Genomic DNA, 230686 nt, shown 5'->3' with positions numbered 1-230686 from the left:
GACCGCCGTTTCAGGCCATGTACGCGATAGCCTTTTTTGAGCAGAAGCTCGCTTAGATAAGCGCCGTCCTGTCCGGTCACACCGACGATGAGAGCTGTTTTCTCTTGCAAGGGCTTCCCTCCGACCAAAGCTTTCCAAAGCTGCAATGAAACCATGTTAGCGATTTCCTGCGTGGGCAGAACGGCTCCAAAACGGCAATTGCGGGCCGGAACATCCCTCTTCGGATGAGGCTTGAGGCGCGCCCGGTATGTCCGGTTTCACCCAAAGAGGTAGGCAGTTCGCCCGGTGTCGGTGCATGCCATGCCTTTGTGTTTCTTGCGGTATCTGCTGCGCAGTTGCGATGCTCGTTTCAACGGGATCGAACAACAGGACGTGAAATCATGCGTGTGGTGCTTGCCAATCGTTACTTCTACCCGGACCAGTCGGCGACGAGCCGGATGGTGACGAGCCTTGCCCATACGCTTGTGCGTGAAGGCATCGAGACGACAGTGCTGGCAAGCCGCAGCTATCACGACAAGCGGAAGGACGTGTTGCCCGCGCGTGAAACGATCGACGGCATAGATGTGCATCGCATATGGACCTCGGGCTTTGGTCGGGGTAAGCTTGTCGGGCGCGCGGTCGATTATGCAACCTTTCATCTGTCCGCAGCCGCCTGGTTTGCATCCAATGCCCGTAAGGACGATGTCTGCGTCGTCTGTACCGATCCGCCGCTTCTTTCCGTTTCGGCAGCGCTGCCTGTTCGCCTGCGACGGGCAAAGCTGGTCAACTGGGTGATGGATCTTTTTCCCGAAACGGCAATGGAACTCGGCCTCATCAAATCCGATACCGTTTCCGGTAAGCTCGCCCTGATCCTGCGCAACTGGTCGATGCGCCAGTCTGCACTGACAATCTGTCCGATAGAGCGCATGGCGCATTATCTTTCGACACGGGATATTCCGGCGGAAAGCCTGAGCGTGGTTCACCACTGGGCCGACCGCAACGAAATCGTTCCGGTGGAGCCGTCGCAGAACCCCTTGCGCCGTGGCTGGGGGCTCGGTCGAAAATTCGTCATCGGTTACTCGGGCAACTTCGGGCGCGCACACGAGTTCAAGACGGTGCTCGATGCTGCGGAGCGGCTCCGGCATATGAAAAGCATCGTCTTTTTGATGATCGGCGAGGGGCAGCAGCGTGGTTTCGTCGAAAGTGAAGTCAAGCGACGCGGCTTGACCAATGTGATGATGAAACCATTCCAGCCCGTGGAAAAGCTCTCCGAGAGCCTTGGCGCGGCCAATGTACATCTGGTTTCGCTGAAGCCGGAGCTGGAACATTGTATCGTGCCCAGCAAGTTCTACGGCGTCCTCGCGGCGGCCCGTCCGACAATCTTCATCGGTGATACGGAAGGCGAGATCGGCACGATCGTCCGCGATTTTCAGTGCGGTATGGCGCTGAGACCGGGCGATGTCGATGCGTTGGTCAATGCGATCCTTCATTTGCGCCATTCGCCTGTGGGACGCATGTCGATGGGCAACAATGCCCGCTATCTGATGGAAACGGCCTATTCGCGTGAATATGGCGCAGCCGTCTGGCAGTCGGCCATCTCGCGGCTTGAGGAAAAGGTGGTGCCACAGGCCATGCCGGTTCTCGACCGGCAGTTCCAGCCGAGGGAATTATGATGGATGGGTCGGTCGTTGTCAGCCAGTTGGGCGCCCGCCGGCACTATGCAGTCCCGCGGATTTTTGCGAATAATCAGAAGCTGGCACATTTTTATACGGACATATGCGCTTTTCAGGGATGGCCACGTTTCCTCAACAGCTTGCCCTCCAATGCACTCCCATCCTCTGTTCGGAGATTGATTGGACGCAAGCCCCAGGGAATTCCCCAACAACAGATGACAACCTTTCCGGGCTTCGGACTGCATTCCGCCGTACGCAGACTGGCGAACCAGACCGGGCCGAAATCCACTGCCAATGCAATATGGGCTGGTGAAACATTCGGAAGGCTGGTCGCGGAAAGCGGATTTCACGGCGCAAGCGGGGTCTATGCCTTCAGCGGTGAAGCTGTTGAACTGTTGTCGGCTGCGCGAAAAATGGGTCTTTGGACAGCGGTAGATCAGGTGATCGCGCCGCGCGCCATCGTTGACCAGCTTGGTTATGAAGAGGAATTGTTGAACCCGGGTTGGCAATTGCCGCTCGAAAGCGATGGATATTCCGAGGCTTTCGCGGAGCGTGAACGAGTTGAATGGCAGCTGGCCGATGTGGTTGTGTGTCCATCGCCTTTTGTTGCCCGTCATGTGGTTGAAGAAGGTTGTGCTCCCGAAAAGATCGTGGTGGTTCCGACAGGTGTCGATACGCGTTTCCAGGTTGAACGGAAACCACGGGCACCAGGCAAATTGCACGTGCTGACAGTGGGCGCGGTTGGCTTGCGCAAAGGCTCGCCTTATGTCGGCGGGGTTTCCCGATTACTGGCGGGAGAGGTGGAATTCCGGATGGTCGGCCCGCTGGAACTGTTGCCGGAAGCACAGAAGAAGCTCGCCGCCTCGGTCGAATTGACAGGCCCCATTCCGCGCAGCGAGATGCGCAAGCAATTTGAGTGGGCCGATGTTTTTCTGTTGCCTTCGTTATGCGAAGGGTCGGCGATTTCCGTTTATGAAGCGCTGGCCGCTGGGCTGCCTGTAATTTGTACGGAGAATACGGGCAGTGTCGTTCGCAACGGTATCGACGGCTATATCGTGCCTATCCGGGACGTCATGGAGACAACAGAAATCCTGCGGGAACTTGCAGGCAATCCGGCGGCGCTGGAACGGATGGGCGAAAGCGCCCGCGAACGCGCGGCTGATTTTACTTTATCGCGTTATGGCGAACGGTTGACCTCAGCAATCTTTCGGGAGAAGGCGGCATGAACATTGTCCACGTCATCGGTTCCTACGACCCTGCCAAGGGCGGCCCGCAAGCCGTCGTGGTGCGGCTTGCAGCAGCGCAGGCAACGCTCGGTCATGAAGTGACAATCGTAAGCTATAGCGATGATGAAGTGAGCGGTCGCGCCGTCAGCGCCACGGCCACAATTCCCGGTTTCGACAAGGTGCGCACCCTGCTTCTGCCAATGCCTGACTTGCGGGAAACCTTGTTCGGCGGGGCTGCAGCAAAAGCAATGGAGATGCTGCTGCGCTCGGCAGATTTTGTGCATCTTCATGGCATATGGGAAACCAATCTGTTGCGGGCATCAATGCTTTGCCGCCGCTATCGTGTGCCATATTGCGTATGTTGTTGCGGTATGCTCGACGTGTGGAGCATGCAACAGAGCGCATGGAAGAAGAAGATCGCGATGATGCTCGGCTTTCGTCGTATGCTCGACGGTGCAGCCTTCATCCACGCGCTGAATGCGGATGAAATCGAGCTGATGCGGCCACTTGGCCTGAAATCACCTTCGATGATCATCCCGAACGGAATTTTCCTCAATGAAGTCGAGGGCGACAAGGATATTGCCGTGCGCGGATTGCCGGAACGGCCCTACATACTTTTTCTGTCGCGGCTGCACTACAAGAAAGGTCTTGATATACTTGCCGATGCCTTTCGTCGTGTTGCCCCCTTGTTTCCTGATGTGGATCTGGTTGTCGCGGGTCCCGATGGTGGTGCGGAAGAAGATTTTCGGCAGCGTATTCGTCAATACGGGCTTGAGACGCGGGTACACATGACAGGCGGGCTCTATGGTCCGGCGAAGATCGCTGCCCTGAAACAATCGGCCTGTTTTTGCCTGCCAAGCCGTCAGGAAGGATTCAGCGTCGCCATAACCGAGGCGCTGGCCTGCGGCGTACCGGTTGCGATTACCGATGCATGTCATTTTCCGGAAGTCGCTGAAGCCGGTGCCGGTGCGGTCTGTTCACTCGACCCGATGGCTGTGGCTTCAGCGCTTGAGCAAATTCTGGAAGACCCGGATCGCGCGAAACGCATGGGTGCGGCTGGTGCCAGACTTGTGCGGGCCAACTACACCTGGCCACGCATCGCTCTCCAGACAATTGCGGCCTATCAGAGCTTTCAGCCGCAAAAAAGCGGTGCCGTTGCAGGCCGCAAGGCGCTCCGGTCCGTTCCTGCTTCCTGATTGTCAGGGCTTCCGCCGGGGTCTCACGGGCTTGGCGGGATTGCCGACATAGACCATCCATGGTTCCATATCACGGAAGCCGACCCCGCGTGCGCCAAGAACTGCGCCTTCACCGATGGTCACGCCCGGCCCGACAAAGGCTTCAGCTGCAACCCAGCCATAAGGCCCGATGTGAATGGGTGCTGCCGTGAGGGGAAAATCCGCCTGATCGATATTGTGCCCCGCCGTGCACAGATGCGCGCGTTGTGAAACGATGGCGAATGGGGCAAGCGTTACGTGCGCTACGTTATAGCAGAGCGCACCCGGTCCCAGCGATGAATGAGCACCCATGGTCAGATTGCCCGGCCACCAGATACGCGCACTGCCGCGCACGATGGCGGTCTTGTGAACCTTCGCGCCGAAGGCGCGCAACACCGCGCCACGCCAGCGCCACAGGAAAGACGGCGTCCATGCCGCCAGTAACAGCCAGCTTGCCTGCCAGCACAGACGCTGAACACGGTGTCCGAGAGTGAAGGTTGCGCCGCCTTCCATGGGGCGCGACGCGTTCATTCTGCCTGAAATGCCATCCAGTTGGCGCGATTTACCGGTTTCTCCGGCGAACGTCCCTTTGTGGTCTGACGTCACGGTCATGATGACCATCCTTCCTGAAACCTGGCCCCCGCAATGTTGATCGCGCCACTTTGTGATGGCGGAAGCGGGAGCTGGATTGATCGATTGCGGATTACGCAGAACGACAGAACGGGAATGAGGAACAATGCCATGTGAATCCAGACAGGCACGACCCAATCCGTGTGATGAGAAATTGAGTGCATGGCCGGAACAATGGAAAGCATATACACCAATTGTCCGAGCATCTCGCCTGCCATTGCCGTTTCCCAAAGTCTGCGCATGGCCCAGGCAAGCAGCAGGAATTTCAGGGCTCCGAAATACCAGAATGACAAGAACGCATCGACCAATCCCGTTTCGGTCGAGCCTGTCAAAGGGTTGTAATCGCGGCTGGGTTCCGGGACATCGAGATAGAGCGCTTCCTTGATGCGACTACCCACAAGTTGCGCCGGAACGAATGTAAAGATGATACGGTTCCAGTGATATTTGCCGTAATCAAACTCGAGCCGCCGATCAATTTCATCAATACGTTGCACGGCATTGCGCATTTCCGGACCACCACGGTCAAGGGTAGCGCGAAAATTGGCGGCATAGTCGATCTCCAGAATCTCATCGAGAACAAAGCTCGCATCCGCACGGGTTACCTGTCGATAATCGCCCATACTGGTCATCAGAAATGTGCCAGCCAGAATGCTGATTGCCATGATTGTTCGAGGTACGACAATCCGTCGGTAGAACCAGAAGGCGAGAAGGAACATGAGGACCAGCTGGATGGTCTCTGCGCGTTTTCCTGTGACCAGAATACGGTCCAGATAGAAAACCAGATCGAACAGGATGATCGCGATGGCGAACCATGACGGCCGCCGTGCGAAACACAGGACGGCGATGGCCAGGCCATAGGGCATGAGCTGTGCAAAGAAGAGGTACACCACCGGCATACCAGTCATTTGTACGCCGATGGAGACGTCTCCTGGAAGACGGCTAAGGAGGAAATAGAAGACAGCGCCGAAAGCCGACAGTCCGGCTGCAGCCCAGAGCAGTCTGCGTTCGCTGAAACTCATGCTGAGAAACTGAATCGGCTTTTTCGTCAGGCGCCATCCAAGCATCAGCATTGCGAACGACAGAATGCCCATGATCATCGTCTTGGCGTAAGCGCCGGAAGGCAGAAACTGATCATATACGAGGGCGGGAAGCTGCGGCAGCAGGAAGCCGAAGGTCATCACCCCTGCAAGAAACGGAAACTGATACATGCGTTCCGGTCTGGAGAAGAGACCGCCAGCCAGAAGGCAGAGGACGCAACCGACGAAAATCCAGGTGAGTGAGAGGTTCATTGTGTAACCCCCGCATCAGCGCATACATCCGAAAGATCGGGTGCCGGTTCGTCCGTGGAAAGGTCGTGTGGGAAGATGCGGCCTGAAATCAGATACCAGCCAAGTTTCACATATTCCTTGACGACGAGTTCCATGTCCGTGGGTGTTGTCGGAAAACCGGGCCGACCGTCATCGCCGCCGATGGGAGACGAGATGAAACGCATCTGGGGGCATGCGGCGCGAAAGCTCGCTATGGCGCGGCGCGAGTGATACCAGTTGGTCACGATCAGCGCACTTCTGGCCTGTATTTCGCGCATGAGGGGCGCGGAAAATCGGGCATTCTGCCAGGTGCTGCCCGATTGGCATTCCACAAAAATCGCCGACGGCGTCACGCCTTTGCGCACCATGATCCGTTTGTTGGAGAGACAATCACCGTCGCCGGTAACAAGGATCACCGGTGAGCGGCCCTCCTTCCAGAGACGTGCGGCCTCCGCCGCGCGGGGCGGTCCGTCTCCGCCGGGTACGACGATCACATCAGCTCTGCCGCCATCATCCTGCAAGGTCAGAACAGGTTCCGAGAAGAACATGGCGACCAGTCCGAACAAAACGGCACAGGGCAGAATAATGGGCAGCATCATACCATACGCCGTTCTGGTGCTTCGGTTTCCAAAGGGCGTCTGACTGATGAAGATTCAGCCAGAAGCGCCGATTGACGCTGGCGTTGCTCTTCCATCTTGATCACGATCATGAACTCGTAAGCCGAAAGCAGGCGGCAATAGAGATAGCCGGGCTTGCCGTCGAGGAAGCCACCGCGCAGCACATACATGTAGAAGAAGCGCAAGGTCGGTCGACACGGCAAATTGTAGGACAGGGATTTCATGGCGCGCCGACGCCGTTCCGGATTGCCCGACAGGAGGCCACCCCAATCGACGCGCCGCTCAAGAAGCCGCGCTGCCGACAAATCCGCTTCAACGGTGGAATAGAGATTGTGTTTGTCGTACCAGGCGGCGAGCCCCTTGTTGAAGCTGTAATGGATGAAATGCGCCTGTAACTGGCCGCTCGGACCTCCGGTTGCGCGTGCATGGATTGAACGCTCGAAGCGTACGCGATCCGGCCTGACCAGCCGGGTGATCCATGTCGGATAGAGGCTTGCATGGCGTATCCAGCGCCCCATGAACATGTTCTTGTAGCGAAGCCGGAAAAACACTTCCGGTCGGTCGAGATCAGCGGTGACCGACAGTATTTCATCTCGCAGGTCCGGCGGTGTGATTTCGTCCGCGTCGGGTGTATAGACCCAAAGATGTTTGAACTCGATTTCCGTCAGCCCGTACATGCGCTGGCGGTCCTCGGTGTCATAGACGCGCTGATAGACGCGCGCGCCCGCTGCTTTGGCGATTTCCACGGTACGATCAGTGCTGAATGAATCGAGCACCACGATATCGTCGCACCAGTCGAGTGAGGCGAGGCATGCAGGTAGATTGACTTCCTCGTTAAGCGTTCTGATGAGGACGGACACAGTCATGAAGTTGCCCCTGGATAAGTGATGTTCGGTTTGGTGGTCGGGTTGGCCTCGGCCATCGAAGCGGTAACGATCGGACGTGCGCCTCTGGTCATGCGCAGCACGAAGAGCGTGTGTGCTGCGGCAGGGACCGCCAGCGCCAGAAGCATCGGCCAGACGGGTATGTCGAACCGGATGGCGATGTAGGCGATGGCTCCCGCCAGAAGATTGAGCGCCATGACCGCTACGGCTGTTTGCCCGCAGGAAAGCCCCGCATCCATCAGCAGATGATGCAGATGCTGCCGGTCCGGCGAGAACGGGCTTCTGCGTACAGACATGCGGCGCACGATCAGGCTCAGCGTATCAATGACTGGCACGATCACGATCCAGATCAGGACGGGAAAGGCGACGGCGGCGGTTCCGCTTGCAAGGATGAGGATAAATCCGGCAAGGGCTGCACCGAGAAATGTGCTGCCGCCATCGCCAAGGAAAAGGCTTGCTCGTGTGCGCCAGCGATGCCGCATGTTGAAGACCAGAAAGCCGAGGCAGGCAGCAGCAAGGGCGAGCGCCTGAAGCCCGAGGCGATGTTCGCCGATCCCGAAGCCGATGACGGCCAGCCAGAAGAATGCGGCAGCACTCGCCGACCCTGCCAGTCCGTCCACGCCGTCACTCATATTGACCGCATTGACGAGGCCGACAATGAAAGCAAGCGCGATAATCAGGAAAAGCGGTCCGGTCAGGACCTGTATAAGCATTTCCGGAGTGGACGTGGCGGCAGTTTCGATGCCATCGGAAGCAAGCCCGAGATAGGTCTGCGTCAGCCCGGTGATAGCAATTATCAGGAAGGCTGCGAGCAACTGGATTGCAAGGCGCGGCGCGACAGGCAGGTTGAAACGGTCATCGAGAACACCGGCGACGAGGATGAGCACAAGCCCTGGCAGCAAGGCCATGGCATTGGCATGTCCTGAAACGCCAAACGCCAGAAACGTGGCTGCGGAAAACGAGAGAAAAATGGCAATGCCCCCGCAAAGCGGGACATTCCCGTCATGCCTCTTGCGGGCATCAGGAATGTCGATGAGATGCCATTCGCGTGCCAGCCCCCGAAAGCCGAGGCAGAAAGCGACGGAAAGAGCGAAGGCCAGAAGCGTGATCCAGGAAAGACTCGTCATGTCTCCTCCGAGGCGCGTGCAAAAGATCAAACTCCGGAAATTTTTACGCACTGACACTGCTATCCACGACTTGGCTTTAGAGCGTGCCGCATACTCCTTTCAGGTCAGGTGCTAACACCAAGGGCGACATTTCGTGCCCGTGGCAAAGGATTATTCTGAGCGAGGATAGGAAAAATGCGCCTGCGGACGCTTTTGCCCGCGCTGTCATGAATGGGGGATGAAACGATGATGCAGAAAACGCTGGCGGTGCCAGAGAATACCTGTTGGAGCGGATCATGAATGGCAGTCGCAGGGGTTTCCTCATGGCGGCGCTCGAACAATATGCAGGGCTGCTCTTCAACTTTGTGACGGTGGCTGCGGTGTCACGTGTTCTGGGGCCAGCCGAAACCGGAATGGGTGTGATAGGCTTGAGCCTTACGGCAGTCGTGTTTTCGCTGCGCGAATTCGCCAGTCCCGAATTTTTGATAAAGATCGATAAGGTACGCGATCAGGACATCCGGACTTCGCTTACCTTTCTGATGGGTGTAACGGTTCTGCTGTCGCTGATCCTGTATTTTGCACTCGGATACTTCGCCGAATCCTATAACGATCCGAAGTTGAAGCTTTTTCTCAGCATCACGATTGTGGCCGCGCTGGTCGAAAGCCTGTCCTTACCGATTGTCGCATTGCTGAAGCGCGACATGGCCTTCGGAACATTGGCGCGCATCCGCACTGCCGGGGCCGGTCTGGGCGCATTGGTAACCATTGCCATGGCCTTCAGCGGTTTCGGGCATATGTGTTTTGCCTTCGGACTGCTGGCAAGCGCGTTGATAACAACGGGGCTGGCTGTCTCGATCCACCCTTTGAAAAATCTGTTCCGCCCGTCATTGGCCAGTTTCGACACGGCCTGGCGGTTCGGGATTTATCTTGGAGGCAATGCCGGTCTGAACAAGATCTGCATGACGCTTCCGCAGCTTCTACTCGGGCGTTTCATGCCCATATCGGCAGTTGGCATTTACAACCGTGCCGACACTTTGAGTGGTTTGCCGGATCGCATCATCCTTTCAGCCGTCTTCACCGTGGCGTTCCCGATGCTTTCGGCGCAAGTTCGTGCCGGAGCGGATATCAGCCAGTCATACATCCGCGCCTTGTCCTATATTACCGTCGCCTACTGGCCGGCACAGGCATTGCTGGCGCTGCTCGCCTATCCGGCAGTGCACATCGTTCTCGGCCCCGACTGGACTGAATGCGTGCCCATAGTGGCGATCCTCAGCCTTGCCTGCCTCTTCTGGTTTCCTGCGATCCTGACCTATCCCTTGCTGATGGCATTGGGTGAAAATCGCGAAGCTTTCCTGTCCAACCTCATTTCGCGGCTGGTCGCACTCACCGTTATAGGCACGGCTGCATTTTATGGGCTGCTTGCCGTCGCGCTGGGTCAGTTCATCAGCTTGCCCATACAGATGGTCATAGCCATCGTTTTCGTGCGCAGGCACGTGGCCTTTTCCTATGCCGTGCTTGGTCGGGAATTGCTGAAAAGCGGTCTTGTGACTCTGATTGCGCTGGCCATACCGCTTGCAATGGTTGCCGCTGATGGTTTTTCGCTGGAAATCCCCTGGACCAGAGGCGTCGTGATGGGCCTCATCGCGGTGGTGAGTTGGCTGGGCGCGCTATTCCTGGTGCGCCATCCCTTCGCTGCCGAGGTCGAGCCATCGCTGAGCTGGCTTTTCGGAAAGCTTCGGGCGCGGCTTGTGCCCCGATCGGCGTCGACCCCTGCAGAATAGGACGGCCTGTCATGGACAAATGCAAATTGGAACAGCCGACAATCGACGTTGTTATTCCCAACTTCAACTATGGTCGCTATCTTTCCGCCTGCGCCAACAGCGTCTTGCAACAATCAGGCGTCAATGTCCGTCTGCTCATCATCGACAATGCCTCGACAGATAATAGCGTCGAGGTTGCCAAGAGCCTTGCGGCCGGCGATAGCCGTGTCCAGCTGCTGCTCCGTCAGAAAAACCTGGGGCCGCATGCTTCGTTCAACGAGGGCATAGACTGGGCCGCATCGGAATATTTCCTGATCCTGTGTTCGGATGATCTGCTGGCGAGAGGGGCTCTGGAGAGGGCGACAAGAATGCTGTCGCAACGCGACGACGTTCATCTCGCGCATGGCGCGACGGGCCGGATAAAAGCCGACGATGGTGAAGCTCGTGTGACAGGTGCCACGTCCCCCGCTTCGAACGAGTGGCGGATATGGTCCGGGGAAGAATTCATTGAGTTTGCCTGCCGGCATGCGTTTAACCCGGTTACAGGCCCGACTGCGGTTGTGAGGACTGCGATCCAGAAACAGATGGGATATTACCGCACGTCGCTTTCCCATACTGACGATCTCGAAATGTGGCTTCGCATTGCCACACGCGGTTCCGTCGCCGCTACCGGCCAGATACAGGCTTTTGCGCGGTCGCATCCCCAGAACCGGTCGGCGACGGTGAATGGTATTCTGTCCTGGAACCGCGAGTTCGAGGCAGGATTCCGGTCCTTCTTCGATCATGAAGGTGCCAACTTGCCGCATCAACACCGTCTGTTTGCAATGGTTCAGGATTGCCTTACCAAACGGGCTTATTGGTCAGCGATCTCCAATCTGGCGCGGAGGCCGAAAGTGGCGGGTTCGCTGATGGCATTCGCGCTGAAGCGTGAGCCCTTGCTCGCGGTCATGCCACCCTTCGACTATCTGTTGAAGCGTTCCGTCTGGCGAAGCGGACGCGGCGCCTAGAACGCATCCCGAGAAATCCGAAACGATTTTCGGATCAAGGTGTGTGTAAATACAAAAAGATAGGGCATTTCCAAACACATTCTAGTTCGGTCGTAGTGACTGAATGGCTGGATCAGCTGTACTCCTGACATTGTCGAGAAATGTGGTGTGAAGAAGCTCTTCCTGTCGTGCCAGCCGGCTGCGATAGCGCTCCACACCGGCTTTCACCTGCGTGGTCAAAATCGTTTGATGCTCGAAAGCAAAGTCGACCTGGGAGAGGATTGTTTCAGGATCAAAATTGTCAATCCGGTGGCAGAATGCCGCCAGTCCGGTATCGTGCAACAAAGCGTCGTTTTTGCTCGCATAAGCCATGGAGATTGTGGGGCGTCCCATGGCCAGCGCGCAGACGATGTTATGGTAGCGGCTTGCGATAACGACGTCGGTCTTGGCGATCTGTTGCATGAGTTCGTGCAGGGAAGCGGATGGTTCAAATGCGACTTTGTTCGCTTCCGCCGGAGCGAGCTGCTCCAGTATATCGCGAGCCGCCTCTATGTCGCCCTTGTCTCCGATCAGCAGACGCACCTGACGCCCGCTGGCCAGAAGCCTGGTCACCAGTGTCGTTACTTTGGAGACATAGTCCCTGTAGATGGCATCGCCATCCTTCTCCATCTTTTTCCACCCGCGATAAGTCATCACGCCGATGCCCACACATTGTTCCGGCCTATCCCGATTTTGATCAGGAACCGTTGGCAATGCAAAGGCGATATCAGCACTGACGAAATCCTGAGCGGGTTTTACGCCCAGCTGTTTCATGAAGTCATGAGAGATTTGATCTCTATAGGAACGAAAAGACGCCAGCATTGCAGCCTGACGGATGAAGAACCGGCTCCATCGATGATCGACCGGTCCGGCGCCGATCGACACGAAGATCATGCGCGTGCCGGTCAGTCTGGCCGCCAGCGACCAACGCAGTACTGCAAAAGGCCAGCCAAAGGGGTTCTCGTTGAAGTCATCCAGTATGCCTGTACCCGGCACAATGATGAGATCGAGCTGAGAAGCAAGCAGAAGCGCGCAACTGAAACCGACTGTTCGTCGGGGAAAATGCAGCATCGCTTTGTTGACTGCCCGGAGCAGCCAGTTGGATGGATCGGGCTGGGAGACCGGATGAGCTGAAAGATCGAATGTCTGCGCAACGATATCGGGTTTGGAGCAGATGCAGACAAGCTGTGCGTCGGGACAGTTACGCTTCAAGAGTTGCAACATGGCTTCCAGCGAACCGTCATTGCCGGTATTGCCGGAACCAAACTGCCCGAAAAGTCCTATTCTCATGCGCGTGTCTCCCGCTGCGCCGACAAGCTTAGGCCAGACCGACCTGCAGGAAAACTGGCAGAAGGGTGAACACCATACTCTATTGTAGGATGGGGTGTACCCCTCATAGCCGAAATGCGTGGCAGAGCAATTTCGATACACTGGCCAGCGGTATATCCATTGCCCCCCGATATACCGGAGTAAGGCTTCGAGGGAGTTGTTCCCTCGAAGTCTTGTCTCCCCTGAGGTGTTTCTGTGGCAACAAGGTTCTGGCCATGAAATGTGCTTACTTTGTCCGTCCTCACATAGGCGGGACCTATTCGGTTTTCACGCGTCTGCGCGCCTCGCTTGCCCAGTCGGGCATAGAGCTTCGCTGGCTTGCTGCAGGCGCTGCTGGCGATACGGTTAATGTGCCGACAGGGCAGGGGCTTGATGATGCGCTTCGCAAGGGCGATGCCATCGACCGCATGGGTGTGCTGGATGAAGAAACCCGCGCAAGGCATATGATCAGCTTCCTGCGCGAAAACCATTTCGACGCCGTTTTCGTCAATGTTCTTGCGAACCGTTTCGAAACCAATCTGGCGCGCTATCTGCCCGCCGATATTCTGCGCATCATGATCGTGCACAATATCACACCCGGCACCTACGCGGCGGCGCGGGCAATCCGCGATCATGTTCACGCAACTGTCGGCGTTTCAAAACGCTGCCGTGACGATCTCGTGCGCCAGCATGGTTTTGATGCGTCGCGCACGCTTGTCATCCCGCATGGACTGAACCGGGACATTCACTTGTCGCGCAATGTTCAAAAGCCGGATGAGTCCGGCCCGCTTCGCCTGCTTTATCTGGGGCGGATGGAAGACAACTCGAAGGGCATTTTCTGGCTGCCGAATATTCTGCGCGAGCTCGATTGCTCCTATCACCTGACGGTCGCCGGTAATGGTCCCGATCTGGAACAGCTCCGGCATCGTCTTGCGCCTTTCGGCGACAAGGTGAGTTTTAGTGGCTGGGTTGCGCCTGCCGATGTTCCCTGGCTGGTGAACCAGCATAACGTCATGATCATGCCGTCACGCTTTGAAGGTTTCGGCCTGACGCTCATTGAAGCGATGAGCCAGGGATGCCCGGCGGTCGTCTCGAAGATCGCTGGTGTGACCGATACGATTGTCACCGATGGCGAGGACGGGCTCTTGTTTCCCGTCGGCGATTTCCGTCAGGCAGCGCGTCATATCAACCGGCTTGCACGCGACCGAGAGCTACTTGCCGGCATGGCAGCCGCCGCCCAGCAGAAAGTGGAAACGGTCTTCGACAACGATATTGCTGGTCGAGCCTATGCCGGTCTTCTCGAACATCTCGCGGAGGATCGCCCAGCCATTGCGCCACCACTGGCGCTTTCGCAATGGTCGATGCCGAACGCACTTCATTCCAGTTTGCGCAGTCGCTTGCCAAAACCGGTAAAGAACTGGCTGCGTCAGGTGCGCGAGCGCCTGCATACGAGATGGTCGGCAGCATGATCTGTGAATAAGAAAGGAGAAGGGGCATGAACCTTTTCACATCGCAGTTCCGCAATTCTCAGTTGCTCGCCAGCAAGGCGCACGCGCTCATTCCGGGCGGCTGTCACACCTATGCCAAGGGTGACGACCAGTATCCGGTACTCGCGCCCGGGTTCATCCAGCGCGGGTCCGGTTCGCATGTCTTCGACGTCGATGGCCACGAATATATCGAATATGGCATGGGCAATCGTGCGGTCGGGCTTGGCCATGCCTACCCGCCCGTCGTGCGCGCCGTGCGCGACGCCTTGCAGGACGGATGTAATTTTACGCGCCCAAGTGCCATCGAAGTCGAATGCGCGGAAAGTTTTCTGGAGCTGATCGACAGCGCCGAGATGGTGAAATTCTGCAAGGACGGTTCGGATGCGACCTCCGGCGCGGTGCGATTGGCGCGTGCCTATACCGGACGTGACATGATTGCCTGTTGTGCCGATCATCCATTTTTCTCGACCGATGACTGGTTCATTGGAACGACGAAGATGAATGCAGGCATTCCAGCTTCGGTTTCGGCTTTGACGGCAACTTTCCGTTACAACGATATTGCAAGCGTTGAAGCCCTGTTCGAGGATTATCCGGGGCGTATTGCAGCCATTATCCTCGAACCTGCAAAGGCTGACGAACCGCAAAACAACTTCCTGCAGGAAGCAAAGCGCATCGCCCATGAAAACGGAGCCTTGTTCATTCTGGACGAGATGATTACCGGCTTCCGCTGGCATATGCGCGGCGCGCAGAAGCTTTATGATGTCGAGCCGGACCTGTCCTGTTTCGGCAAGGCGCTGGGCAACGGTTTTGCAATATCGGCGCTGGCAGGCAAGGCGGAATATATGCAGCTGGGTGGACTGACACAGACCGACCATCCTCGCGTTTTCCTGCTCTCGACCACCCATGGCGCTGAAACCCATGCCATGGCAGCCGCGATTGCCACGATGACGATCTATCGCGACGAACCGGTGATCGAACGGCTCTATGAGCAAGGTTCCAAACTGGCAGAGGGCGTGAATGCGACGATTGCCAGTCACGGCCTGCAGAACCATGTTCGCCTGTTCGGGCGTCCGTGCTGCCTTGCCTATGGAACGCTCGACGAGCAAGGGCAGCCGTCGCAGGCATTTCGTACTTTGTTTCTTCAGGAAACGATCCGGCGCGGCGTTCTGATGCCATCGCTGGTGGTGAGCTATACGCACAGCGACACCGACATTGCGCGCACGGTGGATGCCATCGACGGTGCGCTCGACGTTTACGTCCGGGCGTTGAACGACGGTGTAAGCTCTTATCTGACCGGACGTCCTTCACAGGTGGTCTATCGCCGCTTCAATGAAGCGCCGACCTATCCGTCGACGATGCGATGAAACGTTTTGCAGCGGCCATGATCGCCACGATCCTGCTGTTAATGGCAGCAGGATCGTCCGATGCAGCTGCTTCGTTCCCGATCAAGATCAGCCAGGATCGGCGCATTTTCGAGGATGCTACGGGTAAACCGTTTTTGTTGCAGGGCGATACTGCCTGGTCGCTGATCGCCGAACTGAAGCGCGAGGATGTCGAGATCTATCTGCAGGATCGCCGGAAGCGCGGTTTCAACGCCATTCTGGTCAATCTTGTCGAACACTATTTCTCCCGTCATCCACCCGCCAATGCCTATGGTGAAAAACCGTTCAAGGGCGATGCCTTTGGCGATCTCAACCCGAAATATTTTGACCACGCCGCTTGGGTGATCGGGCGGGCGGAGCAATTGGGTATAGTTGTTTTTCTGGCGCCCGCCTATCTGGGCGTGAACGGTAACAGTCAGGGCTGGTTCTCGAAGGCTGAGGTTGCCGGTCCACAGAAAATGCGCGTCTATGGCGAGACGATCACCCAACGATTTAAGCAATTTCATAATATAGTCTGGGTCTTGGGCGGTGATTTTAATGCGCCGGATCAGCGGCTTGTCTCTCAAATGGCTGAGGGCATAGCGCGCGTTGATCCAAACGCCCTCCAGACTGTGCACTCTGGCCGCAAGACGAATACGGCGGAACTCTGGGCCGATCAGTCCTGGCTGAGTTTCGATACAGTTTATACCTATGACGATGTGCATGCCACGGTTTCCGAGCGGCGCAAACCGAACGAAATGCCCGTCATTCTGCTGGAGGGGGGCTATGAGTTTGAGCGGGAGACGACCGCACAGATGATCCGGCGCAACGCCTATGGTGCTTTGCTTGCCGGTGCTGCCGGACAGTTCTTTGGCAATAATCCCATCTGGCATTTTACCGGGCCGGGTGTTTTCACTGCTGATCGCAGTTGGCAGGAAGCGCTCGACAGCCCCGGCGCACAGTCGATGACGGCGTTGAAGAGGCTCTTCGACAAACTGCCCTGGCCGCAACTTAAACCAGATGGCGAAGGAGCTGTTCTGGTCAGCGCGAAAAGCTATGCCGTATCGCTGCCTGATGGCACTTTGTCGGTGGTTTATGGGGACGCCAACGATTTCAAGGTACAGAAAAATGTCGTGAAAGATGGCCGGAAGGCCGTCTGGTATGACCCTGTTTCCGGCAAGTTTGCCGATGCAGGCCAACCGAGGGTGGAGGGGCCGATTGCCACCTACACGCCGAAGCAGGTGCAAAATTCCGGCGGCGGAACCGATTGGCTTCTGCTGATCGGCAGCGACGAGCGTCTGCGACCCATCCAAAAGAGGTAGGCGATACGTCCTTTCACGCTTTTCATAAACGCTTGTCCTAATCGGGCATGCCTTCGGTCAAGTCGTCGCTCCTGTCCTCTCTGGCTAACATGCATTTATCAAAGCTTGAGGAGTCGGACATGAAAGTACTGGTTACGGGCAATCAGGGCTATATCGGATCGGTCATGGTACCGGTCCTCATGAATGCGGGGCATGAAGTGTCCGGCTATGACATCGGCCTTTACGAACATTGTCTCTTTGAAGAAGGCGGTGCTGTTATGAACGTGCCGACCATCCGAAAGGACGTGCGCGATGTGTCGCCGCGCGATCTGGAAGGGTTCGACGCGGTCATTCATCTAGCCGCGCTCTCCAATGATCCGCTGGGTAATCTCAATGAGGAATTGACCTACGACATCAATCACCGGGCAAGTGTCGCCATGGCGAAAGCGGCCAAGCGGGCAGGTGTCGGGCGTTTTCTGTTTGCATCATCCTGCAGCAATTACGGCATCAGCGATGCTGATTTGATCGACGAAACTGGTGAATTGAAACCGGTAACGGCCTATGGCCGGTCCAAGGTGCGGGCGGAACAGGAGATCCGAGAACTGGCAGATTCAAGCTTCTGCCCGGTCTATCTGCGTCCAGCAACGGCTTACGGTGTTTCGCCTTTCCTGCGTTTCGACATCGTGCTCAACAATCTCGTGGCATGGGCGGTGACGAAGGGGCTGATCTATCTCAAATCCGATGGCACGCCATGGCGACCCATCGTGCATATCCGCGATATTTCCCGCGCCTTCATGGCGGCTATGGAAGCACCGCGCGAAAAAGTCTGGAACGAAGCTTTCAATGTCGGTTCGACGGAGCATAACTACCGCATCCGCGACATTGCGGGCATCGTCGCCGAGAATGTTCCCGATTGCCGTATCGAATATGCGGATGATGCCGGACCGGATACACGTTCCTATCGCGTCAGTTTTGAAAAGCTGGCGCGGGTGCTGCCAGAGGCAAAACCGGAATGGGATGCCGTTGCCGGGACGCGCGAACTGCTTGCCGCTTATAGCCGCTCGACGCTGACGCTTGAGGAGTTTGAGGGCCCGCGCTTCCAGCGCATCGCGCACATTCGCAAGCTGATTGCGGAAGGGGTCTTGGATGCCGATCTGCGGCGCACCGACGATGAACCGCAACCGCTTCGGGCAACGGCGTGATGGATACGGGGGCAGGGCACAGGGGCATTGAAATTGCCATTCCGCCGTTGTCGAACGGGATGGCCATCTACGATCTTGCTGCCCGCCTCTATCCAGTCTGCCGCAGTCTCGCCGGTGATGGCGTGCGCGAAACGCTTGCCATCATCGGGGAACATCTGCTGTTGACGGTTCATCAGGTTCCAACCGGCACTCCGCTTTATGATTGGAAAGCGCCGCAGGAATGGATCATCCGTGAGGCCTATATCGCGGACATGAACGGCAGTCGTATTGTCGACTTTGCCCGGCATAATCTTCATGTGGTGAATTTCAGCGTGCCTGTGCGGGCGCGAATGCCGCTCAACGCGCTGAAGGAGCATATTCATACACTGCCCGACCAGCCGGACCTCATTCCCTATCGCACCTGTTACCATGCGGAGGCATGGGGCTTCTGCATGACGCATAACGGGTTTCTGTCGATGCAGGACGGCGACTATGATGTCGTGATAGATGCGGAGCGCCGCGACGGTTTTCTGACCTTCGGCGAGTTCATTCACCAGGGGGAAACCGACGAGACGTTCGTCCTGTCGGCACATCTTTGCCACCCGTCGCTGGCCAATGACAATTGCTCCGGGCTGGCGCTGCTGGCGCGTCTTGGCGAAGTGTTGCAATCACGGCGCACGCGCCTGACCTACCGGCTGCTTTTCGGCCCGGCGACTTTCGGCGCTCTTGCATGGCTAAAGCAGAATGAAGAGCAATTGGGGCTGGTCCGGCACGGGCTGGTCCTGTCCTGCGTCGGCGATGCTGGCGGGCCGAATTACAAGCGCAGCCGTCGCGGTGATGCGGAGATTGATCGGATCATGGGGCATGTTCTTGCCGGTTGTACCAATGCGACGCTTCATGATTTCTGGCCCTATGGCTATGATGAGCGCCAGTTCTGTTCTCCGGGATTCAACTTGCCAGTCGGTATGTTCCAGCGCAGTCTTTATGCCACCTTTCCGGAATATCACACATCGGCCGACAATCTCGATTTCATCAAACCGGACTATCTTGAGCAATCGCTCAACATGGTCTTGCAGGCTGTTGAAATTGCTGAGCGAAACTGGCTTCCGCTGAACACGTCGCCAAAGGGGGAGCCGCAGCTCGGGCGGCGTGGCCTTTATGGAAACATGGGCGGAGACAGTCGCGCCGCGCAAAACGCCATGGCACTGCTGTGGGTGCTCAATCTGGCGGATGGCGAGCACTCCATTCTCGATATGGCAGAACGTGCGAAACTGCCATTCGCAACCCTTGCCGATGCCGCAGACCGGCTCCGTGATGCAGGCTTGTTGGTGGAGAGCTAAAGCAGCGGCCAGGCCAGATCCTTGTCGGAAATGACGCTTGGCCTGTTCGGCCATGGTATGCCGAGTGACGGGTCGTCATAGCGTAAGCCTGTCGCATAATCAGGTGCATAGGGCTTCGAGATCATGTAGCGCACGAGGACGTCAGAGGTCAGGGTCTGGAAGCCGTGTGCGCAGCCTTCGGGGATGTAGAGCTGGACGCCGTTTTCGGCGGATAGTTCCACGCCGGCCCAGCGCCTGTAGGTCGGTGAATGCGGGCGCAGATCGACCAGAACATCCCAGATGACGCCCTGCAGGCAGGTGACGAGTTTGGTCTCCGAATGTGGCTCGTTCTGGTAGTGAAGGCCGCGCAATGTTCCTTCTTCGCGTGAGAAAGACAGGCTGTGCTGCGGAAAATGCGTTTCCATCTGTCGCTCCGCGAAGGCGGCTTCGCAATAGACCCGCGCGAACCAGCCGCGCTCGTCTTCAAGCCTTTCCGGCTCGATAGACCAGGCGCCATCGATGTTGAGCGAAGTGAAACGCATGTTTTGCTCCGATTTCCATACATGCGCATTCTGACAGCGGCATTATCGGGCGATAGAAGTTTCTTCGATGCATCCAAATAGCCTTCCGGGCGAGGCCAACCTGTCCGAATGAGGTAGGCGCCTACGCCCACGTCGCCATAGGGTGAAGATCGGGTACCTACTCCTCGTAGTCCGTCCGGTGAATGTTGCGCCCGATCGTATGTACGGCTCGCCCCTGATGACAGTCTCGGCAATTTTTAGGCCGCTTAGTAGTTTTGATTATCCGACGTGGATCGGAGTTCAACCCCATCAACCCGTAACGGACCAGTCCGAAGGTTCGTTGAGGCGAGGAACGACGTATGACCATCCAGACGCCGGATATTTCGCGGAGCACGAGCATGGCGCAAGAGCAGACCGGCTGTCGCCTGTGCGGTAAACTACTCAAACACACCTTTGTTGATCTTGGGATGTCGCCGCCTTGCGAAAGCTTCATTACGGCGGATCGCCTCGACCGCATGGAGCCTTACTACCCGCTCTACGCGCTTGTCTGCGATCATTGTTATCTGGTGCAGTTGAAGGAGTATTTCTCGCCTGCCGAGATTTTCACTGAATATGCCTATTTCTCGTCTTTCGCCACCAGCTGGGTCAGCCATGCGAAGACCTATTGCGACGAGATAACCGAGCGGCTGGGACTGAACGAAAACAGCTTCGTGGTCGAGATCGCCAGCAATGATGGTTATCTCCTGCAGCATTTCCTGCCGAAGGGCATTCCGATCCTCGGCATCGAACCGGCGGCCAATGTGGCCGAGACGGCCATTGCAAAGGGCGTGCCGACGCGTGTGGATTTCTTTGGCTCGACGCTCGCTGCCGAACTGGTTGGCACAGGACGCAAGGCCGACCTCCTGATCGGTAACAACGTTCTGGCGCAAGTCCCTGATCTCAATGACTTTGTGCGTGGTCTGCATCTGTTGCTGAAGCCGGAAGGCGTGATTACGCTGGAGTTTCCGCATCTCGCCAATCTTATCGAACAAAACCAGTTCGACACGATCTATCACGAGCATTTCTCGTATTTCTCGTTGCTGACGATCCGGTACATGGCGCACCGCCATCACCTGAAGGTCATCGACGTGGAGGAACTGCCAACCCATGGCGGGTCGCTCCGGGTGTATCTTGCGCATAACAGCAGCAAGCGGAAGGCAGGACCGCGTGTGGCGGCGCTTCTGAAGCGCGAAGAGAGTTTCGGCCTCAACGAGATTTCGACCTATGAGCAGTTTGCCGAAAAGACCCGGCGCACCAAGCGCGATCTTCTGTCCTTCCTGATCGCAGCCAAGAATGCCGGCAAGCGCATCTGCGGTTATGGCGCGCCGGGCAAGGGCAATACGCTTCTGAACTATTGCGGCATTGGCACGGATTTCCTGGATTTCACGGTCGATCGCAATCCGTACAAGCACGGGCGTTTCACGCCAGGCATGCACATTCCGATCTACGATGTGTCGGCGATCGACAAATACCGGCCCGATTACATCCTCATCCTGCCGTGGAACTTCAAGGACGAGATCATCCGGCAGATGCAGCACGTGGTCGAGTGGGGCGCGAAGTTCATCATTCCGATCCCACACGTCACGTTGATTGACCCGGCACTACTCACAGAGGAGCGGTAAGTCATGAAAGTCGTTCTGTTCTGCGGCGGTCTTGGAACCAGAATCCGCGAATATTCGGAGAACATCCCGAAGCCGATGATTCCGCTCGGCCATCAGCCGATCCTGCATCACGTTATGGAATATTACAGCGACTACGGGCACAATGAGTTCGTTCTGTGCCTGGGCTACAAGGCCAATGTCGTGAAGGATTTCTTCCTGACGATCCGCCCGCAGACCTTCGCGGACTGTGTGGTTTCCGATGGCGGACGCAATGTGCAATTGCTTGAGGAAGTGGATCGTGACTGGAGCGTGACGCTGCTCGATACGGGGATTTGGCGCAATATCGGCGAGAGACTCTGGAGTGCGCGGTCGCATGTGGCGAATGAGGAGATGTTCCTCGCCAATTACAGCGACGGGCTCAGTGATGTCGACCTCGACGACATGACGGAACGTTTCCGTGCCAGCGGTAAGATTGCCTGTTTCCTCGCCGTCCGCCCGCCGCTGACCTATCACCTTGCCGATATTGCCGAAGGCGGCGACGTGCGGGCTTTCCGGACGTCGAACACCTCCGATATCTGGATCAATGGCGGTTACTTCCTCTTCCGCAAGGAAATCTTCGACTATATGCGCGAAGGGGAAGAACTGGTGCTTGAACCATTCGGCCGTCTGATCGCCGAAAACCAGCTGATGGCCTATAAATATGAGGGCTTCTGGCGCTCGATGGATACGCTGCGCGACTGGCAGACGCTTGAGGACATGGTCGAAAAGGGCGACATGCCCTGGAAGAGGCACAAGGCGGAAGAGGCCGAACGACGCGCTACCAATGTCGCGATAGCGCTATGATTGATCTGCGCTCGCTCGCAAATCAGAGCCGTCCGCTGCAGTTGCTTTGTCTGGGCGCGCATTCCGACGATATCGAAATCGGTTGCGGCGGCACGCTTCTGAGCCTGATCGAGAGCGGCACGCCATTGCATGTGGAGTGGTGTGTTTTGTCGGGAAACGAAGAAAGGCGCGCGGAGGCAGAGGCTTCCGTGCGCGATTTTCTGCGCGGGATAGACAGTTTCAACATTCATCTTGCCTCGTTCGAGGATAGTTATTTCCCGGCGCAAAGCCGTGAGATCAAACAATGGCTGATCGAACAGCGCGGGCGAGGGCAGCCGGATATGGTCTTTACTCATCGCCATGGCGATGCGCATCAGGACCACCGCACGGTCAACGAGCTGACATGGAACCTGTTTCGGGATCAGATGATCCTTGAATATGAAATCCCGAAATGGGATGGCGATCTGGGCCAGCCCAACGCCTATTCGGCGCTGCCGGCTGCGATCATGGATCGCAAGATCGACCTGTTGATGAAACACTTCGGCACGCAGCGCTCGAAGGACTGGTTTGACGCGGAAACCTTTCGCGGGCTTGCCCGGCTACGCGGCATGGAATGCCGCGCGCCTGAGACCTACGCCGAGGCGTTCCATGCCCGTAAGTTGCGGTTGTTTTAGTTTGCAACTGGCTCTGCATTTGTGTCGACACGGACGACCACCGACATGCCGGGCACTAGACGTGCCGCATCCGGTTGATCTTCATCGATGGCGATACGAACGGAAAGGCGCTGGGTGATCTTGGTGAAGTTGCCGGTCGCGTTGTCGGATTTGATGACGCTGAATTCGGAACCGGCAGCAGGCGCGAAAGCTTCGATGTGCCCCTTCAATTCCGCATGACGCAGCGCATCAACGGTGAAAGTGACCGGCTGGCCAATCTTCATGCCGTATAGCTGAGTTTCCTTGAAATTCGCCATTACCCATTTGATCTTTGGTACGACGGAGACGAGCTGCGTTCCCGCTGTCACATATTGACCGAGACGCACGCCCACTTCGCCGAGCGTACCGTCACGCGGGGCAATGATATGGGTGTTCTGCAGGTCGATCCGCGCCAGTTCAACGGTTGCTTCCGCATTGGCGATATCGGCATTGAGGCTGTCGCGATTGACGATAATGGACTGCAGGTCCTGTTGTGCGACGGCCAGCGCTGCCTGAGCTTCCTCGACGGAGGCCTGCGCCTGAAGCAGGGTGCCGTGAGCCGTATCAGCAGAACTTTGCGTGGTCACACCGCGCGGCAGCAAAGCCTCGACGCGCTTTGCATTGGCTTCGGCTACCTCAAGTGCTGCCTTGGCGCCGGAAATCTGTGCCTGCCGCGACTGGATCGTCGCTTCAGCCGAACGTTGGCTCTGTTCTGAATTGGCCAGAGCTGCCTTCTTGCTGTTGAGTGCGGCCAGCGCCTGATCCAGCTTCTGCTGATAGCTGCGGCTGTCGATCTCAAACAGTAGGTCGCCCTGTTTTACTGTTTGATAGTCGTTGACATTGACCTTGGTGACATAACCGGCAACCTGCGGACTGATAACCGTCACCTGTCCACGGACATAGGCGTTATCGGTTGTCTCGACGGTGTGTTTGAAAGGCGGCAACTGCCACGCCCACAGCACCATCAGAACGCCTGCAAGGCCGATGATGAGAGCGAGGCTGCCGCGAATATACTGTTTTCCAACTGACATTTTCAAATACTCGTCGATTTAACCAGCCACCGTAGCGTTATGGTGGATGTGCATGTTTTCATAGAAGCGATAGGCGATCAGGCAAACGAGCGAGAGGCTCGCGATGACGGAGATTGCGAGAAAAGCATCGTTATAGGACAGCACCGTCGCTTCCTTGGTGACCTGTTGTCCGAGAAGCGCCAGCCCTTCGGCCTTCGTCAGTCCCTGATCAGCCAGAACCTTTGCATAGGTGCCGGAGAGCGCCTGAACGCGCTGGGCGACGACGGGGTTGGACATAACCAGTTGCTCCACCAGATAGGCGGAATGATACTTTTCGCGGATCGCGATGAATGTGCTGAACACGGCAGAGCCGATAAGACCGCCGATGTTCTGCGTGAACAGGAAGATGACGATGAAACTCGTCATGTAGGTCGGTCCTTGTTTCAGCGCCTTGGTGATGCCCGCAAGCATGGCCGGGGGCAGGAACAGAGCGCCGCCGAAGGCTATCAGGCCCTGACTGAGATAGGCGTTGTGCGGGCGGGTCAGGTTTGTGGCATGGCTGTCCAGAAAGGCACCGACCGCGATGAAGACCAGCGCCAGCCCGAAGATGAACGATACGCGTTCAAGCTTCATCCACATGCCGCAGGTAATGCCCCCCGCCAAGGATGCAGCGAGAATGACGAGATAAAGGCCGCGGCTCTGGCCGTCCTGCAGGCCGAATGCCTGAAAGAGGCCGACCGCACCGGTTGTCTGCTCGGCAAGCACGATGCGAAATATGAAGAGGATCAGCGTGAAGCGCAGGATTTCCGGTTGGAACAGCCAATGCAGGTTCATCAGCGGCTGTTCGCGGTTGAGTTCGATTGCGGCAGCGCAGGCAAGAACAGCGATTGAGATCGCCAGACATATGCCGATCCAGGGGGCTTCGAACCACCAATAGTTCTTGCCCTGAACCAGTACGACCGCGAGAAGCCCAAAGCCGATGGCGATCAGTCCGTAAGCGACGAAATCCAGCCAGTGCAACACTTTTGCACGCGGCGCTTGTGTCATCGGCAGGATATAGACGACGGCGAAGGCTGCTAGCGACAGGCCGATTTCGACCATATAGAGCTGCTGCCATTGGCCGATATCGAACAGTAGCGGTGAGATGACACGCGCCAGTGGGCCTGCCGCAGCCGAACAGGTGAGCGCAAGGCTGAGGCCCCAAGTCATTTTCTTGGCGGGCGGAAAGGCTTCGAGCATGTAAAGAAAGCCGATGGTCGAGATCGGCGCCGCAGCAGCGCCCGCAATGAAGCGGATCGGGATCGCCGACCAGATATCATAGACAAGCAGATGCAGCAGGGAAGAAATCAGAAACACGGCGATTGCGATTTCCGCAAAACGGCGCAGACCGAACTGGGTGCGTATCTTGATGAGAAGGATCGTCAGGCTGGCATAGGGAGCCATATAGGCTGCGATAAGCCACGAGGTTTCCGTCAGCGTTGCGCCGAGTGATCCCTGTATCTGCTGCGTGTTGGCCGAGATGAAATACATACTGAGACCGCGCGTCGACCACATTAGAACAGACGCGGCGATGTAGATAGCGGACATGTAAACCGGCATATGCGGAACGGCAGGCGTTGCAGCCGGTTGGCTTGCCGGGGAAGCCTGTTGTCCTTGCTGATCTTTGTCTTCTTCCGACATGGTTCTAGCGGTCTTTCCCCGCGAGTGTCGTTTCCACCGTCTGGCTGATTTCCTGAAGAACAGTAAGGGCTGCTTCCAGTGTCGGCCGGTCTATGCGCTGCAGCAGTTCGGAGCGGATGTTGCGGGTGATTTCCTGCAGCTCGCGCACCTGCGCCTGCGCTTCACCCGTCAGCTCGATACGTTTCGCGCGGCGATCGCTTTCAACCGCGGCGCGATAGATCAACCCCTGCTTTTCAAGCCCATCCAGAAGGCGCACCACGGAAGGGTGCTCGATTTCCAGAGCATCTGCCAGCTCGCGCTGGTTCCAGTCGCGCTGCTGAGCGAGAAGCAGGAGCACGCGGGCACGTGCCAGCGTCAGCCCGCGTTCCCGGACGCGGGAATCGAACAGGTTACGCATTTTGCGCGCGGCCGTGGAAAGCTCCATCGTGAAAGCCGCTTCAAGATCATGTTTTGACTGAGACATTGTATAGCTATCTATTATATGTGTAGCTATATATAATATTTAGAGCCTGCTAATCAATGGGTTTGATGGCACTCTGATGCTGGAACGGAAAAATATTTGCGGCTTCGGGAATAAATCGCGGTCGTCGATTGTCTTATCTCCATATCGCATGTCGCGATTGGAACCCCGTGAGGCAGATCATGAAAACGTTTGGTTTTATGTCCGTACTGGCAATCGCTACAGTGGCGGCGTCAGCCGCGCTGGCCGCGCCATCCGTCAAGACGATGGAAAGCTCGAAAGGGCAGGTTCTGGCAGGCGCCAAAGACATGACGCTCTACACTTTCGACAAGGATAGCAAGGGTGAATCCAGCTGCTATGATACTTGCGCCAAGAACTGGCCGCCCTTCATGGCGATGAAGGGAGCAAAGGCTTCCGGCGCATATACGCTGGTCAAGCGCAAGGATGGCAGCGAGCAATGGGCGAAAGACGGAATGCCGCTCTATTACTGGGTGAAGGACAAGAAGCCCGGCGATGTCACCGGAGACGGCGTCAATGGAGTCTGGCACGCCGCAAAGCCATGAGGCCGATGTGAGCCATCCCGCTCCCGAAAGTTTCGAGGGCCAGCTTCTGGCCCTCCTGCCGGTCATGCGGCGTTATTCGCGCAGCCTTGCCAAGTCCGATGCCGAAGGCGAGGACCTTTTGCAGGATTGCGTGGCGAAGGCGTTGTCGCGGCGCGGCCAGTGGCGTGGCCTCAATCTGCGTGGGTGGATACTCACGATGATGACCAATCTTTACCGCAATGGCTACAAAAGCCGCGCCCGGACCCGACATGAAACGCTGGATGCCGCTGAAAATGTCAGTGTCGCTGCGACGGAGACGGATCCGTTCCAGCTGCAGCAGCTTGAAGAGGCGATCAACACCCTGCCGGACGATAACCGCGCGGTGCTGATGCTCATCGTCGTCGAAGGCTACAGCTATGGCGAGGCGGCAGAAATGCTGGGCATACCTGTCGGAACGGTCATGTCGCGGCTTTCACGGGCAAGACATCGCGTTGCCGAACATATGAGCGGCTCGAATATTGTAACGCTTCGGAGAAACCGATGATAGAACGCAATTCTCCCATAACCGAAGCGGAACTGCTCGGCTTTGTCGACGGGCAATTGTCCGAAGCAGAACATGCGCGCATTGCCGGGCTTCTTGAAAGCAACCCCGAGCAGGCGGCGCTGGCTGCCGAATGGCGCAGACAGAACGACGGTATCAGGCAACTCTTTTCCGGTTATGCCAAGGCAAAGAACGACGATCCCGGAATGATCCGCTCAGCGGGGATACGCCAGTCGCGCACCTATCGTAGCGCTGTTGCCGCAGCGGTTCTGGCGGCCTTGTTGATCGGCGCCGCTGGCGGCTTTGCAGGCTCGCGCCTGTTTGCGGAAGTAGAGCCGCAAATAGCGAGCGTGCAAACCCTGCCACAGCAGTCGCAGGCGGCATATCTCATCTATGCCAGCGAAGTACGGCATCCGGTCGAGGTCTTTTCCAACGAAGAGGCGCATCTTGCGACATGGCTTGGCAAACGGCTCGACATACCCGACCTTCGTGTTCCCGATCTCCGCTCGTTGGGCTTCCAGCTTGTTGGTGGACGCCTGTTGCCGGTTGACGGCAAGGCGGGCGCATTCTTCATGTATGAGGACGAGGCTGGAAAACGGCTTTCGGTGATCGTCGGTCGCAATCCGGATAACCGCGATACGAGCTTCCGTTTTGCTTCAAGCGATGGTGTCGAAACTTTCTACTGGATCGACAGCGATCTTGGTTATGCAGTAAGCGGCGAGATTTCGCGCGAACGCCTGCGGCAGGTGGCGGAAGAATGCTACCGCCAGTTTCCGGGCTGACCTGCTTATCCGTCGTCGCTGAAAGCGTGAACCATCGCATCCTTTGAGCTGCCACTCGCGATCAATGCGGCAAGCAGGATGCGCGCCTGACCCGGGCGAAGTGTATGTGCGTGAATGGCTCCAGCTTCGCCAAGATCATATCCGCCGCCGCCGCCGCCATAGCCGGGTGTCAACAGGCCTTCCGGTACGCGGCTTGAAACTGCAACGGGAATATTGCGGCGCGAGCATTCGCGGACAGCTTCGACAACGCAGGGTGTGGTATTGCCCGAACCGAGCGCTGCAAGAACGATGCCGCTGGCACCGGCTGCAATGCTCGCTTCTATGTGGAGGGCATCGCAGCCGGGATAAATGGCAATCGTGTCGATCCGGCGGTCACCGACAGGAGCGGGAAGCACCGGGCTCTGGATTTGGATCATACGTGCAGAGCGGAAGGCGTCGGCGCTGTCGCTGTTGAACTTGTATGCCCCCCAAGCCGGTACGATCCGTCCACCGAAGGCAATAAGGACGCCTTTGTCGGCATTGGCCGGATCGCAGGCAAGCCGAATGGCGGTGGCGAGATTTTCCGGCCCATCCGCCTGCGGGTGGTCGGCGGTAAACTGTGCTCCGGTGAAAATCACGGGTTTGCTGATGCGACGCTGCAGATGCACCAGCAGCGCCGTTTCTTCCATGGCATCCGTTCCGTGCAGGACGACGATGCCGTCGAAGTCGCCATCCTTGAGGCAGGAACCGACGGCATCGCTGATGCGCTGCATGTCGGAAAGGGTGAGGCTTGCAGAATCCTTCGCCATCAGGTCGACCGGGCGAAGCTCCGCTTCAAGGCCCGGTACGAATTCCAGCAGATCCTCACCGGACAGGACCGGTGTGCTTGCTCCGTCTTCCCCACGCTTGCTGGCGATGGTGCCGCCAGTGGCGATCACCGCTATGGAAGGCTTTGCAAGCGTCATATTTCCGAATCCTCTCACTTACCGGGAATGCTGGCGTCTACAGCACGTTCGGTAGCAAGTCGATGGATGCGTTCACGCATCATATACCAGCCGAGGATGAGGGCAGGGCCGATGATTGCCAGCGAAGCAATCGTCCATGTGCCGACTGGATAGTCGAGTGCCATCAGGACAAGCACGCCAAGCAGGAATGCGAGTGTGAGGATGCCGGTGTAAGGTGCACCGAACATGCGGAAATCCGGGCGCACGATTTCGCCGCGACGCGCAAGATGCCAAAGTTTCAGCTGGCAAAGGACGATGACGCCCCATGCCGTGATGATGCCGAGCGCGGAGAGATTAAGCGCGATTTCAAAGGCTGCCGCAGGCACGACAGCATTGAGAACAACACCGATGACAGTGACGACCGCGGTGACGGCGATGCCCATATAGGGAACGCCGTTCTTGTTCATCTTGGCCAGTGAGGCTGGCGCCGAGCCGGAAATGGCCATGGAGTGCAGGATGCGCCCGGTGGAATAAAGCCCGGCATTCAGCGACGACAGAACCGCGGTCAGGACGACGAGGTTCATGATGATATCCGCACCTTCGACGCCGATCTTGCCGAAGAAGGTCACAAACGGGCTCTCGCCAGCAGAATAGGCTGTGTAGGGAAGAAGCAGCGAGAGCAGCAGAACAGAACCTACATAAAAGACGAGAAGGCGGAAGACCACGGTGCGGATTGCGCGGGGCATGACCTTGCGCGGGTCTTCGGTTTCTCCCGCTGTGGTGCCCAGCAACTCGATGGATGCATAAGCGAAAACCACACCCTGTATGATGATGAATGCAGGCAATATACCGTTCGGGAAAAGGCCTCCGCTATTCGTGATGATGCTGAAGCCAGCCGAATGACCGTCAATCGGCGTGCCGGAGACAACGAAGTAAATGCCGACAACCAGAAAGGTCACGAGCGCAATGACTTTGACGAGACTGAACCAGAATTCCAGCTCGCCAAACACTTTCACCGACAGAAGGTTCATCGACAACACGATGATAAGGGCCGTCAGTGCGAACACCCATTGGTCAATGCCTTGCAGCCACGGCACATAGTGCTTGAAGAAATTCATGTAGAGCGCAACAGCCGTTACGTCCGCGACCGACGTCATGGCCCAGTTGAGCCAGTACATCCAGCCTGCCACGAACGCCAGTTTCTCACCGTAGAATTCGCGGGCATAGGAGACGAAGGAACCGGAGCTGGGGCGATGCATGATCAGCTCGCCCAGTGCACGCAGCACCAGAAAGGCAAAGAAGCCGCAGAGGGCATAGACGAAGACCAGGGCCGGACCTGCCATTGCGAGGCGTCCGCCTGCACCGAGAAAGAGCCCGGTACCGATCGCGCCGCCGATGGCGATCATCTGGATCTGCCTCGGTTTCAGGGCCTTGTGATAACCGCGGTCCTCTTCAACGAACACTTCGCGTTCGGCCGGGGTGGCTTTCATGGTTTCGATCGGCATTGCTCCTCCCTGAGAGCGCGGTTTCGACAGGCGACCGTTCGGCGTGAAAGGCCAATTAGGGCGCCCCGCCGGTCATTCAATGAGGGTATGGAATTCATCCCTATTTGATGGGCATTCTGTAAAGCTGCATGACAGATTTTGAAGCCGGTTTTAACGCATATCGCAGAACGCGCGTCAAGTATTCGGCTTCAAATGAGAAGCATCGCATGCATTTCCGAAATAGGCTGGCAGGGAAAAAATCAGCAGGAATAAAGTGTTACCGGCTTGTGCTTATCTGGCATGAAAATGCCGCGCCAAGCCGGATTGGCATGAATAATCTGCGCGAATCCGGTGTAAAGCAGTGGTCCTGCAATTGTGGTGTCAGACCTCATCCTTGCCGATGATCGTCGTTACAGCAGTCTTGACTTTGCTCAGATGCGTTTCCATTGCAGCGCGGGCATCAGCTTCCGATCCCGCCTCAATAGCTTCGACAATCAGGCGATGTTCGACATTCGAAGCTTCGCGGCGGCCAGACATCAGGTTGACGAGTTCAGATTGCTGGATCAGCGCCTCGCGGGCATCAGCGACAATCTTGGAGAAGACCGTGTTTCCGGAAGCCTCGGCAATCGCGCAGTGAAATTCGGAATCGAGCAATTCCCATTTCTGTGGGTCCGTCTGGCGGTCCATCTTGTCGCAAAGTTCAAGCAGGTTGGCGAGTTGTTCGGCGCTGCGTCGTAAGGCTGCCCAGCCTGCCGCCGGCACTTCGATGAACGGGCGTGCCTCGATCAGATCACGCGCGGAATAGCCGCCATAATTCAGTTCGCTCGCGGGGGAAGCATTCAGGACGTAGGTGCCACTACCTGTTCGGGTCTGGGTGAGGCCCAGTGTCTGTAGTGACCGCAGCGCCTCGCGCACGATTGGGCGGCTGACACCGAACCGGCCAGCGAGTTGAGTTTCAGAGGGCAGGCGGGTGCCCACGGCAAGGCGACCGGATGTGATGGCCGAGCGAATATCGTCGAATACAACTTCAGCCGCATTCTTTCGTGTGACCGGATGTGTGTCCGATAACCAGTCGGCCAATTCGCTCATGTCCGAACCTCCGTCAATTGCTTCGCTCCTGTCAAGCAGCTAGGCAATTTTCAGAAGGATATCAATCCCAAAGCGGTTCAAAAAGGCAGATCAAGAGACACAAAAAACTGCGCTCCGGCTGGAGCGCAGGGCTTTCCTATTGGAACTTATCAGGCCGCTGTGGCGGCCGTGTTCAACTTGTTGGCCGACAGGATGCTGATGAACGCTGCACCATAAGCTGTGAGCGGCGCCATCTTGGCAAGCGCGCTCGCAATGGCGTCATGGTGGCTCAGCTCTTCCTCGGAATCGTGGCGGAAGGATACGCAAACAGTTTCGCCATCTTCACCGATGAATTCTACCTGATAGGAATTTTCCTTGCCGCATCTTTTGACCAGAGCATCGACAATTTGCATGCAATCATTCTCCTTCCGAGCCGCATGAACGCTCTGGAATGAAGATGGTTCCATAAAATTTTATCTTTTTGTCCAATCTCAGTTCCGGCTTGACAGGCGGGCTGCACCCAGTGCCGCTGCGAACGCAATGGCAAGCATGACAAAGGTGAATTCGGCAACCGCAGACCATCCATCCGCAACCCAGAAATAGCCGCCCGCTGCACCGGCAACACTGGAGCCGAGATAGTAGGCGAGCAGATAGAGCGATGACGCATGTCCCTTTGTGTGGAGTGCCAGTCGACCGACCAGAGCGCTGGCGACCGAATGGCTGACGAAGAAGCCGACTGTCACGAGGATGATACCCACAATGATGACAGGCAGCGGTGCAAAGAGGGTCAGAAGACAGCCCGCAGCCTGTATGGCAAGCCCGATGGGAAGCACGGTGAAATAGCCGAGCCTGTCGCCCATTCTGCCAGCAAGCCATGAAGCTGCAATGCCGAACAGATAGACCGTGAAAATGGCGCCGAGCGCTGTCTGGCTGAGGCTATAAGGCGCCGTCACGAGGCGGAAACCGATATAGTTATAGATGGTGACGAATGAACCCATCACGAGAAAGCCAATGGCAAAGAGCAGTGGCAAGGCCGGGTTGCGGATGTGGCCGATCCATGCGCCGAGGTGAAACCGTGCATTGAAGCCCGGACGCGGAATGAAGTTCTGCGATGCGGGCAGCAGAAAGAGGAAACCGATGGATGCGGCAAGTCCTAGCAGCCCCATGCCTGCCAGACCGACGCGCCAGGAGAAATACTCTGCGAGCGTTCCGGCAATGACACGGCCCGCCATGCCGCCGAATGCATTGCCAGCAATATAAAGCCCCATTGAAGCGCCAAGGCCGCGCGGGTCGATTTCTTCCGCCAGATAGGTCATGGCGACCGCAGGCACACCGCCAAGCAGCAGGCCCTGCAGGGCACGGATGACGAGCAGCATATGCCAGTCCGGCACCAATGCACTGACTATCGTGCAAAGTGCTGAGCCGAGGAGCGAGACGAACATCAGTGTCCTGCGTCCGAAGCGCTCAGATACGACGGCAGCACCGAAAATTGCAAAGGCGAGAAAGCCTGTCGAAACGGAAAGCGATAAGGAACTGGCCGCGGGCGTGATGTTAAAATCATGCGCGAAAAGCGGCATGAGCGGCTGGACACAGTAAAGCAGGGAGAAGGTTGCAAAGCCGGACAGGAAGAGTGCAATGCTCGCATTGCGAAATGCCGGTGTGCCCTTGACGAGATAATGCTTTTGTTCGGTTGCCGTGGGAGCTGAAACGAGCTTGAGCTGGCTTTCCGGTGTTCTTACGCTGTCGAGGCTGCGTTCTGCGAGGCGTGACATGACTTTGCCTTTTCAAATCCTCCCGCTTTTTGATCTAGTCAAATGCCCGTCATTTGTCCAATATATGGAAGTGACGATTGCAATAGCTTTTGGATATAGCGATGGAACTACGTCATCTGCGTTATTTTCTGGCCGTGGCCGAAGAGGGCAATTTTACCCGCGCGGCTGCGAAGCTCGGTATCGGTCAGCCGCCGCTCAGCCAGCAGATACGCGACCTCGAGAACGAGATCGGGGTGGCGCTGTTTCATCGCGTGCCGCATGGAGCCGAACTGACGGCAGCCGGCACGGCTTTTCTTGGTGAAGCGAAGGCCTCCCTTGCCGCCGCCGAGAAGGCGAAGCTTGTAGCGCAGGGCACGGCGCGTGGAGAAACCGGCAGGCTCGCGCTGGGTTTCACTGCATCGTCCGCGTTCAACCCGACCGTCAGCGGTACAATCCGCAAGTTTCGGGCCAGATGGCCCGATGTCCGGCTGACCCTGACGGAGATGAACAGTCATCTTTTGATGGAAAAGCTGGTCAGGGGAGAGGTGGACGCTGCCTTCATCCGGCCCGGATTGGAAAATTCCAAGGACGTACGCATGAAGCGGCTGGCTGATGAGCCGATGCTGATCGCCCTGCCGAGCCATCATCCGCTTGCCGTTCATCCCAAGCTGCCGATTTCAGCTCTGGCAAATGAGGCATTCGTGCTTTTCCCGCGCATTGTGGGGCTTAGCCTTTACGACGATGTGGTTGAGGCTTGCCGGAATGCGGGCTTTGAAATGATCGTCGCGCAGGAAGCGCCGCAGATGCCATCCGTCGTCAATCTGGTCGCAGCCGATCTGGGCGTCTCGATTGTTCCAACCGCCATTGCGCAGATCAAGCTGGCCGGGGTGACTTATCGTCCAATCGAAGGCGAGCCTCTTCTGGCGCGGTTGGGGCTGGTTTCGATGAAGAACAACCGGTCGCCGCTCATCGATAATCTTACTAGCCTGTTACCGGATCAGTGATCTTCCGTATCGTCGTCGGAAGCGATAGGTTGCCGTCTGTGTCGGCGTTGACCGTCATTTTTGGACATGTATGATGGTTGTCGCGGCGACGTACCTGGGAGGGGACGCTGCTTTTCCATCCTTAAGATAACCGTTCACGAGGGCTCTGACGCCCACAAGCCGAACGGTCGAATTTTGCCCTATCCCGTCCGATTGGAGATTTTCGTGAAAAGACTTCTGATTACCGGTGCTGCGGGCGGACTCGGGCGCGTAATGCGAGATAAACTGGCCGGCAAAGCCGAGCTGCTGCGCCTGTCCGACGTTGCCGATCTCGGCAAAGCCAAACTCAATGAAGAGCTGGTTCAATGTGACCTCGGCGATATGGATGCAGTCATGCGTCTTGTCGAAGGTTGCGACGGTATTCTGCATCTCGGTGGTATTTCGACCGAGGCGTCTTTCAGCAAGATACTCAACGCAAATATCGTCGGGATGTACAATCTGTATGAAGCCGCGCGGGCGCATGGCCGTCCGCGTATCATTTTTGCCAGCTCAAACCATACGATCGGTTTCTATAGACAGGACGAATATATCGACGCAAAGGCGCCCACACGTCCAGACGGTCTTTACGGCATTTCAAAATGCTTCGGCGAGTCCATTGCCAGCATGTATCATGACAAGTTCGGTCAGGAGACGGCAATCGTTCGTATCGGCTCCTGTTTTGAGGAGCCGCGCAATCATCGCATGCTTTCGACCTGGATGTCATATGACGATTTCGCCGGTCTGATTGACTGTGTTTTCCGGGCGCCGATGCTGGGATGTCCCGTTATCTGGGGTGTTTCGAACAACGATTCGGTGTGGTGGGACAACAACCATGCCCGTTTTCTCGGCTGGCACCCCAAGGACAATGCGGAACGTTTCCGGGTCGAGCTGGAGAAGACAACGCCGCGGCCAGCGCCGGATTCAGCACTCGCGGTCTATCAGGGCGGTACATTTGTCGATGAACCGATCCATCAGGATGATTGATCGGAACCTTTCTGTTTAACGGCAGAAGTCTTGTAAGGTCAGGGCTCCTCCGGTTTGATAACACCTTGGAGTGCATATTTTGCTTTACGTACCTCAAAACGAAAGCTAAGCTTTTTATCGTGACGCTTTGGGAGGAGTTCACGTGCAGCCAGAACTATCGGCAAAGAGCATATTAAAGACGCAAAAAATGCGGCAGTTCGCTGTGGGCGGTTGCGCATGAGTGCGCCAGATAAAGATGACGGGCCAGCACTGTTGGAAGCTGTGTCGCTTTCCAAATCATTCGGTCCTGTTCAGGTTCTGAAAAATATCGATTTGCGCATTTTCGGCGGCGAAGTCCATGCGATCATCGGCGAGAATGGAGCCGGGAAATCGACGCTGATGAAGTTGCTTGCAGGCAATGAGCGTCCTACGAGCGGAGAAATCCGCATCGACGGCAAGCCGGTTACTTTCTCGGGGCCAGTGGAGGCCGAAGCGCAGGGCATTGTGCTGGTGCATCAGGAAATTCTCCTCGCACCCGATCTGACCGTCGCGCAGAACATCTATCTTGGTCGCGAGCTTAACCGTGGACTGGTTGTCGATGATAAATCGATGCGCGAAGGTGCGCGCAAGGCCATTCGTGATCTGGGCGCCGATATCGATCCGGATGCGGTTGTAGGCTCCCTGTCGATTGCGCAGCGCCAGTTGGTGCAGATCGCCCGCGTGTTGCTGGTGCCGCATCGTGTGGTGATTTTTGACGAACCGACCGCTTCGCTGACACCGTTCGAGACGGAAGCGCTGCTGAAAGTCATTCGCGACATTCGCGCAAAGGGCGTCGCTGTTCTCTATATTTCGCACCGCCTGCCGGAAGTGAAGGAAATATCCGATCGTGTGACCGTGCTTCGCGATGGCAAGCTTGTTTCAGCACATCTGTCTTCGGAATTGCAGCCATCGGACATGGCCCGGCTGATGGTCGGTCGTGACGTTTCAAAGCTTTATCCTGACCGCGCAAGCCAGCATGACAACGCTGCCATTCTCGAAGTCGATAACTTTAGCGTACCCGGCTACGTGCAGAATGCGAGCTTCCATCTCAACCGGGGCGAGATACTCGGCTTTGCCGGTCTGGTCGGCGCCGGACGCACGGAGCTGATGGAAGGGATCGTCGGTCTGCGACCCGGTAAGGGGGATGCACGCCACAATGGCAAGCCGGTTCATTTCCGCAATGCGCATGAAAGCCAGAAGGCGGGGATCGTTTATCTCAGCGAGGACCGGAAGGGCAAAGGGCTGCTTCTGTCCAAGGACCTGGGCGTCAATCTCACGCTAGCGTCATTGAAGAAATTCGTGAGCGGTTTGCAGATCGACCGCAACCGGGAACGCTCCGCGCTCGATGATGCGATCCGCGAGTTCGATATTCGCACGGGCCGCAAGGACATTCTGGCAGGTCAGCTTTCGGGGGGAAACCAGCAGAAGCTTTTGCTTGCCAAGATGATGATGCTCGATCCGTCCATCGTCATCATCGATGAACCGACACGCGGCATCGATGTCGGCACGAAGGAACAGATTTATCAGTTCATCGCCAATCTGGCCGATGAGGGGAAATCGATCATCGTGGTTTCGTCGGAAATGCCGGAACTGATCGGTATCTGCGACCGCATCGTCGTGATGCGGGAAGGGCGGATTGCCGGTGAGGTGACAGGCGACCGCATGACGGAACATGACATCGTCGTGCTTGCAACCGGCGTTGAAGCCGAAAATGCCGCATAAAAACAATAAAGTGGGAAGTAGATGACACAGGTTGCGACCGATAAAAGCTCAGTGGCGAGGACATCCAAGGATTGGGATTTAAGGGCAATTGCCCCGTTCATCGCGCTCGCCCTGCTGCTTGTTCTGGGCACGATTGCCAACCCGAACTTCATCAGCATCGACAATCTTCTCAATGTCGCAACGCGTAGCGCTTTTATCGCCATTATCGCGCTTGGTGCCACCTATGTGATTTCATCCGGCGGGCTCGACCTGTCCGTGGGCGCAATGGTGGCGTTCGTCGCCAGTATCATGATCCTGTTCATGAATAGTGGGGTGATTGCCGATCCGGTGATGATGCTGATTGCGGCCGTGATGCTGGCGCTGATTGTCGGTGCAGCCTGTGGCCTGTTGAATGGCCTGATAACGACGGTTGGCGGCATCGAGCCATTTATCGCCACGCTCGGCACTATGGGCATCTATCGTGGTCTCACCACATGGTTGTCGCAAGGTGGCGCGATCACCTTGCGCAATCCGGACATTCAGGCGCTTTATCGCCCGGCCTATTTTGGTTCCATTCTTGGCGTGCCGGTGCCGGTTATCGTGATTTTCGTGACGGCAGCGCTTGCGGCATTCGTCCTTTATCGGACCCGCTATGGCCGCCATGTCATTGCAGTCGGATCGAACGAGGATGTAGCACGCTATTCCGGCATTTCCGTCAAGAAAGTGCGTACTATCGCCTTCATCATTCAGGGCCTTTGCGTCGCTGTGGCCGTGCTTCTTTATGTGCCGCGTCTGGGTTCTACCTCGGCCACGACCGGCCTGATGTGGGAACTGCAGGCGATTACCGCCGTCGTTGTTGGCGGAACAGCTTTGCGCGGCGGCGTGGGCCGTATCTGGGGCACGATCTGCGGCGCATTCATTCTGGAGATCATCGGAAACATCATGATCCTGTCGAACTTCGTCAGTGAGTATCTGCTCGGGGCAATTCAGGGCGCGATTATCATCATCGCCATGCTTGTGCAGCGTTCGCTTTCGCGAAGATAGGTCTAATGCATGTCTCCCAAAAGTGGGAACCGGTTTTGGGATGAAGACATGCATGAAAACAAAAGCTTAAAGCGTGTCATACGAGTACGATAAAATGCGACGCGCTTTAAGGATTGGCGGAATTGTTGGGGCGATTCCAGCCAGAGAGGAATGAGAGCCCCGTGTTTACTGGGAGGAAGACTATGCGAGGGAATTTGATGAAGCTTGCTTTCGCCGCCTTGACGGCGGGTGCGCTTGCCTTTGGCAGCGCAGCAAGCGCACAGGACAAGAAAGTGACGATCGGCGTTTCGATCCCGGCGGCCGATCATGGCTGGACGGCAGGCGTCGTCTATCATGCCGAACGCGTGGCGAAGCTTCTGATGGCTGAGCATCCGGGCCTCAACGTCATCGTCAAGACGTCGCCCGATGCGGCATCGCAGGCCAATGCGTTGCAGGATCTGGCCGTTCAGGGCCTCGACGGGCTGGTTGTTCTGCCGACCGATCCCGATCCGCTCGTCAACGCCATCAAGGAAATCAAGGACAAGGGAACCTTTGTCGCTCTGGTCGACCGCGCACCAAGCAGCAACGACAATTCCATCCGCGATCTCTACGTGGCCGGTAACAACCCGGCGCTTGGACAGGTGGCCGGTGAATATATCAAGAAGACCACGCCCGATGCCCAGGTCGTCGTCATTCGCGGCCTGCCGATCCCGATCGATCAGCAGCGTCAGGACGGTTTCGACAAGGGCATTGAAGGCTCTAACGTGAAGGTTCTGGATCGCCAGTATGGTAACTGGAACCGCGACGATGCTTTCCGTGTCATGCAGGACTTCCTGACCAAATATCCGAAGATTGATGTGGTCTGGGCACAGGATGACGACATGCTTGTCGGCGTTCTCGAAGCCATCAAGCAGGCCAACCGCAGCGACATCCAGTATGTTGTGGGCGGTGCAGGCTCCAAGGATATGATCAAGAAGGTGATGGATGGCGACAAGCTTGTGCCGGTTGATGTGCTCTATCCGCCAGCAATGGTTTCAACTGCCATGGAACTCGCCGCCGGTCATTTCTATGACCAGATTCCTGTGAGCGGCAGCTACATCCTCGATGCAACGCTCGTCACCAAGGACAATGCGAAGGATTTCTATTTCCCGGATTCGCCGTTCTAAGGTGCTTGAATACCGTGCGCCTGTCTGGGCAGGCGCACGGTTTTTCTTTTCATTCCCGATATGCAGCGCGAAGCGCGCTCTCAAATTGCTCGATGCCGGTTGATGGCGGGGTCCGGGCAGATTCAGGAGAAATTTGATGAAGACAATCAAAGGCCCCGGGATTTTTCTTGGGCAGTTTGCAGGCGATGAAGCGCCGTTCAACACATGGGATGGCATCACCAAATGGGCTGCCGAAAAAGGCTATGCCGGGGTGCAGGTTCCCACATGGGCGAGCCAGCTGATCGATCTGAGGCAAGCTTCTGAATCGAAGGATTATTGCGACGAATTCGCCGGGGTGGCTCGCCAGAACGGTGTCGAAGTCACGGAGCTTTCGACCCACTTGCAGGGCCAGCTCGTTGCTGTGCATCCCGCCTATGATGAAGCTTTCGACGGTTTCGCAGTACCGGAAGTACGCGGCAATCCCAAGGCGCGTCAGGCTTGGGCGGTCGAGCAGGTAAAGATGGCGATCCGCGCCTCGCGCAATCTCGGCATCGGCGCGCATGCAACCTTCTCCGGCGCGCTGGCCTGGCCGTTTGTCTACCCGTGGCCGCAGCGTCCTGCTGGTCTGGTGGAAACAGCATTTGGGGAACTCGCCCGACGCTGGAAGCCGATCCTCGATCACGCTGACGAACACGGCGTCGATATATGCTATGAAATCCATCCCGGCGAAGACCTGCACGATGGTGTGACCTTCGAGATGTTTCTGGAGCAGGTCAAAAATCACCCGCGGGCCAACATGCTTTACGACCCGTCGCATTATGTCCTGCAGTGCCTCGATTATCTCGACAATATCGACATCTACAAGGACCGCATCAAGATGTTCCACGTCAAGGATGCGGAATTCAATCCGACCGGGCGGCAGGGTGTCTATGGCGGCTATCAGGGCTGGGTCAACCGTGCAGGCCGCTTCCGCTCGCTCGGTGACGGGCAGGTGGATTTTGGCGCGGTATTCTCCAAGATGGCCGCAAATGACTTTGACGGTTGGGCCGTTGTCGAATGGGAATGCGCGCTGAAGCATCCTGAAGATGGAGCGCGTGAAGGCGCGGAGTTTGTCAAGGCGCACATCATCCGCGTCACCGACAAGGCATTTGACGATTTCGCATCCGGCGGCACCGATGACGCCGCCAATCGCCGTATGCTTGGATTATGAGGACGCAATGACCATCGAAGCTAAAACTACGGAAACTGCTGCTCCCCGTATCCGCCTCGGCATGGTGGGCGGTGGGGCTGGCGCGTTTATCGGCGGCGTGCACCGCATGGCGGCGCGGCTCGACAACCGGTTCGAACTGGTGGCAGGCGCTTTGTCGTCATCAGCGGAAAAGGCGCAGGCCTCGGGGCGCGAACTGGGGCTGGCCGAAGACCGCATCTATTCCAGCTACAAGGACATGGCTATTCGTGAGGCTCGGCTGAAAAACGGCATTGAAGCCGTTTCCATCGTAACGCCGAACCACGTTCACTATGAAGCTGCCAAGGAGTTTCTGCGGCGCGGCATTCACGTCATCTGCGACAAGCCGCTGACCTCGACGCTTGCCGATGCGAAGAAGTTGAAAAAGGTCGCCGATGAAAGCGGTGCCTTGTTTGTTCTGACGCATAATTACACGGGCTATCCGATGGTGCGGCAGGCGCGCGAGATGATCGCCAATGGCGATCTTGGCGATCTTCGTGTCGTACAGGTGGAATATGCGCAGGACTGGCTGACCGAAGCGGTTGAGGCAACCGGTGCCAAGGGCGCTGTCTGGCGCACCGATCCGGCGCAATCGGGACTAGGCGGCGCGACCGGCGATATTGGCACGCACGCCTTCAATCTCGCCTCCTTCGTGACCGGCCTGGCGCTCGACAGCCTTGCGGCTGATCTCGACAGTTTTGTCGAGGGACGTCGCCTGGACGACAATGCGCATGTGATGCTCCGTTTTGCGGGCGGTGCCAAGGGCATGCTCTGGTGCAGCCAGGTTGCGCCCGGCAATGAAAATGCGCTGCGCCTGCGCGTCTATGGCACAAAGGGCGGCATTGAATGGGCGCAGGAGGACCCGAACTATCTCTGGTTCACGCCTTTTGGCGAGCAAAAGCGGCTCATCACGCGGGGCGGTGCCGGTACTGGCTCTGCGAGCGCACGCGTGACCCGCGTGCCGGCTGGGCATCCTGAAGGTTATCTGGAAGCTTTTGCTACGATCTATTCGGAAGCGGCCAATGCCATCGAAGCTCATCGCAACGGCAAAAAGCCGGATAGCGCCGTGATTTATCCAACCGTCGATGACGGATTGAAGGGCGTTGCTTTCATCGATGCCTGCGTGCGCTCGTCACAGAAAAACGGCGGCTGGGTCAAGCTTTAGAAATTGACATGGATTAAAAGAAAGGGCGCCAATGGCGCCCTTTTTTGTATCCGTCGATTTAATGGCTTCAAACGTAGCGATTGACGACGTTTTCGAGATACTCTTGGCGGCCGGATTTCGGCTGCGGATTGATGTCCTTCGTTTCGACTTCAGCTGTGATCTGGTCCAGCGAGAGGCCAGTCAAAAGCTTCTTGCCGAAATCGCCGTTCCAGCCTGCATAACGCTCATCGAGCGGCTTGGACAAGGCGCCGTCTTCAAGCATTGCGGCGGCTGCTTTCAGCCCGCGTGCACAGCAGTCCATGCCACCGATATGGCCGATCAGCAGGTCTTGCGGATCGAGCGACTGACGGCGCAGCTTGGCGTCGAAATTCGTGCCGCCGGTGGTGAAGCCGCCTGCCAGCAGGACCTGATAATAGGCGAGCGCCATTTCCGGCACATTGTTCGGGAACTGGTCCGTATCCCAGCCTGACTGATAGTCATTGCGGTTCATGTCGATGGAACCGAAAATGCCAAGTGCACGGGCAAGCGCCAGTTCATGCTCGAACGAATGACCGGCGAGAATGGCGTGGCCCTGCTCAATATTGACCTTCACTTCGCTTTCGAGGCCGTAACGCTTCAGGAAGCCATAAACCGTCGCGACGTCGTAATCATATTGATGCTTGGTCGGCTCCTGCGGCTTCGGTTCGATCAGGATCGTGCCCTTGAAACCGATCTTATGCTTGTATTCGACCACCAGATTGAGGAACCGTCCCATCTGGTCAAGTTCGCGTCCAAGATCGGTGTTGAGCAGCGTTTCATAGCCTTCGCGACCACCCCAGAGCACGTAGTTCTCACCACCGAGCCGTTTCGTTGCGTCGATGCAGCTTTTTACGGTCGCTGCGGCAAAGGCGAACACATCTGGATCGGGATTGGTTGCGGCCCCGCCCATATAGCGGCGGTTGGAAAAGAGATTGGCTGTGCCCCAGAGCAGCTTTACGCCGGTTTCGGCCTGCTTCTTCTCGAAAATATCGACGATTTCGTTGAGATATCGTGTGTTTTCCGCAAAGTTGCGTCCTTCGGGCCGCACATCGGCATCGTGGAAGCAATAATAGGGCGCGCCAAGCAGGGAGAAGAACTCGAAAGCCACGTCAGCTTTGAGCTTTGCCGCATCCAGCTCGTTGGAATACCAGGGACGGTCGAAGGTGCGTCCGCCGAACGGGTCGCCACCCTCCCAGGCAAAGCTGTGCCAGTAGGCGACTGCAAAGCGCAGATGGTCTTCCATGCGCTTGCCCAGCACGATTTCATCCGGATTATAGTGGCGAAATGCCAGCGGGCTATCACTGTCCGGCCCCTCATATTTAACCTTTTGAATGTCGCCGAAAAATCCGGTGCTCATTGTGTCCTCCCGTTCGAATGTCGTCATGTCTGATTGTTTGCGGCAGCGTCACGAACCGGCGAGGGCGTGCAGTGCCGGATAAAGGGCGTGATAGCGCTGATAGGCTTCCTCATAGGCAGGGAGCAGGGCGGCTTCCGGCTCTATCGTGCGCTCCGTACGCGGTGGCGTGCAGACGGCAAATGGATCGACGCCGGTTGCCGCAATGAGGCCCAGTCGTGCGGCACCATAAGCGCCGCCGAAGTCGCCTTCTTCCGGCAAGGCAATCGGTACATTCAACGCGGTCGCGATTGCCTTCAGCCAATAGGTGGAGCGCGAGCCACCGCCGACGGCGGTCAGCGACTTGATATCGGTGCCAGCCGATTGCAGCGCGGCGAGATTGTCACGGATAGCGAAGGCGACGCCTTCCAGAACGGCTTGCGTTAATGCGCGCTGATCGGATTCATGCTCAAGGCCTGAAAATACGCCGCGTATCTTCGCATCGTTATACGGGGTGCGTTCGCCCGAGAGATAGGGCAGGAATGTCGCGCTGCCCGGTGCATTCAGCGTGTCGCCGAGTGCCTTATCGAGTTCATGTGCCGTTTTGCCGACAAGCCGTGCATACCAGTCAAGCGCGCTTGCTGCGGACAGGATGACACCCATCTGGTGCCATGTGCCGGGCAAGGCATGACAGAAGGCATGAACCGCACTTTCAGGCTTCGGCTGATAGGCACCATTTGCGGCAAAGAGCACGCCTGATGTGCCGAGCGAAACGAAGGCATGGCCCGGCTTAACTGTGCCCATGCCGCAGGCCGAGGCGGCATTGTCGCCAGCACCGCCCGCCACGACCGGCTGACCGGCAATGCCCCATTCGGCGGCAAGTCCGGCCCGCAGCCGTCCGGTTGCGTCCGTGCCTTCGGCAAGGCGCGGCATCTGGCTCTCATCGAGGTTGGTCTTGTCCAGAAGCTCGCGCGACCAATGGCGTGCACCGGTATCCAGCCAGCTCGTGCCTGCCGAATCCGACATGTCGGAGACATATTCCCCGGTCAGCCAGAGGCGAAGGTAGTCCTTCGGCAGCAGCACCTTGCGGATGCGCGCAAAAATATCCGGTTCGTTATTGGCAACCCAGACCAGCTTCGGTGCGGTAAAACCGGGAAAGACAATATTGCCGGTGATGGCGCGAAACGCCGGATCGGCATCGAGTTTGGCCGCTTCGCGATAGCTGCGCGTATCGTTCCAGAGGATGCAGGGGTGCAATACCTGATCCTGTTCGTCCAGCAGGGTAGCGCCATGCATCTGGCCGGAAAGGCCGATACCGGCAATCGCTGAAAACTCTTTCGGATGGGCCGCGCGTAGGCCATCAATTGCAGTGCGGCAGGCCTTGATCCACTGTGCCGGGTCCTGTTCGCTCCAGCCCGGATGGGGGCGGGACACGTCCAGTTCGCCATGGGCCGAACCGATCACCGTCTGCGCGTCGTCGATCAACAGCGCCTTGACACCGGATGTTCCTAGATCGAGCCCGAGATACATATTTGCTCCTGTTGGAAAGGCGTTGTGGCCCGCGCGTCAGTCGAAATGCGGCAGGTTGTCTTTAAGGAAAATTTCGATGCGGATGTGTTCCTGTCCCGGAACGATCGCCAGACGATCCGCAGATGCTTTGAGAACCCGGATGGCGCTGCGGATTTCATGGCCCGCATCCTGCGCCAGCACCGCATGGATAATGCCATCTGTCAGCGCTTTTGAGGTCACGCTGTCGCGTTCATGCGCGATGACGAGCGGTCGATTGGATGTATGCTCAGCCAACGCCTTCACAAGACCGCTGTTGCCAGCGCCGAGGCTATAAATCCCGGCAATGTCGCTGCGCTCGTCAAGCAGCTTGCCGACAAGCTGTTCCACACGCGATCCTTCATCGAAGCCTTCCAGAACGGGCAATATCTCGCGGCCCGGAAAGTCTGCTTTCATGGCTGCCGTAAAACCGTCGAAACGTTCCTGATGATCGCGGACTTTCAACGAACCGGCGACCACCGCAAGAGCCCCCTCCGTTCCGTTGGCAAAGAGCCCCAGAAGCCGCGCTGCCGTGCGTCCGGCTGCGCCGTTATCGACGCCGACATAATGCGTTCGTGTGGAATGCCCAAGGTCGGATACGAGCGTGACGGCGTGAATGCCTTGCTCACCCAATCGGGCGCAGGCTTCGCGCACGGGATCGGTGTCGACTGCCACGAATGCAACGCCGTCGGGCTTGCGTGAGGCACATTCGTCCAGTGCTGCGACAAGTGCTGCTTCATCGAAGGCCGGAACGAGTACGACATTGACCAGCACACGCTCAGCCAAAGCCCGTTCTGTCGCGGATTGCAGTTCCGCGCGCAGGCTCAGCATGAAGGTATTTTCATTGTCCGGCAAAATAAAATCGAACTGATAAAGCCGTCCGCGCGCGAGGTTGGCAGCACCCACATCGCGCACATAGCCGAGCGTGTTCATCGCTTCCATAACCCGGTCGCGCGTCTTCGCTCTCACGCCCGGACGTTCGTTCAGCACACGGTCTACCGTGGCAAGGCTGACGCCCGCTGTTCTGGCTATATCATGGACTGTAGGTTTCATCCTCGCTCCTCGATGCGGACCATAAGATCAAAAATGAGGTACGTAAATCAAAAAATGCTTGCTATTCATTTTTCTTCACGTATCAATGGTTCCCGAGGATGGGGCAGTGTGTCTTTTGCACGCTGTCCCGATGGAGTGATCTTGGCGCAAAGCGCCTTTGGGAGGATCAGCCATTCAAGGAATAAGCAGCTCTGAAGAGGGCTGTTTTGTTGTGCCGAACTCCGGGGGCGGAATACGTTCGGGGGCGCGGTTTGGTATCAGCCGGTAGCACGCCGGTGTTGTTTGGAGGAGATTTGCATGAAACGTCGTAATTTTCTGACCGGCGCGCTGGTTGCCGCGGCTTTGGGCATTGGCGCCATGGCGTCCACGCCGGTCTATGCTTCGCCGGAAAACCCGGTCATTGGCTTTTCCATCGACGACCTTCGCGTCGAGCGCTGGGCGCGTGATCGCGACTATTTCATTGAAGCGGCAGAAAAGCTGGGCGCCAAGGTCAATGTACAGTCGGCTGACGGCAACGAGGAAAAGCAGGTCAAGCAGGTTGAAAACCTGATTGCGCAGGGTGTTGACGCCATCGTCATCGTGCCGATGAACTCCAAGGTTTTCGATGCGGTTGTGGCTGATGCCAAGGCATCCGGCATCAAGGTTCTGTCCTATGACCGTCTGATCCTCAATGCGGATATCGATGCCTATATCTCGTTCGACAATGAGCGCGTCGGCTTCATGCAGGCTGAAGCCGTTCTGAAGGCCAAGCCGGAAGGCAATTATTATCTCCTTGGCGGCTCGCCGACGGATAACAACGCCAAGCTTCTCCGTGCCGGACAGGAAAAGGCTCTGAAAGAAGCTATCGATTCAGGCAAGGTGAAGGTCATCGGCTCGCAGTGGGTGAAGGAGTGGAGCCCGACGGAAGCGCTCTCCATCATGGAAAATGCTCTGACGGCTGCACAGAACAAGATTGATGCGGTTGTTGCTTCAAACGACGGCACCGCCGGTGGCGCCATTCAGGCTCTTGCCGCGCAGGGACTGGCTGGAAAGACTGCTGTTTCCGGTCAGGATAGCGACCTTGCCGCCGTCAAGCGTCTGATTGACGGTACGCAGACCGTGACGGTCTACAAGCCGCTGAAACTCATTGCTTCGGAAGCTGCCAAGCTGACCGTCCAGATGGTCAAGGGTGAAACGCCTGAGTTCAATTCCAAGCTCGACAATGGCGGCAAGCAGGTCGACACGCTTCTGCTGACGCCGACTGCCGTGACCAAGGACAATATCGACATCTACGTTCAGGACGGCTTCTACACCAAGGAGCAGATTGAAGGGAAGTAAGCTTTTCCGGCGACTTATCCTTGAGAGAATAGTGGGGCCGGAAGTCTGGAAATCATGATCCAGCTTCTGGCCCCACCAACTTGTCGATGCTGTCTGTGACAGCGTTGTCCGGAACATTTCCGCCAGAAGATGGTGTGGTTTGAAACCGGACGGCTCATTCTGCTGCATTACTGCAAGGTCATATGCGATGTCCGAATATCTTCTAGAGATGCGCAATATCGGTAAGGACTTCAACGGCGTGAAAGCGCTTGACGGTATTTACCTGAAAGTGCGCGCGGGCGAGTGTGTCGGCCTTTGCGGTGAGAACGGCGCAGGCAAATCCACGCTGATGAAAGTGCTTTCCGGCGTTTATCCCCATGGCACCTGGAGCGGGGAAATTTTCTGGGAAGGCCAGGAACTGAAGGCGACGGGCATCCGCGATACGGAAGCCGCGGGTATCGTCATCATCCATCAGGAACTCATGATGGTGCCGCATCTCTCGGTTGCGGAAAACATCTTTCTGGGATCGGAGCCGACAAGCGGAGGCTTCATCGATTATGACCAGATGAATGCGCGCGCGACGGAACTTCTGGCGCGCCTCAAGATCCATGACATCAATGTCGCGCTTCCGGTCTATCATTATCCGGGTGGCAAGCAGCAGTTGATCGAGATCGCAAAGGCGATCAACAAGAATGCGAAGCTGCTCATTCTGGATGAGCCGACATCGGCGCTGACGGCATCCGAAACACGCGTCCTTCTCGATCTCATCAAGGACTTCAAGGCGCAAGGCATGGCCTGTGTCTACATCTCCCACAAGCTGGATGAAGTGGCCGAAATTTCCGACACGGTGACGGTCATTCGCGACGGAACGCATATCGCGACGAAGCCGATGGCGGAACTCACCACGCCAGCCATCATCACCATGATGGTGGGGCGCGAGATGAAAAACCTGTTTCCGCGCGAGCCGCACGATATTGGCGAGGTTGTTTTCGAGGCACGCAAAATCAACTGCTGGGATGTGACCAATCCGGATCGCAAGGTGGTCGACAATGTTTCATTCGCGCTGCGACGCGGTGAAATTCTCGGTATTGCCGGGCTGGTGGGCGCGGGGCGCACGGAACTGGTGTCCAGCCTGTTCGGTGTCTGGCCCGGAGCGCATGACGGTCAAGTCTTTCTGGAAGGCAAGGAGCTGAAAATCCGCACGCCGCGTGATGCGGTTCGACAGGGCATCTGCATGGTGCCGGAGGACCGAAAGAAGGATGGCATCCTGCCGATCATGCCTGTGGGCTATAATATGACGGTCTCCGTGCTGGATCGCTTTTCCTTGCGCGGATTGCTCGACAAGGAAGCGGAACTGGCCACGATCCAGCGCGAAATTCTGCGCCTCAAGGTGAAGACTGCCGATCCGATGCTGGAAATTGCGTCCCTGTCCGGTGGCAACCAGCAAAAGGCGGTGCTGTCGAAGATGATGCTGCCAGACCCCAAGGTGCTCATTCTCGATGAGCCGACGCGGGGCGTCGATGTTGGTGCGAAATATGAAATCTACAAACTGATCTTCGCACTCGCGAAACAGGGTGTCGCGGTGCTGATGGTCTCTTCCGAAATGCCGGAAGTTCTTGGCATCAGCGACCGTGTTCTCGTGATCGGCGAGGGCAGGCTGCGTGGCGATTTCCCCAATGAAAATCTTACCCAGGAGAAGGTGCTTGCCGCTGCAATCGGCAAACCGATGACCAATGCGGCCTGATCCTCGAATAACTCTTTGTTTTCACGCATTTTCCTTATGCAAAACCGCTTCACATCTTTGCTGGAAATGCTCAAATTTGACCGGTGCATGATATGACATTGACGGGCAAAAGCCTTCGGAAGTTTCTGGCGGATTATAAGATTGTCGCGCTGCTGATTGTGGTTGCGCTCATCTGGGCATTGTTTGCGATCCTTACCTATGACCCCGAAATGGGACGTTCGCAGTTCCTGACGGCACGCAACTTCTCCAATCTTCTACGCCAGATGGCCATTACCGGAATGCTCGCATCTGCGATGGTTTTCGTCATTGTTGCCGGCGAAATCGATCTTTCTGTCGGCGCACTATTAGGGCTTTTGGGCGGTGTCGCCGCTGTTCTCGATGTGATCTACGGATGGCCCTTATGGGCGACGATCAGCACGGTTCTGGTTCTCGGCGTGGCGCTTGGCGCTTTTAACGGCTGGCTGACTGCCTATCTCGGCATACCGTCCTTCATCGTCACGCTTGGCGGCCAACTTGTGTTTCGCGGCATCGTGCTCGGCATTATGGGTGGCGTCACCATTGCGCCGATCTCTCCGGAGTTCAAATATATCGGACAGGGCTATCTGCCGGGCTGGCTTGGCAATCTCTGCGCCATTGCCCTGTTCGGCGTGCTGATCCTGATGACGTTGCGTACGCGGGCCAGCAAGCGCAAGCATAATCTCCAGACACTTTCATCCGGGATGGAAGTCGCAAGGCTTCTCGGTATTGGTATCCTGATCCTCGGTTTTATCCTGATCCTCAACAGCTATCAGGGTGTGCCGGTTCCGGTGCTGATCCTGCTGGTGATCCTTGGCGTCTTCACTGTCATTGCAAAACAGACCGTGTTTGGTCGCCACATCTATGCGGTTGGTTCGAACACCGAAGCGACGCGCTTTTCCGGCGTGAACGTCAATTTCGTCAAAATGGCAGTCTTCGCACTGATGGGGTTGATGGCGGCGGTGGCTGGCCTGACAACGACCTCACGCCTCGCGGCAGGCACGCCATCGGCAGGCATGGGCGGCGAACTTGACGCCATTGCCTCCTGTTTCATCGGCGGCACCTCCATGCGCGGCGGCGTTGGTTCCGTGCTGGGTGCACTGGTCGGTGCGCTCATCATGTCGAGCCTCGACAACGGCATGTCCATGCTCGGCGTCGATACGTTCTGGCAGCAGATCATCAAGGGGAGCATTCTTGTTCTGGCTGTCTATCTCGACATCGTATCTTCCGGCACGCGGCGTGGATAAGTGCAGGTCTATATATTAGACGAATAAAATATATTGAGCCCTACCAATCAGCTGGCTAAACTGCGGCCATGACGATGCTCAAGGATATCGGCGGTCTGCTCGCTCTGACAGCCCGTCTTCTGGCACGGTTCTGGCCCCAGCTGCTGCTTATCGGTACGCTGGGCTATATTGCACGCGACTTGCTGCTCGATGCTGCGGTACGCGCGGGCGGATATTTTCCGCTCGCCGGAATGGTCGTGCTTTCGCTGGTCGTACTTGTGAAGCTGCTCGTCGTGGTGACGATGTTCGCCACGCTGCGCCCCGGATTGCCAGCGCTTGCTTCGTTGCGCCAAACCGCTACGGCAGGAACCGCACCGTCGCCCGACAATCGCAAGGCCGACCGTATGCTGATGGTGACGGCAGCCGTCATTCTGCCGTTCTTCGCCTATTACGCCGCATGGGGCTTTCTTGGCGACACAGTGCGCGAATATTCGCGGCTTGCTTTTGAGCGCACAGCCTTTGGCGAGAAGATGCACATATTCGACCTTGTGCGTTCCGGCAGCCTGATCGCGGCAATTTTCGTCTGCTGGCTGATCCGCTGGATTGCCAAACGGGCGAATGAGAAAGTCCATTCACCTTGGTTGCGGCTGTTGATTGTCGCCGCCGACGCAAGCTGGATATTCATAGGTCTGTTTGCGCTCGATAAGTGGAAGGATGATCTCATCCGCTGGATTGGGGCCGGGTCCCTGCTCGATGGTTTCGATGTCAGTGCTGCATGGTTGTCGATGAGCGCTTACGCTGCCGAAAATTTTGTGCCCGTGGAGTTTCAGCAACCGAGCTTCTGGGTACAGGCGCAGAATCTGTTCTTCTATGCGCTCTTGCCGATGGTCTGGCTGGTGATGGCGGCCATCATCTACGGCTATGATCTGTCCGCCAGGAAAGCACCGGTTCCGCCAGCCCCATCTCGCGGAACGACCTTCCGGAAGTGGTTGAGCGACTTCACTGCACATTATCTGGGCGGTTATCGCAGCCGCTACCGGCCTGTATGGACCTGCCTGAAACTTGTCGTCGGGGCAGGGCTTGGAACCCTGCTGTCGTTTATCGTTCTCTACCGTGCCATAAGCTGGACCGGCGCATGGATCTGGTACGGTACGACCCATTATCTTGGACCATACGATATCGAAATTTGGCAACGCATCGCCAATGTTCTGGCTATTCTGATCGGTAGCCCGACGGAGCTTGATGGCGGCATCCTGCTTGACGCAATACGTATCGCACTTCTGGCGGCAGTCCTCGAATATGCGTTGGTGAGCCAGAAGAACAGGGCTATTTCAGAACCAGATGCTCAGGCTGTTTCCCCAGCATAGAGAGCGATAGCGAAAGCTCTCCAACGTTTTCGGGAACAAGAAAGCTCTCGACGATACGAACCGGGGCGCTGCCATTTTCATTGGCAAGATCATAGCATTTCGGCTTGTCGGCGGCTTCCGGTTTCAGTTTTTGGATTACTTGATTGGATACATACAATGTCGACCAGCTGCGGCCTTCAGCGTCCGTCGCAGTTACGAAACAGGGTATCAACTGTTTCAACTGTTCAGTGTCCTGAATAGCCACTTCGATTTCTGCAAGTACGATACTGGTTTTTGGCAATGTGCCTGGAAACTTGTCCAATGCGACCAGTTTCCAGTTGGCACCAGCATAAGTCTGCACATCGCCACGCGGCACGACAATCGGCTCTTGCAGGTTCTGCTCGATCCAGCGCAACAAACCGCCGTCGGAACGCACGAAAACAGCAAGGGGCAGGGCGATAATCAGGAGAGCAAGGCATATCCAGAACGATTTTCGCTCGCCTGAAGAGGCTGCTTCACTCATTGGCTGACCTCCAATTGCCAGGGCATGATGGTCCCCATGCGTTTGATCGCGATTGACTGGCTGACATTGTCCTGCGCCGTGGAGTTCATGCTGATCTGCACCTGTTCTGAAAGAGGGGTCAGTGAAGATTCGGCAATGAGCAGCTTTCCACCTGCGATCTGGTCACGCGGCAATTCAAACACCATCAGTATAGGACGTGGAATCCCCGGCTCCAGCCGTTCAGAGCCGACTATACCGGGCGCATAAGTCGGGCGTTTGCTCATGGCGTAGCGGATACCGTTCGGCCCAAGCCATTCGACAGCCGCGAGGCCAAGGCTCTCGATCTTTGCTTTGGCTGCGGCCTCGATGACCAGCCATTCGCCATCCGTATTATAGGCGCGGGTGCTTCCGATGCCGGGTGTTGTCAGTTGCCGGGCTCGATAAACATTCACGATGCCGACGACGAAACGACTGGTTTCTGCTGGCTTTCCCTGCTGTCCTTCAATGGTTACGGAGGAAAAGATATCGCTGTAATAGGGGGTGGAATGCTGCATGCCGTATAGCGCGGCGACGGCCACGCACAGCATGAGAGTGCTTTTGAGCCAGCCCATCATCCTTCGCTCTCGGCAGATGACATATGAACAGGCAATTGGATGACCGCGATGGGGTCCCGATCAAGCCATGTAGAGGCCCCATAGAGATTATCCCGCTTCTTGTAGATTTCACTGCCAATGAGGAGCCGCACTTCCTGCGGCGGAGTTTCACCTTGCGGCCATTCCCATACTACGGTCAGCTTTTCCGGCATGCCGGGATTGATCGGACTCGCAATCCATTTGTCCTTGATGATGTAAACGATCGGGTCTTTCAGCGCCGGATTTGGCGGATCGAGGGTGAGGAGCCTTCGCGATGCATAGGCTGACGACGCGGAACGATTGTCGAGACTGACATCGACCATGAGGTAGTTTTTGGGCTCGTAAGGTTTCACGCCGGTCGGTGGAACAGAGCTAAAGCGCGCGCCGGTTATCGCCACGTGCCAGCGTCCAGTATCGACCGTCTCGCCGGGGCTCAGTTCCCGCATAGGCTCGGGATTGGCTGCCTCATAAATTGCCGCTGCATAGGAGAATACGCTTGCGGCGGCCGTGCCGATACCCGCAATGACGATGGCAGCCAGTCGCTGCCGGAAGCTTCGACGCTGTTCGTCCGCCATGACACCTCCCTCTGTGCTGGCGATTCAAACGACAATACAGGCCCCCGGCCAAGCCCCCGGTTCCTATAGCATATCAATGCTCCAGCGTCATCTTTTGGCTTAACCTAGGTTAACCTTCCTCGACGAACACCTCGTCGCGCTTCTTGCGTACCGATGGAAGCAGCACGACCACGAGAACGGCCGCAGCTATGGCGAGCAGAATGGCGCTGATCGGGCGGGTGAAAAAGGTTGCCGGGTCGCCGCGTGACAGGATCATGGCGCGTCGCAGATGTTCCTCCAGCAACGGGCCGAGAACGAAGCCAAGCAGCAGGGGGGCCGGTTCGCAGCGCAGTTTGGCCAGCAGATAGCCGATGAAGCCGAAGAAGGCGACTGCGTAGAGATCGTAGACATTCGAATTGACGCTATAAACGCCGATTGAACAGAAAGTCATGATAATCGGAAAAAGCACATAGTAGGGCACTGTCAGAAGCTTTACCCACAGGCCGATCAGTGGCAGGTTCAAGATGATGAGCATGAGATTGCCTATCCACATCGACGCAATCACACCCCAGAACAAGGCGGGTTGTTCTGTTGCAACATTCGGGCCTGGCACGATGCCCTGAATAATCATGGCGCCGATCATCAATGCCATGACCGGATTGGCTGGAATGCCGAGCGTGAGCATCGGAATGAAGGATGTCTGTGCACCGGCATTGTTGGCGGATTCCGGTCCTGCAACGCCTGCTATCGCGCCCTTTCCGAACTCTTCCGGCGTATCGGAAATACGCTTTTCCACCGTGTAGGAAGCAAAAGACGCCAGAATGGCGCCACCGCCGGGCAGGATACCAAGCGCCGAACCGATGACCGTTCCGCGCAGGATTGGCGCAGTCATGCGCTTGAAATCGTCGCGCGTCGGCATCAGTCCCGTGACCTTTGCCATCAGCACTTCGCGCGCATGTTCGTTTTCGAGATTGCGCAGAATTTCAGCGATGCCGAACACGCCGACAGCAACGGCAACGAAATTGAGGCCATCCGCATATTCTGTAATGCCGAGCGTGAAACGCGGTGTGCCGGTGTAGATGTCAGTACCGATAAGGCCGAGCAGCAGCCCCAGTACAACCATCGCCAGAGCCTTGATGATCGAACCGTGCGCCAGTGCCACGGACGACACCAGCCCGACGACCATCAGCGAGAAATACTCAGCCGAGCCGAATTTCAGGGCGATTTCTGTGAGTGGCGGAGCGAAGATCGCCACCAGAAAGGTGGAGACAGTACCGGCGAAGAATGAACCGATTGCCGCGATTGCAAGTGCTGCACCGGCACGCCCGCGGCGCGCCATCTGGTAGCCGTCGATGGCCGTCACTGCGGACGAGGATTCTCCCGGCATGTTGATGAGAATTGCGGTTGTCGACCCGCCATATTGGGCACCGTAATAGATGCCAGCAAGCATGATCAGTGCGGAAACCGGATCGCCAATCTGGAACGTGATCGGAAGAAGCATGGCAATGGTCGCGGTGGCGCCGATGCCCGGCAGAACGCCGATCAACGTGCCAAGCAATACGCCGATAAGGCAAAAGCCGAGATTGGCAAGCGTCGATGCTGTTGAGAAGCCAAGCGCAAGATTGTTGAAAAGCTCCATGCTCGTGCCCCCCTTTAGAACGGCCACCAGGGCCCGAAACGCTGATATGGCAGCGCGAGCGCGTAGCTGAAGACAATGACCGAAAAGACCGTGATTGCAGCGGCAAGAATGATCGCTGCAAGTGGTTTCATACGCATCGAGGCGAAAGAGGCGATGAGACAGGTCAGAAACAGCGACGGTACGAAGCCGAGGCCGCGCACGGTCAGGCCGAAGAATATCGGCGCAGGCAGAATAAAGAACAGGCCGCGCCAAGCGATCGGGCCGATAGGCTCGCCGGAGACACGTGTAGCCTGAATAAGGATGACCAGTCCAAGCAGGATCAGAACACCGGAAAGGACAAGTGGGAAATATCCCGGTCCCATACGTAGCGATGTGCCGAGGTCCAGACCAAGCGACTGATAGGCAAAAAAGGCGCCTGTCAGTGCGAGCAGTGCACCGCACAATCCGTTGGTCGGATCTATTGAGAATTTCCTTGAGGGCTCGTTCATGGCCAATCGTCTTTCGGATTTGCCGTTGAAAGGGCTATGCCGGAAGGTCGGCATATGACGTCGGTCGTGTATCACGTCGACTGCAGTTTGATGTGCAGCCGAAGGGAAAACGACAATCAAGGCGCGTCAAATGACATGCCCTGATTGTTTCCTGTACGATCAGTCCGCGTATTGTCCTGCAGCTTCGATAATCGGCTTCCAGCGCGCGATTTCGGATTCGAGCTTGGCCTTTAACGCGGCCGGTGTCGCATCGGATTCCGGAGACGGCTTTGTGCCGAGTTCGGCAAAACGGGCAACCACATTCTGGTCTTTCAAGGCCACCTGAAGCGACTTCGACAGACGTTCGGTGACTTCCGCCGGGGTTCCCTTGGGGGCATAGATGCCGTGCCAGATGCCCACTTCCATGCCGTCCAGACCGGCTTCCTTGGTAGTCGGAAGGTCTTTCAGTACGTCCAGACGTTCAGGCGAGGTAACGGCATAAGCCTTGATCGTGCCGGCCTGAATCTGCTTCGTCGTGTTGGTGGTCTGGTCACACATGATGTCGACCTGTCCACCGAGAAGATCGGTCATGGCCGGGCCGGTTCCCTTGTAGGGAACTGTAACGAGCGGCGTTTCAATCGCGCTCATGAACAACATGCCGCAAAGATGCGATGCCGCGCCGATACCGGCATTGGCGACCGTCGCCGTATCTTTGTTGGCCTTGGCATATTCGATCAGCCCCTTGAGATCGGTTGGCTCAAGGTCTTTGCGTGCAACAATCGTCATCGGAACTTCCGTGACAAGACCGACATATTCAAACGCGTTCAGCGTGTCATAAGCGAGCTTGCGGTAAAGCGTGGCGCTTGTGGCCATGCCGATATGGTGAAGCAGAAGCGTATAGCCATCCGGATCGGCGGTTGCGACGCGCCCGGCTCCGAGTGTTCCACCTGCGCCGCCGACATTCTCGACGATAACCTGTTGTCCGAGATCCTTGGACATGGATTCTGCCACAAGTCGCGTGACAGTATCGGTAGGCCCACCGGCTGAGAAAGGCACGACCATGGTGATCGTCCGTTCCGGATAATTTTGTGCCTGTGCGGTGAAAGCTGCGGTGGAAATAGCAAGTGTTGTCGCCAGAGCGGCGATAGTTTTCATCATAGCGTCCTCCCAGACTATGTTGCGGCGGGCGTGCCGGTATTCTGAATTTGGTTCCCCACGCCTCTTTGGGCGCTTCGGGCAATCAGATGCGATACTATTCAATGACTGCAATAAAATGTTTCTGCACCGTTGTTGCTCTTGAATTGGCAGGATTATTCGGTGCGCTTGAAAAAGAATGTAGATGTATCCCGGCGGCTTGCCAATGCCTGACCTTCAATGAAAGCGCTTGTACTACCAAAGTCTGGGTAGCTCGCTTGTCATGTTTTCGCCGTGCGTTGAGGTATCGTCTTGAAGGTTCTTTCTGATCGGGGCTAATCTTATGCAGTTTTAATTGCGGGAAGCTCAGCATTCAAGACGAGGTGATCGACGAGGCTCCTGGCCGGTGTGGTAAGTTCTTCTAAGGATTGCACCGCTATTGCCAGATTTCTTCTTGCCCAAGCATCGGAGATAGCGACCGTTGCAATGGGGAGTGTCTTTCTAAGGCGTCGGGCGGCGGTCTGCGGAATGATCGCAACACCTACGCTGGCAGCCACCATATTACCGACCCCTTCAAACGTGCGGAGTTTCGTCCTGATTTTAAGTCTGCCGCCTAGCCGGGTTGCCTGAATTTCGAGGTGCTCCTGCAGTGCGCCAGCTGATAGACCGATGAACTGTTCCTGCAGGATGTCAGAGAAACTCACGCGCTTATGTTCAGCCAGCGGATGGCTTCTGGCAGTGATCAGTACCAGCTGATCTATTGCAAAAGGAACCAGCTCCAAACCCGTAGTTTCCACCGCATCCGATAAAATTCCGATCTCAACAAAGCCGCGCAAAATGGCACGAGCAATATCGCTGCTCTGTCGTTCTTTCAACTCCACATCGATGCGAGGATTTTTTGCCATCCAGGCGGCGAGTTTTGCCGGAAGATATTCGGTGACGGTAGCGGTATTGGCCGCGACGCGAATGGCTGTGCGCATGGTTTTGGCATGTGAGCCCAATTCGCTATGCAGGTCGGCCATCTGCCGCATGACCGCTCTTGCGTGATGGACAAGGGCTTCGCCTGCTTCGGTAAGGGCAACGCCGCGTCGTCCCCGCTCCAAAAGCGAAACCTGCCCGGAGGCCTCCATATCACGCAGGCGCTCGCTTGCCGCTGGAAGCGACAGGCCGATTTCAGCCGCGCCATGAGTGATGCTGCCGGTATCGGCGACAGCGAGGAAGAGGCGAAGGTCGGTAAGATCAAAGCGCATAAGCGATGTTAGCGCGAATTCTGCCTATGGGAAAGCCGAAGGCTCTATAAGGAACTTCCGCATTCCGTCCGATGGCCAAGTCGCTATAGCAGGGACATGATTTATTCATTACCCTTGATCCTGACGATTGCGGTAACGTTCCTCGGTGCCGGCTTTGTCAAAGGCGTGACAGGAATGGGGCTGCCCACAGTCGCCATGGGCATATTGGGCGCGCTGATATCTCCGCTCTCAGCTGCAAGCCTGTTGATTATTCCGTCTTTCATCACCAATCTTTGGCAGCTTCTGGCGGGGCCTAGCTTCGGTCAGCTTATGCTTCGTCTCTGGAGCATGATGCTTGCCATTGCAGTCGGGACCATTGCGGGAACTGCGGTTCTGGTCGGGGGGAACATTGCAGTCACCACATCGATGCTGGGCTTCTCGCTCGTTATCTATGCAGCCTACACGTTGTTCGCCCGCCAGCTACAGGTGTCGGAAAAGCTTGAACGCCTGCTGTCACCTGTCATCGGGCTGCTGACCGGCTTGATTGCGGGCGCTACAGGGATATTCGTCATACCGGCTGTGCCCTATCTGCAATCGCTAGGATTCAGAAAAGATGATCTTGTGCAGTCGCTCGGGCTTTCCTTTACTGTCTCGACTGCTGCACTTGCGGTCGGGCTTTCGAGCAGGCAAGCATATTCCGGTGATCTCCTGCTGGCGTCTGTTCTGGCCATTGTTCCTTCACTGGTTGGCATGTTCCTAGGGCAGGCTTGTCGCCGCAAAATCCGACCGGAAAACTTTCGTCGATGGTTTCTGATCGGCCTTATGATCCTGGGGCTTGAAATGACATTGAGACCATTGTTCTCGATGAGTTGATGAACGGGGAACAATTTTTCCATTCCGGCAAGCGGATACGGATTTGCTTTCTTGTTCGAATCCGGCAAGGGCAGGATATTGTCTCACCCCCAAGAGAACAGTCTTTAGCTTCAACGGGTTTTCGCTGAAGCGTCCCCTATCATCGGCCTGATTGACGGAATGACCCAGAGAGATCCAGAACAACACCAGTCGCGTGCGCTCCGACTGTTCAAGCCAGTTCTTGCCGGTGCAACGCTGCGAGAACGTTCGATTGCTTGCCTCGGTGCCTTGATTGGTATCGCGCTGACCGGATTCATATCGAGCATGCTGCTGGGAAGCGGTCCGCATCTGCCTTTGATCGTAGCGCCAATCGGTGCTTCGGCGGTTCTGCTTTTCGCAGTTCCAACCAGCCCGCTGGCGCAGCCGTGGTCGATCATCGGCGGCAACACGATTTCCGCCTTTGTGGGACTGGCCGTCACCCAGTTTGTTGATGATCCGGCTTTGGCGATCGGCCTTGGCGTGGCGCTCGCGATCGCGGCAATGTCGGTTACCCGTAGCCTCCATCCGCCCGGTGGCGCAGCGGCGCTGACTGCAGTTCTGGGTGGTTCTGCGGTTGCCAAGTGGGGATTGCTGTTTCCGCTTGTGCCGGTCGCGCTGAACTCTTGCCTTCTGGTCGGCCTTGGTATCCTTTTTCACAAACTGTCGCGTCGGAAATATCCGCACGTGGCGGCGGCTGCTCCGGTAAACAAGCACAGCACCGAAGATTTGCCGCCTTCGGTCCGGATGGGTATCCGCGAGGAAGATATCGACCGCGCCTTGCTTGCACTGGATGAAAGCTTCGATATCGATCGCAACGATCTTGGACGTCTGCTGCGGCAAGTGGAGCTTGAAGTGTCCATTCGTTCCCACGGCGACCTGACCTGCGCCGACATTATGTCTCGTGATGTCGTCAGTATCGATGAAGATGCAACGGCGAGCCAGGCGCGCGACCTGATCTTGCGGCATAATCTACTGACCTTGCCGGTACACACGGCCGACGGTCGCCTGAAAGGCGTAGTCGGTTTGCGCGAATTGATGCATCCGGGTGACGATTTCAGAAACTATATCGTGGAAGCGCCCACCGCTGCGCAAGCCGATCCGGTGATGAGCCTTCTGCCCAGCCTGACCGATGGATTGGCGCATGCTGTCGTGGTTGTTGATGAAATGCGCCGCATCATCGGTTTGGTGTCGCAAAGCGATCTTCTGAGCACACTCGCGCGTTCACTTCCCGATGAAAAGCGGGTGCCTCTGAAAGCGGCATAACCTGCCGGGCCTGCGCTTCTCTATTGAATTGGAATGGTTTTCCGGGCAGGGTTTCCTGACCCGGAAATCTGCAGCAGGTGATTATGTCCGTCCAGCGCGCGAGCTTCTATATTCTACTGGCACTGGTCACCATCGCCTTTGCATGGCTGCTGTTGCCTTATTATTCGGCGGTTCTCTGGGCAGTCATTCTCGCCGTGGTGTTCTCGCCAGTACAACAACGCCTGGAACGTCTGCTCGGCGGCAGGAAAAACATTGCCGCTCTGCTTTCCGTGCTGATGTGCATCTGTCTGGTCATCATTCCAATGCTTGCGATTTTCGGTTCGCTGGTACAGGAGGGAAACTCTCTCTATCAACGCCTGAGCAGTCGCGAGTTTGATCTGAACAGCTATATCTCACGCATTCTGGGCGCCTTGCCGGATTCGTTGGAGGAGTGGCTGACCCGGTTCGAGCTGGGTGATTTCGCGGAATGGCGGGCGCGCATATCGTCTGCGATCATGCAGGGCAGTCAGCTTTTTGCCGGAAAACTGGTCAGCTTCGGCCAGAACACGCTGCAATTTTTCATAGGCTTCGGCATCATGCTCTATCTGCTGTTCTTCCTGTTTCGCGACGGTGCGGACCTTGGACGGAAGATCAGGCAGGCCATTCCGCTCAATGATGATTACACGCGGCAGTTTCTGGAAAAGTTCATCGCTGTCATCCGCGCGACGGTGAAAGGCAATATCATCATTGCCATCATTCAGGGCACGATCGGCGGTGTGACTTTCTGGTCCTTGGGCGTTGAGGCGGCTTTGCTCTGGGGCGTGTTGATGACATTCCTTTCCATGCTGCCAGCGGTCGGCGCAGCACTGGTCTGGGTGCCGGCAGCGGCCTGGTTCTTTGCAAGCGGAGAATGGATCAGCGGAGGCATTCTGGTTTTCGTGGGCGTATTCGTGATCGGACTGGTCGATAATCTCCTGCGCCCGCCTCTGGTCGGAAAAGGCACCCGCATGCCGGATTATGTCGTGCTGATCTCCACGGTTGGGGGCATTTCACTGATCGGGATCAATGGTTTTGTGGTCGGGCCGCTGATTGCCGCGATGTTCATTGCTGCGTGGTCGCTTCTGGCAGAAGAGCAGAAGGGGAATAGCTCCGCTCAACTGCCAAAGAACTAAATCTTACGCGACCTTCAGTTCCGCGATGGGAAGTCCGGTTTCGGTCATCTTGTTGTCGACACCATTTTCATCGAGAAACTGCTTCATCTCGGCATAGGTCTCGAACCATGCCCGGTTATACTTGTCGAACAACGACTGATCCCAATAGTCTTCCAGCCGGAAAGGCTTGTCGCTGAAGACGTCATAGCTCGGTATCTTGTAGGTTTCGGCAAATTCGGCTGTACGGCTGTCATAGGTGAAATAGATGGACGGCACACCGTTGGCCAGCGCCATCAGATTACCATGCAGGCGATAGCCGAGAACGAGCTGTTGCCTGCGCACCAGTTCCTCGTAATCGGCAACGACATCCGAATAGAACATACGATGGCGATAGAGGTTTTCTATTGTCTCGTCGAAATACCAGTCCGCTGTCCAGCGATGGTTCTTGAGCGCTGCAATGGCCTCCTCCTTCTGCTCCGCAGTGCCGAAGACCATTTTCTTCTCATCGATCTCGCCCTGAGCCATCAAGGTCACATCGAAGCGCTCGGCCATGGTTTTGATAAGGTCGCGGTGACGCGTCAGATATTGCTCGATATCCTGCGCATAGGCTGGTGAAACCTCTCGACGAACCGTAACGCCGACTTGAGCCACGTTTTCCAGTGGTGGCAACTTGATACGCAAATGCTGGTTGTTGCGGCGAAACGCCGTTGGACAACCGACGATGCGCACATTGCGGATGCCGATATCGTTCAGTACCTGCGCCGTGTAAGCGCCGCGCACACCGATGGATGTCGTCGAATCTGCAATGATGCGCAGGACCGCCTTGGTCTCTTCGGAAAGCTGTATTTCTCCTCTGACCGGCGCTTGTGCTCCGATACCGAATGCTATGACCGGCAGTTTAAGCCGTTGCAAGACCGGGATCGTGTCGCGCCAGTTCATATCCTTGTTGATATAGTTCGAACCGCGCAGGATCACATAATCATACTCTTCACGCAGCTGATCAATCTTCTCAGGTGAGAAATTGGTGATCGGAAGTTCTGAAGCCTTCTCGTAATTCATCAGTTTCAACGATGACTCGAACACGAAGGCATCGCCGATATTGTGATAATGATTGATGCTGCCCTGAACGTCGGTGTGACGATACCAGCGGACATTGTCGTGATCGTACACTTCTCCCGCAGGGATCATGACGAGGGCGCGTGCCATACGGTCTTCCTTCTGTTTCACTAAGGTCAAGCCAGGCTCAGCTTGCCTGAGAAAGAGCAGTTTGCGTAACTGCCGGTTTCTGTCTGCGGGGTTTTGACCCACGCAGCCGGTTGTAGAGGTCCAGATGTTCCTTTGCGCAATCGACATAGTGGACCGGATTGCGGATGGAATGATGCAGTCTATCCCATATGCTCGGCTCGCTGAGCACTTCTGTAAAACGGTCGGCCAGATCCTCGGCGCTGCGAACACGGAAATGCAGGCCGTCTTCGCCATCGCGGATTTTCTCAGCCATGCCGCCAATATTCGAGCAGATGACCGGACGGCGATGGTGCAGCGCCTCCTGAATGACAATGGGTGAATTTTCCCACCAGATTGAGGGCATGACCACCCAGTCGACCGACTGCATGAGGCGCGGCATTTCAGCATTCTGGTACGCACCATAGAAACGCACGCGCGGACCAGCCTCTTCAATCAATTTCTGCATGCGCTCCTGAAAAGCGGGCGGCTGCTTTTCCAGATTGCCGCCGAAGATCATCAGGCGGGAATCCTCGCCCCATACCTGTTCCGGCACACGCGATACGGCATCGACCAGAACGTCTATGCCCTTGAACGGGTTGATCTGACCAAAAAAGGCAAAGCGGCTGCGACGCGGGTTCGGGCCGGTTAGCTCACGCGGAGGGGTAACATCGCGGATGGCGATACCGTTCTCGATGACTGCCATCTTGTCGGGGTTGAGGCCCCATTCCAGATAGCGGTTGGCAAGGAACTCGCTCGGCGACACAAATCCGTCGGCCAGTTCCAGCATGCCGCGCACGAAACGTTCGCGCTTGAGAAAACGCGCTGGCGGTATCTGCGGAAAACAGCCGTGGCAATCAATAGGGGATGCCTCGTTGCAGAGCTTGGAGGTGCCAGCTTTGACCATCTGGCCATCATTGTTGCAGATCGACAGGAATTCATGAAACGTCACCAGAATGATGCGATCCGGCAGTGCCTCGCGGATGGCATAGAGCGTTTCAAGCCCGAGGCCGAGAACATGATGGAAATGCACGATGTCCGGATCGAAGTCGCGGACAAAGCGCAGCAGGTCACGACGGATTTCATCGGTGTTCTTGTTCGACAGATAGAAGTGATCGTATTCGTCGGCATGGAACAGGATTTCGTCGCTGGCGCGCCGCATGCTCATGAGAGCCGTCGTGCCATGCCGAGGGATCGGATGAGCGGCTCGGGCCAGATAGACTGACTGCACATCGGGAATGCTGTTCAAACCCTTGTGCAGATTGTAGGAAGCGATTTCACCACCACCGAGCGAGATCGACGGGTGAGCGTGCGAGATGACGAGAACACGGAGTTTATCGCTCATGCGGATTCCTCCACCTGTACGTTACGCCTGCCAGCGAGAATGGAGGACCACCGTGCATCGAAGACCTGCCGGTCAATGCGCTCAATGAGCGCTATGGTCGATGCCCTGTCAGTTACGGATGTATCGTCTGCTCCCAGCATCTGCGCTGATGGTAACCAATAGGAGCGCAAGCCCGATTGTTTGAGTTTCAATCCGAGATCCAGTCCCTTTTCATGGGTGCCGAGATAACCGCGCGTGAAACCGCCGACTGAAAACAGGGCTTCGCGTGGAAGAATGCAGCACTCGAACGTAGCCGTTGCGACTTCCGTCAAGGACATTCCTGAAACGGCGTCGATCGGATAACCGGCGTAGCGGCTGATCAGAGCGCGATCCGCCGACATGCCGGATTGCGGTCCTGCAACCCAGGTTCCCGCCCAGCGAATTGAATCATCCTCATAGGCAAGGGTGGGAGACAGAACGCAGTCCTTGTGCGCTTCATAGGCGCTGATGAGCTTGTTCAGCCATCCGGAGCGGCGCGGCAGCAGCGATCCCGCCAGAAATATGACCTGATCTGTCGAAACCGTGCGGGCGCCGACTTCCAGTGCATCGTAGAGGTCTTCCGACCCCGTAGCTGAAACGAGCCTGATGCGAAGGCGGTAGAAATCCGCAAGACGCCTGATTTGTACGCCGACGCGATCAATGATCTCGGTTGCAGCTGCGATTACGATTGGCGCGATGCGGGTTTCGGGATCAAGCGCGAGAAGCGCCAGCAAAGGTTCGACTTCCTCGACGCGCTCGTCGATACCGATGATGATCGCAGGCCCTATCGCATCTTCGAAGGGGCCGAGATCGACTACACCAAAGACTTCCGGCGCAGGGCGGTTGACGCCGCGCAGCAGCGGCACGAGCTGCTGGTCGACAATATGGCGCAACGCCCATGCATTTGGATCGGTCGCGCGGATTTGCCGTACGATAGCGTCACGCGAGGTGACGCGGATTGGCGTCAATGGAAAAAATGCGCGCCGTCCGTCGCTGATTGCAAGTTCTAGATAGAATGGCGACGTGCTGTCGCCTGCAAGCTCGGGTGCGAAGGCAACGAAACCATGCGCGTGACGGCTGGGGTCCAGCCCGGCATTGAATGGCGGCTGATTGTCGAATTCGTGGGTGACGTCGGGCCGGTCGATGCGGGTCCAACTGGTATCGATCTGGATTTCACCGCGATGACGGCGCAGCTTCACACTTTCCACGTGGCTATCGGGATCGAGCAGCCAGCCCGAAACCAGCATGCCGCTGCCTTCCACCCGGAAGACATTGTCTATCCCCATCCGGACAGGAAAGGGAAGGCTGGATACCGTGTCGGCACCATCGAAACGATTTGCGGCGGAACGCATGCGCAGCAGGATGTCTGTCGAGCTGCGTACCCGCGGCAGAATTGCCCGGATATGGCCCGGCGTTTCACGCGAGCCGGACAGCAGCCTGCGGTCGTAGACTTCGGTAAAACGCCAGCCCCTTCGCCCGCGAAACAGAAGCCGTTCGATATCAGTCGGTTCGACCGGTTCGTTGGCAAGAAGAAGGCCTGCAAATCCGGAAGCTTCATCATTGAGATCTGGCCGTGCGAAAACGCTGACTGCGCATTCCGCAAGTGATGGGTTCTTGCCGCTGATCAGCAGCCGGGTTACGGCGGGCGTCAGATCCTGCGCCCAGCCCTGAACGAAAATCTCGCCTTCATCGCTGCCGCCGATGAGTTCGATGCAGCCGTCAGAACGGGCTCCCGCTTGCAGCAGAACGGTGATGGCCGAAAGTTTCTTCCGGCTGATAGGGCCGGAAATCAGACCTTCCACCAGTTCATCGATGACGCCCGGCAAGCTCGGTCCGGCTAGATCGCCGATCATGGCGACAAAATCGGCAATAGAAGCGGAGCGCGATGCGAAATTGTAGCGGGCGACCTTTGCCCGGTGTTGGAACATGATCGTCTTGAGAGTGCCACGGCGCAAAGCAGCCGTTGGCACGATGGCGACGAAACCATGTGTTCCAACGGGCGAAGGCTCCCTGAGCGGCCATGTGATCAGGCTTGTCTTCACGCTCATGGCGGGGTCGCCATTCAGGAACGCTGTTACCTGATCGTTTGTTGCGCTGCCGATGCCGAGCACCAATGCCAGCGTGTCTTCGATCGCGCTGCCGACGACCATTTCACCCTCCATCATCATGGGAGGGCGATCCGGTGAACGAGTTGGTCTTGCAATCGACTGTTGCGTGATAGGTCTCTCGTCTTGCGCCATAAGGTTTTTCCTCAGGGCATGACCGCGAGGGTCAGCAATGCGCCTGCGACAAAACCCGTCAAGACGGCAGCCAGCAAGAACAGGAACTTGAGGTCGCCGCCGCTGCGCTTGCGCACGTCATCCAGACGCTGTTCCAATCCTGCGACAACGCCGTCCATGCGCATGATGTGCACGTCAAGTTCGGTCATGCGCTGATGGAGATCGGTTCGCAAACCGTCGACGGAACTTGCAATGTCGAGCAGTTCTGCCGGGGCGGCATTGCCGGATGCATCAAGGGTAGGCGCGACGCGCTGCAACGAACGTTGGTTGACTTGCAACTGGCGCTGCGCTGCCATCAGCATGTCGAGCTTGTCCAGAATGCGCGTCATCGGCGCGGCGATAAGCGCTTCGGCCGCCTGTTCGTCAGGCTTCGGTACGCGTAGCTTCTGCTCCGCGCCAGACGCATTGGCGGCGACGACAACGAGTTCGCCAGCTCGAGCAGCGGCAAACTGCGGCAGCATCACCTCAAAAGCGTGCTTGCCATCGCCGATACCGTTGCGCTTCAGATCAGGGCGATCCTTGTCGGCGGGGGCTTCAGCAATAGGCTTGTCGTCCAGCAGAACGCGGATCAGAAGCCGTTCTGTCGGAACTGATGGATCGAAGGCCCAGCCATAGAGACGGCCTTCCTCGATGGCGTCAACGCGTCCTTTCATGGCTTCGGTCCTTTGAGGCGCGGCAGTGGCATTGGATGCCGCTGCCTGTTTGGTTTCCCCCTCGGATGGAACTTTGGTCGCGATGTTCATGATTTACCTCTTATGCTGCCTCGACACGTGCGATACGCAATGTCCCGATCAGATCGAGGTAGCGTGCGGCGGTCGTGTCGATGGTGTCCGGATGACGCGCATTCTCGCTCAGAGACTGGCGCAAGTCCGGGTTTTCCGCCATTCGACGCATCGCCTGTGCGAGCGCGAGCGGATCATTCGGCGGAACGGTGAGGCCATTGACCTCATTCTCAATCATTTCGGCCATTCCGCCGATATTGCTGCATATGACAGGACGATTCTGCCCCTGTGCTTCCTGAATGACGAGCGGAGCATTTTCCCACCAGATCGACGGCATGATGGCGCAGTCGACGGACTGGATCAGCTGGGCAATGTCCTCACGACGATAAGCACCCCGACGCTGGACAAACGGCGATGTCTCGGCAAAGAGCCGGTCGATTTCGCTGACAAAGCTTTCGCTTTGGAATGGTGCTGCGCCGTGCACGCGCAATTCGAAATCGAAACCCTCGGAAATAAGCTGCTGTGCTGCTTCAAGCAGGACCGTCGCGCCCTTCCACGGATTGAGATTGCCGAAATAGCCGAAGACCGGTTTGTTGCGCTCGACCTGCCGCGTTTCGGCGGCGGGGCGCTCCGGTTGGCCATTGGGAATGACGCTGATCTGCTCTTCCGCAAGTCCCCATTCGACATAGCGTTGTTTCAGAAACTCACTCGGTGAGACGAAAGCATCGACTGCGCTGAGGAGCGATTTGATATGCCGTTCACGCAGTACGAATTTATCAAGCGCGATGTCCTTGAAACAGGCATGGCAGCGGTCAGGACCGGCCCCATGACACAGTTCCTTTCCAGTGGTACGAACCATCAGGCCATCATGGTGACAGATGGGGTAATAGTCGTGTAAAGTCAGTATGATACGGCAGTCCGGTAAAGTTCGGCGCACGATATGCGGGAATTCGACGCCGAGCAAAAGCAGATGGTGCAGATGGACGACATCAGGCCGGAAATCCTGCAGTAGTTCGACAATGTCGGGAACGATCCCGTAAAGGTCGATCTGGCTCATGTAGAAACGGTCGAAATGACCGGACCAGAGCAGGATTTCATCGCCACCATTACCGATGCTCTGAAAGCTCGTACCGGGACGGGCCTCACGATGCACCTTGTTGGTGGCACCCATGAACATGGCTTCGCAACCGGCGCGCTGATAGGCGCGGAAAAGATCGTGCGCGAAAATTTCAGTTCCGCCGGGGTGCAGAGATGGATGGTTATGGGCTGCTATGAGCACACGCTGGGCCATCAGGCAGCACCTCGCGAGGCGATGAAAAGATCCTGATAATGATCCGCTTCGATGCCGCGCCAGTGGCCGAATGATTTTGTTTCGAGCGTCAGTTTCGTGCCGGCAAGCGCACGATCCAGAAATCCGTTTTCAAACCCGACCGCCGCAAGCGGCGGCAATTCCGGTACGAACCAGCACGGTCCGTTGCCATGGCGTTCAAATGCAAGTCGTTTGTCCCGTTTGCCAAGGCGGTCGCGCGCGGCCACATCGTCCACGACGAAGGCCGTCATGAATAATTTTCCACCGGGAACGAGGACGCGAGAAATCTGATCGAGATAGGTCTTAACCTCGTCTGACGTCAGATGCGTGACCACCGATGTCATGATGATGAAGTCGAAGCTCTTGTCCGCGAAAGGCAGGACGAGATTGAGCCCGCTGACCGCCCCTTTTGGGTTATAGAGGTCGTGGGCAATATCGATGTGGCGGAACTCGAAGTTCGGATAACGCGATGTGATGTTCTGGCGACACCAGTTCACGCCGCCTGCCACGGGATCAATCCCGGAATAGCGCGCTTTTGCTGGATCGAGATATTGCGTCAGCGGCACTGCCATGCGACCGATACCCGAACCGATATCGAGCACACGGGCATCGGGTCGAAGCCCGCCCTTGCGAATGAAATGACCGAGAAATTCGGCGCCGACTGCACGATAATCCCCGTCGCCGACGAACACGCTGTTCGGGTCGGGGGAGGGCAAAAAGCGGTTCTTCAAAACAGACTGCATCAGCCAATCGATCTGCGCATCCGGTATTGCTGGTTTGGCTTCAAATTCTGGCTGTTTCAGCGCTACCACGTCCGTCAAGCGGCGCTCCTTTCAGATTTGGTCATAATCACATTGGACAGGTCGGCAGTGCCCTCCTGCTCCCGTGGCGGGACCATCAATTCGGTAATGTCATCATCCCAGCGCTGTGTGTGGAGCCAGGAATTATATTGGCTGGCGAGGCCGCGCATGTAATCCGTGCTGCGGCGGATCGAACGGCGCTCGAAATGGTAAAGTGCTACGGCGGGTTCATAGAATATCTGGAAGCCAAGTTGCCTGATCTTCAGGCAGAGATCGCTGTCCTCGTAGTCGCCGATCACATAGTCTTCCGTAAAGCCGCCGACGAGATCGAAGATATCCTTGCGTGTTATCAGGCACGCACCGGTAACCCCCGGCACCTCCCTCGAACGAAGCGCAGGCGGATAGTTGCCCGGCATACCCTTGTAATAATGGTGGTTCAGCCAGACCCCCTGACGGTCGCGGGCAAAATAAAGCCCCGCATGTTGAAGCGAGCCATCCTCGAAAAGAAGGCGAGGACCGATTGCTCCGAGCTTGGGCTGATCGAACAGAGGCTGGATCAGCTGCTGCAGCCAGCCATGTTCCGCAGGAACGACGTCGGAATTCAGCATCACGATAGTCGCTCCGGTCGCAATGCTGGCGCCTGCATTGCAGGCACGTGCATAACCACCATTGCGGTTCATGATGGCGAGCTTGAATGGCATATCGTGCAGAATGTGCAAGCCGCCCAGCATATGCTCGGTGTCGTCCTGAATTTCAGGAGAATCCAGCACGAAAATGAACTCTGCATTCTCCATCAGCCAAGGGTCCGTCGCCATCGACGAGAACTGGAAACGCAGAAAATCCAGGTTGCGGTAGAGTGGAATAACGATGGATGCGAGTGCGGAGGCGGGCGTTGTTCCGTAATCCTTCACTTCGGATATCCGCACCGTTGCGGCGAGCTTCTTCTCAACTTCGGTGAGAGCTGGTCCCAGAATATGCGAGAAGACGTGAGGCCTTGCCTGCTGCGGCGGCACGGACCGCAAGATGCGATTACGCTGCGTCGATGGCTCGAAGGGTTGCGGTGCGGGGACGAGGGGCGCGGTGGTACCGGACGCAAGACGCATCTGGAATCGTGGCTGCAAGAGCGGCCCAAGATTCTGCACCGAAGGAAGCCAGGCGACAAAGCCCGTCACATCCTGCTGTGGCGTATCTTCCCGCTTGGCAATTTTGGCTGGAAACTTGTGAAAGTTCGGCTTCAGCGACAGCGCGCTTCCGTTTTCGGGAAGATATTCGATATCGGCAAGCATGGCGGCGGGGTCATGCATCCACCCGCCAACAATCAGTCCGCCATCGAGCGCCAATGCGAGATCGATTTCCGCTGCGGGATGGGTGGCCGATTGTGCTATCTGGCGAACAGGGAGCGGAGTGCGCGTTTGCAGGTCGATGGCGACCGCAGCACCGGAAGGGCTTAGTTTGCCGAGCTGGCGAACTAAAAACTCCCGCAAAGCACCATTGCCCTGCCATTTGGTCCACCACTTGGCGAAATCTGTTTGTTCACCGGTCGTTGCCGCAAGCTTGCGAACGGCAACGCCTTTCTGGCCGGTGAACACCAGCAGCAGCGATGACGGCAGGTCTTGCGCTGCTTCCAGCAGAAAATGGCATGGCTGCCAGGCATTGCGAGCCTGCCTGCCCACCACAAATCGTGGCGGAATAACCGTGACGCTGCCGGGTGTGATGCCATAGATGGCCGAAATCTCGCCCAGCATCGGGTCGACCGCGGTTTCAAGAAGGTGATGTCCCTGAACCGGCTCGCCGCAATGCTGGGCCTCGCGCGGTTCCGGCGTCAATGCGAAAGTCAGGTCACGCACGAGGGATGCGAAAGTCTGGTTTCGCGACAGCCGGAAAGTGCTGCGCCACGTGGTCAGAATATTGGTCAGAAGCTTGATGTGGCCGGGTAAGGTGAGGTCGCTCACGACATACTCAACGTCAAAGGGAGCAAGCTCGTTAGCTGGATACACGATAGCCTGAGCCGTAGGGCCGAGAGAGCCTGCGGAGAGCGAAAGTTCGACGGGTTCTTTACCCGTGCGCATGGCCCAAAACATGCGTAGGCCGCCATTCTCGAGCGGAATGCCAACGCTCAACAGCGGAACCGGCTGGGCCGCCATTTCAAATGTACATTTGGTGGTTGTGCGAGCCGGGCCTGGGATATCCCAGATGACCACAGCGACATCGGCGCAAAGACGGCAAATAGAGAGGTTCTCGGTTTTGCTTTCAGTGTCCGCCGAATGATCGAGGTTCAATGTGAGGCCCTTTCATTCTTGCAGGAAGTTCGGCTTGCAGGAAGTTCCGGGCACGCAAAACTAGGGAAGATGCGTGCCCGGTGAAGACGAAACGTGCCCGACGGGAGGATTGCCGGGCACGCTCTCAATTGTTCAATCAGTGAACAGTGAAGTACTGGTCGGGATGAGCCTGTACATCGTCTGCATTGGTGTTCACGAGGGTAACGGAATCGCCATTGCCGAGATCGACAACGACATTGCCACCAACCTGCGTGACACGATCGGCAAGATCGTCTGCGGAAGCGATATCAAGACCATTGATACCCTTCTGAATTTGCAGAATGTCTTCGCCGGGATTGAAGTCGAGAATGACGTCGTTTCCGCCGCCACCATTGAACAGGAATGTATCGCTGCCATTTCCGCCGATGAGAACGTCGTTTCCGGCACCGCCATCGAGGATATCGCTGCCATTCCCACCGTAGAGAATGTCATTATGCGCGCCGCCAAAGAGCAGGTCGGAGCCGTTGCCGCCCTGGAGAATGTCATCTCCATTGCCGCCATACAGCACGTCGCTGCCATTGCCGCCGCTCAGGACGTCGTTTCCTTCATTACCGAAGAGAATGTCGTTCCCGTTTTCGCCGAACAGGGTGTCGTTACCCGTGCCGCCGAAAAGGATGTCACTCCCGTTACCGCCGAAGACAGTGTCGTTACCATCGCCTCCGAATACGAGATCATCACCGCCATGGGCGCGGATGAAATCGTCAAAGCGGGAGCCGAACAACACGTCGTCGTAGGCGCCGCCTTCTAAAGTGGCCATCTGCTTCTCCTTGTGTTCCTGTATGGGGTTTCCACAAGCCGGAATGCTCCGACCATTATGCTCTTAGTAGTCTGCTCTGCATTAACTGGAATTGCAACATTGGTAATTGGTATAAATTTGGCAACTATAAGTAACAAATTATTACGATTAATTTATATTACAGTTGTGTAAACAAAAATATGAGTGATATTTATAGTCATTATAATTTCTATTTAAGTTGTATTTACAGAGAAAATAGTTCTAAATTTGAAATATCGGGGTGATGAAAAGAAAAGTGAAATATTTCAATGAGATGACGCCGCGCATGAAATGTCATGCGCGGCGTCCCTTCTTTTCGGAATTTCAACCTATGATCGAGTTTTACTTTGAAATTATCTGATCATTAATCTTCACGGAATGCCCGGTTCAAACTATCTGTGATAGGTGAGACCAAGTAATCGATGGCGCGACGCTCCTTGTGCACGATGATTATCTCGGCGGGCATGCCAGGATAAAGTCGGGCAGTCGGATTTGCGGCAAGTGACGCCGGAGTAATTTCGGCTCGCGCGACGAAAAATGCGGTATCTGTCTTTTCATCGAGGGACTGATCGGCGGCAATATAGGTCAGTTTGCCGTCTAGCGGCGCCATTGAGCGCTGATTGTAGGCAGTTAACCGGATCTGTGCGCCTGCGCCAACCGAGATGCTGTCGATATCACGCGGGCTGATCTTCATTTCAACGACCAAAGGTTCGTTCTCAGGAACGATATCCATGATCGCCTCGCCCGGCGCGATGACGCCGCCCGGTGTGCGCAGCCGGATGTTCGCGACGATACCATCCTGCGGCGAGCGAACTTCCACGCGACGCATCACGTCCTTGGCGGCAACGATACGTTCCTGCACATCTGAAAGTTCGACCTGGCTGGAGGTGATCTCTCCTGCGATCTCCGACTGGAGATCGCTTTCGATCCCTGTCAGGGCGAACTCCGCACCGGCTTTCGCCTGTTCGGCTTTCGCCTTGTCACCGGCATATTCGCCGCGGTCGCCCGCAAGCTGGCTGAGGCGTGTATCGATTTCCGTGAGTTTCGATTTCTGGGCAAAGCCTTTTTCAACAAGGCTGGCAATCGCCTTGCGCTGTTCGCTGATAAGCTCGATCTGTCGGTCGGTTGCCGCTATCTGCGATGTGGAGGCCTTGGCCTGTTCAGTATATTGCTCGATGGTCTTCTGCTGGATGTCGATCTTGCTCAGTTTCTGCGCGAGTCTTTTCTGGAAAAAGATATTCTCGGCGCGAATGGCGTTCTGTGCATTCTCACCGCCATCGGCGAAACCTTCCGGAAAACTGATTTCTTTTTCGCCGGATTGCTCGGCGCGCAGGCGGGCCAGTTTTGCGATCAGGCCGATGCGCCTGCTTTCCAGAGACTGGAGATCAGAGCGTGCCTTGGTGTCGTCAAGCCGGAGCAGGGGTTGGCCAACCTTGACTATGTCGCCTTCCTGCACGAGCAGACGATCAAGAATGCCGCCTTCGAGATGGCTGATTGTCTTGCGCTTGGAATCGACAATCACCGTGCCCATTGCGACTGCCGCACTTCCCAGATTAGCGGAATAAGCCCAGGCGAAGAATCCACCGAAAGCGACACCGATTGTGGCGAGTCCTGCAATGATGAGACCGCGCAGCGGTGACCTCGAATCCTCTCGTTCCAGATCAAGCGCCCATTCAGGTTTGACACTGCCGAAACGGGTGAGGGTTTTGTGATCCGATGATTCTGCTCGCGGCGCGAGCAGGCTGGAAACACGACGAGAAATGACTGATTTACCCATCATGCGTTTGCTGCTCCCATTTGCGGGCCGTTATTGGCAGGTGTCAGTGATGCGACGACATCGGTGCGCGGACCGAACTGTGAAATCCGCCCGTTTTCAAGCACCAGCAGCTTGTCGGCGACCTGCATGATAGATGGCCGATGTGCGATCATGATGACAATGGCGCCATCGTCGCGGGCATGTTCGACGGCCCGGATCAGGGCACGTTCGCCGACGGCGTCAAGATTCGAATTCGGTTCGTCGAGAACGATCAGGCGGGGGCGGTTGTAGAGGCAGCGGGCGAGCCCGATTCTCTGACGCTGACCGCCAGAGAGGGTGAGGCGACCGTCGCCGACCGGCGTGTCATAGCCGAGCGGCATGCGTCCGATCATCTCGTGCACATCGGCAAGGCGCGCGGCTTCCAGCACGCGATGCGGGTCGCTGTCACCCATGCGGGCGATGTTGTCCTTGATGGTTCCGTCGAGCAGCGAGACTGACTGCGGCAGATAGCCGGCAATCTCACCGAACGAACCGCGTTCCCAGAGATAAACGTTATTGCCGTCGAGGAAAACGCCGCCTGACGTGGGTTTGACGATACCGATCAACAGTCGGGCCAGCGTTGATTTACCGGCAGCCGAAGGACCGACGACGCCCAGCACTTCACCTGGCGAAATCGAGAAGGAGATTCCCTTGATGATTGGAACGTCGACGCCCGGCGCTGCATAGATCAGCTTGTCGATCACGAGATCGCCGTTGGGTCGCGGTGTTGGCATGGTCTGGCGAACGGCCAGATTTTCCGAAAGCAATGACTGAACGCGTTTCCAGCTGGCAATTGCGCTGACCCACTGGCGCCAGTTTTCAACGATTCGATCGAACGGCATCAGCAAACGGCCGATGATGATGCTGGTCGCGATCATGGCACCGGGGGTGATTTCCTGCTGCATGGCAAGCAGCGTGCCGATACCGAGCGATCCAATCTGGATGATGAAACGTGCCGTGCGGGCAATCGAGGATAGGGCACGGGCGCGTGTTCCACCGAGGTCGAGTACTTCCAGCGCCTGAACCTGCATCGTTCGCCATCGACGAGCGAGCGCCGGAAGCATGCCCATGGCTTCGATGACTTCGGCGTGGCGCAAGCTGCTGCCGATTTTGGAAACCGCTTCAATGTTGGCTTGATTCGCCTCCTGAATCAGATTTCGGGTCAAAAGGTCGGTGAGCAGGCCACACGCCACCAGAATGATGACCGCGACGAGACCGATCACGCCCAACATCGGGTGAAGCAGGAACAGAACGCCGAGGAAAATCGGCGACCATGCCGCATCGAGCGGAGCATTGATGGCCGGGGATGTAAGGAAACTGCGCAACTCGTTGAGATCGCGCAACGTCTGCGTCGCTTTCGGCATCCCCTGATTCACAGAGGCCTGCACCGCTGCTGTCAGAACCGCGAGGTTCAGGCGGCGCACGAGCGCGCTGCCCATGGCCTGGAAGGAAAGCGAGCGGATATATTCCAGCACGCCGAACACCAGCATCGCACCAATGGCGAGCACAGTCAGCATGGTGAGCGTGTCCATGCTTCGGCTGTTCAGCACCCTATCATGAACCTGCAACATATAGAGAGGTACAGTGAGTTGTAGCAAATTGATACAGGCGCTCAGCAGCACTGCATAAAGTAGTCCCGACAGGAAAACGCGGCGGGCCTTGAAAATCAGGCCTTTGGGCGTAGTTACCGAATCGTCCTGCCCCTTTTTGTGCGCAGGGCTCTTGCCAATCGATTTGAATTCGCGAGTATCATTCATACGCTATCTGCCTTGGAATGGTCACAGGTGGCGGATATCCCTAAAAACTGTGTGCTAGTTCTCAAGATCAGTAAAGTAATACTGCAGAGAATGTGACAGAAAAAAGGTTCTTACGGCGGGGAAATGCGAAAGGAGCAAAGAAAATATAACTGCAAATTTCTTCAAAATTTGAAGTAAAATTGAAAATGGAGAGCAAAAGATGCAAAAACTTCTACACGAGGGAGTGGAAGTCGAAACATCAGTCGATGGCTTTACTGCCGTTGATTTTCCTGAAGTTACCGCCGAAAAACAGGAACGCAGACATCCGGTCCATACAGTCGTTATCACGCATTTCGAACTGGCCCGGATGATAGAACGAGTAAACCGCCGCTTTGTGAGCTTGCTGAAAACCGAGCTGACGAAGTTGGGCGTGGAAGATATCGGTCCGGCCCAGACCCTGGTTCTGATGGCTATCGGCGATGTCGAGCTCACTGTGGGTGAATTACTGGATCGCGGACATTACGTCGGTTCCAACATTTCCTATTATCTTAAACAGCTTACCGATGGTGGGTATGTTGATCGTGTCGCCTCGCAGAGGGACAAACGGTCTGCCCGTATCCGCCTGACGGACAAGGGTGAGCGGCTGTGTGCAAGCTTGCGGAATGCAAGCCGGGCCTACAACCATATCCTCACTCGCGATGATGACGATCTCAGAAATCTCGAGATCGCCTATCAGACTCTGCACAGACTGGAACTCGTGTGGGGTAACGCCGCACGATTTGGCATTTGATGTGTTGCGACGCTTTTCGGCCACTAGCCGAGCACGTTTCGTAACATGCGTATAGCATTTGTGCACAGGCGCGGTTTCGGCCAGTTTGCTGCTTTAGCCGAAAGTCTGGCTACCAGCGGACATGATGTAAGCCTGATCTGCGAGACAGTGGACCGTCGCCTCCCAGCGGTCCGCGTCATCCGCCACAGAGTGGAATCTGGTCCTCGCACCGGCGGTGCGATGGCCAGATATCTCGAAGTACCCGATCATCATACGAGGATCGGGTACCGTGTGGCCGAAACCCTGGAATCCATGGCTCATCAAGGCCAGGCACCTGATATCGTCATCGGTCATATTGGTTGGGGCAGCATGATGTTCGTCAAGGACGTGCTGCCGTCAGCACCAGCTCTTGGTTATTGCGAGTTCTTCTATCGCGCCAATGGTGCGGATGTAGGATTTGCGCCCGGCGACCGACCAGACATCGAAACTCGCAAGCGTCTGCGTTTGCGCAACATGGCCCAGCTCGTCACCCTTGAGGGAATCGATGGTGGGTTTAGCCCGACACACTGGCAGAAAAGCCTCTACCCGCGTTCCGTGCAGAATCGCATCGCCGTGGTGCACGAAGGGGTGGATACAAAACTCTTCTATCCAGACCGTCACGCCACGATTCAGCTACCCGATGGACGCACGCTGAAGGCAGGAGAATCGCGCGTGATTACATTCGTCGCACGCGATCTCGAACCCTATCGTGGATTTCCGCAAGCGCTCGAAGCCGCTGCCAAGGTCGTTCGGCAGAACGATGATGCGATCTTCGTGTTTGTCGGCGGTGATGGTGTCAGCTATGGAACGCCACCGCCCGGTGGCGGATCGTGGCGCGAGCATCTGGTCAAGAATTTGGATCTACCGCCGGATCGCATCGTATTTCCTGGTACAATTCCGCACGCCCAACTCCGTAAGCTCTACCAGATATCCACCGCGCATATTTATCTGACATATCCGTTCGTCCTGTCTTGGTCGGTGGTGGAAGCGATGGCCTGCGGCGCGCTTATCATCGGTTCGGACACGCCGCCCGTTCGGGAAGTGATCCGCTCCGGTCAAAACGGGCTGCTCGTGCCGTTTTTTGACTCGGATGTGTTGGCGGAAGTGATCATGAATGTCCTTCGTGACCCCGATGCATGCCTCCAGATGCGTGCAGCCGCACGCCGGACAGTCGAAAATCGGTTCAAACTGTCGGATTGTTTACAGCAGCAAAAAACCTTGATCGATGCAGTATTGAACGGGAGATAGTCAGTATGTGGCGACAATCGGGCGTTCAAACAGTGATGATGAAATATAAAATGCCGTATTTCTGCGTGTTTACGACGTAGGCGCAATATATATGCACATTGTTTCAAATTTTGAATTAAACTTGTTCCAAATATTCGCAATATTATCATATAGTTGATGCTATAATGCTGTTGACAATACATTGACTGTATTTTCTCATTGCAAGTGCAGGCCGAGACTCCCAAGTCGGCCATCACACAATGGATGATTATGTTGAGCACACCACTTCCTGCGATCTCGGCGCGGAGATCCCGCCGATATGCCATTGCTTCGATGCGTGATCGTGAAGCGCTGGAAGCGACGTCTCTGGGCGGGCTGACCACTTTTGTTGAAGGGGATGGAAAACGTCTTCGGCTGGCGAATACATTTCCGCTCATCGCAATTGCTGCTTCGCAAGAGGGCGAGGACGAACTGAAGACGGTTCTGCAACAGGTTTATCGTCTGAGCACCATTCCGGAACTTCCCGTTGTGCGAATCGATGATGCGACGGCTGAAACCGTTCCCCTGCTGGTCACCCAACTGCTTGAGAGCAGTCTGGACCGTCTTGTCGGCCACGTCAGCAAGGTTCACACCGAGCTCGCCATGCTGCGTCGCGAGCGTGAGACAATGTTTGAGAATTACCGGGCGATTGAAGACGCGTTTCACGCTCGCAACTGGGATTCCTCAACGGAAATCTTCAGTCATGCCCCTCTGGTAGACCCAAAGGATGAAGGTTTTGCACGTCTGCTGCGCGAATCGGAGATCGAGCAGCTTTTCCCGGTTTCGAGTTATGCCGTTTCCGGTTTTGCCCTGCATTTCCGTGAGTTGCCTGCTAATCGCAATGGCCAGCTGATCGTCACGCTGGACTATCTTGAAAACGGTGAAGGGATTGCTGAGTGGCTGGTGCCTTACGGTGCGCTGCATTCGGAGTGGAACTTCTTCTCGCTTCCGAAGGCGTGCGATGGCAGCCATCGCACATTGCGTCTGCGCATCTCAGCTTCGGGCGGGGTTCCACCAGAATTGTCGTTGGGCAATGTGATCGCCAATGAGCGTTATGCAGCGCGTGCGCGTATTCCACATGCTGATCTTGACATGCGCCCTCTGGCATTGCGGATATTCACCGGCCTGCCGGGCGTCCGTCCGGCATCGCTGCCGAATGCCATTGTACCGACTGCGCTGATCAATGGCCGCAAGGTTGATGATTACCGTCTGCCCGTTGAATTGCTGCGTAACGTGGCCAACGTGTCCGTCACACCTATTACGCCCGACTTTCCGACTGTGCGGTTTCTGGAACATGAAGATGCCATCGGCTGCCATCCGCTTGAGGAGGGGGTCACCGCAGCTGCAATCCGTCGTGTGGTCGCGCCGGGCACAGTACGAGTTTCAGCGCGGGCTGTGATTGATCATCCCGAAGGCCAGCCCTGCGCAGTGGGACTGCTGCTGGTCAATCTGGCGTCGGATGTGAAGGAAGAAATCGATGCGATTTCCAGCCTCGACCGCCGCCGCCAGCAGGTGTTGTTCAGCGGCTGGTCGGAAGTTGCACCCAATCGTCCGATCGACATCAACTTCATGCTTGAGGAACCGATCGACCGCACGATGGATCTCGTCGTCCTGAGCAAAGCCGCAGCAGGTTCCGTGGATTTTTCCTGGCTCAAAGTGTTCAACTTCCGGCTGGTCAAGCACATCGAGGCGCGCCCCAGTCAGGAAATAACCAAAGAGGCCGCGAATGTACGATAGGTCGAAAGATTTGATCGTTGTCGCCATGCCGCTCTATGGTCATGCGGCGCTGGCTCTCGAAGCGCTGGAAACCGTTCTCGCGTCAGAAACGGTTTTCCGCACGCAGATCGTGGTGTCCGTCGATGGTGATCCGCGCCGCGAAGTGTTTGATAGCCTGACGCTTTATGCGGCGGCTCATCCAAACATTCACATCATCTTCGGCGAGAATGCAGGGCCCGGCGGTGCGCGCAATCGTGCTGTCGACTATATTCTCGAAGAGATGCCGGATGTTAAAGCGGTTTATTTCGTTGATGCCGACAACCGGGTACAGCCCCACACCATCGATACGCTCTATCGCAAGCTTTTGGCGTCGAATGCGGGCTGGGTCTACACCAATATCGATACCTTTTCGGTCAACTGGCGCGCTCATTATGGCGACAGCTATTCGCGCCTGATCCACTGCATCACTGATAATATCTGTGATACCGGATCAATGATTTCTGCGGAGGTTTTCCGCAGCGGTGTCCGTTTTGATGATGATCGTCAAAATGGCTTTGAAGACTGGGAGTTCTGGCTGTCCGCCATTGAGGCAGGCTTTGTCGGCGCGCCTTGCCACGATACCGGCTTCGAGTATCGCCTGCGCGCGGAGAGCCGTTTCAAGGAAGCTAATCGTGACCGCTCCGGCTCGATCAATTTCCTGCGCAAACGGCACAAGGCGCTGTTCCGTCGCCCGACGCTTGTGGGGTTCGAGCATGAAGAATGTCCGCGCTATGGCGTGATCCGCGCAGGCGAGGGGACAGTCAGCCTTTTCACCGACCTCAGCCTCGGCACGAAAGATCTCAAGTTCGACGACGCAATTCGTGCCTTCTGGGGCAGTGTGTCCGAACCGGACAATTTTCACTTTCCTCCATTTCTCGCCTCGTCCAATACCGAGACGCTGAAACTTCTGGCGCGTTCACGACTGCTACCGAATATCCTGTCGCGGCTCGAAAAGCTTTCTGAACAGGCCAATATCGTCTTTGTGGAACTCACCAATGTTGAAGACGAGCGGCGCATTGACACCGAAATCATGCCTTCCGGCACGCGCCAGCCGCACGCTGATCTGATTTTCGTCTCGACGAAATTGATCAAGGACATCATCGAAAACGATGCGCTGGATTGGTTTGCATCACTGGGCACGCAGCAATTGTGGCCCACATCAGCGCGGATGAAAGTGCGTTTCCCGTTCCCGCGTGTGCGTCAGCGCCGGGCCTTGTCACGGCCTGAACAATCGATGCTCAATCTGGTGACGTCGATTGCGACGAGCCCGCTTAAGCAAAGTGCCGCCATGCGCTGGACATGGCGTCCGCGTCGCCTGCCCGCACTTTCTGAAATGTATCAGGTGCTGCGCAATGAACTTGGTGGCGGGCCGGTGCTGCCACTTGCGCATAATGCAGCAAGGAAGAAAACGGCCGCCGTTCTGGTGCCGAATGCCTCGTTCGGCGGGGCGGAGAAGGTTGCTTATGCCGCCGGGCGTGAGTTGAAAAACCAAGGATTTGAAACCCATCTCTTCGTGCTCGGCAATGAGCGGATGGATGTGCTGGACGAATTCGACCAGTCCTTCGATTATTTGCATTTCTGGAAGGATGGCATTCCCGCTTGGGGGGACACAAATCGCTTCTTGGGGCAGGATTTTATCACCGACGATCATCCGCTTGACTGGAGCATCCTGCGCGGCCAGCTTTCAGGATTCGACCTTGTCGTGAACAATCACGTCATGGCGGCGCATCCTTTGATGGGTAAACTTCGCTCTGAAGGCACGCGCACCGCCTGCTATCTGCATGTGGTGGATGAAACGGTCTTCCGCCGCCAGGCGGGGCAGCCCTATGCCGCGATTGCCTTCGAACATGCCTATGATGCATTTCTGACCTGTTCGGATCAGTTAAAAATCTATCTGCACAGCTTTGGCGTGCCGTATGAAAAAGTGTTTTCCGTGCCAAACGGAGCCAGTTTTTCAATCGATACAAAACTGCGTACACAGGTCACTGCGGCGCGCAAGCAAGGCCGCAAAGGCGAGCCGATACGAATGCTCTATATGGGGCGTCTCGATCGCCAAAAGGGTATCGACAGGCTGCATGATGCTATCGTCAAGCTGAAAGAGCAGGGCATTGTGTTTGAAGCGCAAGCCATCGGTGGAGAAATCCTTTCCGACGATCCAAGTGCATCTTGGATGACGCGTCTCAAAGGTGCGGGTGTGAAGGTCTCGCCACCAGTTTTCGACGGCAAGGACATTGCGAACCATCTTGCATGGGCTGATGTTCTCTTGATGCCGTCGCGATGGGAAGGCGCGCCTTTGATGATTGCCGAAGCGCAGCAGCTCGGCTGTGTGCCGGTTGCAACTGCGGTGGGTGCTGTTGATGAACTCATCAATCATGGTCGCGACGGTATTCTCATACGCAATGGCAATGATGCGCAGATCGTGGCCGATATGACCCGCATCCTGACCATCCTTGCGCAGGATCGCGAAGCCCTGATGCGGACCGCTGAAGGTGCGCTCGCCTCCGCTGCTCACCGCACATGGAGTTCGGCTTTCTCCGAATTTACCGATTGGGCGAATGAAATTCGTCCCGCTTATCCGAAATCCCGGTCTTCCCAGCCGGATGTTGCAGACGCTGCCAGCACGATTGCCGTTCTCCCCGGCCGTGCGGTTGCCTGATTATACCAGAAAGGTCGACCTATGAGCCGCCCAACCAACCCACGTATTCTTGTCACCGGTATCCCAAGCTATCTGACGCGTTTTATCCAACGTGCGGACAAGGCACAGATTTATTATTCCGAAAAGCAGCCGAATTCGGAGCCGAAGGATAAGTTTATCCAGGAGCTGAAAAATATCAGCAATACCGGCAATTATCTGATCGGTGAAGGTGCGATGACGGCGCTTCTGCCGAGCGCCAAGCACATTCCGTTCTGGCATCTGTATAATTGCGTCAACAATGGAACGGGTCTCGAAGAGATCAACAAGGAATTCGATATCTGCGTCTTCACCTGCGCAAACCTTCTGCGCAAAGGACTGTCTGCGGATGCGGAAGCGCTTGTTCTATCCAAACTTAATATGCCCGTCGTCATGCTTGGCATCGGCATCCAGAACCGCCCTGACATTGAAGGCGAAGACGGCCTGCCAGCGGGCACGAAGAAGCTTTTGGAAGTGCTCAAATCCCGCGAGCATTATTTCCTCACGCGCGGCGAAAATGCAGCCGGATATCTCCGCGATCAAGGCTTTTCCTATGTCCGTCCGGTCGGCTGTCCGTCGCTCTATTTCCGTCCCGATAATATGCGCAAGGCGATCAGCCGTCTGCCCGATGTGAAGGTGGGTGAAGGCCGTACCGTTTTCACCGGCTATATGGGTGCGGAACTTGAAACCATTGGCGACATGAACGCGCTGAGTTCGGATGACGGCCGTTCTGCCTATGTCATTCAGGATGAGTTGCTACACTTCGACATGCAGCTTGAATCCGATGCCAATGGACGCGCCTACGATTCCACAACTGGCGAACTTGTCGGTCCGCTGACCTATAAGGGTTCAGACGATCTCAAGAAGAAGATCAGCGTTCACGCCTTTCTCGATACAAATCAATGGCGCGCCTGGTGCTCGACTATGGATTTCTCCTTCGGTCGCCGCTTCCATGGAAATATCATCTCGATGCAGGCAGGTGTTCCAAGCCTGATGGTTGCGGTTGATGATCGTATGCGTGAGATGCTGAACTTCTCAGGCCTTCCGAAAATCGATGCGCGTGATCTCAACGCTGCCAATGATCGCCGGGCTTTCGTGAGCGACCACATCGCCGCGATGAATATCCGCGAAGTCATCGAAAACTATTCGGCGCGAGAACGCAATTTCCGAAGCGTGCTTTCAGAGATTGGCGTTGGGTAATCTCAAGCCTAATCGAGCAATTTTCTTAATTTAAGCGAAGATGGATCACCATGCGCATTATGATCACCGGCATTCCGTCCTATTTGATGCGGACAGTCGAAAGTGTGTCCGGGGCGAGCGTAAAGCATCGCCCATATTTCGAGCCCATTCGCACCAAAAAGGATGTGATCGATCAGGTCAAGAAGATTGCCAATACGGGCAATTACCTCATTGGTGAAGGTGCTGCCAATGCCGTGCGCGGCCATGATGTGACCTATGTGCCGTTCTGGCATCTGGCCAACAGCCTCAATTCGCCTGACACCTATGCGAAGCTCAACGAAAGCTTTGATCTTTGCCTGTTTGCTTCAGCCAACCTTCTGCGGCCCGGTTATGCGGCAACGACGGAATCCTTCGTCTTTGAAAAGCTGAACATGCCGATTGTGGTCATGGGCATCGGTATTCAGAAGAAGGAAAATCTGAAAGCGGAGTTGCCAGAAGGCACACGACGGTTCCTTGAAATTCTGCGCCGGAAGGAAAGTTTCTTCCTCACGCGCGGGCATTTCACCGAAGAGTTCCTGAAAGATGCGGGCATGAAATATGTCCGCCCGACGGGCTGCCCATCGCTTTATTATGCGCCGGATCAGATGAAGCTCTCGCTGAGCCGCCTTGCCGATCCTAGCCTTGCAGATGCGCAGAAAATCTCCTTTGGCGGTTATCTCGGCAGTGTTGCAGATACGATTGTCGACGCCCACGCGCTGCTCGAAAAGGACAGCGTTGCGAGCTACGTCATTCAGGACGAGGTGATCGTCTACAATATGAATATGGCTGGCGAAGACCATTCCGAAGCCTATGATCAGGCCGCAAGCCGCATCACCGCACCCGTTGATTACAAACACATGGAAAAATGGCAGCGCAAGAACGAGCTGCTGGTGTTCTTTGATACGCACAAATGGCGCAGCTGGATTTCCAGTCAGGATTTCGGCCTGAGCCGCCGTTTCCATGGCACGATTATCGGAATGCAGTCGGGTGTCCCGGGACTGATGATCGCAGTCGATGACCGTATGCGCGAAATGCTTGGTTTTGTCGGCTTTCCGCATATCGATGCGAGCGTCTGGAACCGCGAGCCGCAGAAAAAAGCCTATCTGCGCGATTTCCTTTCCAGGATCGATGTGCCAGCGGCCATCAATCGCTATTCGGAATGTGAAGCAAATTTCAGCGGCGCGCTGAAGGATATTGGTATCCGATGATGCAAACGCGCAAGAGCATTGGGGGCGGGATAGTGGCAACGGTGGCGCTTTTAGGCGGCATGTTGTTCGCAGCCCAACCTCAGAGCGCTTTTGCCGATACGCGCTTTGGCGTCAACCGGGTCAACATGGCCTGGCTCAAGCCGGCAGAGCGCAAACAGATCTTCGATCAGATGGTCGAAAACGGCGTGGTGGCGGTTCGGCTGTCACTCACTCGACCGGTTGATCAGAGTATAGATGCCGTGCGTCTTGCGCATGAAAAAGGTCTCGCGATCCTGCTCGAAATATCGCTCAACAATGCAGACTTCTATCCTGAAGGAACGAAGCCCCGTTCCGGGCGTGGGCGTATCTGGGACATGTATCGGCTTTCCGACATATCTCCCGAGCGCTTTCAGCAGGCAATAGGCGATGCCTTGCAGAAGATCGATGCACTGGGGGTGCCGCTGGTCGCCGCTGAACCCGGCAATGAGATCAATTGGGGTGCTTATAATGGCGATCTTGCCATTCTGCCCAAGGAAAAGATGAAGACTGCCCGCTCTTTAAGCGAGATGGAGGAGCGTCCTCTGGTCGAAAAGGGTGCTGAAAAATACGTCGAACTTCTGCGTATTGTCCGGACAGAGCTGGCGAAAACCAGGCATAGCACCAAGGCAAAGGTCGTATCTGCGGGCTTGTCCGATATCCCCTTCATCGATGCCGACCGGCGCGGGATAGACACTGTTGACCCCGCCGTCTTTACTGACCTCCTCAAGAAATATGGTCTTAATGACGCTGCTGATGGCTACGGCATTCACATCTATCCCGGCAGCAGCGGCACGCGGGCTGCGCGCGCGAAGCATATCAGCAGCGCACTTTCTTTCTGTGGTGGAGCAGATGGCAAGCCTTGCTGGATCACCGAATGGGGCTTCGCAAATACCTCAAAAGCCTGTCCGGCCAATGACAATAATCGTGAACAACTGGTCGAGAAGGCACGCGACCGTTTTCGGCAGATGATGGACAGCGGCCAGATCGCAGCTGCTTATTATTTTGATTGGGATGCAAGCACTTACGGTGTGTGGCGTTGCGGTTTGCTAACGCCAGCCGGTAAGGCTGCAACGGTGACGAAATGAAACTCAAGACTGTAATCATCGGTGGTTCAAACACCGTCATGCTGCCCGGCTATCTGCCGACGCTTTTATCGACGATGGCGAAACGCGGCGTGGAACTCGATATCGTCGCTGATCTCGCGGTTGGGGGCACGACGAGTGCTCTTGGCCTTTATCAGCTCAAGCAGTTTGAACAGCTCGAAGAGTGTGAGCTGTTGCTGATCGAATATGCGATCAACGATGCCTTCGTTTATGGCGATGAACGGCGTCCATTCCGCCATTGGGCACGGTTTTACGAGGGGATCATTCGTTACGCGCTTGAACGCAATCCGAACTTGCGGATTGCAACGCTCGTGTTCGGCGCGCGCAATGGCTCATTTCTGAATTCCGTTCCCTCGATTGATGCAGGCATCAATTACATTTCGCAATGGTACGGAACGATCTCAGCCGATGTCTCGCGAATGCTGATGCAGCAATATGGCCGTGATGTCGTAAGCAATCCGGCTTTCTATCTCGATCAGGGTCATTATGCGCGCCCAGTTTCGACAACCATCGTTGCGAACTTGATTGCAGATGTTCTCGAACCGGCCTTGTCTGTTCCGCATCGTCCGAAGGCGCTGCCATTCGCCATCGATCCGGACCATTTCGCCAATGCGCGTGCCTTGAGCGGCGAGCAGCTTTGCAAGCGGCTGGGGCGCGTTCCGGTCCAATACAGCAATCGTCGATTCTCGATCTCGGCGCTCGATCTTGGTTCAGACCAAATGCGCTTTGAGGTTGATAACGGACAACTGCTGGCGCTTGGCTATGTCTGTGATCCGCGCATTCCACCACTTGATGTGGCGATGGGCGAGGATGTCCACCGCGCCGCCATGATGAAGGGTGGCGTGCGCGATGGAACCTATAAATTCCTCGTTTCGATGCTGAGCTTTGAGTTTCTTTACGGCATTAAATTGCTGGAAGCACGCGGGAATGTGGCACTTATTCTATCTGGTGCCGAAGAGGGTATGGAACATAAGCTGCATGTTCCCAAAGATAGTGCCCATCACGAGGAACTGCCTGTGGAGCCGGTGCTTCCGATAACCGGCATCCTGTTTTCCGGCAATTTGAAAGTCATGTCGCTGGAGAAGAAAGCTGCGGAAAACACCGTTCTATCAGAAGCGGCCCAGTAGCCGTTATTCTACGAAAATGTTGACGCTGGCGGCCCGTCCGGCAGCGTCAACCACGGTCAACGTTGAATATCCGGTTCCGTCCGGTTGCCAGTTTGTTGTCCGCCGCCGCTCGATCTCAGCAATGGGCTTGCCATTGGCAAGCCAGCGAAACGGTGCGCGTCCGCCCTGTAATTTCAGCACCAGCGGCGATGCATTGTCGGTCAGGGCTTTCAATTCGACATGCGCGCCATCAGGTGGAAACACGATGCGCGGTGCAGGCTCAATCGTGGCTTTGAGAACCGGCAGAGGATCGCTCGCAGACGAAAAACGTATCTGCGTCACCGGAAGATCGGCGCGTGCCGTGCGAAATGCGCCAGCAGGCGCACGCGGCAGCGGCACTGACGCAACCCCTGAACGTACAAAGGCTTCAAACAGGATTGGAGCCGCCGAAACATAGCCCGCGAGTCCCGGCACCGAGCCACCATCGGCACGCCCGACCCAGACACCCAGCACATAACGCCCGTCATAACCGACCGACCATGCATCACGATATCCATAGGACGTGCCGGTCTTGTAAGCGAGGCCGAGGCGTTTAGCACCCTGCGGCGGCACGACACCGGCCAGAATATCGCCAATCTGCCACGATGCCTGCTCGCTCAGAATAGGAGCCGATGGCTGCACCGGCTCGGTACCTTCGGTGCCGTCACGAAGGGCTGCACCGCGACCGCCATTGGCAAGGCCTGTATAAAGCTGCACCAGATCGCGCAGGCTGATGCCCGCGCCACCAAGGCCGATAGCCAGTCCCGGCGCTTCGCCTTTCGGCAGTTGCAGATTAACCGCCGCCTGACGAATGCGCGTCGTGAGCCGTGCAGGACCGACAGCATCAAGCAGACTGATGGTCGGAACATTCAGTGACATTTGCAGCGCCTGACGGATGCTGACATCGCCCTGATAGCTCATATCAAAATTGCGTGGACGATAGCCTGCAAAATCCTGCGGGCGGTCCTCAATGATGGTTTCCTGCGCAATCAGTCCCTGCTCGAAGGCCAGCCCATAGATGAAAGGTTTTAACGTTGAACCGGGCGAGCGCACGGCGCGGGTCATATCGATCCAGCCCTGCCGCTTGCCATCAAAATAATCAGCGGAGCCGACTTCGCCTAAGATATTGCCGTTGCGACTGTCGGCCAGCACCATGGCGACCGATACTTTTGGCCCAAGCTTCGCAGCAGCTTCGCGTGCCACAACTTCAAGCCCAGCCTGCACCGACTTCTTAAGCGTCAGGTGATGCCGAGCCTCGGTCGGTGCCGGCTTCAATGCGAGATCGGCAAAGTGGGCGGCCAATGCAGGCAGCGGATGACGCGTCGCGGATATGCGCTCACGCGATGCACGTTCGGCTTCCTCGCTGGTGAAAACTGCAGAGGTTACCATGCGTGTTAACACACGATCCCGCGCGGCAACCGCGTTCTTCATCTCGCGATCCGGGCGGCGGCGTTCAGGCAATTGCGGCAGAGCCACAAGAAGTGCTGCTTCCGAAGTGGTGAGGCGAAGCGGCTCCTTGTCAAAATAGGCAAGTGATGCCGACCGCACGCCCTCCAGATTGCCGCCATAAGGTGCAAGCGTCAGATAGCGTTCAAGAATTTCAGACTTGCTTAACCGCCGTTCGATCTGGATTGCACGCGCCAGCTGTCGGAACTTGGAGCCGAAGCTGCGGCTTTCGCGAGGTTCGATCAGGCGGGCAAGTTGCATGGACAGTGTGGAGCCGCCGGAAACAATACGACCACTCCCTGCAAGCTGATAAGCGGCGCGCAACAGCGCCCAGCCATCAATACCGCCATGATCGTAGAACCGCTTGTCCTCATAGGCGATCAGCATTTTCACGAATTTCGGATCGACATCCTCAATCCGTGTATTGAGCCGCCAATAGCCGTCCGGCGTTGCATAGGCGCGGAGCAAAGCGCCGTCACGATCCATGACTTCGGTGGAAATGGTCAGCCGTTCCGGCAAAGGCGGAGGATAAGCGCGGTCGAGCCAGTCAAGCCCAGCAACCGTTCCTACAGCGGCGATGCCGAGAAACGCGGCACCGCCAATCGCTATTTTCCACCGCCTTTTCATTCGTCTGGCCGCGCTATGGCGCGGCCACCTCCATCATACCCGTTGCCGTGCGCGCTGCAAATTGCGGACGATACATATCCTCAACCGTTGCCGCCGGATGGGTGTAAAGACCCGGCGTCACCGCACGCACCACATAAGCGAGCGTGATCGGCTTCTTCTCGCCTGCGGAGCGGTCGAAAGCAGCCACAAAACGATCATTGCGGAATTCGAGGTGGGCCGCTTGCGTGCTTTCAAGCCATGGGAAATTGCCAAGATCAGCACTGGAAACAAGGCCCGGATTGTCGATCTCGAAACCAGCTGGCAGCAGATCGGTCACAAGCAGACGCGACTGCCATTCCTGCAGGTCGTCGATTTTCAGAACAACAACATAGCGCTCATTCTGATTGACCCCGGTGACATTGGCCGGCTCGCCATCAAGCGTATAATAAGTACGCTCGATGTTGAAACCTTCTCCACCCGCAGGCAGTGACTGCGCAGGCGGTGCAACTGCGGTCACGACCGCATCAACCGAACCCTGACCCTTGTTAGTGACGACCAGCGGCTGTGCTTCAAGGGCTGCACCATTGAGACGCTCGGAGAACGCGCCCTGATGCGCTGTGCCATTGATGTCGAGGCTGATTGCACCATTGTCATCCTGAAGCCCGCGTGCTGCAAGCAGCATCCATGCCTGATCCTGCGTGCTCAGATAACGCGCGCGCTCACGTTGGAACTCGACCAGCGTAATCAGCGACGGCAGCACTTTCGGCGCAGGTTTGGTTTCCGCAGCAAGCGCCAGCATTGCCGCGCCATCACGCAGCGGCGAACCATAATCCGAGCGATTATAATCGTAGCTGGACTGGCTGGTTGCGAGCTGGAGCGACGAATTGAATACGCGTTCAGAGCGCGGCTGATCACCATAAAGGGCAAGTGCAGCACCAAGCTGGGCAACGGCCATCGGGCTTGCGAAGTTTTCGAGCTGGGTATCGGCGAAGTAACGCAGATCGCCAACGGAAGCCTTCTTGTTGCGGGAGAGAACATAGAGCGCATAGGCAATGTCGTTGCCGCGTTCCTTGACGTCGGTGGTATAGCCGAGCGCGTTCTGCAGATTGGCAAGTGCGGAGAGCATCGCCTGCTGCGGCACGTCATAACCCTTTTCACGGGCACGCGTGAGGAAGTCGGTCACATAGGCGTCCATCCAGAGATCACCCGATCCCGGCGACCAGAGGCCAAACGAACCGCTCGAAGACTGGTTGTTCAGCACGCGGAAAATGGAATCCTGTACGCGCTTCTTGAGCTCTTCCTGACTTTCCAGACCCGCAGCTGCTTCTGTACCTGCCGCCATTTCGCTCAAATAGAGCAGCGGCATTGCGCGGCTGGTGGTCTGCTCGGTACAGCCATACGGATAGCGGTCGAGCGCCATCAAAAGCGCTGGCACATCAAATGCAGCACTTCGCGTCACACCAACGCTGACAAAAGCACCATCAAGCAGGCTTTCCGACAGAAGGCCGCCGTCGACTTTCAGGCTTCCGCCATTGGCCGTGAGATTGACGACATGGCGGCTCGTGACCGGCAGATCGATCGGACGCACCGGCAATGCCAAGGCCTGTTCAACATTGAGGCCTGCATCGTTGGAAAGCCGGATCGTCACACCACCCGCACCCGTTGCCACAGCATTGAGTGGAACGGTGATCGACTGCCGTTTGCCACCTTTAAGCGCGATGCTTTCAGGATAGGAGCCAACCTCGACACCGAGATTATCGGTGGTCTCTAAGCTCACACGATAATCGCCATCCGGTGCATCCGTATTGGCAATATCGAAGCGGATATTGGCCTGATCGCCGGGGGCCATGAAGCGCGGCACACCAGCGGTAATAACCACCGGATCGCGGATGATGACATCGGTGACGGCGTGGCCGACAGCCTTCTTTGTCCATGCTACCGCCATGACGCGCGCGGTGCCGTTGAACTGCGGTATGTCGAAAGTGACTGTTGCCTTGCCGTCGCTGTCGAGTTCAACCGGACCGGAGAACAGCGCAACCAGCTTTTCGGTGGGCGGACTGCCTTCCGCTGCCATATTGCCACCATCGCCACCTGTGCGCAGCTTGCCGGTGACGCCGAGCGAACCATCGATCAGGCGACCATACATATCGCGCATTTCAAGGCCCAGCTGACGCTGGCCGAAGAACCAGTTTTCAGGGTTCGGCGGCTGATAGCGTGTCAGATTGAGAATGCCGACATCGACTGCCGCGACCATGACATAGGCCTGTTCGCCACCCGCATTTTCAACCGAAACAGGGATGGAAAGTGTGGAGCGCGGCGTGATCTTTTCAGGCGGGGTCAGCTTGACAGCAAGCTGCTTGTCGGCAGGATCGACCTTCAGCCATTTAAGACCAATCGCACGCGCAGGCATACGGCTTTCAATAGCCTCACCCGGACGGAACAAAGTTGCCGTAACGTAGGCGCCCGCACCCCAATCCTCACCAACCGGAATATCGATGGTCGTGCCACCTTCCGGCACACTGGCCGTGATGGTCTGGAGCAGCTTTTCCGCACCAATGGTGATGAGCAACTCACCGGCAAAACGCGGGGAGATTTTCAGTTCTGCCGTGTCACCCGCCGCATAATGTTCCTTGTCGAGCGCGATTTCGAGCCCGTCCGGTGTTTCGGTCGAGGTTGAGCTGACAAACCAGCCCGCATCAAATTCATAGCTTGTGGCCGGGCCCGAAGCATCAGCTGTTTCGATTTCCAGACGGTAACGACCCCAATCAACCGGCAGGCTGATTTCAGCTTCGCTATCGATTGTAAGGTCAATCTTGCCGTTGGAAACCGCCTTGGTGAACGTCACCGGCTCGTAATTCCAGCTGTTGCCGCTACGATACCACTGATAATTACGCTCGATCTTGACCAGCGACCATTGTGCGCCGTCGAGCGCCTTGCGATCACCCTTGCTGTCAGATGCGATTACACTGAACTTAGCGGTTCCGCCCTGCGGAACTTCATCGCTAGCAAAATCCGGGCGAATGCCGATGAGATCGGTTTCCGGCTGAATGGCCACATCGATCTTACGCTCAACCGCACGACCGCCGGTTTCGCGCATGCGAACGGTGACGGCTGCATTTACGAGGCGCGTTGTTGACGGCATTTCATCGATTGTAACCGGGAAAGTCGCCTTGCCATTCTCATCAACTTTTGACAGGCCATCGAGCGGCAGGCGCGTGGCTTCGCCCTGTTCTTCATCGGCGAGGCCGAAATAATAGCCCTTGAAACGGTCCCACTGACGCTTGGTCGAAAGCGTGACTTCGCCTTCAAGCGCAAGACCGGCGGCAGGCGCACCATAGAGGAAACGACCGTCCACGGTGATATTGGCAGTTTCGCCAACAGCGATTTCCGGCTTGTCAGACGTCAAATCGAACTCGATCCGGTCCGGCACGAAATCTTCAACCAGGAACATCTGCGTGGCAATCGCTGGCTGCTTGGGATCGGTATAGACCGAAACATTCCAGGTGCCGCGCATGGCGTTCGACGGCAAGGTCAGGTCGATGGCATGACCACCGGCCAGTTTGCTGTCGGAAACAAGACGGCGATCTTCCACGCCATCGGGACGCGTAAAGATGAAGGTGAGCGGCAGATCATCAATTGCAGTTGCGGTGTCGTCACGCGCAAGCGCACCCACATGCACAACTTCGCCAGCACGATAGATACCGCGCTCTGTCCATGCATAAAGATCAAGCGCTTTCGGCACGGCACGGCCCGTCACGCCGCGGTCAGACAAATCAAAACCAGCGCGCGCCATATCTAGGAATGTGAAATCCTCATCATCCCCGCTCGCCATCAGCACCGCTGGCACCATGCCGTCTGTGCCGCGTGTCAGTCCCGGCGTAAACGTCGCCCGACCATCGCTGTCGGTGGTCGCTTCGCCCAGCACTTCGTTGTTGCGTGCCAGCAGCGTCAGCTTCACGCCTTTAAGTGGCTCTGCGCTTTCCAGCGAACGGGCAAACACATTGATGCCGTCCTGTCCGGTATAGGTCGAAAGGCCGATGTCGGAAACAACAAACCACTGTGTTGCCTTGGTGCCATATTCATCATCGGACTTCTGAACCAGCGGCTCAGCAGTCAGCACATAGACGCCCGGCTTGCGTTCCGGCAGTGCTTCATCAACCGGGAAACTGGTCGTTGCTTCCTTGTTCAGCTCATTGCCTGCAACCTCGATCTCACCTTCCCAGACAGGTGCACCCATCTGTTCGGAAACCGTGCTGATATCGTAGCTGTCTAACTGGCGCAGGAACTGGTAGCCGGAAAGGAGCTGTGCCAGCGAACGGTCGCCGACGCGGTAGAGCTTGACCTTGGCTGTGCTCAAATTGACGCTGACCAGCGGAATGCCGCGACGGGCTTTCGCAGGCAGCACGAAGCTGTCGCCGGTAAAGCGCACCGATGGCGCGCGGTCCTGCACATAGATCGAAAGATTGACCGGAGCTGGCAGCACTTCGCCAACAGCCGATGGCAGACCCTGACGGAACGTCACCGTATAATTGCGGCCATGTTCCAGACCCTCGACGCAAATCTGGCGATCCTTGGCTTCAACTGCCTGCGGCGCGCCATTGTCAAGCTTGACGAAGCTTGAATAATCGACACCACTCTTGACCAGTTCTTCCGAGAACTGCGCGCAAATGCGCGGGGCGGCATTATCATTATCGACCGTGTTGTTGACGATGCGGAAGCCTTTGCGGGCTTTCAGATCTTCATAGACTGCACGAACGGATGCGGAATTGACGAGATCAAGGCTCGCTTCATAAGCCTGCAAGGCCGGGCGCGATGCATCGCGCTTTTCGAGTACCTGCGCCATGACGGCAAGCGCTTGCGCGCGCTCATCCTTGGTGCGTGAAGCCTGATAGGCAAACCACGAAGCCGACGTCGCATCGCGCTGGAATTTGGAGCGTTCCTGACCATTGGACGGCTCGGTCGCAAGCGCCGAAAGCGCATATCCGGTCCAGATTTCGCTTTCATCCGGCGACATGCTGGCAGCCAGGCGGAACTTTTCCATCGCCGTGCGCGGATCGCCATTCAGGCCCGCTGCACCTGCTTCATTTCGCAAAGTGCGCAGGCTGTCGGAGCTTTCAAGGCCATTGATTTCGCGCTTCAGACGACGGGCTTCGTCAACCAGATTGGTGGCAAAGAACGAGATGCTGGGCGGAGCGCCAATATCTTCAACTTCGCGGGCTGCAGCGGATTGCGTGACGACCTTACCTGCAATGGAGCCAACGGACTGATTGAGTTTGTTGAAATCGGATTTCAAGAAGCACCACTTGACCTTCGGATTATAGGTGAAGGCGAGGCATGCATTGTCGCCCAGACAAATGTTTTTGCACTGGTCGAGCGAGACATTCTTTTCCGTACGCAAGTCGAAGCCGAAATAATCGCTATCTTTGGTGATCTCTATCCGCCGGGTTTCGGCAGCTTGTGTAGTGTGTGGAGCTGCCGACAGGCAAGCTGTGACTGCAAAGGCCCAGAAAAGCCGGTTGAAACCAATAAGCATTTGCATCCCCTCACGACGACCGGTGCCATTTCCAATTCTATTAGAAAAGGCGAAAAGAATCCGGCTCATGTGAAGCCTCACCGCGACAAACTGTCAAGGCGAATAGGGATTATCTACAACTATTGGGATAAGTTTAGGGAATAATACGCTCTACGAGGTAAATGCCTCGCAGAGCGTGCACGGGTAATCTAGATGATCCCACCATTGGCGCGCAGTATCTGGCCATTTACCCATGCACCGTCGGGTCCGGCCAGGAACGCAACCACCCCTGCAATGTCTTTCGGGGTCCCCAGACGTTCGAGCGGGCTCATCTTGGCCATGCGTGCGACCAGCTCTTCGGATTTTCCATCGAGAAAGAGATCGGTCGCAGTGGGGCCGGGCGCAACGGCATTGACGCTGATGTTTCGACCGCGCATTTCCTTGGCCATGATGGCCGTCAGCGTTTCGACTGCGGCCTTGGTTGCAGCATAAACACCGTAGTTTTCCAGTTTCAGGCCGACGACAGTGGTAGAAAAATTGATGATACGCCCATTGTTGCGGAGGCGTTTGCCAGCCTCCCGCATGGTATTGAAGGTGCCCTTGAGGTTGACCGAAACGAGCTTGTCGAAATCTACGTCCTCTGTTGTGGCGAGAGGCGACAGGGTCATGATACCGGCATTGTTGACGAGAACATCTACGCCGCCGAAAGCGTCTTCGGCCGCATCGAACATTCTCTTTACTGCGACAGGATCGGCAACATCAGCCTGTGCTGCTCGCGCAATGCCGCCTGATGCCTCGATCTTGCTGACCACGGCATCAGCAAGAGCAGCATTGCCCGCATAGTTGACGATGATAGTAAAGCCGCCGCGACCCAGTCTTTCGGCAATGGCAGCGCCAATGCCGCGCGATGCTCCAGTAACGATGGCAACCTTGTTTTTCATATCGGACATTGTCTGCTCCGTTCCGGTGGTTTGGGTTTGTACAACCCTCAGCAAGATCGCACTTTTCTAACATCGTTTAATCCGGCATTATTTGTCATTACTATCCGAAAGTAGCGAACAATCAGATGGACCGGTTTGATGCGATGCGGGTTTTTACCCGTGTACTGGAACGACGCAGTTTCACATTGGCGGCGGAAGATCTAGGGATTCCGCGTTCGACAGTTACTGACGCGATCAAGCAGCTCGAAAGACGATTGGGCACGCAATTGTTCTTGCGCACTACGCGTCACGTTAATCCAACGCTTGATGGTCAGGCCTATTATCAGCGCTGCATAGAAATCATAGCTAGTATCGAGGATGCCGAAGGCGGATTTTCTGGCGCAATGCCGAGAGGTTTGCTTCGGGTGGAAGTGCAGGGCACGCTTGCGCGGCATTTTCTGCTACCGGAATTGCCAGCTTTTCTGGAAAAATATCCGGATATTGAACTTTATATGACCGAGGGCGATCGGTTCGTCGATCCGGTTCGGGAGGGTATCGATTGCGTTCTGCGTGTGGGTCTCCTGCAGGATAGCGACATGATTGCCCGGCGTGTTGCGATGCTGGATGAGGTTACTGTCGCGTCTCCTTCCTATCTTGCACGATTTGGAGAGCCCCAGCATCCAGATCAACTGACTGATGGCCATCAGATGATCGGCTTCCGAGCCAGCGGCAGCATAGCCCGTATGCCCCTGGAATTTATGGTCGACGGCAAGTTGCGAACAGTGACGATACCGGCTCCGGTTTCGGTCAATGCCGCTGAAAGCTATACGGCTGCGGCCAGCTTGGGCCTTGGGATCATTCAGATACCTCGCTATCATGCGATGAAGCATATCGCTGGCGGAAAACTGGTGCAGATACTCGGCGCTTATCCGCCCAGCTCGTCACCGGTATCTGTTGTATATCCGCGCGATCGGCAACTTTCGCCTCGGGTCAGGGTATTTATCGACTGGATTGCCGTGATACTCGCCCGTCAGAACAATTGAGGCCGTTAACCCCTCATTAAGAATTTGGAACAAGATGGCTTCTTACGTGTTAGAATAGAGCCTGCAGAAATGCAGAAAGCACATCGCTACGCACCACGGGAGGGAGGGCAGAGATGAGCAACATTCTATTCTGGACCGCTTTGGTAATCGTTCCTGTGCTTCTGGGCACAGCCTACGCTTATGTGCAATCGATACGGCATAGGGACGACTTCTAGAACGCAAGCGTAGCTGACGGAAAGCTGCTCTTATCTTGAAGCAGGCGAGTGGTCGCGTGCTTCAAGATAATTCTATTGCATAGAATTTTGTATCGACAGCCATCCGCGGAAAATCTTCCGGTAAATCTGTATGGGAGATTTCCACGAAGCCGTTCTTTTCATAAAACCGATGTGCGCCCAGAAACTTCTCGGTCGTTCCAAGCAATATTTTGGTAACGCCTCGTTCGTGAGCGTGCGAAATGAGCGTTGCAAGCAATTTGCGCGCAGTACCGAATTCGGAACCGCGATAAGCCTTGGCGACAAACATTTTCCGCAAAGCAGCCTGACCTTGCCCTATATCCTTGAGGGCTATGGTGCCGACGATGTGACCATCGGCTTCGGCTACCCAAAATTCACCGCTTCCCTGACGATAGAACCCCTCCACGTCTCGTATATCAGGTTGGTCGTCTGCGCTGATCGGAATGTCGAACTCGCATTGTTGTATTGGCAGGATTACAGCAAAAACACCGTCCGCGTCGCCCGTCTGGAATGTTCTAATTCTGATCAAGTCCGCTTTGCTCGTCATAGTGCTGCCGTTCATCTCGCCCGCGAATCTGCATTGATTTAGTTGTTAATGAATCCGCTTCTCGGATTCTGGGTCAAGAGACGTTCAAATCTGTCCGGCTGACGAGGTTTTCGTAGATAAAGTTAATATTGGGCTCGTTTTGAAGGTTTTGATCACATCCAGTTGGTGTTCGGTTGCTTAAACCAATTTCAACCAGAGCGCGCTGTGTGCGGCAGCGTGTGAATCCCCCTATTCAGGGGGATCAAGGCGAATATATGAGCAAAATTAGCAGTTTACGCTATAAAATATATTTCATGCTATTTTACTCGGAAGAAAAGGTGTCATATTTTGGTAATCGATATGGTTGCTTTGAACTTTTGATTATCTTTGTTTTGTGGAAGTAGTTTCACTTTTGAAGTGATATTTTACGTTGCCTAATGAAAGAAAATACCCTTCTATTGTTTTGAGTAGAGCACTGCAAAGAGCTGAGGGGTTTCAATGCATTGTCGCAACATCGGCTCGCGCGCCATCCGTTTTCTGTCCAGCACAGCGCTCATATCCTTAGGAACGGTTTTGCTACAAAGCACTCCCGGCATGGCTGCATGTTCGTTTTCGCCGACGCTAGGTGATGACACATTCATTTGCGACAGCGGCACATCTTCCGGCGGTCTTACCGACCTCAATGGTAACAATACATTGCTTTTGCCGACTGGAGGAACAGGCACCGTCAGCGGAGATGTAGCGTTCGGCTCCGGCGTGGACCGCGTGGAAGTCCATTCCGGTTCGATTGTCGGGAATGTCAATCAGGGCGATGGTCTCAACAGCTTTCTCATTACGGGCGGAAGCGTTACAGGCAATGTTCGTCAGGGAAATGATATTGACGAGTTCCGTATAACGGGCGGCGAGATTGGTTCGCTCAATCAGGGTAACGGGTACGACCAATTTTTTATGTCGGGTGGACGTATCGTCGATGCCTTTGACGATGGCGATTATGCCGTGATGACGGATGGACGCATCGGACGCGTCAATCTCAAGCTCGACAATAATTATTTCAACATGTCCGGCGGAACAATTGATCGCAATCTGATTGCCGGGCTCGGTAATGATACGATTATCGTGTCTGGAGGGATGATCGGCGGCAATATAAGCATCAGCAGTGGAACCGACAGTGTAACGATGACGGGTGGCACAGTCGCAGGCGATGTTTTGCTCGGTTTCGGTAATGACCAATTCTCATGGAATGGTGGCGGTATTATCTATGGGAAGATTGATCTTGGCCCGGATAATGATACGGCCGTTCTTACTAATCTTACTGATGCTAATATAGGCGCTACTGCGCAGCTTAGCGGCGGCGAGGGGAGTGATGTCCTCACGTTTAATAATGTGAAAACCGGAAAAGTCTCTCGTATTGACAGCTGGGAAACAGTCAACCTGACTGACGATACGCGCCTTGTTTTCGACAGCGCTCTCACGTTGGGCGACGCCGGAACAGGAACGGGGACGCTCAACGTTGATGCCACAAGTACAATTTATGGCGGTGCTGCAAAGGGCGGCGTGAACCCATTCGCCTCAGGCCAGCTGGCAAATGTTTTCAACGCCGGGCGTATCGACCTCACCAATGGCGGGACGAGTACGACTGACGCATTTACGATCAAGGGCAATTACGTCGGGCAGAACGGTCTTCTGTTTTTAGATACCGTTCTGGCTTCTGATGGCGCTCCTTCGGACAAGCTTGTGATCGATACAGGTGTTGCATCAGGTAATACCGCCATTGCGGTTACCAACGCGGGTGGGGCAGGCGCTGCAACAAATGCGGACGGCATTATGGTCGTACAAGCATTGAATGGTGGTTCCACCAGTCAGAATGCTTTTTCGCTGAACGGTCGTGCTGCTGCCGGTGCCTACGAATATTTTCTGTTCAAGGGCGGTGTAACGGCGAATACCACCGAGAACTGGTATCTGAGATCAACTTTGGTTCGTGGAAGCGAACCGCCTGCTTCGACGGGGGGAACATCCGTTTCGCCGGAAGAGCCCGAAACAACTGCGCCGCCACCCGCACTCGAGCAGCCTCCAGCGACTTTGCCTGTCGATCCGGATACAGAAACTCCGGTAACAGAAGATGCTTCCGCTCCCGATGCGCCTCCGCCTCCCGTATCGGCGGAGGCTCCCAATCCACCCGACAATACGACGGGTCAACAACAGAATGTTGTCCTTCCATTCGATGGAGCAGTTCCGCCTTCACCTGGCGCAACGAGGGTTAAGGGCGACGTGATTTCTCTCTATCGCAAGGAAGTGCCGGTTTATTCAGCATTGCCGCCTGTGGCGTACCATCTGGCACTTTCTACTCTCGGTACGTTTCATGAACGTCGCGGCGAGCAGGATTTGCTGAAAACTGCCGGATATCTGCCTGCGAGCTGGGGCAGAGTCTTCGGGCAGGATATTGATATGAAATGGCGGGGAACAGTTGCACCGGGTCTCGACGGAAAGCTCTTTGGTATTCAGGCGGGACAGGATATTCTGGGTCGCGAAACGGATGGCGGACATTTTGACCGTTTCGGTCTGTTTTTCGGTTATGCCCGCGCAACAGGTGATATCACCGGGCAAGCGCTTGGCTGGAACGATCTCGCTGTTGGCGATCTGGAAGTTACGGGTACGAGTTTCGGCGGGTACTGGACTCATATCGGGCCGCAAGGCTGGTATCTCGACGCCATACTTATGGGAACGTGGTTCGGTGGTGATGCAACCTCGAATGAAGGTCAGAGTATTGACCTCGACGGGCATGGGGTTACGGCTTCGCTCGAAGGAGGCTATCCTCTCGCCCTGAGCGAAAGCTGGACACTGGAGCCGCAGGCGCAACTGATCTGGCAGCATCTCTCGCTTGATGATCAGGCTGATCATTATTCCTCGATAGCGTTTGATACAGATGATGCGTGGACGGGCCGGATCGGGTTCAGATTGCAAGGTGAACAAGAAACTTCGGTCGGGAAATTACGGCCATATCTGAAAGCCAATCTCTGGCAGAATTTTTCATCGGATCAGACTGTACGTTTTGCCACCGATCCGATTGTGACTGATCTCAAGGGCACATCGCTGGAACTGGGTGGCGGGCTGACCTTGGATATTACCGAGAAAGCCAGTTTGTTTGCGACTGCAGACTACACGACCAATCTTGGTGGCGAACGCAACCGGATATGGGAGGGTAACTTGGGGCTGAATATAAAATGGTGAAGGCAATGGCGATCGGAGATGATCGCCGTAATGACAGAGGAGGGAACAACGGTAATGGGTAGACGTGCATACGAAAAGCTCGCGAGAATCTGTGCATCCCTAAACACATCCGAGCAGGAGCTGGCCCACTCTCTCGGTATTTCGCGAGTTGCGCTGAAAGCGATAGATCGCACTGATGCGCCGCTTTATCTTCGATTGGCATTGGCCGCTTTGGTATCGGAAATGGATCCGGATCAGGTGCTGAACTCCAAACGAGGGAGTTCAGAAATGGAAGCACCTCGTCAGCTCTTGTCGGTGAGGTGATCATCAAAAGTTATGGGTTTCAAAGGTGTTGTGGTGGCAAAATCTTTCGCCTTGCTTCTTTTGATTGGACTGTTCTGTTTCCCGCAATTGGCTGCCGCGTCCTGCACGCGTGCAGCCGGTGCTGCGGATATGATGACGCAGCGCCAGCTTTCGGCACTGCGCGCGCTGGAACGCAGCCGTGGTTGCAAGGGTGGCGACGAGCGCGGCGGTTTTTTCAATCCTTGCCGCGATCTTTCTCAAAGAATAGCTGAAATACAGCGGCAGCTTTCATCCAGTTCGCTTTCTTCCCGATCATGCGTAGAACAACCGACTGCCAGTCCGGCAGCAAAAGTGAAACCTGACCGTCCCAAAGTTGCGTCTGTCGCAACGAACGACAAGCCATGGGTGCCGAATGGTATCAAAGGCGCTCTGACTTATTGTGTGCGTTTGTCGGATGGTTATCTTTTCCCAGCTCCGCATTCACAGTTTCAGAAGTCCGACAGCGTGACGGAGACAGTGGCACAATGCCGTTTTATTTGTCAGGGGGAGAATGTCGATCTCTACGTTCTGAATGATCCGAACGGCGAAACGGCCGATATGGTGTCGGTCTCGAACGGTAAGCCCTATGTCGAGTTGTCTACAGCATATAACTATCAGGGAAGCGGTGATTTCAGAAGATGCAACTGGGCCGGTTATGTCGACAAGATCAGTGAGCTGCGGGCCAGTAGCAAGGGTGGTCGCGCGCTCAAAAATGTCGTTGTTCCCATGCCAGATGCTCGACCGACTCGTAATGATGACGTAGCTGCTTCAGCGGCGTCTTTTGCTCCCATAACAGACCGTAGTGTACGTGTTGTCGGCCCTGCCTTCATTTTTGATGACGGTGCGGGAAACATGAAGCTTACTGCACATTGACGGTGATGCACCAAATCCTCAAGTTCAATTTGAATGAGACGTGTCGCGATTGGGACTGAACCGCTCGCTTTCCGTCTGTAACCTCCCTGAAACGGGCGTTGTCAATTTGCGTCCGGAAACCATCGATCATTGCATTGTTTGAAATCTGTCAGTGTTGTTCGACCTGGAGGAGGTAGACATGAGCAAGAACCGTGGCGTCGTTTATTTGCGGCCCGGGACAGTCGAAGTGCGCGATATTGAAGATCCAGCGTTAGCGGCACCGGACGGGAGGAAGCTGGACCACGCCGTTATATTGAAGGTAATCTCGACAAATATTTGTGGTTCCGACCAGCATATGGTTCGCGGACGCACGACTGCGATGCCCGGTCTCGTGCTGGGGCATGAAATTACCGGTGAAATTATTGAAAAAGGCAGCGATGTCGAGATGCTCGATGTGGGCGACATCGTTTCAGTCCCGTTCAATGTCGCTTGTGGTCGCTGCCGTTGCTGTAAATCCCAGGACACAGGTGTTTGCCTGACGGTCAACCCGTCGCGTGCCGGTGGCGCCTATGGATATGTTGATATGGGAGGCTGGATTGGCGGGCAGGCCCGCTATGTCATGGTGCCCTATGCCGATTTCAATCTGCTCAAGTTCCCCGATCGCGAGCAAGCGATGGAAAAAATCCGCGACCTGACGATGCTTTCTGACATCTTGCCGACCGGCTTTCACGGTGCGGTGAAAGCCGGCGTCGGGGTTGGTTCGGTTGTATATGTCGCGGGTGCGGGACCGGTGGGGCTTGCTGCTGCGGCATCCGCTCGCATTCTGGGCGCTGCGGTCGTTATGGTCGGTGACTTCAACAAGGAACGGCTCGATCACGCACGGAAAGTGGGGTTCGAACCAATCGATCTTTCGGCAAGCGATCGTCTCGGCGACATGATTGCAGAAGTCACAGGCAGCAACGAAGTGGATAGTGCTATTGATGCTGTTGGGTTCGAGGCGCGCGGTCATAGCGGTGGCGAGCAACCGGCGATCGTGTTGAACCAGATGATGGAGATAACTCGTCCCGCCGGGGCAATCGGTATTCCGGGGCTTTATGTCACCGAAGACCCAGGTGCTGTCGACAATGCTGCGAAACAAGGCAGCTTGTCGTTACGGTTTGGCCTCGGTTGGGCCAAGGCGCAGTCATTCCATACCGGACAGACACCGGTTCTGAAGTACAATCGCCAGCTGATGCAGGCGATCCTGCATGGGCGCCTGAATATCGCCGAGATCGTAAACGCTCAGGTCATTTCACTTGAGGACGCGGCAAAGGGCTATGAAAGTTTCGATCAGGGCGCTGCGAAGAAATTCGTTCTCGATCCGCATGGCCTTTTGAGCAAGGTGGCTTGATTCAAGTCGATTTCGAAATGCGAAAAAAGGGCGCTCTCACGAGTGCCCTTTTTGTTTGTGATTGTTGCAATCTGTAACGTTACAGATTCATAGGTCTTGAGTGTTTCATGCTGAATATCTTACGAGATAAAACACAAGATGATTCTTTCGCGCCAAAAAAGTTCTTTAAGGAAAACAACAGAAGATCAATATGTTAGACTCTGCCTGAGCGCCAGATTCCACTCGTTGGAAATTAAGGACTTGCAAGCGAGATTGTTTTGAATACCATATCTGTAACGTTTCAGATTTGGGAGGATATGAAATGTTACCAGAAAGAGCAAAAGTTCTCGCCACATCCGTGTGTCTCGCTATGACAACGTTAACAATGGCAGATTCGGCTTCTGCGGCTAATCTTGAAGTTACGCATTGGTGGACATCTGGCGGTGAAGCGGCAGCTGTCAAAGTTCTCGCTGAAAAATATGATGCGCTCGGCGGCGACAAGTGGGTCGATGGGGCGATTGCCGGTAGCGGCGCTACAGCCCGCCCGATCATTATCAGCCGTATTCTCGGCGGCAATCCAATGGGAGCGACCCAGCTCAATCATGGACGGCAGGCTGAAGAACTGGTTCAGGGCGGATTAATGACGGATTTGACCGAGCTCGCCGAAAAGGAAGGCTGGGCCAACTTCATTCGTCCGAAGAGCCTCTTGGAATCCTGCACTTATGAAGGGCGCCTCTACTGTGTGCCGCTGAATATTCATTCGTGGGAATGGATGTGGATCAATCCGCAAGCCTTTCGCGAGGCCGGAACCGAACCTCCAAAAAACTGGAATGACCTTATAGCTGCAGCTCCCAAGCTGAAGGAAAAGAACATTGTGCCGTTGGCGACCGGTGACGGTTGGCAGGTGAATGGCATGCTGACTGTCCTGACAACTGCGATTGGCGGTAAGGACCTCTATCTAAAGGTCAATAAGGACAAGAACGCCGATGCGGCACGCGGTCCTGAAATGAAGAAGGTTTTTGAAGCGCTGGCTCAGGCGCGTTCACTGGCTGATCCGGGTTATGTGGGCCGTTCATGGAACGAGGCGACCAACATGGTGCTGACCGGCCGCGCCGGTACGCAGATCATGGGAGACTGGGCGCAAGGCGAGTTTGGGACAGCGGGCAAGGTTGCAGGCAAGGATTATGACTGCTTGCCAGGACTCGGCGTTCATCAATATCTGGATACTGGCGGTGACGCGATCTACTTCCCGAAGAACAAGGACCCGGAAGTCACCAAGGCGCAGCTCAAGCTGGCAAGCATGCTCGTTTCCAAGGAGACGCAGGTTGCATTCAATCTGGCCAAGGGGTCGCTGCCGATCCGCGGCGATGTGGATCTCGATTCAGCCTCGAGCTGCATGCGTGCAGGTATCGATATTCTGAAGAACCCGGACAACATCGTTCCCTCTGTGGAGCAGTTGCGTGCGCCGGATACCCAAGGGCAAATCGAAAGTCTGGCTGCCGAGTTTTTCTCCAATCCAGACATGACGGTCGATGATATTCAGGAACGTTTTGCGGAGATTATCGAACAGGCACAATAGTCACGTTCAAGTCCTGCGCTGTCGATGAGGACGACGGTACAGGACACTCCGAGAACCGGAACAGGGAGGAGCATCATGGCCGTCATGGAAGAGGGCAATCGTGGAAAGCCGTCGGGAATATTTCGCAATCTGAATGCAAAGGTTGCAGCACTTCCAATGATCGCGACGGTTCTCGTGGTCTTCATTGGCTGCACGCTCTGGACGGTTGTTTATTCCTTCACGTCCTCCAAATCGCTGCCTATGTTGAATTTTGTCGGCTTCGATCAATATACGCGCCTGTTTTCTGCAACCCGCTGGCATGTGTCAGTCCGCAATCTGGCGATCTATGGCGTCCTCTGCATGGGCTTTTCCCTTGTGGCCGGGTTTGTCCTTGCTGCCCTGATGGACCAGAAAATCCGCTTCGAGAACACATTTCGCACGATTTTCCTCTATCCCTATGCCCTGTCGTTCATTGTGACGGGCCTTGTCTGGCAGTGGATTTTCAACCCGCAACTCGGACTGGAGAAAGTCATTCGCGATATAGGCTTCGACAACTTCCAGATGGCTATCCTGTCGAGCCGCACCTACGTCATCTATGCAATTGTCATTGCCGGGCTCTGGCAGATGACGGGGTTGGTCATGGTTCTGATGCTGGCCGGGCTGCGCAATGTCGATGATGAAATCTGGAAGGCTGCACGAGTTGACGGCATTCCGAAGTGGAAAGCCTATCTCTTCATCATCCTGCCGATGATGCGCCCCGTTCTGGTGACGACCGTCGTTCTTATCGCGACAGGCATCGTCAAACTATACGATCTGGTGGTTGCCATGACCAATGGCGGTCCCGGCATAGCGTCGGAAGTACCAGCAAAATATGTCTACGATTTCATGTTCGGCTGGGCCAATTTGGGGCAGGGGCTTGCTGCTTCTACCGTCATGCTGACCACGGTTCTGATCATTCTCGTTCCTTGGACAATGCTGGAATATAGTCGGAGGAAAGCGCGATGACTGAAGCTGTCCTCAACAGGAAGAGGCCAGCCGAAACTGAGGCTGTAGCAGCCCAGGCTCGTCCGGCACAAAAGCGGGCTTCGCAGCCGTGGGGTCGTAAGCCAAAACGGCGCTTTGCACCGGCCACCATCATGCTCTACAGCATTTTGTTCGTTGCTGCCGTCTATTATCTGTTGCCGCTTTACGTGATGGTAGTCACTTCTCTGAAGGGTATGCCGGAGATCCGGCTCGGCAACATCTTTTCACCGCCAGTCGAAATCACCTTTGAGCCATGGGTCAAGGCATGGAGTCAGGCTTGTACCGGCCTTTATTGTGAAGGCATCAGCGCGGGGTTCTGGAATTCGATCAAGATCACCGTGCCGAGCGTGATCGTTTCCATCACCATCGCTTCAGTCAATGGTTACGCGCTGGCCAACTGGAAATTCAAAGGATCGGAAATATTCTTTTCGGTCTTGTTGTTTGGGGCATTCATTCCGTATCAGGTCATGCTTTATCCCCTCGTGATCATAACCCGCGAGCTTGGTATATTCGGCACGCTGACCGGCGTTGTCTTCATCCATACCATCTTCGGCATGCCGATCTTGACGTTATTGTTCCGCAACTATTTCGCCGGCCTGCCGCCGGAACTCTTCAAGGCAGCGCGTGTCGACGGAGCCGGGTTCTGGCGCATTTTCTTTCAGATCATGCTGCCGATGTCGCTGCCGATCTTCGTGGTTGCAATCATTCTGCAGGTGACCGGTATCTGGAACGACTTTCTGTTCGGCGTGGTGTTTGCAGGAACGCAGAATTTTCCGATGACCGTCCAGCTGAACAATATCGTCAACTCCATGCAGGGCGTGAAGGAATACAACGTCAATATGGCCGCCACCATTCTTACCGGGGCCGTGCCATTGCTCGTCTATTTTGTTTCTGGTCGGTATTTTGTACGCGGCATTGCCGCTGGCGCAGTGAAAGGATGAATTCATGAACTCCAGCGTTTCCATCCAGGATCTGTCGCTCGGCTTCGGCTCGGTCAATGTGCTGCAAAATCTCAATCTGGAAATCGGGGAGGGCGAATTCCTCGTTCTTCTGGGGCCGTCCGGTTGCGGCAAGTCCACTCTGCTCAATTGTGTAGCGGGCCTTCTCGATATCTCCGAAGGCAGCATTTTCATCAAAGGACGTAACGTTACCTGGGAGGAGCCGAAGGATCGTGGCATCGGCATGGTGTTTCAGTCCTATGCGCTTTATCCGCAAATGACTGTTGAGAAGAACCTTTCCTTCGGTTTGCGGGTTGCCGGCTTCCCGAAAGGGGAGATTGATAAACGCATCAAACGCGCGGCCGAAATTCTGCAGATCGAACCCTTGCTGCAGCGCAAACCTTCGGCACTGTCCGGCGGACAACGTCAGCGTGTTGCGATCGGTCGTGCGCTGGTGCGCGATGTCGACGTGTTTTTGTTCGATGAACCGCTTTCCAATCTGGATGCAAAATTACGTTCTGAGCTACGCGTTGAGATCAAGCGCCTTCACCAGAGACTCGGCAATACCATGATCTACGTCACGCACGACCAGATCGAAGCCCTGACATTGGCGGACCGCATCGCAGTCATGAAAGGTGGGGTGGTCCAACAACTGGCTGATCCGTCGACGATTTACAATCGCCCAAAGAACAGGTTCGTAGCGGGTTTTCTCGGCTCGCCGTCGATGAATTTCTTTACGGGAGAAATTACGGCTACAAATGGCAAGCCAGTCTTCCATGCTGGCGAGACCGCCGTTCAGCTTGATGGATATGACGGTGGGCTGACACCCGGACGTAAGGCCACTCTCGGGGTTCGTCCTGAGCATACTAGACTTGATGTCGAAGATGGTTTTGAGGCGACCGTCGATCTGGATGAGCCGATGGGTGCCGACAGTTTGGTCTGGCTTCGCCTGAACGGACATTCGCTATCCGCACGGGTGGAAGCGGGGAAGCGCTATCGGGCAGGTGAGAAGGTCAGGATCGGTTTCAAGCCGGATGCCCTGTCGCTTTTCGATGCGCAAACGGAGGAGAGGCTTTAGATGAATAGCGAAGAACGTTCCCCTTAAGAGCCTCTCCTGCGAGAGGCGAAGCTATTGGCTTTCAATGGACGGCACGAGGGCTTGCCTCGGACCGTGCGGGGATTTTTTGCTCGCAAGAAAGCCCGACACAATTCTGGATAGAGTTCTGAGGACGAGGACATGAACGGATATTCCTATCAACTTTACAGCTCCCGCAACTTCCAACCGTTGGAACGCACGCTCACCATGCTGCGGGATCTCGGCTATCGTCGGGTGGAAGGCTATGGGGGGATTTATGGTGATCCTGTTCGATTAAAGAAGGACCTCGACGCATTGGGACTTTCCATGCCTACCGGACACTTTGGTCTGGATATGCTGGAGAACGAAGTCAACCGTGTTCTGGAGATTGCCAAGGTCGCCGATATGAAGGCTATTTTCTGCCCTTATCTCGATGCAGACCGCCGCCCGGATAGTGTTGCCGGTTGGCAGGAGTTCGGAAAACGCCTTGCTGTCGCTGGAGAGCATTATCGCAAGGCGGGCTATGCATTTGGCTGGCACAACCATGATTTCGAATTCCGCCCGTTGGCCGACGGTTCCGTACCACAGGAACATATCCTCGATGCTTCGCCCGATCTTGCATGGGAGGCGGATATTGCGTGGATTATCAAAGGCGGTGCCGACCCGCTTGAATGGATCAGGCGCTATGGCGACCGAATCCTTGCGGTCCATGTCAAGGATATCGCCATAGCCGGTGAAAAAACCGACGAAGACGGCTGGGAAGACGTCGGACATGGCACTGTGGACTGGGCTGAATTGTTTACGGCTTTGCGCAAGACGCCCGTCCGCTATTTCATCATGGAACACGATAATCCGTCGGACGACACCCGATTTGCGCGCCGTTCCATCGAAACCGTAAAGAATTTCTGAGTTGGAGAACGAAATGACCAAGGCACTTGGTGTCGGCATTATCGGTTGTGGCAATATATCCGCTGCCTATCTGCGGCTGTCTCCCATGTTTCGAGGTATCGAAATAATAGCATGCGCCGATATAAATCCTGCTGCAGCAAAAGCGCGCGCAGACGAGTTTGGTATAAAAGCACAGACTATCGATGAGCTGCTTCAGAACGACGGCATTGATATCGTCGTCAACCTGACAGTTCCCGATGCTCATTATGCTGTCACGAAGCAAATTCTGGCCGCAGGCAAACATGCATACTCAGAAAAACCTTTGGTTCTCTCGATGGAGCAGGGGCTGGAACTGAAGGCGCTTGCCGATGGTCGCAACCTGAAAGTGGGGTGCGCGCCGGATACGTTTCTGGGTGGAGCCCATCAGCTGGCGCGGCGCGAAATCGATAATGGTAATGTCGGTCGCATCACCTCCGGTACATGCCATGTCATGAGCCATGGCATGGAACATTGGCATCCGAATCCCGACTTTTTCTTCCGAAAGGGCGGTGGGCCGATCCTTGATCTTGGACCGTATTACATCGCCAATCTCGTTAATCTGATTGGCCCCGTGAAGCGCGTCGCCGCTTTGACTTCTGCAGCTACACCGACGCGGACGATTAGCTCTGAACCACGCAAGGGCGAAGCCATTCCTGTGGAGACGCCAACGACCATTCACGCATTATTGGAATTCGAACAGGGCGCAACAGTAACACTATCAGCCAGTTGGGATGTCTGGGCGCATCGCCATGCGAACATGGAGTTGTATGGCACCGAAGGATCGCTTTACCTGCCCGATCCCAATTTTTTTGGCGGAGAAGTTCAACTGGCGAAGCCGGGCGAACCAGCGGAAATAGTGGAAAATTGGGAGCATCCATTTGGCGTTGCCAATGAACAGCATTCTCAAGGTATGATGGCTAACTATAGAACGGCTGGTCTGGCAGATATGGCGGCTGCTATTCTGAACGGCCGCGATCTACGTTGTTCGCTGGAACGTGCACTGCATGGGGTCGACGTCATGCTGGCTATTTTGAGATCAGGCGAGGAAAAGCGTTTCATTGACATCGAAACGCGCTGTACGCGCCCGGAAGCACTGAACATTAAAGCGGCTGAGGCTTTGTTGCTGCCAGTTGAAAATGGAAAGAAACGGGCGGCGAACTGACTTTGCATCGCTCCTCCCGAGCGATAGGAGGCCATTCCGGGCTCACGGGTCCGGAGTGGCCTCCGCCCATTCTTATCCGATGGTCTGCAAGGACCTCACATCGATGCCGTTAATCCGGCCCAGAATGGCTTTGCCAAGCTGCTGCCCGGCCAGCTTGAAACTTTCCTCGACGACAATCAGCCCCGGGCGAAACCAATGCAAAATCTGCGTCGATTGTTTGGCTGCGACATCGACTTCATTACCGATACTCAATCCCGCATCTTCTACACCGGCAACAATTGCCAGAGCGGCTGCACTGCCAGAGCAGATGATACCGTCCGGTCGATCAGGTCTTTTCATCAATTGAGCTATATGCTGCCGCAAATCCTCAAGCGGTGTATCCAGATCAACGTCTTCGAGCGGCGATCCACTACAGTGAAAGGCACGCAGACCTTCATAAAATCCACCTACCATATGCCGGTAATAGGTGAGATGTGCGGGCGGAGTCAGTAAAGCGAGCCGCTTTCGTCCGCGCGCTGCCAGTTTGCCAACCATATCCAGCGCGAAAGTGAAATTATCAAAGTCGTGAAAAGGATGCTCAATGCCCGTATCAGTGCGACCATGGGTGGCGAACGGAAAATCATGTTCCGTCAGATAATGGACGCGTTGATCGTCCGGTTCTGTACGCGAAAAAATAATACCGTCGGCTGAGCCCGTTTCCACGATATAGCGGATCGGTTCGATTGGCGCCCGCGAATGAAAATAGGGTGTCAGAATGAGATGGTATTGCGTTTCGGCAAGAACATCCGCGACGCCATGAATGACCTGGCTGGTAAAGCCCATGATCTCGTCCTGTGTGTTCAGGACAAGGGCAATGACATTCGTCTTGCCGGTTCGAAGGCGCACACCGGCACGATTGGGACGATAACCGATCTGTCGGGCGATCAGTTGTACGCGTTTTCGTGTTTCCGGACCGATTTCCGGTGCATCCTTTAAAGCACGCGAAACCGTGGTCACGCCAAGGCCGGTCATGAATGCAATTGTCTTCAGCGTCGGACGTTCATTTTCAAAGAACGATTTGGCTGGATTTTGCGGCTTGGAAGCCTGCGGGCTCCGTTTTTCATTCATGCGTATTTCGTCCGGCAGCGAGGAACGATGTGTACGGGAAAAGCTAGAATTCGCTTTATCTATCAATAGCTTGTTTTGACGGACTTGTCATCTTTTATGATGTTGAATCGATATTTTCAGATACCATTTCGAACGGTTTTTATTGCGTTCCGCACGTACTCGCTGAGGCATGCTTTCCATCGTCTCGGTGCTTGTCATTGCCAGCGATAAGAACTTCTCCTTGAACGCTGTTTTGACTAGATTGTCATGAAGAAATTTCAGTATAATAGGACAATTCTGGATATGTCATGATGGAGTTGGTAGACGCATGTGGGAACCCATGTTGGAAATGCGCAAGGGCGTCACCAAGCACAGGCTTTTGACAGATAAAATTGTCGACGATATCGAGAAGGGCGTTCTTTTGCCCGCCACGCGCATGCCGACCCATCGGGATTTGGCGCACAAGCTCGGGCTTTCGGTACAGACGGTCAGTATCAGCTACAAGGAGGCAGAACGGCGCGGTTATTTGCGTGGTGAGGTTGGCCGGGGAACCTATGTCTGCAACCGGGTGACGGAGCGGGCTGATCGTTTCATGCTTGATCGGGATCCCAGCGGAACGGCGGATCTATCCATCATTCGCGCAGTCTATACAGAAGCCCACGAGAATGCATCGCGTCGTCTGCTGGAGGAAATGAGCCAGTCGGACAATGCGAGCTTCATGCGTCCATGTCGACCTATTGCGGGGCTGGATCGACATCGCGCGGTCGCGCGAGACTGGCTGCGTGGCCTGTCGGTTGATGTTGATCCGGGCCGGATCATTATTACGAATGGCGCTGCTCATGGCTTGTTTCTGGCAGTCGCAGCGGTTGTGCAGCCGGGTGAGGTTGTACTGACGGAAAGCCTTACCGATCATGGCATCATAGGTCTTGCCAATGTGCTTGGCTTCACGCTGCGTGCGCTGCCGACGGATAGAGAAGGTATATTGCCCGATGCTTTTGAAACTGCGTGCAAGGCGGGAGATGTAAGGGCGCTGGTGCTCATTCCGACGCTTGGCAATCCGACTAGTCATTTGATGGGAGTTGAAAGGCGCATTGCTGTCGCGGATATTGCCCGGCGATACGGCGTTTGTGTCATCGAGGATGAAGTCTATAAGCCGATCCTTGAAGAGCCTCTGCCGTCAATGCCGGAACTGCTGCCAGAACTGGGCTTCTTTGTGACAAGCTTCACCAAGACGGTTATGACCGGCTTGCGGACAGGCTATCTTGTGGTGCCTGCGCATTATTCCATCCGCGTAACGTCGATTTTGCGCGTCACGAGCTGGAGCGGCGTCAATCTCGTTGCAGAGATGGCCAGCCGCTGGATCGAGGACGGAACGGCGACCGAGCTTCTGGATATTCAGCGTAGCGAGTTGCGTTCAAGGCAGACATTGGTAGCCGATATTCTTGAGCCGCACATTGCTGGCAGCAATCCGCTGTCGCTTTGTGCCTGGTTGAAGATCCCGCGCAACTGGTCGGAGGATGGTCTGGTCCGTGCTCTGGCAAGCAAGGGCGTCGCTGTCACACCTTCTGATCCGTTCGTGGCAGGTGGTGAGCGGGGGGATGGCGGCATCCGCATCTGCCTCGGCGGAAGGCTTTCGCGATCTGCCTTGCAGACGGCTCTTGAAACTATTCGCGAAACCTTCGCGCAACTGCCGCCAGTCTATGACGTCAGTTCTATAGCCTGAGCGCTATAGAACTGATTGCAGAAATTCTTTCGTCCGCTCTTCGGTCGGAGACTGGAATATCTGTTCGGGCGTGCCCTGTTCGCAGATGCGTCCCTTGTCGAAAAAACAGACACGATCGGAAACTTCGCGTGCAAAGCGCATTTCATGAGTGACGAGGAGCATTGTCAGGTCATGTTCTTGCGCGAGACTGCGAATGACTGCCAGAACTTCGCCGACAAGCTGCGGATCCAGCGCCGATGTGGGTTCGTCAAAGAGTAGAACACGTGGACGCATAGCCAATGAACGCGCAATCGCAACGCGTTGCTGCTGGCCACCTGAAAGCTGTGAAGGGTAGTGATCTTTTTTGTCAGTCAGGCCGACAAGAGCAAGAAGATCGAGTGCACGCGCCTCGGCTTCGTCCCGCTTCATACCGAGAACGTGTACTGGCGCTTCGATGATATTGCGCAGCACAGACATGTGCGGAAACAGATTGAAGCTCTGGAACACCATGCCGACATGCGATCTGATTTTACGCAAGTGGGCTTCGCTCGCTTGAAACGGTCCTTTGCCGTTTGGTTGGTGATAGGACATATCTGCGAGTTCGAGCGTACCCTCCTGAAACGGCTCCAGTGTCATGAGAATACGGAGCACCGTCGATTTTCCCGATCCTGATGGGCCGATCAGTGTTACTTTCTCGCCTGTCTTGACCGAGAAATTGAATTGATCCAGCACAGTCAGTGCGCCGAAACGCTTGGCTACGTCCTGAAAGCGGATGATTTCCTGGGTCATTTGAGGGCGATCCCGTTCTTTGGAAGTGTGCGTTCGAGCAGGCGTATGAGCGCCGAGCAGATAAGTGTCAGGATGAGGAAGATCAGGCCGACCATGGACAGCGGCACCAAATATTCGAAGGTGCGGTCGCCGATCAGATTGGCGAGGTTCAGCATGTCGACGATACTGACGACAGACAGAACCGGGGTCTCCTTCAGCATGGAGACGAGGTAGTTGCCCATGGCCGGGATGATCCGGGGTATGGCTTGCGGAATGACAATGTCGCGATAGGTGCGCCAAGGCGTAAGGTTCAGGGCGCGCGCTGCTTCCCATTGTCCGCGCGGAATGGCCTCTATACCTCCGCGGTAAACCTCCGACGTATAGGCCGAATATTGAAGGCCAAGCGCCAGAGCGCCGGTCAGGAATGCGGGCAGAACAATGCCATAGGCAGGCAGCACGTAATACAGGAAAAACAACTGTACCAGCAGCGGTGTATCGCGCAGAAACTCCACAACGACCACGGTCGGCCAGGATATGATTTTGTATGGGCTGCGGCGCAGAAGCGCAAAGACGAGGCCGAGCACTAGCGCAATAGCAAAGCCGGTGGCTGCGGCCTTGAGTGTTACTGTGAGGCCAATTCCCAGAATTGGTAGAATGGAAATCGCAAAGGATAGCGTGGACGAGGTGTCCCATGCATAGCCGTAGATCATGCGAAACCTCCTGCCATTGTCTGGCGTTTCAGTCGTCGCTCAAGCCAGCGAATAGCGGAGGCGAGCACCAGGGCCATTGCAAAATAACCAAGTAGTGTCAGCGAATAGATCGTCACATTGTCGAGCGTCAGATTGCGCAAACGCTGGGCCTGGAAAGTGAGATCGCTGATGGCGATAAGCGAGGCGAGTGCTGTATCTTTCAGATTATGAATAGCCAGATTGCCGAAAGCCGGCATCATCTCGACAACCGCCTGTGGCAGGACGATGTGAAACAATGTGTGGCCTCTGCTGAAGTTGAGGGCTCTTGCGGCTTCATGTTGCGCTTCAGGAACGGCCTGCAAGGCACCACGCACGACCTCAGCACCATAAGCACCAATGTTAAGGCCAAGCCCCATAATGCCGGTCGTGATCGGATCGAATGAAATGCCGATCAATGGCAGGGCGTAATAGAGCCAGAACAATTGCACGAGCAGGGAAGTACCCCGGAATATCTCGATATAGATCACCGCAATCGTGGAAAGGATCGGCCCACCCGCAAACCGGGCAATACCGGCTGCGAACGCCAGCAGAGTGCCGATAGCCATCGAACTGAGGGCAAGAACGACGGTGATTTGTGCGCCTTTGAAAAGGGCGGGAAGATACTCCGTCCAGTGCATATGGTCTTCTCCCGATAGAGATGAGACAAGGCCCGCCGAACCAATCATCATGGCACGGCGGGCGATAAAAGCGTTACTTTGCGTTGCAGAGGCTGGCCGTATCAACAGTCCGCGCCGCTTCGACGCTCTCTTCGCTAAGCCCATAGGTCATCAGGATTTTCTTGTAGTCATCGGTCTTCTTGAACTCGATAAGCTCCTTGTTGAAGGCGTCGTAGAACTCCTTGTCCTCTGGACGGAAGCTGAAAGCGCCAAAACTGCGCGCGGATTTGCCATCCACAACCGGATCGGTAAACGGATGTGCCTGTTCCAGTTGTGGCGAATTTTCAACGAGCTTGGCCACTGTCAGCTCTGTTGCGGCATAGGCATCCGCACGACCGGTCTGAACCGTGGATGGAGCGTCAGCATTGCCCTGAATCATGACGATCTGTGATTCATCGATACCCATTCCATGCAGGAAATCGATCTGATCGGCACCCGAAACAATTGCGACTTTCAGAGACGGATCTTTCTTGATGTCATCATAGGAATGAATGTTTTTTGGATTGCCTTTTGGAACCAGGAGACCTTCACCGTAGCTGGAATTGGCGACCGTGAACTGAACCTGTTTGCAGCGGTCGGGCAAAACATTCTGCTCGGCGGCGACAAACTCAAAGCGCTTGGCCTTCAATCCGGGAATAAGCGAGCCGAAAGGCGTAACAGTCCAATCGACTTCTTCAATTCCGAGTTTTTTGAAGATTGCTGCGGCAACGTCCGGGCCGATGCCTTTGGCTGCGCCACTCGCGTCCATATAACCATAGGGCACTTCGTTGGCAGTCGCTCCTCGCACAAAGCCCGCGCTTTTCAGATCGTCGATGGTGACGGCCTGTGACGGGATTGTAAGAGCTGCAAATGCTGCCGCGGAAAGCAGAGCGGAAATCGTATGAAATTTCATGCGCATGGTGTTCACTCCTCTTTATGGATGCCGGTTGTTTTTGGTCCGGCTTTTCAATTGGTCGGTACTGATTGATTTAAGACGAGGACGGTTCCTCGCTGATCGTGGCGATGACCGAAAGGCAATCACCCATCTTGATGAGACCCGGAAAGTGCCGTGCCGCGAGAATTCCGTCGAGTGCGGCGCGGTACTCTTGCGGAGCTACGCCGGTGCGTGCCACATTATGAACGCGGGCAATGAGGTCGCCCTTGCGTATTTCCGCGCCAAGATCGACCAAAGGTTCAAGCAAACCTTCGGTATCGGCAAAGCCGAAGCATTCCTGCGATGGCATATCGAGCCATGTCGTGGGTGAAAACTCCACTTCGCCATGCAAAATGTCTGCGTGACGCAGAAGGTTGCGAATGCCGCGCTTGGCGATTGTTGCCGACCGTGCTGAAATCGTGCCGCCGCCGGAAAGCTCGGTCGTCACAAACACCTTCCCGGCTTCCTCAGCGGTCGTGTCGTACATGCCTACAGCATCGATCTCGATCATCCGCATGGAGAAAGGAGCCGAAAAAGCTTTGACGGCAGCAAAGCATTGGGCTTCCTGAGTTGCATCGGGCAGGGCGTGTGCTGCTGCATAGGGCAGGAAATCAAGTGTGCGGCCCCCGGAATGAAAATCCATGACGATATCGGCTGTGGGCAGCAGATAGCGGGTGAAATAATCGGCGATCTTTTCAGTTACCGTGCCATCCGGGCGGCCAGGGAAACTACGATTGAGATTGCCTTTATCTATCGGCGATGTGCGTGTTCCCGCCGTGAAAGCTGGAAAATTCATTGCAGGAACAATGATAACGCGTCCGTTGATCTCAGCCGGTTTCAGATTGGCGGCGAGATCGTAGAGTGCAACCGGCCCCTCATATTCATCGCCGTGATTGCCACCCGTAAGAAGGGCTGTGGGTCCATCGCCATTGCGAATGACGCAGATTGGCAGCATCAGCGAGCCCCAGGCGGAATCGTCTCTGGACCAAGGCAGCCGCAAATGTCCGTGTTGCACGCCGTCGCGGTCAAAATCGACAGTTGGCGTGATTGGGGAGGGACGGGAAGGGGGCGAGCTAAGCATCATCGTAGCGTCCTAATTCTTGACCACGAGCTTGCGTGGCACATTCGACAGGCATTCGACGCCGGTTTCGGTGATCACGATGCTCTCGGTGATCTCCAGCCCCATGGTTTCCAGCCAGAGACCTGTCATGAAGTGAAAGGTCATGCCGGGCTGCAATTCGGTGTGATCGCCGGGGCGCAGGCTCATGGTGCGTTCGCCCCAATCCGGCGGATAGGACAGGCCGATGGAATAGCCGGTGCGGTTGTCCTTGATGATCCCGTATTTCTTCAAAACAGCGAAGAAGCCGTTGGCAATATCTTCGCAGGTATTGCCGGGACGAGCAGCAGCAAGTCCCGCTTCCATACCTTCGAGTGTTGCTTTTTCTGCATCAAGAAAAGCCTGCGTCGGCTTGCCGAGAAATACAGTCCGCGACAGTGGGCAATGATAACGCTTATAGCAACCTGCAATCTCGAAGAAGGTGCCTTCTCCGGTCTTCATCGGCAAATCGTTCCAGGTGAGATGCGGGGCGGAGGCGTCAGGTCCAGAAGGCAGCAACGGCACAATGGCAGGATAATCGCCGCCGAAATCGTCAACGCCGCGTGTGCCTGCATCATAGATTTCTGCAACCAGATCGCATTTACGCATACCCGGCTCGATTTTATCGACGATGCGCTGGTGCATGGCTTCCACGATGCGCCCGGCTTTGCGCATATAGCCAATCTCGGTTGAACTCTTCACCGCCCGCTGCCAGTTGACGAGACCTTGCGCATCTTTGAACTGTGCATTGGGCAGATGCTTCTGCAAAGCATGGTGGGCCGCAGCCGTGTACCAGTAATTATCGAACTCCACGGCTATCGTCTTGTTGCCCCATCCCTTTTCCTCAAGGATTGAGGCCAGAAGATCCATCGGGTGGCGTTCCAGCGATTGCACGTAGTGGTCAGGATAGCCGATGATGTTGTCATGGCTTATCCACGCGGTGCGTTTCGCACCGTTGCCATCCTGACCGCGACCGTACCAGATCGGTTCGCCTTCCATCGAAAGCACAACGCATTGATGGACATAGAAGGACCAGCCATCATAACCGGTAAGCCAGTGTATGTTGGACGGGTCTGTGACGATGATGACATCGAAGCCTGCCTTCTCCATGGCGCGACGGGTTTTGGCTATCCGCTCATCATATTCCGCGCGGGTGAAGTTGAGTTCCACACTCATCGACTGGCTCCTGCAGTTATGGTTGAATCAATTTTCGTGCCTGCGTCGCGCAGGCTGGCGCGCTCCGTCGCAAGGCGAGCAATTGCGGTGTCCTGAACACCGGTGCCCGTGAGGTCGCAGAAGGTTATGTCCTCTGCCTGACGCTGGAATTTCGCCTTATTGAGAACGATCTGGCCCAGTTCTGAAAAGACAGTACCCGCTGCTACAATCCCAGCCGAAATTGCATGGTGCAATTCGCCAAGCCTGCGTGTCTGGGAGAGGCTGTCAGCGACATAGGTGATTGATCGCAGGAAAAGGGCGGGGTCGATCTCGTTCTTATGTTCGGCATCCGAACCCATCGCAGTAACGTGTTGGCCGGGTGCAAGCCATTCAGCCTTTATGAGCGGTGTTTCCGATGGCGTCGTCGTGACGATAATGTCAGTGCCATCGCAAGCTTCCTTTGCATCTGCGATTGCCGTCACCGGTATTCCGAGCTTTTGGGTAAAGTTCTGCGCGGCTTTTTTCGCGCTATCGACGTTGCGTGCCCAAATCCGCGCCTCGGTGATGGGGCGCACGAGTTTCAGCGCTTCAAGCTGCATTCCTGCCTGCATGCCCGCACCGATGATGGTGGCGACGCGGGCATTTTCCCGCGCCAGATATTTTGCTGCGACAGCACCGGCAGCCGCTGTACGCACATCGGTCAGATAGCCATTATCCAGCAATAGTGCTTCGATAAGTCCGGTCTTTGCCGAAAACTGGATCATCAGTCCGTTGGTAGAAGGCAGGCCGATGGAAGGATTATTGAAGAAGCCCGGACTTACTTTGATGGCAAAGCTGTCTAATCCAGGAATATAGGCCGTCTTCACATCGACTTCGCCACGCTCTGCAGGGATATCCAACCGAAGAATGGGCGGCATGCTGACACCGCCACTGGCGAGTGCCCGGAAAGCATCCTCCACGCACGCCACGCTTTCAAGGTCGAGGGCTATGATCTGTCGCAGATCAGCTTCGGTCAGAATTCTCATTTCAGCCATCAGCCTGCCCTCCGATAGCGGTCTTCCATGATTGCGCGGTGCTGTTCGGGATCGATATTGCCACCTGAGACTATGATGACGGCCGGTCCTGTCGGCCTGATCTTGCCACTCAACAAGGCGGCAATGCCGACGGCCGCAGCACCCTCAATGATTTCGCCTTCCTGTGTCGCGGCATGTCTGATCCCCGCTGCGATCTCCTCTTCATCGAGCAGGATCACATCATCAAGCAGGGCGTGACACATGGCAAAAGTCCAACGGTTATCGAGGCCTATGCCACCACCGAGGGAATCTGCCAGCGTATCCTGTTCCTCAACATTGACTGGTTTACCCGCTTCAAGACTCGCTTGCATCGCCGCGCCGCGGCGCATGGAAATTCCAATTACCCGCGCTAGTGGGCGTTTTGCTTTCACTGCTGCAGCCACTCCGGCGGCAAGGCCGCCACCAGAAAGCGGAACAAGTACTGTATCCAGTTCGGGGAGGTCTTCGACAATTTCCAATCCCATGGTTCCCTGTCCGGCAATGATGCGCGGATCGTCGAATGGTGGGATGGCATTCATGCTTTCATCACGCACAAGTCGCATGACTTCTTCCATCGCATCGTCCTGGGATTTGCCGATGATGCGCACATCAGCACCAAGCTCACGGATGGCCTCGACCTTATTGCGCGGTACAAGCGATGAAAGGCAGATCGTGGCGGTCAACCCTTGCGTGGACGCCGCATGAGCCAATGCGCGCCCATGATTTCCGGTAGAGGCTGTGACAAGTCCCTGCTTGCGTTCATTTTCGGACAGGCTGAGAACGGCATTTGTTGCGCCGCGAAGCTTGAAACTACCCGTTGGTTGTCTGTTTTCAAGCTTGAGAAAAACCGGCACGCCTGATTGCGCGCTGAGACTTTTGGAGCAGATCAGCGGTGTTCTTTGGACCTGACCATTCAGCCTGTCTTGGGCTTGCTCTATTTCGTTGAGACTGATCATTTGCGACACACTTCCCGACATCCGCACCGCCGTTCAAAGCGGCGTGACAATGGGGAATACTGCACCAAGCAAAGCACTTCTTCGCTGCAGGCGAGCAAATTGAGGGCGCAATAATACGCTACGTGCGAAACCGTAAGGCCGCATCCTCGTTCCCCATATGTTTGATTTTTTGTTCTTGGCTCTATGTGTGAAAGACCTATAGGATCATGTCAATAATTATATTGGATCATTACAATATTGCTCTGAAGTGATTTATTACTGGCGCAGGCTTGCCTGCGATATGCGACCATGCCAATGAGAATGGCCTTGAAACGCAAATACTCACTTACATTGGACCGTTATAATGAAATCCGCCCTCAAGCTTGATGCTGTTGATCTTCGTATTCTGGAAGCAGTGCAGCAGAACGCGCGGATCACCAAGCTCGCGCTCGCAGAGCAGGTGGGTTTGTCACCAACACCGTGCTGGCTGCGACTGCGCAAGCTGGAGGAGGCGGGCGTTGTCACGGGTTATCACGCGCGCATTGCCTATCGCAAAATCGCCCCCATTGCGCATGTCATGGTTCAGATCACGCTCGGTAATCACCGCCAGAGCGATTTTGACCGCTTTGAGCGCGCAATTGCTGTCATTCCCGAGATTGTCTCGTGCTGGTCTGTCGGTGGCGGCATAGATTATTTTCTGATGATCATGGCCCGCGATATAGATAGCTATCAGCGTCTGATTGACCGCCTGTTGGATCAGAATATCGGAATCGAACGCTATTTCACATACATCGTGACGAAGCTTGTCAAAGACGAGCGGACTGGAACACCCTTGTCGATCCTCGCCGATGATGTGGAATAGTCCAAACGATCTGTTTGATTGCTGAAGTTTAGTCCAATCCTGCTGTTCTTCGTTATGCCTTTGGTCCGAATAATGGCCTAGCCTATGAGATGTTTCTTCCAGAATTGGGAGAAGCACAATGAATGCCGTTCTGGATCATCCGATACAACATGATGGCCTTAACAGGCTTCGGGACAAACACCTTTTTCGCGAACTTAGCTATATCGATGGACGCTGGGTAGCGGGACAAAAGGCCGAAACCTTCCCTGTTCTCGATCCTGCAACGGGTCAACGGCTTGCCCGTGTGGCTAGTCTTGGCGAAGCTGAGACGACGCTTGCGATCGATGCGGCAGTAAAGGCGTTTTCGGCCTGGCGTGATAAGCTGCCCCACGAACGATCCGCGGTCTTGCGGCGTTGGTTCGAGCTGGTCACGGCAAATCGCGAAGATCTCGCATTGCTGATGACGCTGGAGCAGGGCAAGCCGCTGGCGGAATCGCGCGGCGAAATCGACTATGGCGCATCTTTCATCGAATGGTTTGCAGAAGAGGCCAAGCGTCTTAACGGCGAAACCATAGCGAGCCATCTCCCAAATGCCGAGATGCTCGTGCGCCGCGAGGCGTTGGGTGTCGTAGCACTTGTAACGCCTTGGAATTTTCCGCATGCCATGATCACCCGCAAGGCGGCTGCAGCGATTGCCGCCGGTTGCCCGGTCGTCGTGCATCCGTCTTCAGAAACACCGCTTTCTGCACTCGCCCTCGCCGAACTGGCCGAACGTGCGGGAATGCCTGCGGGCATATTCAATGTGGTGACGGGCAAAGCCGCGCCTATCGTCGATGTATTGTGCCGCGACGAGCGTGTACGGGCGCTGAGCTTCACCGGTTCAACGGAAATCGGCAGGCTGATTGCCACCAAATGTGCGAACACGATGAAACGGCTTGTCATGGAGCTTGGTGGACATGCACCTTTAATCATCTTCGATGATGCCGATATCGAGCGGGCGGTCGATGTTGCTATGGCCGCCAAATTTGCGACCTCTGGTCAGGATTGCCTTGCCGCAAACCGTATCTTTGTTCAGCGCGGCATTCTGAAAGCGTTCACAAAGGCTTTTGCAGCGCGCATTGCGGCGCTGAAGGTTGGCAACGGTCTTGATCCGACGGCGGAGATTGGGCCTCTGATGCACAGCCGGGCGGTGGACAAGGTCGAAGAGCACGTGCGGGACGCTGAAAAGCGAGACAGTAAGATACTCGTCGGCGGCAACCGGCTGAGAGAGAACTCGCTTTTCTTTGAACCGACATTGCTGGTCGATGTGCCTGACGATGCGGCGATTATGCACGAAGAGACATTCGGGCCGGTGGCCGCTGTCACGGTTTTTGGCGATGAACACGAGGTCATAGCCCGCGCCAATGCCACACAATATGGTCTAGTTGCTTATGTCGTAACGGCGAATGGCGCCCGACAGCTCCGCATGGGGCGCGCACTCGAATATGGAATGGTAGCCATCAACCGCGCAAAAATTACCGGCGCGCCGATCCCCTTTGGCGGCTGGAAACAATCAGGGCTTGGCCGCGAAGGCTCCCATCAAGGCATCGAAGCCTTCACCGAACTCAAATATCTCTGCATCGATACCGCCGCGTGAAAGCGTGACGACAGGAAAGGAACATAACCATGTTGAATAATAGCAATGAACTGACCGCTTGGGACCGGGATCATTTCTTTCATCCATCCACGCATATGGGTATGCATGCCCGTGGTGAAACGCCAACGCGTGTGCTGGAAGGCGGCGAGGGCGTGTATATTGCCGACGTGAATGGTCGGAAGAGTCTTGATGCCTTTGCAGGTCTTTATTGCGTCAATGTTGGTTATGGCCGCACAGAAATTGCGGATGCGATTGCAGAACAGGCGCGCAAACTTGCCTATTATCATGCCTATGTCGGTCATGGCACTGAAGTGTCGATCACGCTTGCCAAGATGATCATCGACCGCGCGCCAGACCACATGAGCCGCGTTTATTTTGGGCTTTCGGGGTCCGATGCAAACGAAACCAACATCAAGCTGATCTGGTACTACAACAATATTCTTGGCCGCCCGGAAAAGAAGAAGATCATTTCTCGCTGGCGCGGATATCATGGTTCAGGCGTGATGACGGGAAGTATGACGGGTCTTGCGACCTTCCATAATGCATTCGATCTGCCGCGCGCTCCGATCTTGCATACGGAATCGCCATACTATTTCCGTCGCGCAGACCGCTCGATGAGCGAAGAACAATTCTCGCAACATTGTGCCGACAAGCTCGAGGAAATGATCCTTGCGGAAGGCCCGGAGACAATCGCAGCCTTTATTGGTGAACCTGTTCTGGGCACGGGCGGTATCGTTCCGCCACCTGCTGGCTACTGGCAGAAAATTCAAGCCGTTCTTGATCGCTACGATATTCTGCTCGTTGCCGATGAGGTCGTTACCGGCTTCGGCCGTCTCGGCAGCATGTTCGGTTCCGACCATTACGGGATGAAGCCCGATCTGATTACCATCGCCAAGGGCCTGACCTCGGCCTATGCGCCGCTCTCGGGTTCAATTGTATCGGATCGCATGTGGCAGGTGCTGGTTCAGGGCTCCGATCAGATGGGTCCAATTGGCCATGGCTGGACCTATTCCGCCCATCCGATCTGCGCTGCAGCAGGTGTAGCCAATCTCAAGCTCATCGACGAGTTGAAACTGGTTGAAAATGCAGGCTCCACAGGTGCCTATTTCCGCAAGGCACTGCAGGATGCTCTTGGCGATCACAAGCATGTCGGCGAAATTCGCGGCGAAGGCCTGATGGCGGCAATCGAATTCATGGAAGATCGCGATGACCGCAAATTCTTCGATCCTTCGCTGAAGATTGGCGCACAGGTTTCAACGGCACTTCTTGCCAACGGCGTTATCGCTCGCGCTATGCCTGAAGGCGATATTCTCGGATTTGCTCCACCACTCTGCCTGACGCGTGAAGAAGCAGACAAGGTTGTTGCCGCGACGAAAAAGGCAGTTGCGACCGTCTTTGCTTGAGCCAGTAAAAGCCGTGGCTGTCGGATATTCAATGTCTGACAGCCACGGCTTTTCTCTTTGTCCGCCAGAACAGGAATGTGGCCTTGTCGAAGCCGTTCCATTCGCCATATGTGTTGGTGAGGCATTGAGGAACCATTCCTATGACGACGATTGGCTTGAAGCGTATTTATGAAGCTCCTTCACCGAACGATGGCTACCGTGTACTCGTGGATCGTGTTTGGCCGCGCGGTATGACGAAGGAGAAGGCGGATATAGATCTTTGGGCCAAAGATATTGCCCCGACTGCCAATCTTCGCAAATGGTTCTGCCATGATCCGGCGAAATGGAATGATTTTCAGATAAAATATCGCGAAGAGTTGGAAGGTAACAAGCCAGCACTGAAGGATTTGATCGCGACCGCAAAGGCAAGAGGTGGGCGACTAACGCTCTTATATGGCGCGAAAGACGAAGAGCATAATCAAGCTGTCGTCTTGCATGAATTCATGCAAACTCTGTAGACGACCTCAAAGAGTGCCACAACCGTGGCACTCTTTGGTATTCAATCTCGAAATCACCACTTGGTGTGGACCTTGAGTAGCGCTTTACGCCCTTCACCATAGCCGCAGACATAAATGCCCTGACAACCAGCGACATAGCTCTTGTCGAACAGATTGGTGACGTTGAGGTCGACCCCCCAATTGTCTTTTTCGTAACCGAGCTTCAAGTCGGCAAGCGCCACAGCTGGCACCTTGAGTGTATTTTCCTCATCAGCATAAGAGGAACCGAGGTAGCGTACACCGCCGCCGAGCGTCACCCCTTGAAAAGCACCGTCTGGCACCTTGTACTCGACAAAGACGGAGGCCTGTTGTTCCGGCAAGAGGTAAGGACGATTGCCGATAATATCGGGGTTGCTGTCATTCTCTTTGATTTTCAGGTCGTAGGCAGTAACCGAAGCAGTCACTTTCCAAGCATCGGTGATATTGGCCTGAACTTCCAGTTCGAAACCGCGCGAGTTGACCTTGCCAAGCTGCTCACGCGCGAAGCTGGAGCCAGTGAGGGCATTCTCCTTGGTCAAATCAAACAGTGAAGCGGTGATCAAGCCGTCGAACAAGTCCGGACGGTATTTGACGCCCACTTCATACTGTGTTCCCGTCTCCGGTTGAGCATAGCTGCCATCTGCCAGCGTTTCGATGATCGGATTGAAGAAAGTCGCGACGCTGACATAAGGCGTTATGCCATTGTCGAATTCGTAGCCCAGTCCAGCGCGGCCTGAAGCTTTGCCCTTGTTATATTCGTAGCTAGGCAATCCTGCCGCGTCGGTTTTGACATAGTCGTAGCGACCATTGAATGTTGCGATCCAGCCGTCGCCGAACTCTACTCGATCCTGTGCGTAAATGCCGATCTGGTGACGTCGCAGATCTTGATCGATATAAGGGTCGAACATCGGGCCCTGTGGTTCACCATATATAGGATTGAAACCATCGATAACAGTCGCCCCGCCGGTCTGCTGCATCTGTTCAATCCGGAAATAACGGTACTCGACACCAAACAGAAGATTGTGTGTCAGAGCATCGGTCTCGATTGTTCCCTCAAGCTGGTTGTCGGCAAGGAAGGTGTTGACCGTCGTATCGTGCCTGAAATTGATGCGCGCAATGTTCGGGTTTCCTGGTGCCGGCTGCGGCAAGAAACCTTCATAACCATAGGCGTAAAGGGTGTGTTCTTTCACATGTGAAAAACCATAGCGAACGTTCTGTCGTACAGTCCAGTCATTGTCGAACTGATGCTCGAATTCATAGCCGATGGAGGCTTGCTCGCGCTCGTAGGAATCAATGTCGGGCTCGGTGAAATTTCGCTTGCGCGAAATCTTGCCGAACTCGGTTGGAACGACAGTGCCGTAGTAGGGAAGAAAGCCTCCACCATCGTGGGTCAGATCAAGATGGGTATAGTTGCCGAGAATGATCAGCTTCGTCGCTTCGTCCGGCTTGTATTCAATGCTTGGCGAGATGACGCCGCGAAATTCCTTGGCGAAGTCTGTATAATTATCACCGCCCTGAATCTTGCCGTTTACACGGTAATTGACCGTATCGCTGGCTTTGTCGCCGATGTCGAAACCAAGATAGGCGTTACCGTAACTATTGATGCCCGTTTCTAGATATCGTAGCCGCTCGTCGGTCGGACGCTTGCTGATATAGTTGACAATGCCGCCCGGATTGGACCCGCCGTAAAGGGCAGACGATGCTCCACGCAGAACGTCGATACGTTCAATGCCAAAGCTATCGATCAGGAAACCACCGAAGCCGTAGCTGAAGTTCTGCAAGCCGTCGAGATAGGTGCCGTATTGGGTGGCTTCGAAACCGCGAATATAGAGCCAGTCGGTATCGTTATCGACACCGAAAGGCTGTCCGAGCACACCTGGCGTATAGCGCAATGCTTCGTCCAGCTTTTGCGCGCCGATGGCATCCATCTGCTTGCGCCCTACAACTGATACGGATTGTGGAATCTTTTCGATGGCAACGCTGTCTTTCGAGCCGGTTGTCGTTGCTGTTGGAACAAAGCCGTTTACCGGCGCAACACCCTCATCACTACGACCATTTCCCGTCTGTACGACAACCGTGTCAAGGCGAACCGTATTGTTAGCCTCTTGCGCATAGGTTGTCGAAACCGGCAGAAACGCAAATGCTGCGTTGCCGGCCAGCAGCATCAGGAAGTGTTGCTTTATCGATGTGGTCATTCGGTGCAAGCCCCTTGAGAAATCCTATATCTGACCCAACTTGCCAACGTCCGATAAGACAACAGCCAGGTGCGGCGAATGCGTCAGCGCTGCAACGCATTGCGAATTAATATGAGTATTTACATCAAGATATTGCTGGAAGATTGTTCGTTATTTCGCCTAATTGAATGATCTTTGGCTAATGTAAAATGTCCTCAAATATCGCTCGTGCTGGGTTTACTGTTGGTGTTGTCTGACCCAGGCGGCAGGCGTAGTGCCAGTCAGTTTCTTGAAAACACGGGTGAAATGCGCCTGATCGGCGAAGCCCGTGAGAGCTGCGATATGGGGTAGGGACACGTTTGGTTGCAGAAGCAGCATCTGCGCTTGGTCAATGCGCTTCCGCATCTGCCAGGCGTGCGGTGAAACACCTGTCGAGGCCTTGAAGGCGCTGCAGAAATAGGATTCGGACAATCCGGCGAGCGTTGCCAGTTCTTGAAGGCGGATAACGCGCGCGTAATTATCCTCCATGAATTCAGTAACGCGGCGAAGCTGTCGCGGTGAAAGCTTGCTGTTAAGTGTCCTTTGTTCCAACTGCGCTTCAAAGAGTTCTGTTACAAGTGCGGTTAGCAGGCCCTCTCCATAAAGGTCATGCATCGGTGCTTTTGAAATGCATTCTTCGGCCAGCAAGGAACCAATCTGTTCGATCTTCGAGTTCGAAAAGAACAGGCGAGGCTTTTCGATGCTACTTTTGTCCAGTACGTGACCGAAGCGTTGTTGTAGGGCAGCAATATCGAAATGCAGATCGAGATGCTTTAGTTTTCCCGGACGTGTTACGCGGCTCCAGATCGTCATGCCAGCAGGGACGTAGCAAAGCCTTTGCCGCGGTTGAACACTCGCCAGCGTATGGTTGGTTTGTTCGGGGCGGATTGCCAGTTCCCCTCGGCTTTCAAGCACAAGAAAAAGGCGCGGCGCTTCCGAAACATATTCTCCGCGTGCGCCTGGTCCGCAATCGACCGACCATACGTCGGCTATTGCGCCATTCCAAACGCGATAATGGAGATCGTCCAGTAAGCTGACGTCTTCAATGTGACTTTTCATATGCGGATGGAAGCCCAAACTCTTCTTCCCGATGGTGTTTCTCAAAACATGTATATCTTTCTCATATTTTGCTATCAACCTTCGATGAACTGCTTTATTGCAGGGCAGATATCTAGGTCCTGACCCTAGAGTTGACCAAAATCAGGAATGAGAATGATGACCTCCGCTCTGTTCGAACTCGAGAATGTCACCTTTTCAGCCGCCGGGCACGTCCTGTTGCAACCGCTGACGATGTCGATACCGGTGGGAAGCCTGACAGCGCTTATCGGGCATAATGGTTCAGGCAAATCAACACTTCTAAAAATTTTGGCTCGGCAGCAGCCAGTGTCCGGCGGGACTGTACGCTTTGCGGGTAAGGCGCTTGGTGATTGGGGTGACCGTGAGTTTGCGCGTAAGCTTGCCTACCTGCCACAGCAGACTGCACCTGCGGCAGGCATGCTGGTCAGGGAACTTGTCGCTTTGGGGCGCTACCCCTGGCACGGTGCTCTAGGGCGCTTCGGCGCAACGGACCGTCAGAAGGTGGAAGAAGCCATCGAACTGACCGGGATCGGAGCCTTCGCGGACCGATTGGTCGACACCCTTTCGGGCGGTGAGCGTCAGCGCGTCTGGCTCGCCATGCTGGTTGCTCAGGATGCGGAATGCCTTCTGCTTGATGAACCGACTTCGGCGCTGGATATCGCGCACCAGATCGAAGTTCTCTCGCTTGTGCGTAAGCTGTCACACGAAAAGGACCTGAGCGTCTTCGTCGTCTTGCATGATGTCAATATGGCCGCACGCTTTTGCGATGAAGTGTTTGCACTCCACAGCGGCAGATTGATCGCACAATCCACGCCTAAGGGAATTATGGTGCCAGAACGCCTGGAGGAAATCTATGGCATTCCGATGGAAGTCATGCAGCACACTTCTACGGGACAGTTGATCGCTTCGCCGCGATAGGCTGTCAGTCCCTACCTTCTTCGGGCGTTCCTAACGGAAACAGATGACGGAATGGTCGCGCTTCGTCGAGTGCGCGGGCATAGCTCGGCCGTGCAAGCAGACGTTTGCGATAGGTCCACACATTGGCGAATTTTTCGGGAATGGCATAGGTCCAGTCTGCGTAGAGCAGGGCAGGCGCCGCAGCGCAGTCGGCAAGGCTGAAATCATCCCCCGAGACCCATTTGCGCCCTTCCATATGTCGATCCAGAAACGCATAGGCTGTATCGAAGGCTGCTCGCCAGCGGTTGCCCCCGTCGTCATGCTCGCGACCAAGTGCGATATAGACGAGGCGTTGCTGCGGGTAGTTTATGTAATTATCGAAGAAACGATCCCACATTCTCACGTCCGCGCTGACAAGCGGGTCCGATGGGATCAGTTGTCTGGTGTGGGGATGGGTGGCGTCGAGATACTCGATGATACCGGTCGCTTCAAACACCAGTTTTCCATTATGCGTTAGCACGGGGAATTTACCGAAGGGCCAAACGGCGTTGAACTCGCTCGCTACCGGTTCCGTACCATCAAGCATTCTTGCTTCGAAAGTTATGTCCTTTTCATAGAAGGCGGTTATCGCCTTCTGGCAGTATGACGAAAAGGGATGAAGGTAGAGTTTCAAGGTCATCGTGGTCCTCCCAGACAGATGGCAGATGAACTTCAATCGCCGTTGGCGCGATAGTCCGCGCGATTGATGCCATGACGCTGCATCTTATCGTAAAAGGTCTTTCGCGGAATACCGAGCGCCTCAATCGTTTCCTGAACATTGCCATTATGGGCGGCAAGCGTTTCGCGGATGAGCGCTTCTTCGTAGCGCTCGAGCCGTTTTGGAAGTGTTTCTTGATTGCCGACCATCGATTGCAGCAAGTGAGCCGGTTTCGCAACGCCAAGCGCTACGCGGTCGGCAAAATGTGCCAATTCGCGGACATTTCCCGGCCAGCTATGGTTCATGAGATGTCGGTGTGTGGCCGCATCGATAGCGGGCACATCGCGATTGAATCGTTTCGACGCTCGCGTCAGGAAATGTGCGAAAAGCAACGGAATGTCGTCTCGTCTTTCTCTCAGCGGCGGGATGGAAAGCGTGACAACATTCAGCCGGTAATAGAGGTCCTCACGGAAGTCGCCTCTCTGGGCGGGGTCACCGAGGTCGATCTTTGCTGCAGCCACAACCCGCAGATCGACCGGGCGAACCTCATTCGTGCCGAGTGGTGTGATTTCGCGCATCTCAAGGACGCGCAGCAGTTTCACTTGCGTTGCTGCAGGCATGCTTTCAATTTCATCGAGAAACAGCGTGCCACCACTTGCATGTTCAACCCGTCCGAGCCGCTTTTTCTGAGCTCCCGTGAAAGCACCTGCCTCGTGACCGAACAGTTCGCTTTCAATCACCGTTTCGGGCAAGGCCCCGCAGTTGAGCGCTACGAAATTGCCTTTGCGACGATGGCCCCAGTTGTGCAGCAACTGTGCGACGACTTCCTTGCCACTGCCAGTTTCACCAGCCACGAGCACATCAACATCCGTATCGGCTATATCGCGCAAGGTACGGCGCAGATTTTCCATCGCCGGTGTCTGGCCGATCAACGGCAGATCGCCCTCCACATTCTCGGCGGCTTCGCGTAAGGCGCGGTTTTCAACGATAAGCTGTCGCTTTTCCCATGCACGACGGATGCTGTGCACGAGCCTGTCGGCTGCAAACGGCTTAGCGATGAAATCATAGGCACCGTCCTGAATGGCTTGCACCGCCATCGGAATATCACCGTGGCCAGTAATCAGGATTACTGGCAAATCGGGGTCAATGGTTTTGATCCGGGCAAAGAATTGGAGACCGTCGATCTGCGGCATGCGGACATCGGTAACGACAACGCCATCATACTCAAAAGTAACGCTGTTCAACGCATCCAGTGCGCTTGGAAAATCAGTAACCTCAAAACCGGCAAGCTCAAGCGTTTGACGAGTGGCGCGGCGGAGCGCCTTGTCATCGTCGACAAGAATAACGGAGGGTGACTTGCCCATCATGCTTTTCTCAGTTCGATGCGGAAAGATGTGCCTGCGGCATTACTTTCGGCGGAGATGGCCCCGCCATAGTCAGTGACGATCTCCTTGACGATCACAAGACCTAGACCGAGACCTTTCTCCTTCGATGTGTTGAAAGGCGAAAACAGATTGTCGCGAATATGCTGCGGCATACCCGGTCCATTGTCGGAAACCGATATGATGACCTTGTCACGATCTACATGAGTACGAACTTCTATTTTTCCATCATTCTGTTTTAAATCAATGGCTTCCAGTGCATTCTGGAACAGGTTGATGAAAACCTGTTCCAGCCGGATTGAATGACCGATAACTTGCAGTTCCGGCGGTGGTAGTGCGATATCGAGCTGATCCATGCGCCCGGAGAACCTGCTTCGCAACAGTACCAGCGCACCCGAAATGACCTGACTGAGCGAAGTCGGCTCGGAAGGAGTGCGTCCTTTGCGGGCAAGTGCTTTAAGGTCGCCCGTGATTGTACCTATGCGGTCCGTTAATGCGGCGATTTCACTGAGGTTTTCGGTTGCGTCAGAAAGGCGTTTCCGTTCGATGAAGGTTTTTGCGTTGTCTGCATAGGCGCGAATAGTTGCGACGGGCTGGTTGATTTCATGCGCCACGCCAGCCGCTACTTGCCCCATGATGGCCAGGCGATTGGCGTGCACGAGGTCCTGCTGCACCCCTTGCAGCATTGTTTCGGTGCGACGGTGGTCGCTGATCTCAGCTTGCAGTCTGTCGCGTGCCAGACTGAGATCGCGGGTGCGCTCTTCCACGCGTTCTTCCAGTTCCATCTGTGTACGCTGTGCATTGGCGATGCGTGTCGCGATTTTCTGCCTGCGACGTAAAAGAAGTCCGGCAACCGTTGCGATGGCTGAAAGGATGATAAAGGTGAACAACCGGGATTCACGAATGGCGGAAGGAATCTGCGGGCGAATTGGCGCGAGACTGTACATCTGCCAGGGAGTGGAAGGCACGATCGAACGGATCGCGAGAAAGTCGGTATTGCGCGCATTGCCGGGCAGCAGCGCATCAATCAACTGTACATCCTCGCCGTCGATTGACTTGATCGACAGGGGCAAGGGTTTAAGTGGCGCGTCACCAAACTGCAGGCTATCGCGGATAGACTGAAGCTGCTCCTGATCGATCGAGCCAATGGTCATGAAACGCCAGGACGGCAAGCTTGTAATCAGAACGATATTTCGTTCATCCGTCACGAAGGTCGGTCGTCCGGCATTGTTCCAGTCACTTTCCAGCCTGTCGAACTCCAGCTTGACAACGATCACCCCCAAGGGACCGCTTGGGCCATCGATGCGACGGGATATGTAAAGACCGGGGCGATTGCTGACATTGCCGAGCGCAAAGTACTCTGCATCCCCGTTTTTCAAAGCGTTGTGAAAATAGGGGCGAAACTTGTAGTCGTTGCCGACAAAACTCGTTGGTCCGCGCCAGTTGCTTGCCGCGATGGCAATACCGTCCATGCCGACAAGATAAATGACGGCCGCTTGCGTCCCATCCGCCAATGCTTCGAGTTTCTCATTCAAGGGATCGATTGTTGTGGCTGTTTTGTCCAGTAATGCAGCTTCCAGCGCCTTATCCTTTGACAGCACCAGAGGCAAAGCACGTTGCTTGTCGAGAACAGCGCGCAACAATGCAGTGTTGAGGTTGGCATCGATCCTTGTCTGCTCGCTTAATGCGAGGACGGCCTTGTCTCGTGCCATGTCGCCGACGACCCAGAATGCAAGCGCGAAAACCGCAGCCCAAAACAATCCGAACAACGCCCATGTCCGTCGGTTGATGTTTGTGGGTCGGGTGCGGCTGTCCGCTGGGGAGGGGTTCGAACTCATTGCTCTCATTGTGCAATATTTCACACAAATAGGAAATCCAAATGTGCGGATAATCGCACTTATTCTAGATTTACTTCGATGCGAAAACTCACAAATTTAAAGAAAACAACACGTTAGTGATCTATCTCCAAACTGGCACGGACATTGCAATCAATCAGTTCAGCAGCGGCTGGGACCGCTGGAATTCGAGACTGAAGGCTTGGGAGGCTGGACAGGTTCCGGACTGAGCCGAACGGAGGACACTATGATTGCAGTACCGACAGGTGCCGCGGCTGCGCCGCGCGGCCCAATCCCCTTTTACAAGCATCTTTATGTACAGGTACTGGTGGCTATTGCTGCCGGTATTCTGCTTGGCCATTTTTATCCCGAACTGGGCACGCAGTTGAAGCCGCTTGGCGATGCGTTCATCAAGCTCGTGAAGATGATTATCGCGCCTGTCATCTTCCTGACCGTTGCGACCGGCATCGCCGGAATGACCGACATGAAAAAGGTCGGTCGCGTTGCCGGTAAGGCAATGATCTACTTCCTGACCTTCTCGACGCTTGCCTTGATTATTGGGCTTATCGTCGCCAACGTCGTGCAGCCGGGCGCCGGGATGCACATCGACCCGGCTTCGCTTGATCCGAAGGCCGTTGCCAACTACGCCGCCAAGGCACATGAGCAGACCATCACCGGCTTTCTGAGCAACATCATCCCGACAACGATTGTTGGAGCATTCGCAGACGGCGACATTCTGCAAGTGCTGTTCTTCTCGGTTCTGTTTGGTATTGCGCTGGCTCTTGTCGGCGACAAGGGCAAGCCTGTCACCGATTTTCTTCACGTCCTGACAGCACCCGTTTTCAAGCTGGTTTCGATCCTCATGAAGGCCGCTCCAATCGGTGCTTTCGGTGCCATGGCATTTACCATTGGCAAATACGGCATCGGCTCGATTGCCAATCTCGCGCTTTTGATCGGCACATTCTATCTCACGGCCCTGCTGTTCGTGCTTGTCGTTCTGGGAGCTGTCGCCCGTTACAATGGCTTCTCGATCCTCGCTCTCATTCGCTACATCAAGGAAGAGCTGCTGCTGGTTCTGGGCACCTCTTCGTCTGAAGCCGCACTTCCTGCGCTGATGGACAAGATGGAGAAGGCTGGCTGCAAGCGCTCTGTCGTTGGCCTCGTCATTCCGACGGGTTATTCGTTCAACCTCGACGGCACAAATATCTACATGACGCTGGCAGCGCTCTTCATCGCGCAGGCGACGGATATTCCACTGTCACTGAGTGATCAGATACTGCTTCTACTGGTGGCTATGTTAAGCTCCAAGGGTGCAGCAGGCATTACGGGTGCCGGTTTCATCACGCTTGCGGCTACGCTGTCCGTTGTTCCAGCCGTTCCAGTCGCGGGTATGGCCCTGATCCTCGGTATCGACCGCTTCATGTCAGAATGCCGCGCTCTGACCAATCTCGTTGGCAACGCGGTCGCAACCATTGTCGTGGCACGTTGGGAAAATGAACTCGATACCGACAAGTTGGCCGCAGCGATGAACGGAACGCCTGTTGTCACAGACCTTGTTCCGCAGCTGGAACCTGCCGAATAACGGCATATCAGACAGTAAGAGAAACGGCCCGCTTCTGGCGGGCCATCTTCCATCTAGCGCTCTACAGGTTTGCCTTGCGTTATCAACCGGGCGCTATGCTGGCCGGAGATGTAAGTCCAGAGCCAGCTCCAGGCGACGGCGGCACGGCTTCGCGTTCCAATAAGGAAGAAGATGTGCGCAATGCCCCAGAACCACCAGGCGATGAGTCCCTTGAGCTTGAAGCGCCCCATATCAACCACAGCGGCGCCTCTGCCGATGGTCGCAAGATTGCCCTGATGCTTGTAACGGAATGGCATCGGTGGGGTCTTACCTTCAATGCGGCTTTTGATGACCTTGGCAACATAGGCACCTTGTTGCTTGGCGGCAGGGGCAATACCCGGAACCGGCTTGCCGTCCGGTCCCTCGACCCACGCCGTATCACCAATGACGAAGATATCCTCATGGCCAGGTACATTGAGGTTGGATAACACCTTCACGCGCCCTGCTCGGTCACTCTCGGCGTTGAGCCACGTTGCAGCTGGAGAGGCAGCCACGCCTGCTGCCCAGATTGCCGTCCGGCATGGAATGAACTCTTCGCCGACAGTCACGCCCTCGGCTGTGATGTCTTTGACTGGAATTCCGAGCCGTACTTCCACCCCCAGTTTTTCGAGCGCTTTCAACGCATAACTGGACAGGTCTTCTGGAAACGCCGCCAGAATGCGCGGACCGGCTTCAAGCAGCATCACGCGTGTCTGCCGCGTGTCTATATTGCGAAACTCCGGCCATATGGTTTGCTTGGCCAACTCAGCGATAATGCCTGCTAGTTCAACGCCCGTCGGCCCGCCACCCACGATGGCAAATGTCAACAATGCTTGCCGCTTTGCTTCATCGCTTTCACGTTCTGCACGCTCAAAGGCGAGAAGCAGGCGACGGCGAATGGTGGTTGCGTCCTCAAGCGCCTTCAGTCCGGGGGCCAACGCTTCCCATTGATCGTTGCCGAAATAGGCGTGTCGTGCTCCAGTGGCGAGTACGAGCATGTCGTACGAAATTTCGGTGCCGTTTTCGAGCAGCACCTGACGGTGCTCGGTGTCAACATCGGTGACTGTGCCCAATAGCGTGGTCACTTCCTTGCGATCTTTGAACAGATGCCGGATCGGCCAGGCAATTTCGGACGTGGCGAGGATAGTTGTTGCCACCTGATAGAGAAGCGGCTGGAACAGGTGATGATTACGCTGATCGATCAGCGTTATTCGCACGTCGACGTTTCTAAGGTCGTGGATCAGTTGCAATCCGCCAAAACCGGCGCCTACGACAACGAGATGGGGGGCTCGCTTTTCACTCATTACTTCAGCCTGCTTTCATCCTTAAAATGCTCGTCAATCACCCTGTTGCAAGAGGAGGATCGTCGTCAGACATATTTTATGTCTGTGTCCTGTTTTTTCCAGACATCTTACCCCGATATTGATCTATTTTAAGTTTTCATCACACAACGGTGTAAGGAGATTGTCTCCGTTCCAGAATAGAACAATTCCAGAAAGCACTTTCAACTTTTTGAGCGATCTTGTTTTTGCTGTCATTTCTTTTAACATTTTGCGTTTGCGGCCTCTTGTCTTTGGTGTTTCCGCTCTAGCTAACCCTAGGTTGTTATCGGAGCTTGGAGGGACGGATGCATTGGCTTCAGGCAATATTTCAGCAGGCACCCGAAATTGCTTTGTTCCTTTCCCTGGCCGGCGGGTATGCGATCGGCAAGATACACTTCGGCAAGTTCCAGTTAGGAGGGGTTGCCGGGTCACTGCTTGTCGCGGTGATAATCAGCCAGGTGGGCGTTCAGATCGATAATGGGGTGAAGGCTCTGCTCTTCGCCCTTTTTATTTACGCAGTCGGTTTCGAAAGTGGTCCGCAATTCTTTCGATCACTCGGGCGGCAATCCTTGCGTGAGATCGCAATGGCCGCGGTGCTCGCGATCAGCGGTCTCGCGACCGTCGTCATCATGGCGCGCATATTTGGTTTGGACAAAGGTCTTGCGGCGGGTATCGCAGCAGGTGGGCTGACGCAATCTGCAATCATCGGAACGGCAAGTTCGGCCATTTCCAAGCTTGGTCTGGCAGCCGACGAAGTGCAGCGATTGCAGGCCAATGTCGCTGTTGGATATGCTGTGACCTATATTTTCGGTTCCTTCGGAGCGATCATTGTCTGCGTCAATCTGCTGCCGAAATTCATGGGACGCACTATCCGCGACGATGCCATCAAGGCGGAAGCCGAATTGTTGGCTGGCATAAGGGTCTTGGGGCAGGGCGAAAGCGAAGCAGCTCCTGATCTTGTGGGGCGCATCTATAAGGTGGAACAGGCATCAGGAAAGATCGTGGCCCAGATTGAGGCGATGACCTCTGTTGAAGACGCCATAACCATTGAACGGGTCAAACGTGCTGGCAAGATCATCGGCCTCGCACCCAATCTTCATCTGGAAAGGGACGACATCGTTCTTGTGGCCGGCAGGCGCTCAGGCGTTGTCGCTTCTGGCAACAAGATCGGCACCGAATTGCAATCTTCTGAAGGCATGGATGTCGTCGTGCAAATCCGTGACGTGACGATCACTTCACCGGATTATGTCGGCAAGACCGTTGCTGCGATCAAGGAGAATATAAGCTCTGAACTGCGCCACGGCGTCTATGTTATCGGCGTCAAACGGGCCGACAAGCCTTTGCCGCTGCAACCTGATACGGTCATCAGTGCTGGCGATGTCGTTTCACTCTACGGAACCGATCAGGATTTGCAGCGTGCGGCGAAGTCTATCGGTCCGGTGATCGTTCCAAGCGATAAGACCGATTTCGTGTTCCATGGCCTCGGTATCGCTTTCGGTCTTCTGATTGGTCTGGCTGTCGTGCGTATTGGTTCGATACCGCTGACACTCGGCAGCGGCGGCGGCGCGCTTCTGTCAGGTCTGCTCTTCGGCTGGTATCGCAGCCGGAACATGACCATCGGCAATATGCCGACCGGCGCTTCCACATTGCTGCGCGATTTGGGCCTCGCTGGCTTTGTTGCAGTTGTCGGCCTCCAGTCAGGTCTGCAGGCCGTGCAGACAATTATCAGCAGCGGTCTCACCATTTTCCTGATCGGTGTGGTCGTAACCATTCTGCCGCTGATCATCACGATGTTCTTTGGCCGTTACGTGCTGAAATATGACAATGTGGCTATATTTGCTGGCGCTCTTTCCGGGTCGCGCAGCGCAAATCCTGCCTTTGGCGAAGTGCTCGACAAGGCAGGCAATTCCATTCCTACCACCCCGTTCGCAATCACCTATGCGCTTGCCAATGTCTTTTTGACATTGCTCGGGCCGTTGGTGGTCGCTTTCTCCTGAGGAGTAGATCATGGCGAAGACTGATTATAGCAAATATGCAAAGCTAAGCCCGTTCGAACTCAAGGATGCACTGATCCAGCTGGCTTCAAGCAAAGCTGATCTGACCATGCTGAACGCCGGGCGCGGCAATCCGAACTTTCTTGCCACCTTACCGCGTCGTGCCTTTCTGCGGCTGGGGCTTTTTGCAGTCGCAGAAGCCGAACTTTCCTATTCCTATATGTCGACAAGCGTGGGCGGTTTGCCGAAAGTCGAGGGAATTGAAGGGCGTTTCCAGAGATTTCTCTCTGACAATGGCGACCAGCCCGGGGTGAAGTTTCTCGGGCGTGCACTGTCTTATGTGCGTGATCAGCTGGGCCTTTCCCCATCAGAATATCTGCATGAAATGGTAGAAGGCATTCTTGGGTGTAACTATCCGGTTCCGCCGCGCATGCTGAAGATCAGCGAAGAGATCGTGAAGCATTATCTCGTGCGCGAGATGATCGGCGGTTACATGAGTTCCGATAAACTCGATATATTTGCGGTCGAAGGCGGAACTGCTGCCATGACCTATATTTTCGATACGCTGAAACAGAACAAGATACTTGATGAAGGCGATACAGTCGCCATCGGTATGCCAGCTTTCACGCCCTACATCGAAATACCGGAACTGAACAATTATAGGTTGAAAGAAGTGCACATCAATGCCGACCCGCACCAGGGCTGGCAATATCCGGAAGCGGAGCTGAACAAGCTGCTCGACAAGTCGGTCAAGGTCTTCTTCCTGATCAATCCGAGCAACCCGCCGTCGGTCAAGATGGATCAACGCGGCCTTGAGCAAATCGCGCGGATCGTCAAGGAAAAGCGTCCCGATCTCATGATCTTGACGGATGACGTCTACGGTACTTTTGCAGATGACTTTAAGTCGCTCTTTGCGATCTGTCCTTACAATACAATGCTCGTCTATTCTTTTTCCAAATACTTCGGAGCAACCGGCTGGCGTCTTGGTGTTGTCGCCATGCAGAAGGACAATCTTCTGGATGAAAAGCTCAAGAACCTTCCGTCATCGGCGAAGAAGGAAATGAATGAGCGCTATTCCTCACTAACGCCGGATGTCTCAAAACTGAAGTTTATTGACAGGCTTGTTGCCGACAGCCGCACTGTCGCGCTTAACCACACAGCAGGGCTATCAACGCCGCAGCAAGTGCAGATGGTTCTGTTCTCGCTTTTCGGTCTGATGGACGAAAAGGATTCCTACAAGGCCGAACTCAAGAAGTTGATCCGTCACCGTGAAGCGGCGCTTTACCGCGAGCTTGGGCTGGAACCACAGTCCGACGAGAATGAAGTCGATTATTATACGCTGCTCGATCTGGAAGATATCGTTCGCCGCCTCTACGGCGATGATTTTGCGGCCTGGGTGAAGAAGAATATCTCTCCAACAGAATTGCTTTTCCGTATCGCAGATGAAACCGGCATTGTTATGCTTCCGGGCACTGGCTTCGGTACTTTGCAGCCTGCAGGGCGTATCTCGCTGGCGAACCTCAATGAGTATGAATATGCTGCTATCGGACGTTCGCTGCGGCGTATGGCGGAAGAGGTTTACGACAAGGAATTCAAGCCAAAGAAGAAAAACAAATAAGTTGTCGGGCAGGGGCGCGAAAAGCGCCCCTTCACCCATTAGACTGACGACAGAACCAGCAAGTCGCGGCGGACGTCATCACCGTTGCCGCTTATGAGCTGCTTCTCGATATCCGCATGTGTGGCCTTCCATATCGGTACCGCTGCAGCAAGAGCTGCTTTTCCCTCTGGCGTGAGTTGCAATAAACGCTCGCGCCGGTCCTTTGGGTTGATAACGATCTCCACCCAACCTTGCCGCTGCAATGGCTTCAACGCTGCAGTCAAAGTCGTCTGATCCATGGCCAGAAGCTCAGCGACCGGCTTCATTGGCGGCGGTGCCGGGCGATTGAGCGACATCATCAGCGAGAATTGGCCGTTGGTCAGCCCAACTGGACGCAGAGCGTCGTCAAAGCGGCGGGCGAGCGCACGTGCGGCACGCTGAACATGCAAGCAAAGGCAGGTATCACGAACCAGAAGTGTTGTTTCAAAGGGTACATCGAGGCTATTTGACATGATTTATTAATATTGATATCAATGTAAATCGTCAAGCGGGAACATTGATATCTGGGCACAGACAGGGAGCAAAAGCCGGAGGAGGGCTTGCACCATGAATGAGGTCGTATCCCGAGAAGTTTGGCTTGAGGCGCGACGTGCGCTTCTGGCAAGTGAAAAAGAAGCCACCCATCTGCGCGACAAGGTCAATCGTGAGCGGCAGGCACTGCCATGGGTGATGGTTGATAAGGATTATGCATTCGATACGCCTTCTGGTCGGAAGTCGCTTTCCGAACTGTTCGACGGGCGTAGCCAGTTGCTGGTCTACCATTTCATGTTCGGACCCGACTGGGATCAAGGTTGCACGGGATGTTCGTTCCTTGCTGACAATCTTGATGGCGCCGTGACACATCTCAACAATCACGACGTCACGCTAGTTGCCGTTTCGCGCGGGCCTCTGGCAAAGCTGGAAGCTTATAAGAAGCGGATGGGCTGGCATTTTCCATGGGTTTCGTCAGAAGGTAGTGATTTCAACTTCGATTACCACGTCTCCTTTACGAAGGATGAGCTCGAGAATAACCGCGTTTTCTACAATTTCGACAAGCTGCCTGCAGAAGATGCTTTTGATGAGCTGCCCGGCATGAGCGCTTTCTACAAGGACGAAAGCGGTGCCATCTATCACACCTATTCCAGCTATGCCCGAGGCATCGAGGAGTGGATAGGCACTTTGATGATCCTCGACCGCGCCCCCAAGGGCCGGAATGAAAATGGCACGATGCATTTCGTCAAACGGCACGATGAGTATGAAGCACAGGCTTCCAAGCACAGCTGCTGCGGCTGATCATTCAACTGTGAAAGAAATCCAAGGGAGTACTTTCAATGAAAAACGGCTCTTCTCCGTTCGTCTGGTATGAACTTATGACAACAGATGCTGACAACGCACAGGATTTTTATACAAAAGTCGTCGGCTGGACAGCGAAAGATGCCGGGGTTCCCGGCATGAAATATACATTGTTCGAAGTGCCCGGATGCATGATTGCAGGCATGATGTCGATGGCGGATATGCCAAAGGAAGATTGCGGAGGCGAACCCGGCTGGATCGGTTATGTCGGTGTCGCAAATGCAGACGAATATGCCAAAAAGGTTGAAGCAGAAGGTGGCAAGGTGCTCAGAGCAGCGCAGGATATCCCGGACATTGGACGGTTTGCGATCGTTTCGGACCCGCAAGGTGGTATCTTTGCACTTTTTGAACCGAAAGACGACATGCCGCCACCGGCTGACTTCGGTTCGCGCAAACCGGGGCATCCGGGCTGGCATGAACTGTATGCTCAAAACTGCGAGACGGTATTTCCGTTCTATGAGAAAGTTTTCGGCTGGAAGCTCTCACGCAATTTCGACATGGGGCCTATGGGCAATTACAAGGTGTTCAGTGTCGATGGCGCCGATCACGGCGGTATCATGACCGCACCTCCCGGCACTCCTGTTGGCTGGGGCTTCTACTTCATGGTCGATGGCGTGAAGAATGCTGCCAGCCGGGTCAAGTCTCTCGGCGGAGCGGTTTTGCAAGAGCCGATGGAAGTACCGAACGGCGAATGGGTTGTTCAATGCAAGGATCCGCAAGGTGTGAACATCTCGCTCGTGGCGCCAAAACCGTAGGATAATTGCGCCTTGCGATTGACTGCCGATACATTTGCGATGATTGGTTGGACCATCGAAACGTATCGGCGGAAGATCGATCATGCACGACAGAAGGATGCGTCAGTCTCGGCAGGCAGGTACTGTTTTTGCCGCGGATGTTGGTGGGTCCTTCATTCGGCTGGCCCGCTCTGTACATCCGGGACACATCGAACTTCTTGAAAAGTTGCCGACCCCTGCAAACAGTTGGGATGAGTTCGGGGGCGCATTGGAAACTGCGCTTCGAACCCACGCATCGGATGAGGCGGGGCCACTTGCACTTTCCATCGCTGGATTGGTTGATCCAGTAACTAGTTCCGCTTTCTCGGCGAACATTCCTTGCATCACCGATCATAGATTAAGCCTTGAACTCGGCGAGCGATTGCAGCGACAGGTGATCGCCGCCAATGATGCTGATTGTCTGGCCCTTGCAGAAGCTATCGAAGGGGCTGGTAAGGGGCACGACATAGTTTTTTGCGCAGTGCTGGGCACAGGTGTTGGCGGCGGGCTTGTTATCGACGGTCGATTGGTTCGCGGTAAAGCCGGTTTGACTGGCGAATGGGGGCATGGCCCGATCCTCAACACGTGTGTAGAAATAGACGGACAAACAGTGTCGGTTCCTCGCTTCGATTGTGGCTGCGGTCAGAGCGGTTGCGTCGATACGATTGGTGGCGCGCGCGGGATCGAAAAGCTGCACCAGTTTCTGAACGGTATAGATGCGAGTAGCCATGCGGTCCTGCGGGAATGGCTGGAAGGCAGCCCGGAGGCGAGACGGACGATTATCGCTTATCTCCAGCTGGTTGCCGATCCGCTTGCAGCCGTCGTCAACATAACAGGCACGTCGATTATTCCGGTTGGTGGTGGACTTGCTACTGCTTCCGAATTGATCTCCGCACTTGATACGGCCGTCAGGGCCAGAATTTTGCGGAAAATGAACCAACCATTGGTCGTTCCGGGTGTATTCGGCAGTGATGGCGGTTTGGTTGGGGCCGCAATATTGGGGCATCAGACGTGAGCGTGTTACTTGAAGTCTGCGTGGATAGCGCCGAAGGGTTGCGGTCGGCAATTGAAGGTGGTGCGGATCGTATCGAGCTCTGTTCTGCGCTTGAGCTTGGTGGTTTGACGCCTTCGCTGGGATTGATGGAGCTTGCCTCGAAAGCGCCAATCCCGGTTTACGCAATGATCAGACCGCGCGCGGGCAATTTCTGCTTTTCGACAGAAGATGAAGCCATCATGGTGTCGGATATTCGTAATGCCACAAATGCCGGTTTGGCCGGTGTTGTTATTGGCGCTTCGCTGAGCGACGGTTCTCTTGATGTCGCCATGTTGGAAAGACTGGTTGCAGAAGCAAAAGGCCTTGGAACGACGCTTCATCGCGCATTCGATCTCGTTCCGAATATGGAGATTGCCGTACAGCAAGCAATTGCACTCGGCTTTGAGCGCATTCTGACGTCTGGTCTGTCACAAACTGCGGAAAAGGGGTTGGATAATCTGCGGGTGCTGGCTGAGTTGGCTGGTGGCCGCATCCGCATCATGCCCGGCAGCGGCGTCAACGCGGAGAACGCGAGACGGATCGTGGAGGCAACGGGCGCGGCAGAGATTCATGCTTCATGCCGTGTCCCGGTCGAAGAGAAGGATTCTCGCGCTATCGCTTTCGGTTTTGCCGCAGAACAATCATTTCGGTTATCAGCTCAGCGTGTAAGCGCTTTGAAAGCCGCCATAGAAAAAATTTGAAGGACGTTCATTCCAAATTTTGTAAGTCGCTGAGTGCAGCATTCATAAACTGATCGGCAAAAGAAATGGAAATTTCTCATACACTTTAAGGCGACACTTAAACCCTATTGCCACCCCGAAAGAGTTTGAGTAGAAGTGACATCACATCAAGAGTTGGGGAGACGCCCAACGCCAACCTGCCTCTCCGGGCAAGGTGGTACTCTCTGTAAAGAGAGGATGTGGCCAAACCGGCAAATATACGGACAAAGCCACTCGCGTCTTCCCCCAACATAAACTAGGGACCGACGCGACATGCCGATTAAAATTCCTGACGATCTGCCAGCAACCAGTGTTCTCCAGGCCGAGGGCGTTATGGTCATGCGTGAAGCAGATGCCATTCGTCAGGATATTCGTCCGCTGAAGATCGGCCTTCTCAATCTGATGCCGAACAAGGTCACGACAGAGACGCAGATTGCGCGTCTGCTTGGCGCGACACCGTTACAGGTCGAGCTTACCCTTGTTCGTATCACCAACCATGTGGCGCGCCATACGCCTGCCGATCACATGCTGTCGTTCTACCAGCCGTGGGAAGAGGTGCAGGACCAACGCTTTGACGGTTTTGTCATCACCGGTGCTCCGGTCGAACGCCTCGAGTTCGAGGAAGTCACCTATTGGGATGAGATGCAGCGTGTCTTCGATTGGACGCAGACCCATGTGCACCGGTCACTGAATATATGCTGGGCCGCACAGGCTGCGGTCCATCATTTCCACGGCATGGGCAAGTACGAGCTGCCGGGCAAGGCGTCGGGCGTCTATAGCCAGCGCAATCTTGCGCCGTCGTCTCCCTACCTTCGCGGGTTCTCGGATGATTTCAAAATCCCGGTTTCACGCTGGACCGAAGTGCGCAAGAGCGACATTCCAGCCGAGAGTGAGCTGAAGGTTTTGGTCGATAGTCCGGAAACAGGCCTTTGCCTGCTGGACGATCCACGTCATCGCGCGCTGCATATGTTCAATCACGTGGAGTACGACACAACGTCGCTTGCCGATGAGTATTTCCGCGACATTCAGGCTCAGCCTGAAACAAAGGTTCCAGCGAACTATTTCCCCGGAGATGACGCGACGCGCCAGCCGGAAAACCGCTGGCGCAGCCACGCACATCTTCTGTTTGGAAACTGGATCAACGAGATGTATCAATCGACGCCTTACGACCTGCAAAATATCGGGAAGCGTTAAGGGCACACAGTAAGGAAAGCGCGACCAGAATGCATCCGATCCACGGCAGGGCTTGCAAGTGCCAGTGCCGTAAAGCAAGTCCTCCCGTGGCCGTGCCAAGCGCTACGCCTATGTGCATGGCAGATAGATTGATCCCGACACCGGCATCTGCCGTTGCGGGATCGGTCGTGATGAGAAAGCTCTGAACGACGGGTGATATCATCCAACTGATACAAGCCCAGATCATCAGCACCGCGCCGAAAATAGTGCTGGACCCTGTTGCAAGTGGTATCGTTGCTAACGCCGTCAGATAGAGAAGTGGCGTCAGCACGATAGCCAACCTTGGTGAAAGCTTGTCGACGAGCAGTCCGCCGAGATAGCCGCCTGTCATTCCGGCCATGCCGAACGCCACCATCGCCCAGATGACTTTCTGTGAAGAGATGTGGACAGCCTCCAGAAGATAGGGTGACAGATAGGCGAACAAGACGAAATGACCGCCGATCATCAGGACGGAAACCAATTGTGCTGATACCAGCCGGAAGGATTTCAGGTGCGGCATATAAGGTGGCAAACCATGCGGGCTTCGTCCTGCACGGGGCAGGGAAAGCAACGACAGGAGCAGCACCAAAGCTGCCGCCAGTGCCAGGCACAGGAAGACCGCGCGCCAGCCCAGCCAATCGTTGACAATCATTCCCGTGGGGACACCGGCCACCATCGATCCGCTTATACCCATGAATATGATCCCGATGGCGCGTCCGCGCATTGCGGGACTAACCAGCTCTGTCGCCAGCATGGTGGCAATCAGGCAGACGACTGCACTTGCGGAGGCCATGCCGATGCGCGCGATAAACAGGACAGCATAATTGGGGCTAATGCTCGCGATGATATTGCTTGCGATGAAAACGCCCAAGGCGAAGACGAGGATGGCTTTCCGTTCGAAGCGCGTTGTTAGAACGAATGCCAGTGGTGCTGTGAGAGCGAAGGTAATCGAGAAGATTGATGTCAGCTGCCCGGCGGCACTGACTGAGACATTCAAACCGGGTGCGATGCCCGGAAGAATGCCGACGATAATGTTCTCGGCGGTGCCGGTAACGAAAGTTGCCAGCGCCAGCACAAATAACCGGATGTCCATATTTGCCATTCCCTTTCATGGTAACACCATGCGGGCAGCAAATGGCCCGGCATGGCGATATTGCATGCCGGGTTTCGAGGCAAAGCTTCGGTTATCCCTGATATAACTTCATAACATCCAAACTGGCTTTTGGCCAGTTTCTCGCTGTTTAGCTGGCGGCACGCGCCAGCCATCTGTTCCAGTCGTCCTCTGAGCCGTGGAAAACGTTCAGGTCAATCTTGCCGTTCACGCCCTGCGACAGACCCGACCCAGAATACTGCCAGAAGGTCCATGGGCGACCCGGATAGACCTTCGACGGATGCTGGGCAACGGCACGCAGCCAGAATGGATAGTTGGTAAAGGCACCTTTCAGATTATCGTCATAGAAATCCGGTGCGGTATAGATGATTGGCCGCTTGCCATAATGTTGCTCCAGTCTGTCCATGAACACCTGCATCTTTTCCCGCACCTGCGCCGGAGAAGGTCGACGCTTGCAGGAGGAATCGCCGTTCCATTCTACGTCGATGACAGGTGGAAGCGCATCGGCTTCCTTTGGAACATTGCGGATGAACCAATCGGCCTGCTGGCTTGCCACGCGGCACCAGTAGAAAAAGTGGTATGCGCCGCGTTTGATGCCCGCTGCTTTCGCTTCGCGCCAGTTCTTGCGGAACATGGGATCGAGGTGGTCGCCGCCGTCGGTCGCCTTGATGTAGGCGAAGTTTGCACCTTGCGTGCGCAGTCTCACCCAATCGATATCACCCTGCCAGCGGGAGACGTCCACACCGTGCACTGCCAGCTTGCGTGGCGACGAGCGTCCGAAATTGATCGGTTTCGCATCACGAAAGCGGTGGCTGTAGACTTTCGACCGTTCCTGTGGTGCGAGGCGCACCGGCGGATAGGCTGCGACTTCCGGCTTTGGAACAGAGATGCGCGCCTGGGGGCGTTCCTGCAACTGCGGTTGCGGTGTAACGGGAGCAGGCGGCTCTGCCTTGAACGGACCCGCATCTGGAATAGGGCCGGCCCAAGCCAGAACTTCTTCCTGCTCGGCAGCTGGCATGGGCTGCGGTGCGCTCGCCATTTCGCTCAAGGGGGCGGGCGGAACCGGGCGAGCCACCGAACTTGTGGTCTCAGCCGATGTCTTCGACTGGAGCATAATGCTGTCGATGCCCGAACTTGACGTACAGCCCGTCAAAGCGGCACAGGCAAGGGCAATGACTGATACAACCGAAGAACGCATGAGCACCCGTAACGCAAAACAAATGGGCTGCAACGCTCCCTCCGAGCTAATTGCTAATCAAAGCTTACCGGGAAATGCTGAATCCAAAGTTTACGAAATTGCTAATGCACATTCTCTAATTCGATTGTTCGAGAATTTTTATCAGCGCTGTTGCCGAATTCTCCAATGCAGTTTCATCAAATCCTGAGAATCCGAGGATAAGCCCCTGACGTGGCGTCAGTTTTGTATAAAGCGTCGATAGCGGATGAGCCTCGATACCAGCATCTGCGAGAATAGTGGCAAGGCGCGTATCGCTTTGCCCGTCTGGCAAAGCCAGCAGCAATGAAAGCCCGGCAGGAGGGGCTTCAATTCGGAAAAGCTTCGGATCTCCGGGAGCGAGCGCTGCAATCAGTTTACGCCGCCGCGATGCATGTATGCGCCGCATGCGCCTGATGTGCTGTGCAAAGGCTCCCGTTTCGATAAAACTGGCCAATGCCGGTTGGGCCAAGGGCGATGGCGCTGGGAATAAGGTTTGTCGCAGCGCCCTGAATCGAGTGGTCATGTGCGACGGTACAATCAGAAAACCAAGCCGCAGGAGTGGCGAAAAGACCTTGGAGAAACTTCCGATATAAAGGATGCGATCTGGATCAAGCGACATCAGGGATGGCAATGGCTGGCCGACATAACGGTGCTCGCTGTCATAATCGTCCTCGATGATGATGGCGTCGCGTTCCCTTGCCCAGGCAAGCAATTCCAGCCGGCGCCCTAATGGCATGGTCACGCCTGTCGGGTGGTGCCGTGCCGGTGTGACAAACGCTCCACGCGCATTGTTGGCCTTGTCTCGCGCGGTCGAAACATCGAGGCCTCCGCCATCAATGGGGACGGGAATGATGTCGAGGCCGTTGACGCCAAGGATCTTGCGCGCGGGCGGGTAGCCCGGTTCCTCCATCCACAGTCTGTCACCCGGTACAAACAGGGCCTCCCGAATGAGGGAAAGAGCGTCCGCGCTGCCGCCGGTAATGATAATCTGCTCTGGTGACACAATCATCCCCCGCCACTCGTGCAAATGACGGGCCAGTGAAGATCGCAAAAGATGAAAGCCGAACACATCGTCACTGCTTAGCAGCTCAGGGGATGGGTTGCGCCAGATGCGCCCGAGCAGCTTCCCCCACTCGTCGTGTGGGAAATGATCACTATCAAATACACCAAGATGAAAAGGTTTGGCTTCCTTGTGATGTAACTGCGGCTGGACTATCGCGTCGAGGGGCGGATGGTCGACTGTCAGGCTGGTGTCGGGAAGTTCGGCGGTGACATGGGTTCCGGAACCTTGACGTCCTTCGAGATAACCCTCGGCAATCAACTGGTCGAATGCCGCAAGAACGGTTGTTCGTGACAGGCCTAGTTCCAGAGATAAGGCGCGGGTAGACGGTAATCTTGAATCGGGTTTCAGGCGTCCGGCTAAAACCGCTTGTCTTATCTGATCAACCAGTTGGGCGGTCAGCGAGACATCGCTGGAGCGATCAATCCCGAATTCTGGAAGTGTATTCGAAATTGGCATTATATTATTCTCTTAAAGTGGCTATTTTCTCAAAGCCACTATGACGGCAGTTTGGCCGAATATAAAGGAGAAAAATCGGCCATGACGACAGCCCCTTCTGAACGCAGCCGTGTAAAACGCTTGCATGAGCGCGGTGCCTATGACGCAGCCACGGTTCACGCAATCATCGATGCGCAGCCTCTGGCGCATGTGGCCTATGTGTTCAACGGAACGCCCTATGTCACGCCTACGCTGGTCTGGCGTGAAGGCGATTTCATTTACTGGCACGGATCATCCGCCAGTCGTATGCTGGAAAGCTGCGAAGAAGCAGAAGTGTGCGTAAGCTTTACGTTGCTCGACGGGCTGGTCCTCGCTCGCTCGGCGTTTCACCACTCCTGCAATTACCGTTCGGTCATGGCTTTCGGGACAGCGCGCAAAGTTTCGGACATCGCGGTGAAGGAACATCACTTGCACAGCTTCGTAAACGGCCTTTTTCCGGGTCGCTGGGAAAGCCTGCGGCCGATGATGGCAAAGGAGCTGAAGGCCACCATGCTTCTGGAACTGGAACTGAATGAAGCGTCAGCAAAGGTTCGCTCCGGTCCGCCGAAGGATGACGATGCCGATTATGCCCTGCCAATCTGGGCGGGCGTCATTCCCATGGCCACCCAGATGGGCGCGCCGGTGGATGACGGTCGTATTTTGCCGGGCGTTGCTGCACCGGACGCCATCATGCAGTTCGGTTATGTGGCAGAAGCCGCAGAATAGACGGTCGAAGGTTCAGGCGGGTCCGAGAAAGATGTGCGTCTCGGACTTCGCGATCCCGTCCATGGCGCGGATACCTGTTACCAGCCGGTGAAATTCATTCATGTTGGGGACTTCGATCTCGGCGATCAGGTCCCACGTACCATTCGTGGTGTTCACCGCGGAAAAGCCGGGGTTCTTGCGTAAAGTCGCTATCACGCTTTTGATGTTTCGCCCGGTCAATTCGATCATCATGATGCCGCGGATCATGTCGGTGGCACCATGATCCTTCAATCTGACTGTAAAGCCTGCAATGACGCCTGATGCGATCAGGCGTTCCATCCGGCTTTGGATCGTGCCCCGCGCCACACCCAAAATACTGGCGAGAGTCGGAATGGACGCACGCGCATTGATGCGCAGTTCCGATATTAATCGTTGATCCAGATCATCCATCACCACACCGCCATTTGACGATTTCGTCAGTTTGATTGCGTTTATCGCAGATTGCTGGACATTTCTATACAGAATTGACGTTTTCGTTGATCCTTTGCTCCGTTAGCGTGCTTGAAAACAAACAAGCCGGATAAGCAAGCAACGCAACCGGCAAGGGGAATTTCGGAGGTGGATCGATGGAGCTTTTCTTTCTCCCGCTCCTGGGTAACCAGAGCATATCGTTCTTGCCTGTTCCGAATCTGTTTTCTCAAGAAATTTGCCGTCGCCCGTCGGGCGTCGACGATCTGGAAAGATGCGTCCAGCCGGGCGCTCGGAACGGGCATCGCCCGTGATCGCGACACGATCACTTAGGAGAAAATGAAATGAAAACCCTTCTGTCTTCGCTCATTGCCGCTGGCGTCGGTGCGCTGATGATGCTCGCTCCCGCTCATGCGGACGACCTCGAAAAGGTCAAGCAGAGCGGCGAACTGCGCATCGGCATGAGCGGTGTTTTCCCGCCATTCAGTTTTGTTGATGGTCAGAACCAGGTGGTCGGTTTCGACGTCGATATCGGCACCGAAATTGCCAAGCGCCTTGATGTAAAGCCGGTTGTCGTGACCATCGCTTTCGACGGCATCATTGCAGGCCTGCGTGCGGGCAAGTTCGATGTGGTCGTCGGCAGCATGAGCATCACGCCGGAACGCGAAAAGGCTGTCGATTTCGCAGGCCCTTACTATCGCGGTGGCCGTGGAATTTTCGTGACGGAAACCTCGCCGGTGAAGTCCATGGACGAACTGAAACAGGGCAAGACCATTGCCGTGACGCTTGGCGAAACCAGCGACAAGTGGGCGCGCGAACAGGGTGGCTGGACCGTCCGTACCTATAAGGGCATCCCGGAACTGCTGCTTGAGCTTCGTTCAGGTCGCGTGGACGCCATTGCATCGGATGACATTCCGATCCTGATCGCCATCAAGGAAAGCGGCGAAAAGGTTCGTCAGCTCGATACGCCTGAACTTCAGGGCACCGACAATGTCGGCATCGCTCTGCGCAAGGGTAACCCTGAGCTTAAGGATGCGATCAACAAGGCTCTCGACGACATGAAAGCGGACGGTAGCTACGAGAAAATCTCGACCAAGTGGATCGGTCGCGACATCCGCTAACCGCATGAAACCCCGAGCCGGGACAGCTATTAACGCAATTGTCCCGGCAACATTTCTTTCCGGCTTGGGTTTCCAGACAGGAAAGGGGAGATAATGAACTTCTCTTTGATGGTGGAGGTCTTTCCATATTTTTTGGAGGCCGCCCTGGTTACCGTCGAAATATCGGCGCTTGCCATTCTGATCGGGTTGAGCGTCGGTGCGCTTGCCACATCTGCAAAACTATCGCGTTTCTGGCCGCTGCGTTTTATCGGTACAGCCTATGTCAGCGTTTTTCGCGGCACGCCGTGCCTTCTGCAGCTTTTCGTTCTCTATTTCGGCGGCCCGCAGATCGGCATCAATCTCGAACCATTCGCAGCCGGTGCCATTGGTCTTGGCCTTAATATCGGCGCTTATTATGCCGAAGCCATGCGAGGCGCCATTCTGACGGTCGATACCGGGCAGAACGAAGCCGCCCGTTCCATTGGCTTCAGCAACGGACAGTCGATGCGCTTTGTGGTGTTGCCGCAGGCAGCGCGGCTCATGATCCGTTCGCTCGGTGTCAACACAGTCATGCTGATCAAGGGGTCTGCTCTCGTTTCCGCGATTTCCGTGGTCGAACTGACTTACACGGCTCAACGTTTCATCGGCTCGACCTATCGTCCGTTTGAAATCTTCGGCATCGCCGCGGCCATCTACATGGTCCTCATTTATATCGTTGCACGCTTCGTCGATTTCCTCGAAGCCCGCTATGCGCTCAAATAGGCGGTGATCCCATGCAACTCGATTTCTCTATCGTCCCGCCCTATACTGAACTTCTGATGACCGGCATCTGGTGGACGCTCATCATCGCCGTGTCCTCATCCATCGTCAGCTTCTTCGGCGGTATCGCTTTTGCCTTGCTCGTTCTCTATGGCAACTGGCTGGTGCGTTACCCTGTCCGCTTCTTCATCTGGCTGTTCATGGGTACGCCGCTGCTTCTGCAGCTGTTCCTGCTCTATTACGGCCTGTCGCAGATCGGCATCAACATTCCAGCCGTATGGACTGGTATCATCGGCCTTGGCCTGCATTTTGCGGTCTATAATTCGGATATCTTCCGCACCGCGATCCTGACTGTCGATCCGGGGCAGAATGAAGGTGCCCGTTCGCTAGGTTTCGGCAACGGTCAGACGCTGCGCTACATCATCGTGCCGCAAGCTGTCCGCAACGCGCTGCCGCAGGTGGGCAACAATCTGATTGCGCTTTTGAAGGACACGGCGCTCGTATCGGTAATCGGTATTACCGAGCTGGTTCACGCATCGCAGCAGGCGATCAGTGAAACCTATAGCCCGTTTGAATTCTATATCACTGCCGCAGTGATCTTCTACGTACTCAATCTCATCCTGGAAGCCGGATTGCACTGGATGGAAAAGAAAGTCGAGGCTTACCGATGAGCAACAGCAAACCCATGGTGGAAGTGCGCGATGTCCACAAGGCTTACGGCGCGCTCGAAGTTCTCAAGGGCATCAATCTGTCGGTTGAACGCGGCCAGATCATCGCCATTATCGGGCCGTCCGGTTCCGGCAAAAGTACTTTGCTGCGCTCCATCAACCATCTGGAAACGGTCAACTCAGGCCAGATACTGCTGGATGGCGTACAGGTAAACCAGCCGTTGAACGGACGCGCCTTCGAGCGGCATATCAATGCCGTGCGCCAGCAGATGGGCATGGTTTTCCAGCATTTCAATCTGTTTCCGCATCTCAATGTCATGGAAAATATCACGCTCGGCCCCATTAAATTGAAGGGCAAGAGCAAGCAGGAAGCGCAGGAACTTGCCGTTTCGCTTTTGAAGAAGGTCGGTCTTGCAGACAAGGCCAGCATGTACCCGTCGCGTCTGTCGGGCGGGCAGAAACAGCGCGTGGCTATTGCCCGTGCACTGGCGATGCAGCCGAAAGTCATGCTGTTCGACGAGGCGACTTCTGCGCTCGACCCCGAACTGGTCGAGGAAGTCAATCAGGTCATGAAACAGCTCGCACATGAGCACATGACCATGCTCATCGTGACCCACGAAATGCGTTTTGCCGCCGAAGTTTCAGACAAGGTTCTGTTCATGGACAAGGGCGTTGTCGTCGAGGAAGGCAAGCCGGATGTGATCTTCACCAATCCGGAAAATGAAAGAACGAGAGCGTTCCTGCGAAAGCATCTCAACCAGTAAGTCGACGTTTAAACCAGATTTGAAAACCCGCCTGTGCCTTCCCCAAGGCACGGAGACGGGGAACTATTGAGCGAGGAAAGACCGTGGCATCCCCAAATGAATGGAACCCGACAGAACGGGTGCGAGAACTCTCCTATCGCATGGTGAGATGGCCGAGCGAAACGGGAACACCTGACGAGGCATCGTTCGGGCCGAAGCTGGCCGAGCTTTTGCGCGAGATCCCCTATTTCCAGAAGAACCCTGAAGATATTGCCGTCATCGACAGTCACGGCTCGCCGATGACCAAGAATGTTATCGCCGTCGTGCGCGGTGCCGGGCGGCGAACCCTGGCTCTGGCGGGGCACTTCGATGTGGTGGAAACTGCAAACTATCGCGATTTGAAACATCTTGCTTTCGAGCCGGATGCTCTGCTTAAGGCTCTTCTGAACGACCTTACCAGCCGTCCGCTTGCGCCGAATGAGGAAAAGGCACTCGCTGATTTCCAGAGCGGAAATTACATTCCCGGTCGGGGCATGCTCGACATGAAAAGCGGTGTTGCAGCCGGTATCGCAACGTTGGAACATTTCTCGCAGCAGGCAGATCGCGAAGGCAATCTAATTTTGTTTGCGACGCCTGACGAAGAGCGTGGTTCGCGGGGAATGCGCAGCCTGCGCGATGCGTTGCCGGAACTTGCCGAACGCTGGGGCCTCGATATCGTTGCCGGTATCAATCTTGACGCAACGAGCGATCAGGGTGACGGTGCGGAAGGCCGAGCCATCTATCGGGGCACAATCGGCAAGCAACTTCCCTTTGCTTTTGTGGTCGGACAGCCTTCTCATGCGAGCTATCCGTTTGAAGGTGTCAGCGCGCATCTCATCGCGTCGGAAATCATGCGTGCGGTGGAAGCCAATGCAACCCTTTGTGATACGGCTGATGGTGAAGTGTCGCCACCTCCGATCTGCCTTGAAGCGCGGGATTTTCGCGGCGGTTATGAAGTGACCACACCGGAACGGACGTGGATTGCTTTCAACTGGCTGACCCATTCCGTCTCGCCTGATGCTTTATTCCACCGGTTCAAGGCAATTGTCGGTGAGGCGCTGGATCGGGCGATCACGCACTTCAATGTGGAGGCAGAGCGCTTTGCAAAGCTGGTTGGCAGCGATGCAGATGCTAATCACAAGGGCAGAATTCTGACCACAGCCGAGTTGCGCGACGAAGTCCGGCGTATTGGTGGTGATGCGGCACTGGAACGGATAGCGGCACTGGAAGCTGAACTTTCAAGCAGCGACAACCCGCTTCTCATCACGCGGGAACTCGTCAACGCCATGGTTGCTGAGGCACGCGTTACAGGCCCGGCGGTCATTATCGGCTTCGGAAGTCTCGTCTATCCTCACGTTCGCATGGGGGTCGAAACGGCCGAAGAACAGCGTTTCGCAGAAGCTCTGGAAACCGCACGCGCGCATGCAGAGCGCCAGTTCGAAACGACGATCCGGTATCGTGAAATTTTCGCCGGTATTTCAGATATGAGCTTCTTCGGTCATATCCCGGACGCGACGGATAGTGAAGTCATTGCGGCCAACACACCAGCGGCTCAATTTATCGACCGCGCCAATCCGAAAGCGCTTTCTTATCCGGTGGTGAATATCGGCCCGTGGGGCCGCGAGTATCATCAGCGATTGGAGCGGGTCTATGCACCCTATGCCTTTACGGTACTGCCACAGTTTCTCAACGGCATCGCCACGCGCTTCCTGAAGTCATAGCGGTTCGCGAATAGCGGCGCGATGTCCTTCACTTTGCCTGATTGACGGTTATAGCGATCATGTGGAGGACATCGTCAGCGCTGCACCCGCGTGAGAGGTCATTAGCGGGTTTGGCGAGGCCCTGAAGCACTGGGCCTATGGCCTGCGCCCCACCAATACGTTGGGCAATCTTGTAGCCGATATTGGCGGCTTCGAGATTGGGGAACACAAAGACGTTGGCATTGCCCTTGAGCGGTGAGTCCGGCGATTTGGCATGGCTGATAGCCTCGACGAATGCCGTGTCGAACTGCAATTCTCCATCGATGCACAGATCAGGCTTACGCTCCTGCACCGTCCGGGTTGCCTGAACGACCTTTGATACGCGCTCATGCGCAGCGCTGCCGCCGGTGGAGAAGGACAACATGGCAACGGCCGCATCTTTTTCCGTGAGCTGGCGGTATGAATCTGCCGACTGGATGGCGATATCGGCAAGTTGTGCGGAATCCGGTTCCACCACGAGGCCGCAATCGGCAAAGACGAAAGCGCCTTTCTTCTGATGATGAGACTGGCACAGCAGCATCAGGAAGAAGCTTGAGACGAGTGATGCGCCTTCGGCCTTGCCGATGATCTGCAGGGCATGGCGCACCACATCGGCTGTCGTTGCGACTGCGCCAGCCACCGTCCCATCCGCATCGCCTTCGCGTACCATCATGGCGGCGAAGCCGAGTGGCGTCTTCGCCATCGCCTCAGCCTGTCCTTCCGTCATGCCTGTGGCCTGACGCAGCCGATAGAGTTTTTGCGCATAATCCGCGCTTTTGTCCGATGTCTCTGGGTTGATGATCGCGATCTTTGAGCCGTCAATCTGCCTGCTGATGACGCTTTCGGAGCCCAGAAGCGTGATGCGGGCAATGGCTTCGCGTTCGGCACGGAGCGCCGCATCGATGATGCGCGGGTCTTCGCCCTCGGCTAGCACGATGTGACGTGGCTTCGAACGAGCTTTCTCAAAAATCTTTTCCAACGGCAGCATGGCGCAATCTCTTCAAAAGGCCGGGAGTTGCGCTCCCGGCCTGATCACTGACGGACTGGTTCAGACGGGCATTTGCTGGCGCATGTCGGCCTTGTCGATGCCGGCCACGACAACGGGCTTCTTCATCGCATCGCGGCGGAATGGTTCGCCCAGTTCCTGATTGAGCACGACTTCGATGAAGGTAGTCACCCCCTTGGCCTGCTCGTCGATTGCCGTCTGCAAGGCTTCGGTCAGCGCCTGCTGGCTATCGACGGTCACGCCTTTCAGGCCGCAGCCATCCGCCACCTTGGCGTAGCTCAGGTTCGGATTGAGTTCGGTGCCGACGAAGTTGTTGTCGTACCACAGCGTCGTATTGCGCTTTTCGGCACCCCACTGATAGTTGCGGAAGATGACCATGGTGATCGCAGGCCAGCCCTTCCGACCGATGGAGGTCATCTCGTTCATGGATATGCCGAACGCACCGTCGCCTGCAAAGCCGACCACTGGCGTGTCAGGCTGGCCGATCTTGGCGCCGACGATGGATGGGAAGCCATAACCGCAGGGGCCGAACATGCCCGGCGCCAGATATTTGCGTCCGTGTTCGAAGCTTGGATAGGCGTTCCCGATGGCGCAGTTATTGCCGATGTCGGTGGACATGATGGCGTTCTTCGGCATTCCAGCCTGAATGGCACGCCATGCCTGCCGCGGCGACATGCGGTCCTTCTCGCGCTCGCGCGCACCGGCATTCCAATGCGTGCCCGGATCGTCATCCTCATGATCCATTGAGGAAAGCTGCTGCAACCAGGCGGATTTACGCTGATGGATGAGCTGCTTGCGCTCGTCGCGACCTGCATTGCCCGCATTGGCTCCCATCTGGTCGAGAATCTGCTGCGCAACCTGCTTGGCATCGCCGCAAATGCCGACCGATATCTTCTTGGTGAGGCCGATACGATCAGGATTGATGTCGACCTGAATGATCTTTGCATCCTTCGGCCAATAATCGATGCCATAGCCGGGCAGGGTCGAGAACGGATTGAGACGGGTGCCGAGCGCCAGAACCACATCGGCCTTGGAGATCAGCTCCATCGCGGCCTTGGAGCCATTGTAGCCGAGTGGACCTGCGGATAGCGGATGGGTGCCGGGAAAGGCATCATTATGCTGATAGCCGCAGCAGACCGGCGCATCAAGCCTTTCAGCAAGCGCGATGGATTCAGGGATCGCACCGCCGATAACGACACCGGCCCCGTTAAGGATGACCGGGAATTTCGCATTGGTTAGTAGCTTTGCAGCCTCGGCAATGGCATCGCGTCCGCCGCTCGGGCGTTCCAGTCGAACGATCTGTGGCAGGTCGACGTCGATGACCTGAGTCCAGAAGTCACGGGGAACGTTGATCTGCGCCGGTGCACAGCCGCGCCATGCCTTCTCGATCACGCGGTTCAGCACTTCGGGAATGCGCGTCGCGTCGCGCACTTCCTCCTGATAGCAGACCATCTCCTCGAACAGCGCCATCTGGTCAACTTCCTGAAAACCGCCCTGACCGATGGTCTTGTTGGCAGCCTGCGGAGAGACAAGCAGCATCGGCGTGTGGTTCCAGTAAGCAGTCTTGATGGCAGTCACGAAGCCGGTTACGCCGGGCCCGTTCTGGGCAATCGCCATGCCCATCTTGCCTGTCACGCGGGTATAACCGTCGCAGATCAGTGCCGCATTCGTCTCATGGGCGCAATCCCAGAAGGTAATGCCCGCCTTCGGAAACAAATCCGATACCGGCATCATCGCGGAGCCGATGATCCCGAATGCATGTTCTATCCCATGCATCTGCAAGACCTTAACAAATGCTTCTTCCGTCGTCATTTTCATGGCGCGTACCTTTCCTTGGAATTCAGAGAACTTCGTCTTTCAGCGCATACCAGTGATACATTGCGCGCTGGCCTATGCGCCTGAATGGCGTCAGCATGCCGTAACTCGGCAATTCAGAGGTGAAGATCGGCAGGTCGAGTTCCTGTCCCCGACCCGTCATCAGTTGGGCAACCCGGCGTCCGGCCTGCGCTGAATACATCACGCCGTTGCCGCCGTAGCCCATGGCATAGTAGATTTCCTGCGTCGGATCAGGACGATAGATGCGGGGCATCATGTCATGACTGACATCGACCCACCCCCACCAGGAATAATCGATCTTGATGCCTTTCAGAGCCGGGAACTTCCGGTAAAGGCCCGAAAGCAGCAGATCGTAATGTTTAGGGTTCGGTGCATCAGCCCCGGTAATGGCGCTGCGGCTGCCGATCTGCATCCGCCCGTCAGGCAGAAAACGATAATAGTGACGAAGCGTGCGCGTGTCGGTTAGCGGAATGCCGGTCTTGGGGCCGCATGCTTCAATTTCATCGGGCGTCAGTGGGCGTGTCACGACAGAGTTAGACAGCACCGGCATCAGCCGGTAACGGGTGAGAGGATGGAGGCCGGGTGAGGTGTATCCCGCTGTCGCGAAGCAAACCTGTCGCGCCGTGACCGTACCGTTCGGCGTGTTGAGATGGAATACACCGCCATTCTTGCGGCAGCTGAGAACCGGGCTTGCGGTATGCACCTTTGCGCCCAGCTTGCGTGCAAGCCGGAGATAGCCGAAGGCAAGTTTCGCGGCGTGAATGCCAATGCCGTCTGGCTCATACATAGCTCCGCGAGCTTCCTGATCCCGGATGAAATCGCGGTGAATCTCGTCGCGACCGACCATGCGCGTCCGATAGCCGAATACGTCATTCAGCAGGCGGGATTCTTTTTCCAGCGAAGGAATGACCTTGTCGCGATGGGCGATGTAGAGATGACCGCCATCCTGCGGATCACAATCAATTTCCGGTTCGGCAATGAGTGAACGAAAGAGATCAAAACCCTCGGCAATTTCCTTATGCAATTTCCGGGCGACGTCCACACCCCAGCGCTCGATCCATTGTGAACGCTTGAGCCGGCCAGCTGAAATCTGCGCCTGACCGCCATTGCGGGTACTGCAGCCCCAGGCGACGCCATTTGCTTCCAGCACCACGGCCTTGACGCCATGATCCCGAGCGAGATGGATTGCCGCCGAAAGACCGGTATAGCCTGAGCCGACGATAACGACATCGGCATCGACGTCTCTGCGAATAGGGCCATCGTCTTCCGGCGCCGGTCCGGCAGTGCCTATCCAGTAAGTCGGAGCATAGTCGCGGCCTTGTCCGGGTGTCTTCGAAACCACCGGATCATAGGCGGGGTCGAATGGCTGGGTGGCCGAGAAACTGTTGAGAGTGTGGGTATCCATATGTCGGTCCTCCAAAACACCGACTGGCGATGTTGGGGCTTACGCCTTCAGCAAAGGCCGGTTCTTGCGGAATGCCTGTTTGCGGACGATCTTGCCGTCGCGCTGTGTGAAGAGATCGCAGCCTTCTGCCTCGACGCGTGCGCCGTTGGCATCCGTTCCGCGAAAGGTCCATTCGGACACGGCACGGTCGCCGCTCACGAAATGCCTGTGTCCGTCCCATTTCACGTCGGGCATCGCGGCCCAGACGCCGGAAAAAGCCTTGGCAATCGCATCCTTGCCTTCGAGACGGGTGCCGTAAACTTCCTCACCACCGATGGTGTAAAACACACAATCGTCGGCAAAGAAGGCCATGATCGCGTCGATGTCGTGCCGGTTGAAGGCGTCGAAGAGGTCGGAAAAATGCTTCTCTGTGAGTTGTCCGGCGGACATTCGAATGCTCCTTGATAGGTCTGAAATCTGCCCTGATTTCGGGCAAAGCTTCCCTGTGGCGCGGCAGAGTTGCCGCGCGATTGATATTGCGAATTGGATTTCGGTCGGGCTGGTTAAAGCGGTTGTAGCGCCATCAGACTTTACCCTTCCACGGGATGAGGACCTTTTCCATGTAACGGATCAAAAGGTCGAAGGCGAAAGCGAATACACCGATGACGATGATGCCCATGATGACGGTGTCGCTGGCCAAAAACTGGGCTGCATTGAGTACCATGAAGCCAAGACCGCGATGCGCCGCCACCATTTCCGCCGCTACCAGCGTCGTCCAGCCCACACCGATCCCGATGCGCATGCCGGTGAAGATTTCCGGCATGGCCGCTTTCATGATGACCTGCGTTATTACCTGCGTCCGGGATGCGCCCATCGCATAGGCGGCATGGATCTGTTCGGTTGAGACCGAGCGCACGCCAGCTCTCGCTGCGATCGCCATTGGCGCAAAGATCGCGAGAAAGATGAGGAACACCTTCGGGAACTCGCCAATACCAAGCCAGATGATGATCAGCGGCAGATAGGCAAGCGGCGGCAATGGTCGGTAAAACTCGATAATGGGGTCCAGCACGCCACGAACAAAGCTGCTCATACCCATCATGATGCCGATGGGAATTGCCGTGATGCAGGCAATCGCGAAAGCACCCAATACGCGTCCAAGGCTGGCGAGCGTATGTTCGGCCAGTGTGGAGTTTGCCACGCCATCGGTCATGGCAACCATGAACTTGCCGTAGACAGCGAAGGGAGAGGGGAGAAACAGCGGCTTGACCCAGCCCATTCCCGTTACGAGAAACCAGAGCCCCAGCAAAATCAGTGCGGTTACAAGGCTGATGAAGCCGCTATTGCCGTCGCCGGGGGCGCCATAGATTTTACCGGGTTTGACTGGTCTTGCCCGAGTTACGAACTCAAGCATGGACCAGTTCCGGGTTTCCTGATGCACGTTCATCGCCATAGATAATCCCCAGAATTGTCTCACGCATCTTAATGAAGTCGGGACTGGACTTGACGGCGCGCGCGTCACCGCATTCCAGAAAGCGTCGGTTGAAATCCAGATCATAGGTATGGGTGATCCGTCCGGGGCGCGGCGACATGACGATCAGCCGCGAACCGAGGAACAAGGCCTCTTCGACGCTGTGAGTGATGAAGAAGAACATTTTGTTGGTCACTTGCCATACCCGCAAAAGCAATTCCTGGATCGTTTCGCGGGTGAGGGCATCAAGCGCTGCCATGGGCTCGTCCATAAGCAGCATCGCCGGGTCGCAGGTCAGTGCGCGGGCAATGCCGACACGCTGCTGCATACCGCCGGAAAGCTGGTAAATCTTGTGATTGTGGAAATCCTGCAGGCCGACCAGCGCCAGATTTTTCGTGGCACGCGCCCGGCGTTCTGCCTTCGGTACACCTTGAAGCTTCAGGCCAAACTCGGTGTTGTCAACGACATTGAGCCAGGGAAGCAGAGCATGTTTCTGGAACACCACACCCCGGTCGGCGCCGGGACCACGCACTTGCCTTCCGCCCAACGTGATTTCGCCGGATGACGGGATCATGAACCCCGCCATCAGATTGAGAAGCGTGGTCTTGCCGCAGCCGGACGCACCAAGCGCCACCACGAAATCCCCGCTGTCGATCCGCAAATTAACGCCCTTCAGCGCAATCACGGCTTCTTCCACATAAAGACCGGGATAGGTCAGACTGACATTCGATACGTTCAAGGTTTCCATTACGTCACCTTTCGGGAACGAAGAAGCGGTTCCGGCAAAAGCCAGAAGGCACACACAACATTGCAGGAACCGTCTCGGTTCAGCGGCTTGCCCGAAGGCATGCCGCTGGCGGAGGCGCTTGAATTACTTTACGTAATTACTTCGCTGCGGCTTCGGCAAAACTGCCATTTACGTTGCCGCTATAGTCATCCAGAGCTTGGTCGAGCTGTTTTTGGTCGACAAGAAATTTCGCACTCTGGGTGACGGATTTGAGCGCTCCGCTGTCCTTGCCACCGCCGAGCCATGTCGGGGAGGCTTGTTCTTCCACGGTGGGGAAGGACAACAGCGCGAGTGCGCCCGGTATGTCAGCGGCATTGCCACCGATCAGCTTGACCATACCTTTGACCTGTTCGGAGTCTGCCGTCCACTGGCCGCCATTGGCCTTGTAGTCGGCATAGGCATCCTTCAGCACCGTGGTAAAGGCGGTCATGAATTTGGGGTTTTCGCTGGCGAAGCTCTTATCCACCACAAGGCCGTCGAAAGTCGGGACGCTTTTCGCGCCGATTTCTTCGGAATTGGCAATTTCCTTGCCGGTCTTGAGGATTTCGGAAAGAGCAGGAGGCCAGACATAGGCTGCGTCGATATCGCCGCGCTGCCAGGCGGCAACGATCTGCGGCGGTGTCATGTTGAGTATTTCCGCGTCGCGCGGATTGATCTTCCAGATGTCGCTCATGCCGACAAGGAGATGGAAATGCGAGGTCGAGACAAAAGGCACGCCGACCTTCTTGCCCTTGAGGTCTTCCGGCTTCTCTATGCCCGAACCTTCGCGCGCTACCAGTGCTTCCGATTTGCCGATATTATCGAGAATCCAGAAAAGTTGAAGGTCAACACCGCGTGTGGCGGCTGCTGCGATGCCCGTTGAACCGATAACGCCGATCGGTACGTTGCCGGAAGCAAGTGCCGTCGAAATATCGCCACCCGATGCGAACTGGCGCCAGTCAATCTTGTATCCGGCTTCCTTGGCTGCAGCATCGAATTTTCCGTTAGCGATCGCGGTCAGAAACGGCCCGACGATCTGCTGATAACCGACCACGACCGTGGTTTCGGCATAGGCCGCAGACGTTGAAAGCGCTGCTACGGCCGAAAATAACACCACCCGTTTTATGCTCTTGAAATAGTTCATGGAGTTCCCCTTCCATTTAAGAACCATGCCTGACTTGGTCACGACTGTTGACGTTTTTCGCCAATCTGCAGTTCCAGTTACAAACGATAGCCATCTCATGAAATTTGCCTTATATCCAGTTGGAATAGTCAATAAGTCCAGTTTGACATTAAAGATGGCGCTACCCGGGAATTGGGGTTCGTGCTCACTTTACCGTCGAAATTATTCCACGAGGAGAAACAGAAAGAAGAAACACTATTGCTAAGTAGAGCACGAAGCGGAAAAACTGACGCGAACTTGGGTGTAATCGCAGATTCACTAATGGAGTAGGGTTTTGGATGCCGTCTCACCGACGATCTTCTTCATAGATGGCAGCAGAAATACCGGATTGCAGTCCCAAATCCGGGAAACAACGGTATCAGCCATTCTTTCAGGCGCGGTTTTGCCCGGTGCCAGCATGCCCTCCACGCGGCGGCTGGCGGATTATCTGAAAGTCTCGCGCCTCACGGTAACGCTGGCCTATCAGGAGCTTGTGTCCCAAGGTTATCTGGAAGTGCGTTCCCGCAGTGCCTATCACGTGGCTGCAGCGCCGCCCATCAGCCGTCCAGACAAGGATTTTTTGCAAACACCTGACACCGCCGTAGATTGGTCATCCAAGTTGCGTCTCGGCTTCAACATTGCCAAGACCATTCGCAAGCCTCTGGATTGGCGGAAGTATCGCTACCCCTTTCTCTATGGCCAGATGGATCAGACCTTGTTTGATCTCGCCGCATGGCGCGATTGCGCACGGCGCGCGCTGGCCAGAGAAGACTTTATCCTTATGGCGGGTGATTTCGCCGCTGCCGATGATGTGGAACTTGTCAATTATATCCGTTCGCGCACGCTGCCTAGCCGCGGAATACACGCGGAGCCAGACGAGATACTTGTTACCGTTGGCGCGCAGAACGCGCTTTGGATCATCAGTCATCTGCTTTTGACACGGCGCTCGCATGTCGTATGCGAAAATCCCGGACATCCCGATATTAGTGCCACACTCCATCTGACAGGGGCCAATGTAACAGCGCTTGACGTCGATGAAGGCGGCTTGCCACCCGAGTTGCTGCCAGATGAGATCGACGCGGTCTTCGTCACGCCGAGCCACCAGTCACCCACGGCCGCCACTATGCCGCGCGCGCGGCGTATAGCACTTCTAGAGGCTGCAGCCGAGCGCGATTTCGTCATTGTCGAAGATGATTATGAATTCGAGATGAGCTTTTTGCAGCCGCCGACGCCGGCGTTAAAGTCGCTCGACCAGTATGGCCGCGTTCTCTATGTGGGCAGTTTTTCAAAGTCGCTGTTTCCGGGGCTTCGGCTTGGATATCTTGTCGCGCCAGCGCCTGTCATCCGCGAGGCGAGGGCACTGCGCGCGCTCATGCTTCGTCATCCGCCCGGACATTTGCAGCGAACAGCCGCCTATTTTCTGGCTCTTGGTCACTATGATGCGGTTATTCATCGTATGCGGATTGAATATCACAAGCGCCATATTGTCATGATCGAGGCCCTTAATCGCGAAGGATTGAAAATCGCTGGTAAATCGGCCTTTGGCGGCACGGCATTCTGGATCGAAGGACCGGAGGGCATGGATGCCGACAAGCTCGCACGTGATCTGCGCGAGGATGGCGTGCTGATCGAGTCGGGGTCCCCTTTCTTCTGGAGCGATGACAGGCCATGCCGCTATTTTCGCATCGCTTATTCTTCCATTCCGATTAATCGGATTGCGGAAGGCATCGAGCTTCTGGCCAAAAGAATGCGGCAAATCTCGTAGTTTTGGAACGCTTGGGTTCAGGCTGCGTTCATGTGGATTACGATAACGGATTTGTGAAGTTGCCGGAATTTGTCCCAATTCGATGGATATCGCTGGCGGTTCTACGGCGTCTTTGCCCGCGATTCTGTGGGTGAGACGCATATCAATTCTGCCTTCCAGAAGGAGAAGGATTTATGTCTATTCGTTCGAAGCTTCTTGCCACTGTTGCCGTGCCGGTTCTGTCGGCCTCCATTCTAGCGCAACCCGTACTGGCGGATTCATTGACGGCTCCAATCCTGCTGGCACAGGAGAACGGAGACCAGCCATCCGACGAGCAGTTGCAGCAGCAACAGCGCGAGGCTGAAGAACAGCAAAAGGCAGCGGAAGAAGAAGCGCGTCGGGCTGAGGAACAACAGCGCGCTGCCGAGGAAGAAAATCGTCGTCAGGCCGAAGAGCAGCAGAAGGCTGCTCAAGAGGAAGCCCAGCGTCAGGCGGAAGAACAGAAGCGCGCTGCGGAGGCAGAGGCGCAACGTCAAGCTGAAGAGCAGCAAAAAGCCGCCGAGCGCGAAGCACAGAAGCAAGCCGAGGAACAGCAGAAGGCAGCCGAGCGCGAAGCGCAGAAACAGGCCGAAGAGCAGGCCAGGCAAGCTGCCGAACAGAAAAAGGCTGACGAAGAGGCACAGCGTCAGAGCGAACAGCAGCAGAAGGCCGCCGAAGAGGAAGCTCAGCGTCGCGCTGAAGAACAGAAGAAGGCTGATGAAGAGGCGGCTCGCAAGGCCAATGAGACGCAGGAACAGACCGCTCCCGCTGAAAAGCCGGTGAAGGAAGAGCCTGCACAGGAACCGCAAGCGAAACCTGAGCAGCCGGCGGCGAAAGAACCGGCCAAGCAGGCCGAGCAACCTGCCAAGGAAGCTCCGGCGCAGGAACCGGAAAAGCCAGCCGAACAACCGGCAGACGCATCTCCGGTCTCGCCTCCTCAGAAAGAACCAGCGGAAGAATCCGCTGTTGAGCATCCCGAAGAAGCTCAACCGCAAGAACCGAAAGCAAAGGAAGAGCCACAGAATGAGGCTCAGCCTGCACAGCCGGTCGAACAGCCGCAATCAACCGAAGACCAGCAAAAACCGTCTTCGGAGCCAGCGCCAGAGATCGTCGATCAGCGTTCGACCGAGGAAAAGCAGGAGATTGCGAAAGACCCTGCGAAGACGGACGATACGGTTGTCTTGCCGGTCGAAAATGGCGCTGCCATTCTCGACAGCGACAAGGACGCCGACAATTCCGGCGGAAGCCAGTCGCGTGAAGAGCGTCGCAAGCAGCGCGAACAGCAGCGCTCCGCTGAGGAAAGTGCACCACCGCCCGCAAATGATGCGGCGGCACAGGTTGCGATTCCAGAGGAAGTGAAGGCAGCGCTGCCGCAGAAGATCGAAGCCAATCTCAAGGAAGAGGGCACCCGTATCAAGGAAGCGCCGGTTTTTGCCGTGCCGGAAACCACCAATATCATCAACAACACGGTGGTGAACAATACGGTCATCAATAATACGACGGTCAATAACGTGACCAACAATGTCACCAACGTCAAAGTGATCGAGGAGGTGGATAATCGTGTCATTCTGGACGTGGGCGACCGTATCTTCGTTCGCGGCGATGATCGCCCAAGGTTGCGCCGTGATGCCGAGGAAACCTATTACGATGAACTGCCGCGCGGGCGCACCCGTGAAACCATTGTCCGCCCGGGTGGCAACCAGATCGTCACAGTCTATGATCGCTACGGCGATATTCTTCAGCGTTCCCGTATCGACCGGGACGGCAATGAATATCTGATGATCTATGCGCCGGAATATGACGACAATCCGCGCGCTTCGATTATCGATGTTGGTTACGAACTGCCGCCGATGCGTCTGACCATTCCGGTAAGAGATTACATCATCGACGTCGCGGACGATCCGGATCGCGATTTCTATGACTTCCTTGCCATGCCTCCGGTAGAACGTGTGGAGCGTGTCTATACGATCGACGAGGTTCGTCATTCAGCCCGCCTGCGCGACAAGGTGCGTCGTATCGATCTGGATACAATCCACTTCGCGACGGGCAGCGCCGAGGTTTCGCTTTCGCAGGCGAAGACGCTGCGCAAGGTTGCAACCGCCATGCAGAAGGTACTGGCAAAGGATCCGGGCGAAACCTTCTTCATTGAAGGGCATACGGATGCGGTTGGATCGGACCGTTCAAATCTGGTCCTGTCCGATAAACGTGCTGAATCAGTTGCGAGCCTTTTGACGGAAGTCTATGAAATTCCGCCAGAAAACCTTGTCACGCAAGGCTATGGCGAACGCTTCCTGAAAATTCGCACGCAAGCAGCCGAACAGGAAAATCGTCGTGTCACGATCCGCCGCGTGACTCCGCTTGTCCGCCCGGTGGCTCAGCGCTGAACAAACAAACACCCGGATGCGATTTTGCATCCGGGTGTTTTTCATGAAGTAATTTTGCTCAGGCAATCTTGGGCTGGATCGTCGTCACACGGTCGAGCATCTGTTCGCTCAACGGACGTGGTTTGACCGCTTCGATCTGCACCATGAGCTCGGCGATCTTCTCGGCATCCATGACGCCGCATTCATAGATCTGGATGATTTCGCGCGCCATTTCGTCTTTTTGGGGAGAAGTGATCGGACAACGAGCCATCGCTTCACACGACTTGACATAAGCCGCTTGCAGCTCCTCCAACTCAATGGGCTTGAAACGCCCGAAGTAGTAATCTCTCGAAAATGGCATTTTATGCATTCCGCAGTGGCGACAAACAGATAATCCCATCTAAACGCCTGAAAATTCTTGCGACCCGCTATACTAAAACATAGCTGATTGCAAAGCATTATAATCGAGAATTATTTAGTTTATGTAAAATATTCAGTCAGTTGCGAAACCGAAAGCATTAGAGAGCTAAAATTTGCTGAGGGATCGTAAGCAGACTCTTTTTCAACCAATGCCGTTAAACGCGATCAAGTTCCAGTTTGGCTACTATTTCAGCGATCTTGTCCGGATTTTGTTCGCCAGATTCAAATGTTCTTATAATTGCGCGTGCAAGCGCCTCTTTGCTTTCGTGCGTCGTTGAACATCGATCAAGCAGTGCGCAGCAGCGATTATAGGCAATCTGCAGCACTTGGAGATCGTTTGGCGCATATGTTCCCTGATATTTGTTGCCGCGAAATGGCATGGACGCCTCCCCGTTTGATTGATTGAACCTCTAATTCAGAGGGAAAGCAACAGATCGTTTTATGACAGCGATATCAGGCGCATCACGATAGTGTTCTTGGTGATCCGGTTCTTCCGAATATAAATAGCGATAATCTCTGGCTACCGGTTTACGGGGTTCGAAATCTCGCCGCGAGTTTGTTGAAAGCTGGTTGAAAGCTTGCCTGCGCTAACCATTCAAAACCGATTGAGGAATCGGCTGCATATCAGGAGGGGTCTGGCATTGCCGGGCCAACAGGAGCTCTCGGAGGAGCGTAGATGAAAATCTCTATCGATTCATGCCGCCATCTATTTGGCGCGGCCTTCATCGGCGGCGCAATGGTACTTGGAGCAGGCGCTGCCCATGCCGAAAAGCTGACAGTGATTGTCGGCGGTATGGAAAAGCAGATTTACCTTCCGGCAGTGCTGACGGAAAAGCTGGGTTACTTCAAGGATGAAGGCCTTGATGTCGAGCTGATCAACAGCCGCGCTGGCGTGGATGCTGAAAACGAACTTTTGGCCGGTGCGGCTCAGGCTGTGGTCGGCTTTTACGATCACACGATCGACCTGCAATCGAAGGGCAAGTTTATTCAGTCCATCGTCCAGTTCAGTCAGGCGCCGGGTGAAGTGGAACTCGTTTCCAGCAAATATGCCGACCAGATCAAGTCGCCGGGCGATTTCAAGGGGCATACGCTTGGCGTCACCGGACTGGGCTCCTCGACGGACTTCCTGACTCAATACCTTGCCATGCGTAATGGCCTCAAGCAGGGCGACTACACGCTGCTTCCTGTCGGAGCAGGCAATACTTTCATCGCTGCCTTCAAGCAGGATGCCGTTCAGGCAGGCATGACAACGGAACCGACCGTGGCCAATATGCTGAAGAGCGGCGATGCCAAGGTGCTGGTCGACATGCGCACGCCCGACAAGACCATCGAAGCGCTTGGTGGACCTTACCCGGCTGCGTCGTTCTATGTGCAAAGCGCATGGCTCGAGACGCACAAGGAAGACGCGCAGAAGCTTGCCAACGCTCTGGTCAAGACCATGCGCTATATCGCTTCGCACAGCGCTGAAGAAATCGCCGACCAGATGCCCAAGGATTATTACGTCGGTGACAAGGACCTTTACGTAAAGGGACTTGCCGAGGGCAAGGCGCAGTATACGCCGGACGGCCGGATGCCGAAGGATGGACCTGAAACCGTTCTCAAGGTTCTCGCAACCTTCAAGAAGCCGCTTCAGGAGAAGCAGGTCGATCTTTCGAAGACCTTCACGACCGAATTCGTGGACAAGGCCAACGCAACGCTCGACGCGGCGAAGTAAACAGCCCTCGACTGGCGTTCAAACATGAACGTCAGTCCCGCTGTCCTCCAAAGATTCAACCGCATTGCAGGCGCGCGACAGAGCATTTCCAGCAAACGTGTAAGACGGTTTTGCGCTCGGAGATCTTTGATAACGAAACTATCGCGCGCGAGCGGTGCCGCATACCCGCGAGGAACCCATGCTGATGGAAGCCCCCAGAACCATTGCGCGTGAGAAAGCTGCTGCAATCGCGCTCAACAATGTAACTCGCCGTTTCGTCACCCCCGACGGCAAGATGATGACCGCATTGCGCGACTTCACCATGAATGTTGCGCAGGGCGAGTTTGCCTGTGTTGTCGGTCCGACCGGCTGCGGCAAGTCAACGACGCTTAATCTCGTAACCGGTCTCGCCAAGCCAAGTGCCGGTGAGGTCCGCCTGATGGGCAAGCCTATCGAAGGTATCAGCCCTGATATCGGCTTCGTGTTTCAGGCCGATGCGCTTTTTCCGTGGCTTAATGTCATCGACAATGTGAGTGCCGGTCCGCGTTATCGCGGTATGGGCAAGGAAGAAGCCTATGAGAAAGCGCGTAGCTGGATCACCCGTGTTGGTCTGGCCCGTTTTGAAAAGCACTATCCGCACCAGTTGTCTGGCGGCATGCGCAAGCGCGTGGCGCTGGCACAGACATTCATCAACGAACCGAAAATCCTGCTCATGGACGAACCGTTCAGTGCGCTTGACGTACAGACGCGCACGCTGATGCAGGGTGAATTGCTCGATCTCTGGCAACAATCTGGCGCGTCCGTCATCTTCGTCACGCACGATCTCGAAGAAGCGATTGCGCTGGCCGATAAAGTCTATGTGCTGACCGCCGGTCCAGCCACGGTCAAGAGCGTCTACGATATCGACATCCCACGCCCGCGCGTCATGGAAGACATCCGCTACGACAGCCAGTTTGTGGATATCGCCAAGGTCATCTGGGACGATTTGCGCGAGGAAGTGCAGATCGGCCAGAAGCGCGCGCTGGCAAACGGAAACTAATCGGAGAAAATGATATGACAACACAAGCTCTCTCCGCGTCACCAAGCTTGCAGGTCAATGCAAGTGCCGACGAACTTGCGCGCACCGAAGCGAAATTTCGTGCCGACATGCGCCGCCGCCGAGCGGTCGTTATTCTTGTACGCCTCGCCATTCTGGTCGCCGTTCTGGGCGGTTGGGAACTCGGCGCACGGACCGGCCTGATCGATCCATTCTTCTTTGCGAGCCCCTCCGGCATTGCCGACCAGATATGGATCTGGGTCACGGAAGGCACGTCACAGGGACCGCTTTCGGAACAGATCATCGTAACGCTTGAGGAAACCGCGCTTGGTTTCCTTATCGGTGCGGTCGGCGGCGTCATTTGCGGCATCCTGCTGGGTCGCAACAAGTTCCTCGCCGATGTGTTCTCGATCTATATCAAGATCGCCAATTCCATCCCGCGCGTCGTGCTGGGTTCGATCTTCATTATTGCGCTTGGCCTCGGCATGGCATCCAAGGTGGCGCTGGCCGTCGTCATGGTTTTCTTCGTCGTGTTCGCCAATGCGTTTCAGGGCGTGCGCGAAGCCGACCGCGCGCTGATTGCCAATGCGCAGATATTGGGTGCATCGCGTTCGCAGATCACGCGCACCGTCATCGTGCCGTCGGCCATGAGCTGGATTTTGGCAAGTCTTCACGTCAGCTTCGGCTTTGCACTCGTCGGCGCTGTCGTCGGTGAATTCCTTGGTGCAAAGAAGGGCGTCGGCCTGATGATTTCCACGGCGCAGGGCACCTTCAATGCCAATGGCGTTTTTGCCGCCATGGTCATTCTGGCGGTTCTGGCGCTCGTCGTGGAATACATCATCACATTGGTCGAAAACCACCTGGTGAAATGGCGTCCACAGGCGCTTTCCGAACAGGGAAGCTGATAGTCGGTCAAATGCATGAATGTCAGGCGGCGGGCAAGGTGACGGTCACCGTAAGCCCGCCGCCTTTCGTTTGGGAAAGCTCGACATGGCCGCCCGCCGTGTCGGCAACTTCGCGCACGATGGCAAGGCCCAGCCCGCTTCCATCGGCGATGGTGCCCGGAACACGATAGAAACGCTCGAAAACGTGTTCATATTCATTTGCGGGGATTCCGGGTCCGTTGTCCTCGACCCGTATGTCGATTTTGGGCCCATCCTGATCAATCACAAGCGTTACTGTGCCGCCTTCGGGCGTGTAGGTAAGGGCGTTGTCCACCAGATTGACGATCATTTCTCGCAGCATGGTGCCGTCGCCAGAAATGATGGCTTTGGTTGCTTTGAGCTCGAACCCGAGATCGATCTTGCGGTCGAACGCCTTGCCCGAGAGGCTTTCCAGAATTTGTTGTCCCGCTTCCGCCAGATCAACCCGGTCAGCGCGAGGACGCCTGCTGCCTGGTTCGGCACGCGAAAGCGTCAGCAATTGTCCAGCAAGCCGCGACAGCTGCATGGTGGTATTCTTGATACCTGCCAGAACGTCTTTGCGGTCACTTTCGCAGGTTGTCCGTTCTGCGAAACTGGCCTGCGTTGATAGTGTAGCAAGTGGCGTGCGCAACTGATGTGCTGCATTCTGGATGAAACGGTGCTGCGCCGACATCTGCTTGCGCACGCGTTCCATATACTGGTTCAGCGCTGTGACGAGCGGTCGAAGTTCGGTCTGAACTGTCTGTGGATCGAATGGTTCCAGCTCGGATGTGCGATTGCGAACTTCGTTGCGGAGCCGGATCAACGGGCGCAATACAAAGCGCAAGCCCATTAACGAAAGGGCACCCGCGACGATGATGAGCAGCGATTGTTCCAGCACAGAGTTCAGCCAAAGCTCCCGCTGCATGGCGGTGTATCCTGCAAGGGTGACACCCACGACCACGTCGACAGCTTGTGGCAGGTTGGACGGTGCTGCAACGGGATGGCGCAAGACAACCAGACGCAAGGGATGGTCGCGATAGCTGCCCTCATAATGGAGTGGGTCGTAATTCGCGATTTCAGCCGGTTTCGGCAAGTCGGGAAACCCTGCAAGCAGGCGTCCGTCAGAAGTTTCGACCCGATAATAGACCCGGTCGCCATTTCCCGTCGAAAACATCTCCAGCGCTACCGGCGGAATGACAGCATCGATGGCATTATGCGAGGCAGCAGTCGCTTCGCCAATGGCGCGTGCTGACGCTGTCAGCATTCTGTCTGACACGATCCCGGCCATATTTTCCGACGCACGCCATGCGGTCCAAAGGTTGATCCCGGCCACGACAATCAGCGGAATCACGATCCAGGAAACGAGCTGTGCACGCAGGCTTTGGGAGAGGCGAGTGAACAGCCGTTTCATCTCAACTCGCCTCACGCAGCAGATAGCCCAGGCCGCGCAAGGTTACGATCTCGGCTTTGCTGCCCTCCAGCTTTTTGCGCAGACGATGAATGTAAATCTCGATGGCGTTCTCATCAGTCTCGCTGTCGAAATCGTAAATACCTTGAACAAGTGTTGTCTTGCTGACGGTGGTTCCGATGCGCCGCAGAAGCTGTTCCAGAACTGCATGTTCTTTGGGTGCAAGTGACAGTGGATCGTCTCCGAGTGAAAACAGCCGGGTGTTGGTGTCGAAACGCAAAAGGCCGCAGGTCACAACAGGCGCTGTCCGCTGACTGGACCGGCGAAGATGCGCACGGATGCGCGCTTCAAGTTCGCTGAGTTCGAACGGCTTTGCCAGATAATCGTCAGCACCGGCATCCAATCCGCGGATACGTCCGTCAAGACTTGCATTGGCCGTCAGGATGATGACAGGCACCTCATTGCCTCTGCCGCGGATGTGCTCCAGCACGTCGAGCCCGGTTTTGTCCGGCAATCCGAGGTCGAGAACCACGAGATCATACTCCGTGAAGGCGAGCGCCTGTTCCGCATCCGCCGCGTCGTGCACAGTATCGACGCTGTAGTTCGACTGCTGCAAGCTTTTTGCCAGCCAGTTTGCGAGGGTGAGATTGTCTTCGACGAGCAGAATTCGCATGAGTGACGATGATAGTGGTTTCTGTTCCGCGTCAAGAAGCTTGGGCGTTGAAACGATGGATGAGATGAATATCTTCCGGCTCGCGCTTGAAGAGCAATGGATCAGGCGTCGTGGTGACTTTTGCACCTTGCTTCACATAAAAATCGATGGTCCGCCGTGTGGGTGTCGCAGAAATATAGAAACCTTCTGCTCCGGCCTCCTTCGCAATGGCCACGCTGCGACGATAAAGTTCACCAGCAAGTCCCAATCCCCGGACTGTCTTCCCCACATGCATGAAGCCGAGCTGGTACAATTCGGGATAGGCACCGACAGGGCGTACATCCGTAACTGCGACGGCCACCAGAGTGCCATCGAGATAGGCGCCAAGAAATACGCCGCCGTGGTCGTGACAGTCGAGCAGGATATGTGTGTAGATTTCCGCTTCGCCCTCCGGCCAGCCCTGCACATCGTAGAATTGTGGCTCCAGCAGGAGTTGCTCTCCTTCGAGGCGATACATTTCCTCGATGATCTCGCTGCGATCAATTTGCCAGATGTCAGTCACTTCGCTGCGCTGCAGTGGACGTATGATGAAATCCGCATGCTTCTTTTCGTGTACCATGACCGCCGCCTTCGAAATTTCATTTGTACGATGAACTATCGTTTCATCGATAGGCACTCAAGGGGGAGCAGAAGTGGCGATCGCAGCGCTTCTACGAACTTGTTGGCAATTTGTCAGGAGGAACCTCTCATATTGCAAAAACTCACAATAATTTTGACCAATATCATGGCTACTCCCCGCCATTTGTCTCGGGTACTGCTGAGTACAGGTGCGAGGAATATTGAGGCGTGTGGGAGGCTAACAGCTAACTTCAATCGGACGAATTGACCGAAACAGCTTGTTGAGGGCAGAAAACTGCCTGAAAATGAGCGATTTCGCATCAACTCTCCGATCTGCCCTTGCGAGAGCGGGGCCTGAGTTCTATCAGCATCATCAAAAATTGCAGTCTGAGGAAGGTTCGGCAATTGCATTGCCTGAATGTCCTGATGCCCGCCGCCATCTTGTATGGCGTCGGTGAAATGATCGATGGAGCCGAGTTGAAAAACCATCACGATATCTGGGATATCGTCGACGCCAAGAGCGCCGCATATTTCGAACTGAGCGATACGGTTTGGGATAATCCTGAAACAAACTACGAAGAGTACAAATCGAGCGATGCCCATGCGGCGATGCTGGAAGCCGAAGGGTTTCGCGTCGAGCGTGGTATTGCGGGCCTGCCGACTGCGGTGATGGGCGAAGCTGGCGACGAAGGACCGGTCATCGCCATCCTTGGTGAGTTCGATGCATTGCCGGGCCTCAGCCAGATATCTGGACTGGTTGAAGAGCAGCCAGTCGAGGCCGGCGGCCATGGACATGGCTGCGGTCATAACCTGTTGGGCTCAGGGTCGTTGCTCGCTGCTGCGGCAGTGAAGGATTATCTTGCCGCACAGGGCATCAAGGGCCGCGTGCGCTATTACGGTTGCCCGGCGGAAGAGGGCGGTTCAGCCAAGGGGTTCATGGTCCGCGAAGGACTTTTTGACGATGTGGATATCGCGTTTTGCTGGCACCCGGCGCCTTTTGCTGGTGTAAACGATCCGGTTTCGCTTGCCTGCAACGAAATCAATTTTCACTTCAGCGGTCGCGCAGCCCATGCTTCGTCAGCCCCGCATCTGGGGCGCAGTGCGCTGGACGCAGTTGAACTGATGAATGTCGGCGTGAACTATATGCGTGAGCATATGCCGTCCACGGCGCGCATTCATTACGCTGTGACCGATACAGGTGGTTTTGCGCCGAATGTCGTGCAGGCCAAGGCAACGGTGCGTTATCTCGTTCGCGCCCGCAGCCTGCCGGAAATGCAGACCCTTCTGGAACGCGTCAAGAAGATTGCCGACGGCGCGGCGCTGATGACCGAAACGACGGTCCGCAGCGAAATCGTCAGCGGCGATGCCGATCTGATTGGCAACACGCCGCTGGAACAGATGATGCAGCTTCAGCTCGAGCGACTCGGACCTCCGGACTTCGATGAGCAGGACCGTGAAACTGCAAGCCGTTTCCAGAAGACACTGTCCAGGGAAGACATTTCAGATGCTTTCCGCCGCTTCGGCGTCGAGCCGAAAGATGGCCTCGCGCTTTGTGAAGATATCTATACGCCCTATAAAGGCGATAATACCCTCGTCGGCTCTACCGATGTCGGCAGCGTGAGCTGGGTCGTGCCCACCGTGCAGATGCGCGGCGCGACCTGCGCAATTGGCACGCCGCTTCATTCGTGGCAGATGGTGGCGCAGGGCAAGCTGCCCGCGGCGCATAAAGGCATGGCCCATGCTGCAAAGATCATAGGCAGCACGGCCATCGAATTGTTCCGTAATCCGGAGCAGATCAAGAAAGCCAAGCAGGATCACGAAAAACGGCTCGACGGAACCGTGTTCGTCAATCCGATTCCAGACAGCGTTCAACCCGCTCTGCCCGAAACCGCGAAATGACGCGGGCGGGCAGACAGAATCTGAAAATAGAAATGACATTCAATCCCCCAATTCCAACAGGGCCTGACGCATCATGAAGCAGATGGGCTTTCTCGATATTTTGAGCTTCGGGCCCGACGGCTGGGGCTACGTGCTGATGATGGGTGCACTGGTGAGCGTGGCGCTCGCCGTCCTGGGCTTCCTTCTTGGCGCTGCCATCGGCGTTTTTGCTGCCTGGGCGAAGATTTCCGGCGGGCGCACGCTTCGCGCTGTCGCCGATGGCTACACCACGATCATTCGCGGTATTCCGGATCTCCTCGTCATCTATCTGTTTTACTTCGGTGGCAGTGCGGCAGTCACAGCACTTGGCAAATATTTCGGCGCGGAAGGCTTCATTGGCTTTCCGGGCTTTCTTGCGGGTGTGCTGGCAATTGCCATTTCCTGTGGTGCGCACCACACCGAAGTGTTTCGTGGTGCATTCCGGGCCGTTTCCAAAGGTGAACTCGAAGCCGCTACTGCTTGCGGCATGGGCCAGATGCTGAAATTCCGCCGCATCATTGCGCCGCTGGCGCTGCGACATGCATTGCCGGGTCTTGGCAATGTCTGGCAGGTTTCGCTCAAGGAATCCGCTCTGGTGTCGGTTGCCGGTGTGGTTGAGCTTCTGCGTCAGGCACAGATCGGCGCTGGCTCGACCGGACTGCCCTTCAACTTCTTCCTCATTGCCGGTGCGCTCTACCTGCTGATTTCGTCTGTTTCCGGCGGACTTCTGCAGTTTGCCGAGCGTCACTTCTCGCGCGGCGTTCGGAGGGCAAAATGAGCCTTGAATTCTATTCCGATGCATTCTTCCAGATGCTGGGCGGCGTGCCGCTGACCCTGAAGCTTGCGGCAACTTCCATCGTGTTTGGTGCCATACTGGCCTTGCTTTTCGCCTTGATGCGCCTGTCGGGCATCAAGGTGCTGGACTGGATTGCCCGCCTTTATGTGTTCGTGTTCCGCGGAACACCGCTTCTGGTGCAGATATTCATCATCTATTACGGTCTCAGCCAGTTTCCGGCCATCCGTTACTCGTTCCTGTGGCCGGTTTTGCGCGAGCCTTACTGGTGTGCGATCATTGCGCTGACTTTGAACAACGCCGCCTATGCGAGCGAAATCATCCGTGGTGGCCTGCTGTCGGTGCCGCATGGCCAGATCGAAGCTGCAAAAGCCTGTGGCATGTCGTCCTTCACCTGCTTCCGTCGCATCGTCATGCCACTTGCGGTCCGTCAGGCATTGCCGGGTTACGGCAACGAGATGATATCGATGATCAAGGCAACCTCGCTTGCGTCGATCATCACACTCATGGAAGTGACTGGTATCGCAGCAAAGCTGATCGCCGAGAGCTATCGAGCCATAGAAATCTTCGTGATCGCCGGAGCGATCTACCTTGCCATCAACTTCGTTCTGACACGTGCGCTGATGTTCGCAGAATATAGACTGACCCCTTATCTGCGCCAGCCGGTCGTCAAGCTTTCCTCCGAAGGACAAACATCGTGAGCAAAATCGTTTCCCCCAATGCACCGGTGGCGCTGAAAGTCGAAAACCTGCGCAAGAGCTTTGGTGCGAATGAAGTGCTGAAAGGCATTTCGCTTGAAGCACGTGAAGGTGAGGTCATTTCGATCCTCGGTTCGTCGGGTTCCGGCAAGTCGACTTTCCTGCGCTGCATCAACCTTCTGGAAACACCGACGTCAGGCACTGTGACGGTTTCGGGCGAAACCATCCGTATGGCGAAGAATTCGAAGGGTGAAGCCTACCCGACCGACAAGAAACAGGTTTCGCGCATTCGTTCGGAACTGGGCATGGTGTTCCAGAGCTTCAATCTGTGGTCGCACAAGACCATTCTGGAAAACATCATCGAAGCGCCGATCTATGTGCAGGGACGCCCGCGCGCGGAATGCGTGGCAGAAGCGGAAGCTTTGCTGGCAAAGGTCGGCATTGCTGACAAGCGCGATTTCTATCCGGCCCATCTTTCGGGCGGACAGCAGCAGCGCGCCGCAATCGCCCGCGGACTGGCGATGAAGCCGAAAGTCATGCTCTTTGACGAGCCGACTTCAGCACTCGATCCGGAACTGGTCGGTGAAGTGTTGCGCGTCATGCGCGGCCTTGCCGAAGAAGGCCGCACCATGCTGGTCGTGACCCACGAAATGGGCTTCGCGCGCGACGTCTCCAACCGCGTCGTATTTTTCCATCAGGGTCTGGTGGAAGAAGACGGTGCGCCGGAAGACGTGTTCGGCAACTCGAAGTCGGAACGTTTCCGCAAGTTTATCAGCCACGAAAACGCTGCCTAATTACCGAAATTCTGTGTTCCGGCGTAAGCCGGACAGAAATAACCGCAACAGGATATTTGCAATGAAGACCACCGGACTTTTCAAAGCCGTGTTCATTTCCGCTCTCGCTCTGACGAGCGTCTCGGCCCATGCCGAGGAAAAGAAGTGGACAAAGATCACCATCGCCACGGAAGGTGCTTTCCGCCCTTACAACTTCACCAAGCCCGATGGCTCGCTGGATGGCTATGAAGTCGATCTCTACAAGGACCTCTGCGCCCGCATGAAGGTTGAGTGCACGATGGTTGCGCAGCCTTTCGACAGCATCATTCCGGCGCTCAATGCCGGCAAGTTCGATGCGATCATGGCTGGCCTTACTGCTACGCCGAAGCGCGAAGAAACTATCAGCTTCTCGATTTCCTATGGCTTGACGCCGCAGACCTTTGCGACGCTGAAGGACAGCCCTTACGCCAAGCTGCCGCATACCGGCGAAACCCTTTATCTCGCCAAGGATGAAGCGGCTGCCCAGAAGGCAATTGACGAAGTATCGGCTGAAATCAAGGGCCGCACCGTCGGCGTCCAGACCGCTTCGCTCGGCCTGTCGCTGCTCGACAAGTATTTCAAGGATGGCATCGACATCCGTGAATACAAGACCACGGAACAGCACGACCTCGACCTGAAGTCTGGCCGCGTAGATCTGATCGTGGCTTCGCTCGCTTACCTCACGGATGCGGCCAAGAAGCCGGGCAACGAAGACATCGTCATGACCGGTCCGTTCTTCAAGGGCGGCATTCTGGGCCGTGGCGTTGCTGTCGGTCTGCGCAAGGACGATACCGAACTGAAGAAGATGTTCGACGTTGCCATTGAAGCTGCAAAGGCTGACGGCACGATCAAGCGTCTGTCGGAAAAGTGGTTCGGCTTCGACGTTACGCCGTAATTTTCGAGTGACATCATAAGCAAAGCGCCGCCTTTGGGCGGCGTTTTCATTTGGGAGTATGCAAACCTTCACATCAAACCAGCGAGCGCCTATAAGATCGCCAGAAGTCTGCTGAGAGCCAAAAACTTACTGTGAGGGTGTGATGGTAAAGATCGGTTTCGTGACTGTTTCCGACCGCGCAAGTCGCGGGGAGTACGAAGACCTTAGTGGCCCTGCCATGGAAGCGTGGCTGAAAAGCGCTGTCGTCACGCCTTATGAAACAATCCGCCGTGTCATTCCCGATGGCATGGAATCGGTACGCGACACGCTTATCGATCTTTGTGACAACGAGGCCTGTGATCTTATCCTGACCACGGGTGGCACGGGACCAAGCCCGCGCGATGAAACACCGGAAGCCATGCAGGCCGTTCTGCACAAGGAACTGCCCGGTTTCGGCGAACTGATGCGCCGCGTCAGCCTGGAACAAACCCCGACCGCCATTCTATCCCGCCAAACGGCAGGCAGTCGCGGCAAGAGCTTCATCCTCAATCTTCCCGGTAAACCAGCTTCAATTGCCATGACCTTGCAGGCAATTTTTCCGGCAGTGCCTTATTGTCTCGACCTCATCGAAGCCGGGCGTATCGACACCGATCCGGCAGTCGTGAAAGCCCATCGACCGGGCTGAATTTTCGCCAGAGCTATGTTTGCGGGCGTAGTAGAACGCACCTCGGGGCTCATGTCGCGACGAAATTGCGCAACCCAGCTTTGCGCTTTTGCATAATTTCCATGCTTGCTTTTCCCTGAGTCAGGACTGAATAATAGGGAAAAAGAAGGGGAATTAAGTGAAGCCATTTGACGAGATGCTCAACCATGGCGGGAATGTCCGCCAACCATATGAATTTCTCAAGCAGTGGCTCGACAGCCAAGACCCGCACAAACTTCTGCAGAAAAGCGATGACGCCGAAAGCGTTTTCCGCAAGACGGGCATCACCTTTGCTGTCTACGGCGATCAGGAAGCGGGCGAGCGCCTCATTCCCTTCGATATCATCCCGCGTATCATTTCAGGTCAGGAATGGCGGCGTCTGTCGCAGGGCATCGAACAGCGTGTGATGGCGCTTAACGCCTTCCTCGATGACATTTATCACCGTCAGGAGATTGTCCGGGCAGGGCGCATTCCGAAAGACCTGATTTCCAAGAATGAAGCCTTCTTGCCCGAGATGATCGGCTTCCGTCCTCCGGGCAATGTCTACACCCATATTATCGGCGTCGATATCGTGCGCACCGCCGAGAACCAGTTCTATGTGCTGGAGGACAATGCCCGCACGCCATCCGGCGTTTCCTATATGCTGGAAAATCGCGAGACGATGATGCAACTCTTTCCCGAGCTGTTTCAGAACGTCAAGGTTCGCCCGGTTGAGAATTATCCGCAATTGTTGCGCCAGTCGCTGGCAAGTGTTGCGCCTCCCGGCACGCAGGATGTGCCGACCGTCGCGGTGCTGACACCCGGCATTTATAATTCAGCCTATTTTGAACACGCATTCCTTGCCGACCAGATGGGCGTCGAATTGGTCGAGGGAAGCGATCTGCGCGTCGTTGACGGACGTGTCGCGATGCGTACCACACAAGGTTATCGCGCTATCGACGTGCTCTATCGGCGTGTGGACGATGCGTTTCTCGACCCGCTGACATTCAGGCCGGATTCGACGCTCGGCGTTGCAGGCATCATGGATGTCTACCGGGCAGGGAATATCACGATTGCCAATGCGCCCGGAACCGGCATCGCCGACGACAAGGCGATCTATTCCTACATGCCGGAGATCGTGGAGTTCTATACGGGTCGCAAGGCCATTCTCGAAAATGTTCCGACCTGGCGTTGTTCCGAACCAGATAGCCTTGCTTATGTGCTCGACAATCTTGCCGAGCTTGTCGTCAAGGAAGTGCACGGCTCCGGTGGTTATGGAATGCTGGTAGGCCCCGCGTCGACAAAGGCCGAACGCGATGCTTTTTCAGAGAAACTGAAGGCAAGGCCGCGCAACTATATCGCGCAGCCCACGCTTGCGCTCTCAACGACGCCCATCTTTACCGAGAGCGGGCTGGCGCCACGCCATGTCGATCTGCGCCCATTTGTTCTGGTTTCGGATCGCATCCGCATCACACCCGGCGGGCTCACCCGTGTGGCATTGAAGGAGGGATCGCTTGTCGTGAATTCCAGCCAGGGCGGCGGAACCAAGGATACGTGGGTACTCGACGACTGAAACTGCATTAACGTGCTGCAACTGACGACAAGATCAGGGCGCGAAAAGGGGAATGATTTATGCTTCTTGGCCGTACGGCAAACGGACTTTACTGGATGTTCCGCTACATAGAGCGTGCCGAAAACATGGCACGTCTCGTCGATGCGGGGCTTCGCATGGCGCTGACGAAAACGTCTGACGCACCGGAGGAGTGGTCTTCGGTCGCGGTTTCAGCGGGTGCAAGTCAGGGCTTCTCTGCAAAATACGACGTCTATAACGCCGCCAATGTTGCGGACTTCCTGCTGCGCGATGCAGACAATCCATCAAGCGTGATGACCTGCATTGAAACCGCGCGTTCCAATGCCCGCATGGTGCGCACGGCGCTGACGCGCGAGGCGTGGGAAAGCGTAAACGAAGCATGGATGTCACTGAAAAAGTCGCTGTGTAAGCCGTTGAAGGAAAGTGACCTTCCGCAGCTTCTCGACCAGATCAAGCGCGAGACGGCGCTCATTCGCGGCTCTTTCCATGGCACGATGCTGCGCAACGAAATCTTCGACTTTGCAAGCCTTGGTACTTTCATCGAACGCGCTGATAATACGGCTCGTATTCTCGATGTGAAATATTATGTCCTGCTGCCTGCGATATCCTATGTCGGCACGACGCTGGACAATTATCAATGGGAATCGATCCTGCGGTCGGTCTCCGCGCACCGCTCTTATCGGTGGGTCTATGATGGTGATTACCGTCCTGCGCAAGTCGCGGACTACCTGATCCTGAACGGCCGTATGCCGCGTTCACTCCATTACTGTTATCGCAGCATCGCCGAACATCTGGATTACCTGTCGAAAGATTATGGCAATCGTGCTGCCTGCCACGCGACAGCGGACAAAATCTATGCAAGCCTGCAAAATCAGGACATATCCGCGATCTTCGATGTGGGCTTACATGAGTTTCTGACCGAATTCATCACTCGCAACAACCGGCTCGGCAACGAGATTGCTGAAACCTATAATTTCTATTGAGGTCTTCGCTTGCTGCTCAACATCCGGCACGTTTCACATTATCGCTATGAGCATCCGGTTCCTTATGCGGTGCAAAGGTTGCGGCTGCGTCCGCCAACGGTGCCGGGCCAGATGGTCAAGCACTGGGAGTTAAAAATCGAAGGCGGTGAGCCGGAGGTTTCCTATGTCGACGGCTTCGGCAACAAGACCGATCTGGTCCAGCATTCTCGCAATATCAATGAAATTGTCATAACCGCCAGCGGCAGCGTCGAGATGGAAGACCGGGCCGGAGTGCTTGGATCAGTCTATGGTTATGCGCCGCTCTGGCTCTTCGAGCGCGAGACGCCGCTGACTGCGCCGGGCGAACGCATCAAGGCGCTGGCAGCTGATCTCACGACCGGGCAGGAACGGCTTGCCCTGATGCACGATCTGATGAACACCATCCACAAGGCGGTCGCCTATATGCCGGGGACGACGAGCGTTTCAACGGATGCTGAAAGCGCTCTGGAAAGTGGGAAGGGCGTTTGCCAGGATCACACGCATGTTTTCCTTTCCACAGCCCGATTGATCGGCATTCCGGCGCGATACGTATCGGGATATCTGATGATGGAAGGTGTGGAAGAACAAACCGCAAGTCACGCATGGGCTGAAGCCCATATTGATGGTCTGGGATGGGTGGGGTTCGATGCCGCCAACAATATTTGTCCGAATGACCGTTACGTGCGGATTGCAACCGGCCTCGACTATCGTGATGCGGCCCCGATTTCCGGCGTTCGTCTGGGCGGCACGGTGGAAAGCCTTGCGGTTCACATCAATGTAGGGCAGTGATCTTTCTGGATAGCGAGTTGCCTGCCGGATATTGCTTATGACCTATTGTGTTGGAATGAAAATCGATCGTGGCCTTGTGTTCATGTCCGATACACGGACGAATGCCGGGCTCGACAATATTTCTGTCTTCTCAAAAATGCGAAGCTGGTCAGAGCCCGGCGAGCGCGTGATTGTTCTGCTTTCGGCGGGAAACCTCGCGACAACGCAAGCCGTTGCAAGTCTTCTGGAAGAACGGATGAAAGCTCCGGCAGACAGGCACCCTTCGGTTTTCGACGCGCCTTCCATGTTTCAGGTTGCGCGTCTTGTCGGCGACACCGTCAAGGAAGTGATCCAGAACTCCGCTACCGGTGGACAGAATGCCGATGCTTTCGGCGCATCGTTTATTCTCGGCGGACAGATCAAGGGCGGACAATCGCGCCTTTTCTATATCTATCCCGAAGGCAATTTTATCGAGAGCTCGGCCGATACGCCTTTTTTCCAGATTGGCGAGAACAAATATGGAAAACCGATCCTCGTGCGCGCTTATCAGGAGCAGATGAGTTTCGAGGAAGCGGTGAAGCTGCTGCTGGTTTCGTTCGATTCCACACTGAAAGCCAACCTTTCAGTTGGGCTTCCGCTCGACATGCAGATTTATGAAGCGGACAGTTTTGTAACTGGCGCTCGCAGACGGTTCGAGGCCACCGATCCTTACTATCAAACCGTATCGGAAAGCTGGTCGGAAGCGCTGAAATCCGCACTGGAAAAATTGCCGCCGTTCAGTTTCGACGACGAGTAAAAAGGCCGGGCACTTTGCCCGGCCTTTTCGTATCGCATCAGTCCTTCGTTACGGTCTGAACATAGTTGGCATCGGCCACCATGTTGAAATCGTGCACATTCGGACCCGTCACAGCCGTTTCAATCTGCTGATAGATGATCGCGAACGGGCTTGTTTCCTGAAACTTCTTTTGAAGATCATGATACATCGTCTCACGTTTGGCTGTATCGCGCTCTTCAACAGCAGCCATTGTTTCCGCCGTCAGTTCCGGAATTTCCCAATGCGCCTGCCAGGCGTTGGTGCGCATCGAAACATCTTCGCCATTGTTTGGATTGTTGGTGAACGTGACCGCATTGGTATGCGGATCCCAATAATCCGGTCCCCATATACCCAGCGCCAACTGGTGCTTGCGTGCGCGAACCTTGGTGGTGGTCAGCTTGCCGTCACCCTGCAGGATTTCCACCTGAACGCCTGCTTTACCCATCGTCTGCTGAATGCTTTCCGCTATCCCGACGAATGGCTGGCTGTTACGTACATCAAGCGTCACCTTGAAACCGTCCTTGAGGCCAGCTTTGGCGAGAAGTTCCTTGGCTTTATCGACGTCGTAGGTGAATGGCTTGTCGCCGACAGCACCGAACATGCCGAGTGGCAGGAAGGACTGGTGCGTGCGACCGATACCCTTGATGAGCTTCGCTTCTATCGTATCGTAATCGACCAGGTATTTCAGTGCCTGCCGGACTTCGGGCTTTGCGAGTTCAGGTACATTCTGGTTGGCGACCAGATAATAGACGCGCCCCTTCGGGGCGTTGATGACATGGTATTTCTGATCCTTGCTCAATTCCTCGATATCGCCAGGTTCCAGATTGCGTGCAATGTCGATGTCGCCCGCCTGCAAGAGCAGGCGCTGCGAAACGCCTTCTTTCACGTGGCGATAGATAACGCGCTTCATTGCCGGTTTTGCATCGCTATAATTTTCGTTGCGCTCCAGAAGCAGGACTTCATTTGCGCGCCATTGCTTCAATGCGAAAGGACCGGAACCGGCGTAATTGGTCTTCAGCCATTCATAACCGAAATCGGTTTCGTAAGGAAAATCCTTGGTCTTCTCTGCCTTCTGCTCATGCTCCTTGACCAACTTGCTGTCGACAATCGACGCAACGCTGGATGTCAGACAGTTCAGGACGAAGCTTGGCGCAAACGCCTTGCCGGTCGTGAACACAAGCGTTTCGTCGTCGGTGGCAACAATATTCTGATCGGCATTATCGCGAGTGAGACCGAACTGGCTGAGGATGAAGGCCGGGCTCTTGTCGAGCTTGATCGCGCGCTGCAGCGAATAAGCGGCGTCGTGTGCCGTCAGCGGGTTGCCGGAGGCGAATTTTAGGCCCTTGCGGATTTTGAACGTGATCGACTTACCGTCATCGGAAAAGGCCCAGCTTTCGGCAATCTGGGGGATGATCTTCGTCGGGTCCTTGGTGTCAGTCGTGACGAGGCGTTCATAGGTGCTGGTGAGCACTTCAGACGTCGTGATCTCGAAGATTTCCGCCGGGTCGAGCGAAATGACGTCATCTATGCTCATGGCAATGACGAGCGTGTCAGTCGGTGTAGCTGCTTCCACTGCCTTGGGTGATGCCGATAGAAAGAGCGTGAATGCCAGTGCGGCTGGAATCGATGCGCGCAGCAGCTTTCGTGCAAGGCCATATCTTGTATGGTCTGCCTTCGAGTTATTCTGAATGAGTGACAGTATTACGGTCGTCATGCAACTTCCCCTCCGGGCTGTGCAATACGCATATGTTGCGCAATCGCAGCCCTGCATTGATGAAGCTTCAAGAGCCTGTCGCTTTGTTCGCGACTCTCTTCAAAGCTTCTCCATTACAGCCAGCTTTTGGGGAGGGGACAACGGTCTGATGAAATATTTTTCCGCGGAAATGCAAAAGCCGGAGGAAAATTCCCCCGGCTCAATTCATACAGTACAATCAGGCGATTAGAAGAACACTTTGAAGCGGTCGCCATCGTCCATGAAAGCCTTTTCAGCAAAAGGCTGTTCGTTCGAGCCGAACGGCATCTGTGCGCGGAGCTTCCACGAAGCCGGAACGTCCCAAGCCTTGGCGACTTCGTGGTCGATCAGCGGGTTGTAGTGCTGAAGGCTGGCACCAATGCCGGCGTTGGCGAGCGCGGTCCAGACCGAATGTTGCGCCATACCGCCCGACTGTTCAGACCAGACCGGGAAGTTGTCAGCGTAAAGCGGGAAGTTTTCCTGAAGACCCTTAACGACGTTCTGGTCTTCATAGAACAGAACCGTGCCTGCACCGGCGGAGAAGCTGTCGATTTTGGCTTCGGTCTGGGCGAAAGCGTCGGCAGGAACGATCTTGCGAAGTGTTTCCTTCACGATGTTCCACAGCCTGTCGCTCTCGGCGTCAAACAGGATCACAGCGCGCGAGCTCTGCGAATTAAACGAAGACGGCGTATGCTTGACCGCTTCGCGGATCAGCTCGGCGGTGTCTTCATTCGACAGCGGAAGGGACTTGCCCAGAGCGTACTGTGTGCGGCGCTTCTTGATGGAATTCAGCAGAGAATTGTTCATTATTCTGTCCTGTTTTTCAGCGGTTCAACAGGCTGTCTGGCTTGGGATTTTCAAGACAACCTCATGAATGATGTTGAGGGAAATATTGTTATTTTGGCTGTCGAAGCCAGCCCGTGTTTCTGAAACACACTGTCAACGATCCGTTGTTAGCCGGGTTTTACTGTTTACGTTTTGATCGTTGCGTCCATGTGCTATCCGCGCCCTGCAGGCATCTGAACAGCGCAACATCCCAGCTTTATGGGGTTTACAAGAGCGATTGTTTATCGGAATCTAACTAAAACAGTGGGATTTAAAAACGATAGTTTGACGACGCGCTTTTCTTATCGTTGTCGTGAAAAGGGACGAGGTCACGATAGTTTGAAGTCATTCATTATCATCGGAGCGGGCGCAAGCGGCATCATCCTGGCCGCACAATTGCTTCGGCGCTCACCAGATTCGACCGTGCGGATTTTCGAGCGTTCAGGTCAATTAGGGGCAGGCATCGCATACGCGACGGAAAATCCGAGCCATCTTCTCAATGTCCGCGCCAGCAATATGAGCGCATATCCCGATCAGCCGGATCATTTCCTGAACTGGTTGCAGTCGAGCGACATTGCCGCTCCCGGCCATTTGTGGGAACCGCACAGTTTTGCACCACGCAAACTCTACCGCTCCTATCTGAAGCATCTTATCGCGCCTTATCTTTCTGACGATGATACACGTTTGAAGGTTGAAAAGACCGGCGTCGTCGATGTCGCACTGAAGGACGGCAGAGCAGCCGTTACCGCTGAGACAGGAGACACGTTCATTGCCGATGCGGTGATTGTGGCCACGGGAAATGAGGCCGCCATCGCGAAATCCGGCAATCACGTTACGGAATACTGGTCGAGCAATGGCTATTTCGATGTGCCGACAGATGCGCCGGTGACTATATTCGGCACAGGTCTGTCGATGATCGACAGCGTCCTGTCGCTGCTCGACAACGGGCATCGTGCGGAAATCTATGCGATCTCGCGCCGTGGGCTTCTTCCTGCGGTTCATGCCCCTGCGCAAGCTTTCCCGGTCGAGGCAGACGATCTCCCGCTATCGCTGGGCCTTTCCAAGCTTGTGCAGCACGTGCGTGCCATGATGACGGAAGCGGAAAAAACCGGTTCCGGCTGGCGTGGCGTGATGGATGGTCTGCGTACGCATACACAACACATCTGGGCGAGCCTGCCGACTTCGCAGCGCCGCAGCTTCCTCCGTCATCTGCGTCCTTGGTGGGATGTGCACCGGCATCGCATGGCACCGGCTGTCGCAGAGCGTATCGAAGCTGCCGTGAACAGCGGCCAGCTTAAAGTCGCGGCAGGCCATCTGGTTTCGGTGCGCGACCAAGGCGAGGAGATTGAAGTCCGTTATCGCCCTCGGCGTAGTGAGCATGTCGAAAAACTGCAGGTATCGACGGTTATTGATTGTCGTGGCGGCAATCCACGTTTTTCGACAACCCGCAATGCGGCACTGATCGGTCTTATGGAACATGGCTTGGCCCGACCGGATCCACTCGATCTCGGTTTTGACGTCACACGGGATCTGCAGATTCTCAATAAGCGAGGAGAGCCATCCGGTCCGTTTTTCGGTATCGGACCTGTTACGAAAGGCGCGTTCTGGGAGGTTACTGCCGTACCGGACATTCGTGTTCAGGCCGAACGGCTATCGGCGATTTTGCTTGAAGGATGAAGCCGCATCTGCGGTAAAATTCATGGCAAGTTTTGTGTCATCCGGCTGAAAGATTTTCAGGTCAGTATGGTCGACAATCAGGTATCGAGGTTCGCAGCAGTCGACAAATTATAGATTTTCCGGCGCAGGGAACGATAAAATGATTCAAATCTATGCGATAAGCCATTGAAAGCTATTGCCATAATGTTCCGTGGCCGGTCATAATAAGGCCATCGGAATATATGATTCCTCACTACAACTTGCCGGAGCGATTCTGTTGCTGTTTTCTTGAGCGGTGCCTGCTTCGGATCAACCTTGATTTCGGCTAGGAGGCCTGTGGCGCATGACGATGGACGGCAGAATGCTTTTCCTGCTTGTCCTTCTACCATTTCTTGGCAGCGCCATAACCGGCTTATTCAGGGGGGCGGATCGTAGCGGTTCGGCCTGGTTTACGGCAGCGATTGCGCTTGTTGCCTTTATTGTCACCGCCAGCCTTTATCCCATCGTGTCGGACGGCAAGGTGCTTCATGGCACTGTGGAATGGCTTCCGGCCTATGGCCTCAATGTCACCTTCCGAATGGATGGCTTCGCCTGGCTTTTCGCGATGCTCATCACGGGTATCGGCCTGCTGGTCGTCATTTATGCGCGTTATTACATGTCGCCCGAAGATCCCGTGCCGAGGTTCTTCTCGTTCCTGCTGTCCTTTATGGGATCGATGCTCGGCGTAGTTCTATCCGGCAATCTGATATTGCTCGCCGTGTTCTGGGAGCTGACCAGCATCTTCTCGTTCCTGCTGATCGGCTATTGGTATCATAATGCCAGTGCCCGCGACGGCGCACGCATGGCGCTGACCGTGACGGGTATCGGTGGTTTCTGTCTGCTGGCAGGCGTTCTGATCCTCGGCCATATTGTCGGAAGCTACGATCTCGACACAGTTCTGGCAGCGGGGAACATCGTTCGGACACATCCGCTTTATAGCGTGGCGCTCATTCTGATCCTGCTCGGAGCATTCACGAAAAGCGCGCAGTTTCCGTTCCACTTCTGGCTTCCCAATGCGATGGCAGCGCCAACGCCCGTTTCGGCCTATCTGCATTCGGCCACCATGGTGAAGGCCGGAGTCTTCCTGCTGGCGCGCCTGTGGCCGGTTCTCAGCGGAACGGAAGAGTGGTTCTGGATCGTCGGTTCGGCAGGGCTGATCACGCTTCTGATTGCCAGCTTCTTCGCAGTTTTCCAGCAGGACCTCAAAGGGCTGCTTGCCTATTCGACCATCAGTAACCTTGGTCTGATTACCGTTCTGCTTTCTCTTGGCAGCCCACTTGCTGCGGTTGCCGCGATCTTTCACATGGTCAACCATGCGATTTTCAAGGCATCGCTGTTCATGGCTGCGGGCATCATCGATCATGAGACCGGCACGCGCGACATGCGAAAGTTGAGCGGGCTGTTGCGTCCCATGCCCTATACAGCAACGCTCGCCATGGTCGCGAGTGCGGCAATGGCAGGCGTACCGTTGCTCAACGGCTTTATTTCCAAGGAAATGTTCTTCGCTGAGGCGGTGGAAACGCACATGGCGTCGTGGCTTGATACGATCACGCCCTATGTCGCCACGATTGCCGGTATCTTTACGGTCGCCTATTCGGTGCGCTTTATTTATTCGACGTTCTTCGGACCACCACCGCATGACCTGCCGCATGAGCCGCACGAACCGCCGCACTGGATGCGTCGTCCCATTGAACTTCTGGTGCTGCTTTGCCTGTTGATAGGCATCATTCCGGGCCTTTCCATCGGACCGTTCCTGCATTCGGCAGTTCTGTCGGTGCTGGGCAAGGCGACGCCTGAATATAGTCTCTCGGTCTGGCACGGATTCAACCTGCCGCTGATGATGAGTATCGTCGCCATGATCGGCGGTATTCTTCTGCACTGGATGCTGAAAAACTATCTTGCCACCAGTGAAGACGGCCCCCCCTTATTCCGACATTTGCAAGGGCAGCGCATTTTCGAACGTGTTCTCGTGACCTTGTCATGGAACTGGGCACGTAAGGCAGAATCCTTCCTCAGCACGCGTCGTCTGCAGCCGCAGCTCCGTATCGTGGTTGCGGTGGCCGTCCTTGCAGCTGCCTGGCCGATTTTCGTTTCCGGCTTGCAGTCAGGTTCGCTTGGCGCCCAGCCCGTGGACCCGATTTTTGCCGGACTTTGGATACTTGGTGGCGCCTGTGCTATCGGCGCGGCCTATCAGGCCAAGTACCACCGACTTGCGGCGTTGATCCTCCTCGGAGGGGCGGGGCTCGTTACCTGCATCACCTTCGTCTGGCTGTCCGCGCCCGATCTTGCTGTGACCCAGTTGCTGGTCGAGATCGTCACCACTGTTCTGCTGCTGCTCGGGCTTCGCTGGCTGCCGAAGCGTTGGGAGGATCCTGATCCGCTCCCGGTGCAGATAGGTCCGCGCATCCGCCGTTATCGCGACTTGCTGCTTGCAATCGGCAGCGGGGCAGGGGTCGCTGTCATCGCCTATGCTGTTATGACGCGTATTTCGCCCAGCAGCATCGGCGACTATTTCCTCGAAAACGCCTATTCAGGCGGCGGTGGCAAGAATGTCGTGAACGTCATTCTGGTCGACTTCCGTGCTTTCGATACGTTTGGTGAAATTGCCGTCCTCGGCATCGTGGGCCTCACGGTTTTTGCGCTCCTGCGTCGTTTCCGTCCTGCCCCTGACACAACCGGATCGACAGCCCAGCAGAAAATCCAGGACGCCTATGACGAGGCAGCGCCTGACCGCAAGGCAGGTGAAACACTGGCCGATTATCTGGCCGTGCCGTCCGTCATCATGCAATGGTTGTTCCCGGTTATCATTGTGCTGGCAGTGCATCTGTTCCTGCGCGGTCATGATCTGCCAGGTGGCGGATTTGCGGCCGGTATTACGCTCGCAATTGCATTTTTGCTGCAATATCTGGCGTCAGGCGCGCGTGTGGTGGAAGATCGCTTGCGCATTCTGCCCTTGCGCTGGATCGGGTTGGGTTTGCTGTTTGCAGCGGCAACAGGCGCGGGGTCGTGGTTCTTCGGCTATCCGTTCCTCACCACATTCTTCCAATATACGGAAATACCGCATATCGGAAAAATGCCGACAGCCAGCGCACTGCTGTTCGATCTTGGCGTCTTCACCCTCGTGGTTGGCGCTACCGTGCTGGTTTTAATTGCACTCGCACACCAATCACTCCGTAAACACCGTGTCGAGAAGCTCGCCGCAACGAAGGAGGAGAACTGATGGAACTCGTTCTTGCTCTGGCGATCGGCGTGTTGATGGCATCCGGCGTTTGGCTCATTCTTCGCCCGCGTACCTTCCAGGTGGCAATCGGTCTGTCGCTGATTTCCTACGCGGTCAATCTCTTCATCTTTTCGATGGGACGCTTGCGCACGAATGCTGCCCCGGTGCTCGATAGCGGTGTTGACGTTCAGGCCGCACAATATACCGATCCGGTACCACAGGCGCTCGTACTGACCGCCATCGTCATCGGTTTCGCAATGACCGCACTTTTCCTTGTCGTGCTGCTCGCTTCGCGCGGGTTGACGCGTACGGACCACGTGGACGGCAAGGAGAACTGATGTTGGACTGGAAAACGCACCTCATCGTTGCTCCAATCATTCTGCCGCTCGTCACGGCAGCTGTCTTGCTGCTGTTCGATGAGCGCAAGCGCAAGCTCAAGATGGCCATCAACTCCATCTCGACATTGGGTTTGATCGCGATTGCCATCATGCTTGCTGGCATGGCGAGCAACAGGGCCCCTGACGCTCTGGTTTACCTGATCGGCAACTGGCCCGCACCGTTCGGCATCGTGCTGGTTCTGGATCGTCTCGCGGCCCTTATGCTTGTGCTGACCAGCCTGCTCGGCATGGCTTCACTCAGCTTCGCACTCGCGCACTGGCACAAAGCCAGCCCGCATTTCCATACAATCTTCCAGCTTTTGCTGATGGGGCTGAACGGCGCATTTCTGACTGGTGATCTGTTCAACCTCTTCGTGTTCTTCGAAGTGATGCTGGCGGCATCCTACGGCCTGGCGCTGCATGGATCAGGTCCGGCGCGCGTAAAGGCCGGCATGCATTATATTGCCGTCAATCTCGTCGCGTCGTCTCTGTTTCTGATCGGCGTCAGCCTGATCTATGGCGTGACCGGCACCTTGAATATGGCCGATCTTGCACAGAGAATTCCGCAGGTCGCAGCTGAAGATCGTATGCTGCTTGAAGCAGGTGCTGCGGTTCTGGGCGTTGCCTTCCTCGTCAAGGCAGGCATGTGGCCGCTCAATTTCTGGCTTGCGCCAACCTATACGGCAGCAGCAGCACCGGTGGCGGCGGTCTTCGCCATCATGAGCAAGGTCGGCATTTACGTCCTTTTGCGCCTGTCGCCTCTGATGTTCGGCATCGGTGCCGGTTCTTCCTATGGTTTCGGCAATGACTGGCTCTATTTCGGTGGAATGGTCACACTGGCCTTCGGCCTGATCGGGGTGGTCGCATCGCAAGCAATGGGACGTCTTGCCAGCTATAGTATCCTCGTATCCTCGGGCACGTTGCTGGCTGCCATTGGCAGCGGTAACACCGCCATGACCGGCGCCGCGCTGTTCTATATGGTGAGTTCCACGCTTACCATCGCGGCTTTTTTCCTGCTGATCGAACTGATCGAACGCGGTCAGGATGCGGCTGCAAACGTTCTCGCCGTTACCATGGAAGCCTATGGTGACGATGAGGAGGAAGAAGACGAAGACGAAGTCGGGGCTGTGTTGCCCGCAACCCTTGCCGTCCTGGGAACGTTCTTCGGCATTTGCGCGATATTGCTGATCGGCCTGCCGCCATTCTCTGGATTCATTGCCAAATTCCTGATCCTGGCAGCGGTTTTCAACGGCGACAGTCCGACACCGCAGCTCGCAATGCCAGTCAGTCCGGCAAGCTGGGCTTTGGTCGCGCTCCTTCTGCTGTCTGGTCTTTCAGCGCTGATCGCGATGACACGTACCGGCATTCGCACGTTTTGGGCATCGCTCGAAGGCAACGTGCCACGCGTTCTGGTCCGGGAAGTCGTGCCGATTGCGGGGCTTCTGGCAATCTGTCTGGCGCTGACAATCGCTGCCGGCCCGGCGATGCGTTATATGGATGAAACGGCGCGTTCGCTGCACAATCCCGCATCTTATATCAGCAGTGTCCTCAATGCGCCCCGTGCAGGCACCGAAACGGAGGGGGCACAGTGAAAAAGATCCTGCCTTACCCGCTTCTGTTCGCCTCGTTGCTTCTGTTCTGGCTGCTTTTGAACGGCTTCACACGGGCACAGCTCCTGCTTGGTGCGATCATCGCGCTCGTGGCTTGTCTCATCATGACGGCCCTGCAACCGCAGAAGAACCATATTCGTTCGATCCCGACGATGCTCTTGCTGTTCGGCACCATGAGCTATGACATCCTGCAATCCAATATCGCGGTGGCTGGCATCATTCTGTCACGCAAGCGTAAGCGACGTCCGGGCTTTGTCGTTATCCAGCTTGATCTGGAAAACCGGACCGCTCTTGCCGTTCTCGCCTGCATAATCACAGCGACGCCGGGCACGGCCTGGGTGGATTACAACGCTGCAAGGCACGAACTGACCATCCACGTACTCGATCTGGATGATGCGCAGGCGTGGCGGGACACGATCAAGGGAAGATATGAGCAGCCGCTCATCAAGATATTCGGAGCGGCAGACGTCATGGAAGAGGAGAAATCCGCATGAGTGCAGTCATTATCTTCTGGTCCCTGCTTGCTGCTCAGCTGATGCTTCTTGGCGCTCTGGCTTGTGTAGTTTATCGGCTGCTTGTAGGCCCGCGTGCGCAGGATCGCATTCTTGCGGCCGATGCGCTCTACCTCAACGCGCTGCTTCTCCTGATCACGTTCGGCATACGTACGGGCAGCATCATCTATTTTGAGACGGCGCTGATTATCGCTCTTCTGGGTTTCGTTGCCACCGTGGCACTTTCAAAATTCCTCATGCGCGGGGAGGTGATCGAATGATCAATGCAGGTGAACTTCCCGTATGGGCCGCTGTGATCATTGCGTTTTTTCTGGTCTCCGGCGCCTTCCTGACACTCGTCGGATGCATCGGACTCGTCCGCTTCAAAAGCTTTTACGAGCGTGTTCACGCCCCCACGCTTGGCTCGTCGTTTGGTGCTGGCGGAATCTTGATCGCCTCGATCATATTTTTCTCCATCTTGCAATCGAAGCCGATTCTGCATGAAGTGCTGATTACCGTCTTTGTGGTCATCACAACGCCGGTAACGCTCATGCTGCTCAGCCGCGCCGTGATCCATCGCGACAGAACGCAGGACAGCAAGGAGCTGCCTTCATCTTCCGACCCGCTATAGGTCTGTAGGTATCATGCTTGAGGGTGCGGAGAGGGCGGAAAGCTTGCGTTTTCCGTCGCACCAAATGGGGAAATTCGCCGCTCCGTCATGGAAGCGGCGGCTGTTGCTTCCGGGCTGACCGGAGACCTGTTTTGGAGTTCGCTTCAAGACCGGCTATCCTGCCGATCGGAAACATTATCTGCCATTTGCCGAATCTCTGGCCTGACTGCCCACCGACTGCGGAGCGGAAGCGGTGGCCTATCGTGTTTTCGGGCATTTGGAGGAGTGTCCGGGGCTGCGGCCAATTGTCCATTCGGGCTTTCGCCCGGGACAAACGGATTGAAGGTTCAAGCCATTTGAATTATCTGAATTTCAGTAATTTCTGAAAATTCAGAATTTACGGGAGAGAGAATTTTGGAATTGTCGCCAATCGTTCAGTCGTTCGTGCTCCACTTCGGAGAAATGGGCAGCCGTTGGGGCATCAACCGCACGGTGGGGCAGATTTATGCACTGCTTTACGTGTCGCCTGAGCCTCTTTGCGCTGACCAGATCGTCGATGCTCTCGGTGTGTCACGTTCGAATGTGTCCATGGGTATTCGTGAATTGCAGGGCTGGAATCTGGTGCTGCTGAAGCACATTCCCGGTGATCGCCGCGATTTCTTCACGACGCCCGACGATGTGTGGCAGATTCTGCGCACGCTCGCTGAAGAGCGCAAGAAGCGCGAGATCGATCCCACGCTCTCGGTTCTGCGTGAAATCCTGATGGAGCAGCCGAAAGGCGACAGCGATCTTTATGCGCAGGATCGCATGAAGGACATGTACGGCCTGATCGAAAGGCTGACCAACTGGTACGACGACGTCAAGCGACTCGATACCGACCGTTTGACAAGTCTTCTGGCGCTTGGCGCCAAGGTGACCCGCTTCCTTGAAACCACGGACAGGATCGTGGCGCTCGGACGCGGGCGAACATCGGCCAAAAAGGAGCCTAAGAGAGAGTGACATCCGTTGTCCCCCGAACGGAAACTTTGACGGCAGAAGACGGCGAAGCGGCAAGCGACCAACAAGGTTCGCGCCGCTCGCAGCGTCGTCCTGTTCCGTCTTTGCTGAAGCGGGGGGCATATCTTCAGGCGTTAGCCGCACTTTTGTGGCTGCCGCAAGCGGGCATTCTCGCATACGCAATCGGACGACTGGCCGACACCGGCTTCGATAATTCCATCTATTACAGCGCGGCGGGCATATTCGTTCTCGGCTGTCTGCGCAGCCTTCTTGATAGTGCAGGCGCTACCAAAGCTTTCGACGCCGCCCGACTGGAACTTTCCCGACTTCGAACCAATGCTGTTTCAGCGCTTGCGCAACGTTCACCGCTTGATGTGACGCGCCCGTCATCCGGTGAGGCGGCAAGCATTCTTGCCGAACAGGCGGAAATGGTCGTTCCCTATCTTTCGCGCTTTGTGCCGGTCCGCATCCGCGTGATGCTGATCCCATTCGCAATACTTGCCGTCGTACTCTGGTATTCCTGGGCTGCAGCACTTGTCCTGATGGTGGCCGCACCGCTGATACCGATCTTTATGGCATTGATCGGCTGGCGTGCAAAGGCGGCCAGCGAAAAGCAACTGACAGCCCTTGGTGGAATGAACGGCTTTCTGCTTGACCGTCTGCGGGGCCTTGCAACCATTCGCACATTCCATGCCGTGGACGCGACGGCGAACCGGCTGCGCCAGAACGCCGAAACCTTGCGTTCCAAGACGATGACTGTCCTGCGCATCGCATTTCTGTCTTCGGCTGTGCTTGAACTCTTCGCTGCTATCGGCGTTGCCATGGTCGCGGTTTATATCGGCTTCCATCTGCTGGGCCAGCTCAACTTCGGAGCGTGGGGCCATAAGCTGACTTTGGCCGAAGGTCTTTTCGTCCTGCTTCTATCGCCTGCATTCTTCGAACCATTGCGCGATCTTTCAGCGGTCTGGCACGACCGTGCAGCGGGCGAAGCTTCAATTGATGCACTGGAAAAGCTGGCTGAACATCCGATGCCAATTGTCGGCAAGGTTGGAAGCCACGCAGCAACTGGTGATGCTCCTACCGTAACTCTACACAATATCGACTTTGGTTATGGGACTGGGGGCAAGGTTCTCACCGCATTCAATCTCGATATTGCGGCAGGCGAGCACGTGGCTCTGCTGGCGCCGAGCGGCTATGGGAAATCGACTGTTCTGGCCCTTGTTGCCGGGCTGACGGCTCCTCAAACTGGCCAAATTGAAATCGGTGGGATCGGGTTGGCCGAAGATACAGCAGAGGCGCTTCGCTCAAGGATGAGCTGGATCGGACAGAAGCCGCATATCTTTGCCGGTTCTGCTCGTCAGAACATCACGCTCGGTCGGCAAGCCGATGTGGAAACCACCAAAGCCATCATTGATGACATGGCGCTCGGTCATGTTCTGGGTGTCACCGGCAACAGTCTCATCGGCGAGAACGGTGCGGGAATATCCGGTGGCGAAGCCCTGCGGCTGGCGCTGTCTCGAGCGGCAGTTGATCTCAATGCCGATATTATCCTGGCCGATGAACCTACAGCCCATCTTGACCAGGAAACCGCGAAGGTCATTGCCGACAGCCTTCTCAGGCTAGCCAAAGGCAAGACGCTCATCGTCGCTACCCATGACGAAACCCTTGCCCGCAGGATGGACCGTATCGTCCGTCTGGACGGCAGCGTGGATAACGATCCTGTCTGGCAGAGGAGGGCGGCAGAATGAACGGTTTTCAATCGTTGCAACCGATCCTGCGCCTCTTTTTCCGCACCAAGGGGACAGCACTTCTTGCGGGTATAGCGACGGCTACTGTAACGGTCCTTGCCGGTATCGCTCTTCTCGGCCTGTCAGGCTGGTTCATAACGGCAACGGCGATTGCGGGCTTGAGCATGGCGACGGCGGTTGTGTTCGATGTGTTCGCTCCTGCAGCCGGTATTCGTCTGCTGGCGATCTTGCGTACCGGTTCGCGTTATCTGGAGCGGCTCGTCACCCATGATGCAACGCTTGCGATCCTTGCCGCACTGCGCGAAAAGCTGTTCCGTAGCTGGGCGCGCCCGACCGCTGCAAACGCGCTATTGAAGCGCCCTGCGCGTCTCCTGTTCCGCCTGACGGCAGACATTGATGCACTCGACTCGCTTTATCTGCGCGTGGTGGTGCCTGTCGGTGCTGCACTCGCTACCGCGCTTGTGGCTGGCATCGCTCTCGGCCTGATGAGCCCCCTTTTCGGGTTGCTGGTTGCTCTTGTCCTGCTTGTTGCCGGTCTGGGCCTTCCGCTTGCTGCGGCTCGTCGTTCCGAAAAATCCATGCGACAACGAGCAAAAGGTACGGAAGCGCTGCGCGCCCGTACCGTCGATCTCGTTGCCGGGCAGACTGAACTTCTTATGGCTGGGCGCCTCGAAGATCAGAAGCTGGCTTTGGTCCGTGCAGACGGCTATGTCGCCGCTTCGGATCGCGAGCTTAATCGCATAGAGATCGTAACCGGCGCGGGTTTCGGCATTGTTCACGCTGCGTTGCTTGCAGGTGGCCTTGTCGCCGTTGGTTTGCTGATGCAGTCAGGAATGATCGGTGCGCCAGTTGCAGCGCTCGGAATGCTTATCATTCTTGGTGCGATGGAGCCGTTTTCAGCATTGCGGCGCGGCGCGATGGAACTCGGGCGCACGATACTTGCTGCCAGGCGGGTTGCACCTCAACTGAACGATGACGCTGAACTAACGGCACCCAAAAAACCTGAGAATGGCGTAGCGGTTCATCTGAAAAACGTGTCGGTTCGTCACGAGGGCGCGGATCACGATGCCCTCAAAAACCTCGATCTCGATATTGCAGCGGGCGAGCGTATTGCCATCGTCGGCACAAGCGGCGCAGGCAAATCGACCTTGTTCAATCTCCTTGCCGGAGAAATTCCGGCTGATCAGGGCAGCGTTTCGGTTTTGCCCGCGCGCCTTCTCACGCAGCGGACAGAGCTATTTCAGGATAGTCTTCGCGACAATCTCCGGCTGGCGCGTGCCGATGCGAGCGATGAGGAACTGATTGACGCTTTGCGGGCTGCGGGCCTTGGCGCGTTTATCGATGAATTGCCTGCCGGACTGGACGCAATGCTGGGCGAGGGCGGGTTGGGGCTTTCGGGCGGGCAAGCACGTCGTCTGGCCCTGGCGCGGCTTTTCCTGACCGATGCGCCGCTCTGGCTACTGGATGAACCGACCGAAGGTCTCGATAACGCAACCGCACAGGATGTTCTCGATCGCCTCAAGGCGAGAGCAGGTTCTCGCGCATTGCTGATCGCAACGCATATCAGTCGCGAAGCGCGAATTTGCGAACGGATCATTGTTTTAAATCAAGGCGCTCTAGTTGAGTCTGTAGGTAAGAGTTCGCCGCGCTTCGGCGAAATCCTCGAAACCATGAGGTGAGCTTCGCGGACATGGAAATGATTTGAAGTCCGTGTCCATATCTGGACCGATATTTGAAATTGAAGCGGAGTACGGTTTCCAGGAAGCCGCCGTTTTCAAAAGGGGGCCGCGCTGAAGCGCCGCTCATAACACCAGGAGGGCCGGGTTACCGGCTTAAAGAGATGGAACTCGATATTGTCTCCCTGTCGCGATTGCAGTTTGCAATCACGGCACTTTATCACTTCCTCTTCGTACCTCTGACCTTGGGTCTTTCCGTGCTGCTTGCCATCATGGAAACCGTTTACGTGATGACGGGGCGACTCATCTGGCGGCAGATGACGAAATTTTGGGGTACGCTGTTTGGCATCAACTTTGTCATGGGCGTCGCGACGGGCATCGTGATGGAATTCCAGTTCGGCATGAACTGGAGTTATTACAGCCACTATGTCGGCGACATCTTCGGCGCACCGCTCGCCATCGAAGGCCTTATGGCTTTCTTCCTTGAAGCGACCTTCGTAGGTCTGTTCTTCTTCGGCTGGGATCGCCTGTCGAAAGTCGGGCACCTCATGGCGACTTATGCGGTCGCGGCAGGTTCTAACTTCTCGGCACTGTGGATTCTGATCGCCAATGGCTGGATGCAGAATCCGGTCGGGTCGGCATTCAATCCCGAAACCATGCGTATGGAAATCACCGATTTCTTCGCAGTGCTGATGAACCCGGTCGCGCAGGCCAAGTTCGTGCATACGGTTTCTGCCGGTTATGTCACCGCGTCTGTTTTCGTCCTCGGTGTTTCGGCCTGGTATCTGCTCAAGGGACGCTCGGTAGAACTCGCCAAGCGCTCGATGACCATTGCAGCATCGTTCGGTCTTGCCGCGACACTTTCCGTCGTCGTCCTTGGTGACGAAAGCGGCTATCTGGCCAACGAACATCAGAAGATGAAGATCGCGGCGATTGAAGCCATGTGGGAAACAGAACCGGCTCCGGCTTCGTTCACCGTATTCGGTTTCCCGGATCAGGCAGCACGCGAAACCCACTTCGCGGTGCATATTCCGTGGGTCATGGGCCTGATCGGTACGCGTTCTCTCACCACCCCAATTCAGGGCATCAACGATCTTGTTGAAAGTGCGGAGAACCATATCCGCAATGGCATCGTCGCCTATGACGCCTTGCAGAAAATCCGTGCGGCTGGCGACACGAATGCCGTGCCGCAGGAAGTGAAGGACGTCTTTGCCGATAACAGTCAGTGGATGGGCTATGCGCTTCTGCTGAAGCGCTATGTCGATGATCCGCGTCAGGCAACCGACGCACAGATCACACAGGCCGCAAATGATACCGTTCCCGGTGTCCTGCCCCTGTTCTGGGCCTTCCGCATCATGGTCGGCATCGGCTTCTTCCTGATCCTGTTGACGGGCACATTCTTCGTGCTGTCTGCGCGTCGTAAACTCGACCGTTATCCGTTCCTGTTGCGGATTGCCGTGTTTGCGATACCGCTACCGTGGATCGCAGCCGAAATGGGCTGGATCGTCGCGGAGTTCGGCCGCCAGCCATGGGTCATCGAAGGCATATTGCCGACGGCAGTCGGGGTTTCCAATCTCGGAGCATCCACAGTGCTGCTGACCATACTTGGTTTCGTGGCGATCTATACGGTTCTCTTCATCATCGAGATGGGCCTGATGATCCGTGCTATCAAGGCTGGACCTGAACCCGACAGCAAGCCGGAAGCAATGCTCGCCCCGGCCAGCATCGCACCTGCGGAGTAAGGATCATGATACTCAGCGATTTGTTGGACTATGAAACCCTGCGTCTCATCTGGTGGGTGCTGCTCGGCGTATTGCTGATCGCTTTTGCCGCGATGGACGGGTTCGACCTCGGTGTCGACATACTCATGCCCGTCGTCGGCAAAACCGATGTCGAGCGACGCATCATCATCAACACGATCGGCCCCGTCTGGGAAGGCAATCAGGTCTGGTTGATCCTCGGGGGCGGTGCTATTTTCGCCGCCTGGCCACAGCTCTATGCGGTGTCTTTCTCCGGATTCTATCTGGCGATGTTTGTCATCCTGTTCGCACTCATCTTGCGTCCGGTCGGGTTCAAATATCGTTCCAAGCGCGAGAGTGAGGCCTGGAGGAGAGGCTGGGACTGGGCGCTTTTCATCGGCGGTTTCGTTCCTGCCCTTATCTTCGGCGTTGCCGTCGGCAATGTCCTACAGGGCGTTCCATTCCGTATCGCCGACGACTTTCAGATATTCTATGAAGGCTCGTTCTTCGGTCTGCTGAATCCGTTTGCACTGCTTTGCGGCGTGCTTTCGGTGACGATGCTCTGCATGCATGGCGCTTCTTGGCTGATGTTGAAGACGACCGGGGATATTCAGGCGCGTGCCCGGTCCTACGGCAGCATCGCAGCTCTTCTGACTGTCGTGCTCTATGTGCTGGCTGGGGTTGTCAGCTGGTTCTGGGTTTCGGGTTACCGGATCACGAGCGCCATCGTCACCGACGGGCCATCCAATCCGCTGCGCAAGACTGTGGAACTGGATCACGGTGCATGGTTCACCAACTATGTGAACTATCCTGTCCTGCTGATCGCTCCGGCGCTCGGCATTTTGGGGGCACTGGCGGTCTTCATCGCATTGCGTAGCCGTCGTGAATTAGCCCCGCTGCTGTTCGGAAAGCTGTCGATCTTCGGCATTATTTCGTCGGTCGGCGTGTCGATGTTCCCGTTCATTCTGCCATCGTCGCTCGATCCGCGCTCAAGCCTGACGGTATGGGATTCGTCTTCCAGCCATATGACACTGTTCATCATGCTGGTTGTGACGCTCATTTTCCTGCCGCTGATCGTTGTCTACACGTCCTGGGTTTACAAGGTCCTGTGGGGCAAGGTCGACAAGGACATGATCGAAGACGACAGCAATCACGCTTACTAGAGTGCTTTTTGATCTGATTGCATCAGATCGGCGCTCTATAAGTTTCGTTTCAACGCGCATCCCGAAAACCGTTTCAAACTTTTCAGGATGCGCTTGGAACAACCGAGAAAGGAAAGCGATATGTGGTATTTTTCCTGGTTGTTGGGGCTTCCGCTTGCTGCGGCTTTCGCCGTGCTCAACGCCATGTGGTATGAGCTGATGGATGACCGGGCGCGCAAGCGTCTCGCAGCCGATCCAACAGCGGATCTGGCTCGTGAAGGCAAGAAACATCACTGACATGAAATAAAAACGGCCCGGAAACGGGCCGTTTTCGTCGATAGAGGTCGCTTAGAGCATAATCCGACCGGAGTGAAACGAGGATCGAGAAGATTATGCTTAAAACAGAAGAAGTTAGAGCGCCGATCTGATCCAATCAGATCGAAACGCGCTCTAAGGCTGCGGTATTGTCAGCTCGGCTACGAAATCATAGGCATCGCCGCGATAGAGTGATTTTGTAAACTCCACCACCCGACCGGACGACAGATAAGAAATCCGTTCGATGGACAGGCCCGCATCGCCTTCCTTGACGCCCAGAATGCGTGCGTCGGGGTCCTTGATGTTGCAGGCTGCTATGCGCTGGACCGCACGCACAGGGCGAAATCCGGTGCGGCTCAGCTCGGCATAGAGTGAGCCCTTGACCGCATCCGGGTCGGGCAGGATTTCGCTTGAAAGACTTGCGCGCTCGATGGCCAGCGGCATGTCACTCGCAATGCGCAGACGACCGAGGCGAGCAACGCGGGTTTCCGAGGAAACGCCCAGCTTCATCATCTCTTCAGGCGAAGGGTAGTAAAGGCCGCGCTCCAGCCATCTGGATTGCGTGGTGATGCCGCGGCGCGCCATGTCTTCGGTAAATGAAGTCAGCATCGAGAGCGACTGCTGCACGCGCTCGCTCGGGCGCACGACGAACGTGCCCGAACCATGACGGCGCACGAGAAGCCCGGCCTTGACGAGATCATCCACCGCCTTGCGCACTGTCACGCGGCTGATATTGGCATATTCAGCAATGTCGCGTTCCGGCGGCAGGGCTTCACCGTCAACCAGCTGCCCGGCGCGGATCGCAGTCTCCAGTGACTGACGCAGCTGCATATAGAGTGGGCCACCAGAAGAGGGAGCAGAACCCTGCAGGTTCTTGGGCAGGAAAGCGCTGAAATTTCCGCTCATTCGCGCGCCTTTCCATTTTGCGACCCATATCGCTTGAGGGCCAGTTGTAGAGCGCCTGTCAAAGCATCCGCCGCCGGTTTGACCAGAAGCTTCTGCTGGTATGGCGGCAGCCATTCCACATAAAGCGGTGCCATGCCGCCAAGCAGGCTGATGCGTTCGGCGCCCTGTTTGATCAGTACGTCAAGCGTTTCACTCACATAACTGGCAGAACGCTCCAGCAACATCCGTGCGGTTTCGTCTCCCTCGTTCGCATACTGGAAAATACGTGGAGCATATTTGCCGAAGTCGCCCGGCTTCGCAGTCCAGGCAAATTCGACCAGATTATCCGGATTGTTGTCAAACTCGTTCAAAAGGTCCGTCGTCAGGCGTGTGCGTGGATGAATGCCGTCATGCACGAGCAGGCTTTCCTGCAACAAGCTTTGACCGAGCCGCGCGCCACTGCCGAGATCGCTCAGGGGAAAACCCCATCCGCCGACTGAATGAATTCGACCGCTCCGGCGTGTGATATAGGCCGTGCCCGTGCCGAGAATGGCAACGATGCCGTCCTGATCGCCAAGCGCACCCTGCAGGGCGATCACGCCGTCAAACTCCACATTGGAGTGCGCGAAGGGCAGGCCGCGTTCTATCGGGGTGCCTGCACCCACGACATTGCCGCCTGCCAGACCGAGAACTGCGTGACTGGTCGCATAATGCGTCTTGTCCAGCCCGGCATCATCAAAAGCGTTATCGATCGCCGCGATCACATTGATCAGCGCCGTTCGCGGATCGGTGACGATATTGGCGGAGCCGCTGCGCCCCGAACCCAGAATCGCACCATCGCTACCCGCCACCACGGCGCGACATCCCGTGCCGCCACCATCGACGCCAATGAAGAATTCAGTCATGAAGATACCTCCGGCTTGAAGATACCAAAAAAATACCATTAACCAAGCAGATTTGTCGGCTTGAGAAAAAATTGATTAATTCGTTGATAAAATTTGAGAAAAACGACTGTTTTAAATTTTTATGCGCGAAAGTTGTAAACTTCTCTGGACAATTGGTACGTTTTTGGCATTAATTTCAACAGAAGGGGAGCGCAATGCCGCTGAGGGCGAGGAGCACGCGGATAGGGATGGAGATCACCGGCGGGGGCCGGTACTTTTCCCACAACGCGAGGAGCGATCGTACTGAAGCGGTCTGGCGTACTTTCGCCTCTGTTGCGCATCCGCGCTAAAAAACGGGAGAAGGTCAAATGGTTCGTAATACGTTGAAACTCATGCTGCTGGGTTCCACGCTTTTGGCGTCGGGATCGGCTGCGCTTGCCGAAGATGTCACGTTGACGGTCGAAAGCTGGCGTAACGACGATCTGCAGATCTGGCAGGAAAAGATCATTCCGGCTTTTGAAGCCAAGAATCCTGGCATCAAGATCAATTTCGCACCGAGTGCGCCAACCGAGTATAACGCGGCCCTCAATGCCAAGCTCGACGCCGGTTCAGGCGGCGACCTTATTTCCTGCCGTCCGTTCGACACGTCGCTCGAGCTTTTCAACAAGGGCAAGCTCTCCGACCTGACCGATCTCGAAGGCATGAAGAACTTCTCCGACGTTGCCAAGTCCGCTTGGAGCACTGACGACGGTTCAAAGACCTTCTGCGTGCCGATGGCTTCGGTTATTCACGGCTTCATCTACAATCAGGAAGCCTTCGACAAGCTGGGGCTCAAGGCTCCGACCACGGAAGCCGAATTCTTCGAAGCTCTCGACAAGATCAAGGCAGACGGCACCTACATCCCGATGGCCATGGGCACGAAGGATATGTGGGAAGCCGCAACCATGGGCTACCAGAATATCGGACCAACCTACTGGAAAGGCGAGGAAGGCCGCAAGGCTCTGATCGCCGGTACAGAAAAGCTCACCGATCCGCAGTGGGTCGAACCGTTCAAGGTTCTTGCCAAGTGGAAGGATTATCTGGGCGACGGTTTCGAAGCGCAGACTTATCCGGACAGCCAGAACCTGTTCACGCTTGGCCGCGCCGCCATCTATCCGGCTGGTTCGTGGGAAATTGGCCTGTTCAATACGCAGGCGCAATTCAAGATGGGTGCCTTCCCGCCACCGGTCAAGAATGCAGGCGATACCTGCTACATCTCCGACCACAACGATATCGGCCTTGGCCTCAACGCTTCGAGCAAGCACGCAGAACAGGCAAAGGTTTTCCTGAACTGGGTATCTTCGCCTGAGTTCGCTGAAATCTATGCCAATGCGCTGCCGGGCTTCTTCAGCCTCAATTCGACGGCTGTGAAGATGAGCGATCCGCTGGCACAGGAATTCGTTTCCTGGCGCGAAAAGTGCAAGCCAACCATTCGTTCGACCTACCAGATTCTCTCGCGTGGCACGCCGAACCTCGAAAATGAAACCTGGGTTCAGTCGGCCAACGTCATCAACGGCACTGTGACGCCGGAAGATGCCGCGAAGAAGCTGCAGGAAGGTCTGGACAGCTGGTACAAGCCTGCGAAGTAAAAACGCGGGACAATATGGGCGGCGATCGCGGGGGCGCGCCGCCCATATCTTTTCGTCTGTCGCATCGACATGCAGTTTTGCAATCGGTGCATTCCGTGTCAGTTTAAAATGACGCGAGCGGGCAGGGATGGGAAATATTGTTTCCCGGTTTGCACGCATTCTCGTGAACGAGAACGCTAACCATCGGTTTTATGCATTTCCGAACGCAAATGGTTCATACCTTTGCTGGAAATGCTCTTGAAGAGCGAATGCCTATATGAGCCAATCTGCCGACATGACAGGTATTGTGCACAAGCGCCCAAGGCGTTGGCATATACTTGTATTTCTTCTGCCCTGCGTCCTGATCTATACGGCGGTGATGGTGCTGCCATTGATCGAGACACTTCGGCAGGCATTCTTCAATGTCGTCGACGGACAGCGCGCTTTTGTGGGGTTCGCCAATTTCCAGGCACTTTTCGGTGATCCGAACTGGTCACGCGATTTCTGGAATGCGTTGAAAAACAACGTTATATTCTTTTGTATTCACATGCTTGTTCAAAACCCGATCGGCATTCTGCTGGCAGCCATGCTGTCCCTGCCGAAGCTGCGTTTTGCCGCCTTCTACCGCACGGCGATCTTTCTCCCAACGCTGCTGTCCTTCGTGATCGTGGGCTTTATCTGGAAGCTGATCCTGTCGCCGATCTGGGGCGTCGCACCGTGGATGATGGACCTTGTCGGTCTCAAATGGCTGTTTGGCCCGTGGCTCGGCAAGGCGGATACGGCGCTTGTCACCGTGTCGCTCGTCTCGGTCTGGCAGTTCGTCGGCATTCCGATGATGCTGATCTATGCAGCTCTTCTGAATATTCCCGATGAAATCATCGAAGCCGCTGAATGTGACGGCATCACCGGTTGGAGCCAGTTCTTCAAGATCAAGCTGCCGCTGATCCTGCCTTCAATCGGCCTGATCTCGGTGATGACCTTCGTTGCCAACTTCAACGCGTTCGACCTCGTCTATTCGATGCAGGGTGCGCTTGCCGGACCGGACAAGTCGACAGATATTCTGGGCACGTTCCTTTATCGTACTTTCTTCGGCTTCCAGCTGCAGCTTGGCAATCCGTCCATGGGCGCAACCATCGCCGCCGTGATGTTCCTCATCATTCTGGCAGGTGTGTCGCTCTACCTGTTCGGCATCCAGCGTCGCATGCGCCGCTACCAGTTCTGAAGGACGAGACCATGTCGAAAGCACGCACATCGCCCATTCGCACCACTCTCGTTCATGCGGCCCTGATCTTCTACATGCTGATCGCCGTGTTCCCGGTGGCGCTGACGCTGATCAATTCGTTCAAGGATCGTAATGCGATTTTCCGCACGCCGTTGCAGTTTCCGACACCGGAAAGTTTCAGCCTCATCGGCTATGAAACGGTTCTGAAACAGGGCTCCTTCCTGACTTATTTTCAGAACAGCACCATCGTCACGGTGGTGAGCATCTTCCTTGTGATCCTGTTCGGTGCGATGGCAGCCTTTGCGCTCGCTGAATATCGCTTCAAGGGCAACACGCTGATGGGGCTTTATCTCGCCATCGGCATCATGATCCCGATCCGGCTCGGCACGGTTGCACTGCTGCAAGGCATGGTAGCCGCAGGTCTGGTCAACACGCTGACGGCGCTGATCCTCGTTTATACCGCGCAGGGTCTGCCGCTTGCGATCTTCATCCTGTCGGAATTCATGCGAACAGTATCCGACGATTTGAAGAATGCCGGGCGAATAGACGGCATGTCGGAATATGCGATCTTCTTCAAGCTGGTGCTGCCGTTGATCAGGCCTGCCATGGCCACGGTCGCCGTCTTCACCATGATCCCGATCTGGAACGATCTCTGGTTCCCGCTGATCCTTGCGCCAAGTGAAGCCACCAAGACGGTGACTCTCGGTTCGCAGCTGTTCATCGGTCAGTTCGTCACCAACTGGAATGCGGTTCTGTCAGCGCTTTCGCTGGCGATGTTCCCGATCCTCGTCCTTTACGTCATATTCTCGCGGCAGCTGATCCGCGGCATCACCGCGGGGGCTGTAAAATGAGTTCTGCAATGCAAAATCCTGTTCGTGTTCTTTCCGCCGGGCTCGGCAATATGGGCCGCAGCCATGCGCTCGCCTACCACCGCAATCCAGGCTTCGAGGTCATCGGCCTCGTCAATCGCACCAAGGTTGCTGTTCCGGATGAACTGGCAGGCTATGAAATTCATCCTTCCTTCCATGAAGCACTGAAGGAACTGAAGCCCGATCTCGCCTGCGTCGCCACCTATTCGGAAAGCCATGCGGATTATGCCGTCGCGGCGCTGGAGCAGGGCGCGCATGTGTTCGTGGAAAAGCCGCTGGCAACGACGGTTGAGGATGCGCGTCGGGTAATCGATTGCGCACGCGCCAACGGGCGCAAGCTCGTCATCGGCTATATTCTGCGCCATCATCCGTCGTGGATGCGGCTTATTTCCGAGGCACGCCAGCTCGGCGGACCTTACGTCTTCCGCATGAATCTCAACCAGCAATCCAGTGGCGCAACCTGGGAGACGCACAAGAACCTGATGAACACCACGTCGCCCATTGTCGATTGTGGCGTGCATTATGTGGACGTCATGTGCCAGATCACTGACGCCAAGCCGGTGGAAGTACGCGGCATGGGATTGCGCCTCTCCGACGAGATCAAGCCGGACATGTATAATTACGGCCATCTTCAGGTGTTATTCGATGACGGCACGGTCGGCTGGTATGAAGCGGGCTGGGGACCGATGATGTCGGAAACGGCCTTCTTCGTGAAGGACGTCATCTCGCCGAACGGCTGCGTCTCGATCGTCATGAACGAGGCCGTGACCAAGTCCGACGATGTGGACGCACATACCAAGACCTCGACCATCCGTGTTCACCGCGCCGAGCGCGGAGCAGATGGAAAGTTCCTGAAACCGGATACGGACCTCTCGATGGCCGACGAGCCCGGACATCAGGAGTTGTGTGAACGCGAGCAGGCTTACATGCTGAAGGCCATTCGCGAAGATATCGATCTCAACCGACATATGGATGACGCGCTGCAATCGCTGCGCATCTGCCTTGCGGCAGATGAAAGCGTGCGCTCGGGCCAGCCTGTCAAACTGTAAGCCGGTAGAAATTAGAGCGGTTCCAGTTAAAACGGAATTGTGGAACCGCTCTATCTCTTTGTTTTCACGCATTATCCTACGCAAAACTGCTTCGCACTTTTGGCTCGGAAATGCTCTAAGGGAATTTGTTACGTGGGATCGCTGCTACTCAAATCGGTACACAAGCGCTACGGCGCACAGGAAGTTCTGCAGGATATCAATCTTGAAGTGCAGGACGGCGAGTTCATTATCTTCGTCGGACCTTCCGGTTGCGGCAAGTCAACGCTGCTGCGTTCCATTGCCGGTCTGGAAGACGTCTCTTCCGGTCAGGTGCTCATCAATGGCGATGATGTCACAGTCACGCCGCCTTCCAAGCGCGGCATCGCGATGGTGTTCCAGTCCTATGCGCTTTATCCGCACCTGACGGTCAAGGACAATATGGGGCTTGGCCTCAAGCAGGCAGGTACGCCGAAGGCCGAAATTGAAACGCGCGTTTCCAAGGCTTCGGCAATGCTGTCGCTTGACCCTTATCTGGGTCGCCGTCCGGCTGAAATGTCGGGTGGCCAGCGCCAGCGCGTCGCCATCGGGCGTGCACTGGTGCGCGAACCGGAACTGTTCCTGTTCGATGAACCGCTGTCGAACCTCGATGCTGCACTTCGCGTGCAGACGCGGCTTGAAATCGCCAAGTTACACCGCGAGCTCAAGGCGACGATGATCTATGTCACGCATGATCAGGTTGAGGCCATGACGCTTGCGGACCGTATCGTTGTCCTCAATGCCGGCCGCATCGAGCAGGTCGGTTCGCCGATGGAACTCTATAACAAGCCTGACAATCTGTTTGTCGCGGGCTTCATCGGATCGCCGCAGATGAATTTCGTGGACGGCACCCGTGTTGGCGACACAGGAGCGAAGACGGTCGGTATCCGTCCCGAGCATATTTCCGTCAGCCGCGACAGCGGCAAATGGAAAGGCAAAGTCATCCACGCCGAACATCTCGGTGCCGATACGATCCTTTACGTCGAAACCGAAGCTGCAGGCCTGATTACGGTGCGGCTCTTCGGCGAACATCACTACAACGAAGGCGACATGATCTTCATTACGCCTGATGATAGCAAGACGCATCGGTTCGATGCGAACGGCAAAGCGATCCGCTGAACCGAACATTTCGCAGCTTCTTACCAAGCCTTACCCACAAGCCGCGCCCTCGGGTGCGGCTTTTCTTTTTGGAGAATCGGCGTCGTTTGATGGACGTAATTCTCGCTGGGATACATGGACAAAACGCCTCATGCTGAGTTTGTGAGAAACGAAAACCGTGCTCGAAAGGGCCGAAAGAGTACCAATAAGTACTGACGTTCTCGTCAATCAAAAGCAATATTATTGCGGTACTAGATAGTTAAACATTCCACTTAAAATCCCATCGAAATCACGGGAATAAGCTTGTTTCGTCCGGTGCACCTTAGCTGCGGCCAAAGCACGAGCGAACCCGTTTCACAAAAGAGTGCCGAAGCGGCCGAAAAATAATCTTGCTTTATTTTTGAACCCGTTCCACCCTGAAAACGGATGGTGCCGAAGGAGGAAATCGGCGCCATGTCGCATGGGAGGAACAAGGTCGGCAGATGTGACCAACAACGCCGACGATAGGGTTTCCGAAACGCACGGAACCAATCCGATATTCTCCCGTTCGACATTTTGTAAGTTCCCTAGGCCAGTTGCGAGGCCAGTTTCGAGGGTTACCCGCATGAGTGATGATGTCGTACTATCCCTGCATGTTCCCGAGCCGGAGTGGCGGCCTGGCGATGCACCGGATTTCTCCCATGTCAAAATCCCGCGTGCGGGAAGCGTTCGCAGGCCGGAAATCGACGAAAAGCCGGAAGCAATGCGCGATCTGGCTTTCAGCATCATCCGCGTTTTGAACCGCGAAGGCGAGGCGGTCGGCCCCTGGGCGGGCACCTTGACCGATGATGAGTTGAAAGACGGGCTTCGTCACATGATGATCCTGCGCGCCTATGATGCGCGTATGATGATGGCCCAGCGTCAGGGCAAGACCTCGTTCTATATGCAGCATTTGGGTGAAGAGGCGGTCAGCTGTGCTTTCCGCAAGGCATTGCGCAAAGGCGACATGAATTTCCCGACCTATCGTCAGGCCGGTCTGCTCATTGCCGACGATTATCCGCTCGTCACGATGATGAACCAGATTTTCTCCAACGAGCAGGACCCGTTGAAAGGCCGTCAGCTTCCGGTGATGTACTCGTCACAGGAACATGGCTTCTTCACCATTTCCGGCAACCTCGCGACGCAATATACGCAGGCCGTCGGCTGGGCCATGGCTTCGGCCATCAGCCACGATACGAAGATCGCGGCAGCATGGATCGGCGATGGCTCGACCGCAGAAAGCGATTTCCACGCCGCATTGGTTTTTGCTTCGACCTACAAAGCCCCGGTGGTGATGAATATCGTCAATAACCAATGGGCCATTTCCACCTTTCAGGGCATTGCGCGCGGCGGCTCCGGCACTTTCGCAGCACGCGGCCACGGCTTCGGCATTCCTGCCCTGCGTGTCGATGGCAATGACTATCTGGCCGTTCATGCGGTTGCCAAATGGGCTGTGGAACGCGCCCGGCGCAATCTCGGACCGACCATCATCGAATATGTGACCTATCGCGCTGGCGGACACTCAACCTCTGACGATCCATCCGCCTATCGTCCGAAGGCCGAAAGCGACGCATGGCCGCTCGGCGATCCGATCCTGCGGCTCAAGAACCATCTTATCAAGCGCGGCGTCTGGTCGGATGAACGTCACAAGCAGGCCGAAGCCGAAGTGATGGATCTGGTGGTGGCTGCACAGCGCGAAGCGGAAGCCATTGGTACATTGCATGACGGTCGCAAGCCATCGATGCGCGACATGTTTGAGGATGTCTATGCCGAAACGCCGCCGCATCTTATCCGCCAGCGTCAGGAGGCGGGGTTTTGAGCATTTCCAGGAAAAGTGTGAAGCGGTTTTCCGTTCGGAAATGCGGAGGAAATAATTCATGACCAAAATGACTATGATCGAGGCGATCCAGAACGCCCACGATATCGCCATGGAACGCGACAAGAAGGTCGTCGTGTTCGGCGAGGATGTTGGTTATTTCGGCGGTGTTTTCCGCTGTACGGCTGGCCTCCAGAAGAAATACGGCAAGGAACGCTGCTTTGACGCGCCGATCAGCGAGCTCGGCATTGTCGGCACCGCCATCGGCATGGCCGCTTACGGTCTTCGCCCCTGCATCGAAGTGCAGTTCGCGGACTATGTCTACCCGGCCTACGACCAGATCGTTTCCGAGGCCGCACGCCTACGCTATCGCTCTGCGGGCGAGTTCACCTGTCCTATCGTGATCCGCATGCCTTCCGGCGGCGGCATCTATGGCGGCCAGACGCACAGCCAGAGTCCGGAAGCGCTTTTCACCCATGTGTCGGGCCTGAAGACGGTCATGCCGTCGATGCCTGCCGATGCCAAGGGACTGCTGCTGGCGGCCATCGAAGACCCTGATCCCGTTATCATGTTCGAACCGAAGCGTCTTTATAACGGTCCTTTCGACGGGCATCATGACCGTCCGGTGACATCCTGGAAGAAACATGATCTCGGTGATGTGCCGGAAGGCTATTATACCGTGCCGCTGGGCAAGGCTGCCATTCGCCGCGAGGGCAGCGACGTGACGGTGCTTGCCTATGGCACCATGGTCCATGTGGCGCTTGCCGCCGCCGAGGAAACCGGCGTCGATGCTGAGGTGATCGATCTTCGCACGCTGCTTCCACTCGATACGGACACCATCATGGCGTCTGTGAAGAAGACCGGGCGCTGCGTAATCGTGCATGAGGCGACGCTGACCTGCGGTTATGGTGCAGAACTTGCCGCACTCGTGCAGCGTGATTGCTTCTATCATCTGGAAGCGCCGATTCTCCGCGTTACCGGTTGGGATACGCCTTATCCGCATGCGCAGGAATGGGCCTATTTCCCCGGCCCGGACCGGGTTGGCCGTGCGCTAACATCCATCATGGAAGCTTGAGGGGGAGGGAAACATGGCACATTTTACAATTAAACTCCCCGATGTTGGTGAAGGCGTTGCCGAGGCCGAATTGGTCGAATGGCATGTGAAGGTTGGCGATGTCGTGCGCGAGGACGATCTTCTCGCTGCCGTCATGACCGACAAGGCAACGGTCGAAATTCCATCGTCACGCGGCGGCAAGGTCATCGCCGTCAATGGTGAAGTCGGCGAGAAGATCGCTGTCGGGTCTGAACTCGTCCGTCTGGAGATCGAGGGCGATGCGACAGAAGAGAAATCCGAAGGGAACGCAGAAGAACCGGCTCTGACTGCTGTTGAAACGGCCAAGCCGCAACCAGCACCAACTCCCGAAACACCGGTTCTGTTGCAGACGCCGGTTCCTCCAAAGCCCGCTGCGCCGAAACGTGAGAGCGCAGGCCGCGCATTCTCTGGTGCGGGTCCAATACGCAGCGAGGGCGAAAGGCCGCTGGCAACACCGTCCGTCAGACTCCGCGCTCGCGATGCCGGCGTCGATCTGCGTCGTGTTCGCGGTACGGGTCCGGCGGGGCGCATCACGCACGAAGATCTGGACGTCTTTTTCCAGCAGGAAACAGGCGCGTCACCGGCTCTGTCCGGTTATGCAACCGACACCTCGGTCAACGAGATCAAGGTCATCGGCCTTCGCCGCAAGATTGCCGAACGCATGGCCGAGGCGAAGCGCCATATTCCGCATATTACCATCGTCGAAGAGGTCGATGTTACACAGTTGGAAGAGCTGCGTAGCGGCCTCAACAATGAAAAGAAAGAAGATCGCCCGCGTCTGACGCTTCTGCCTTTCATTATTCGCACTATCGTCAAGGCAGTGAAAGAACAGCCCGGTCTCAATGCGCATTTCGATGACGAGGCCGACATCATCCGCCAGTTTGGTGGTGTGCATATCGGCATCGCCACGCAGACGCCCAACGGTCTGATTGTGCCGGTGGTACGCCATGCGGAAAGCATGAGCGTGTTCGCTGCAGCTTCTGAGTTGTCGCGCGTTACCGACGCGGCGCGCAACGGTACGGCGAAGCGGGAAGAACTGACAGGTTCCACCATCACCATCACATCGCTTGGACCACTCGGTGCAATCGCCACGACACCGATCATCAACCGCCCGGAAGTCGCAATCGTCGGCATCAACAAGATGGCCGTGCGTCCTATGTGGGACGGCGTGCAGTTCGTGCCGCGCAAGATGATGAACCTGTCGTGCAGTTTCGACCATCGCGTGATCGACGGCTGGGATGCAGCGGTCTTCGTGCAGAAGCTGAAAAGCCTTCTGGAGACGCCCGCGATGATTTTTATAGAAGGCTGATCGAATGAGCGAGATTTCCTGCAAACTCCTGATCATCGGCGGCGGTCCCGGCGGCTATGTATGCGGCATCCGGGCAGGCCAGCTTGGCATTGATACGGTGCTGGTGGAAAAGACACGACTGGGCGGCACGTGCCTCAATGTGGGCTGCATTCCATCCAAGGCACTGATCCACGCAGCTGATGAATTCCACCACCTTTCCGTCTTTGCATCGAAGGGCGCGCTCGGCATTACGGCGCAGAATCCGGCCATTGATTTTGCCAGAACGCTTGAATGGAAAGACGGCATTGTGAGCCGTCTGAATGGCGGTGTGGCTGGTCTCCTGAAACGGTCGCGCGTGCGCATGTTCCATGGACAGGCACGCTTTCTCGACGGGAAAACCGTTCTTGTCGAAACCGATACCGGCCGCCAGACGATCCATGCCGAAAACATCGTTATCGCAACCGGCTCGGTTCCGGTTGAAATTCAGGCGCTGCCATTTGGCGGAAAAGTCATTTCGTCCACTGAAGCGCTGTCGCTGGAAAAGGTGCCGGAAAAGCTGGCCATCGTCGGTGGCGGCTATATCGGACTGGAAATCGGCACGGCCTTTGCCAAGCTTGGCGCGAAAGTCACTGTGGTGGAAGCCACTGACCGCATCCTGCCGCAATATGATGCCGAGCTGACGCGTCCGGTCATGGCGCGTTTGAAGGCGCTTGGCGTCGAAGTCCTGACCAGCACTTCAGCCAAGGGACTATCGAAGGATGAGGCAGGGCTTGAAGTCCTGACCGCCGACGGCGCTACGAAGACCATCGAGGCCGACAAGATCCTCGTCACTGTGGGCCGCAAGCCGCAGACCGACGGTTGGGGTCTCAGTGAAATTCGTCTCGATATGGATGGACGTTTCATCCGTATCGACGAGCGCTGCCGCACCTCCATGCGCGGTGTCTATGCCATCGGTGACGTGACCGGCGAGCCAATGCTTGCGCATCGTGCCATGGCACAGGGCGAGATGGTGGCGGAAATCATCGCAGGCGGCAATCAGCTTTGGGATAAGCGCTGCATTCCCGCCGTCTGCTTCACCGATCCGGAAATCGTTACGGTCGGGCTATCGCCGGATGAGGCACGCAAGGCCGGTCATGAGATTCAGGTGGGCATTTTCCCGTTTCAGGCCAATGGCCGGGCAATGACGATCGAGCGTGAAGACGGCATGATCCGTGTCGTTGCACGTGCGGATAATCACCTCATCCTCGGTATTCAGGCTGTTGGCGTCGGCATATCCGAGCTTTCATCATCCTTTGCGCAGGCGGTGGAGATGGGGGCAAGACTGGAAGACATCGCCGGTACGATCCACGCACATCCGACATTGAGTGAAGGCTTTGCCGAAGCCAGCATGAAAGCGCTCGGCCACGCGTTGCACATCTAGCTCTTCAACTTACGCTCGTGCCGCCAGAGGAAAATGGCGGCACCGGCAACCATGGCAGCAAGCGCAAACCATGTGATTGCATAGGAAAGATGGCTGTTACGGAATTTCACGACCGTCAGTCCACCAATGGGAAGCGCTCCTGTGCCAGCTGTTGCATCCGCATCGATGAAATAGGGCGCAGCAGGTCCCAGGTTTTCTTTCTTCGCAAAGGCTGCGACATCGCGTGAATTCCAGTCATTGCGCGCCGGATCGTTCGGACGCAGGAAGAACCCGTCAGGTTCCGGCATACGCAACAGGCCTGTTACGGTCGTTTCACCAGCAATCTGCGTTTCCTGCCGCGATGACGGATCGCGCTTGTCGCTTGGAACAAAGCCGCGATTGATGAAAGTCAGTGCGCCATCGGATGAACGCATCGGCGTCAGGACCCAATAGCCTGCGCCGCGCTCGGTCAGCGCATGGACCAGCACTTCCTTGTCGTTCAGATAGGTGCCGGTCAGCGTGACATGACGGTATTCATCGTCTTTCTGGTTGACGTTGGCCCAATCGTCCGGACCCGGCGCTGCAACTGGTTCGGCGTGAACGCGCGCATCGACCCTTGCGATGAGATCGAGTTTCCATTGCAGACGCTCCACCTGCCAGATGCCTAGCCCCATGAAGAGAATGAAGAAGAAGCCCACCAGAATCGTCAATAACCCCAGAAAGATGCCAGACTTCTTATTTTCCGGCTGTCCGTCGGTTTGAGCGGGCGAGGGCATAGCATTTCCTTGATGTCTGGATGAAGAGAGACAATTGCTATCCCTTACCCCAGACGTCTCCTTTTAAAAAGGGTAGGGCTGGAACAAGACCGTGATCGACACTGCCGACCAGCAAATATCGGAAAATAAAAAATGCAGCGCCTGCTGCGCTGGGATGCGAGCGACGCTGAAGAAAAACGTGATACGATTAATTAAACTCAGGCTAGTTTATGAATTCTGCGTCTGCGGTGCGAATAGCCACCCTTCGACAGGCGCAATACGTTGCAAACCTGTGTTTTGTCTTCGGAAGGCTTTGGCATCTGCTCATGAATGCGCAGCAAAATCTGCTGCGTAACTGTACGATCCTTTTCGGTAGCCGCAGGACCGATAATAATGCTCTTCATCGATCATTCTCCCTATCTTCTGGGCGCGAGACCGCTTTCGAGGCTATCTCGACCGATTATCAAGAATGTACGAATGAACTAAGTATTAACCAAATTTTACATCTTGACAAGCGCATTGGCGCAACAGTTTCCAACCTATTGGCAAGGCACAGCAAAAAGCCGAATCGCGTGTGCGATCCGGCTTTTTATAACTTGGATTTAGCAGTGATCAGTCGCGGTTGCCCGTCAGGATCTCGCGCTTGCCGACATGATTGGCAGGGCCGACCAGACCGTCCTTCTCCATACGCTCTACGAGCGAGGCAGCACGGTTATAACCGATACCGAGGCGGCGCTGGATATAGGACGTGGAGCACTTCTTGTCGCGCATCACGACCTTGATGGCCTGTTCATATACGTCATCACCATCTTCCGAACCCATCGAGGTTGCATCGAAAACCGCTGCGTCCTGCGTTGCGTCTTCGTCTTCCTCGTCTTCCGTGACGGTCGCCAGATAATCCGGACGTCCCTGTTCCTTCAGGTGGTTGACCACTTTTTCGACTTCCTCATCGGAAACGAACGGGCCATGGACACGGACGATGCGTCCGCCGCCTGCCATATGAAGCATGTCGCCCTGACCGAGAAGCTGCTCGGCACCCATTTCACCGAGGATCGTGCGGCTGTCGATCTTCGAGGTGACCTGGAACGAGATGCGGGTCGGGAAGTTTGCCTTGATCGTGCCAGTAATGACATCGACTGAAGGGCGTTGGGTTGCCATGATGAGGTGGATACCGGCGGCGCGGGCCATCTGGGCAAGACGCTGGACAGCACCTTCAATGTCCTTGCCAGCAACCATCATCAGGTCGGCCATCTCGTCGATGATGACCACGATGTACGGCATCGGCGTGAGGTCGAGCTCTTCCTGAATATAGGTCGCTTCACCCGTTTCCTTGTCGAAGCCGGATTGCACCGTGCACATCACGGTTTCGCCCTTGCCCTTGGCCGAGGCGGCACGGGCATTGAAGCCTTCGATGTTACGCACGCCAAGGCGGGCCATCTTGCGATAGCGTTCTTCCATCTCGCGCACGGCCCATTTCAGAGCGACGACGGCCTTTTTCGGATCGGTAACAACCGGGGTCAGCAGATGTGGAATACCGTCATAGATGGACAGTTCCAGCATCTTCGGATCAACCATGATCAGGCGGCATTCTTCCGGCTTGAAACGGTAGAGCAGCGAGAGGATCATCGTGTTGATGGCAACCGACTTACCTGAGCCGGTGGTGCCTGCCACCAGAAGGTGAGGCATCTTGGCCAGTTCAGCGATGATCGGCTCGCCACCAATACCCTTGCCGAGGCAAAGCGGCAGACGGTAATTCGATGCCTCGAAAGTGCGGCTATCGATCATTTCGCGCAGGTAAACAGTTTCGCGATTGGCATTCGGCAGTTCGATGCCGATGACATTGCGGCCGGGAACCACAGCCACGCGGGCGGAAAGCGCCGACATGGAGCGGGCGATATCATCGGCAAGGCCGATGACGCGCGAGGACTTGACGCCGGGCGCCGGTTCAAACTCGTAGAGCGTGACGACAGGGCCGGGGCGGACATGAATGATCTCGCCGCGCACGCCGAAATCCTCCAGTACGCTTTCGAGCAATCCCGCGCTGCGTTCCAGCATTTCCTGCGTGATCACATTTCCGTCCTGTTCGGGCGGCATCTGCAGAAGGTCTCGCGGGGGAAACTCATAGCTGCCGTGAATGACAGGCGTTTCGGCGCGGGGGAGGGGTTGCGGCTGGTACAATGCAATCGAAGGCGCTGCCTTGGCCGCAACGGGCTTTTCGATGACCGGCTCCGGAACCACTACTTCCTCGAAGACATGTTCTTCCGCTTCAGCAACGGTGAGTACAACTTCGTCCTCGGTGGCTTCGCCGATAACTTCGGGTGCGATCTCTGGCGCAGCCACAATCGGCTGCGGCGCGGGCGTTTCGACCTGAACGGTAGCAACAGGTTTCGGTGCAACCGTTTCAATTGGCGCAATGGCAACCGGTGCCTCTACGACTGGCTGAATCGTGGCTACTGCAGCTGGCGCCGGTTGCTTGTTCCATTCGCGAATACGGAACTGTGCCAGAATGGATTCAACGGTCGGCAAAGGCTTGCGCGGTTCTGCTGGAACAGCAGAAACCAGAGGCTCCGCCGGCACGATTGCCGTATCGATGTCGCAACCTTCCCAGAAAGCGAAGTCTGAAAGATAGGTGAAGGCCGATGGCTTGGCCGGATTTACAATGTCAGCCGCGACCGGTTCAACCGCAACTGGGGCTACTTCCAGAGCGGGCTCTGCAGAAGCTGCAACAACTGCCACAGGAACCGCAGGCATTGCGGGCGGCACCGGTGCTATTGGCGAGCGAACCATGCTCTGCGACACGGTCTTCTGCAATTGTGCGACAGCCATAGGCTGGGCTTCGGCAACCTTCTCGACGCTGATCTCTGGCGCAGCTTCAGCTTGAGTGCGCTCATTGATGCTCGGGAGTTCCTCGCCGCGACGACGCAAAAGCTCAACTTCTGGCGTACGGGTAAAACGAACATTCGCACCGAGCGAAAAATGGATTTTCCAGGCATCGTCACTGGCGGGATTTTGACTACCCGTCTGACCGCTAGGCTGCTTCGGGTCCTGAGCGTTCTCTGCACGATTTCCTGTAGACTGGGGGAAATTTTCTCTCAAATTACGCATGATACCTGAACCATAGATACTGTCGCCTGAATGAGCCCAAGTAATAAAAAATGAAGGTTAACAACCCCCTTCCGAAACGACCCAAAAGACAGAAATTTCTTGCGGGACATATACCCTCATGCATAGCCTCCCAAAGGCTATATTACCTTCGGTTGCATGTATAAAATCAACAATATCAATCTAATAAAGATATTTCTTATATTGATTTATGCGCAATGCAACAATCAAAGGTAGTTTCCGCTGCCTGTTAATTCTGCAGCCGTGAACGGCATCCGGCGGCAGAGAGCCGTCAAGTCAGAGACTCACCGATCAGTCCCGTGCGAGGGCGACGACCGGATCGAGTTTGGAGGCGTTGCGAGCCGGAATAAAGCCGAATCCGATGCCGATCAGGCTCGAGCAGACAAGCGCAACCACGATGGAGGCGGGCGAATAGATGAGCTGGAACATCGAACTGAACTGCGCAAACAGCAGGCCGAATCCGGCAGCGATGAGAACACCAAGCACGCCACCGATCAGACAAACGAGAATCGCCTCGATCAGGAACTGCTGCAAGATATCGCTCTGGCGTGCGCCAATGGCCATGCGGACACCGATCTCGTTGATTCTTTCCGATACGGCGACAAGCATGATGTTCATGACACCGATGCCGCCGACAAAAAGCGATATGCCTGCAATGCTGGACACGAGAAGGGCAAGCGTCGCTGTCGTGGCCTGAATGGTCTTTTGCAGGCTGTCGGTATTGAAGACTGAGAAGTCCTTCTCGCCATGCCGTTTGGTCAGGAAGGCCGTAATCAGTTTTTCGGCTTCTGACGGGTCCATTGTGTCGGCGACGCGAACGAGGATCATCTGCAATGAACGTGAGCCGGTCATGCGTGTCTGCACAGTCGTGTAGGGCAGGTAGACTTCAAGCGTCTGAGCGCCACCCGGTCCGCGTTCCTCGGCCTTGACGACACCGACAATGCGCACTGGCACTTTGTTCAAAAGGATGATCTTGCCGATGACAGAGCCTACTTCATGGGGAAAGAGTGTCGTCTTGGCTGTTTCATCAACCACAGCCACCTGTTCCAGATCATCGACATTGCGCTGATCGAAAAACCGGCCTTCGAGCAATTTGCTGTTGCGTGTGACGAAATATTCCGCACCCACACCGTTCACCGAAACGCTGACTTCCTTGTCGCCGACACGGATCGTGGAACTTGTCGAACCGGATGGCGTCGCAGCCACCACATAGGGCAGTTTCGCGATCTCCTTGGCATCGTCCAGATTGAGTGTTGTAATCTGCGCGGCTTTCAGGTCACCAAATCCCCTGCCGGGACTGATGTAGAGCGTATTGGTGCCAAGATCGCTGATCCGCTCCAGAATCTGCCGCTGTGACCCTTGTCCCAGCGCTACGACGCAGACGACCGATGCCGTGCCAATAATGATGCCGAGCATAGTCAGAAACGTGCGCAGCCGATGCGCATTCATCGACCGGAGCGCCATTGCGAATGCCTCGTTGAAGCGGTCGCGAAGCCCGGCCAGTAGCCTCGGCTTGGCCTGCTGCTGCTCAACCGGCACAGACATCACTCGGCGCTCGGTCTCACCGTTACGTGTGTCGGAGATGATTTCGCCATCGCGAATTTCGATGATGCGCTGCGCCCGCGCTGCAACCTGCCGGTCATGCGTGACGATGACGATGGTGCGTCCTTCGCGGTTCAGTTCCTGAAGGATGCCAAGGACTTCCTCGCCGCTATGGCTGTCGAGCGCACCCGTGGGCTCGTCCGCCAGAATAACATCAGCATCGTTGATGAGGGCGCGGGCGATGGAAACGCGCTGCTGCTGGCCCCCGGAAAGCTGACTGGGCCGGTGATGGGTGCGTTCACCCATACCAAGCCGCTGAAGGATCATTTCAGCCTTTTCGCGCCGTTCCGCCTTTTTCTGGCCTGCATAAATGGCCGGGATCTCGACATTGCCCACGGCGTCCAGTTCACCAAGCAGATGATAGCGCTGAAAAATGAAACCGAAATGCTCACGCCGCAATTGTGCCAGCTCATCAGCTTCAAGTTCCGACGTAGCGCGACCGGAAATCAGATATTCGCCTTCCGACGGACGATCCAGACAGCCGAGAATATTCATCAGCGTGGATTTGCCCGAACCCGACGCACCAATGATCGCCACCATCTCTCCGCGCTCGATGGTCAGGTTCACATGGTTCAGAACCGTCGTGAAGTCGTCACCCGACGGATATTGTCGGGAAACGCCCTTGAGCGAGAGAAGCGGCGTATCGCTCATGTCAGAAACTGTCCGGGGCAGGAGCAGTAACCTGATTATCGGTCACGACCTTATCCCCCTCGTTCAGACCCGAACGGATTTCGGTGTTGACCTTGTCGGTAATGCCGGTTTCGACCGTGCGTTCTTCGATCTTGTTGGCGCTTGTCACCACGCGAACCGTGGCCTTGCCCGGTTCACTCGTGTCCTTGAGAGCGGTCACAGGCGCAATCAAGGCGTCTTTTGCCTTCGCAAGCAGAATATGAACTTCGGTCGTCATGTAGGTTCTGAGCAGCCCATCCGGATTGGGAACGCTGAAAATACCCTTGTAGTAAATGGCCGAGGCAGTCGCCGAGCTCGATGCGCTCACAGCCGTTGTCGTGAAGCTTTTGTCACTGACGATGGAATCCGGAGCCGGTTCAATCTTTTCCAACGTCGCGTCATAACGTTTCAGGTTTTGTCCCGATATGGTGAAATAAAGCGGCATTCCTTCGCGAACCTGAGTAACATCCGCTTCCGAAATGTCCGCCTCGACGGTCATCGTGTCGAGTTGGCCGAGAATAGCGATCGTCGGCGCGCTTTGCTGCGCGTTGACGGTCTGGCCTTCCTGAACCACCGTCGCAAGGATCGTGCCGTCAATGGGCGCTGTAATGCGGGTATAAGCGAGATTGGTTTCGGCGATCTGGACGTCGACTTTCGCCGCCGCAATCGCCGCCTCGCTGTTGGCGACCTGTGCTTCCTTCGACTTTACGGTGCTGACCGCCTTGTCGTAATCCGCACGTGCAACGGCATTCTTGCCGATCATCATCTGGTTTCGCGCCAGATCCTGCCTGGCCAGCTCGAGATCGGCAAGGTTCTGTGCACGGGTGGCTTCGTTCTGGCGAAGCGACGCCTGGGCCTTGTTCAGCTCGTTCTGCTGATTGGTCGAGTCAATCAGGGCAACGACTTCGCCGGCCTTTATCTGCTGGCCCGGTTTCACTTTGAGCGAAAGAATGCGGCCTGTCGCCTGCGCGCCGATGGCAACCAGATTTTTAGGCCGCAAAGTACCCGTTGCAAGAACCGAACTTTCGATCTCGCCGCGCTTGATTTCAGTCGTGGCGGGCAGAGGTTCTTCTTTCGTGAGGGAGCGGACGACAAAATAGCCCACGATCAGCAATGCGATGAGGACGGCCAGCCACAGGCGCCAGCGAAAACGGCGTTTCGACTTGGGTTTCATAGTGGTCTCTTATCGGTTGTCAGTGGAGGAAGCGGCGGGGTCTTGACGATGCGCGGACCCGTATAGCCGTCAACGACTTCAGGTTTCGCAACATCAATGATGCCGTTCCAGCCACCACCCAGTGCTTTCTGCAGGGCGACATAATTCAGGACCAGATCGGTCCGGGCCTGACTAAGGTTGGTTTCTGCGCTCAGAAGGTCACGCTGCGCCGTCAGCACATCGACGAAGCTCTTCGTGCCAGCTCTATATTGCTCCAGCGTCAATTCGTTGATCTTGCGGCTGTTGCCAACGATTTTCTGTAGCTGCGCGGTGCGCAAACGGTTCTGGTTGAGCGATACGCTGGCATTCTCGACTTCGCTGAGCGCCGTCAAGATGATTTTGCGATAGGCGATGAAAGCCTGGTCTCTTGCTGCTCTTGCCGCGTCGACGTCCGCATTCAGCTGGCCGCCATGGAAGACAGGTACGCTCAAACTTGGACCGAAAGCCCAGCTGATTGTCGACAGTTTTCCAAGGTCACCGAAATTGGCGCCACCCGTATTGATGTTGCCGGTGAGCGAAACACTTGGATAGAGCAGGGCCTGTTTCTGGCCGATGCTGGCAGTTGAACTTGCATAATCGCGTTCCGCTGCGCGGATATCCGGGCGGCTGAGCAGCAAATCGGCAGGCAGGCCGGCTGAAATTTTGCGTGGGATCGCGGGTATCGGACGTGATTTGTCCAGAACGCTCGCAAGTGCCGAAGAAGACCGGCCCGTCAACACTGACAACTGATTGAGATATTGGGCGTAGCTGATCCGCAGACCCGGTATCTGGGCTTCAGTCGATGCGGCCTGTGTCTCGGCGCTCAAAAGATCGACCTGCGAGATTTGTCCGGCTTCCAGCTGGCTGCGTGTCAGTGCTACGGTCTGCCGCTGGGACGCTGCATTGCGCTGCGCAATGGCAATATTGGCCTGCGCACCGCGCAAGTTTGCATAGTTGGTTGCGATGTCGCCGATCAGCGTAATGAGCGCTGCCCGCAATTGCTCATTTGCGGATTCGACATTGTAGTAGGCTGCTTCCACACCGCGCCTGTTGCCGCCGAAAAGATCGAGTTCCCATTGGGTTTTAAAACCCATGCTCGACTGATTGGAGGCAAGAGTAGTTCCACTGTCAGATCGCGTGAAGCTTCCGCTTCCATCCAACTGCGGATAAAGCGCGCCACCGGCCGAGGTGTAATTGGCGCGGGTCTGCCGCACCTTCGCCTTCGCAGTAGCAACATCCGGGCTACCGGCAATTCCGTCCGCTATCAGCTGATCCAGAACCGGGTCTTTCAGGTTTTTCCACCAATCACCCAATTGAGGGGCACGCTTGTCAGCCTTGCTGTTCCAACCAGCAGGCGTCAGCACATTTGGCTTCTGATAGTCAGGACCAACGGTGACGCATGCCGCCAGCAATGGCAGGATACTTCCCAGTACAGTCAGGCGAACAAACGATGTCGTCAAAAAATTGGTCCTGAAATTTCAGCGCTGTCATCGATTCGGCATATGACTGCCCCGAAAACGAAGCGCCCTTATACCGGCAACGGTTGTGCCTAAGCAGCCCAAACTCGTGGGAGCGTGCCATGGGTCGCGCCGAGTCGCGGTTTTGCAGCATATTGCCATCCTTCGACTTCGACCATTAGGGAATGATCGAAGCCAAATGTGGCAATACACAGAAAATATCAGGATTTGATGTGGACCCCGTCAGAGGTTGCCGCGTCTAATCTTTGTTGCTTTCCAGCCAGTCGGCCAGCCAGCCGGCCAGCGAGCGGCGGTTTGCGGCGCGTCCGCGCATAGGTTCAGCCATGCACATGGAGTTGAGGACGGCTTCCTGCGTGCATTCAACTGCTGCGCGAAACAGCGTATCGATACGGTTTTCGTTGAGCACCGCGATCTCGACCACATCACGCGTTTCATCATGGTCGAATGTCACAGCCGTTGAAAAGCCGATGGCGATATCACCGCTTCCGTGGCCCCAGAATGCACCGAGGCGTGCCAGTCCCGCGCCACAGCGGCGGGTCACGCGCTTCAACTGGCGGTGTTCCATCGGAACATCTGTCGCCAGCACCAGAATGACTGAACCTTTTTCCGGCTGTGCTTCGGCCTTCGGCGAAGGCCTGCGCCCGTCCGGAAGAACCAGATCACCGGCGCGGCCAAAATTGGTCAGCGCCAGAACACCGAGGTGATGCACCTTGCCGTCAAGTTCGAACTGGCGCGAGGATGTGCCGATGCCACCCTTGAAACCGAAACAGCTCATGCCGGTTCCTGCACCGACATTGCCTTCGCTAACGTCCGTTCCCGCAATCTGCAAGGCTTCCTGCGCATCGGCTTCCGTGACGGCCATGGCCTGAATGTCGTTGAGCGGACCGTCATTGCATTCCAAAACGACTGGATTGACGGTCGCCGTGGTGCGCCCGATATCGGGATTGCCTGCAATCGCCTCTCGGATCAACGCATTGGCGCAGGTTCCGACGCCAAATGTATTGGTGAGCAGGATCGGCGTTTCCAGCGTGCCCAGTTCCTCAACCTGCACGAGACCGGTGCTTTTGCCAAAACCATTGATGACATCGCAAGCGGCCAGCACCTTGCGGCGATATATGTTGCCGTCATGTGGGATGATTGCTGTCACGCCGGTGTTGATATCGCCGTTGCGCAAGGTGCGGTGCCCCACGCGCACGCCCGGCACATCGGTGATGGCGTTGTTTTCGCCCGGCTGCATGATGCCGCAGATGATGCCGTAGTCGCGTGCCTTGCCTGTCATGGTTATTTCCGTGTGCTGGCCTCGATAATGCGCATGAGCAAGGCCCGCATCGACGGGCCTTGCTCTAAGATTCTATCGTTTTGCAGAAAACAGGTCTTGTTCGCAACCTTGCAGGCAAAACCCGTTCGTTAGTTACGACTGAAGTACCGGCTCCGATCCCGTGCGAGCCATATCCATGTAGATCTGCTGCAAACGGCGGGTGATCGGCCCCGGCTTGCCGTCGGAAATCGTATGATCCTGAATGCCGATGATTGGCGTCACGAAGCTCGATGCGCTCGTGAGAAACGCTTCCTTGGCGGCCTTCGCCTCATCGACCGTGAACAGGCGCTCTTCAATGCGAAGGTGCTGTTCTTCCGCGATCTTGATCACGGCGCGACGCGTGCAGCCAGGGAGGATAGCGTGCGAATTCGGCCGCGTTACCAGCACATTGTCATTGGTGATGATGAATGCCGTCGATGAACCGCCTTCGGTAACGAAGCCGTCTTCAACCAGCCAGACTTCATGGTAGCCCTTGCTCTTGGCCTGCTTCTTTGCCAGCACCTGCGCCAGAAGCATGACAGTCTTGATGTCGCGGCGCGCCCAGCGCGTATCCGGTGCAACATCCACCCTTACGCCATTCTGGACCGACGGCGAATTGGCGAGGTTCTTGGCCTGCGTGAACATGACGAAATTCGGCTTAATGTCGTCGGTATAGACAAAATCGCGTTCGGCTTCGCCGCGCGTCACCTGCATATAGACGACGCCTTCATGCAGTTCATTGCGCTTCATCAGCTCGATCTGTGCGGCGCGAATGGCGTCCAGCGAAGCAGGCAACGGAATTCCGAGTTCCCTGACGGAGCGCTCCAGACGGGCGAGGTGAAGTTCGTTGTCAACAAGGCGGCCATCGATGACAGCACTGACTTCGTAAATACCGTCACCAAACAGAAAGCCGCGATCGAACACCGACACTTTCGCCTCGTTCTCAGCAACGAAAGCGCCGTTCAAATAAATTACCCTGGCCAAAACACGTCCTCGGACATCTATGTGATTGATTGTGCGCACCCCGAAAAACGTGAAGCGGTTTTCGGAACAGATGCGCGTTTAACAGTTTTGCCGGACGGTATGGAAAAAGCTTGGGAGCTGCCAATGCTATGTTTTGCAATCACTATGCAGAAATTGCATAAGGGGTAAGGCAGCAGGAAAAAGGTCTCGTTCAAGCCGAACCAAACATACTGCCTTATTGCCCTTTGCTGGAAAGGCCCCGACCCAATGGAACTGAAATGGCTGGAAGACTTCATCGCGCTGGCGGCAACGTCCAGTTTCTCGCGCGCGGCGGATACCCGGCATGTGACGCAGTCCGCGTTTTCCCGTCGCATCAAGCAGCTTGAACTCTGGCTTGGCGTTACTCTCGTCAATCGCGCGACTTTTCCTGCAGAGCTTACTCGCGAGGGACGAACCTTTCTGCCGGTAGCGCAGGATACCGTTCGCCAGTTCTACAACACACGCAAGGCGCTGCAGCCGAGCCGCGAGGTCCAAAACCCCGTCCTCACATTTTCAGCCTTGCACACGCTGACAGTCACATTCTTTCCGCACTGGCTGAAGCAGATCGATGACGATGTTGGCAGCATACGCTCTCTGCTCAGTCCGGATCGGGGTGGTTTCGAGGACAATATCGCGACGCTGACGGAAGGAGAGGTTCATTTCTTCCTGACCTATGCGCATAATTCCGTGCCGATCCTGATCGACCGCACGCAGTTTCCTTATATCGTGCTCGGCACGGAACGGCTGATGCCGGTCTCGCGCCCGTCTCCGACAGGCCCGATCCTTGATCATGCCGTTGCCAGCGGGGAGCCATTGCCATATCTGAGCTATGGTGACTTTTCCTTCTTTGGCGCTGCCCTGTCGCAGAAATTTGCATCCGGTACCGCGTTCAAGCGTCAGGTGGTTCACGAAAACACCATGTCGATCGGTCTGAAGGCCATGGCGCTTGCAGGCTGGGGGATGGCCTGGCTGCCCGAAAGCCTCATCTATGACGAACTGCAACGCGGCGAGCTAGTGCCAGCCTCAACCGATCCCTATTGGGATTTCACGGTCGAGGTCCGTATCTATCGTCACGATGCGGCACTTCCGGCACATGCCGAGAGCTTCTGGGAATATTTGCAGGCAAAAGATCGGGCAATATCTGAAAAGGGCGATTGACAGCAACCCATCGTCGGCGCTGTAAAAGGCAGCATATCTTCAGCCGGTAGCAGGGGACACGTCGCGGCATGAAAGTTACCATCGAACAGACGCTCGATCAGGCGGGTACGGGCGCATTTCAGCGCGGTCTTCTGGGTGTGTTTGGCCTTGTCTGGGCCGCCGACGCCATGCAGGTGCTGGCGGTCGGCTTTACTGGTGCTGCCATTGCAAAGACTTTTGGCCTGACCGTCCCACAAGCATTGCAGACCGGCACGCTGTTCTTCCTTGGCATGCTGATCGGCGCGGCGGTCTTCGGGCGACTGGCGGATAAATACGGTCGCCGCCGCGTGCTTCTGATCACTGTCGCCTGCGATGCCGTTTTCGGACTGCTTTCGGCATTTGCGCCGAGTTTCGGTATTTTGCTCTTCCTGCGCTTCATGACAGGCGTGGCAGTCGGCGGAACATTGCCGGTCGACTATGCGATGATGGCCGAATTCCTTCCCGCCAAAAATCGCGGCCGTTGGCTCGTCATGCTCGAAGGTTTCTGGGCGGTCGGCACCGTTATCATTGCCCTTGCGGCATGGGCCACCAGCCTTGCAGGCGTAGAAGATGGATGGCGCTATATCTTCATCGTCACTGCTGCACCGGCGCTCATCGGCATCTGGCTGCGCCTCTGGGTGCCGGAATCCCCGATGCATCTTCTGAAATCGGGACGTCCGGAAGAAGCCAAATCGGTCATGAACCGCGTGCTTCGCCGTAATGGCAAACCGGAGTTGCCGCCGAAGGCCCGGCTAGAAGCGCCCCTTATGGTGACAGGCGAAAAGCTTCTGTCGCCAAATCTGCGCCAGCGCACGTTGACGACGCTGGCAATCTGGTTTCTCGTCTCGGTGTCCTATTACGGTATTTTCACCTGGATACCGGCCAAGCTTGCCGGTGACGGTTTTGGCTTCGTCCGCGGCTACGGCTTCCTTGTCGTGGTTGCACTGGCCCAATTGCCGGGCTACGCACTCGCCGCCTATGGCGTGGAAGCGTGGGGACGCAAGAAGACGCTGATCACCTTTCTGTTCATCAGCGCTGCGGCCTGTGCTCTCTTTACAGTGGCCAACAGTTCAGCAGTTGTCGGTGCATCCATTCTCATCATGAGCTTTGCCCTGCTTGGCACATGGGGCGCGCTCTATGCTTTTACGCCGGAACTTTATCCGACAGGATTGCGCGCAAGTGGAATGGGAGCGGCGGGCGCGATGGCTCGCCTTGGCGGCTTGCTTGCGCCGTCCGCGCTGGCACTCGTCATCAGCCAGAGCTTCTATGTCGCCGTGGCACTGTTTGCGGGACTTCTGGCGCTGGCCGGTATTATCGCCTTTTTCATCGATGTGGAGACACGGCAGAAAGCGTTGAACTAGAACATGTCTCCCAAAAAATGGGAACCGGTTTTGGGATAAAGAAATGTTAGGAAAAACAGCCCGGAGATCAATTTTATCTCCAGGCATATTATATATTATTTCAGTGATTTATGCCGTATTCTTTATCCATTGCTTTCGGTACGCAGCGTAGGCTTCATTGCCCGGTCTGAAAATCCTGCCGTGTTTCTCCGGAACCGTTGCACCTGCGAGCAATCCGGCACCAAGCGACGTGCCGGTCGATCCTGATACGGCTTCGACGTCTCGTCCCGTAAAATTCGCCAGCGCTTCAAGATAGACCGGGTTTCCGGCAAACGGCCCTTCGACGATAACCGGTCCATCGGCACCCAGCAGGTGGAGACAGGTTTCCGTCATCAGCGCCGCATAGATGCAGGCGGCAACATAGCGCTCTGCATCGCTGGCTGTGTCAGCATTGATCCAGCGAAGATTGGAACTCGGATAGGGGCCGCAACCCGGCACGGCTGACGGCAGCGCCATGATGTGCTGCACCAGAACCTTTGCTGCAATATCGGGCTGGTCGATGACCGGGGGAACGGTCAGTCCTTCCGTCATGATATCGAATTCGCGCCCGCCCATGTAACGGGCGGATGGAACAGCACGACCATAGGCATCGACATTGGCAAGCGTGTCGCGTTCCGGGTCAAGCCCGTCGAAATTGCCGCCAACGGCGAAACTGACCACCCACGTCCCGGTCGAGACGACCGAGAACGGGGCCTCCCGATCCATTAGATGCGCGAGCAGCGATGCATTGGAATCGTGAATGCCGCAATGAACCGGCACAGCTTTGCAAAGGCCGACCTCTGTTGCAATCTCGGGCAAAACTTCGCCCAACGCATCGAAGGCAGAGCGAAGTGGCGGGAGTTTTGCACGGATGCCCAGCCGGTCGACAAGAGGTGAGAAGGCGGATTCCTTCGGCAACCACAGATCCGTATGACAGCCGAGCGATGTCACTTCCGAAGCGGCAATGCCAGTCAGGCGCCATGCCCAATATTGTGGATAGGTGAATATGAAATGCGCCCGCGCAAAATCGGCGGGAAACGTCGTCTTCAGATAATGAAGCTGCGCACCGAGATTAAGGCCGAGCGACAGCGGTGGCGAGAAAGTATCTTTGAAATCCGGCTTTATGGCCGCATAGGCTGCGAGGATTTCAGCCGGATAGTCGAGTTCATAGTCGAGGACAGGCATGGCCAATGTGCCATCTGCTGCGACGAGAGCCGCCGCCGCGCCATGCGTGGTGATGGAGATGGTATCAAAACCCGGCTCTTTGGCAAAAGCGGCAAGGCTTTTCAGGAAAAATCGCCACAGTGCCTCGATGTCATAATGTGGATAGGGGCCATCGCACAGCACCGTATTGGAGATGCGGTTTGCAACGATTTCTTCGCCGCTTGCCGCATCAAGCACAACGACTTTAGCGTTTGTTTTGCCTATATCCAGAATGGCAATGCGCTTCATGGCATGTGAAACACTGGCTTGAGGTCCACGGAAACCGGCGAATTATCGGCATTCGTTGCCATGATATCCGCCATATGCACCCACCACTTTTTCATCACCGGATGATCAGGCAGGGCGGCCATGCCGTGATTGGGCTTACGTGTCAGCACGCCGAACAGGGTACTGGTCTCTTCATCGAGATAGATCGCGTAATCCGACACGCCTGCCGTGTGCAGAAGGTCCACCAGTTCCGGCCATATCTCGTCATGCCGGCGGCGGTACTCCGCTTCCATGCCAGGATTGAGCTTCATGCGAAATGCGTAGCGTTCGCCAGTCATGCTGCACGCCTCGTTTTGAACTGCCGGATGAGGATCGGCAGTGAAATGGTGACGATCAGCAGGAGGCCGATGAAGATCGACATGACGATGCCCGGCACATTGAGAAGCCCAAGCCCGAACGTCACGAGGCCCATCACGAAAGCGGCGATCACCACGCCGACAATTGTGCCCGAGCCGCCGAGGATCGACACGCCGCCCAGTACGACCATGGTGACGACTTCCAGTTCCCAGCCTTGCGCAATGGACGGGCGCGTCGAGCCGAGGCGCGAGGTCAGGCAAACGGCGGCGATGCCGCTCATCACGCCCGTCATCAGGAAAAGCACGAATTTGGTTTTCTCAACCGGAATGCCGGAAAAGCGCGCCGCGAATTCATTGTTGCCGATGGCATAGATACGGCGCCCGAAGCTGGTCCAGTGCAACAGTACCCCGAACAGCACGGCAAACAGGACGAACAGCGCAAATTCGAAAGAGATCACCCAGAACACATAGCCCTGTCCGAAATAGGCAAAGCTTGCCGGATAGCCACCAAATGCCTGATCGCCCAGCACGATATAGGAAATGCCGCGGAAGAGGCTCATCGTGCCGATGGTCACGACGATGGACGGCAGTTTCAGCCCGGCAACCAGCCCGCCATTGATCGCGCCACAGACAAGACCGGTGCCGATGCCGATCATCACGAGGCCGGGTGTGCCGACACCTGCCTGCGCCGCTGCCCCCATCGCCGTCGAGGCGAGCGCAATGATCGCGGCGACCGAAAGATCGATTTCGCCGGAAATAATGAGAAGCGTCATCGCAAAGGCGATCAATGCCTTTTCGGTGAAATTGAACGTGGCATCCGACAGGTTCCAGGCATTGAGGAAGTAGGGCGAGGCAAAGGAATTCGCGATGAAGATCGCAATTGCCACGCCAAGCAAAAGCATTTCCCAGCTTGCGAAGATGCGGGAGAATGGCGTTCCGAGCCGGTCGGGGATATGACGGCGCTGTTCATTATTCATGCCGCAACCTCCTCGTAAGTTTTTGCAGCCTTGTCGCGCAGGATGATGCGTCCGCGCCGCTTTTCCTGTCGTGCATTGAAGATCACGGCCAAGATGATAACAGAGCCGGAAATCGCCATCTGCCAGAAGGGCGATATGTCGATGACCGGCAGTGCGTTCTTGATGACGCCGAGGAACAGCGCACCGAGAACCGCACCGGCAACAGAGCCTATCCCGCCAAGTGTCGAGATGCCGCCAATGACGCAAGCCGCAACGCTGTCGAGTTCGAATCCGGCTGCAACATCCACATAGGCGACGGCATAGCGTGACACCCAGAGATAGCCGCAAAGCCCGGCGAGCGCACCCGACAGCACGAAGGCGAAGAAGCGCGTGCGGCCCACATCGATCCCGGTATAGACGGCGGCGGTCGGGTTGCCGCCGGAGGCATAAAGGGCGCGACCGAAGAATGTCCGCGTCAGCAACACATAGACGAGCGCGACGATCAGGATTGCTGTCCAGCCGAGGAGCGGCAGGCCAAGAAAGGGCGTGCGCGGCGTGTTGAGAAACGGCGCAGTCATCTGATGCGCATTCACCCATGCGCCGCCGGAGAGCACAAAGGCCATACCGCGATAGATGGTGAGCGTGCCAAGTGTCACGACAATCGCCGGAATGTTGAGCTTCCAGACCAGAATGCCATTGATGGCGCCCAGAACCGCGCCGATGCCAATTGCCAGCACAATGAGAAACACGAGCGGCAGGCCCGGATAGGTCGCATTCAGCATAGCCACCGCCATGCCGGTAAAGGCGAGGTTGGCGGCGACCGACAGATCGATTGACTTGGTCAGGATCACCGCCATCTGTCCAAGCGCGACAATGATGAGGATGGACGTATCGTTGAAAATATTCGCCAGATTATGTGCGCTGGCAAAGCCCGGAGCGCGGCTTGCGAACAGCCCCACCAGAAGAGCGATAATGACAAGGAGCAGGATTTCGCGCTGCTTGAGCAACTGTTTCATCGTCTACTCCGTGTTTCCGGTGGCGGCGCGCACCAGCACTTCCGCGTCGAGGCTGGCGCGCTCAAAGATGCCTTCCATCAGCCCTTCGCGCATCACCATCACACGGTCAGACATGCCGATGATTTCCGGCAGTTCCGACGAGATCATGATGATACTGAGCCCTTCCGCCGCCAATTCGCTGATAAAGGCGTGAACCGCTGCCTTGGA

196 protein-coding genes and 1 riboswitch (2 of these 197 cut by a window edge) are annotated in these 230686 nt (G+C 55.9%); of the genes, 107 read left to right on the top strand and 89 right to left on the bottom strand.

The genetic code is table 11. The features are described from left to right. On the bottom strand, positions 1 to 110 hold the 5' portion of the coding sequence (gene gmd, locus KWJ32_RS04235) for a GDP-mannose 4,6-dehydratase (protein ID WP_010658570.1). Its footprint begins 961 nt before the window's first position; only the first 110 of its 1071 coding nucleotides appear in the window; the start codon lies at positions 108 to 110; its stop codon lies off the left edge, out of view. Positions 111 to 380: 270 nt separating this feature from the next. Here gmd and KWJ32_RS04230 point away from each other — a divergent pair, with 270 nt between their 5' ends. From KWJ32_RS04230 to KWJ32_RS04220, 3 genes are read left to right on the top strand one after another with little or no spacing between them, the layout of a single operon-like run. After that, positions 381 to 1652, top strand: a complete 1272-nt coding sequence (locus tag KWJ32_RS04230) for a glycosyltransferase family 4 protein (RefSeq protein WP_012092803.1) — start codon at positions 381 to 383, stop codon at positions 1650 to 1652. Then, positions 1652 to 2878, top strand: a complete 1227-nt coding sequence (locus KWJ32_RS04225) for a glycosyltransferase family 4 protein (protein WP_012092804.1) — start codon at positions 1652 to 1654, stop codon at positions 2876 to 2878. Before KWJ32_RS04230 ends, KWJ32_RS04225 begins: the two co-directional genes overlap by 1 nt. Then, complete coding sequence (locus tag KWJ32_RS04220) at positions 2875 to 4074, top strand: glycosyltransferase (RefSeq protein ID WP_012092805.1); 1200 nt, start codon at positions 2875 to 2877, stop codon at positions 4072 to 4074. Before KWJ32_RS04225 ends, KWJ32_RS04220 begins: the two co-directional genes overlap by 4 nt. 3 nt (positions 4075 to 4077) lie before the next feature. Here the strand turns inward: KWJ32_RS04220 and KWJ32_RS04215 are convergent, their stop codons facing one another. From KWJ32_RS04215 to KWJ32_RS04195, 5 genes are all read right to left on the bottom strand, one after another. Beyond that, positions 4078 to 4623 carry an acetyltransferase gene (locus KWJ32_RS04215; protein WP_043063089.1) on the bottom strand — a complete coding sequence of 182 codons (546 nt, stop codon included), beginning with the start codon at positions 4621 to 4623 and terminating at the stop codon, positions 4078 to 4080. Between the two features lie 77 nt (positions 4624 to 4700). After that, positions 4701 to 6011: a hypothetical protein gene (locus KWJ32_RS04210; RefSeq protein WP_012092807.1), complete on the bottom strand. Its 1311-nt coding sequence runs from the start codon at positions 6009 to 6011 to the stop codon at positions 4701 to 4703. Continuing rightward, positions 6008 to 6628 carry a YdcF family protein gene (locus KWJ32_RS04205; RefSeq protein WP_010658576.1) on the bottom strand — a complete coding sequence of 207 codons (621 nt, stop codon included), beginning with the start codon at positions 6626 to 6628 and terminating at the stop codon, positions 6008 to 6010. Before KWJ32_RS04205 ends, KWJ32_RS04210 begins: the two co-directional genes overlap by 4 nt. Then, positions 6625 to 7512 carry a glycosyltransferase family 2 protein gene (locus tag KWJ32_RS04200; RefSeq protein ID WP_012092808.1) on the bottom strand — a complete coding sequence of 296 codons (888 nt, stop codon included), beginning with the start codon at positions 7510 to 7512 and terminating at the stop codon, positions 6625 to 6627. The genes KWJ32_RS04205 and KWJ32_RS04200 overlap by 4 nt, the downstream gene beginning before the upstream one ends. After that, positions 7509 to 8657, bottom strand: a complete 1149-nt coding sequence (locus KWJ32_RS04195; RefSeq protein WP_012092809.1) for an MraY family glycosyltransferase — start codon at positions 8655 to 8657, stop codon at positions 7509 to 7511. The genes KWJ32_RS04200 and KWJ32_RS04195 overlap by 4 nt, the downstream gene beginning before the upstream one ends. Positions 8658 to 8932: 275 nt before the next feature. On the opposite strand from KWJ32_RS04195, the gene KWJ32_RS04190 reads away from it, so the two are divergent. After that, the gene (locus tag KWJ32_RS04190; protein WP_029927703.1) at positions 8933 to 10417 is read left to right on the top strand and encodes an oligosaccharide flippase family protein; all 1485 of its coding nucleotides are present in this window, start codon (positions 8933 to 8935) and stop codon (positions 10415 to 10417) included. 11 nt (positions 10418 to 10428) lie between these two features. Continuing rightward, positions 10429 to 11403: a glycosyltransferase family 2 protein gene (locus tag KWJ32_RS04185; protein ID WP_012092811.1), complete on the top strand. Its 975-nt coding sequence runs from the start codon at positions 10429 to 10431 to the stop codon at positions 11401 to 11403. Positions 11404 to 11484: 81 nt separating this feature from the next. Here KWJ32_RS04185 and KWJ32_RS04180 read toward each other — a convergent pair whose 3' ends face one another. Then, entirely contained in the window at positions 11485 to 12711 is a 1227-nt protein-coding gene (locus KWJ32_RS04180; RefSeq protein ID WP_012092812.1) for a polysaccharide pyruvyl transferase family protein, read from the bottom strand. A 254-nt stretch (positions 12712 to 12965) separates the two neighbouring features. Here KWJ32_RS04180 and KWJ32_RS04175 point away from each other — a divergent pair, with 254 nt between their 5' ends. The 5 genes from KWJ32_RS04175 (at position 12966) to KWJ32_RS04155 (ending at position 19399) form a co-directional block, all read left to right on the top strand. Then, positions 12966 to 14198 carry a glycosyltransferase family 4 protein gene (locus KWJ32_RS04175; RefSeq protein ID WP_151609549.1) on the top strand — a complete coding sequence of 411 codons (1233 nt, stop codon included), beginning with the start codon at positions 12966 to 12968 and terminating at the stop codon, positions 14196 to 14198. 26 nt (positions 14199 to 14224) lie between these two features. Further along, entirely contained in the window at positions 14225 to 15580 is a 1356-nt protein-coding gene (locus tag KWJ32_RS04170) for a glutamate-1-semialdehyde 2,1-aminomutase (protein ID WP_151609547.1), read from the top strand. Next, on the top strand, positions 15577 to 16899 hold the full coding sequence (locus KWJ32_RS04165) for a DUF4038 domain-containing protein (RefSeq protein ID WP_151609546.1): 1323 nt from the start codon (positions 15577 to 15579) through the stop codon (positions 16897 to 16899). The genes KWJ32_RS04170 and KWJ32_RS04165 overlap by 4 nt, the downstream gene beginning before the upstream one ends. Before the next feature lie 119 nt (positions 16900 to 17018). After that, a complete protein-coding gene (locus KWJ32_RS04160; RefSeq protein WP_151609544.1) occupies positions 17019 to 18080 on the top strand; it encodes an SDR family oxidoreductase in 1062 nt (353 codons plus the stop codon). Next, positions 18080 to 19399: a DUF4910 domain-containing protein gene (locus KWJ32_RS04155; RefSeq protein WP_151609614.1), complete on the top strand. Its 1320-nt coding sequence runs from the start codon at positions 18080 to 18082 to the stop codon at positions 19397 to 19399. The genes KWJ32_RS04160 and KWJ32_RS04155 overlap by 1 nt, the downstream gene beginning before the upstream one ends. Here KWJ32_RS04155 and rfbC read toward each other — a convergent pair. After that, positions 19396 to 19920, bottom strand: a complete 525-nt coding sequence (gene rfbC / locus KWJ32_RS04150; protein WP_010658587.1) for a dTDP-4-dehydrorhamnose 3,5-epimerase — start codon at positions 19918 to 19920, stop codon at positions 19396 to 19398. The genes KWJ32_RS04155 and rfbC overlap by 4 nt on opposite strands. Before the next feature lie 338 nt (positions 19921 to 20258). On the opposite strand from rfbC, the gene KWJ32_RS04145 reads away from it, so the two are divergent. Genes KWJ32_RS04145 through KWJ32_RS04135 form a run of 3 tightly spaced genes read left to right on the top strand, consistent with a single transcriptional unit; the run spans position 20259 to position 23035 of the window. Further along, on the top strand, positions 20259 to 21560 hold the full coding sequence (locus tag KWJ32_RS04145; RefSeq protein ID WP_040128362.1) for a class I SAM-dependent methyltransferase: 1302 nt from the start codon (positions 20259 to 20261) through the stop codon (positions 21558 to 21560). A 3-nt stretch (positions 21561 to 21563) separates the two neighbouring features. Further along, positions 21564 to 22382: a sugar phosphate nucleotidyltransferase gene (locus KWJ32_RS04140; protein ID WP_012092819.1), complete on the top strand. Its 819-nt coding sequence runs from the start codon at positions 21564 to 21566 to the stop codon at positions 22380 to 22382. After that, a complete protein-coding gene (locus tag KWJ32_RS04135; protein ID WP_012092820.1) occupies positions 22379 to 23035 on the top strand; it encodes a PIG-L deacetylase family protein in 657 nt (218 codons plus the stop codon). The genes KWJ32_RS04140 and KWJ32_RS04135 overlap by 4 nt, the downstream gene beginning before the upstream one ends. On the opposite strand, the gene KWJ32_RS04130 is transcribed toward KWJ32_RS04135, so the two are convergent. From KWJ32_RS04130 to KWJ32_RS04120, 3 genes are read right to left on the bottom strand one after another with little or no spacing between them, the layout of a single operon-like run. Then, complete coding sequence (locus KWJ32_RS04130) at positions 23032 to 24084, bottom strand: HlyD family secretion protein (protein WP_012092821.1); 1053 nt, start codon at positions 24082 to 24084, stop codon at positions 23032 to 23034. The two genes, KWJ32_RS04135 and KWJ32_RS04130, sit on opposite strands and share 4 nt — an antisense overlap. Positions 24085 to 24102: 18 nt before the next feature. Then, positions 24103 to 25743 (bottom strand): MFS transporter, encoded by a 1641-nt coding sequence (locus KWJ32_RS04125; protein WP_012092822.1) that lies wholly within the window; start codon positions 25741 to 25743, stop codon positions 24103 to 24105. A 4-nt stretch (positions 25744 to 25747) separates the two neighbouring features. Beyond that, positions 25748 to 26206, bottom strand: coding sequence for a MarR family transcriptional regulator (locus tag KWJ32_RS04120; RefSeq protein ID WP_012092823.1), 459 nt, complete (start codon positions 26204 to 26206; stop codon positions 25748 to 25750). 179 nt (positions 26207 to 26385) lie between these two features. Here KWJ32_RS04120 and KWJ32_RS04115 point away from each other — a divergent pair, with 179 nt between their 5' ends. The 3 genes from KWJ32_RS04115 to KWJ32_RS04105 are packed head-to-tail and all read left to right on the top strand — an operon-like array spanning position 26386 to position 28068. Next, complete coding sequence (locus KWJ32_RS04115; RefSeq protein WP_012092824.1) at positions 26386 to 26766, top strand: hypothetical protein; 381 nt, start codon at positions 26386 to 26388, stop codon at positions 26764 to 26766. Next, positions 26738 to 27289 (top strand): RNA polymerase sigma factor, encoded by a 552-nt coding sequence (locus tag KWJ32_RS04110; RefSeq protein WP_036586510.1) that lies wholly within the window; start codon positions 26738 to 26740, stop codon positions 27287 to 27289. Before KWJ32_RS04115 ends, KWJ32_RS04110 begins: the two co-directional genes overlap by 29 nt. Then, on the top strand, positions 27286 to 28068 hold the full coding sequence (locus tag KWJ32_RS04105) for an anti-sigma factor (protein WP_012092826.1): 783 nt from the start codon (positions 27286 to 27288) through the stop codon (positions 28066 to 28068). The genes KWJ32_RS04110 and KWJ32_RS04105 overlap by 4 nt, the downstream gene beginning before the upstream one ends. 5 nt (positions 28069 to 28073) lie before the next feature. Here KWJ32_RS04105 and KWJ32_RS04100 read toward each other — a convergent pair whose 3' ends face one another. The 5 genes from KWJ32_RS04100 to KWJ32_RS04080 form a co-directional block, all read right to left on the bottom strand. After that, positions 28074 to 29012 (bottom strand): asparaginase, encoded by a 939-nt coding sequence (locus tag KWJ32_RS04100; RefSeq protein WP_012092827.1) that lies wholly within the window; start codon positions 29010 to 29012, stop codon positions 28074 to 28076. A 14-nt stretch (positions 29013 to 29026) separates the two neighbouring features. Then, on the bottom strand, positions 29027 to 30496 hold the full coding sequence (locus tag KWJ32_RS04095) for an amino acid permease (RefSeq protein WP_012092828.1): 1470 nt from the start codon (positions 30494 to 30496) through the stop codon (positions 29027 to 29029). Positions 30497 to 30856: 360 nt separating this feature from the next. Continuing rightward, positions 30857 to 31564, bottom strand: coding sequence for a FadR/GntR family transcriptional regulator (locus KWJ32_RS04090; RefSeq protein ID WP_012092829.1), 708 nt, complete (start codon positions 31562 to 31564; stop codon positions 30857 to 30859). A 149-nt stretch (positions 31565 to 31713) separates the two neighbouring features. Beyond that, entirely contained in the window at positions 31714 to 31956 is a 243-nt protein-coding gene (locus tag KWJ32_RS04085) for a hypothetical protein (RefSeq protein WP_010658600.1), read from the bottom strand. A gap of 78 nt (positions 31957 to 32034) precedes the next feature. Beyond that, positions 32035 to 33315 (bottom strand): MFS transporter, encoded by a 1281-nt coding sequence (locus KWJ32_RS04080; RefSeq protein ID WP_012092831.1) that lies wholly within the window; start codon positions 33313 to 33315, stop codon positions 32035 to 32037. A 101-nt stretch (positions 33316 to 33416) separates the two neighbouring features. Between KWJ32_RS04080 and KWJ32_RS04075 the strand changes: the two genes are divergently transcribed. The 7 genes from KWJ32_RS04075 (at position 33417) to KWJ32_RS04045 (ending at position 41577) form a co-directional block, all read left to right on the top strand. Then, a complete protein-coding gene (locus tag KWJ32_RS04075) occupies positions 33417 to 34298 on the top strand; it encodes a LysR family transcriptional regulator (protein WP_012092832.1) in 882 nt (293 codons plus the stop codon). A gap of 204 nt (positions 34299 to 34502) precedes the next feature. Further along, positions 34503 to 35300: an NAD(P)-dependent oxidoreductase gene (locus KWJ32_RS04070; RefSeq protein ID WP_012092833.1), complete on the top strand. Its 798-nt coding sequence runs from the start codon at positions 34503 to 34505 to the stop codon at positions 35298 to 35300. A gap of 216 nt (positions 35301 to 35516) precedes the next feature. Next, the gene (locus KWJ32_RS04065; protein WP_012092834.1) at positions 35517 to 37040 is read left to right on the top strand and encodes a sugar ABC transporter ATP-binding protein; all 1524 of its coding nucleotides are present in this window, start codon (positions 35517 to 35519) and stop codon (positions 37038 to 37040) included. 21 nt (positions 37041 to 37061) lie between these two features. After that, complete coding sequence (locus KWJ32_RS04060) at positions 37062 to 38063, top strand: ABC transporter permease (RefSeq protein WP_010658605.1); 1002 nt, start codon at positions 37062 to 37064, stop codon at positions 38061 to 38063. A gap of 182 nt (positions 38064 to 38245) precedes the next feature. Beyond that, positions 38246 to 39208, top strand: coding sequence for a substrate-binding domain-containing protein (locus KWJ32_RS04055; RefSeq protein WP_012092835.1), 963 nt, complete (start codon positions 38246 to 38248; stop codon positions 39206 to 39208). 136 nt (positions 39209 to 39344) lie between these two features. Further along, the gene (locus KWJ32_RS04050) at positions 39345 to 40397 is read left to right on the top strand and encodes a sugar phosphate isomerase/epimerase (RefSeq protein ID WP_012092836.1); all 1053 of its coding nucleotides are present in this window, start codon (positions 39345 to 39347) and stop codon (positions 40395 to 40397) included. Between the two features lie 7 nt (positions 40398 to 40404). Beyond that, on the top strand, positions 40405 to 41577 hold the full coding sequence (locus KWJ32_RS04045; RefSeq protein WP_012092837.1) for a Gfo/Idh/MocA family oxidoreductase: 1173 nt from the start codon (positions 40405 to 40407) through the stop codon (positions 41575 to 41577). A gap of 67 nt (positions 41578 to 41644) precedes the next feature. Here the strand turns inward: KWJ32_RS04045 and xylA are convergent, their stop codons facing one another. From xylA to KWJ32_RS04030, 3 genes are read right to left on the bottom strand one after another with little or no spacing between them, the layout of a single operon-like run. After that, entirely contained in the window at positions 41645 to 42952 is a 1308-nt protein-coding gene (xylA, locus tag KWJ32_RS04040; RefSeq protein ID WP_012092838.1) for a xylose isomerase, read from the bottom strand. A gap of 48 nt (positions 42953 to 43000) precedes the next feature. Then, positions 43001 to 44458 (bottom strand): xylulokinase, encoded by a 1458-nt coding sequence (gene xylB / locus KWJ32_RS04035; protein ID WP_012092839.1) that lies wholly within the window; start codon positions 44456 to 44458, stop codon positions 43001 to 43003. A gap of 36 nt (positions 44459 to 44494) precedes the next feature. Next, positions 44495 to 45526, bottom strand: a complete 1032-nt coding sequence (locus tag KWJ32_RS04030; protein ID WP_010658611.1) for a LacI family DNA-binding transcriptional regulator — start codon at positions 45524 to 45526, stop codon at positions 44495 to 44497. A gap of 297 nt (positions 45527 to 45823) precedes the next feature. On the opposite strand from KWJ32_RS04030, the gene xylF reads away from it, so the two are divergent. The 4 genes from xylF (at position 45824) to KWJ32_RS04010 (ending at position 51174) form a co-directional block, all read left to right on the top strand. Beyond that, positions 45824 to 46843 (top strand): D-xylose ABC transporter substrate-binding protein, encoded by a 1020-nt coding sequence (xylF, locus tag KWJ32_RS04025; RefSeq protein ID WP_010658612.1) that lies wholly within the window; start codon positions 45824 to 45826, stop codon positions 46841 to 46843. A gap of 187 nt (positions 46844 to 47030) precedes the next feature. Then, positions 47031 to 48566 (top strand): xylose ABC transporter ATP-binding protein, encoded by a 1536-nt coding sequence (locus tag KWJ32_RS04020; RefSeq protein ID WP_012092840.1) that lies wholly within the window; start codon positions 47031 to 47033, stop codon positions 48564 to 48566. A 92-nt stretch (positions 48567 to 48658) separates the two neighbouring features. After that, the gene (locus KWJ32_RS04015) at positions 48659 to 49828 is read left to right on the top strand and encodes a sugar ABC transporter permease (protein ID WP_012092841.1); all 1170 of its coding nucleotides are present in this window, start codon (positions 48659 to 48661) and stop codon (positions 49826 to 49828) included. A 68-nt stretch (positions 49829 to 49896) separates the two neighbouring features. Next, a complete protein-coding gene (locus KWJ32_RS04010) occupies positions 49897 to 51174 on the top strand; it encodes a hypothetical protein (RefSeq protein ID WP_012092842.1) in 1278 nt (425 codons plus the stop codon). On the opposite strand, the gene KWJ32_RS04005 is transcribed toward KWJ32_RS04010, so the two are convergent. The 7 genes from KWJ32_RS04005 to KWJ32_RS03975 all read right to left on the bottom strand — a co-directional run bounded on the left by KWJ32_RS04005 (position 51134) and on the right by KWJ32_RS03975 (position 57331). Then, positions 51134 to 51676: a hypothetical protein gene (locus KWJ32_RS04005; protein WP_012092843.1), complete on the bottom strand. Its 543-nt coding sequence runs from the start codon at positions 51674 to 51676 to the stop codon at positions 51134 to 51136. The genes KWJ32_RS04010 and KWJ32_RS04005 overlap by 41 nt on opposite strands. Continuing rightward, on the bottom strand, positions 51673 to 52266 hold the full coding sequence (locus KWJ32_RS04000; RefSeq protein WP_040128716.1) for a hypothetical protein: 594 nt from the start codon (positions 52264 to 52266) through the stop codon (positions 51673 to 51675). The genes KWJ32_RS04005 and KWJ32_RS04000 overlap by 4 nt, the downstream gene beginning before the upstream one ends. After that, on the bottom strand, positions 52266 to 52862 hold the full coding sequence (locus tag KWJ32_RS03995; RefSeq protein WP_012092845.1) for a hypothetical protein: 597 nt from the start codon (positions 52860 to 52862) through the stop codon (positions 52266 to 52268). The genes KWJ32_RS04000 and KWJ32_RS03995 overlap by 1 nt, the downstream gene beginning before the upstream one ends. Before the next feature lie 109 nt (positions 52863 to 52971). Then, positions 52972 to 54480, bottom strand: a complete 1509-nt coding sequence (locus tag KWJ32_RS03990) for a tripartite tricarboxylate transporter permease (RefSeq protein WP_010658619.1) — start codon at positions 54478 to 54480, stop codon at positions 52972 to 52974. Between the two features lie 14 nt (positions 54481 to 54494). Then, a complete protein-coding gene (locus tag KWJ32_RS03985) occupies positions 54495 to 54968 on the bottom strand; it encodes a tripartite tricarboxylate transporter TctB family protein (protein ID WP_010658620.1) in 474 nt (157 codons plus the stop codon). 159 nt (positions 54969 to 55127) lie between these two features. Beyond that, the gene (locus KWJ32_RS03980) at positions 55128 to 56105 is read right to left on the bottom strand and encodes a tripartite tricarboxylate transporter substrate-binding protein (protein ID WP_012092847.1); all 978 of its coding nucleotides are present in this window, start codon (positions 56103 to 56105) and stop codon (positions 55128 to 55130) included. 317 nt (positions 56106 to 56422) lie between these two features. Next, complete coding sequence (locus KWJ32_RS03975; RefSeq protein ID WP_012092848.1) at positions 56423 to 57331, bottom strand: LysR substrate-binding domain-containing protein; 909 nt, start codon at positions 57329 to 57331, stop codon at positions 56423 to 56425. A gap of 96 nt (positions 57332 to 57427) precedes the next feature. On the opposite strand from KWJ32_RS03975, the gene KWJ32_RS03970 reads away from it, so the two are divergent. The 3 genes from KWJ32_RS03970 to KWJ32_RS03960 all read left to right on the top strand — a co-directional run bounded on the left by KWJ32_RS03970 (position 57428) and on the right by KWJ32_RS03960 (position 60615). Continuing rightward, complete coding sequence (locus tag KWJ32_RS03970) at positions 57428 to 58183, top strand: sulfite exporter TauE/SafE family protein (protein WP_012092849.1); 756 nt, start codon at positions 57428 to 57430, stop codon at positions 58181 to 58183. Positions 58184 to 58342: 159 nt separating this feature from the next. Then, complete coding sequence (locus tag KWJ32_RS03965) at positions 58343 to 59464, top strand: HPP family protein (RefSeq protein WP_012092850.1); 1122 nt, start codon at positions 58343 to 58345, stop codon at positions 59462 to 59464. Positions 59465 to 59547: 83 nt separating this feature from the next. Further along, positions 59548 to 60615: an AI-2E family transporter gene (locus KWJ32_RS03960; RefSeq protein ID WP_012092851.1), complete on the top strand. Its 1068-nt coding sequence runs from the start codon at positions 59548 to 59550 to the stop codon at positions 60613 to 60615. A gap of 3 nt (positions 60616 to 60618) precedes the next feature. Here the strand turns inward: KWJ32_RS03960 and KWJ32_RS03955 are convergent, their stop codons facing one another. The 10 genes from KWJ32_RS03955 to KWJ32_RS03910 all read right to left on the bottom strand — a co-directional run bounded on the left by KWJ32_RS03955 (position 60619) and on the right by KWJ32_RS03910 (position 74933). Further along, on the bottom strand, positions 60619 to 61800 hold the full coding sequence (locus tag KWJ32_RS03955) for a polysaccharide pyruvyl transferase family protein (protein ID WP_040128358.1): 1182 nt from the start codon (positions 61798 to 61800) through the stop codon (positions 60619 to 60621). A gap of 37 nt (positions 61801 to 61837) precedes the next feature. Beyond that, entirely contained in the window at positions 61838 to 63160 is a 1323-nt protein-coding gene (locus KWJ32_RS03950) for a glycosyltransferase family 4 protein (protein ID WP_012092853.1), read from the bottom strand. Next, on the bottom strand, positions 63157 to 65418 hold the full coding sequence (locus KWJ32_RS03945; protein WP_012092854.1) for a hypothetical protein: 2262 nt from the start codon (positions 65416 to 65418) through the stop codon (positions 63157 to 63159). Before KWJ32_RS03945 ends, KWJ32_RS03950 begins: the two co-directional genes overlap by 4 nt. 11 nt (positions 65419 to 65429) lie before the next feature. Beyond that, complete coding sequence (locus KWJ32_RS03940) at positions 65430 to 66200, bottom strand: hypothetical protein (protein ID WP_012092855.1); 771 nt, start codon at positions 66198 to 66200, stop codon at positions 65430 to 65432. 10 nt (positions 66201 to 66210) lie between these two features. Further along, complete coding sequence (locus KWJ32_RS03935; RefSeq protein WP_012092856.1) at positions 66211 to 67470, bottom strand: glycosyltransferase family 4 protein; 1260 nt, start codon at positions 67468 to 67470, stop codon at positions 66211 to 66213. Continuing rightward, positions 67470 to 68309 (bottom strand): class I SAM-dependent methyltransferase, encoded by an 840-nt coding sequence (locus KWJ32_RS03930; protein WP_012092857.1) that lies wholly within the window; start codon positions 68307 to 68309, stop codon positions 67470 to 67472. The genes KWJ32_RS03935 and KWJ32_RS03930 overlap by 1 nt, the downstream gene beginning before the upstream one ends. Then, positions 68306 to 70567: a glycosyltransferase family 2 protein gene (locus KWJ32_RS03925; protein ID WP_012092858.1), complete on the bottom strand. Its 2262-nt coding sequence runs from the start codon at positions 70565 to 70567 to the stop codon at positions 68306 to 68308. Before KWJ32_RS03925 ends, KWJ32_RS03930 begins: the two co-directional genes overlap by 4 nt. Positions 70568 to 70703: 136 nt before the next feature. After that, positions 70704 to 71363: a calcium-binding protein gene (locus KWJ32_RS03920; protein WP_010658633.1), complete on the bottom strand. Its 660-nt coding sequence runs from the start codon at positions 71361 to 71363 to the stop codon at positions 70704 to 70706. A gap of 382 nt (positions 71364 to 71745) precedes the next feature. Then, positions 71746 to 73161 carry an HlyD family type I secretion periplasmic adaptor subunit gene (locus KWJ32_RS03915; protein ID WP_010658634.1) on the bottom strand — a complete coding sequence of 472 codons (1416 nt, stop codon included), beginning with the start codon at positions 73159 to 73161 and terminating at the stop codon, positions 71746 to 71748. After that, positions 73158 to 74933, bottom strand: a complete 1776-nt coding sequence (locus KWJ32_RS03910; RefSeq protein ID WP_012092860.1) for a type I secretion system permease/ATPase — start codon at positions 74931 to 74933, stop codon at positions 73158 to 73160. The genes KWJ32_RS03915 and KWJ32_RS03910 overlap by 4 nt, the downstream gene beginning before the upstream one ends. A gap of 199 nt (positions 74934 to 75132) precedes the next feature. Between KWJ32_RS03910 and KWJ32_RS03905 the strand changes: the two genes are divergently transcribed. The 8 genes from KWJ32_RS03905 to KWJ32_RS03870 all read left to right on the top strand — a co-directional run bounded on the left by KWJ32_RS03905 (position 75133) and on the right by KWJ32_RS03870 (position 86086). After that, positions 75133 to 75702 (top strand): MarR family transcriptional regulator, encoded by a 570-nt coding sequence (locus KWJ32_RS03905; protein WP_010658636.1) that lies wholly within the window; start codon positions 75133 to 75135, stop codon positions 75700 to 75702. A gap of 45 nt (positions 75703 to 75747) precedes the next feature. Next, complete coding sequence (locus KWJ32_RS03900; protein ID WP_012092861.1) at positions 75748 to 76968, top strand: glycosyltransferase family 4 protein; 1221 nt, start codon at positions 75748 to 75750, stop codon at positions 76966 to 76968. Positions 76969 to 77217: 249 nt separating this feature from the next. Continuing rightward, the gene (locus KWJ32_RS03895) at positions 77218 to 78723 is read left to right on the top strand and encodes a DUF6212 domain-containing protein (protein WP_040128355.1); all 1506 of its coding nucleotides are present in this window, start codon (positions 77218 to 77220) and stop codon (positions 78721 to 78723) included. Further along, positions 78713 to 81397 carry a glycosyltransferase gene (locus KWJ32_RS03890; RefSeq protein ID WP_151609540.1) on the top strand — a complete coding sequence of 895 codons (2685 nt, stop codon included), beginning with the start codon at positions 78713 to 78715 and terminating at the stop codon, positions 81395 to 81397. The genes KWJ32_RS03895 and KWJ32_RS03890 overlap by 11 nt, the downstream gene beginning before the upstream one ends. 21 nt (positions 81398 to 81418) lie before the next feature. After that, positions 81419 to 82612, top strand: a complete 1194-nt coding sequence (locus tag KWJ32_RS03885; RefSeq protein WP_151609538.1) for a polysaccharide pyruvyl transferase family protein — start codon at positions 81419 to 81421, stop codon at positions 82610 to 82612. A 50-nt stretch (positions 82613 to 82662) separates the two neighbouring features. Beyond that, positions 82663 to 83838, top strand: a complete 1176-nt coding sequence (locus KWJ32_RS03880; RefSeq protein WP_151609536.1) for a polysaccharide pyruvyl transferase family protein — start codon at positions 82663 to 82665, stop codon at positions 83836 to 83838. Further along, the gene (locus KWJ32_RS03875) at positions 83835 to 84941 is read left to right on the top strand and encodes a glycoside hydrolase (protein WP_151609535.1); all 1107 of its coding nucleotides are present in this window, start codon (positions 83835 to 83837) and stop codon (positions 84939 to 84941) included. Before KWJ32_RS03880 ends, KWJ32_RS03875 begins: the two co-directional genes overlap by 4 nt. Next, positions 84938 to 86086 (top strand): SGNH/GDSL hydrolase family protein, encoded by a 1149-nt coding sequence (locus KWJ32_RS03870; RefSeq protein ID WP_151609533.1) that lies wholly within the window; start codon positions 84938 to 84940, stop codon positions 86084 to 86086. The genes KWJ32_RS03875 and KWJ32_RS03870 overlap by 4 nt, the downstream gene beginning before the upstream one ends. Positions 86087 to 86089: 3 nt before the next feature. Here the strand turns inward: KWJ32_RS03870 and pbpC are convergent, their stop codons facing one another. From pbpC to KWJ32_RS03855, 3 genes are all read right to left on the bottom strand, one after another. Continuing rightward, the gene (gene pbpC, locus KWJ32_RS03865; protein ID WP_012092868.1) at positions 86090 to 88177 is read right to left on the bottom strand and encodes a penicillin-binding protein 1C; all 2088 of its coding nucleotides are present in this window, start codon (positions 88175 to 88177) and stop codon (positions 86090 to 86092) included. A gap of 13 nt (positions 88178 to 88190) precedes the next feature. After that, complete coding sequence (locus tag KWJ32_RS03860; RefSeq protein WP_012092869.1) at positions 88191 to 93689, bottom strand: alpha-2-macroglobulin family protein; 5499 nt, start codon at positions 93687 to 93689, stop codon at positions 88191 to 88193. Positions 93690 to 93877: 188 nt separating this feature from the next. After that, on the bottom strand, positions 93878 to 94618 hold the full coding sequence (locus KWJ32_RS03855) for an SDR family oxidoreductase (RefSeq protein WP_012092870.1): 741 nt from the start codon (positions 94616 to 94618) through the stop codon (positions 93878 to 93880). A gap of 116 nt (positions 94619 to 94734) precedes the next feature. Here KWJ32_RS03855 and KWJ32_RS03850 point away from each other — a divergent pair, with 116 nt between their 5' ends. Then, positions 94735 to 95631: a LysR family transcriptional regulator gene (locus KWJ32_RS03850; protein ID WP_012092871.1), complete on the top strand. Its 897-nt coding sequence runs from the start codon at positions 94735 to 94737 to the stop codon at positions 95629 to 95631. Between the two features lie 276 nt (positions 95632 to 95907). On the opposite strand, the gene KWJ32_RS03845 is transcribed toward KWJ32_RS03850, so the two are convergent. Beyond that, a complete protein-coding gene (locus tag KWJ32_RS03845; RefSeq protein WP_040128713.1) occupies positions 95908 to 96411 on the bottom strand; it encodes a GNAT family N-acetyltransferase in 504 nt (167 codons plus the stop codon). A gap of 477 nt (positions 96412 to 96888) precedes the next feature. On the opposite strand from KWJ32_RS03845, the gene KWJ32_RS03840 reads away from it, so the two are divergent. The 9 genes from KWJ32_RS03840 to KWJ32_RS03800 all read left to right on the top strand — a co-directional run bounded on the left by KWJ32_RS03840 (position 96889) and on the right by KWJ32_RS03800 (position 108843). Continuing rightward, entirely contained in the window at positions 96889 to 99618 is a 2730-nt protein-coding gene (locus tag KWJ32_RS03840) for an autotransporter domain-containing protein (RefSeq protein WP_012092873.1), read from the top strand. Positions 99619 to 100050: 432 nt separating this feature from the next. Then, entirely contained in the window at positions 100051 to 100812 is a 762-nt protein-coding gene (locus KWJ32_RS03835; protein WP_231771499.1) for a DUF2865 domain-containing protein, read from the top strand. A 178-nt stretch (positions 100813 to 100990) separates the two neighbouring features. Beyond that, a complete protein-coding gene (gene fdhA / locus KWJ32_RS03830) occupies positions 100991 to 102181 on the top strand; it encodes a formaldehyde dehydrogenase, glutathione-independent (protein WP_012092875.1) in 1191 nt (396 codons plus the stop codon). A gap of 364 nt (positions 102182 to 102545) precedes the next feature. After that, entirely contained in the window at positions 102546 to 103739 is a 1194-nt protein-coding gene (locus KWJ32_RS03825; RefSeq protein ID WP_172488811.1) for an ABC transporter substrate-binding protein, read from the top strand. Positions 103740 to 103814: 75 nt separating this feature from the next. Continuing rightward, complete coding sequence (locus KWJ32_RS03820; RefSeq protein ID WP_012092877.1) at positions 103815 to 104723, top strand: sugar ABC transporter permease; 909 nt, start codon at positions 103815 to 103817, stop codon at positions 104721 to 104723. After that, positions 104720 to 105682 carry a carbohydrate ABC transporter permease gene (locus tag KWJ32_RS03815; protein ID WP_012092878.1) on the top strand — a complete coding sequence of 321 codons (963 nt, stop codon included), beginning with the start codon at positions 104720 to 104722 and terminating at the stop codon, positions 105680 to 105682. Before KWJ32_RS03820 ends, KWJ32_RS03815 begins: the two co-directional genes overlap by 4 nt. Before the next feature lie 4 nt (positions 105683 to 105686). Beyond that, on the top strand, positions 105687 to 106757 hold the full coding sequence (gene ugpC, locus KWJ32_RS03810; RefSeq protein ID WP_012092879.1) for a sn-glycerol-3-phosphate ABC transporter ATP-binding protein UgpC: 1071 nt from the start codon (positions 105687 to 105689) through the stop codon (positions 106755 to 106757). Positions 106758 to 106916: 159 nt separating this feature from the next. Continuing rightward, positions 106917 to 107663, top strand: a complete 747-nt coding sequence (locus tag KWJ32_RS03805) for a sugar phosphate isomerase/epimerase (RefSeq protein WP_012092880.1) — start codon at positions 106917 to 106919, stop codon at positions 107661 to 107663. 13 nt (positions 107664 to 107676) lie between these two features. After that, positions 107677 to 108843: a Gfo/Idh/MocA family oxidoreductase gene (locus KWJ32_RS03800; protein ID WP_012092881.1), complete on the top strand. Its 1167-nt coding sequence runs from the start codon at positions 107677 to 107679 to the stop codon at positions 108841 to 108843. Positions 108844 to 108915: 72 nt separating this feature from the next. Here KWJ32_RS03800 and KWJ32_RS03795 read toward each other — a convergent pair whose 3' ends face one another. Continuing rightward, positions 108916 to 109950, bottom strand: coding sequence for a LacI family transcriptional regulator (locus tag KWJ32_RS03795; RefSeq protein ID WP_012092882.1), 1035 nt, complete (start codon positions 109948 to 109950; stop codon positions 108916 to 108918). 307 nt (positions 109951 to 110257) lie between these two features. Between KWJ32_RS03795 and KWJ32_RS03790 the strand changes: the two genes are divergently transcribed. After that, positions 110258 to 111652 carry a PLP-dependent aminotransferase family protein gene (locus tag KWJ32_RS03790; RefSeq protein ID WP_040128351.1) on the top strand — a complete coding sequence of 465 codons (1395 nt, stop codon included), beginning with the start codon at positions 110258 to 110260 and terminating at the stop codon, positions 111650 to 111652. Between the two features lie 3 nt (positions 111653 to 111655). Here KWJ32_RS03790 and ehuA read toward each other — a convergent pair whose 3' ends face one another. From ehuA to eutB, 8 genes are all read right to left on the bottom strand, one after another. Then, complete coding sequence (ehuA, locus tag KWJ32_RS03785; RefSeq protein WP_012092884.1) at positions 111656 to 112420, bottom strand: ectoine/hydroxyectoine ABC transporter ATP-binding protein EhuA; 765 nt, start codon at positions 112418 to 112420, stop codon at positions 111656 to 111658. Then, entirely contained in the window at positions 112417 to 113109 is a 693-nt protein-coding gene (gene ehuD, locus KWJ32_RS03780; RefSeq protein ID WP_012092885.1) for an ectoine/hydroxyectoine ABC transporter permease subunit EhuD, read from the bottom strand. The genes ehuA and ehuD overlap by 4 nt, the downstream gene beginning before the upstream one ends. After that, positions 113106 to 113765 (bottom strand): ectoine/hydroxyectoine ABC transporter permease subunit EhuC, encoded by a 660-nt coding sequence (gene ehuC, locus KWJ32_RS03775; RefSeq protein ID WP_010658663.1) that lies wholly within the window; start codon positions 113763 to 113765, stop codon positions 113106 to 113108. Before ehuC ends, ehuD begins: the two co-directional genes overlap by 4 nt. Positions 113766 to 113838: 73 nt before the next feature. Next, positions 113839 to 114702 carry an ectoine/hydroxyectoine ABC transporter substrate-binding protein EhuB gene (ehuB, locus tag KWJ32_RS03770; RefSeq protein WP_012092886.1) on the bottom strand — a complete coding sequence of 288 codons (864 nt, stop codon included), beginning with the start codon at positions 114700 to 114702 and terminating at the stop codon, positions 113839 to 113841. A 70-nt stretch (positions 114703 to 114772) separates the two neighbouring features. Beyond that, positions 114773 to 115798 (bottom strand): N(2)-acetyl-L-2,4-diaminobutanoate deacetylase DoeB, encoded by a 1026-nt coding sequence (gene doeB, locus KWJ32_RS03765; RefSeq protein ID WP_040128706.1) that lies wholly within the window; start codon positions 115796 to 115798, stop codon positions 114773 to 114775. Between the two features lie 12 nt (positions 115799 to 115810). Continuing rightward, on the bottom strand, positions 115811 to 116989 hold the full coding sequence (gene doeA / locus KWJ32_RS03760; protein ID WP_151609532.1) for an ectoine hydrolase DoeA: 1179 nt from the start codon (positions 116987 to 116989) through the stop codon (positions 115811 to 115813). Then, a complete protein-coding gene (locus KWJ32_RS03755; RefSeq protein ID WP_012092889.1) occupies positions 116986 to 118002 on the bottom strand; it encodes a cyclodeaminase in 1017 nt (338 codons plus the stop codon). Before KWJ32_RS03755 ends, doeA begins: the two co-directional genes overlap by 4 nt. Continuing rightward, on the bottom strand, positions 118002 to 118976 hold the full coding sequence (gene eutB / locus KWJ32_RS03750; protein WP_151609531.1) for a hydroxyectoine utilization dehydratase EutB: 975 nt from the start codon (positions 118974 to 118976) through the stop codon (positions 118002 to 118004). The genes KWJ32_RS03755 and eutB overlap by 1 nt, the downstream gene beginning before the upstream one ends. Positions 118977 to 119319: 343 nt before the next feature. On the opposite strand from eutB, the gene KWJ32_RS03745 reads away from it, so the two are divergent. From KWJ32_RS03745 to KWJ32_RS03730, 4 genes are all read left to right on the top strand, one after another. Continuing rightward, the gene (locus KWJ32_RS03745) at positions 119320 to 119817 is read left to right on the top strand and encodes an Lrp/AsnC family transcriptional regulator (protein ID WP_094542646.1); all 498 of its coding nucleotides are present in this window, start codon (positions 119320 to 119322) and stop codon (positions 119815 to 119817) included. 118 nt (positions 119818 to 119935) lie between these two features. Beyond that, positions 119936 to 121432 carry an NAD-dependent succinate-semialdehyde dehydrogenase gene (locus tag KWJ32_RS03740; RefSeq protein WP_151609530.1) on the top strand — a complete coding sequence of 499 codons (1497 nt, stop codon included), beginning with the start codon at positions 119936 to 119938 and terminating at the stop codon, positions 121430 to 121432. 29 nt (positions 121433 to 121461) lie between these two features. Next, positions 121462 to 122835 (top strand): aspartate aminotransferase family protein, encoded by a 1374-nt coding sequence (locus KWJ32_RS03735; RefSeq protein WP_151609529.1) that lies wholly within the window; start codon positions 121462 to 121464, stop codon positions 122833 to 122835. Positions 122836 to 122975: 140 nt separating this feature from the next. Then, entirely contained in the window at positions 122976 to 123332 is a 357-nt protein-coding gene (locus KWJ32_RS03730) for a DUF488 domain-containing protein (protein ID WP_010658672.1), read from the top strand. Positions 123333 to 123385: 53 nt separating this feature from the next. Here the strand turns inward: KWJ32_RS03730 and KWJ32_RS03725 are convergent, their stop codons facing one another. Further along, positions 123386 to 125545, bottom strand: a complete 2160-nt coding sequence (locus KWJ32_RS03725) for a TonB-dependent siderophore receptor (RefSeq protein WP_012092894.1) — start codon at positions 125543 to 125545, stop codon at positions 123386 to 123388. 216 nt (positions 125546 to 125761) lie between these two features. Then, a complete protein-coding gene (locus tag KWJ32_RS03720; protein WP_226622719.1) occupies positions 125762 to 126622 on the bottom strand; it encodes an AraC family transcriptional regulator in 861 nt (286 codons plus the stop codon). Between the two features lie 156 nt (positions 126623 to 126778). Here KWJ32_RS03720 and KWJ32_RS03715 point away from each other — a divergent pair, with 156 nt between their 5' ends. After that, entirely contained in the window at positions 126779 to 127558 is a 780-nt protein-coding gene (locus KWJ32_RS03715; RefSeq protein ID WP_040128704.1) for an ATP-binding cassette domain-containing protein, read from the top strand. Between the two features lie 4 nt (positions 127559 to 127562). Here the strand turns inward: KWJ32_RS03715 and KWJ32_RS03710 are convergent, their stop codons facing one another. The 3 genes from KWJ32_RS03710 to KWJ32_RS03700 are packed head-to-tail and all read right to left on the bottom strand — an operon-like array spanning position 127563 to position 131385. Further along, the gene (locus KWJ32_RS03710) at positions 127563 to 128216 is read right to left on the bottom strand and encodes a glutathione S-transferase family protein (RefSeq protein WP_012092897.1); all 654 of its coding nucleotides are present in this window, start codon (positions 128214 to 128216) and stop codon (positions 127563 to 127565) included. Between the two features lie 32 nt (positions 128217 to 128248). Next, a complete protein-coding gene (locus KWJ32_RS03705; protein WP_040128702.1) occupies positions 128249 to 129598 on the bottom strand; it encodes a sigma-54 dependent transcriptional regulator in 1350 nt (449 codons plus the stop codon). Next, positions 129598 to 131385, bottom strand: a complete 1788-nt coding sequence (locus KWJ32_RS03700) for an ATP-binding protein (RefSeq protein ID WP_040128348.1) — start codon at positions 131383 to 131385, stop codon at positions 129598 to 129600. Before KWJ32_RS03700 ends, KWJ32_RS03705 begins: the two co-directional genes overlap by 1 nt. Positions 131386 to 131698: 313 nt before the next feature. Between KWJ32_RS03700 and KWJ32_RS03695 the strand changes: the two genes are divergently transcribed. Beyond that, the gene (locus KWJ32_RS03695; protein WP_012092900.1) at positions 131699 to 133033 is read left to right on the top strand and encodes a dicarboxylate/amino acid:cation symporter; all 1335 of its coding nucleotides are present in this window, start codon (positions 131699 to 131701) and stop codon (positions 133031 to 133033) included. Positions 133034 to 133086: 53 nt separating this feature from the next. On the opposite strand, the gene KWJ32_RS03690 is transcribed toward KWJ32_RS03695, so the two are convergent. Beyond that, the gene (locus tag KWJ32_RS03690; RefSeq protein WP_010658680.1) at positions 133087 to 134355 is read right to left on the bottom strand and encodes an NAD(P)/FAD-dependent oxidoreductase; all 1269 of its coding nucleotides are present in this window, start codon (positions 134353 to 134355) and stop codon (positions 133087 to 133089) included. Between the two features lie 323 nt (positions 134356 to 134678). On the opposite strand from KWJ32_RS03690, the gene aspT reads away from it, so the two are divergent. Both aspT and KWJ32_RS03680 read left to right on the top strand, forming a co-directional pair. After that, on the top strand, positions 134679 to 136370 hold the full coding sequence (gene aspT, locus KWJ32_RS03685) for an aspartate-alanine antiporter (protein ID WP_012092901.1): 1692 nt from the start codon (positions 134679 to 134681) through the stop codon (positions 136368 to 136370). A gap of 10 nt (positions 136371 to 136380) precedes the next feature. After that, positions 136381 to 137985 (top strand): bifunctional aspartate transaminase/aspartate 4-decarboxylase, encoded by a 1605-nt coding sequence (locus KWJ32_RS03680; protein ID WP_010658682.1) that lies wholly within the window; start codon positions 136381 to 136383, stop codon positions 137983 to 137985. A gap of 38 nt (positions 137986 to 138023) precedes the next feature. On the opposite strand, the gene KWJ32_RS03675 is transcribed toward KWJ32_RS03680, so the two are convergent. After that, on the bottom strand, positions 138024 to 138476 hold the full coding sequence (locus tag KWJ32_RS03675) for a MarR family winged helix-turn-helix transcriptional regulator (protein ID WP_012092903.1): 453 nt from the start codon (positions 138474 to 138476) through the stop codon (positions 138024 to 138026). A gap of 94 nt (positions 138477 to 138570) precedes the next feature. Here KWJ32_RS03675 and KWJ32_RS03670 point away from each other — a divergent pair, with 94 nt between their 5' ends. The 5 genes from KWJ32_RS03670 to metA all read left to right on the top strand — a co-directional run bounded on the left by KWJ32_RS03670 (position 138571) and on the right by metA (position 143075). After that, a complete protein-coding gene (locus KWJ32_RS03670; protein ID WP_012092904.1) occupies positions 138571 to 139296 on the top strand; it encodes a thioredoxin family protein in 726 nt (241 codons plus the stop codon). A 38-nt stretch (positions 139297 to 139334) separates the two neighbouring features. Further along, on the top strand, positions 139335 to 140111 hold the full coding sequence (locus tag KWJ32_RS03665; protein WP_010658685.1) for a VOC family protein: 777 nt from the start codon (positions 139335 to 139337) through the stop codon (positions 140109 to 140111). An 82-nt stretch (positions 140112 to 140193) separates the two neighbouring features. Then, complete coding sequence (locus KWJ32_RS03660; RefSeq protein WP_012092905.1) at positions 140194 to 141144, top strand: ROK family protein; 951 nt, start codon at positions 140194 to 140196, stop codon at positions 141142 to 141144. Then, the gene (locus KWJ32_RS03655) at positions 141141 to 141863 is read left to right on the top strand and encodes a copper homeostasis protein CutC (RefSeq protein WP_012092906.1); all 723 of its coding nucleotides are present in this window, start codon (positions 141141 to 141143) and stop codon (positions 141861 to 141863) included. The genes KWJ32_RS03660 and KWJ32_RS03655 overlap by 4 nt, the downstream gene beginning before the upstream one ends. A gap of 138 nt (positions 141864 to 142001) precedes the next feature. Then, a riboswitch (SAM-I-IV-variant riboswitch) is annotated at positions 142002 to 142111 on the top strand. Between the two features lie 43 nt (positions 142112 to 142154). Continuing rightward, positions 142155 to 143075: a homoserine O-succinyltransferase gene (gene metA / locus KWJ32_RS03650; protein ID WP_012092907.1), complete on the top strand. Its 921-nt coding sequence runs from the start codon at positions 142155 to 142157 to the stop codon at positions 143073 to 143075. Here the strand turns inward: metA and KWJ32_RS03645 are convergent. The 3 genes from KWJ32_RS03645 to KWJ32_RS03635 form a co-directional block, all read right to left on the bottom strand. Next, positions 143020 to 144186 (bottom strand): MFS transporter, encoded by a 1167-nt coding sequence (locus tag KWJ32_RS03645; RefSeq protein ID WP_012092908.1) that lies wholly within the window; start codon positions 144184 to 144186, stop codon positions 143020 to 143022. The genes metA and KWJ32_RS03645 overlap by 56 nt on opposite strands. A 148-nt stretch (positions 144187 to 144334) precedes the next feature. Further along, entirely contained in the window at positions 144335 to 145402 is a 1068-nt protein-coding gene (locus tag KWJ32_RS03640; RefSeq protein WP_151609528.1) for a GH25 family lysozyme, read from the bottom strand. Positions 145403 to 145517: 115 nt separating this feature from the next. Then, the gene (locus tag KWJ32_RS03635; RefSeq protein WP_012092910.1) at positions 145518 to 146939 is read right to left on the bottom strand and encodes a PLP-dependent aminotransferase family protein; all 1422 of its coding nucleotides are present in this window, start codon (positions 146937 to 146939) and stop codon (positions 145518 to 145520) included. 81 nt (positions 146940 to 147020) lie between these two features. On the opposite strand from KWJ32_RS03635, the gene KWJ32_RS03630 reads away from it, so the two are divergent. Next, on the top strand, positions 147021 to 147683 hold the full coding sequence (locus tag KWJ32_RS03630) for a pyridoxamine 5'-phosphate oxidase family protein (RefSeq protein ID WP_151609527.1): 663 nt from the start codon (positions 147021 to 147023) through the stop codon (positions 147681 to 147683). Positions 147684 to 147695: 12 nt separating this feature from the next. Here the strand turns inward: KWJ32_RS03630 and KWJ32_RS03625 are convergent, their stop codons facing one another. After that, complete coding sequence (locus tag KWJ32_RS03625; RefSeq protein WP_010658693.1) at positions 147696 to 148112, bottom strand: Lrp/AsnC family transcriptional regulator; 417 nt, start codon at positions 148110 to 148112, stop codon at positions 147696 to 147698. Positions 148113 to 148474: 362 nt separating this feature from the next. Here KWJ32_RS03625 and KWJ32_RS03620 point away from each other — a divergent pair, with 362 nt between their 5' ends. From KWJ32_RS03620 to KWJ32_RS03600, 5 genes are all read left to right on the top strand, one after another. Further along, a complete protein-coding gene (locus KWJ32_RS03620; protein ID WP_012092913.1) occupies positions 148475 to 149251 on the top strand; it encodes a transporter substrate-binding domain-containing protein in 777 nt (258 codons plus the stop codon). 93 nt (positions 149252 to 149344) lie between these two features. Then, positions 149345 to 149992 carry an amino acid ABC transporter permease gene (locus KWJ32_RS03615; protein WP_012092914.1) on the top strand — a complete coding sequence of 216 codons (648 nt, stop codon included), beginning with the start codon at positions 149345 to 149347 and terminating at the stop codon, positions 149990 to 149992. Positions 149993 to 150003: 11 nt separating this feature from the next. After that, positions 150004 to 150660 (top strand): amino acid ABC transporter permease, encoded by a 657-nt coding sequence (locus KWJ32_RS03610; protein WP_012092915.1) that lies wholly within the window; start codon positions 150004 to 150006, stop codon positions 150658 to 150660. After that, entirely contained in the window at positions 150657 to 151421 is a 765-nt protein-coding gene (locus KWJ32_RS03605) for an amino acid ABC transporter ATP-binding protein (protein WP_012092916.1), read from the top strand. Before KWJ32_RS03610 ends, KWJ32_RS03605 begins: the two co-directional genes overlap by 4 nt. Positions 151422 to 151561: 140 nt before the next feature. Next, the gene (locus KWJ32_RS03600) at positions 151562 to 153160 is read left to right on the top strand and encodes a M20/M25/M40 family metallo-hydrolase (RefSeq protein ID WP_080514355.1); all 1599 of its coding nucleotides are present in this window, start codon (positions 151562 to 151564) and stop codon (positions 153158 to 153160) included. A 28-nt stretch (positions 153161 to 153188) separates the two neighbouring features. Here KWJ32_RS03600 and pta read toward each other — a convergent pair whose 3' ends face one another. The 7 genes from pta to tauA form a co-directional block, all read right to left on the bottom strand. Continuing rightward, a complete protein-coding gene (gene pta, locus KWJ32_RS03595) occupies positions 153189 to 154166 on the bottom strand; it encodes a phosphate acetyltransferase (protein ID WP_151609525.1) in 978 nt (325 codons plus the stop codon). Between the two features lie 60 nt (positions 154167 to 154226). Then, complete coding sequence (gene xsc / locus KWJ32_RS03590; protein ID WP_012092919.1) at positions 154227 to 156002, bottom strand: sulfoacetaldehyde acetyltransferase; 1776 nt, start codon at positions 156000 to 156002, stop codon at positions 154227 to 154229. Between the two features lie 22 nt (positions 156003 to 156024). Continuing rightward, complete coding sequence (locus KWJ32_RS03585) at positions 156025 to 157425, bottom strand: FAD-binding oxidoreductase (RefSeq protein ID WP_012092920.1); 1401 nt, start codon at positions 157423 to 157425, stop codon at positions 156025 to 156027. Positions 157426 to 157464: 39 nt separating this feature from the next. Then, complete coding sequence (locus KWJ32_RS03580; protein WP_012092921.1) at positions 157465 to 157854, bottom strand: nuclear transport factor 2 family protein; 390 nt, start codon at positions 157852 to 157854, stop codon at positions 157465 to 157467. A 133-nt stretch (positions 157855 to 157987) separates the two neighbouring features. Then, positions 157988 to 158815, bottom strand: coding sequence for an ABC transporter permease subunit (locus KWJ32_RS03575; protein ID WP_010658703.1), 828 nt, complete (start codon positions 158813 to 158815; stop codon positions 157988 to 157990). Then, complete coding sequence (locus KWJ32_RS03570; protein WP_010658704.1) at positions 158808 to 159620, bottom strand: taurine ABC transporter ATP-binding protein; 813 nt, start codon at positions 159618 to 159620, stop codon at positions 158808 to 158810. Before KWJ32_RS03570 ends, KWJ32_RS03575 begins: the two co-directional genes overlap by 8 nt. A gap of 136 nt (positions 159621 to 159756) precedes the next feature. Then, entirely contained in the window at positions 159757 to 160782 is a 1026-nt protein-coding gene (tauA, locus tag KWJ32_RS03565; protein WP_040128344.1) for a taurine ABC transporter substrate-binding protein, read from the bottom strand. 313 nt (positions 160783 to 161095) lie between these two features. Here tauA and KWJ32_RS03560 point away from each other — a divergent pair, with 313 nt between their 5' ends. Together KWJ32_RS03560 and KWJ32_RS03555 are read left to right on the top strand one after the other, a co-directional pair. Further along, positions 161096 to 162565, top strand: a complete 1470-nt coding sequence (locus KWJ32_RS03560; protein ID WP_012092923.1) for a PLP-dependent aminotransferase family protein — start codon at positions 161096 to 161098, stop codon at positions 162563 to 162565. Between the two features lie 173 nt (positions 162566 to 162738). Beyond that, positions 162739 to 164967 carry an OmpA family protein gene (locus KWJ32_RS03555; RefSeq protein WP_012092924.1) on the top strand — a complete coding sequence of 743 codons (2229 nt, stop codon included), beginning with the start codon at positions 162739 to 162741 and terminating at the stop codon, positions 164965 to 164967. A 58-nt stretch (positions 164968 to 165025) separates the two neighbouring features. Here KWJ32_RS03555 and KWJ32_RS03550 read toward each other — a convergent pair whose 3' ends face one another. Together KWJ32_RS03550 and KWJ32_RS03545 are read right to left on the bottom strand one after the other, a co-directional pair. Next, complete coding sequence (locus KWJ32_RS03550; protein ID WP_010658708.1) at positions 165026 to 165307, bottom strand: hypothetical protein; 282 nt, start codon at positions 165305 to 165307, stop codon at positions 165026 to 165028. A gap of 214 nt (positions 165308 to 165521) precedes the next feature. Then, positions 165522 to 165746 (bottom strand): hypothetical protein, encoded by a 225-nt coding sequence (locus KWJ32_RS03545; protein ID WP_010658709.1) that lies wholly within the window; start codon positions 165744 to 165746, stop codon positions 165522 to 165524. A 356-nt stretch (positions 165747 to 166102) separates the two neighbouring features. Between KWJ32_RS03545 and KWJ32_RS03540 the strand changes: the two genes are divergently transcribed. The 3 genes from KWJ32_RS03540 to KWJ32_RS03530 all read left to right on the top strand — a co-directional run bounded on the left by KWJ32_RS03540 (position 166103) and on the right by KWJ32_RS03530 (position 169000). Beyond that, positions 166103 to 167080 carry an ABC transporter substrate-binding protein gene (locus KWJ32_RS03540; RefSeq protein WP_085982297.1) on the top strand — a complete coding sequence of 326 codons (978 nt, stop codon included), beginning with the start codon at positions 166103 to 166105 and terminating at the stop codon, positions 167078 to 167080. A gap of 178 nt (positions 167081 to 167258) precedes the next feature. Then, on the top strand, positions 167259 to 168098 hold the full coding sequence (locus KWJ32_RS03535) for an ABC transporter ATP-binding protein (protein ID WP_012092926.1): 840 nt from the start codon (positions 167259 to 167261) through the stop codon (positions 168096 to 168098). A gap of 14 nt (positions 168099 to 168112) precedes the next feature. Then, the gene (locus KWJ32_RS03530; RefSeq protein ID WP_010658712.1) at positions 168113 to 169000 is read left to right on the top strand and encodes an ABC transporter permease; all 888 of its coding nucleotides are present in this window, start codon (positions 168113 to 168115) and stop codon (positions 168998 to 169000) included. 22 nt (positions 169001 to 169022) lie between these two features. Here KWJ32_RS03530 and KWJ32_RS03525 read toward each other — a convergent pair whose 3' ends face one another. From KWJ32_RS03525 to KWJ32_RS03515, 3 genes are read right to left on the bottom strand one after another with little or no spacing between them, the layout of a single operon-like run. Further along, complete coding sequence (locus KWJ32_RS03525) at positions 169023 to 170411, bottom strand: sensor histidine kinase (protein WP_012092927.1); 1389 nt, start codon at positions 170409 to 170411, stop codon at positions 169023 to 169025. A 1-nt stretch (position 170412) separates the two neighbouring features. Beyond that, on the bottom strand, positions 170413 to 171081 hold the full coding sequence (locus tag KWJ32_RS03520) for a response regulator transcription factor (protein ID WP_010658714.1): 669 nt from the start codon (positions 171079 to 171081) through the stop codon (positions 170413 to 170415). A 31-nt stretch (positions 171082 to 171112) separates the two neighbouring features. Further along, on the bottom strand, positions 171113 to 171679 hold the full coding sequence (locus KWJ32_RS03515; RefSeq protein ID WP_010658715.1) for a GNAT family N-acetyltransferase: 567 nt from the start codon (positions 171677 to 171679) through the stop codon (positions 171113 to 171115). A gap of 425 nt (positions 171680 to 172104) precedes the next feature. On the opposite strand from KWJ32_RS03515, the gene KWJ32_RS03510 reads away from it, so the two are divergent. The 10 genes from KWJ32_RS03510 (at position 172105) to KWJ32_RS03465 (ending at position 181610) form a co-directional block, all read left to right on the top strand. Continuing rightward, positions 172105 to 173577 carry a M20 family metallopeptidase gene (locus KWJ32_RS03510; protein WP_012092928.1) on the top strand — a complete coding sequence of 491 codons (1473 nt, stop codon included), beginning with the start codon at positions 172105 to 172107 and terminating at the stop codon, positions 173575 to 173577. A 73-nt stretch (positions 173578 to 173650) separates the two neighbouring features. Continuing rightward, positions 173651 to 174373, top strand: a complete 723-nt coding sequence (locus KWJ32_RS03505; protein WP_010658717.1) for an ABC transporter permease subunit — start codon at positions 173651 to 173653, stop codon at positions 174371 to 174373. Then, positions 174370 to 175089: an ABC transporter permease gene (locus tag KWJ32_RS03500; RefSeq protein ID WP_012092929.1), complete on the top strand. Its 720-nt coding sequence runs from the start codon at positions 174370 to 174372 to the stop codon at positions 175087 to 175089. The genes KWJ32_RS03505 and KWJ32_RS03500 overlap by 4 nt, the downstream gene beginning before the upstream one ends. Then, the gene (locus tag KWJ32_RS03495) at positions 175086 to 175880 is read left to right on the top strand and encodes an ATP-binding cassette domain-containing protein (protein ID WP_012092930.1); all 795 of its coding nucleotides are present in this window, start codon (positions 175086 to 175088) and stop codon (positions 175878 to 175880) included. The genes KWJ32_RS03500 and KWJ32_RS03495 overlap by 4 nt, the downstream gene beginning before the upstream one ends. Positions 175881 to 175941: 61 nt before the next feature. Next, the gene (locus tag KWJ32_RS03490; RefSeq protein ID WP_010658720.1) at positions 175942 to 176793 is read left to right on the top strand and encodes a transporter substrate-binding domain-containing protein; all 852 of its coding nucleotides are present in this window, start codon (positions 175942 to 175944) and stop codon (positions 176791 to 176793) included. Between the two features lie 142 nt (positions 176794 to 176935). Then, positions 176936 to 177457 (top strand): molybdopterin adenylyltransferase, encoded by a 522-nt coding sequence (gene mog, locus KWJ32_RS03485; protein WP_010658721.1) that lies wholly within the window; start codon positions 176936 to 176938, stop codon positions 177455 to 177457. A 157-nt stretch (positions 177458 to 177614) separates the two neighbouring features. After that, positions 177615 to 179027 (top strand): circularly permuted type 2 ATP-grasp protein, encoded by a 1413-nt coding sequence (locus tag KWJ32_RS03480; protein ID WP_012092931.1) that lies wholly within the window; start codon positions 177615 to 177617, stop codon positions 179025 to 179027. Positions 179028 to 179086: 59 nt separating this feature from the next. Next, positions 179087 to 180028, top strand: coding sequence for an alpha-E domain-containing protein (locus tag KWJ32_RS03475; RefSeq protein ID WP_010658723.1), 942 nt, complete (start codon positions 179087 to 179089; stop codon positions 180026 to 180028). A 9-nt stretch (positions 180029 to 180037) separates the two neighbouring features. Then, the gene (locus tag KWJ32_RS03470; protein ID WP_012092932.1) at positions 180038 to 180835 is read left to right on the top strand and encodes a transglutaminase family protein; all 798 of its coding nucleotides are present in this window, start codon (positions 180038 to 180040) and stop codon (positions 180833 to 180835) included. Between the two features lie 37 nt (positions 180836 to 180872). Beyond that, positions 180873 to 181610, top strand: coding sequence for a proteasome-type protease (locus tag KWJ32_RS03465; RefSeq protein ID WP_012092933.1), 738 nt, complete (start codon positions 180873 to 180875; stop codon positions 181608 to 181610). Positions 181611 to 181647: 37 nt separating this feature from the next. On the opposite strand, the gene KWJ32_RS03460 is transcribed toward KWJ32_RS03465, so the two are convergent. Both KWJ32_RS03460 and KWJ32_RS03455 read right to left on the bottom strand, forming a co-directional pair. Continuing rightward, entirely contained in the window at positions 181648 to 183342 is a 1695-nt protein-coding gene (locus tag KWJ32_RS03460; protein WP_012092934.1) for an ABC transporter substrate-binding protein, read from the bottom strand. A gap of 225 nt (positions 183343 to 183567) precedes the next feature. Continuing rightward, positions 183568 to 184167 (bottom strand): nitroreductase family protein, encoded by a 600-nt coding sequence (locus KWJ32_RS03455; RefSeq protein ID WP_012092935.1) that lies wholly within the window; start codon positions 184165 to 184167, stop codon positions 183568 to 183570. 357 nt (positions 184168 to 184524) lie between these two features. On the opposite strand from KWJ32_RS03455, the gene KWJ32_RS03450 reads away from it, so the two are divergent. The 13 genes from KWJ32_RS03450 (at position 184525) to cydX (ending at position 199786) form a co-directional block, all read left to right on the top strand. Then, on the top strand, positions 184525 to 185862 hold the full coding sequence (locus KWJ32_RS03450) for an FAD/NAD(P)-binding protein (protein ID WP_151609524.1): 1338 nt from the start codon (positions 184525 to 184527) through the stop codon (positions 185860 to 185862). A 322-nt stretch (positions 185863 to 186184) separates the two neighbouring features. Next, on the top strand, positions 186185 to 189100 hold the full coding sequence (locus tag KWJ32_RS03445) for a monovalent cation/H+ antiporter subunit A (protein ID WP_010658729.1): 2916 nt from the start codon (positions 186185 to 186187) through the stop codon (positions 189098 to 189100). Then, positions 189100 to 189438 (top strand): Na+/H+ antiporter subunit C, encoded by a 339-nt coding sequence (locus tag KWJ32_RS03440; RefSeq protein WP_010658730.1) that lies wholly within the window; start codon positions 189100 to 189102, stop codon positions 189436 to 189438. Before KWJ32_RS03445 ends, KWJ32_RS03440 begins: the two co-directional genes overlap by 1 nt. Positions 189439 to 189440: 2 nt before the next feature. Beyond that, positions 189441 to 191069, top strand: a complete 1629-nt coding sequence (locus KWJ32_RS03435; protein WP_040128694.1) for a monovalent cation/H+ antiporter subunit D — start codon at positions 189441 to 189443, stop codon at positions 191067 to 191069. Beyond that, on the top strand, positions 191066 to 191581 hold the full coding sequence (locus KWJ32_RS03430; RefSeq protein ID WP_010658732.1) for a Na+/H+ antiporter subunit E: 516 nt from the start codon (positions 191066 to 191068) through the stop codon (positions 191579 to 191581). Before KWJ32_RS03435 ends, KWJ32_RS03430 begins: the two co-directional genes overlap by 4 nt. Beyond that, positions 191578 to 191859 carry a K+/H+ antiporter subunit F gene (locus tag KWJ32_RS03425; RefSeq protein WP_010658733.1) on the top strand — a complete coding sequence of 94 codons (282 nt, stop codon included), beginning with the start codon at positions 191578 to 191580 and terminating at the stop codon, positions 191857 to 191859. Before KWJ32_RS03430 ends, KWJ32_RS03425 begins: the two co-directional genes overlap by 4 nt. Next, entirely contained in the window at positions 191856 to 192209 is a 354-nt protein-coding gene (mnhG, locus tag KWJ32_RS03420; protein ID WP_012092939.1) for a monovalent cation/H(+) antiporter subunit G, read from the top strand. The genes KWJ32_RS03425 and mnhG overlap by 4 nt, the downstream gene beginning before the upstream one ends. 393 nt (positions 192210 to 192602) lie before the next feature. After that, positions 192603 to 193187, top strand: a complete 585-nt coding sequence (locus KWJ32_RS03415; protein ID WP_012092941.1) for a GbsR/MarR family transcriptional regulator — start codon at positions 192603 to 192605, stop codon at positions 193185 to 193187. Then, positions 193184 to 194932: a thiol reductant ABC exporter subunit CydD gene (gene cydD / locus KWJ32_RS03410; RefSeq protein WP_012092942.1), complete on the top strand. Its 1749-nt coding sequence runs from the start codon at positions 193184 to 193186 to the stop codon at positions 194930 to 194932. The genes KWJ32_RS03415 and cydD overlap by 4 nt, the downstream gene beginning before the upstream one ends. After that, positions 194929 to 196611, top strand: a complete 1683-nt coding sequence (gene cydC, locus KWJ32_RS03405; protein ID WP_012092943.1) for a thiol reductant ABC exporter subunit CydC — start codon at positions 194929 to 194931, stop codon at positions 196609 to 196611. The genes cydD and cydC overlap by 4 nt, the downstream gene beginning before the upstream one ends. Before the next feature lie 161 nt (positions 196612 to 196772). Continuing rightward, entirely contained in the window at positions 196773 to 198350 is a 1578-nt protein-coding gene (locus KWJ32_RS03400; protein ID WP_012092944.1) for a cytochrome ubiquinol oxidase subunit I, read from the top strand. A gap of 5 nt (positions 198351 to 198355) precedes the next feature. After that, entirely contained in the window at positions 198356 to 199510 is a 1155-nt protein-coding gene (gene cydB, locus KWJ32_RS03395; RefSeq protein WP_010658740.1) for a cytochrome d ubiquinol oxidase subunit II, read from the top strand. Between the two features lie 120 nt (positions 199511 to 199630). Beyond that, positions 199631 to 199786, top strand: coding sequence for a cytochrome bd-I oxidase subunit CydX (gene cydX / locus KWJ32_RS03390; protein WP_029375948.1), 156 nt, complete (start codon positions 199631 to 199633; stop codon positions 199784 to 199786). A gap of 153 nt (positions 199787 to 199939) precedes the next feature. On the opposite strand, the gene KWJ32_RS03385 is transcribed toward cydX, so the two are convergent. Together KWJ32_RS03385 and KWJ32_RS03380 are read right to left on the bottom strand one after the other, a co-directional pair. Continuing rightward, positions 199940 to 200710 (bottom strand): GntR family transcriptional regulator, encoded by a 771-nt coding sequence (locus tag KWJ32_RS03385; protein ID WP_012092945.1) that lies wholly within the window; start codon positions 200708 to 200710, stop codon positions 199940 to 199942. Then, positions 200707 to 201594 (bottom strand): N-acetylglucosamine kinase, encoded by an 888-nt coding sequence (locus KWJ32_RS03380; protein ID WP_012092946.1) that lies wholly within the window; start codon positions 201592 to 201594, stop codon positions 200707 to 200709. Before KWJ32_RS03380 ends, KWJ32_RS03385 begins: the two co-directional genes overlap by 4 nt. 347 nt (positions 201595 to 201941) lie before the next feature. Here KWJ32_RS03380 and KWJ32_RS03375 point away from each other — a divergent pair, with 347 nt between their 5' ends. The 9 genes from KWJ32_RS03375 (at position 201942) to lpdA (ending at position 213068) form a co-directional block, all read left to right on the top strand. After that, on the top strand, positions 201942 to 203201 hold the full coding sequence (locus KWJ32_RS03375) for an ABC transporter substrate-binding protein (protein WP_010658744.1): 1260 nt from the start codon (positions 201942 to 201944) through the stop codon (positions 203199 to 203201). Positions 203202 to 203457: 256 nt separating this feature from the next. Next, positions 203458 to 204402, top strand: a complete 945-nt coding sequence (locus tag KWJ32_RS03370) for a sugar ABC transporter permease (protein ID WP_010658745.1) — start codon at positions 203458 to 203460, stop codon at positions 204400 to 204402. A gap of 11 nt (positions 204403 to 204413) precedes the next feature. Then, positions 204414 to 205253: a carbohydrate ABC transporter permease gene (locus KWJ32_RS03365; protein WP_010658746.1), complete on the top strand. Its 840-nt coding sequence runs from the start codon at positions 204414 to 204416 to the stop codon at positions 205251 to 205253. Further along, positions 205250 to 206320 carry a Gfo/Idh/MocA family oxidoreductase gene (locus tag KWJ32_RS03360; RefSeq protein ID WP_012092947.1) on the top strand — a complete coding sequence of 357 codons (1071 nt, stop codon included), beginning with the start codon at positions 205250 to 205252 and terminating at the stop codon, positions 206318 to 206320. Before KWJ32_RS03365 ends, KWJ32_RS03360 begins: the two co-directional genes overlap by 4 nt. Positions 206321 to 206452: 132 nt before the next feature. Then, the gene (locus tag KWJ32_RS03355; RefSeq protein WP_012092948.1) at positions 206453 to 207454 is read left to right on the top strand and encodes an ABC transporter ATP-binding protein; all 1002 of its coding nucleotides are present in this window, start codon (positions 206453 to 206455) and stop codon (positions 207452 to 207454) included. Between the two features lie 583 nt (positions 207455 to 208037). Then, positions 208038 to 209270, top strand: a complete 1233-nt coding sequence (locus KWJ32_RS03350; RefSeq protein WP_012092949.1) for a 3-methyl-2-oxobutanoate dehydrogenase (2-methylpropanoyl-transferring) subunit alpha — start codon at positions 208038 to 208040, stop codon at positions 209268 to 209270. A 58-nt stretch (positions 209271 to 209328) separates the two neighbouring features. Continuing rightward, positions 209329 to 210342: an alpha-ketoacid dehydrogenase subunit beta gene (locus KWJ32_RS03345; protein WP_151609522.1), complete on the top strand. Its 1014-nt coding sequence runs from the start codon at positions 209329 to 209331 to the stop codon at positions 210340 to 210342. Positions 210343 to 210355: 13 nt separating this feature from the next. Continuing rightward, the gene (locus KWJ32_RS03340) at positions 210356 to 211669 is read left to right on the top strand and encodes a dihydrolipoamide acetyltransferase family protein (protein ID WP_012092950.1); all 1314 of its coding nucleotides are present in this window, start codon (positions 210356 to 210358) and stop codon (positions 211667 to 211669) included. A 4-nt stretch (positions 211670 to 211673) separates the two neighbouring features. Next, complete coding sequence (gene lpdA / locus KWJ32_RS03335; RefSeq protein WP_125300621.1) at positions 211674 to 213068, top strand: dihydrolipoyl dehydrogenase; 1395 nt, start codon at positions 211674 to 211676, stop codon at positions 213066 to 213068. On the opposite strand, the gene KWJ32_RS03330 is transcribed toward lpdA, so the two are convergent. From KWJ32_RS03330 to KWJ32_RS03295, 8 genes are all read right to left on the bottom strand, one after another. Beyond that, positions 213065 to 213823, bottom strand: a complete 759-nt coding sequence (locus KWJ32_RS03330; RefSeq protein ID WP_012092952.1) for an SURF1 family protein — start codon at positions 213821 to 213823, stop codon at positions 213065 to 213067. The genes lpdA and KWJ32_RS03330 overlap by 4 nt on opposite strands. A 197-nt stretch (positions 213824 to 214020) precedes the next feature. Further along, a complete protein-coding gene (locus KWJ32_RS03325; protein WP_010658754.1) occupies positions 214021 to 214206 on the bottom strand; it encodes a hypothetical protein in 186 nt (61 codons plus the stop codon). 208 nt (positions 214207 to 214414) lie between these two features. Next, on the bottom strand, positions 214415 to 216907 hold the full coding sequence (locus KWJ32_RS03320) for a DNA translocase FtsK (RefSeq protein WP_094515801.1): 2493 nt from the start codon (positions 216905 to 216907) through the stop codon (positions 214415 to 214417). A gap of 309 nt (positions 216908 to 217216) precedes the next feature. Then, the gene (locus KWJ32_RS03315; RefSeq protein WP_010658756.1) at positions 217217 to 219178 is read right to left on the bottom strand and encodes a MacB family efflux pump subunit; all 1962 of its coding nucleotides are present in this window, start codon (positions 219176 to 219178) and stop codon (positions 217217 to 217219) included. 1 nt (position 219179) lies between these two features. Continuing rightward, positions 219180 to 220370 (bottom strand): efflux RND transporter periplasmic adaptor subunit, encoded by a 1191-nt coding sequence (locus tag KWJ32_RS03310; protein ID WP_125300617.1) that lies wholly within the window; start codon positions 220368 to 220370, stop codon positions 219180 to 219182. After that, complete coding sequence (locus tag KWJ32_RS03305; RefSeq protein ID WP_012092956.1) at positions 220367 to 221848, bottom strand: efflux transporter outer membrane subunit; 1482 nt, start codon at positions 221846 to 221848, stop codon at positions 220367 to 220369. The genes KWJ32_RS03310 and KWJ32_RS03305 overlap by 4 nt, the downstream gene beginning before the upstream one ends. Before the next feature lie 256 nt (positions 221849 to 222104). Further along, the gene (locus KWJ32_RS03300; protein WP_151609520.1) at positions 222105 to 223145 is read right to left on the bottom strand and encodes a P1 family peptidase; all 1041 of its coding nucleotides are present in this window, start codon (positions 223143 to 223145) and stop codon (positions 222105 to 222107) included. A gap of 132 nt (positions 223146 to 223277) precedes the next feature. Beyond that, positions 223278 to 224147 carry a D-amino-acid transaminase gene (locus KWJ32_RS03295; protein ID WP_151609518.1) on the bottom strand — a complete coding sequence of 290 codons (870 nt, stop codon included), beginning with the start codon at positions 224145 to 224147 and terminating at the stop codon, positions 223278 to 223280. A 246-nt stretch (positions 224148 to 224393) separates the two neighbouring features. Here KWJ32_RS03295 and KWJ32_RS03290 point away from each other — a divergent pair, with 246 nt between their 5' ends. Both KWJ32_RS03290 and KWJ32_RS03285 read left to right on the top strand, forming a co-directional pair. Continuing rightward, positions 224394 to 225323, top strand: a complete 930-nt coding sequence (locus KWJ32_RS03290) for a LysR family transcriptional regulator (protein ID WP_012092959.1) — start codon at positions 224394 to 224396, stop codon at positions 225321 to 225323. Between the two features lie 68 nt (positions 225324 to 225391). Continuing rightward, entirely contained in the window at positions 225392 to 226702 is a 1311-nt protein-coding gene (locus tag KWJ32_RS03285; RefSeq protein WP_010658762.1) for an MFS transporter, read from the top strand. 108 nt (positions 226703 to 226810) lie between these two features. On the opposite strand, the gene KWJ32_RS03280 is transcribed toward KWJ32_RS03285, so the two are convergent. The 5 genes in view from KWJ32_RS03280 to KWJ32_RS03260 are tightly spaced (at most 3 nt apart) and all read right to left on the bottom strand, a layout consistent with a single transcriptional unit that may run on beyond the window. Next, positions 226811 to 228172 carry an FGGY-family carbohydrate kinase gene (locus KWJ32_RS03280; protein ID WP_151609515.1) on the bottom strand — a complete coding sequence of 454 codons (1362 nt, stop codon included), beginning with the start codon at positions 228170 to 228172 and terminating at the stop codon, positions 226811 to 226813. Next, positions 228169 to 228489, bottom strand: a complete 321-nt coding sequence (rhaM, locus tag KWJ32_RS03275; protein WP_094515795.1) for an L-rhamnose mutarotase — start codon at positions 228487 to 228489, stop codon at positions 228169 to 228171. The genes KWJ32_RS03280 and rhaM overlap by 4 nt, the downstream gene beginning before the upstream one ends. After that, positions 228486 to 229484 carry an ABC transporter permease gene (locus KWJ32_RS03270; RefSeq protein WP_151609513.1) on the bottom strand — a complete coding sequence of 333 codons (999 nt, stop codon included), beginning with the start codon at positions 229482 to 229484 and terminating at the stop codon, positions 228486 to 228488. The genes rhaM and KWJ32_RS03270 overlap by 4 nt, the downstream gene beginning before the upstream one ends. Next, positions 229481 to 230479 carry an ABC transporter permease gene (locus KWJ32_RS03265; protein ID WP_125334065.1) on the bottom strand — a complete coding sequence of 333 codons (999 nt, stop codon included), beginning with the start codon at positions 230477 to 230479 and terminating at the stop codon, positions 229481 to 229483. The genes KWJ32_RS03270 and KWJ32_RS03265 overlap by 4 nt, the downstream gene beginning before the upstream one ends. 3 nt (positions 230480 to 230482) lie before the next feature. Then, positions 230483 to 230686 carry the final stretch of a sugar ABC transporter ATP-binding protein gene (locus KWJ32_RS03260; RefSeq protein ID WP_231771615.1) on the bottom strand. Its footprint extends 1269 nt past the window's final position, so only the last 204 of its 1473 coding nucleotides appear in the window; its start codon lies beyond the right edge, outside the window — the gene reads right to left on this strand; its stop codon occupies positions 230483 to 230485.

The organism is Ochrobactrum sp. BTU2 (assembly GCF_024539785.1).
GTDB lineage: Bacteria > Pseudomonadota > Alphaproteobacteria > Rhizobiales > Rhizobiaceae > Brucella > Brucella anthropi.
Note: the sequence above shows the minus strand (reverse complement) of the source record. Positions and strands in the feature narration are given on the sequence as shown.

Coding starts and splice junctions, on each gene's coding strand:
- KWJ32_RS04230 (WP_012092803.1), top strand. CDS start 381: ATGCGTGTGGTGCTTGCCAATCGTTACTTCTACCCGGACCAGTCGGCG.
- KWJ32_RS04225 (WP_012092804.1), top strand. CDS start 1,652: ATGGATGGGTCGGTCGTTGTCAGCCAGTTGGGCGCCCGCCGGCACTAT.
- KWJ32_RS04220 (WP_012092805.1), top strand. CDS start 2,875: ATGAACATTGTCCACGTCATCGGTTCCTACGACCCTGCCAAGGGCGGC.
- KWJ32_RS04215 (WP_043063089.1), bottom strand. CDS start 4,623: ATGAACGCGTCGCGCCCCATGGAAGGCGGCGCAACCTTCACTCTCGGA.
- KWJ32_RS04210 (WP_012092807.1), bottom strand. CDS start 6,011: ATGAACCTCTCACTCACCTGGATTTTCGTCGGTTGCGTCCTCTGCCTT.
- KWJ32_RS04205 (WP_010658576.1), bottom strand. CDS start 6,628: ATGATGCTGCCCATTATTCTGCCCTGTGCCGTTTTGTTCGGACTGGTC.
- KWJ32_RS04200 (WP_012092808.1), bottom strand. CDS start 7,512: ATGACTGTGTCCGTCCTCATCAGAACGCTTAACGAGGAAGTCAATCTA.
- KWJ32_RS04195 (WP_012092809.1), bottom strand. CDS start 8,657: ATGACGAGTCTTTCCTGGATCACGCTTCTGGCCTTCGCTCTTTCCGTC.
- KWJ32_RS04190 (WP_029927703.1), top strand. CDS start 8,933: ATGAATGGCAGTCGCAGGGGTTTCCTCATGGCGGCGCTCGAACAATAT.
- KWJ32_RS04185 (WP_012092811.1), top strand. CDS start 10,429: ATGGACAAATGCAAATTGGAACAGCCGACAATCGACGTTGTTATTCCC.
- KWJ32_RS04180 (WP_012092812.1), bottom strand. CDS start 12,711: ATGAGAATAGGACTTTTCGGGCAGTTTGGTTCCGGCAATACCGGCAAT.
- KWJ32_RS04175 (WP_151609549.1), top strand. CDS start 12,966: ATGAAATGTGCTTACTTTGTCCGTCCTCACATAGGCGGGACCTATTCG.
- KWJ32_RS04170 (WP_151609547.1), top strand. CDS start 14,225: ATGAACCTTTTCACATCGCAGTTCCGCAATTCTCAGTTGCTCGCCAGC.
- KWJ32_RS04165 (WP_151609546.1), top strand. CDS start 15,577: ATGAAACGTTTTGCAGCGGCCATGATCGCCACGATCCTGCTGTTAATG.
- KWJ32_RS04160 (WP_151609544.1), top strand. CDS start 17,019: ATGAAAGTACTGGTTACGGGCAATCAGGGCTATATCGGATCGGTCATG.
- KWJ32_RS04155 (WP_151609614.1), top strand. CDS start 18,080: ATGGATACGGGGGCAGGGCACAGGGGCATTGAAATTGCCATTCCGCCG.
- rfbC (WP_010658587.1), bottom strand. CDS start 19,920: ATGCGTTTCACTTCGCTCAACATCGATGGCGCCTGGTCTATCGAGCCG.
- KWJ32_RS04145 (WP_040128362.1), top strand. CDS start 20,259: ATGACCATCCAGACGCCGGATATTTCGCGGAGCACGAGCATGGCGCAA.
- KWJ32_RS04140 (WP_012092819.1), top strand. CDS start 21,564: ATGAAAGTCGTTCTGTTCTGCGGCGGTCTTGGAACCAGAATCCGCGAA.
- KWJ32_RS04135 (WP_012092820.1), top strand. CDS start 22,379: ATGATTGATCTGCGCTCGCTCGCAAATCAGAGCCGTCCGCTGCAGTTG.
- KWJ32_RS04130 (WP_012092821.1), bottom strand. CDS start 24,084: ATGTCAGTTGGAAAACAGTATATTCGCGGCAGCCTCGCTCTCATCATC.
- KWJ32_RS04125 (WP_012092822.1), bottom strand. CDS start 25,743: ATGTCGGAAGAAGACAAAGATCAGCAAGGACAACAGGCTTCCCCGGCA.
- KWJ32_RS04120 (WP_012092823.1), bottom strand. CDS start 26,206: ATGTCTCAGTCAAAACATGATCTTGAAGCGGCTTTCACGATGGAGCTT.
- KWJ32_RS04115 (WP_012092824.1), top strand. CDS start 26,386: ATGAAAACGTTTGGTTTTATGTCCGTACTGGCAATCGCTACAGTGGCG.
- KWJ32_RS04110 (WP_036586510.1), top strand. CDS start 26,738: ATGGAGTCTGGCACGCCGCAAAGCCATGAGGCCGATGTGAGCCATCCC.
- KWJ32_RS04105 (WP_012092826.1), top strand. CDS start 27,286: ATGATAGAACGCAATTCTCCCATAACCGAAGCGGAACTGCTCGGCTTT.
- KWJ32_RS04100 (WP_012092827.1), bottom strand. CDS start 29,012: ATGACGCTTGCAAAGCCTTCCATAGCGGTGATCGCCACTGGCGGCACC.
- KWJ32_RS04095 (WP_012092828.1), bottom strand. CDS start 30,496: ATGCCGATCGAAACCATGAAAGCCACCCCGGCCGAACGCGAAGTGTTC.
- KWJ32_RS04090 (WP_012092829.1), bottom strand. CDS start 31,564: ATGAGCGAATTGGCCGACTGGTTATCGGACACACATCCGGTCACACGA.
- KWJ32_RS04085 (WP_010658600.1), bottom strand. CDS start 31,956: ATGCAAATTGTCGATGCTCTGGTCAAAAGATGCGGCAAGGAAAATTCC.
- KWJ32_RS04080 (WP_012092831.1), bottom strand. CDS start 33,315: ATGTCACGCCTCGCAGAACGCAGCCTCGACAGCGTAAGAACACCGGAA.
- KWJ32_RS04075 (WP_012092832.1), top strand. CDS start 33,417: ATGGAACTACGTCATCTGCGTTATTTTCTGGCCGTGGCCGAAGAGGGC.
- KWJ32_RS04065 (WP_012092834.1), top strand. CDS start 35,517: ATGAGTGCGCCAGATAAAGATGACGGGCCAGCACTGTTGGAAGCTGTG.
- KWJ32_RS04060 (WP_010658605.1), top strand. CDS start 37,062: ATGACACAGGTTGCGACCGATAAAAGCTCAGTGGCGAGGACATCCAAG.
- KWJ32_RS04055 (WP_012092835.1), top strand. CDS start 38,246: ATGCGAGGGAATTTGATGAAGCTTGCTTTCGCCGCCTTGACGGCGGGT.
- KWJ32_RS04050 (WP_012092836.1), top strand. CDS start 39,345: ATGAAGACAATCAAAGGCCCCGGGATTTTTCTTGGGCAGTTTGCAGGC.
- KWJ32_RS04045 (WP_012092837.1), top strand. CDS start 40,405: ATGACCATCGAAGCTAAAACTACGGAAACTGCTGCTCCCCGTATCCGC.
- xylA (WP_012092838.1), bottom strand. CDS start 42,952: ATGAGCACCGGATTTTTCGGCGACATTCAAAAGGTTAAATATGAGGGG.
- xylB (WP_012092839.1), bottom strand. CDS start 44,458: ATGTATCTCGGGCTCGATCTAGGAACATCCGGTGTCAAGGCGCTGTTG.
- KWJ32_RS04030 (WP_010658611.1), bottom strand. CDS start 45,526: ATGAAACCTACAGTCCATGATATAGCCAGAACAGCGGGCGTCAGCCTT.
- xylF (WP_010658612.1), top strand. CDS start 45,824: ATGAAACGTCGTAATTTTCTGACCGGCGCGCTGGTTGCCGCGGCTTTG.
- KWJ32_RS04020 (WP_012092840.1), top strand. CDS start 47,031: ATGTCCGAATATCTTCTAGAGATGCGCAATATCGGTAAGGACTTCAAC.
- KWJ32_RS04015 (WP_012092841.1), top strand. CDS start 48,659: ATGACATTGACGGGCAAAAGCCTTCGGAAGTTTCTGGCGGATTATAAG.
- KWJ32_RS04010 (WP_012092842.1), top strand. CDS start 49,897: ATGACGATGCTCAAGGATATCGGCGGTCTGCTCGCTCTGACAGCCCGT.
- KWJ32_RS04005 (WP_012092843.1), bottom strand. CDS start 51,676: ATGAGTGAAGCAGCCTCTTCAGGCGAGCGAAAATCGTTCTGGATATGC.
- KWJ32_RS04000 (WP_040128716.1), bottom strand. CDS start 52,266: ATGGGCTGGCTCAAAAGCACTCTCATGCTGTGCGTGGCCGTCGCCGCG.
- KWJ32_RS03995 (WP_012092845.1), bottom strand. CDS start 52,862: ATGGCGGACGAACAGCGTCGAAGCTTCCGGCAGCGACTGGCTGCCATC.
- KWJ32_RS03990 (WP_010658619.1), bottom strand. CDS start 54,480: ATGGAGCTTTTCAACAATCTTGCGCTTGGCTTCTCAACAGCATCGACG.
- KWJ32_RS03985 (WP_010658620.1), bottom strand. CDS start 54,968: ATGAACGAGCCCTCAAGGAAATTCTCAATAGATCCGACCAACGGATTG.
- KWJ32_RS03980 (WP_012092847.1), bottom strand. CDS start 56,105: ATGATGAAAACTATCGCCGCTCTGGCGACAACACTTGCTATTTCCACC.
- KWJ32_RS03975 (WP_012092848.1), bottom strand. CDS start 57,331: ATGCGCTTTGATCTTACCGACCTTCGCCTCTTCCTCGCTGTCGCCGAT.
- KWJ32_RS03970 (WP_012092849.1), top strand. CDS start 57,428: ATGATTTATTCATTACCCTTGATCCTGACGATTGCGGTAACGTTCCTC.
- KWJ32_RS03965 (WP_012092850.1), top strand. CDS start 58,343: ATGACCCAGAGAGATCCAGAACAACACCAGTCGCGTGCGCTCCGACTG.
- KWJ32_RS03960 (WP_012092851.1), top strand. CDS start 59,548: ATGTCCGTCCAGCGCGCGAGCTTCTATATTCTACTGGCACTGGTCACC.
- KWJ32_RS03955 (WP_040128358.1), bottom strand. CDS start 61,800: ATGGCACGCGCCCTCGTCATGATCCCTGCGGGAGAAGTGTACGATCAC.
- KWJ32_RS03950 (WP_012092853.1), bottom strand. CDS start 63,160: ATGAGCGATAAACTCCGTGTTCTCGTCATCTCGCACGCTCACCCGTCG.
- KWJ32_RS03945 (WP_012092854.1), bottom strand. CDS start 65,418: ATGGCGCAAGACGAGAGACCTATCACGCAACAGTCGATTGCAAGACCA.
- KWJ32_RS03940 (WP_012092855.1), bottom strand. CDS start 66,200: ATGAACATCGCGACCAAAGTTCCATCCGAGGGGGAAACCAAACAGGCA.
- KWJ32_RS03935 (WP_012092856.1), bottom strand. CDS start 67,470: ATGGCCCAGCGTGTGCTCATAGCAGCCCATAACCATCCATCTCTGCAC.
- KWJ32_RS03920 (WP_010658633.1), bottom strand. CDS start 71,363: ATGGCCACTTTAGAAGGCGGCGCCTACGACGACGTGTTGTTCGGCTCC.
- KWJ32_RS03915 (WP_010658634.1), bottom strand. CDS start 73,161: ATGATGGGTAAATCAGTCATTTCTCGTCGTGTTTCCAGCCTGCTCGCG.
- KWJ32_RS03910 (WP_012092860.1), bottom strand. CDS start 74,933: ATGAATGATACTCGCGAATTCAAATCGATTGGCAAGAGCCCTGCGCAC.
- KWJ32_RS03905 (WP_010658636.1), top strand. CDS start 75,133: ATGCAAAAACTTCTACACGAGGGAGTGGAAGTCGAAACATCAGTCGAT.
- KWJ32_RS03900 (WP_012092861.1), top strand. CDS start 75,748: ATGCGTATAGCATTTGTGCACAGGCGCGGTTTCGGCCAGTTTGCTGCT.
- KWJ32_RS03895 (WP_040128355.1), top strand. CDS start 77,218: ATGTTGAGCACACCACTTCCTGCGATCTCGGCGCGGAGATCCCGCCGA.
- KWJ32_RS03890 (WP_151609540.1), top strand. CDS start 78,713: ATGTACGATAGGTCGAAAGATTTGATCGTTGTCGCCATGCCGCTCTAT.
- KWJ32_RS03885 (WP_151609538.1), top strand. CDS start 81,419: ATGAGCCGCCCAACCAACCCACGTATTCTTGTCACCGGTATCCCAAGC.
- KWJ32_RS03880 (WP_151609536.1), top strand. CDS start 82,663: ATGCGCATTATGATCACCGGCATTCCGTCCTATTTGATGCGGACAGTC.
- KWJ32_RS03875 (WP_151609535.1), top strand. CDS start 83,835: ATGATGCAAACGCGCAAGAGCATTGGGGGCGGGATAGTGGCAACGGTG.
- KWJ32_RS03870 (WP_151609533.1), top strand. CDS start 84,938: ATGAAACTCAAGACTGTAATCATCGGTGGTTCAAACACCGTCATGCTG.
- pbpC (WP_012092868.1), bottom strand. CDS start 88,177: ATGAAAAGGCGGTGGAAAATAGCGATTGGCGGTGCCGCGTTTCTCGGC.
- KWJ32_RS03860 (WP_012092869.1), bottom strand. CDS start 93,689: ATGCTTATTGGTTTCAACCGGCTTTTCTGGGCCTTTGCAGTCACAGCT.
- KWJ32_RS03855 (WP_012092870.1), bottom strand. CDS start 94,618: ATGTCCGATATGAAAAACAAGGTTGCCATCGTTACTGGAGCATCGCGC.
- KWJ32_RS03850 (WP_012092871.1), top strand. CDS start 94,735: ATGGACCGGTTTGATGCGATGCGGGTTTTTACCCGTGTACTGGAACGA.
- KWJ32_RS03845 (WP_040128713.1), bottom strand. CDS start 96,411: ATGACGAGCAAAGCGGACTTGATCAGAATTAGAACATTCCAGACGGGC.
- KWJ32_RS03840 (WP_012092873.1), top strand. CDS start 96,889: ATGCATTGTCGCAACATCGGCTCGCGCGCCATCCGTTTTCTGTCCAGC.
- KWJ32_RS03835 (WP_231771499.1), top strand. CDS start 100,051: ATGATGACGCAGCGCCAGCTTTCGGCACTGCGCGCGCTGGAACGCAGC.
- fdhA (WP_012092875.1), top strand. CDS start 100,991: ATGAGCAAGAACCGTGGCGTCGTTTATTTGCGGCCCGGGACAGTCGAA.
- KWJ32_RS03825 (WP_172488811.1), top strand. CDS start 102,546: ATGGCAGATTCGGCTTCTGCGGCTAATCTTGAAGTTACGCATTGGTGG.
- KWJ32_RS03820 (WP_012092877.1), top strand. CDS start 103,815: ATGGCCGTCATGGAAGAGGGCAATCGTGGAAAGCCGTCGGGAATATTT.
- KWJ32_RS03815 (WP_012092878.1), top strand. CDS start 104,720: ATGACTGAAGCTGTCCTCAACAGGAAGAGGCCAGCCGAAACTGAGGCT.
- ugpC (WP_012092879.1), top strand. CDS start 105,687: ATGAACTCCAGCGTTTCCATCCAGGATCTGTCGCTCGGCTTCGGCTCG.
- KWJ32_RS03805 (WP_012092880.1), top strand. CDS start 106,917: ATGAACGGATATTCCTATCAACTTTACAGCTCCCGCAACTTCCAACCG.
- KWJ32_RS03800 (WP_012092881.1), top strand. CDS start 107,677: ATGACCAAGGCACTTGGTGTCGGCATTATCGGTTGTGGCAATATATCC.
- KWJ32_RS03795 (WP_012092882.1), bottom strand. CDS start 109,950: ATGAATGAAAAACGGAGCCCGCAGGCTTCCAAGCCGCAAAATCCAGCC.
- KWJ32_RS03790 (WP_040128351.1), top strand. CDS start 110,258: ATGTGGGAACCCATGTTGGAAATGCGCAAGGGCGTCACCAAGCACAGG.
- ehuA (WP_012092884.1), bottom strand. CDS start 112,420: ATGACCCAGGAAATCATCCGCTTTCAGGACGTAGCCAAGCGTTTCGGC.
- ehuD (WP_012092885.1), bottom strand. CDS start 113,109: ATGATCTACGGCTATGCATGGGACACCTCGTCCACGCTATCCTTTGCG.
- ehuC (WP_010658663.1), bottom strand. CDS start 113,765: ATGCACTGGACGGAGTATCTTCCCGCCCTTTTCAAAGGCGCACAAATC.
- ehuB (WP_012092886.1), bottom strand. CDS start 114,702: ATGCGCATGAAATTTCATACGATTTCCGCTCTGCTTTCCGCGGCAGCA.
- doeB (WP_040128706.1), bottom strand. CDS start 115,798: ATGCTTAGCTCGCCCCCTTCCCGTCCCTCCCCAATCACGCCAACTGTC.
- doeA (WP_151609532.1), bottom strand. CDS start 116,989: ATGAGTGTGGAACTCAACTTCACCCGCGCGGAATATGATGAGCGGATA.
- KWJ32_RS03755 (WP_012092889.1), bottom strand. CDS start 118,002: ATGGCTGAAATGAGAATTCTGACCGAAGCTGATCTGCGACAGATCATA.
- eutB (WP_151609531.1), bottom strand. CDS start 118,976: ATGATCAGTCTCAACGAAATAGAGCAAGCCCAAGACAGGCTGAATGGT.
- KWJ32_RS03745 (WP_094542646.1), top strand. CDS start 119,320: ATGAAATCCGCCCTCAAGCTTGATGCTGTTGATCTTCGTATTCTGGAA.
- KWJ32_RS03740 (WP_151609530.1), top strand. CDS start 119,936: ATGAATGCCGTTCTGGATCATCCGATACAACATGATGGCCTTAACAGG.
- KWJ32_RS03735 (WP_151609529.1), top strand. CDS start 121,462: ATGTTGAATAATAGCAATGAACTGACCGCTTGGGACCGGGATCATTTC.
- KWJ32_RS03730 (WP_010658672.1), top strand. CDS start 122,976: ATGACGACGATTGGCTTGAAGCGTATTTATGAAGCTCCTTCACCGAAC.
- KWJ32_RS03725 (WP_012092894.1), bottom strand. CDS start 125,545: ATGACCACATCGATAAAGCAACACTTCCTGATGCTGCTGGCCGGCAAC.
- KWJ32_RS03720 (WP_226622719.1), bottom strand. CDS start 126,622: ATGAAAAGTCACATTGAAGACGTCAGCTTACTGGACGATCTCCATTAT.
- KWJ32_RS03715 (WP_040128704.1), top strand. CDS start 126,779: ATGACCTCCGCTCTGTTCGAACTCGAGAATGTCACCTTTTCAGCCGCC.
- KWJ32_RS03710 (WP_012092897.1), bottom strand. CDS start 128,216: ATGACCTTGAAACTCTACCTTCATCCCTTTTCGTCATACTGCCAGAAG.
- KWJ32_RS03705 (WP_040128702.1), bottom strand. CDS start 129,598: ATGGGCAAGTCACCCTCCGTTATTCTTGTCGACGATGACAAGGCGCTC.
- KWJ32_RS03695 (WP_012092900.1), top strand. CDS start 131,699: ATGATTGCAGTACCGACAGGTGCCGCGGCTGCGCCGCGCGGCCCAATC.
- KWJ32_RS03690 (WP_010658680.1), bottom strand. CDS start 134,355: ATGAGTGAAAAGCGAGCCCCCCATCTCGTTGTCGTAGGCGCCGGTTTT.
- aspT (WP_012092901.1), top strand. CDS start 134,679: ATGCATTGGCTTCAGGCAATATTTCAGCAGGCACCCGAAATTGCTTTG.
- KWJ32_RS03680 (WP_010658682.1), top strand. CDS start 136,381: ATGGCGAAGACTGATTATAGCAAATATGCAAAGCTAAGCCCGTTCGAA.
- KWJ32_RS03675 (WP_012092903.1), bottom strand. CDS start 138,476: ATGTCAAATAGCCTCGATGTACCCTTTGAAACAACACTTCTGGTTCGT.
- KWJ32_RS03670 (WP_012092904.1), top strand. CDS start 138,571: ATGAATGAGGTCGTATCCCGAGAAGTTTGGCTTGAGGCGCGACGTGCG.
- KWJ32_RS03665 (WP_010658685.1), top strand. CDS start 139,335: ATGAAAAACGGCTCTTCTCCGTTCGTCTGGTATGAACTTATGACAACA.
- KWJ32_RS03660 (WP_012092905.1), top strand. CDS start 140,194: ATGCACGACAGAAGGATGCGTCAGTCTCGGCAGGCAGGTACTGTTTTT.
- metA (WP_012092907.1), top strand. CDS start 142,155: ATGCCGATTAAAATTCCTGACGATCTGCCAGCAACCAGTGTTCTCCAG.
- KWJ32_RS03645 (WP_012092908.1), bottom strand. CDS start 144,186: ATGGACATCCGGTTATTTGTGCTGGCGCTGGCAACTTTCGTTACCGGC.
- KWJ32_RS03640 (WP_151609528.1), bottom strand. CDS start 145,402: ATGCGTTCTTCGGTTGTATCAGTCATTGCCCTTGCCTGTGCCGCTTTG.
- KWJ32_RS03635 (WP_012092910.1), bottom strand. CDS start 146,939: ATGCCAATTTCGAATACACTTCCAGAATTCGGGATTGATCGCTCCAGC.
- KWJ32_RS03630 (WP_151609527.1), top strand. CDS start 147,021: ATGACGACAGCCCCTTCTGAACGCAGCCGTGTAAAACGCTTGCATGAG.
- KWJ32_RS03625 (WP_010658693.1), bottom strand. CDS start 148,112: ATGGATGATCTGGATCAACGATTAATATCGGAACTGCGCATCAATGCG.
- KWJ32_RS03620 (WP_012092913.1), top strand. CDS start 148,475: ATGAAAACCCTTCTGTCTTCGCTCATTGCCGCTGGCGTCGGTGCGCTG.
- KWJ32_RS03615 (WP_012092914.1), top strand. CDS start 149,345: ATGAACTTCTCTTTGATGGTGGAGGTCTTTCCATATTTTTTGGAGGCC.
- KWJ32_RS03610 (WP_012092915.1), top strand. CDS start 150,004: ATGCAACTCGATTTCTCTATCGTCCCGCCCTATACTGAACTTCTGATG.
- KWJ32_RS03605 (WP_012092916.1), top strand. CDS start 150,657: ATGAGCAACAGCAAACCCATGGTGGAAGTGCGCGATGTCCACAAGGCT.
- KWJ32_RS03600 (WP_080514355.1), top strand. CDS start 151,562: ATGGTGAGATGGCCGAGCGAAACGGGAACACCTGACGAGGCATCGTTC.
- pta (WP_151609525.1), bottom strand. CDS start 154,166: ATGCTGCCGTTGGAAAAGATTTTTGAGAAAGCTCGTTCGAAGCCACGT.
- xsc (WP_012092919.1), bottom strand. CDS start 156,002: ATGAAAATGACGACGGAAGAAGCATTTGTTAAGGTCTTGCAGATGCAT.
- KWJ32_RS03585 (WP_012092920.1), bottom strand. CDS start 157,425: ATGGATACCCACACTCTCAACAGTTTCTCGGCCACCCAGCCATTCGAC.
- KWJ32_RS03580 (WP_012092921.1), bottom strand. CDS start 157,854: ATGTCCGCCGGACAACTCACAGAGAAGCATTTTTCCGACCTCTTCGAC.
- KWJ32_RS03575 (WP_010658703.1), bottom strand. CDS start 158,815: ATGCTTGAGTTCGTAACTCGGGCAAGACCAGTCAAACCCGGTAAAATC.
- KWJ32_RS03570 (WP_010658704.1), bottom strand. CDS start 159,620: ATGGAAACCTTGAACGTATCGAATGTCAGTCTGACCTATCCCGGTCTT.
- tauA (WP_040128344.1), bottom strand. CDS start 160,782: ATGAACTATTTCAAGAGCATAAAACGGGTGGTGTTATTTTCGGCCGTA.
- KWJ32_RS03555 (WP_012092924.1), top strand. CDS start 162,739: ATGTCTATTCGTTCGAAGCTTCTTGCCACTGTTGCCGTGCCGGTTCTG.
- KWJ32_RS03550 (WP_010658708.1), bottom strand. CDS start 165,307: ATGCCATTTTCGAGAGATTACTACTTCGGGCGTTTCAAGCCCATTGAG.
- KWJ32_RS03545 (WP_010658709.1), bottom strand. CDS start 165,746: ATGCCATTTCGCGGCAACAAATATCAGGGAACATATGCGCCAAACGAT.
- KWJ32_RS03540 (WP_085982297.1), top strand. CDS start 166,103: ATGGTACTTGGAGCAGGCGCTGCCCATGCCGAAAAGCTGACAGTGATT.
- KWJ32_RS03535 (WP_012092926.1), top strand. CDS start 167,259: ATGCTGATGGAAGCCCCCAGAACCATTGCGCGTGAGAAAGCTGCTGCA.
- KWJ32_RS03530 (WP_010658712.1), top strand. CDS start 168,113: ATGACAACACAAGCTCTCTCCGCGTCACCAAGCTTGCAGGTCAATGCA.
- KWJ32_RS03525 (WP_012092927.1), bottom strand. CDS start 170,411: ATGAAACGGCTGTTCACTCGCCTCTCCCAAAGCCTGCGTGCACAGCTC.
- KWJ32_RS03520 (WP_010658714.1), bottom strand. CDS start 171,081: ATGCGAATTCTGCTCGTCGAAGACAATCTCACCCTCGCAAACTGGCTG.
- KWJ32_RS03515 (WP_010658715.1), bottom strand. CDS start 171,679: ATGGTACACGAAAAGAAGCATGCGGATTTCATCATACGTCCACTGCAG.
- KWJ32_RS03510 (WP_012092928.1), top strand. CDS start 172,105: ATGCCCGCCGCCATCTTGTATGGCGTCGGTGAAATGATCGATGGAGCC.
- KWJ32_RS03505 (WP_010658717.1), top strand. CDS start 173,651: ATGAAGCAGATGGGCTTTCTCGATATTTTGAGCTTCGGGCCCGACGGC.
- KWJ32_RS03500 (WP_012092929.1), top strand. CDS start 174,370: ATGAGCCTTGAATTCTATTCCGATGCATTCTTCCAGATGCTGGGCGGC.
- KWJ32_RS03490 (WP_010658720.1), top strand. CDS start 175,942: ATGAAGACCACCGGACTTTTCAAAGCCGTGTTCATTTCCGCTCTCGCT.
- mog (WP_010658721.1), top strand. CDS start 176,936: ATGGTAAAGATCGGTTTCGTGACTGTTTCCGACCGCGCAAGTCGCGGG.
- KWJ32_RS03475 (WP_010658723.1), top strand. CDS start 179,087: ATGCTTCTTGGCCGTACGGCAAACGGACTTTACTGGATGTTCCGCTAC.
- KWJ32_RS03465 (WP_012092933.1), top strand. CDS start 180,873: ATGACCTATTGTGTTGGAATGAAAATCGATCGTGGCCTTGTGTTCATG.
- KWJ32_RS03460 (WP_012092934.1), bottom strand. CDS start 183,342: ATGACGACCGTAATACTGTCACTCATTCAGAATAACTCGAAGGCAGAC.
- KWJ32_RS03455 (WP_012092935.1), bottom strand. CDS start 184,167: ATGAACAATTCTCTGCTGAATTCCATCAAGAAGCGCCGCACACAGTAC.
- KWJ32_RS03445 (WP_010658729.1), top strand. CDS start 186,185: ATGACGATGGACGGCAGAATGCTTTTCCTGCTTGTCCTTCTACCATTT.
- KWJ32_RS03440 (WP_010658730.1), top strand. CDS start 189,100: ATGGAACTCGTTCTTGCTCTGGCGATCGGCGTGTTGATGGCATCCGGC.
- KWJ32_RS03425 (WP_010658733.1), top strand. CDS start 191,578: ATGAGTGCAGTCATTATCTTCTGGTCCCTGCTTGCTGCTCAGCTGATG.
- mnhG (WP_012092939.1), top strand. CDS start 191,856: ATGATCAATGCAGGTGAACTTCCCGTATGGGCCGCTGTGATCATTGCG.
- cydC (WP_012092943.1), top strand. CDS start 194,929: ATGAACGGTTTTCAATCGTTGCAACCGATCCTGCGCCTCTTTTTCCGC.
- KWJ32_RS03400 (WP_012092944.1), top strand. CDS start 196,773: ATGGAACTCGATATTGTCTCCCTGTCGCGATTGCAGTTTGCAATCACG.
- cydB (WP_010658740.1), top strand. CDS start 198,356: ATGATACTCAGCGATTTGTTGGACTATGAAACCCTGCGTCTCATCTGG.
- cydX (WP_029375948.1), top strand. CDS start 199,631: ATGTGGTATTTTTCCTGGTTGTTGGGGCTTCCGCTTGCTGCGGCTTTC.
- KWJ32_RS03385 (WP_012092945.1), bottom strand. CDS start 200,710: ATGAGCGGAAATTTCAGCGCTTTCCTGCCCAAGAACCTGCAGGGTTCT.
- KWJ32_RS03380 (WP_012092946.1), bottom strand. CDS start 201,594: ATGACTGAATTCTTCATTGGCGTCGATGGTGGCGGCACGGGATGTCGC.
- KWJ32_RS03375 (WP_010658744.1), top strand. CDS start 201,942: ATGGTTCGTAATACGTTGAAACTCATGCTGCTGGGTTCCACGCTTTTG.
- KWJ32_RS03370 (WP_010658745.1), top strand. CDS start 203,458: ATGAGCCAATCTGCCGACATGACAGGTATTGTGCACAAGCGCCCAAGG.
- KWJ32_RS03365 (WP_010658746.1), top strand. CDS start 204,414: ATGTCGAAAGCACGCACATCGCCCATTCGCACCACTCTCGTTCATGCG.
- KWJ32_RS03360 (WP_012092947.1), top strand. CDS start 205,250: ATGAGTTCTGCAATGCAAAATCCTGTTCGTGTTCTTTCCGCCGGGCTC.
- KWJ32_RS03350 (WP_012092949.1), top strand. CDS start 208,038: ATGAGTGATGATGTCGTACTATCCCTGCATGTTCCCGAGCCGGAGTGG.
- KWJ32_RS03345 (WP_151609522.1), top strand. CDS start 209,329: ATGACCAAAATGACTATGATCGAGGCGATCCAGAACGCCCACGATATC.
- KWJ32_RS03340 (WP_012092950.1), top strand. CDS start 210,356: ATGGCACATTTTACAATTAAACTCCCCGATGTTGGTGAAGGCGTTGCC.
- lpdA (WP_125300621.1), top strand. CDS start 211,674: ATGAGCGAGATTTCCTGCAAACTCCTGATCATCGGCGGCGGTCCCGGC.
- KWJ32_RS03330 (WP_012092952.1), bottom strand. CDS start 213,823: ATGCCCTCGCCCGCTCAAACCGACGGACAGCCGGAAAATAAGAAGTCT.
- KWJ32_RS03325 (WP_010658754.1), bottom strand. CDS start 214,206: ATGAAGAGCATTATTATCGGTCCTGCGGCTACCGAAAAGGATCGTACA.
- KWJ32_RS03320 (WP_094515801.1), bottom strand. CDS start 216,907: ATGCGTAATTTGAGAGAAAATTTCCCCCAGTCTACAGGAAATCGTGCA.
- KWJ32_RS03315 (WP_010658756.1), bottom strand. CDS start 219,178: ATGAGCGATACGCCGCTTCTCTCGCTCAAGGGCGTTTCCCGACAATAT.
- KWJ32_RS03310 (WP_125300617.1), bottom strand. CDS start 220,370: ATGAAACCCAAGTCGAAACGCCGTTTTCGCTGGCGCCTGTGGCTGGCC.
- KWJ32_RS03300 (WP_151609520.1), bottom strand. CDS start 223,145: ATGACAGGCAAGGCACGCGACTACGGCATCATCTGCGGCATCATGCAG.
- KWJ32_RS03290 (WP_012092959.1), top strand. CDS start 224,394: ATGGAACTGAAATGGCTGGAAGACTTCATCGCGCTGGCGGCAACGTCC.
- KWJ32_RS03285 (WP_010658762.1), top strand. CDS start 225,392: ATGAAAGTTACCATCGAACAGACGCTCGATCAGGCGGGTACGGGCGCA.
- KWJ32_RS03280 (WP_151609515.1), bottom strand. CDS start 228,172: ATGAAGCGCATTGCCATTCTGGATATAGGCAAAACAAACGCTAAAGTC.
- rhaM (WP_094515795.1), bottom strand. CDS start 228,489: ATGACTGGCGAACGCTACGCATTTCGCATGAAGCTCAATCCTGGCATG.
- KWJ32_RS03270 (WP_151609513.1), bottom strand. CDS start 229,484: ATGAATAATGAACAGCGCCGTCATATCCCCGACCGGCTCGGAACGCCA.
- KWJ32_RS03265 (WP_125334065.1), bottom strand. CDS start 230,479: ATGAAACAGTTGCTCAAGCAGCGCGAAATCCTGCTCCTTGTCATTATC.